Origin of the sequence: Glycomyces sp. NPDC048151 (assembly GCF_043202775.1) — a bacterium.
Taxonomy (GTDB): domain Bacteria; phylum Actinomycetota; class Actinomycetes; order Mycobacteriales; family Micromonosporaceae; genus Glycomyces.
This window is the reverse complement of the sequence record NZ_JBIDBB010000003.1, coordinates 280,555-507,864: the sequence shown is the minus strand read 5'-3', so window position 1 is coordinate 507,864 and position 227,310 is coordinate 280,555. Positions and strand designations below refer to the sequence as shown.

Annotated in this window: 213 protein-coding genes, 1 other RNA gene and 3 pseudogenes (2 of these 217 cut by a window edge); 94 read left to right on the top strand and 123 right to left on the bottom strand. The window is 70.1% G+C overall.

Features of this window, described 5'->3' with window-relative positions; all coding sequences use genetic code 11:
* From ACGGCP_RS09045 to glnA, 4 genes are all read right to left on the bottom strand, one after another.
* Positions 1–949: the 5' portion of a magnesium and cobalt transport protein CorA gene (locus ACGGCP_RS09045; RefSeq protein ID WP_392963227.1), read on the bottom strand. 14 nt of this gene lie to the left of the window's left edge; the window shows 949 of its 963 coding nt (coding positions 1–949); the start codon lies at positions 947–949; the stop codon falls past the left edge of the window.
* A 141-nt stretch (positions 950–1,090) separates the two neighbouring features.
* The gene (locus tag ACGGCP_RS09040; RefSeq protein ID WP_392963226.1) at positions 1,091–3,715 is read right to left on the bottom strand and encodes a bifunctional [glutamine synthetase] adenylyltransferase/[glutamine synthetase]-adenylyl-L-tyrosine phosphorylase; all 2,625 of its coding nucleotides are present in this window, start codon (positions 3,713–3,715) and stop codon (positions 1,091–1,093) included.
* Complete coding sequence (locus ACGGCP_RS09035; protein WP_392963223.1) at positions 3,708–4,391, bottom strand: type 1 glutamine amidotransferase; 684 nt, start codon at positions 4,389–4,391, stop codon at positions 3,708–3,710. The genes ACGGCP_RS09040 and ACGGCP_RS09035 overlap by 8 nt, the downstream gene beginning before the upstream one ends.
* 17 nt (positions 4,392–4,408) lie before the next feature.
* Positions 4,409–5,761 carry a type I glutamate--ammonia ligase gene (glnA, locus tag ACGGCP_RS09030; RefSeq protein WP_392963221.1) on the bottom strand — a complete coding sequence of 451 codons (1,353 nt, stop codon included), beginning with the start codon at positions 5,759–5,761 and terminating at the stop codon, positions 4,409–4,411.
* A gap of 107 nt (positions 5,762–5,868) precedes the next feature.
* On the opposite strand from glnA, the gene ACGGCP_RS09025 reads away from it, so the two are divergent.
* Positions 5,869–6,573, top strand: a complete 705-nt coding sequence (locus tag ACGGCP_RS09025; RefSeq protein ID WP_392963219.1) for an MOSC domain-containing protein — start codon at positions 5,869–5,871, stop codon at positions 6,571–6,573.
* A 79-nt stretch (positions 6,574–6,652) separates the two neighbouring features.
* Here the strand turns inward: ACGGCP_RS09025 and ACGGCP_RS09020 are convergent, their stop codons facing one another.
* From ACGGCP_RS09020 to ACGGCP_RS09005, 4 genes are all read right to left on the bottom strand, one after another.
* On the bottom strand, positions 6,653–7,339 hold the full coding sequence (locus tag ACGGCP_RS09020) for an HAD family hydrolase (RefSeq protein ID WP_392963217.1): 687 nt from the start codon (positions 7,337–7,339) through the stop codon (positions 6,653–6,655).
* A gap of 61 nt (positions 7,340–7,400) precedes the next feature.
* Positions 7,401–8,255 carry a 3-methyl-2-oxobutanoate hydroxymethyltransferase gene (gene panB, locus ACGGCP_RS09015; protein WP_392963214.1) on the bottom strand — a complete coding sequence of 285 codons (855 nt, stop codon included), beginning with the start codon at positions 8,253–8,255 and terminating at the stop codon, positions 7,401–7,403.
* A gap of 131 nt (positions 8,256–8,386) precedes the next feature.
* Entirely contained in the window at positions 8,387–10,123 is a 1,737-nt protein-coding gene (locus ACGGCP_RS09010) for an NAD+ synthase (RefSeq protein WP_392963211.1), read from the bottom strand.
* 60 nt (positions 10,124–10,183) lie between these two features.
* On the bottom strand, positions 10,184–10,942 hold the full coding sequence (locus tag ACGGCP_RS09005) for a sulfite exporter TauE/SafE family protein (RefSeq protein WP_392963209.1): 759 nt from the start codon (positions 10,940–10,942) through the stop codon (positions 10,184–10,186).
* 31 nt (positions 10,943–10,973) lie between these two features.
* On the opposite strand from ACGGCP_RS09005, the gene rnpB reads away from it, so the two are divergent.
* Positions 10,974–11,360: RNase P RNA component class A (gene rnpB / locus ACGGCP_RS09000), an RNA gene on the top strand.
* Between the two features lie 28 nt (positions 11,361–11,388).
* Complete coding sequence (locus ACGGCP_RS08995) at positions 11,389–12,147, top strand: protein phosphatase 2C domain-containing protein (protein WP_392963207.1); 759 nt, start codon at positions 11,389–11,391, stop codon at positions 12,145–12,147.
* Here the strand turns inward: ACGGCP_RS08995 and ACGGCP_RS08990 are convergent.
* The 3 genes from ACGGCP_RS08990 to ACGGCP_RS08980 all read right to left on the bottom strand — a co-directional run bounded on the left by ACGGCP_RS08990 (position 12,144) and on the right by ACGGCP_RS08980 (position 14,112).
* Complete coding sequence (locus ACGGCP_RS08990; protein WP_392963597.1) at positions 12,144–12,644, bottom strand: NUDIX hydrolase; 501 nt, start codon at positions 12,642–12,644, stop codon at positions 12,144–12,146. The genes ACGGCP_RS08995 and ACGGCP_RS08990 overlap by 4 nt on opposite strands.
* A 90-nt stretch (positions 12,645–12,734) precedes the next feature.
* Positions 12,735–13,181: a cytochrome c oxidase subunit 4 gene (locus ACGGCP_RS08985; RefSeq protein WP_392963205.1), complete on the bottom strand. Its 447-nt coding sequence runs from the start codon at positions 13,179–13,181 to the stop codon at positions 12,735–12,737.
* A 10-nt stretch (positions 13,182–13,191) separates the two neighbouring features.
* On the bottom strand, positions 13,192–14,112 hold the full coding sequence (locus tag ACGGCP_RS08980; RefSeq protein WP_392963202.1) for a cytochrome c oxidase subunit II: 921 nt from the start codon (positions 14,110–14,112) through the stop codon (positions 13,192–13,194).
* 141 nt (positions 14,113–14,253) lie between these two features.
* Here ACGGCP_RS08980 and ACGGCP_RS08975 point away from each other — a divergent pair, with 141 nt between their 5' ends.
* The 3 genes from ACGGCP_RS08975 to ACGGCP_RS08965 all read left to right on the top strand — a co-directional run bounded on the left by ACGGCP_RS08975 (position 14,254) and on the right by ACGGCP_RS08965 (position 16,785).
* Complete coding sequence (locus tag ACGGCP_RS08975; protein ID WP_392963200.1) at positions 14,254–15,369, top strand: cysteine desulfurase family protein; 1,116 nt, start codon at positions 14,254–14,256, stop codon at positions 15,367–15,369.
* Positions 15,370–15,534: 165 nt separating this feature from the next.
* Complete coding sequence (locus ACGGCP_RS08970) at positions 15,535–16,137, top strand: superoxide dismutase (RefSeq protein ID WP_392963197.1); 603 nt, start codon at positions 15,535–15,537, stop codon at positions 16,135–16,137.
* Between the two features lie 42 nt (positions 16,138–16,179).
* Positions 16,180–16,785: a DUF4291 domain-containing protein gene (locus ACGGCP_RS08965; protein WP_392963195.1), complete on the top strand. Its 606-nt coding sequence runs from the start codon at positions 16,180–16,182 to the stop codon at positions 16,783–16,785.
* Here ACGGCP_RS08965 and ACGGCP_RS08960 read toward each other — a convergent pair.
* Positions 16,767–17,357 carry a TetR/AcrR family transcriptional regulator gene (locus ACGGCP_RS08960; protein WP_392963594.1) on the bottom strand — a complete coding sequence of 197 codons (591 nt, stop codon included), beginning with the start codon at positions 17,355–17,357 and terminating at the stop codon, positions 16,767–16,769. The two genes, ACGGCP_RS08965 and ACGGCP_RS08960, sit on opposite strands and share 19 nt — an antisense overlap.
* A 68-nt stretch (positions 17,358–17,425) precedes the next feature.
* On the opposite strand from ACGGCP_RS08960, the gene ACGGCP_RS08955 reads away from it, so the two are divergent.
* Positions 17,426–17,926: a GNAT family N-acetyltransferase gene (locus tag ACGGCP_RS08955; protein WP_392963193.1), complete on the top strand. Its 501-nt coding sequence runs from the start codon at positions 17,426–17,428 to the stop codon at positions 17,924–17,926.
* A 56-nt stretch (positions 17,927–17,982) separates the two neighbouring features.
* Positions 17,983–18,402, top strand: a pseudogene (locus ACGGCP_RS08950) (toxin-antitoxin system YwqK family antitoxin); the annotation flags it as partial.
* 3 nt (positions 18,403–18,405) lie between these two features.
* On the opposite strand, the gene ACGGCP_RS08945 reads toward ACGGCP_RS08950, so the two are convergent.
* The 10 genes from ACGGCP_RS08945 to ACGGCP_RS08900 form a co-directional block, all read right to left on the bottom strand.
* Positions 18,406–18,876 (bottom strand): NUDIX domain-containing protein, encoded by a 471-nt coding sequence (locus tag ACGGCP_RS08945; protein ID WP_392963190.1) that lies wholly within the window; start codon positions 18,874–18,876, stop codon positions 18,406–18,408.
* Positions 18,877–18,926: 50 nt separating this feature from the next.
* Entirely contained in the window at positions 18,927–20,465 is a 1,539-nt protein-coding gene (locus ACGGCP_RS08940) for a phosphotransferase (protein WP_392963187.1), read from the bottom strand.
* A gap of 134 nt (positions 20,466–20,599) precedes the next feature.
* A complete protein-coding gene (locus ACGGCP_RS08935; RefSeq protein ID WP_392963184.1) occupies positions 20,600–21,640 on the bottom strand; it encodes an ABC transporter ATP-binding protein in 1,041 nt (346 codons plus the stop codon).
* A complete protein-coding gene (locus ACGGCP_RS08930) occupies positions 21,630–22,667 on the bottom strand; it encodes an ABC transporter ATP-binding protein (RefSeq protein ID WP_392963181.1) in 1,038 nt (345 codons plus the stop codon). The genes ACGGCP_RS08935 and ACGGCP_RS08930 overlap by 11 nt, the downstream gene beginning before the upstream one ends.
* Positions 22,668–22,671: 4 nt before the next feature.
* Entirely contained in the window at positions 22,672–23,619 is a 948-nt protein-coding gene (locus tag ACGGCP_RS08925) for an ABC transporter permease (RefSeq protein WP_392963179.1), read from the bottom strand.
* Positions 23,612–24,619, bottom strand: coding sequence for an ABC transporter permease (locus ACGGCP_RS08920; protein ID WP_392963176.1), 1,008 nt, complete (start codon positions 24,617–24,619; stop codon positions 23,612–23,614). The genes ACGGCP_RS08925 and ACGGCP_RS08920 overlap by 8 nt, the downstream gene beginning before the upstream one ends.
* A 135-nt stretch (positions 24,620–24,754) precedes the next feature.
* Complete coding sequence (locus ACGGCP_RS08915; RefSeq protein ID WP_392963173.1) at positions 24,755–26,419, bottom strand: ABC transporter substrate-binding protein; 1,665 nt, start codon at positions 26,417–26,419, stop codon at positions 24,755–24,757.
* A gap of 203 nt (positions 26,420–26,622) precedes the next feature.
* Complete coding sequence (locus ACGGCP_RS08910) at positions 26,623–27,327, bottom strand: PfkB family carbohydrate kinase (RefSeq protein WP_392963170.1); 705 nt, start codon at positions 27,325–27,327, stop codon at positions 26,623–26,625.
* A 156-nt stretch (positions 27,328–27,483) separates the two neighbouring features.
* Positions 27,484–27,855, bottom strand: a complete 372-nt coding sequence (erpA, locus tag ACGGCP_RS08905) for an iron-sulfur cluster insertion protein ErpA (protein ID WP_392963168.1) — start codon at positions 27,853–27,855, stop codon at positions 27,484–27,486.
* Positions 27,856–28,036: 181 nt separating this feature from the next.
* A complete protein-coding gene (locus ACGGCP_RS08900; RefSeq protein WP_392963165.1) occupies positions 28,037–29,140 on the bottom strand; it encodes a glycerate kinase in 1,104 nt (367 codons plus the stop codon).
* Positions 29,141–29,375: 235 nt separating this feature from the next.
* Between ACGGCP_RS08900 and nadA the strand changes: the two genes are divergently transcribed.
* The 5 genes from nadA to ACGGCP_RS08875 all read left to right on the top strand — a co-directional run bounded on the left by nadA (position 29,376) and on the right by ACGGCP_RS08875 (position 35,268).
* Positions 29,376–30,542 (top strand): quinolinate synthase NadA, encoded by a 1,167-nt coding sequence (gene nadA, locus ACGGCP_RS08895; RefSeq protein ID WP_392963162.1) that lies wholly within the window; start codon positions 29,376–29,378, stop codon positions 30,540–30,542.
* Between the two features lie 348 nt (positions 30,543–30,890).
* Positions 30,891–32,234 carry a UDP-N-acetylglucosamine 1-carboxyvinyltransferase gene (murA, locus tag ACGGCP_RS08890; protein ID WP_392963592.1) on the top strand — a complete coding sequence of 448 codons (1,344 nt, stop codon included), beginning with the start codon at positions 30,891–30,893 and terminating at the stop codon, positions 32,232–32,234.
* Positions 32,235–32,284: 50 nt separating this feature from the next.
* A complete protein-coding gene (locus tag ACGGCP_RS08885; protein ID WP_392963159.1) occupies positions 32,285–32,986 on the top strand; it encodes a DUF3043 domain-containing protein in 702 nt (233 codons plus the stop codon).
* Positions 32,987–33,118: 132 nt separating this feature from the next.
* Positions 33,119–34,198 (top strand): WG repeat-containing protein, encoded by a 1,080-nt coding sequence (locus tag ACGGCP_RS08880; protein ID WP_392963157.1) that lies wholly within the window; start codon positions 33,119–33,121, stop codon positions 34,196–34,198.
* A gap of 74 nt (positions 34,199–34,272) precedes the next feature.
* On the top strand, positions 34,273–35,268 hold the full coding sequence (locus ACGGCP_RS08875; protein WP_392963154.1) for an aldo/keto reductase family protein: 996 nt from the start codon (positions 34,273–34,275) through the stop codon (positions 35,266–35,268).
* 4 nt (positions 35,269–35,272) lie between these two features.
* Here the strand turns inward: ACGGCP_RS08875 and miaA are convergent, their stop codons facing one another.
* Complete coding sequence (gene miaA, locus ACGGCP_RS08870) at positions 35,273–36,214, bottom strand: tRNA (adenosine(37)-N6)-dimethylallyltransferase MiaA (RefSeq protein WP_392963151.1); 942 nt, start codon at positions 36,212–36,214, stop codon at positions 35,273–35,275.
* Between the two features lie 117 nt (positions 36,215–36,331).
* On the opposite strand from miaA, the gene ACGGCP_RS08865 reads away from it, so the two are divergent.
* The 7 genes and pseudogenes from ACGGCP_RS08865 to ACGGCP_RS08835 all read left to right on the top strand — a co-directional run.
* Positions 36,332–37,549, top strand: a complete 1,218-nt coding sequence (locus tag ACGGCP_RS08865) for a DUF349 domain-containing protein (protein ID WP_392963150.1) — start codon at positions 36,332–36,334, stop codon at positions 37,547–37,549.
* Between the two features lie 169 nt (positions 37,550–37,718).
* On the top strand, positions 37,719–38,477 hold the full coding sequence (locus tag ACGGCP_RS08860; protein WP_392963147.1) for a tyrosine-protein phosphatase: 759 nt from the start codon (positions 37,719–37,721) through the stop codon (positions 38,475–38,477).
* Between the two features lie 85 nt (positions 38,478–38,562).
* Positions 38,563–40,371, top strand: coding sequence for an ABC transporter ATP-binding protein (locus ACGGCP_RS08855; protein ID WP_392963590.1), 1,809 nt, complete (start codon positions 38,563–38,565; stop codon positions 40,369–40,371).
* A complete protein-coding gene (locus ACGGCP_RS08850; protein ID WP_392963144.1) occupies positions 40,368–42,215 on the top strand; it encodes an ABC transporter ATP-binding protein in 1,848 nt (615 codons plus the stop codon). The genes ACGGCP_RS08855 and ACGGCP_RS08850 overlap by 4 nt, the downstream gene beginning before the upstream one ends.
* 202 nt (positions 42,216–42,417) lie before the next feature.
* Positions 42,418–43,320: an NADP-dependent oxidoreductase gene (locus tag ACGGCP_RS08845; RefSeq protein ID WP_392963141.1), complete on the top strand. Its 903-nt coding sequence runs from the start codon at positions 42,418–42,420 to the stop codon at positions 43,318–43,320.
* 207 nt (positions 43,321–43,527) lie between these two features.
* Complete coding sequence (locus ACGGCP_RS08840) at positions 43,528–43,737, top strand: type II toxin-antitoxin system VapB family antitoxin (protein ID WP_392963138.1); 210 nt, start codon at positions 43,528–43,530, stop codon at positions 43,735–43,737.
* A pseudogene (locus ACGGCP_RS08835) lies at positions 43,725–44,081 on the top strand (PIN domain-containing protein); the annotation flags it as partial. The gene ACGGCP_RS08840 and the pseudogene ACGGCP_RS08835, both read left to right, overlap by 13 nt.
* Before the next feature lie 130 nt (positions 44,082–44,211).
* Here the strand turns inward: ACGGCP_RS08835 and ACGGCP_RS08830 are convergent.
* From ACGGCP_RS08830 to ACGGCP_RS08800, 7 genes are all read right to left on the bottom strand, one after another.
* Positions 44,212–45,219 (bottom strand): HEAT repeat domain-containing protein, encoded by a 1,008-nt coding sequence (locus ACGGCP_RS08830; protein ID WP_392963136.1) that lies wholly within the window; start codon positions 45,217–45,219, stop codon positions 44,212–44,214.
* Positions 45,220–45,222: 3 nt separating this feature from the next.
* Positions 45,223–45,891 (bottom strand): HEAT repeat domain-containing protein, encoded by a 669-nt coding sequence (locus ACGGCP_RS08825; RefSeq protein ID WP_392963133.1) that lies wholly within the window; start codon positions 45,889–45,891, stop codon positions 45,223–45,225.
* Between the two features lie 42 nt (positions 45,892–45,933).
* Positions 45,934–46,371 (bottom strand): type II toxin-antitoxin system VapC family toxin, encoded by a 438-nt coding sequence (locus ACGGCP_RS08820; protein WP_392963130.1) that lies wholly within the window; start codon positions 46,369–46,371, stop codon positions 45,934–45,936.
* A complete protein-coding gene (locus ACGGCP_RS08815; RefSeq protein ID WP_392963588.1) occupies positions 46,368–46,718 on the bottom strand; it encodes a toxin-antitoxin system HicB family antitoxin in 351 nt (116 codons plus the stop codon). Before ACGGCP_RS08815 ends, ACGGCP_RS08820 begins: the two co-directional genes overlap by 4 nt.
* Before the next feature lie 9 nt (positions 46,719–46,727).
* Entirely contained in the window at positions 46,728–48,233 is a 1,506-nt protein-coding gene (miaB, locus tag ACGGCP_RS08810) for a tRNA (N6-isopentenyl adenosine(37)-C2)-methylthiotransferase MiaB (protein WP_392963127.1), read from the bottom strand.
* A gap of 54 nt (positions 48,234–48,287) precedes the next feature.
* Positions 48,288–48,662, bottom strand: a complete 375-nt coding sequence (locus ACGGCP_RS08805; RefSeq protein ID WP_392963124.1) for a cupin domain-containing protein — start codon at positions 48,660–48,662, stop codon at positions 48,288–48,290.
* A gap of 139 nt (positions 48,663–48,801) precedes the next feature.
* Positions 48,802–49,842, bottom strand: coding sequence for an aldo/keto reductase (locus tag ACGGCP_RS08800; protein ID WP_392963121.1), 1,041 nt, complete (start codon positions 49,840–49,842; stop codon positions 48,802–48,804).
* Positions 49,843–49,932: 90 nt separating this feature from the next.
* Here ACGGCP_RS08800 and ACGGCP_RS08795 point away from each other — a divergent pair, with 90 nt between their 5' ends.
* Positions 49,933–50,544: a TetR/AcrR family transcriptional regulator gene (locus ACGGCP_RS08795; RefSeq protein WP_392963118.1), complete on the top strand. Its 612-nt coding sequence runs from the start codon at positions 49,933–49,935 to the stop codon at positions 50,542–50,544.
* A 53-nt stretch (positions 50,545–50,597) separates the two neighbouring features.
* Here the strand turns inward: ACGGCP_RS08795 and ilvC are convergent, their stop codons facing one another.
* The 11 genes from ilvC to hemE all read right to left on the bottom strand — a co-directional run bounded on the left by ilvC (position 50,598) and on the right by hemE (position 64,871).
* On the bottom strand, positions 50,598–51,608 hold the full coding sequence (gene ilvC, locus ACGGCP_RS08790) for a ketol-acid reductoisomerase (RefSeq protein ID WP_392963115.1): 1,011 nt from the start codon (positions 51,606–51,608) through the stop codon (positions 50,598–50,600).
* An 18-nt stretch (positions 51,609–51,626) separates the two neighbouring features.
* Positions 51,627–52,148, bottom strand: coding sequence for an acetolactate synthase small subunit (gene ilvN / locus ACGGCP_RS08785; protein WP_205324813.1), 522 nt, complete (start codon positions 52,146–52,148; stop codon positions 51,627–51,629).
* Entirely contained in the window at positions 52,148–54,007 is a 1,860-nt protein-coding gene (locus ACGGCP_RS08780; RefSeq protein ID WP_392963112.1) for an acetolactate synthase large subunit, read from the bottom strand. The genes ilvN and ACGGCP_RS08780 overlap by 1 nt, the downstream gene beginning before the upstream one ends.
* Positions 54,008–54,233: 226 nt before the next feature.
* Positions 54,234–56,999 carry a putative bifunctional diguanylate cyclase/phosphodiesterase gene (locus ACGGCP_RS08775; protein WP_392963109.1) on the bottom strand — a complete coding sequence of 922 codons (2,766 nt, stop codon included), beginning with the start codon at positions 56,997–56,999 and terminating at the stop codon, positions 54,234–54,236.
* A 135-nt stretch (positions 57,000–57,134) separates the two neighbouring features.
* Positions 57,135–59,033: a hypothetical protein gene (locus ACGGCP_RS08770; protein WP_392963106.1), complete on the bottom strand. Its 1,899-nt coding sequence runs from the start codon at positions 59,031–59,033 to the stop codon at positions 57,135–57,137.
* Positions 59,034–59,136: 103 nt separating this feature from the next.
* Positions 59,137–60,981 carry a dihydroxy-acid dehydratase gene (gene ilvD, locus ACGGCP_RS08765; protein WP_392963104.1) on the bottom strand — a complete coding sequence of 615 codons (1,845 nt, stop codon included), beginning with the start codon at positions 60,979–60,981 and terminating at the stop codon, positions 59,137–59,139.
* An 83-nt stretch (positions 60,982–61,064) separates the two neighbouring features.
* On the bottom strand, positions 61,065–61,490 hold the full coding sequence (locus ACGGCP_RS08760) for a S24/S26 family peptidase (RefSeq protein ID WP_392963102.1): 426 nt from the start codon (positions 61,488–61,490) through the stop codon (positions 61,065–61,067).
* The gene (locus ACGGCP_RS08755) at positions 61,477–61,689 is read right to left on the bottom strand and encodes a hypothetical protein (RefSeq protein WP_392963100.1); all 213 of its coding nucleotides are present in this window, start codon (positions 61,687–61,689) and stop codon (positions 61,477–61,479) included. The genes ACGGCP_RS08760 and ACGGCP_RS08755 overlap by 14 nt, the downstream gene beginning before the upstream one ends.
* Positions 61,690–61,698: 9 nt before the next feature.
* A complete protein-coding gene (hemQ, locus tag ACGGCP_RS08750) occupies positions 61,699–62,412 on the bottom strand; it encodes a hydrogen peroxide-dependent heme synthase (RefSeq protein ID WP_392963098.1) in 714 nt (237 codons plus the stop codon).
* Positions 62,413–62,424: 12 nt separating this feature from the next.
* Positions 62,425–63,825, bottom strand: a complete 1,401-nt coding sequence (gene hemG / locus ACGGCP_RS08745; RefSeq protein ID WP_392963095.1) for a protoporphyrinogen oxidase — start codon at positions 63,823–63,825, stop codon at positions 62,425–62,427.
* Between the two features lie 5 nt (positions 63,826–63,830).
* Complete coding sequence (gene hemE, locus ACGGCP_RS08740; protein ID WP_392963092.1) at positions 63,831–64,871, bottom strand: uroporphyrinogen decarboxylase; 1,041 nt, start codon at positions 64,869–64,871, stop codon at positions 63,831–63,833.
* Positions 64,872–65,126: 255 nt separating this feature from the next.
* Between hemE and ACGGCP_RS08735 the strand changes: the two genes are divergently transcribed.
* Positions 65,127–66,341 carry a ribonuclease D gene (locus ACGGCP_RS08735; RefSeq protein WP_392963089.1) on the top strand — a complete coding sequence of 405 codons (1,215 nt, stop codon included), beginning with the start codon at positions 65,127–65,129 and terminating at the stop codon, positions 66,339–66,341.
* Positions 66,342–66,386: 45 nt separating this feature from the next.
* On the opposite strand, the gene ACGGCP_RS08730 is transcribed toward ACGGCP_RS08735, so the two are convergent.
* The 3 genes from ACGGCP_RS08730 to ACGGCP_RS08720 form a co-directional block, all read right to left on the bottom strand.
* Complete coding sequence (locus tag ACGGCP_RS08730) at positions 66,387–66,827, bottom strand: type II toxin-antitoxin system VapC family toxin (RefSeq protein WP_392963086.1); 441 nt, start codon at positions 66,825–66,827, stop codon at positions 66,387–66,389.
* A complete protein-coding gene (locus ACGGCP_RS08725) occupies positions 66,827–67,102 on the bottom strand; it encodes a hypothetical protein (RefSeq protein ID WP_392963083.1) in 276 nt (91 codons plus the stop codon). The genes ACGGCP_RS08730 and ACGGCP_RS08725 overlap by 1 nt, the downstream gene beginning before the upstream one ends.
* A 63-nt stretch (positions 67,103–67,165) precedes the next feature.
* On the bottom strand, positions 67,166–67,939 hold the full coding sequence (locus tag ACGGCP_RS08720) for a hypothetical protein (protein WP_392963080.1): 774 nt from the start codon (positions 67,937–67,939) through the stop codon (positions 67,166–67,168).
* A gap of 155 nt (positions 67,940–68,094) precedes the next feature.
* On the opposite strand from ACGGCP_RS08720, the gene ACGGCP_RS08715 reads away from it, so the two are divergent.
* The 4 genes from ACGGCP_RS08715 (at position 68,095) to ACGGCP_RS08700 (ending at position 74,962) form a co-directional block, all read left to right on the top strand.
* Complete coding sequence (locus tag ACGGCP_RS08715; protein WP_392963077.1) at positions 68,095–69,285, top strand: thiolase family protein; 1,191 nt, start codon at positions 68,095–68,097, stop codon at positions 69,283–69,285.
* Positions 69,285–71,381 carry a 3-hydroxyacyl-CoA dehydrogenase NAD-binding domain-containing protein gene (locus ACGGCP_RS08710; protein ID WP_392963075.1) on the top strand — a complete coding sequence of 699 codons (2,097 nt, stop codon included), beginning with the start codon at positions 69,285–69,287 and terminating at the stop codon, positions 71,379–71,381. Before ACGGCP_RS08715 ends, ACGGCP_RS08710 begins: the two co-directional genes overlap by 1 nt.
* Positions 71,382–71,624: 243 nt before the next feature.
* Complete coding sequence (locus ACGGCP_RS08705) at positions 71,625–72,437, top strand: hypothetical protein (protein WP_392963072.1); 813 nt, start codon at positions 71,625–71,627, stop codon at positions 72,435–72,437.
* Positions 72,438–72,676: 239 nt separating this feature from the next.
* On the top strand, positions 72,677–74,962 hold the full coding sequence (locus tag ACGGCP_RS08700) for an SCO7613 C-terminal domain-containing membrane protein (protein WP_392963069.1): 2,286 nt from the start codon (positions 72,677–72,679) through the stop codon (positions 74,960–74,962).
* Positions 74,963–75,006: 44 nt separating this feature from the next.
* Here the strand turns inward: ACGGCP_RS08700 and ACGGCP_RS08695 are convergent, their stop codons facing one another.
* On the bottom strand, positions 75,007–75,663 hold the full coding sequence (locus tag ACGGCP_RS08695) for an NADPH-dependent F420 reductase (RefSeq protein ID WP_392963066.1): 657 nt from the start codon (positions 75,661–75,663) through the stop codon (positions 75,007–75,009).
* 189 nt (positions 75,664–75,852) lie between these two features.
* Here ACGGCP_RS08695 and ACGGCP_RS08690 point away from each other — a divergent pair, with 189 nt between their 5' ends.
* The 3 genes from ACGGCP_RS08690 to ACGGCP_RS08680 all read left to right on the top strand — a co-directional run bounded on the left by ACGGCP_RS08690 (position 75,853) and on the right by ACGGCP_RS08680 (position 79,076).
* The gene (locus ACGGCP_RS08690) at positions 75,853–78,462 is read left to right on the top strand and encodes an SCO7613 C-terminal domain-containing membrane protein (RefSeq protein ID WP_392963063.1); all 2,610 of its coding nucleotides are present in this window, start codon (positions 75,853–75,855) and stop codon (positions 78,460–78,462) included.
* Positions 78,463–78,552: 90 nt separating this feature from the next.
* Entirely contained in the window at positions 78,553–78,774 is a 222-nt protein-coding gene (locus tag ACGGCP_RS08685) for a hypothetical protein (protein ID WP_392963061.1), read from the top strand.
* Positions 78,771–79,076 carry a hypothetical protein gene (locus ACGGCP_RS08680; protein ID WP_392963059.1) on the top strand — a complete coding sequence of 102 codons (306 nt, stop codon included), beginning with the start codon at positions 78,771–78,773 and terminating at the stop codon, positions 79,074–79,076. Before ACGGCP_RS08685 ends, ACGGCP_RS08680 begins: the two co-directional genes overlap by 4 nt.
* 69 nt (positions 79,077–79,145) lie before the next feature.
* Here ACGGCP_RS08680 and dxs read toward each other — a convergent pair whose 3' ends face one another.
* Positions 79,146–81,074, bottom strand: a complete 1,929-nt coding sequence (gene dxs / locus ACGGCP_RS08675) for a 1-deoxy-D-xylulose-5-phosphate synthase (protein WP_392963056.1) — start codon at positions 81,072–81,074, stop codon at positions 79,146–79,148.
* A gap of 317 nt (positions 81,075–81,391) precedes the next feature.
* On the opposite strand from dxs, the gene ACGGCP_RS08670 reads away from it, so the two are divergent.
* The 7 genes from ACGGCP_RS08670 (at position 81,392) to ACGGCP_RS08640 (ending at position 90,432) form a co-directional block, all read left to right on the top strand.
* Positions 81,392–82,321: a hypothetical protein gene (locus ACGGCP_RS08670; RefSeq protein WP_392963054.1), complete on the top strand. Its 930-nt coding sequence runs from the start codon at positions 81,392–81,394 to the stop codon at positions 82,319–82,321.
* Between the two features lie 233 nt (positions 82,322–82,554).
* A complete protein-coding gene (locus tag ACGGCP_RS08665) occupies positions 82,555–83,676 on the top strand; it encodes a glycine betaine/L-proline ABC transporter ATP-binding protein (RefSeq protein WP_392963051.1) in 1,122 nt (373 codons plus the stop codon).
* Entirely contained in the window at positions 83,673–84,572 is a 900-nt protein-coding gene (locus ACGGCP_RS08660) for an ABC transporter permease (protein WP_392963049.1), read from the top strand. Before ACGGCP_RS08665 ends, ACGGCP_RS08660 begins: the two co-directional genes overlap by 4 nt.
* 55 nt (positions 84,573–84,627) lie before the next feature.
* A complete protein-coding gene (locus ACGGCP_RS08655; protein WP_392963047.1) occupies positions 84,628–85,539 on the top strand; it encodes a glycine betaine ABC transporter substrate-binding protein in 912 nt (303 codons plus the stop codon).
* 220 nt (positions 85,540–85,759) lie between these two features.
* Positions 85,760–87,418 carry an RICIN domain-containing protein gene (locus ACGGCP_RS08650; RefSeq protein ID WP_392963045.1) on the top strand — a complete coding sequence of 553 codons (1,659 nt, stop codon included), beginning with the start codon at positions 85,760–85,762 and terminating at the stop codon, positions 87,416–87,418.
* A gap of 223 nt (positions 87,419–87,641) precedes the next feature.
* Positions 87,642–88,943 carry an alginate lyase family protein gene (locus tag ACGGCP_RS08645; protein ID WP_392963043.1) on the top strand — a complete coding sequence of 434 codons (1,302 nt, stop codon included), beginning with the start codon at positions 87,642–87,644 and terminating at the stop codon, positions 88,941–88,943.
* Between the two features lie 337 nt (positions 88,944–89,280).
* Entirely contained in the window at positions 89,281–90,432 is a 1,152-nt protein-coding gene (locus ACGGCP_RS08640) for a DUF5685 family protein (protein ID WP_392963585.1), read from the top strand.
* 137 nt (positions 90,433–90,569) lie between these two features.
* Here the strand turns inward: ACGGCP_RS08640 and ACGGCP_RS08635 are convergent, their stop codons facing one another.
* The 3 genes from ACGGCP_RS08635 to ACGGCP_RS08625 all read right to left on the bottom strand — a co-directional run bounded on the left by ACGGCP_RS08635 (position 90,570) and on the right by ACGGCP_RS08625 (position 94,187).
* Positions 90,570–91,370, bottom strand: a complete 801-nt coding sequence (locus tag ACGGCP_RS08635; RefSeq protein ID WP_392963040.1) for a hypothetical protein — start codon at positions 91,368–91,370, stop codon at positions 90,570–90,572.
* A 72-nt stretch (positions 91,371–91,442) separates the two neighbouring features.
* Entirely contained in the window at positions 91,443–92,624 is a 1,182-nt protein-coding gene (locus tag ACGGCP_RS08630; protein WP_392963038.1) for a class I SAM-dependent RNA methyltransferase, read from the bottom strand.
* A 525-nt stretch (positions 92,625–93,149) separates the two neighbouring features.
* Complete coding sequence (locus tag ACGGCP_RS08625) at positions 93,150–94,187, bottom strand: LD-carboxypeptidase (RefSeq protein WP_392963037.1); 1,038 nt, start codon at positions 94,185–94,187, stop codon at positions 93,150–93,152.
* Positions 94,188–94,379: 192 nt separating this feature from the next.
* Between ACGGCP_RS08625 and ACGGCP_RS08620 the strand changes: the two genes are divergently transcribed.
* The 3 genes from ACGGCP_RS08620 (at position 94,380) to ACGGCP_RS08610 (ending at position 96,935) form a co-directional block, all read left to right on the top strand.
* Positions 94,380–95,048, top strand: a complete 669-nt coding sequence (locus tag ACGGCP_RS08620) for a potassium channel family protein (RefSeq protein WP_392963034.1) — start codon at positions 94,380–94,382, stop codon at positions 95,046–95,048.
* The gene (locus ACGGCP_RS08615) at positions 95,045–95,710 is read left to right on the top strand and encodes a potassium channel family protein (RefSeq protein ID WP_392963031.1); all 666 of its coding nucleotides are present in this window, start codon (positions 95,045–95,047) and stop codon (positions 95,708–95,710) included. Before ACGGCP_RS08620 ends, ACGGCP_RS08615 begins: the two co-directional genes overlap by 4 nt.
* Positions 95,711–95,807: 97 nt before the next feature.
* Entirely contained in the window at positions 95,808–96,935 is a 1,128-nt protein-coding gene (locus ACGGCP_RS08610; protein WP_392963028.1) for a lytic polysaccharide monooxygenase, read from the top strand.
* 54 nt (positions 96,936–96,989) lie between these two features.
* Here ACGGCP_RS08610 and ACGGCP_RS08605 read toward each other — a convergent pair whose 3' ends face one another.
* From ACGGCP_RS08605 to dut, 4 genes are read right to left on the bottom strand one after another with little or no spacing between them, the layout of a single operon-like run.
* A complete protein-coding gene (locus tag ACGGCP_RS08605; protein ID WP_392963025.1) occupies positions 96,990–97,718 on the bottom strand; it encodes a DUF3159 domain-containing protein in 729 nt (242 codons plus the stop codon).
* The gene (locus ACGGCP_RS08600; protein ID WP_392963022.1) at positions 97,715–98,155 is read right to left on the bottom strand and encodes an OB-fold nucleic acid binding domain-containing protein; all 441 of its coding nucleotides are present in this window, start codon (positions 98,153–98,155) and stop codon (positions 97,715–97,717) included. The genes ACGGCP_RS08605 and ACGGCP_RS08600 overlap by 4 nt, the downstream gene beginning before the upstream one ends.
* A 6-nt stretch (positions 98,156–98,161) precedes the next feature.
* On the bottom strand, positions 98,162–98,902 hold the full coding sequence (locus tag ACGGCP_RS08595; protein ID WP_392963019.1) for a DUF3710 domain-containing protein: 741 nt from the start codon (positions 98,900–98,902) through the stop codon (positions 98,162–98,164).
* Positions 98,895–99,371, bottom strand: a complete 477-nt coding sequence (gene dut, locus ACGGCP_RS08590) for a dUTP diphosphatase (protein ID WP_392963016.1) — start codon at positions 99,369–99,371, stop codon at positions 98,895–98,897. Before dut ends, ACGGCP_RS08595 begins: the two co-directional genes overlap by 8 nt.
* 73 nt (positions 99,372–99,444) lie before the next feature.
* Here dut and ACGGCP_RS08585 point away from each other — a divergent pair, with 73 nt between their 5' ends.
* Positions 99,445–99,924, top strand: a complete 480-nt coding sequence (locus tag ACGGCP_RS08585) for a DUF3093 domain-containing protein (RefSeq protein WP_392963013.1) — start codon at positions 99,445–99,447, stop codon at positions 99,922–99,924.
* Between the two features lie 106 nt (positions 99,925–100,030).
* Here the strand turns inward: ACGGCP_RS08585 and ACGGCP_RS08580 are convergent, their stop codons facing one another.
* The gene (locus ACGGCP_RS08580; protein ID WP_392963010.1) at positions 100,031–100,327 is read right to left on the bottom strand and encodes a DUF4193 domain-containing protein; all 297 of its coding nucleotides are present in this window, start codon (positions 100,325–100,327) and stop codon (positions 100,031–100,033) included.
* 353 nt (positions 100,328–100,680) lie between these two features.
* Between ACGGCP_RS08580 and ACGGCP_RS08575 the strand changes: the two genes are divergently transcribed.
* The 3 genes from ACGGCP_RS08575 (at position 100,681) to ACGGCP_RS08565 (ending at position 103,552) form a co-directional block, all read left to right on the top strand.
* Positions 100,681–101,193 (top strand): LytR C-terminal domain-containing protein, encoded by a 513-nt coding sequence (locus ACGGCP_RS08575; protein ID WP_392963008.1) that lies wholly within the window; start codon positions 100,681–100,683, stop codon positions 101,191–101,193.
* 216 nt (positions 101,194–101,409) lie between these two features.
* Positions 101,410–103,002: an RNA polymerase sigma factor gene (locus ACGGCP_RS08570; protein ID WP_392963005.1), complete on the top strand. Its 1,593-nt coding sequence runs from the start codon at positions 101,410–101,412 to the stop codon at positions 103,000–103,002.
* Positions 103,003–103,312: 310 nt separating this feature from the next.
* Complete coding sequence (locus ACGGCP_RS08565) at positions 103,313–103,552, top strand: hypothetical protein (RefSeq protein ID WP_091053111.1); 240 nt, start codon at positions 103,313–103,315, stop codon at positions 103,550–103,552.
* 130 nt (positions 103,553–103,682) lie between these two features.
* Here ACGGCP_RS08565 and ACGGCP_RS08560 read toward each other — a convergent pair whose 3' ends face one another.
* Positions 103,683–105,398, bottom strand: coding sequence for a DEAD/DEAH box helicase (locus ACGGCP_RS08560; protein WP_392963001.1), 1,716 nt, complete (start codon positions 105,396–105,398; stop codon positions 103,683–103,685).
* Between the two features lie 70 nt (positions 105,399–105,468).
* Positions 105,469–105,891: a D-aminoacyl-tRNA deacylase gene (gene dtd / locus ACGGCP_RS08555; RefSeq protein ID WP_392962999.1), complete on the bottom strand. Its 423-nt coding sequence runs from the start codon at positions 105,889–105,891 to the stop codon at positions 105,469–105,471.
* A 41-nt stretch (positions 105,892–105,932) separates the two neighbouring features.
* Here dtd and ACGGCP_RS08550 point away from each other — a divergent pair, with 41 nt between their 5' ends.
* From ACGGCP_RS08550 to ACGGCP_RS08530, 5 genes are all read left to right on the top strand, one after another.
* Positions 105,933–106,307 carry a DUF3099 domain-containing protein gene (locus ACGGCP_RS08550; protein WP_392962997.1) on the top strand — a complete coding sequence of 125 codons (375 nt, stop codon included), beginning with the start codon at positions 105,933–105,935 and terminating at the stop codon, positions 106,305–106,307.
* Between the two features lie 6 nt (positions 106,308–106,313).
* The gene (locus tag ACGGCP_RS08545; RefSeq protein WP_392962994.1) at positions 106,314–106,583 is read left to right on the top strand and encodes a DUF3039 domain-containing protein; all 270 of its coding nucleotides are present in this window, start codon (positions 106,314–106,316) and stop codon (positions 106,581–106,583) included.
* A 68-nt stretch (positions 106,584–106,651) separates the two neighbouring features.
* Entirely contained in the window at positions 106,652–107,284 is a 633-nt protein-coding gene (locus ACGGCP_RS08540) for a trimeric intracellular cation channel family protein (protein ID WP_392962991.1), read from the top strand.
* 148 nt (positions 107,285–107,432) lie between these two features.
* Positions 107,433–108,401, top strand: a complete 969-nt coding sequence (locus ACGGCP_RS08535) for a sigma-70 family RNA polymerase sigma factor (RefSeq protein WP_392962988.1) — start codon at positions 107,433–107,435, stop codon at positions 108,399–108,401.
* Positions 108,402–108,581: 180 nt separating this feature from the next.
* Positions 108,582–109,268: a metal-dependent transcriptional regulator gene (locus ACGGCP_RS08530; RefSeq protein WP_392962986.1), complete on the top strand. Its 687-nt coding sequence runs from the start codon at positions 108,582–108,584 to the stop codon at positions 109,266–109,268.
* Positions 109,269–109,528: 260 nt separating this feature from the next.
* On the opposite strand, the gene ACGGCP_RS08525 is transcribed toward ACGGCP_RS08530, so the two are convergent.
* The 3 genes from ACGGCP_RS08525 to ACGGCP_RS08515 are packed head-to-tail and all read right to left on the bottom strand — an operon-like array spanning position 109,529 to position 111,430.
* Positions 109,529–110,170: a hypothetical protein gene (locus ACGGCP_RS08525; RefSeq protein ID WP_392962985.1), complete on the bottom strand. Its 642-nt coding sequence runs from the start codon at positions 110,168–110,170 to the stop codon at positions 109,529–109,531.
* Positions 110,167–110,964 (bottom strand): sulfurtransferase, encoded by a 798-nt coding sequence (locus ACGGCP_RS08520; RefSeq protein WP_392962982.1) that lies wholly within the window; start codon positions 110,962–110,964, stop codon positions 110,167–110,169. Before ACGGCP_RS08520 ends, ACGGCP_RS08525 begins: the two co-directional genes overlap by 4 nt.
* Before the next feature lie 10 nt (positions 110,965–110,974).
* A complete protein-coding gene (locus tag ACGGCP_RS08515) occupies positions 110,975–111,430 on the bottom strand; it encodes a deaminase (protein WP_392962979.1) in 456 nt (151 codons plus the stop codon).
* A 251-nt stretch (positions 111,431–111,681) separates the two neighbouring features.
* On the opposite strand from ACGGCP_RS08515, the gene ACGGCP_RS08510 reads away from it, so the two are divergent.
* Genes ACGGCP_RS08510 through ACGGCP_RS08490 form a run of 5 tightly spaced genes read left to right on the top strand, consistent with a single transcriptional unit; the run spans position 111,682 to position 118,603 of the window.
* Positions 111,682–112,950 carry a CHASE3 domain-containing protein gene (locus ACGGCP_RS08510; protein ID WP_392962977.1) on the top strand — a complete coding sequence of 423 codons (1,269 nt, stop codon included), beginning with the start codon at positions 111,682–111,684 and terminating at the stop codon, positions 112,948–112,950.
* Positions 112,947–113,903 (top strand): glutamate ABC transporter substrate-binding protein, encoded by a 957-nt coding sequence (locus ACGGCP_RS08505; protein ID WP_392962974.1) that lies wholly within the window; start codon positions 112,947–112,949, stop codon positions 113,901–113,903. Before ACGGCP_RS08510 ends, ACGGCP_RS08505 begins: the two co-directional genes overlap by 4 nt.
* A 9-nt stretch (positions 113,904–113,912) precedes the next feature.
* Positions 113,913–116,336: a tetratricopeptide repeat protein gene (locus tag ACGGCP_RS08500; RefSeq protein WP_392962971.1), complete on the top strand. Its 2,424-nt coding sequence runs from the start codon at positions 113,913–113,915 to the stop codon at positions 116,334–116,336.
* 12 nt (positions 116,337–116,348) lie between these two features.
* Positions 116,349–117,416, top strand: coding sequence for a PP2C family protein-serine/threonine phosphatase (locus ACGGCP_RS08495; RefSeq protein WP_392962969.1), 1,068 nt, complete (start codon positions 116,349–116,351; stop codon positions 117,414–117,416).
* A complete protein-coding gene (locus ACGGCP_RS08490; RefSeq protein WP_392962966.1) occupies positions 117,413–118,603 on the top strand; it encodes an FHA domain-containing protein in 1,191 nt (396 codons plus the stop codon). Before ACGGCP_RS08495 ends, ACGGCP_RS08490 begins: the two co-directional genes overlap by 4 nt.
* A 50-nt stretch (positions 118,604–118,653) precedes the next feature.
* Here ACGGCP_RS08490 and ACGGCP_RS08485 read toward each other — a convergent pair whose 3' ends face one another.
* The 5 genes from ACGGCP_RS08485 to nrdR all read right to left on the bottom strand — a co-directional run bounded on the left by ACGGCP_RS08485 (position 118,654) and on the right by nrdR (position 125,009).
* Positions 118,654–119,478 carry an alpha/beta fold hydrolase gene (locus ACGGCP_RS08485; protein WP_392962963.1) on the bottom strand — a complete coding sequence of 275 codons (825 nt, stop codon included), beginning with the start codon at positions 119,476–119,478 and terminating at the stop codon, positions 118,654–118,656.
* A gap of 84 nt (positions 119,479–119,562) precedes the next feature.
* Positions 119,563–120,144 (bottom strand): TetR/AcrR family transcriptional regulator, encoded by a 582-nt coding sequence (locus tag ACGGCP_RS08480; protein ID WP_392962960.1) that lies wholly within the window; start codon positions 120,142–120,144, stop codon positions 119,563–119,565.
* A gap of 43 nt (positions 120,145–120,187) precedes the next feature.
* A complete protein-coding gene (locus ACGGCP_RS08475; RefSeq protein ID WP_392962957.1) occupies positions 120,188–121,438 on the bottom strand; it encodes an Hsp70 family protein in 1,251 nt (416 codons plus the stop codon).
* A 176-nt stretch (positions 121,439–121,614) separates the two neighbouring features.
* Positions 121,615–124,449, bottom strand: a complete 2,835-nt coding sequence (locus tag ACGGCP_RS08470; protein WP_392962955.1) for a vitamin B12-dependent ribonucleotide reductase — start codon at positions 124,447–124,449, stop codon at positions 121,615–121,617.
* A 65-nt stretch (positions 124,450–124,514) separates the two neighbouring features.
* The gene (nrdR, locus tag ACGGCP_RS08465; RefSeq protein ID WP_392962953.1) at positions 124,515–125,009 is read right to left on the bottom strand and encodes a transcriptional regulator NrdR; all 495 of its coding nucleotides are present in this window, start codon (positions 125,007–125,009) and stop codon (positions 124,515–124,517) included.
* A 402-nt stretch (positions 125,010–125,411) separates the two neighbouring features.
* On the opposite strand from nrdR, the gene lexA reads away from it, so the two are divergent.
* Positions 125,412–126,068, top strand: a complete 657-nt coding sequence (lexA, locus tag ACGGCP_RS08460) for a transcriptional repressor LexA (RefSeq protein ID WP_392962950.1) — start codon at positions 125,412–125,414, stop codon at positions 126,066–126,068.
* A 91-nt stretch (positions 126,069–126,159) separates the two neighbouring features.
* Here the strand turns inward: lexA and ACGGCP_RS08455 are convergent, their stop codons facing one another.
* Entirely contained in the window at positions 126,160–127,845 is a 1,686-nt protein-coding gene (locus ACGGCP_RS08455; RefSeq protein ID WP_392962947.1) for a hypothetical protein, read from the bottom strand.
* A gap of 71 nt (positions 127,846–127,916) precedes the next feature.
* Positions 127,917–129,317, bottom strand: a complete 1,401-nt coding sequence (hflX, locus tag ACGGCP_RS08450) for a GTPase HflX (protein ID WP_392962944.1) — start codon at positions 129,315–129,317, stop codon at positions 127,917–127,919.
* 260 nt (positions 129,318–129,577) lie between these two features.
* Here hflX and ACGGCP_RS08445 point away from each other — a divergent pair, with 260 nt between their 5' ends.
* Positions 129,578–130,966 (top strand): NAD-dependent malic enzyme, encoded by a 1,389-nt coding sequence (locus tag ACGGCP_RS08445; protein WP_392962941.1) that lies wholly within the window; start codon positions 129,578–129,580, stop codon positions 130,964–130,966.
* Between the two features lie 223 nt (positions 130,967–131,189).
* Complete coding sequence (locus tag ACGGCP_RS08440) at positions 131,190–132,395, top strand: RNA-guided endonuclease InsQ/TnpB family protein (RefSeq protein ID WP_392962939.1); 1,206 nt, start codon at positions 131,190–131,192, stop codon at positions 132,393–132,395.
* Here the strand turns inward: ACGGCP_RS08440 and dapF are convergent.
* Complete coding sequence (dapF, locus tag ACGGCP_RS08435; protein WP_392963582.1) at positions 132,378–133,175, bottom strand: diaminopimelate epimerase; 798 nt, start codon at positions 133,173–133,175, stop codon at positions 132,378–132,380. The two genes, ACGGCP_RS08440 and dapF, sit on opposite strands and share 18 nt — an antisense overlap.
* A gap of 50 nt (positions 133,176–133,225) precedes the next feature.
* Between dapF and ACGGCP_RS08430 the strand changes: the two genes are divergently transcribed.
* From ACGGCP_RS08430 to ACGGCP_RS08420, 3 genes are read left to right on the top strand one after another with little or no spacing between them, the layout of a single operon-like run.
* Positions 133,226–134,377, top strand: coding sequence for a nicotinate-nucleotide--dimethylbenzimidazole phosphoribosyltransferase (locus tag ACGGCP_RS08430; RefSeq protein WP_392962936.1), 1,152 nt, complete (start codon positions 133,226–133,228; stop codon positions 134,375–134,377).
* Positions 134,374–135,159: a hypothetical protein gene (locus ACGGCP_RS08425; RefSeq protein ID WP_392962934.1), complete on the top strand. Its 786-nt coding sequence runs from the start codon at positions 134,374–134,376 to the stop codon at positions 135,157–135,159. Before ACGGCP_RS08430 ends, ACGGCP_RS08425 begins: the two co-directional genes overlap by 4 nt.
* A gap of 22 nt (positions 135,160–135,181) precedes the next feature.
* On the top strand, positions 135,182–137,896 hold the full coding sequence (locus ACGGCP_RS08420) for an AAA domain-containing protein (RefSeq protein ID WP_392962931.1): 2,715 nt from the start codon (positions 135,182–135,184) through the stop codon (positions 137,894–137,896).
* Here ACGGCP_RS08420 and ACGGCP_RS08415 read toward each other — a convergent pair.
* The gene (locus ACGGCP_RS08415) at positions 137,890–138,150 is read right to left on the bottom strand and encodes a hypothetical protein (RefSeq protein ID WP_392962929.1); all 261 of its coding nucleotides are present in this window, start codon (positions 138,148–138,150) and stop codon (positions 137,890–137,892) included. The two genes, ACGGCP_RS08420 and ACGGCP_RS08415, sit on opposite strands and share 7 nt — an antisense overlap.
* A gap of 4 nt (positions 138,151–138,154) precedes the next feature.
* Complete coding sequence (locus tag ACGGCP_RS08410) at positions 138,155–138,805, bottom strand: HAD family hydrolase (RefSeq protein WP_392962926.1); 651 nt, start codon at positions 138,803–138,805, stop codon at positions 138,155–138,157.
* A 97-nt stretch (positions 138,806–138,902) separates the two neighbouring features.
* On the opposite strand from ACGGCP_RS08410, the gene ACGGCP_RS08405 reads away from it, so the two are divergent.
* Positions 138,903–139,373 (top strand): NUDIX domain-containing protein, encoded by a 471-nt coding sequence (locus ACGGCP_RS08405; protein WP_392962923.1) that lies wholly within the window; start codon positions 138,903–138,905, stop codon positions 139,371–139,373.
* Between the two features lie 45 nt (positions 139,374–139,418).
* Here the strand turns inward: ACGGCP_RS08405 and ACGGCP_RS08400 are convergent, their stop codons facing one another.
* From ACGGCP_RS08400 to ACGGCP_RS08385, 4 genes are all read right to left on the bottom strand, one after another.
* Positions 139,419–139,991, bottom strand: coding sequence for a hypothetical protein (locus ACGGCP_RS08400; protein WP_392962920.1), 573 nt, complete (start codon positions 139,989–139,991; stop codon positions 139,419–139,421).
* 117 nt (positions 139,992–140,108) lie between these two features.
* Positions 140,109–141,953, bottom strand: coding sequence for a pectinesterase family protein (locus ACGGCP_RS08395; protein WP_392962917.1), 1,845 nt, complete (start codon positions 141,951–141,953; stop codon positions 140,109–140,111).
* A gap of 146 nt (positions 141,954–142,099) precedes the next feature.
* Positions 142,100–143,059 (bottom strand): bile acid:sodium symporter family protein, encoded by a 960-nt coding sequence (locus ACGGCP_RS08390; RefSeq protein WP_392962914.1) that lies wholly within the window; start codon positions 143,057–143,059, stop codon positions 142,100–142,102.
* Between the two features lie 202 nt (positions 143,060–143,261).
* Positions 143,262–145,673, bottom strand: a complete 2,412-nt coding sequence (locus ACGGCP_RS08385; RefSeq protein ID WP_392962911.1) for a glycoside hydrolase family 2 protein — start codon at positions 145,671–145,673, stop codon at positions 143,262–143,264.
* A gap of 408 nt (positions 145,674–146,081) precedes the next feature.
* Between ACGGCP_RS08385 and ACGGCP_RS08380 the strand changes: the two genes are divergently transcribed.
* Together ACGGCP_RS08380 and ACGGCP_RS08375 are read left to right on the top strand one after the other, a co-directional pair.
* On the top strand, positions 146,082–147,131 hold the full coding sequence (locus tag ACGGCP_RS08380) for a LacI family DNA-binding transcriptional regulator (protein WP_392962909.1): 1,050 nt from the start codon (positions 146,082–146,084) through the stop codon (positions 147,129–147,131).
* A gap of 146 nt (positions 147,132–147,277) precedes the next feature.
* Positions 147,278–148,684: a cellulase family glycosylhydrolase gene (locus ACGGCP_RS08375; RefSeq protein ID WP_392962906.1), complete on the top strand. Its 1,407-nt coding sequence runs from the start codon at positions 147,278–147,280 to the stop codon at positions 148,682–148,684.
* Between the two features lie 75 nt (positions 148,685–148,759).
* On the opposite strand, the gene ACGGCP_RS08370 is transcribed toward ACGGCP_RS08375, so the two are convergent.
* The gene (locus ACGGCP_RS08370; RefSeq protein WP_392962904.1) at positions 148,760–148,969 is read right to left on the bottom strand and encodes a hypothetical protein; all 210 of its coding nucleotides are present in this window, start codon (positions 148,967–148,969) and stop codon (positions 148,760–148,762) included.
* Between the two features lie 212 nt (positions 148,970–149,181).
* Between ACGGCP_RS08370 and ACGGCP_RS08365 the strand changes: the two genes are divergently transcribed.
* The gene (locus ACGGCP_RS08365; protein WP_392962902.1) at positions 149,182–150,411 is read left to right on the top strand and encodes a transglutaminase domain-containing protein; all 1,230 of its coding nucleotides are present in this window, start codon (positions 149,182–149,184) and stop codon (positions 150,409–150,411) included.
* A gap of 382 nt (positions 150,412–150,793) precedes the next feature.
* The gene (locus ACGGCP_RS08360) at positions 150,794–152,071 is read left to right on the top strand and encodes a vanadium-dependent haloperoxidase (protein WP_392962899.1); all 1,278 of its coding nucleotides are present in this window, start codon (positions 150,794–150,796) and stop codon (positions 152,069–152,071) included.
* 332 nt (positions 152,072–152,403) lie between these two features.
* Here the strand turns inward: ACGGCP_RS08360 and ACGGCP_RS08355 are convergent, their stop codons facing one another.
* From ACGGCP_RS08355 to ACGGCP_RS08340, 4 genes are all read right to left on the bottom strand, one after another.
* Positions 152,404–153,192: a phosphotransferase enzyme family protein gene (locus tag ACGGCP_RS08355; RefSeq protein ID WP_392962896.1), complete on the bottom strand. Its 789-nt coding sequence runs from the start codon at positions 153,190–153,192 to the stop codon at positions 152,404–152,406.
* 38 nt (positions 153,193–153,230) lie between these two features.
* Positions 153,231–154,376, bottom strand: coding sequence for a signal recognition particle-docking protein FtsY (gene ftsY / locus ACGGCP_RS08350; protein WP_392962893.1), 1,146 nt, complete (start codon positions 154,374–154,376; stop codon positions 153,231–153,233).
* A 50-nt stretch (positions 154,377–154,426) separates the two neighbouring features.
* A complete protein-coding gene (smc, locus tag ACGGCP_RS08345) occupies positions 154,427–157,987 on the bottom strand; it encodes a chromosome segregation protein SMC (protein ID WP_392962890.1) in 3,561 nt (1,186 codons plus the stop codon).
* Between the two features lie 202 nt (positions 157,988–158,189).
* Positions 158,190–158,378: a hypothetical protein gene (locus ACGGCP_RS08340; RefSeq protein WP_392962888.1), complete on the bottom strand. Its 189-nt coding sequence runs from the start codon at positions 158,376–158,378 to the stop codon at positions 158,190–158,192.
* Between the two features lie 349 nt (positions 158,379–158,727).
* On the opposite strand from ACGGCP_RS08340, the gene ACGGCP_RS08335 reads away from it, so the two are divergent.
* The 3 genes from ACGGCP_RS08335 (at position 158,728) to mutM (ending at position 161,137) form a co-directional block, all read left to right on the top strand.
* Positions 158,728–159,471 carry a CAP domain-containing protein gene (locus tag ACGGCP_RS08335; protein ID WP_392962886.1) on the top strand — a complete coding sequence of 248 codons (744 nt, stop codon included), beginning with the start codon at positions 158,728–158,730 and terminating at the stop codon, positions 159,469–159,471.
* A 183-nt stretch (positions 159,472–159,654) separates the two neighbouring features.
* Positions 159,655–160,278, top strand: coding sequence for a response regulator transcription factor (locus ACGGCP_RS08330; protein WP_392963580.1), 624 nt, complete (start codon positions 159,655–159,657; stop codon positions 160,276–160,278).
* A 13-nt stretch (positions 160,279–160,291) separates the two neighbouring features.
* On the top strand, positions 160,292–161,137 hold the full coding sequence (gene mutM, locus ACGGCP_RS08325) for a bifunctional DNA-formamidopyrimidine glycosylase/DNA-(apurinic or apyrimidinic site) lyase (protein ID WP_392962883.1): 846 nt from the start codon (positions 160,292–160,294) through the stop codon (positions 161,135–161,137).
* Between the two features lie 53 nt (positions 161,138–161,190).
* Here the strand turns inward: mutM and rnc are convergent, their stop codons facing one another.
* The 9 genes from rnc to ACGGCP_RS08280 form a co-directional block, all read right to left on the bottom strand.
* Positions 161,191–161,907 (bottom strand): ribonuclease III, encoded by a 717-nt coding sequence (rnc, locus tag ACGGCP_RS08320; RefSeq protein WP_392962881.1) that lies wholly within the window; start codon positions 161,905–161,907, stop codon positions 161,191–161,193.
* A gap of 12 nt (positions 161,908–161,919) precedes the next feature.
* Positions 161,920–162,093 carry a 50S ribosomal protein L32 gene (gene rpmF / locus ACGGCP_RS08315; protein ID WP_392962878.1) on the bottom strand — a complete coding sequence of 58 codons (174 nt, stop codon included), beginning with the start codon at positions 162,091–162,093 and terminating at the stop codon, positions 161,920–161,922.
* Between the two features lie 33 nt (positions 162,094–162,126).
* On the bottom strand, positions 162,127–162,693 hold the full coding sequence (locus ACGGCP_RS08310) for a YceD family protein (RefSeq protein ID WP_392962875.1): 567 nt from the start codon (positions 162,691–162,693) through the stop codon (positions 162,127–162,129).
* Positions 162,694–162,834: 141 nt separating this feature from the next.
* Positions 162,835–163,374 (bottom strand): hypothetical protein, encoded by a 540-nt coding sequence (locus tag ACGGCP_RS08305; RefSeq protein WP_208495294.1) that lies wholly within the window; start codon positions 163,372–163,374, stop codon positions 162,835–162,837.
* 35 nt (positions 163,375–163,409) lie between these two features.
* Positions 163,410–163,901 carry a pantetheine-phosphate adenylyltransferase gene (coaD, locus tag ACGGCP_RS08300; RefSeq protein WP_270121368.1) on the bottom strand — a complete coding sequence of 164 codons (492 nt, stop codon included), beginning with the start codon at positions 163,899–163,901 and terminating at the stop codon, positions 163,410–163,412.
* Positions 163,898–164,455 (bottom strand): 16S rRNA (guanine(966)-N(2))-methyltransferase RsmD, encoded by a 558-nt coding sequence (rsmD, locus tag ACGGCP_RS08295; RefSeq protein WP_392962871.1) that lies wholly within the window; start codon positions 164,453–164,455, stop codon positions 163,898–163,900. Before rsmD ends, coaD begins: the two co-directional genes overlap by 4 nt.
* Before the next feature lie 84 nt (positions 164,456–164,539).
* Entirely contained in the window at positions 164,540–166,726 is a 2,187-nt protein-coding gene (recG, locus tag ACGGCP_RS08290) for an ATP-dependent DNA helicase RecG (protein WP_392962868.1), read from the bottom strand.
* Positions 166,723–168,354, bottom strand: coding sequence for a DAK2 domain-containing protein (locus ACGGCP_RS08285; protein ID WP_392962866.1), 1,632 nt, complete (start codon positions 168,352–168,354; stop codon positions 166,723–166,725). The genes recG and ACGGCP_RS08285 overlap by 4 nt, the downstream gene beginning before the upstream one ends.
* 114 nt (positions 168,355–168,468) lie before the next feature.
* The gene (locus ACGGCP_RS08280) at positions 168,469–169,743 is read right to left on the bottom strand and encodes a hypothetical protein (RefSeq protein WP_392962864.1); all 1,275 of its coding nucleotides are present in this window, start codon (positions 169,741–169,743) and stop codon (positions 168,469–168,471) included.
* Positions 169,744–170,143: 400 nt separating this feature from the next.
* Between ACGGCP_RS08280 and rpmB the strand changes: the two genes are divergently transcribed.
* A complete protein-coding gene (gene rpmB / locus ACGGCP_RS08275) occupies positions 170,144–170,335 on the top strand; it encodes a 50S ribosomal protein L28 (protein ID WP_030157716.1) in 192 nt (63 codons plus the stop codon).
* A gap of 205 nt (positions 170,336–170,540) precedes the next feature.
* Here the strand turns inward: rpmB and ACGGCP_RS08270 are convergent, their stop codons facing one another.
* A complete protein-coding gene (locus ACGGCP_RS08270) occupies positions 170,541–171,491 on the bottom strand; it encodes a thiamine-phosphate kinase (protein ID WP_392962860.1) in 951 nt (316 codons plus the stop codon).
* Between the two features lie 145 nt (positions 171,492–171,636).
* On the opposite strand from ACGGCP_RS08270, the gene ACGGCP_RS08265 reads away from it, so the two are divergent.
* The 3 genes and pseudogenes from ACGGCP_RS08265 to ACGGCP_RS08255 all read left to right on the top strand — a co-directional run.
* Entirely contained in the window at positions 171,637–171,870 is a 234-nt protein-coding gene (locus tag ACGGCP_RS08265) for an Lrp/AsnC ligand binding domain-containing protein (protein WP_392962857.1), read from the top strand.
* Between the two features lie 8 nt (positions 171,871–171,878).
* Positions 171,879–172,418 carry a DUF3515 family protein gene (locus ACGGCP_RS08260; protein ID WP_392962854.1) on the top strand — a complete coding sequence of 180 codons (540 nt, stop codon included), beginning with the start codon at positions 171,879–171,881 and terminating at the stop codon, positions 172,416–172,418.
* Positions 172,415–172,975, top strand: a pseudogene (locus ACGGCP_RS08255) (DNA-3-methyladenine glycosylase); the annotation flags it as partial. The gene ACGGCP_RS08260 and the pseudogene ACGGCP_RS08255, both read left to right, overlap by 4 nt.
* 24 nt (positions 172,976–172,999) lie before the next feature.
* Here ACGGCP_RS08255 and ACGGCP_RS08250 read toward each other — a convergent pair.
* Positions 173,000–174,874 carry a glycosyl hydrolase gene (locus ACGGCP_RS08250; RefSeq protein ID WP_392962851.1) on the bottom strand — a complete coding sequence of 625 codons (1,875 nt, stop codon included), beginning with the start codon at positions 174,872–174,874 and terminating at the stop codon, positions 173,000–173,002.
* Between the two features lie 205 nt (positions 174,875–175,079).
* Here ACGGCP_RS08250 and ACGGCP_RS08245 point away from each other — a divergent pair, with 205 nt between their 5' ends.
* From ACGGCP_RS08245 to ACGGCP_RS08220, 6 genes are read left to right on the top strand one after another with little or no spacing between them, the layout of a single operon-like run.
* Entirely contained in the window at positions 175,080–176,756 is a 1,677-nt protein-coding gene (locus tag ACGGCP_RS08245; protein ID WP_392962847.1) for a Wzz/FepE/Etk N-terminal domain-containing protein, read from the top strand.
* A complete protein-coding gene (locus ACGGCP_RS08240) occupies positions 176,753–178,141 on the top strand; it encodes a hypothetical protein (protein WP_392962845.1) in 1,389 nt (462 codons plus the stop codon). The genes ACGGCP_RS08245 and ACGGCP_RS08240 overlap by 4 nt, the downstream gene beginning before the upstream one ends.
* Positions 178,138–179,373 carry a hypothetical protein gene (locus ACGGCP_RS08235; RefSeq protein ID WP_392962842.1) on the top strand — a complete coding sequence of 412 codons (1,236 nt, stop codon included), beginning with the start codon at positions 178,138–178,140 and terminating at the stop codon, positions 179,371–179,373. The genes ACGGCP_RS08240 and ACGGCP_RS08235 overlap by 4 nt, the downstream gene beginning before the upstream one ends.
* Entirely contained in the window at positions 179,370–180,254 is an 885-nt protein-coding gene (locus ACGGCP_RS08230; protein WP_392962839.1) for a sulfotransferase family protein, read from the top strand. Before ACGGCP_RS08235 ends, ACGGCP_RS08230 begins: the two co-directional genes overlap by 4 nt.
* Positions 180,242–181,714 (top strand): polysaccharide biosynthesis C-terminal domain-containing protein, encoded by a 1,473-nt coding sequence (locus ACGGCP_RS08225; RefSeq protein WP_392962836.1) that lies wholly within the window; start codon positions 180,242–180,244, stop codon positions 181,712–181,714. Before ACGGCP_RS08230 ends, ACGGCP_RS08225 begins: the two co-directional genes overlap by 13 nt.
* An 18-nt stretch (positions 181,715–181,732) precedes the next feature.
* Positions 181,733–182,464 carry an SAM-dependent methyltransferase gene (locus tag ACGGCP_RS08220; RefSeq protein WP_392962833.1) on the top strand — a complete coding sequence of 244 codons (732 nt, stop codon included), beginning with the start codon at positions 181,733–181,735 and terminating at the stop codon, positions 182,462–182,464.
* Between the two features lie 72 nt (positions 182,465–182,536).
* Here the strand turns inward: ACGGCP_RS08220 and ACGGCP_RS08215 are convergent, their stop codons facing one another.
* Positions 182,537–183,355: a WecB/TagA/CpsF family glycosyltransferase gene (locus ACGGCP_RS08215; RefSeq protein ID WP_392962831.1), complete on the bottom strand. Its 819-nt coding sequence runs from the start codon at positions 183,353–183,355 to the stop codon at positions 182,537–182,539.
* 159 nt (positions 183,356–183,514) lie between these two features.
* On the opposite strand from ACGGCP_RS08215, the gene ACGGCP_RS08210 reads away from it, so the two are divergent.
* The 4 genes from ACGGCP_RS08210 to ACGGCP_RS08195 all read left to right on the top strand — a co-directional run bounded on the left by ACGGCP_RS08210 (position 183,515) and on the right by ACGGCP_RS08195 (position 186,951).
* Positions 183,515–184,549 carry a sulfotransferase gene (locus ACGGCP_RS08210; RefSeq protein WP_392962828.1) on the top strand — a complete coding sequence of 345 codons (1,035 nt, stop codon included), beginning with the start codon at positions 183,515–183,517 and terminating at the stop codon, positions 184,547–184,549.
* On the top strand, positions 184,542–185,447 hold the full coding sequence (locus tag ACGGCP_RS08205; RefSeq protein ID WP_392962825.1) for a glycosyltransferase family 2 protein: 906 nt from the start codon (positions 184,542–184,544) through the stop codon (positions 185,445–185,447). Before ACGGCP_RS08210 ends, ACGGCP_RS08205 begins: the two co-directional genes overlap by 8 nt.
* Positions 185,448–185,578: 131 nt before the next feature.
* A complete protein-coding gene (locus tag ACGGCP_RS08200; protein WP_392962822.1) occupies positions 185,579–186,175 on the top strand; it encodes a DUF4956 domain-containing protein in 597 nt (198 codons plus the stop codon).
* A gap of 2 nt (positions 186,176–186,177) precedes the next feature.
* Entirely contained in the window at positions 186,178–186,951 is a 774-nt protein-coding gene (locus tag ACGGCP_RS08195) for a polyphosphate polymerase domain-containing protein (protein WP_392962820.1), read from the top strand.
* Here the strand turns inward: ACGGCP_RS08195 and ACGGCP_RS08190 are convergent.
* Positions 186,932–188,197: a HAMP domain-containing protein gene (locus ACGGCP_RS08190; protein WP_392962817.1), complete on the bottom strand. Its 1,266-nt coding sequence runs from the start codon at positions 188,195–188,197 to the stop codon at positions 186,932–186,934. The genes ACGGCP_RS08195 and ACGGCP_RS08190 overlap by 20 nt on opposite strands.
* Entirely contained in the window at positions 188,194–188,886 is a 693-nt protein-coding gene (locus tag ACGGCP_RS08185; RefSeq protein WP_392962814.1) for a response regulator transcription factor, read from the bottom strand. The genes ACGGCP_RS08190 and ACGGCP_RS08185 overlap by 4 nt, the downstream gene beginning before the upstream one ends.
* A 111-nt stretch (positions 188,887–188,997) precedes the next feature.
* Here ACGGCP_RS08185 and ACGGCP_RS08180 point away from each other — a divergent pair, with 111 nt between their 5' ends.
* Together ACGGCP_RS08180 and ACGGCP_RS08175 are read left to right on the top strand one after the other, a co-directional pair.
* Positions 188,998–189,471 carry a hypothetical protein gene (locus tag ACGGCP_RS08180; RefSeq protein ID WP_392962811.1) on the top strand — a complete coding sequence of 158 codons (474 nt, stop codon included), beginning with the start codon at positions 188,998–189,000 and terminating at the stop codon, positions 189,469–189,471.
* Positions 189,472–189,615: 144 nt separating this feature from the next.
* Positions 189,616–190,824, top strand: a complete 1,209-nt coding sequence (locus ACGGCP_RS08175; protein WP_392962808.1) for an ISAs1 family transposase — start codon at positions 189,616–189,618, stop codon at positions 190,822–190,824.
* A 33-nt stretch (positions 190,825–190,857) separates the two neighbouring features.
* Here ACGGCP_RS08175 and ACGGCP_RS08170 read toward each other — a convergent pair whose 3' ends face one another.
* The 23 genes from ACGGCP_RS08170 to argS all read right to left on the bottom strand — a co-directional run bounded on the left by ACGGCP_RS08170 (position 190,858) and on the right by argS (position 213,404).
* Positions 190,858–191,448 carry a histidine phosphatase family protein gene (locus ACGGCP_RS08170; RefSeq protein WP_392962805.1) on the bottom strand — a complete coding sequence of 197 codons (591 nt, stop codon included), beginning with the start codon at positions 191,446–191,448 and terminating at the stop codon, positions 190,858–190,860.
* Between the two features lie 164 nt (positions 191,449–191,612).
* Entirely contained in the window at positions 191,613–192,185 is a 573-nt protein-coding gene (locus ACGGCP_RS08165) for a hypothetical protein (RefSeq protein WP_392962802.1), read from the bottom strand.
* Positions 192,176–193,282 (bottom strand): helix-turn-helix domain-containing protein, encoded by a 1,107-nt coding sequence (locus ACGGCP_RS08160; RefSeq protein WP_392962799.1) that lies wholly within the window; start codon positions 193,280–193,282, stop codon positions 192,176–192,178. The genes ACGGCP_RS08165 and ACGGCP_RS08160 overlap by 10 nt, the downstream gene beginning before the upstream one ends.
* Positions 193,283–193,485: 203 nt before the next feature.
* Positions 193,486–194,913 (bottom strand): F0F1 ATP synthase subunit beta, encoded by a 1,428-nt coding sequence (atpD, locus tag ACGGCP_RS08155; RefSeq protein WP_392962796.1) that lies wholly within the window; start codon positions 194,911–194,913, stop codon positions 193,486–193,488.
* Between the two features lie 2 nt (positions 194,914–194,915).
* Positions 194,916–195,854, bottom strand: a complete 939-nt coding sequence (locus tag ACGGCP_RS08150; protein ID WP_392962793.1) for a F0F1 ATP synthase subunit gamma — start codon at positions 195,852–195,854, stop codon at positions 194,916–194,918.
* 2 nt (positions 195,855–195,856) lie between these two features.
* Positions 195,857–197,491, bottom strand: coding sequence for a F0F1 ATP synthase subunit alpha (gene atpA / locus ACGGCP_RS08145; protein WP_392962789.1), 1,635 nt, complete (start codon positions 197,489–197,491; stop codon positions 195,857–195,859).
* A 34-nt stretch (positions 197,492–197,525) separates the two neighbouring features.
* Positions 197,526–198,350 carry a F0F1 ATP synthase subunit delta gene (locus ACGGCP_RS08140; RefSeq protein WP_392963577.1) on the bottom strand — a complete coding sequence of 275 codons (825 nt, stop codon included), beginning with the start codon at positions 198,348–198,350 and terminating at the stop codon, positions 197,526–197,528.
* Positions 198,347–198,892 carry a F0F1 ATP synthase subunit B gene (locus ACGGCP_RS08135; RefSeq protein ID WP_392962786.1) on the bottom strand — a complete coding sequence of 182 codons (546 nt, stop codon included), beginning with the start codon at positions 198,890–198,892 and terminating at the stop codon, positions 198,347–198,349. Before ACGGCP_RS08135 ends, ACGGCP_RS08140 begins: the two co-directional genes overlap by 4 nt.
* Before the next feature lie 22 nt (positions 198,893–198,914).
* On the bottom strand, positions 198,915–199,118 hold the full coding sequence (locus ACGGCP_RS08130) for a F0F1 ATP synthase subunit C (protein WP_125246947.1): 204 nt from the start codon (positions 199,116–199,118) through the stop codon (positions 198,915–198,917).
* Between the two features lie 99 nt (positions 199,119–199,217).
* Positions 199,218–200,030, bottom strand: coding sequence for a F0F1 ATP synthase subunit A (gene atpB, locus ACGGCP_RS08125; RefSeq protein ID WP_392962783.1), 813 nt, complete (start codon positions 200,028–200,030; stop codon positions 199,218–199,220).
* A 33-nt stretch (positions 200,031–200,063) separates the two neighbouring features.
* Positions 200,064–200,282, bottom strand: a complete 219-nt coding sequence (locus ACGGCP_RS08120) for a hypothetical protein (protein WP_392962780.1) — start codon at positions 200,280–200,282, stop codon at positions 200,064–200,066.
* Positions 200,283–200,408: 126 nt separating this feature from the next.
* The gene (locus ACGGCP_RS08115; RefSeq protein WP_392962777.1) at positions 200,409–200,810 is read right to left on the bottom strand and encodes a hypothetical protein; all 402 of its coding nucleotides are present in this window, start codon (positions 200,808–200,810) and stop codon (positions 200,409–200,411) included.
* Entirely contained in the window at positions 200,807–201,358 is a 552-nt protein-coding gene (locus ACGGCP_RS08110; protein WP_392962774.1) for a phosphotyrosine protein phosphatase, read from the bottom strand. Before ACGGCP_RS08110 ends, ACGGCP_RS08115 begins: the two co-directional genes overlap by 4 nt.
* The gene (locus tag ACGGCP_RS08105) at positions 201,355–202,098 is read right to left on the bottom strand and encodes an L-threonylcarbamoyladenylate synthase (RefSeq protein ID WP_392962772.1); all 744 of its coding nucleotides are present in this window, start codon (positions 202,096–202,098) and stop codon (positions 201,355–201,357) included. The genes ACGGCP_RS08110 and ACGGCP_RS08105 overlap by 4 nt, the downstream gene beginning before the upstream one ends.
* Complete coding sequence (gene prmC, locus ACGGCP_RS08100) at positions 202,095–202,931, bottom strand: peptide chain release factor N(5)-glutamine methyltransferase (RefSeq protein ID WP_392962769.1); 837 nt, start codon at positions 202,929–202,931, stop codon at positions 202,095–202,097. Before prmC ends, ACGGCP_RS08105 begins: the two co-directional genes overlap by 4 nt.
* Before the next feature lie 31 nt (positions 202,932–202,962).
* Positions 202,963–204,051 (bottom strand): peptide chain release factor 1, encoded by a 1,089-nt coding sequence (gene prfA / locus ACGGCP_RS08095; protein WP_392962767.1) that lies wholly within the window; start codon positions 204,049–204,051, stop codon positions 202,963–202,965.
* A 90-nt stretch (positions 204,052–204,141) separates the two neighbouring features.
* On the bottom strand, positions 204,142–204,375 hold the full coding sequence (gene rpmE / locus ACGGCP_RS08090; protein WP_270111536.1) for a 50S ribosomal protein L31: 234 nt from the start codon (positions 204,373–204,375) through the stop codon (positions 204,142–204,144).
* Between the two features lie 158 nt (positions 204,376–204,533).
* The gene (gene rho / locus ACGGCP_RS08085) at positions 204,534–206,486 is read right to left on the bottom strand and encodes a transcription termination factor Rho (RefSeq protein WP_392962765.1); all 1,953 of its coding nucleotides are present in this window, start codon (positions 206,484–206,486) and stop codon (positions 204,534–204,536) included.
* Positions 206,487–207,060: 574 nt separating this feature from the next.
* Positions 207,061–207,963: a homoserine kinase gene (gene thrB, locus ACGGCP_RS08080; protein WP_392962763.1), complete on the bottom strand. Its 903-nt coding sequence runs from the start codon at positions 207,961–207,963 to the stop codon at positions 207,061–207,063.
* Positions 207,964–209,019 carry a threonine synthase gene (thrC, locus tag ACGGCP_RS08075; RefSeq protein ID WP_392963575.1) on the bottom strand — a complete coding sequence of 352 codons (1,056 nt, stop codon included), beginning with the start codon at positions 209,017–209,019 and terminating at the stop codon, positions 207,964–207,966.
* Positions 209,020–209,040: 21 nt separating this feature from the next.
* A complete protein-coding gene (locus ACGGCP_RS08070) occupies positions 209,041–210,318 on the bottom strand; it encodes a homoserine dehydrogenase (protein WP_392962760.1) in 1,278 nt (425 codons plus the stop codon).
* 33 nt (positions 210,319–210,351) lie between these two features.
* Complete coding sequence (lysA, locus tag ACGGCP_RS08065; RefSeq protein WP_392962758.1) at positions 210,352–211,755, bottom strand: diaminopimelate decarboxylase; 1,404 nt, start codon at positions 211,753–211,755, stop codon at positions 210,352–210,354.
* Entirely contained in the window at positions 211,755–213,404 is a 1,650-nt protein-coding gene (gene argS / locus ACGGCP_RS08060; protein ID WP_392962756.1) for an arginine--tRNA ligase, read from the bottom strand. Before argS ends, lysA begins: the two co-directional genes overlap by 1 nt.
* A gap of 77 nt (positions 213,405–213,481) precedes the next feature.
* On the opposite strand from argS, the gene ACGGCP_RS08055 reads away from it, so the two are divergent.
* From ACGGCP_RS08055 to ACGGCP_RS08030, 6 genes are all read left to right on the top strand, one after another.
* Positions 213,482–214,201, top strand: a complete 720-nt coding sequence (locus tag ACGGCP_RS08055) for a DUF3105 domain-containing protein (RefSeq protein WP_392962753.1) — start codon at positions 213,482–213,484, stop codon at positions 214,199–214,201.
* Positions 214,202–214,353: 152 nt separating this feature from the next.
* Entirely contained in the window at positions 214,354–215,208 is an 855-nt protein-coding gene (locus tag ACGGCP_RS08050) for a DUF3105 domain-containing protein (RefSeq protein ID WP_392962750.1), read from the top strand.
* Between the two features lie 93 nt (positions 215,209–215,301).
* The gene (locus tag ACGGCP_RS08045; protein ID WP_392962748.1) at positions 215,302–215,922 is read left to right on the top strand and encodes a DUF305 domain-containing protein; all 621 of its coding nucleotides are present in this window, start codon (positions 215,302–215,304) and stop codon (positions 215,920–215,922) included.
* Between the two features lie 10 nt (positions 215,923–215,932).
* The gene (locus tag ACGGCP_RS08040) at positions 215,933–216,658 is read left to right on the top strand and encodes a hypothetical protein (protein ID WP_392962745.1); all 726 of its coding nucleotides are present in this window, start codon (positions 215,933–215,935) and stop codon (positions 216,656–216,658) included.
* 49 nt (positions 216,659–216,707) lie between these two features.
* Entirely contained in the window at positions 216,708–217,058 is a 351-nt protein-coding gene (locus tag ACGGCP_RS08035; RefSeq protein WP_392962743.1) for an MmcQ/YjbR family DNA-binding protein, read from the top strand.
* On the top strand, positions 217,036–217,476 hold the full coding sequence (locus ACGGCP_RS08030; RefSeq protein WP_392962740.1) for a hypothetical protein: 441 nt from the start codon (positions 217,036–217,038) through the stop codon (positions 217,474–217,476). The genes ACGGCP_RS08035 and ACGGCP_RS08030 overlap by 23 nt, the downstream gene beginning before the upstream one ends.
* A gap of 84 nt (positions 217,477–217,560) precedes the next feature.
* Here ACGGCP_RS08030 and ACGGCP_RS08025 read toward each other — a convergent pair whose 3' ends face one another.
* The 4 genes from ACGGCP_RS08025 to ACGGCP_RS08010 form a co-directional block, all read right to left on the bottom strand.
* Positions 217,561–218,445: a hypothetical protein gene (locus ACGGCP_RS08025; protein WP_392962737.1), complete on the bottom strand. Its 885-nt coding sequence runs from the start codon at positions 218,443–218,445 to the stop codon at positions 217,561–217,563.
* 146 nt (positions 218,446–218,591) lie between these two features.
* Positions 218,592–219,869, bottom strand: a complete 1,278-nt coding sequence (locus tag ACGGCP_RS08020; protein WP_392962735.1) for a sulfate adenylyltransferase subunit 1 — start codon at positions 219,867–219,869, stop codon at positions 218,592–218,594.
* The gene (gene cysD, locus ACGGCP_RS08015; protein ID WP_392963572.1) at positions 219,869–220,780 is read right to left on the bottom strand and encodes a sulfate adenylyltransferase subunit CysD; all 912 of its coding nucleotides are present in this window, start codon (positions 220,778–220,780) and stop codon (positions 219,869–219,871) included. Before cysD ends, ACGGCP_RS08020 begins: the two co-directional genes overlap by 1 nt.
* A gap of 66 nt (positions 220,781–220,846) precedes the next feature.
* Positions 220,847–221,671 (bottom strand): 3'(2'),5'-bisphosphate nucleotidase CysQ, encoded by an 825-nt coding sequence (locus ACGGCP_RS08010; RefSeq protein WP_392962732.1) that lies wholly within the window; start codon positions 221,669–221,671, stop codon positions 220,847–220,849.
* Positions 221,672–221,870: 199 nt separating this feature from the next.
* Here ACGGCP_RS08010 and ACGGCP_RS08005 point away from each other — a divergent pair, with 199 nt between their 5' ends.
* From ACGGCP_RS08005 to ACGGCP_RS07985, 5 genes are read left to right on the top strand one after another with little or no spacing between them, the layout of a single operon-like run.
* Positions 221,871–222,269 carry a YbaB/EbfC family nucleoid-associated protein gene (locus ACGGCP_RS08005; RefSeq protein ID WP_392962730.1) on the top strand — a complete coding sequence of 133 codons (399 nt, stop codon included), beginning with the start codon at positions 221,871–221,873 and terminating at the stop codon, positions 222,267–222,269.
* 2 nt (positions 222,270–222,271) lie between these two features.
* Entirely contained in the window at positions 222,272–222,592 is a 321-nt protein-coding gene (locus ACGGCP_RS08000) for a type VII secretion target (protein ID WP_392962727.1), read from the top strand.
* A gap of 3 nt (positions 222,593–222,595) precedes the next feature.
* Positions 222,596–223,297, top strand: coding sequence for a WXG100 family type VII secretion target (locus tag ACGGCP_RS07995; RefSeq protein WP_392962724.1), 702 nt, complete (start codon positions 222,596–222,598; stop codon positions 223,295–223,297).
* A 50-nt stretch (positions 223,298–223,347) separates the two neighbouring features.
* Complete coding sequence (locus tag ACGGCP_RS07990; RefSeq protein ID WP_392962722.1) at positions 223,348–224,022, top strand: hypothetical protein; 675 nt, start codon at positions 223,348–223,350, stop codon at positions 224,020–224,022.
* A gap of 8 nt (positions 224,023–224,030) precedes the next feature.
* Entirely contained in the window at positions 224,031–224,510 is a 480-nt protein-coding gene (locus tag ACGGCP_RS07985) for a hypothetical protein (RefSeq protein WP_392962720.1), read from the top strand.
* 229 nt (positions 224,511–224,739) lie between these two features.
* Here ACGGCP_RS07985 and ACGGCP_RS07980 read toward each other — a convergent pair whose 3' ends face one another.
* The 4 genes in view from ACGGCP_RS07980 to ACGGCP_RS07965 are tightly spaced (at most 24 nt apart) and all read right to left on the bottom strand, a layout consistent with a single transcriptional unit that may run on beyond the window.
* Positions 224,740–225,342: a hypothetical protein gene (locus ACGGCP_RS07980; RefSeq protein WP_392962718.1), complete on the bottom strand. Its 603-nt coding sequence runs from the start codon at positions 225,340–225,342 to the stop codon at positions 224,740–224,742.
* 2 nt (positions 225,343–225,344) lie between these two features.
* Positions 225,345–226,739 carry a type VII secretion target gene (locus ACGGCP_RS07975; protein WP_392962711.1) on the bottom strand — a complete coding sequence of 465 codons (1,395 nt, stop codon included), beginning with the start codon at positions 226,737–226,739 and terminating at the stop codon, positions 225,345–225,347.
* Positions 226,740–226,763: 24 nt separating this feature from the next.
* Entirely contained in the window at positions 226,764–227,126 is a 363-nt protein-coding gene (locus ACGGCP_RS07970; RefSeq protein WP_392962709.1) for a YbaB/EbfC family nucleoid-associated protein, read from the bottom strand.
* A protein-coding gene (locus ACGGCP_RS07965) for a YbaB/EbfC family nucleoid-associated protein (RefSeq protein ID WP_392962706.1) crosses the window boundary here: on the bottom strand, positions 227,123–227,310 show its 3' portion. Its footprint extends 127 nt past the window's final position; the window shows 188 of its 315 coding nt (coding positions 128–315); the start codon falls outside the window, past its right edge — the gene reads right to left on this strand; the stop codon is at positions 227,123–227,125. The genes ACGGCP_RS07970 and ACGGCP_RS07965 overlap by 4 nt, the downstream gene beginning before the upstream one ends.

Here is a 227,310-nt window from a genome sequence, read left to right as displayed (position 1 = left end):
TGCGCCGGAAACCTCGGTACAGGAAGACGCACACGAGGGCCATGAGCACCAGCGCGAGCGGATAGCCGACGGTCCAGTGCAGCTCCGGCATGTGGTCGAAGTTCATGCCGTAGACGCCCGCGATGATGGTGGGCGCGATGGCGATCGCGGCCCACGCCGAGATCTTCTTCGTGTCCTCGTTCTGCCACGTGCCGATCTGGCCCTGATGGGCGGTGAGCACGGTCGTCAGCAGGCTCATACACGTCTCGATCGCCGCGTCCACACGCAGCAGGTGCCCGGCGACCGCGCCGAAACCGGGGTGGCGCAACACGTCCGTGCCGCCGTGCCGCTGCTTCAGCGAGCGCGCGAACGGCACGAGCGGGCGCACGGCGTTCTGGAACTCGAGGGTCTCGCGGATGAGGAAGTAGATCTCCTGGTTGCGGTCAACGCGCTCGCCGGAGAAGATCGCGCGTTCGAGTTCGCTCACGTCGTCGGCGAGGTCCTCGACCGCGCCGTCGTACTGCTCGACGATCGCGTCGAACAGCGCGTGCACGACCCCGGGCAGGCCCTCGGCGCGGAACTCGGGCTCGGCGGCGAGGCGCCGGCGGACGGCGGGAACGGGATCGACGACGCCGCGGCGGACAGTGACGAGCGCGCGGCCGTCGGTGTAGAAGGCGAGGTCGCCGGTCTCGACCTGCTGCGTCGCCTCGATGTACCAGACGGTCTTGACGAGGACCAGGACCGCGTCGTCGACCGTCTCGACCTTGGGGCGGCGGTGGACGATCGACACGGGCGCGGTCGCGAAGCGGTCGAGGCCCAAGGCCTCCAAGGCCTCTCCCAGGAGCGCGGGCTCGGGGGCGTCGAGTTCGACCCACACGAACGCGGACTCGGCCGCGGCGGCGCGCAGCTCGGCGGCGTCCCCCCGCCTGTCCTCGGCCCCGCCGGGCCCGATCACGGTGTAGTCGATCATCAGCGCCCCCGGATTCCGGCCCCCAGCGTATAGCCGTCCACAAGCCCCCACCCACCACTAGAGGGGAAAAAACAGTCCGCCGCGATCATGGCCCGCCCCACCGACAGCAACGCCCGCCGAACGGGCCGCGGCGGCCGGAATTCACCCGAACGAGGCCCCGTAGACGATCCGCTGCGCCGCGTCGTGGGCGCGGCGGGTGAGGCGGCGGTAGTGGTTGAGGAACTGCTCGGTGTCCTCGCCGAACCCGAGGGTCTGCGCGAGCGCCGCCAGCTCGGGCCCGGAGCGCGGCAGGTCGTCGCGCGGGACGCCGCGCGCGAGCGTCATGTCGTTGCGCACGCGCGACACGAACTCCCACGCCTCCCGCAGCGCCGCGAGGTCCTCGCCGCTCAGGTACCCCGCCGCCGCGGCGGCCTCCAGCGCGGGCACCGTGCGGGTCGTATGCAGCGCGGCGTCGCCGCCGTGCTCGAGCTGCAGCAGCTGCGCGGTCCACTCGATGTCGACCAGTCCACCGCGCCCGAGCTTGGTGTGGCCGTTGGGATCCGCGCCGCGAGGCAGCCGCTCGGAGTCGACCCGGGCCTTGACGCGCCGGAACTCGATGCGCTCGGCCTCGCTCAACCCGCCGGGCCGGAACCGCACCTTGTCGGCGAACGCGGTCCACGCCTCGCACAGCGCCGCGTCCCCGGCCACCGGCCGCGCCCGCAGCAGCGCCTGGCGCTCCCACAGCCGCGCCCGGTCGGCGTAATAGCGTTGGTACGCAGCGAAACTCGGCGTGATCGGGCCGCCCTTGCCCTCGGGCCGCAGGTCGAGGTCGACCTGCAGCGGCGGGTCGGCTGTCGGGGCCGCGAGGAGCGTGCGCACCGACTCGACGATCCTGGTGGCGGCCTTGCGCCCTGCGTCGCCTTCTCCGGTGTGGATGAACACGACGTCGGCGTCCGAGCCGAAGCCGGTCTCGCGGCCTCCCAAGCGGCCCATGCCGATCACGGCGATCGGCGGCGCGTCCGGGACGTCGCGCGAAGCGATGTGGAGCGCCGATTCGAGCACGGCGTCGGTGAGGTCGGAGAGCGCCAGGCCCACGGCCTGGTCGTCGAGGAGCCCGAGGAGGTCGGCGGCGGCGACGCGGATGAGCTCGCGGCGGCGGATCGCGCGCACCGCGCCGATCGCGGCCGCGGGCTCGGCGTGCCGCGCGGCGGCCTGGCTCATGCCCATCGAGAGCTCCGCGCGCGAGCGCGGCGTCAGGTCGGCGTTGTCCGAGAGGTACCGGAGCGACTGCGGCACGTGGAGCAGCAGACTTGTGAAGTACCGGGACGTGCCGAGGAGCCGGGCGAGCCGCACCGCCGCCGGGCCGCCGTCGCGCAGCAGCCGCAGGTACCAGGGGGTCGAGCCGAGCTTGTCGGAGACCTGCCGGTACGCGAGCAGTCCGCGGTCGGGCTCGGGCGAGTCGGCGAGTTCGTGGAGGACGACCGGCAGCAGCGCCCTCTGCACTGTGGCCGTTCGGGAGACGCCCGAGGTGAGCCGCTTGATGTGGGTCAGCGCGCTCGCGGGGTCGGCGAAGCCGAGCACGGCCAGGCGCGAGGCGGCCTCGGACTCGGTCATGCGCAGCTCGTGCGTGGGCACGCGCGTGACGGCGTCGAGGAGCGGCTTGTAGAGGAGCTTCTCGTGCAGGCGGCGCGCGGTGGCGGCGTGCGCGCGCCAGGCGCCGAGGAACGCCTCGTCGGTCTGGTACCCGAGGGTGCGCGCGAGGTGGTGGAGCGGCTCGCCGCCTTCGGGGACGCGGTGGGTGCGCAGCAGCCGCTGGAGCTGGAGGCGGTGCTCGACCGTGCGCAGGAAGACGTACGTGTCGGCGAGCTCGTCGCCGTCGCGCCGCGACAGGAAGCCCGCGGCCACAAGGACTTCCAGGGCCTCCAGTGTGGACCTGACGCGCAGGCTGTAGTCCCCCCGGCCGTGCACGAGCTGCAGCAGCTGGACCGCGAACTCGATGTCGCGCAGGCCGCCGGGGCCGAGTTTGATCTCGAAGCGGCGCTCGGCGCGCGGCACGGACTCGGCGACCTTGCGGCGCATGTCGCGGATGTCGGCGACGACGCCGGGCCGGTCGGCCGCGCCCCAGATGAACGGCTGCACGGCAGCGAGCCAGTCGAGCCCGAGCTGCAGGTCCCCGGCGGCGGGCCGGGCCTTCAGGAGCGCCTGGAACTCCCAGGTGCGGGCCCAGTCCTTGAGGTACGCCAGGTACGAGTCGACCGAGCGCACGAGCGCGCCGTGGCGGCCCTCGGGCCGCAGGCCCGCGTCCACGGGCCATGTCGCGGGGCCGACGATCTGGATCATGCGGGCGGCCTGGCGGGTGGCCAGGTCGAGGTCGCCTTCGGCGACGAACACGACGTCCACATCGGAGACGTAGTTGAGCTCTTCGGCCCCGGTCTTGCCCATGGCGACGACCGCGAGCCGCGTGTCGCCGGGGATCTCGGCGCGGGCCAGTTCCAGGCCGCGGGCGAGCACCGCGTCCGCCAAGCGGGAGAGGGCGGCCGAGGTGGCGCGCAGGTCCGTCCGGCCGGTGAGGTCGGCCGCGGCGATCCGCAGCAGGTTGGCCTTCCACGCGGCGTTGAGCGTGAACGCGCCCGCCTCGCGCAGGCGCGCGAGCCCGGCGTCCTCGTCCTCGGTGAGCGCGGCCTCGGTCTCGGGGTGGGCGCGCAGGAAGTCGCCCAGCGCGTTGCTGGCCTCGACGACCGCCTGGCGGGCCTCGTCGGTCTCGGTGCGCTTCTCCGGTTCAGGCATCGAGGACCGGCAGCGCCTTCCGCTCGCCCGCGGCGACGCGCGCGAACCGCTGGATGATCGGCTTCCAGGTGTGGACGATGTGCTCGTCGACCTCGGCGGCCTTGGCGAGCGCGGCGTCGTCGAACGCGCCGAATCCGGCGAGCTGCTCGGGCGTGAACTCGAAGTGGGACTGGACGCCCCAGGCGGTGTCGCGGATGCGGAAGATCTCAAGGGCGCCTTGCGGAGAGGCGGCGAGGAGCGTCGCCTCGGGCGGGAGTTCGACGAGTTCCTGCCTGCGCCAGCGGATGACGTCGATCGTCATGGGCGCGGGGCCGAAGATGAGGTCGCGTCCGGCGGCGTCGCGCTTGGCGAGCATCCGGGGCCCGAAGGGCTCGTCGCGGTCCTCGACGACGCCGCCGAACGCGGCGGCGAGCATCCGGGAGGAGGAGCAGATCGCGAGCACGGGGGTGGTGTCGGCGACGGCGGTCTCCATGAGCCCGGTGAGGTCGTCGCTCCAGTCCTTGCCGCGCCCGCCCCCGAGGGCGATGAGGGCGTCGTGCCCTCCGGCGGAGTTCGGTACGGCCTCACCGAGGTGGGGCCGTACCGTGTCGAGTTCCATTCCGGCTTCGGCGAGCCATGCGGCGGCCCGTCCGAGCCCTTGCGCGGGGTCGTTCTCAATGACGAGAGCAGTGGTCACTCCCCCATGCTAATCCGTCAGAGGTTGATGTACCGCTTGCGTTCGAAGGGCGTCACGAACGTGCGGTAGTCCTCCCATTCCTGGCGCTTGTTCTTCAGGAAGTAGTCGAAGACGTGCTCGCCGAGGACTTCGGCGACGAGGTCGGAGGACTCCATCTTGTCGAGCGCTTCGGAGAGGTTCGCCGGGAGCGGCTGGTAGCCGGCGGCGACGCGCTCCTTGTTGGTGAGCGCCGAGACGTCGTCCTCGGTGCCCGGGGGCAGCTCGTAGCCTTCTTCGATGCCCTTGAGGCCGGCGCCGAGGAGCACGGCGTAGGCGAGGTACGGGTTGGTCGCGGAGTCGAGCGAGCGGATCTCGACGCGGGCCGAGTTGGGCTTGCCGTAGGCCGGGACGCGGACGAGCGCGGAGCGGTTGGCCTTGCCCCAGGAGACGTACGAGGGCGCCTCGGAGATCTGGCCGGGCTGCGGGCTCGTGAAGAGGCGCTTGTAGGAGTTGACCCACTGGTTGGTGATCGCGGTGAACTCGGGCGCGTGGCGCAGGAGCCCGGCGATGAAGGCCTTCGCGGTCTTGGAGAGGCGCTGCTCGTCGCCCGGGTCGTGGAAGGCGTTGTCCTCGCCTTCGAAGAGCGAGAGGTGGCTGTGCATGCCGGAGCCGGGCTGCGTGTTGTACGGCTTGGGCATGAAGGAGGCGGTGACGCCGGAGGTGAGCGCGACCTCCTTGATGGTGTGCCGGAACGTCATGATGTTGTCGGCGGTGGTGAGCGCGTCGGCGTAGCGGAGGTCGATCTCCTGCTGGCCGGGGGCAACCTCGTGGTGGGAGAACTCGACGGAGATGCCGATGCGCTCGAGGGCGAGGATCGCCTGGCGGCGGAAGTCGCGGGCCACGGAGTGGGTGGTGTGGTCGAAGTAGCCGCCGTCGTCGACGGGCTCGGGCTTCTCGCCGGTCTCCGGGAAGATGTCCTTGAACAGGAAGAACTCGATCTCGGGGTGCACGTAGAACGTGAACCCGCGGTCGGCGGCCTTGGAGAGGGCGCGGCGCAGCACGTGGCGCGGGTCGGCCCAGGAGGGCGCGCCCTCGGGGGTGAGGATGTCGCAGAACATGCGGGCGGACTCGCCGATGCCGCGGCCCTCGAACGGGAACACCTGGAACGTGGTGGGGTCGGGCATGGCGACCATGTCCGACTCGTAGACGCGCGCGAAGCCCTCGATGGCGGAGCCGTCGAAGCCGATGCCCTCGTCGAACGCGGATTCGAGCTCGGCGGGCGCGACGCTCACGGACTTGAGCGTGCCGAGGACGTCCGTGAACCAGAGCCGCACGAAGCGGATGTCGCGTTCTTCGAGCGTGCGAAGCACGAACTCCTTCTGGCGTTCCATGGTGTGTCCTCCTAGGTCCTGGGGCCGCAATTGTCTCACCTGTTTATGTCATGAACGTTAACCCAGGCAGATGGACGTTAAAACGTGAGATAGGTACCTTGGTGAGCATGTTCGCAGGCGATATCAAAGAGTTGTGGCGGTACCCGGTGAAGGGGCTGCGGGGCGAGTCGCTGCGGTCCGCGGTGATCGATTTCGACGGGCTGGCCGGGGACCGCACGTTCGGGCTGTTCGAGCCGGGCTCGGACAAGTCGGTGTGGGGCGGCAGCCACCCGAAGATGATGGGCTGGGAAGCGGCGTGGCCCGCGCAGTGCGGGTGCGCCGACGCGGTGTCGGGCGAGCCGGTGCTGTACGAGCCGGGCGGGGCGGCGTGGAGCGCGGCCGAGTCCGGCGTCGAGGCGCGGCTGGCCGAGACGATCGGCGCCGAGAAGGGCGTGGAGATCCGGAAGGTCAAGCGCGAGTACGGGCGCATCCTCGTGGTGTTCGCGGCGAGCGTGCGGCGGCTGAGCGAGCAGCTGGGCCGCGAGGTCGAGGCGTCCCGCTTCCGTCCGAACGTGGTCGTGGACGCGGACCTCGCGCCGTACGCGGAGTACGAGCTCGAGCGCGGCTCCCAGATCCGCCTGGGCGACAACGAGTTCACGCTGCAGAAGCCGTGCGAGCGGTGCGTGCTCCCCAGTTGGGAGCCGAACGGCGCGAACGAGCGCGACATGGAGCTGCACAAGTTCATCATCAAGGAGCTCGACAACCACTTCGGGATCTACCTGCGGGTGAGCGACCCGGTGAAGGTCGAGGTCGGCGACCCGATCGCGGGCTGAAACGAAGGACGCCCTGAGCCGGGGATCGGTCGGCTCAGGGCGCATCACCAGCATAAAGCGTGGGTGCGACAAGCTGGGTTCACGCGGATCGTTCGGTCACCCAGCGGTGGATGAACGGGTAGAGCTCCTCAAGGGAGGCCGCGGAGGCGGTGGCGCGCGGCCAGGGCCGCCCGTAGTGGTCGATGTACGCGGTCGCGCAGCCGCGGTCGGCGGCGGGCGCGAGGTCGTTGCGCGGGATGTCGCCGATGCTCAGCAGGGCCTGGGCGGGGCGCTCCTCCAGCAGCTCGTCGAGGATCGAGTCCATGCTCTCGGGCTTGCCCGCGTCGCCGATCACGTGGTCGAACAGGCCGTCCAGCCCGAGGCGTTCGAGCGACGGCTCGAGGCTCGACGCGGGGGCGTTGGTCGCGAGCGCCACTTCGATGCCGCGCGGCAGGCTCCAGACGAACTCCTGGAAGCCCTTCGGGGCCCAGATGTCGAACCGGCCCTCGGCCATCAGCTTGCGCGTCTCGGCGTACGCGTCGGCGCGGAGGCCGTCGTTGACGCCGAACTCGCCCGCGAGGCGGCGCACCGCGTTGTCGGCGTCGTAGGCGTCGAAAGTGGAGGCGGTCGTGGGCTTGCCCGCCACGAACGCGGCGTGCGCGGTCAGGAAGGCGCGCTCGTCCTCGGCGTCGAGGTGGGAGGCCACGAGACGGGCGTAATGGGTCGCGTGCTCGGTGCCGAGCCGCACGGTGCCGTCGTAGTCGAACAGCAGGATCGCGTCGTTCACGTACGGAGACGCTACGCGAAAGGCCGCCTCGCCCACAGGGCAAGGCGACCAGTCTCACGGGCTATTCGAAGCTGTGGGCCTTGGTGGGGAACTCCCCGGCCCGCACTTCGTCGGCGAACGCCCGCGCGGCGTCCTGGAGGACGTCGGCGACCTCGGCGTAGCGCTTGACGAACCGCTGCGGGCGGCCGCGGCGGAGCCCGGCCATGTCCTGCCAGACGAGGACCTGCGCGTCCGTGTCCGGCCCGGCCCCGATGCCCACGGTCGGGATCGGGAGCTGCTTGGTGATCTCGGCCGCGACGGACGCGGTGACCATCTCCAGGACCACGGCGAACGCCCCGGCCTCGGCTACGGCGTGCGCGTCGGCCTCGACCTCCGCGGCCTGGGCGTCGCGGCCCTGGACCCGGTAGCCGCCGACCGCGTGCTCGCTCTGCGGCGTGAACCCGATGTGGCCCATCACGGGGATGCCCGCGTTCACCAGGGCCCGGATCTGCTCGGCCATGCGGCGGCCGCCTTCGAGTTTGACCGCGTGCGCCCCGGCCTTCATGAACCGGACGGCGGTCTCCAGCGCCTGCGCCGGACCGGCCTCATAGGACCCGAACGGCATGTCCGCGATCACGAGCGTCCGCTCGGTCGAGCGGGCCACGGCCGCGACCAGCGGCACGAGCTCGTCGACCGAGACCTGCAGGGTCGTCTCGTAGCCGTAGACGTTGTTGGCGGCCGAGTCGCCGACGAGCAGCGCCGGGATGCCGGCCTCGTCGAACAGCGCGGCCGTGTACATGTCGTAGGAGGTCAGCATCGCCCACTTCTCGCCGCGCTCCTTGGCTTCGATGAGGTGGCGCGTGCGGACGCGCTTGACGTTCTTGCCCGGCCCGTACAGGCTCGGGATCTCGTCGGGGGAACTTGATGAAGACGTCATCGTCGGTGCTCCAGAATCTCCTCGTGGCCGGCCTCGCCGGTCCCCGGGCATTACTGATCCAAGCTAACGCTCATCGATGTCCGTGTCATCCGGCGAAGCGCTTGCTGTGACAAATCACCCCGCCGGACGCCCTACTTCCCGCGGAAGTGGTTGGTGATCGGCAGCCTGCGGTCGCGGCCGAACGACTTCACGGTGATCTTCGTGCCCGGCGCGGACTGGCGGCGCTTGTACTCCGCGCGGTCCACCAGCCCGGCGATGCGCTCCACGACATCGGCCGGGTAGCCCTGCTCGACCAGGTCCTCGCGCCCGGCGTCGCCGTCGACGTAGCCGACGAGGATGCCGTCGAGCACCGCGTAGTCCGGCAGCGAGTCGGAGTCGAGCTGGTCGGGCCGCAGCTCCGCGCTCGGCGGCTTCAGGATGATGTTCTCGGGGATCGGCTCGGTCTCGCCGAGGCTGCGGGCCTTCTCGTTGCGCCAGTTCGCGAGCTCGTAGACGAGGGTCTTGAGCACGTCCTTGATCGGCGCGAAGCCGCCGCACGAGTCGCCGTACAGCGTCGAGTAGCCCACGGCGTACTCGCTCTTGTTCCCGGCCGCGAGCACCAGGTGCCCGTGCTGGTTCGACAGGGACATCCAGATGACGCCGCGCACGCGGGCCTGCAGGTTCTCCAGGGCCAGGCCGGAGACGGCGATCTCGGAGAGGTACGCGTCGACGATCGGCTGGATCGGCTCCACCACGTGGTGCAGGCCGCAGCGCTGCGCGAGGTCGGCGGCGTCGTCGAGCGAGTGCTGCGAGGAGTACTGGCTCGGGTTCGCGACGGTGTAGACGCGGTCGCCGCCGAGCGCGTCCCTGGCCAGGACGGCCGTGACCGCCGAGTCGATGCCGCCCGAGAGGCCCAGGAGCACCGACGGGAAGCCGTTCTTGCTCACGTAGTCGTGCAGGCCGAGGCGCAGCGCCGACCAGACCTCCTCGAGGCGGTCGAGGTCGGGCGCGAACGACGGCTCGATGCGCCGTTCGACCGCGGCGGGCGCCTCCGAGAGGACGTGCAGCGACGCGCTCATCAACGTCGAGGTGTGGTTCGCGATGTCATTGCCCGCGGCGGGGCACTCGACATCGGTGATCAGGAGCTCCGAGGCGAAGCGGTGGGCGCTGGAGAGGATCTTGCCCTTCGCATCGGCGATGAAGCTGCCGCCGTCGAAGACGATCTCGTCCTGGCCGCCGACCACGTTGAGGTAGGCGACCGGCGCGCCGACCTGCGCCGCGCGCTCGCGCACGAGGGCGATGCGCCGCTCGTGCTTGCCCTGCTCGTACGGGGAGGCGTTGATGTTGACGACGAAACCGGCGCCCGCCTCGGCCGCCGCCGTGAAGGGCACGCCCTCGTCCCACATGTCGTGGCAGATCGTGAACGCGACGTCGACGCCGCCGATGCGCGCGAGGTGCAGTTCGTGGCCCTCGACGAAGTAGCGGTCCTCGTCGAAGACCCCGTAGTTAGGAAGTTGACGCTTGTAGTAGCGGAACAGGACCTTGCCGTCCTGAAGCAGCGCCATCGCATTGCGGATGCCGTGCCCGCTGGTCGAGCCCATGGGTCCGTCGGCGTCCAGGAATCCGACGGCGACGGGCAGCGATCCGTTCCCGTCTTCGGCGATCTCCTCGGCGAGGCGGACGAGTCGGTCGCGGCTGGCCTCCACGAAGGAGTGGCGCAGCGCGAGGTCCTCGACCGGGTAGCCGGTGAGGGACTGCTCGCCGGTCGCGAGCAGGTGCGCCCCGGCGGCCGTGGCGGCGGAGGCGGCCCGGCGGACGAGGTCGGCGTTGTGGTCGAGGTCGCCCACGATGGGGTTGTCCTGGGCGAGTGCGATTCGGAGCGTCGGCATGAGCCTATTCTTCCGCGCCCGCACGGCCTTCGTCACCGGAGTTCCGGGAAGTGGTCTGGATCAGAGCGAGCGGGCCAGCAGCACGCCGGAGAGCACGAGGCCGTAGACGACGATCGCGATCCGAAGCGGCCGTTCGGGGATCCGCTGGAAGACCCTCGCGCCGATGTACCCGCCGATGAACGTCGCGGGCACGAGCACGCCGATCGCCCACCATGCGACGTCGGCCCAGATGCCGTACATGACGCTCGTGACCACGCCGACGAGCATGGTGCAGAAGTTCTTGAGCGCGCCGACGCGGCCGAGCGTCTCCGAGACGCCCATCGCGATCACGGCCATGAGGATGAGGCCGAGCGCGGCGTTGAAGTAGGAGCCGTAGAGGCACCCGGCGAACACGCCGATGTGGAGGACCACCGGGTGCAGGGCGCGGCCGCCGTTGAGCTTGGTGACCTTCCGGTTCACCCACGGTCCGACCGCCATGAGCAGGGTCGCCGCGAGCACCAGGAACGGCACGATCGCCTCGAACACCGAGTGCGGGGTGTTCAGGAGCAGCAGCGCGCCGCAGACCGACGCGGCGAGCGCGGTCGGGATGAGGCCGAGGGCCCGGCGCTTCTGGCCGCGCAGGTTCTCGCGGGAGCCGACCGCTGCGGCGGCGTAGGCGGGCGCGACGGCGATGCCGTTGGTGGCGTTCGCCTGCAGCGGGGGCACGCCGACCGCCATCAGCGTCGGGTAGGTGATGAGCGAGCCGCCTCCGGCCACGGCGTTGAGGCCGCCGCCGACGAGGCCGGCGAGCAGCAGAGCGGAGACCTGGAGCAGATTCATGGCTCCGGCAGCGTACGCTTGACCGCTGGAACGAGTCGGCCAGGCGGTCGCGGCGGATGCGGGAGACCACATCCGGCGAGGAACGTCCGGGCTCCACAGGGCAGGGTGGTTGCTAACGGCAACCCGGGGCGACCCGCGGGACAGTGCCACAGAAAACAGACCGCCGGCTTCGGCCGGTAAGGGTGAAACGGTGGTGTAAGAGACCACCAGCGCCGCCGGTGACGGCGGCGGCTCGGTAAACCCCACCCGGAGCAAGGTCAAGATGGCGCCGTGAGGCGCTGCGTGAAGGTTCGAGGGCGGCCCGCCCGAACCCGGAAGGGTGCCTTTCACGGGTAGACCGCTCGAGCGCGCCAGCGATGGCGCGCCTAGATGGATGGCCGCTCAATGACAGAACCCGGCGTATCGGTCGACTCGTTCCCCTGGTCTCGCAGTGAGGATCCCCCGTTTTGATCGAGGTCATGGCGGCGTCGCGCCCTGGTGGGGCGGCGCCGAACGAGGATTTCCATCTGGTCGGCGACGATTGGGCGCTGGTGCTGGACGGCATCACGCGGTATCCCGACGACGGCTGCGTCCATGATGTGCCCTGGTACGTGCGGCTGCTGGGGGCCGCGATCGCGGTGCGGATCGGCGAGGCGGAGCTGAAGGCGGTGCTCGCTGAGGCGATCGAGGCGGTGAACTCGCTGCACGCCCACTCGTGCGATCTGCGGAATCCGGTGACGCCCGGCGCGACCGCGGCCGTCGTGCGGCGCGTCGGGGACGAGGTCGAGTGGCTGGTGCTCGGGGACTGCGCGGTCGTGGTCCGGGACCGGGACGGCGGGGTCGAGGCGGTGTCGGACGGCAGGCTGGCCGGGCTCGCGGGTGTGCCCGCGGTGGATGTGGCCGGGGTGCGGCGGTGGCCGGTCGAGTACGTCGCGGGCGTGCGGAACCGCGAGGGCGGCTACTGGGTCGCGGCGGCCGATCCGGAGGCCGCGGGGCGGGCGCTCACGGGTTCGCGGCCGATCGGGGAGGTCGGCGACGTGCTGCTGTGCACGGACGGGCTGACACGGCTGGTCGAGCGGTACGGGTACGAGTGGCCCGAGTTGTTCGCGTCGGGCGTGGAGGACCTCATCGGTCTCGTGCGAGAGCTGGAGACGGACGACACGCGGTTCCGCGAGCACGCGAAGCGGCACGACGACGCCACCGCGGTGCGGCTGCGCTGGGCTTAGGCGAGCGGCCCGAGTTGGTAGTGGGCCAGGAGCTTCGCGGTGGCGCGGGTCATCTCGGGGAGGTCGTCGACGGGGTGCCAGCCGGCGTCCCAGACTTCGTGGCCGTCGACGAGGATCTGCGTGGTCTCGGGGTCGCGTTCGAGGTGGAAGACGTTGTCGACCCAGCGTCCTGAGGTGTGGACGACCGCGCACGGGTTGGCCGGGATCAGCTCGTCGAGGTCGGCTTCGATGCCGGTCTCCTCGGCGAGTTCGCGGCGGGCGCCTTCGATCGGCTGCTCGCGGCGGTTGAGGAGGCCCGCGGGGAGGGTCCAGCGCTTCCCGGGGGGCTGGCGCAGCATGAGGAGTCGTTCGCGGCCGGAGTCCATGACGAGGACGACGGAGCCGAGCGTGTAGGTCGGCGTGGCGATCCGGACGATCCGGCGGCGCATCACGGGCGGCAGGTTGTAGAACACCACTCCGGCCAGGCGCCGCAGCAGCGGCGCCTTCCGGCGCTGCACAGAGGGAGTCACCGCCACACCCTAACCTTTCCCACTGGGACAACGGGAAAGGCCCGGAGCGGGCAGCTCCGGGCCTTCCAACGGGTATCGCTACTGCGGGCCGAGCTTGCGGGTGCCCGTGTAGTACTCGAAGGTCAGGCCGCCGACGGCGAAGAGGATCGCGACGCCGCCCGCGAACATCATCCACGGGAGCCAGAACACGACGCCCAGACCGGCGAACACGGCGGTGAACGCCAGGCCCAGCGGCCAGTAGGAGCCGGGGCTGAAGAAGCCGACCTCGCCCGAGACGTCGGAGATCTCGCCGTCGGGGCGGTCCTCCGGGCGCGGGTCGATGCGGCGGGAGATCACCCAGAACACCAGCCACACCATGCCGGTGAGCAGGCCCGAGAAGATCAGCGCGATCGTGCCGACCCACTCGACCTCGTTCGGGACGCCGTAGGCCGGGTTCTCGTTGATCCAGGTGACGTACCCGTAGATGGCCGCGAAGATGAACATCGAGACCATGACGATGAAGAAAAGCTTGTTCTCGGTCTTCATTGCTGCTCCCCTAGCTCGCTTCGCCAGTGGCCTGGTCGGTGTCGAACGGGTGGGTCGTGGTCGCGTACGGCGGCTGGCCGATGAGCTCCAGCGCCTCCGGGGTCGACATGCCCTCGACGCGGGCGTTCACGAAGGTCTCGTAGTCCTCCGGGGAGACGACGCGCATCTCGAAGTTCATGAAGGCGTGGTAGGCGCCGCAGAGCTCGGCGCAGCGGCCGACGAAGGTGCCCTCAGACTTGAAGTCGACCTCCCAGCGGGTGGTCTGCGCGTCCGAGCCCGGGATGAGGTCGCGCTTGAAGAGCAGGTCCGGGACCCAGAAGGAGTGGATGACGTCCTCGGCGGTGCCGACGAAGCGCACGTCCTGCTGGTTGGGGACCACGATGATCGGGATGTAGTCCGAGTCGCCGGTCTCGGTGACGGGCTGGCCGTCGGCGCCGAGCAGCGGCTCGCACTCCTCGTCGGAGTACGTGAACTGCCAGTTCCACTTGAACGCGGTGACGTTCGTGCAGTTCTTGGGCTCGTCGCTCATCTCGGTGACGTTGTCCTGCACGATGACCGTGTAGTAGAACAGGATGCCGATGAGCACGAACGGCAGCGCCGTGAAGGTGAGCTCGGCCGGCAGGTTGTACTTGGTCTGGCGGGGCAGCTCGGTGTCGCTGTCCTTCTTCTTGTAGGCGGCGATGCACCAGAAGGTCAGCCCCCACACGATGACGCCGACCGCGAGCGCGGCGACCGTGGAGCCGATCCACAGGTCGAACATCTGCTCGGACTGGGTCGTGGGGCGCGTGCGCGGCCAGCCCAGGTAGAACGCGTCGTCAAGGCTGCACCCCGCGAGCACGATCGGGAGCAGCGCGGCGATCCCGGTGAGACCTATCGCGCGGCGGGCTCGGCCGCGACGTTCTCGGGACGGTTTTCCGACCACCTGTCTCATGCCTTTCTCAGCGCTCGGCTCCGCGTCCGCCGCCGGGCGGGCGGCAAGGCGCAGATCTTGACGGCAAGAGCCTACTGCTTGGCCCGGGCCCGGAAGTGCAAGGGGTTGGGTTCGCGCCGGGATGTCTTCTACATTTGACTTGTGACCGACACGTACTTCGACGGCGCGACCGCGCAGCCGCCCCATCCGGCGGCCCGCGACGCCTATGCTGCGGCTTTGTCGGAGGGCTGGGCGGGCCCCGGCCGACTGTACACATTGGGCCGGAGGTCGCGGATGCTCCTGGAGGCGGCCCGCCAGTCGGCGGCCGCGTCCCTGGGCGTGAGCCCTGATGAGGTCACTTTCACATCGCGCGGGACACAGGCCGTGCACGCGGGCGTACTCGGCGTCATCGCGGCCCGGAGCGAGCCGGGGCCGCTCGTGCACAGCGCCGTGGAGCACTCGTCGGTGCTGCACGCGGCCCAGTGGCACGAGCGTGCGGGAGGGACGGCCGTGTCGGTCCCGGTCGACCGGCTCGGGCGCGTCGACGCCGATCCGCTCGCGGGGGTCGAGGACGCCTCGGTGCTCGTCGTGCAGAGCGCGAACCACGAGGTGGGGACCCGGCAGCCGGTCGCTCAGATCGCGTCGAACGCGGGGGGCGTGCCGCTGGTGTGCGACGCGGCGGCGAGCCTGCCGTGGGAGCCGGTGCCCGAGGGGTGGTCGGTGCTCGCGGCCAGCGCCCGGAAGTGGGGCGGGCTCGCGGGCGCGGGGATCCTCGTGGTGCGCAAGGGGACGCGTTGGCGCAATCCGTTCCCGGGTGAGGACTCCTCTATCCGGGAGGCGATCGGCGAGGTCGACGTCCCGGCGGCGGTGGCTGCGGCGGCGTCGCTGCGGGCGGTCGTCGCCGAGCGGGAGGAGCTGTCGAAGCGGGTGCGGGCGATGACGGAGCGGATCCGGGAGCACATCGCGGAGACGGTCCCGGAGGTGGAGCTGCCGGGCGATCCGGTGGACCGGCTGCCGCACATCGTCACGTTCTCGTGCCTCGGCGTCGACGGCGAGGTGCTGCTGACGGAGTTGAACCGGGCGGGGTTCGCGGTGTCGTCGGGTTCGGCGTGCGCTTCGACGCGGCTGCGGCCTTCGCATGTGCTGCAGGCGATGGGGGTGCTCAGCCACGGGAACGTGCGGGTGTCGCTGCACCGGGAGACCACCGAGGACGAGGTGGACCGGTTCCTGGAGGTGCTGCCGGGCATCGTGGAGGGCATCCGGCGGCTGTCGCGTTAGACGAGCGTCAAGTCCTGCGCGCCTTGGGTTTCGGCGCGGTTCGGACTTTGGTCCTAAGACGATCGGGATCACGGGGCGACCCGTGCCGAGTTCTATTGCAAACCTTTTGCAACTGTGGAAGCGTGGCTACAGCCAAGTACTGCCAAGAAAGTGAGAGAGGCGATCATGACCGTCTACACGCTTCCCGACCTGCCCTACGACTACGGCTCGCTGGAGCCGCATATCAACGGGCACATCCTCGAGCTGCACCACGACAAGCACCACGCCGCCTACGTCAAGGGCGCCAACGACATGCTGGAGCGCATCGAGGAGGCGCGGGACAAGGGCGACTTCTCCGGGATCGTCGGTCTCGAGAAGACCCTCGCGTTCAACGTCTCCGGGCACGTGCTGCATTCCCTGTACTGGGAGAACATGAGCCCTGAAGGCGGCGGGCGGCCCGAGGGCGAGCTCGCGGAGGCGATCGACGAGTACTTCGGGTCGTTCGAGGGCTTCCACGGGCAGCTCTCGGCGGCGACGACGCTCGTGCAGGGCTCGGGCTGGGGCGTCTTGTCGTTCGAGCCGGTCTCGAAGCGGCTCATCGTGGAGCAGGTCTACGACCACCACGGGAACGTCGCGCAGACGTCGGTCCCGCTGCTGGCGTTCGACGCGTGGGAGCACGCGTACTACCTGCAGTACAAGAACGTCCGCCCCGACTTCGTGAAGGCGATGTGGGAGGTCGTGAACTGGCAGGACGTGGCCGCGCGGTACGCGGCCGCGACCGCCGCCTAAACCGGTTTGCCGCGTGGGCCGGGTCCTGGGAGGATTCGGCCCATGATCCCCTCTCGACAGATCCGGGCCGTCTTCGACGACGCCGCCGTCACGGTCTACCAGGCCTACTCCCCCGAGATCGCCGAGCCGGCGTTGGCCGCGCAGACGTTCGTGCCGCCGTTCAAGCGCGAGCGGATGACCTGGATCAAGCCGTCGTTCCTGTGGATGATGTACCGGTGCGGGTGGGCGGCGAAGCCCGGCCAGACCCGGGTGCTGGCGATCCGGGTCAGCCGCGAGGGCTTCGCTTGGGCGCTGGCCAATTCGTGCGGGAGCAGTCCTGCGGCGGGCGAGACCGAGGCGGCGTGGAAGGCGCGTCTCGCGGCGTCGCCGGTGCGGGTCCAGTGGGACCCGGAGCGGGACGTGCGCCTGGCGCGGCTGGAGCACCGGTCGATCCAGATCGGGCTCTCCGGGGAGGCCGTGGACCGGTATGCGGGCCAGTGGATCAAGGGCATCGAGGACGTGACCGCGCTCGCGAAGGACGTCGGCGCGGAAGTTGCGGCAGGTCGCTTCGAGGAGGCCCGCGCGCTCTTGCCGCCCGAACGGCCGTTCCCGCTCGATCCGGCCACGGCCGACTTCATCGGGGCGACCCCTCACGCCGTCAGGCCGTAGACCGCCAGCATCGCGTCGAGCAGGGCCTCTTGGGCCGCCGCACTGTAGGTGTCGGGGTCGAAGCAGGCGAGCTGGGCGGCGCCTTCGGTGGCGGCGACGAGGGCGAAGACTGCGGTGTCGATCCGCTCCGGTCCCCAGTCGGGCGCGGAGGCGGCCACGAGCCGGGCGACGCGGTCGCGCCAGACGCGGTTGTTCTTGCGGTGCAGGGCGATCAGGTCCTCGTCCCCCACTGACGCGGCGAGGAACCCCATCCACACGAGCGCTTCCTGCGCGGAGTCCTCGTCGAGCGCCATGCCCTGGGCGAGGACGGCGCGGAGGGCGGCGCGCGGGCTCGGGGCCTCGGCTTCGAGGCGTTCGACGCGCACGCGGGTGCGGGCGTGGAGGAGGTCGCGTGCGTGCGCGAGGAGCGCCTTGCGGCCGGGGAACCGGTGCATCACCAGGCCGGTGGTGCACCCGGCCTCGGCGGCGACGGCGCGGATCGTCAAGTGCTCGATGCCCTTGCCCGCGAGGATGCTCCAGACCGCTTTCGAGATCCGTTCCTGCTGCGCTTCGTGGTCGGCCCTGCGTGCGATGGCCCTGCCCTCCCCATTGTCGTAACAAGTGTTACCGTAACATCTGTTACGACACGAGGAGGACCCCCATGACCCCCACCGCGACCTGGACCGTCGAAGCCCGCGACTGGGACGACCCGCAGGGCGCCGCGCTGCGCGCGAGCCAGCGCGCCGAACTCGACGAGCGGTACGGCTGCGACGACCACGAACCCGGCCCGGTGCCGTCCGCCGAGGACGTCTCGGTGTTCCTCATGGCGTTCGGCCCCGGCGGCGAGGCCATCGGGTGCGGCGCGCTGCGCGGGCTCGACGCCGGGTCGGCCGAGATCAAACGCATGTACGTGGCCCCGGGGTCGCGCGGCTCCGGCGTCGCCGCCGCGCTCCTCGCCGCCCTGGAGGACGCGGCCCGCGAACGCGGCTGGACCACCCTGAAGCTCGAGACCGGCGAGGAGCAGCCCGACGCGATCCGCTTCTACGAGCGCGAGGGCTACCACCGGATCCCGCGCTTCGGGCACTACATCGACTGGGACATCTCGGTCTGCTACGCGAAGGACCTTCTCGAAGCAGGGGTGCGCACGCCTGGGAGCGCCTAGGCTCGGCGGTGGGCCGCGCAGGTCGCGCGGCCGCCCGAGCCGAAGGGAGGCCGACCATGGCGAAACCGGAGGGGCCGCGACCCGAGGACGCCCCGAACCGCCTCGACGACCAGGGCCGCAAGACCGGCCAGTGGGCCGAGGAGGACGCCCGCGGCGGCTTCGTCGTCGGCGACTACGTGGCGGGCCAGCGCGAGGGCATCTGGCGCCACTACGCGAACGACGGCCGCCTGCGCTCCGAAGGCGGCTACGCGGACGGGCTCCTCCACGGCCAGTGGACGTGGTGGCGCGCCAACAAGCAGCTCCTGCAGCGCGGCGACTTCGACCACGAGAAGCGCCAGGGTCTCTGGGAGCGCTGGACGGCCGAGGGCGCCCTCATCGACAGCGGCCGCTACGAGCAGGACAAGAAGGTCGGCGAGTGGCACTACTACAACCCCGACGGCACGATCAAGAAGACCACGGTCCACAAGCCCCGCAAGGCGTTAGCGGTACGGCTGGTACACGGTCGTGCCGGTGAGCCTCGCTTCGATCGCCAGCGCGAGCCTCGCCCGGTTGAACTCGCCGATGCGCTCGAGCGCCTGTTCGGGCGCGAAGAACCCGACCTGCTCGATCTCCCCGGGCCGGGGCCGCACCGCGGCCGGATCGTCGACGACGCCCGCGTCGAAGACGTAGTAGGTCAAGGGTTCGGCGATGTAGCCGACGTCGGTCAGCCAGTCGACCACGAGCAGAGCGCCGACTTCGAGGCGCAGGCCGATCTCCTCCTCGATCTCGCGGGCGCATCCCTCGTGCGGCGACTCGCCCCGGTCGACCCATCCGCCCGCGAACCCCCAGTGGTCGCGGGACGCCGGTTTGACCAGCAGCACGCGGCCCTCCACGTCGGTGATGAACGCTGCCGCAGCCGTTCCCGAGACCGCGATCCGGTCGATACGGCCCGAGGCTTCCGTGTCGGTCATGCGCCCGAACCTATCCGCCCCCACCGACATCCCGACTGCGTGAGCCGTCCTCAAGCCGGAGCGAACAGCAGGCGCGGGCGGGCGAGGTCGACTTCGACGATGCGGACGCGCACGGATGCGCCCACTGCCCATACGGCCGAAGGCAGTGCCTCGATATCGGCTGCCGGGACGAGCCCCTCGATGCATTCGCCGATCGCGACGAAGACGCCGATCGATACGGCCTTGGTGACCGTGCCGGTGACGACATCGCCTTCCTGCCCGGTGAACGCTCCCCACGGGTCGTGGATCGCGGCCCAGTCGAGCCGGACCGTGATCTGGAAGTTCCGGTCGTTGTGCTGACGGACCCAGCCGCTGACACGGGCGCCGACTTCGGGGAGCCCGCGGTGGCGGCACCGGGCTCCGGCGATGTCCGCGAAGCCGTGCGCGTCCGGACAGCCGTCGAGGTCGATGAAGATGCCGAATCGCTCGCGGCGGTAGACGCGTCCCTTGACTCGGCCTTCGAGCGGCAGTGCCCGAACCGAAGCCGCCCAGTGTGTCTCGGCCCGCTCGGTGCGGGACGTGTACGAGCTCGCGTCCGGGGCCCCGAAGGCGGCCTCGACCGCTTCGAGGTTCGCTGACCACCAGGTGATGAGGCGGTGGTCCTCGAAGAAGAGGTGGTCGCAGGTCGTGCTGGGGCGGTTGTAGTGGAGGTCGAGGTGCCAGCAGTGGGCGAGCATCCTCCACCAGCGGTGGCGGGCAGCGTTGGCGAGGTCGGCCGGGTCGATGGGGCGGACCGCGCGGTAGCCGGTGAGGAAGGCGGCGACCTTGTCGAGGTCGATGCGGGCGTCGGGAGTGCAGAACTGCCAGGCGGCCGCGCGTACGAGTTCGAGGGCGTACGAGCCGACCCGGATACGGTCCCAGTCGATCACGGCTTCGACGCGGTCGGCGGACCAGATGAGGTTGAAGTCCTGGCAGTCGCCGTGCGTCCAGCCCTCGGGGCCCGTCGAATCCGCGGGGCCCGGTCGGAGGTGGGCGTGGGCGGCGATGAGGGCGCGGCGGTCGTGCAGGAGCGGGACGGCGGCGCGGTCGAAGTCGTCTTGGACGGGGCTGTTCGCGGCGAGTTCGAGGAAGCGGCCGGTCTCGGCGAGCGCGGCTTCAGGGTCGACGGCGGCGGTCGGGACCGGCTGGGGTGCGGGGAGGCCGAGGTCTGGGGCGGCGAGGGCTGTGTGGATGCGGGCGATCGTCTCGCCCATGTGCCGCGCCTGGGCGAGCGACATGTCCGCGCCCGGGTGGGTGCCGTCGATCCATGCGCAGAGATAGTAGGCGTTGCCTGCGGTCTCATAGACCAGCTCGCCTGCGGAGGTGGCGAGCACCGGAGCGACTGGGACGCCTTCGGCCGCAAGGCGTTTGAGCAGGCCGAGGTTGCGGGCGACCGCGGCCGGGTCGCGGTCGGTCAGGTGTTTGAGCGCGAAGCGGCCCTGGTCGCAGTCCAGGAACCAGTTCCGGTTCATCCGGCCGTCGGGAAGGTAGCGGATTTCGCGGACGGCTCCGAGTGGGTACGCGGCGGCGATCGCGTCGAGGTCGGCGGGCTTCGGGGCGTCTGTCGGCACCAGGGCAAGTTAGCCGGGACGGCAGGGTCCCGCAACCCGATTGCGGGGGGCTCCGCCAGCGTTCGGGCCGGTGAGGGCGGCGGTCATCGGAGGAGGCTGAAGGACCCGCCTCCGATGACCGCCAGGGGGCGAGGCTATTTGACCGCGTGGGTGACGTCCCGCTCCTCGGCGTAGAAGCAGGCCGTCGGGTGGGTGCCCTCGTCCCCTGCGTCGAGGCCAGGGACCTCCTCGGCGCAGTGGTCCGTGGCCTTCCAGCAGCGGGTGCGGAAGCGGCAGCCCGAAGGCGGGTTGATCGGGGACGGGACGTCGCCTTGCAGGATGATCTCGTCGCGCTGGCCCCGCAGGTCCGGGTCGGGGACGGGAACGGCGGAGAGGAGCGCCTGCGTGTACGGGTGGCGGGGGCGGTCGTAGATCTCGCGGCCGGTGCCGCGCTCGACCACCTTGCCCAGGTACATGACCGCGACGTCGTCGGCGATGTGGCGCACCACCGACAGGTCGTGCGCGATGAACACGTACGCCAGGCCCAGCTCGTCCTGCAGGCGCTCGAGGAGGTTGATGACCTGCCCCTGGATCGACACGTCCAGCGCGCTCACCGGCTCGTCGAGCACCAGCACCTGCGGACGCAGCGCCAGAGCGCGGGCGATGCCGATGCGCTGGCGCTGCCCGCCGGAGAACTGGTGCGGGTAGCGGTTCACGTGGTCGGGGCTGAGCCCGACCATGTCGAGCAGGTCCTTGACCTCGTTGGCGCGCTGCGCCTTCGGGATCACCCCGGGGTGGATCTCGAACGGCTCGCCGATGATGTCGCCGACGGTCATGCGCGGGTTCAGCGACGTGTACGGGTCCTGGAAGACCAGTTGGATGTCGCGGCGGAACGGGCGGATCCGGCGGGCCGACAGGCCGCCGATCTCGCTGCCCTGCAGTCGGATCGAACCGGAAGTCGGTGTCTCGAGGCCCACGAGGAGCTTCGCGAGCGTGGACTTGCCGCACCCGGACTCGCCGACGACGCCGAGCGTCTTCCCCGGGTAGAGCCGGAGGTCGACGCCGTCGACCGCCTGCACCTGGCCGACGGTCCGCTTGAGGACGATGCCGCGCTGGATCGGGAAGTGCTTCACCAGGTCCTTCGCTTCCAGGACCGGCTCGGTGTGCGTGTTCGCTTGGCCCAGTTCAGCGTTCATCGGCGAAGACCTCCTCGGCGAAGTGGCAGCGGCTGCCGTGCGTGTGGGACGGCTCGATCCAGGGCGGAACGTCGTGGGTGCACTTGTCCTCGGCCGCGAAGCAGCGCGGATGGAACGGGCACCCGCCCGGCAGGTTCGCCGGGTTCGGCGGCAGGCCCCGGATGACCTCGAGCTCCCGCCCGACCGTGTCGACGCGCGGGATCGCGCGGAGCAGGGACTTCGTGTACGGGTGGGCCGGGCGCTTGAACGCGTCGCGGATCCCGGCGCGCTCGACCACTTCGCCCGCGTACATGACCGCGACGTCGTCGGCGACGTCCGCGACCACGCCGAGGTCGTGGGTGATGAGGATCAGGCCCATGTTGCGCTCGGTCTGGATGTCCTTGAGCAGCCGCATGATCTGCGCCTGCACCGTGACGTCGAGGGCCGTGGTCGGCTCGTCCGCGATCAGGATCTCCGGGTCGAGCGCGAGCGCCATGGCGATCATGACGCGCTGCCGCATACCGCCGGAGAACTGGTGCGGGTAGTGGCCGACCCGGTTCTTCGCGTCCGGGATGCCGACCAGGTCGAGCAGTTCGACCGCCCTGGCCTTCGCGTCGGCGCGGCTGAGGCCGCGGTGGACGCGGAACAGCTCGCCGATCTGGAAGCCCACGGACCACACCGGGTTGAGCGCCGAGAGGGCGTCCTGGAAGACCATCGCGATGTGGTTGGCGCGCACGCCTCTGCGGGACTCGGCGTCGAGCCCCAGGAGGTCGACGCCCTGCAGCCGCACCTCGCCCTTGGTGATGCGTGCGGGCGGCGTGTCGAGGATGCCCATGATCGCCTGGCTCGTCACGGACTTGCCGGAACCGGACTCGCCGACGATGGCGAGCGTGCGGCCCAGTTCGAGCGTGAAGCTCGCCCCGCGCACGGCCGGGACCTTGACGCCGCGCAGCCGGAACTCCACGTGCAGGTCGTCCACTTCGAGCAGTGGCTTGTTCGCGTCGACACCGGGGAGCGTGTCGCCGATGACTCGGATTCGCATCGACATCCGCTCACCTCAGTTTCGGGTCGAGGGCGTCGCGCAGGGCGTCGCCGAAGGTCGCGAACGCGAACACGGTGATGAGCAGGAACGCCATGGGCCACAACAGGAGGTACAGGTACCCGCCCGTCGCCCAGTTCGTGCCCTCGGCGAGGAGGATGCCCCAGCTCGTCGCGGGCGGGCGGATGCCCAGGCCCAGGACGGCCAGGACCGACTCGGTGACGATGATGCCGCCGACGGTGGTCGGGACGATGGCCGTGACCGGGACGATCGCGTTGGGCATGATGTGGCGGAACATGATCCGCCGGTCCTTCGCGCCCAGGCACCGCGCCGCCGCCACGTAGTCGAGGTTGCGCGTCTCGATCGTCGCCGCGCGCACGTACCGGGCGAACTCCATCCACCCGAACACTGCCAGCGCGAGCGCGGCCGGGGCGACCGAGGGTATGAGCTCGTCGGTGCTGCTGCGGCCCCGGAAGAGGGCCAGGAGCAGCAAGGCGCCCAACAGGAACGGCACGACCATGAACACCTCGAGGGCGCGGGAGATGACCGCGTCGGTCCAGCCGCCGTAGTAGCCCGAGAGGATGCCCAGAATGAGTCCGATGAGGACGCTGAGGACGATCACGGCGACGGCCAGGAGCAGAGTCGGTCTCGCGCCGTAGACGAGTTTCGCCGCGAAGTCGCAGCCGAACGCGTCGGTGCCGAGCGGGTGGTCCCCCGTGAACCACGTGTCCGGGCGCTGGCGGGCGAGGCGGCCGGAGCAGCTGCGCGGGTCGGCGTCGGTGAACAGGGTCGGGAAGACCGCCATGGCGACCGCGACCAGGATGAGCAGGGCCGCGATGAGGACGTCGACGCGGCGAACCATGCGGTGGAAGGCGTCCTTCCACAGGGAGGCCTGCGGGGCGTCGGCGGTCTTGAGGACCCCGGGTACGGGCTCGGGGAGGGGTTCGGTGCGGTCAGGCATAGCGAATCCTCGGGTCGAGTAGGGCGTACATGAGGTCCACGACGAGGTTCACGGCGAGCACGACGACGGCGATGACCACGAAGGACGTGATGACGATGCTGACTTCCGTGCCCAGCAGGGCGTTCCAGAGCATCTGGCCCATGCCGGGGATCTGCATGATGCCCTCGGTGACGACGGCGCCGGTGAGGATGAACGCGAAGTTGTAGCCGATGGAGGTCACGACCGGGATGAGCGAGTTCCGCACGATGTGGACGTTGGTGACGCGTCTCCTGGTGAGGCCCTTGGCGTGTGCGGTGCGGACGAAGTCGGCGTGGTAGTTCTCCAGCTGGCTGGCGCGGACGAGGCGCGTCATGCTCGCGAGCCCGGCGGTGCCCAGGAGGAGCCCGGGGACGATGATCGTCATCCACGGATGGTCGACGTCGTAGGTGGGTCTGAACAGCTGGCCTATCGCGGACTCGTCGCCGAATATGCCTCTGACCCAGCGGGTCAGGGGCACGGCGATGAGCGAGGAGTAGATGAGCATGATGAGGAAGACCGGCACCGAGTCGACGAGGATGGTGCCGCCGCGCACGAAGTGGTCCTGGAAGCGGTTGCGGTGCCGGGCGGCCCAGGAGCCGAAGACCATCGCCAGGACGACGAGCGTGACGATCGAGAAGGCGAAGAGCCGCAGGGTGTTCGGGATGGAGATGGCGAGCAGCTCGCCGACGTCCCGGTTGTTGCGCAGCGTCGTGCCGAAGTCCCCGGCGGCGTAGTCCTGGAGGCGTTCGACGAACGGCACGAGGCAGGGGTCGCCGGTGCGGTCGTAGCACGGGTCGTCGAGGTTGTACATGGCTTCGACCTGGGCGAGCGCGGCCGCGTCGGGTGTGCGGTCGCCGAAGAAGAGGCGGGCCGGATTGCCGCGGACCTGCACGGAGATGGCCATGAGCCAGTGCATGAGGAAGAGCACGAGCCCCAGTGTCAGGAGCGCCTGCAGCAGGCGGCGGATGACGTAGCGTCCCATTGAAGTTGTTCCCGTTCCCTTTGGGCGGCACGGCCGAGAGGGTGCGGGCGGGCTCCCGCGGCGAGTCGTGGACTCGCGCGTTCGCCCGCCCGCCAGGGGCGGAGACCCCTAGGGCTGCGCCGCAACCCGGTTCGACTACTCGACCACCGTGATCAGGCGGAGTTCGCAGTCGCCGCCGGGGGCGACGTAGATCGGGTTGACGACGACGTTCTCGACGGTGTCGTTGTAGAACACGTTGTCGGCCGAGTAGATGATCGGCGCGGCCGGCATGGCCTCGGCGATGATCGCCTCCGCGGCGGCGTAGAGCGGCTGGGCCTCTTCGAGGGTCGGCGCCTGGTCGGCCGCGAGGATCGCGGCGTCGAACTCGGGGCTGGCGTAGCCGAAGACGTTCATGGCCTCGCCGCCGCCGTAGACCGGCGTCAGGAAGTTCTCGTTGAGGTTGTAGTCAGGGCCCCACTGGTAGCGGAACGGGCCTTCGACGGTGTGCTCGTCGCGGGCGGTCAGGAACTCCGGCCAGTCGAGCGGGACGAGCTCGTACTCGATGCCGAGGGTGTCCTTGATGGAGTCGCCGACGGCGCGGTAGAGGGTCTGGTTGTCCGCGGACTCGTTGTACCAGAGCTGGAACACCTTGCCCTCGGGCCAGCCGCCTGCCTGCTCGAGAAGGTCCTTGGCCAGCTCGGGGTCGTACTCGCAGTACTCGCAGACGCCGGTGCCGCCGCCGAGGATCGTCTCGGGGATGAAGCCGTCGGCGGGGACGCCGCGGCCCTGGCCGATGACGGTGAGCACGCCCTCGCGATCGATCGCGGCGGAGAAGGCGCGGCGCAGGTTGACGTCCTGCCACTCCTCCATCCACAGCGGGAAGCCGAGGGCGGTGAACGAGGTGCCCGGCTGGGTGATGAGCCGCTCGGTCAGCTCGGGGTCGGCCATCGCGGTCTCGAAGTCGGCCGCGCGGGGCGAGCAGACGTCGATGTCGCCGGTCTTGAAGTCGTTCCAGCAGTCGGTCTCGCCGAGGTAGGGGTGCCAGACGACCTTGTCGATCTGGGCCGGCATGTCGCCGGGGTAGTCCTCCCAGCGGACGGCGGTCGCGCCCGCCTCGACGGCGTAGGGCTCCTCGAGCTGGAAGGGGCCGTTGCCGATCGGGTTCCACATGCAGGCTTCGAGGTCGGCGAGGCACTCCTCGGCCATCGGCAGGAACGCCGCGTAGCCGAGCATGGTGGCGAAGCCGCTGAACTGGTCGACGAGCTTCACTTCGATGGTGAGTTCGTCGACGGCGGTGAGGCCGGAGAGCTCGGTGACGTCGACCGGCGGGAACTCGGGGACCTCGGGGTCGGCCCACTGGTCCTCGGGGAGGGGCGCGGGGTTCATCGCCTCGTAGCCCTCGAAGCGGCCGAAGAAGTAGTTCAGCCCGGCCACGTTGGGGCCGTAGGCGGTGTGGTTCCACGAGCGGATGAAGGACTCGGCGTCGACCGGCTCGCCGTTCTGGAAGGTCAGGCCGTCCTTGATCTTGATCGTCCACGTCTGGTTGTCCGCTGTGGAGATCTCCTCGGCGACGAGGTTGATCGGCTCGCCGGTCTCGTTGTCGTAGTAGACGAGTCCGTCGTAGACGTTCTTGAGGATGCGGTAGCACTCCGAGTCGTCGCAGTCGCTGACGACCAGGGTGGGGACTTCGCCGATCGACATGTCGACGGTGCCGCCGCCCCCGTCACCGCCGCCGCCTACGTCGTTGGGGTCGCCGGTGCATGCGGTGAGTGCGAGTGCGGCCGCCGCGCCGACGGCGGCCGCTATGCGGAGTCGTTTCACAAGGGTCTCCAGAGCGTGAGTGGGTCGTGGGATAACTCACACCATGGCGCACAACACCTTCAAAAGATAGGGTGCGTTGTGAAATCGTTACCGTGCAGACTGTTGCCAGAGACCTTGGGGTGCAATTGTTTCGTCCGTATTGCCTTTGTAATCCCAATTATTGAGACGCAAGTGAACACTGAGTGTTCAAGGGGCCCTTGGGATTACTCGGGCAGCAGGTACGCGGAGGCCTCGGCCGCCGCGGCCGGGCCGTAGGACTGCTCCAGGCGGTGCACGAACTCGACCGGGTTGACCGCGTATCCCTGCGGGCCAACGGATTCGAGCGCCAGCGCGGTCATCTGCGAGCCGACCTCGGCGGAACGGCGCAGGCTCATCCCCCAGCCCAGCCCGGCCAGGAGCCCGGCGGTGAAGGCGTCTCCCGCGCCGGCGGGGTCGATGGTGTCGCTGGAGCGCGCGAACGGCACGCGGATGCGGTCCATGTCGTGGCCCGCGATCTCGACGCCGTCCTGGTCGAGCGTGGTGACGCGGACGCGCACGCGCTCGAGGATCTCGTCGTCGCTCAGGCCGGTGGTGGCCTGGAGGAGCTGGTAGCGCTCCTGGCTCGTCACCAGGAACTTCGCGCCGGTCAGGAAGTCGACGGCCTCGTCGCCTTCGAGGTCGCCGGGGTCGGCGCTGAACTCCAGGCCGAGGTCGCGACACTGGTCGGCGTAGGCGTGCATCGCCTTGGCCTCGCCTGGTCCGATGTGGACGAGGCGGAGGGTGCCGCCGCGCTCCATGACCGCGATGAGGTCGAGCTCTTCGCCGTCGACGACGACCGGGGCCTGGCCGAGCCGGGTCATCCCGTGGCCGACCGTCTCCGCGGTCGCGCCGGTGACGGCGGTCTTCATGCCTTGCACTGCAAGTGCCACTGCGATTGTCCTCGTTCAGTCGGGGACGTGAATGGAAGCGCGTGAAGCGCTTGGGATTCGGGCGGTGGGGCCCGTGGTGGGAGCAGACAGCCTAGCGCACGGCTCAGCCCGGCCGATCCGGAGATCGACCGGGCTGGGGCAGTCCGTTCCGATCTCCTAGTGGAAGGAGTCGCCGCAGGCGCAGGAGCCCTGGGCGTTCGGGTTGTCGATGGTGAAGCCCTGGGCGTCGATGCGGTCGGCGAAGTCGATGCTCGCGCCGATGAGGTAGGGGACGCTCATCTTGTCGACCACGACGCCGAAGCCCTCGTAGTCCTGGACGGTGTCGCCGTCGCGCACGTCGGTGTCGAAGTACAGGCCGTAGCGCAGACCGGAGCAGCCGCCGGGGCTGACCTCGACGCGCAGTCGCAGGCCTTCCTCGCCCTCCTGCTCGATCAGGGCTTTGACCTTGGTTGCGGCCGCTTCGGTGAGCACGACGCCGACCTTGGTGGCGTTGTCCTTGACGTCTTCGGCCTGCTGAGCGGTGCTCACTGGCAACTCCCTCGTGTGTGTGCGAGATCCACGTCGATCGGGTCTCTTCGACAGGTCAACAGTACCCAACGGGGTCGGGGGCGTCGCTATTCCCGTAGCGGAGCGAAGGGAATCTGCGACACAGTCCGAGGTCACAAAACCGAAGGTGTGACCTCTCCTGACGACCAGTCCTCGACCGTACCTACTCCTGCCACTCCTTCGCCACCTTCTCGGCGAGCGACGTGAGCCCCTGGACGGGCTCGCGCATGGCGGCCTCGGGGCTGCCGACGAGGTCGACGACCGAGTGGACGCCCGCGAGGTCGGGGTGGGACTCGAGGTCGGAGCGCCCGGCGAGGACGAGGCATGGCCTGCCGTGGGCGGCCGCGCCGGAGGCGACCTCGGCGGCGAGCTTGCCGCGCAGGCTCTGGGCGTCGAAGGAGCCCTCGCCGGTGATGACGAGGTCGGCTTCGGCGATCCGGGCGTCGAGGCCGACGGCGTCGCAGGTGAGGCGGGCGCCGGACTCGCGGTGGCCGCCGAGGAGGAAGAACGCGAAGCCGAGGCCTCCGGCGGCTCCAGCGCCGGGGAGTTCGGCGGCGCCGACCGGGCCGACCTGGCGTTCGGCGACTTCGGCGAAGGAGGAGAGCGACATCTCCAGGAACGGCAGGGCGTTGCCGCTCGCGCCCTTCTGCGGGCCGAACATGTAGGTCGCGCCGTGCGGGCCCAGGAGCGGGGAGTCGACGTCGGTGGCGGCGACGAGTTCGACGCCGCGGGTGCGGGCGTGGCCTTCGATCGCGGTGCAGGCGGAGAGGACGCCACCGCCGTAGGGCAGTGCGGCTCCGGTGGAGTCGAGGAGGGTGAGGCCGAGGGCGGTGAGCATCCCGGCTCCGGCGTCGTTGGTGGCCGAGCCGCCGAGGCCGACGACGACGCGGCGGGCGCCGGTCTCGATCGCGTCGGCGACGATGAGGCCGAGGCCGTAGCTGGTGGTGCGGCGCGGGTCGCGTTCGGCGGGTTCGAGGAGGTGGAGGCCGCACGCGGCGGCGGACTCGATGTAGGCGGTCTCGCCGTCGCGCAGGTAGTCGGCCTTGACGGGGCGGCCGAGGGGGTCGCAGGTCTCGACAGTGCGGCGGGACGCGCCGGGGAGGGCGTGGGCGAGGACGTCGACGAAGCCGGGGCCGCCGTCGGCGAGCGGCAGCGTGACCGCGGTGTCGTCCGGCCTGGCGCGGCGCCAGCCCGCGGCGACGGCGTCGGCGGCTTCGGCGGCGCTCATGGTGCCGGCGAACTTGTCGGGAGCTATGAGGATGCGCACACCATGAGCGTAGTGGATGGGCAGGGACGAGATGTAACCGCTTGCCGAAGCGGGGCGATTCGTGCTCCGGCGCCCCTTCGGTCGGGTGTGTCGGGGTGGGGACCCCCCGTTATCCATGATGGCGGGGCGGTGCGACGCGGATTCGGGGCCGGTGTTCGAAAGGCGGGGCGTGACGGGTCCCGTTCTGCGGTTCAGAGGAGGCGAGGAGGGCTCGGAGCGGACTACGATTGCGGCCATGACGGGCTTCAACGAACCTGCTTCCACTCAGACCGCGCTCCTGCTCCTGGGACGCGGCACCGACTCCGGCTCCGAGCGCGGCGTCGACTGCCCCGGTGAACTGCCCGCGCCCTCCGACCCCGACCTGGTCGAGCGCGCCCGCGCCGCCAAGGAGACCCTGGGCGGCAACGTCTTCATCCTGGGCCACCACTACCAGCGCGACGAGGTGATCCAGTTCGCCGACGTCACCGGCGACTCGTTCAAGCTCGCCCAGCAGGCCGCCGCGCGGCCCGACGCCGAGTACATCCTGTTCTGCGGCGTGCACTTCATGGCCGAGAGCGCCGACATCCTCACCGGCGACCACCAGAGCGTGATCCTGCCGGACATGGCCGCGGGCTGTTCCATGGCCGACATGGCCACCGCGTCCCAGGTCGAGCAGTGCTGGGAGGACCTCAAGCGCATCGGCATCGCCGACGAGACGGTGCCGGTCACGTACATGAACTCGACCGCCGCGATCAAGGGCTTCGTCGGCCGCGAAGGCGGCCTCGTGTGCACCTCCTCGAACGCCGAGCGGGCGCTGCGGTGGGCCTACGAGCAGGGCGAGAAGGTCCTGTTCCTGCCCGACCAGCACCTCGGGCGCAACACGATGGTCCGCGAGATGGGCTACTCGCTCGACGACTGCGTGCTCTACAACCCGCACAAGCCGAACGGCGGCCTCACGGACGACGAGCTGCGCAACGCCAAGATCATCCTGTGGAAGGGCCACTGCTCGGTCCACGGGCGCTTCACCCTCGAGTGCGTCGAGGAGATGCGCCGCCTCGACCCCGAGGTCAACATCCTGGTGCACCCCGAGTGCAAGCACGAGGTCGTCGAGGCCGCCGACTACGTGGGCTCGACCGAGTACATCATCAAGCAGCTCGAAGCGGCCCCGGCCGGTTCGTCCTGGGCGATCGGCACCGAGCTGAACCTGGTGCGGCGCTTGGCGAACCAGTTCCCGGACAAGAAGATCTCGTTCCTGGACAAGACGGTCTGCTACTGCTCGACGATGAACCGCATCGACCTGCCGCACCTGGTGTGGGCCTTGGAGGAGCTGGTCGCCGGGCGCGTGCCGAACACGATCACGGTGGACGCCGAGACCGCCTCGTACGCTCGCGAAGCGCTCGACCGGATGCTCGCACTGCCTTAGGCGAAAGCCCGAACATGCAACCGACGACGCGGGTCGCGGCGTGTCCCATGAGTGGGCACCGCGGCCCGCGCCGCCGTTCACCAACGCTTTCGACGGCTCGTGCGATGCCCCCGTTTCTGGTGCGCATGATCACCGTGGGTTATGTCGCTACCTGGGCGTTTTTCCCGTGGCCGTTCCGTTATCGTTGGTCCGCCGCGTAGATTTATCGCTTGCAAGCGGCGGCAAGGACGTGAATCCAAGGCAACGTCAGCCCTACGATTCGCTCCGTCACGTTCCCGGCTTCAGTCCCAGAACTCCACCCACCGAGGAGACCTCTTGAGCAGCACCGACGCCACCCCCACCGAAGACATGCTCATCATCCACGGCGGCACCCCCCTCGAAGGCGAGGTCCTGGTCCGCGGTGCGAAGAACCTCGTCTCGAAGGCGATGGTCGCCGCCCTCCTGGGCACGTCCCCCTCGGTGCTGCGCTCGGTGCCCGCGATCCGCGATGTCGAGGTCGTCACGGGCCTGCTCCGCGTCCACGGCGTCGACGTCGAACTCGACGGCGACACGCTCTACATGGACCCCACCTCGGTCGAGTCCGCCGGCGTCGAGGAGATCAACGTCCACGCCGGGACCAGCCGCATCCCGATCCTCCTGTGCGGGCCCCTCCTGCACCGCCTCGGCCGCGCCTTCATCCCCGACCTCGGCGGGTGCAACATCGGCGGCCGCCCCATCGACTTCCACCTCGACGCGCTCCGCAAGTTCGGCGCGGTCGTCGAGAAGAGCGCCGACGGCACGCACCTGTCGGCCCCCAACGGCCTCCACGGCATCCGCTACGAGCTCGAGTACCCGTCGGTCGGCGCGACCGAGCAGGTCCTGCTCACCGCCGTGATGGCCAAGGGCACCACGGAACTGCGCAATGCCGCGATCGAGCCCGAGATCATCGACCTCATCTGCATCCTGCAGAAGATGGGCGCGATCATCAAGGTGCACACCAACCGCGTGATCGAGATCGTCGGCGTCGACGAGCTCAAGGGCTACTCGCACCGGGCCCTGCCCGACCGCATCGAGGCCGCCTCGTGGGCCTCGGCGGCGCTCGCCACCCAGGGCAGCGTGTACGTGCGCGGCGCGCAGCAGGCCGACATGATGACGTTCCTCAACGTGTTCCGCTCCATCGGCGGCGCGTACGAGGTGAACGACGACCCGAACGAGGGCGGCATCCGCTTCTGGCACCCGGGCGGCCCGCTCAAGCCGGTCGCGCTCGAGACCGACGTGCACCCCGGGCTCATGACCGACTGGCAGCAGCCGATCGTCGTCGCGCTCACCCAGGCCGACGGCCTGTCGATCATGCACGAGACCGTGTACGAGAACCGCTTCGGCTACACCTCGGAGCTGCGCCGCATGGGCGCCAACATCGAGTTGTACTCCGACTGCCTGGGCGGCACGCCGTGCCGCTGGGGCCGCCGCAACTTCCTGCACTCGGCCGTCATCGCCGGGCCCACGAAGCTGCACGCCGCCGACCTCCAGATCCCCGACCTGCGCGCCGGGTTCAGCCACCTCATCGCGGCCATGGCCGCCGAGGGCACCTCGCGCGTCTACGGCGTCGACCGCTACATCACGCGCGGCTACGAGAACTTCGAGGCGAAGCTCCTCGGGCTCGGCGCGAAGATCGAGCGGCCGCGCCAGGCGACGCTCGCGAGCCGGCCCTGAGCTGAGCGCCGGTAGCGGAGCCGGGGCTGCCCGAAAAGGCGTAGGTATGCTTGGAGGGCAGCATCCCGCAGCGAGTCGAGGAAGGCCTTAAGTCCGTGGCGAAGAAGTCCGTGCAGGCGGAGACACCTGCTCCCGAGGAGACCCAGACGGCTTCCGCCACCGACAAGAAGGGGAAGGCCACTCCCAAGCGGCCCAACCAGTCCAAGGCGCGCCCCCCGGTCAACCCGCCGATGACGGCGAAGGAGAAGCGGGAGGCCCAGAAGAAGTCCGGGCCGCTCACCAAGGAGCAGAAGAAGCAGGCCCGCGAGGACCTGCGCGCCGAGCGCGCCCGCATCGCCGAGGGCCAGTGGAAGGGCGACCCGCTCTTCGACAAGTACCACCTGCCGCGCGACCGCGGCGCCGAGCGCCTGCTCGTGCGCGACATCGTCGACTCCCGCTGGTCCTTCGGCCAGTACTACATGTTCGGCGCGTTCGGCATCCTGATCCTCTCGACCTCCGGCTCCGTGCAGCTCCAGAGCTACCTGTTCATCGCGCTCATCGCGCTGACGGCCGTCATCGTGCTCGAATCGGTGTTCCTGGCCCGCCGCGTCAAGCGGATCACGACCAAGCGCTTCCCGAAGTCCGAGCAGCGCAAGGGCGGCCTGTACTGGTACGCGATCCAGCGGAGCATCATGCCCCGCTCGATGCGCAACCCGCGCCCGCGCATGAGCTACAAGGCCAAGGAAGACGACCTCGGCAAGGTCGTCAAGTAGGCGCGGCGGGTCTGCCCGACCTGCCCCGCTTTCGCACGGTCCGGCCCGGGATCGTTCTGCCGTCGTCCCCGGGTCGTCCATGGCTTACCCTCGAATTGTCGTAGCCCTCCCTGACCCCGGAAAGTAGTCAACGTGGTGGATGTCGCGGCCGACTTGCGGGCGGGGCTGTTCCGCGCCCTCGGCCCGCTCGATCGCGCCACCATGCGGCACGCGATCGCCGACACCATCGCCCTCCAGCAGATCCGCGAAGAGGCCACGATGCGGCTCGCCCGGGCCGCGGCCGAGGCCGACCAGTCCCGGCTGCTCGGCGTGCGGGCGGTGATCCTGCGCGTCCTCGGCGACTTCGACGGCGCCGAAGTGGACGCCGCCGCGGCCGTCAAGTACGCCGAGGCCGTCGGCGCCGACCTGCTTCTGGCCCCCGCCAGGGCCCGCCTCGCGCAGGTGCTGCGGGTGCGGGGCCGCTACGAGGAGGCCGACCAGCTGTTCGCGCTCGCCGAGGCCGGGGAGCTCCCCCGCACCCTCACGGGCGCCGTGCGGGCCTACGCAGGCCTCTCGTGCATCGCCCAGGGCCGCATCACCGAATCGCTCATCCACGTGCAGCGCGCCTCCGAGCAGAACCCGCACGGGTTCGTCATGCAGATCGTCGAGACCGCGCTCTCGCTCATCGAGGAGCACGCCGCGAAGAACGGGTTCGGGCCGCCGCCGCGCGGTTGGCCCGAACGCGCCGGGCACCCCGCACCCGACCGGTTCCAGGACCCGCAGACCGGCCGGTTCGGGTACCTCGGCGCCGACCAGCGGCCCGTCGTGCAGGCCGCGTTCAGCCAGGCCGGGGACTTCCGCGGCGGCGTCGCGGCCGTGTGCCAGGCCGACTGGGGCGCGATCGACCGCACCGGCACCGTCGTCGTCCCCATGCTCTACAACTCGATGGAGACGCCCACCACCGACGGACGCACCGTCACCGGGTTCGTCAACGGCGTCGCCGTCGCCTCCCAGCGCGGGCGCGTGCTCGTCGTCCACAAGTCCGGGCGCGTCGTGGTGCCGCCCAGGTACCAGCGCGTCGAGGTCCACCCGTCCGGGTTCCTCGCCTCCGACGGCTACTCGTGGGGCGCACTCGGCTTGGACGGCAACGAGATCGTGCCGCTGCGGGCCGAGCGCGCAGAGGCGCTGCGCACCCTGGACGCGGCCGTCTCGATCGACGACGGGCCGCTGTAGCCGCACAGCCTGCGGATTCGGCCTGTGATCTTGGAGTCGTTGACGCTAGCCGCACGGCAGGTAATCTCTTGGGCATGGAGTTTCGTCATCTCGGCCGCTCAGGCCTCGTCATTTCCGAACTGGTCTACGGCAACTGGATCACCCACGGCGGGCAGGTGGAAGAGGACGCCGCCGTCGCGTGCGTGAACGCCGCCCTCGAAGCGGGCATCACCACCTTCGACACCGCCGACGTCTACGCGCAGGGCGCCGCTGAGGAGGTCCTGGGTCGCGCGCTCAAGGGCCAGCGCCGCGACGGCCTGGAGATCTTCACCAAGGTCTACTGGCCGATGGGCGAGGGCAAGAACGACCGCGGCCTCTCCGCCAAGCACATCAAGGAGTCCATCAACAACTCCCTGACGCGCCTCCAGACCGACCGCGTGGAGCTGTACCAGGCCCACCGCTGGGACGTGGAGACCCCGCTCGAGGAGACCATGCAGGCGTTCGCCGACGTGGTCCACTCCGGCAAGGCCCACTACATCGGCGTGTCCGAGTGGAACGCCGAGCAGATCCGCGCGGGCGCCGCGCTCGCCAAGGAGCTGAAGATCCAGCTCGTGTCGAGCCAGCCGCAGTACTCCGCGCTGTGGCGCGTCATCGAGGCCGAGGTCGTCCCGGCCTCGGAGGAGCTGGGCATCGGGCAGATCGTCTGGTCGCCGCTGGCGCAGGGCATCCTCACCGGCAAGTACAAGCCGGGCCAGGCCGCTCCGGCGGGCTCGCGCGGCGCGGACCCGAAGTTCGGGCGCTTCGTCGAGCAGTGGCTCAACGACGACGTGCTCGAGCGCGTCCAGCAGCTCGGCCCGATCGCCGAGGAGCAGGGCCTGACCATCGCGCAGCTGAGCCTGGCGTGGGTCCTGCAGAACACGAACGTCTCCGCGGCGATCATCGGCGCGACCCGTCCCGAGCAGGTCCAGGAGAACGTCAAGGCCGTCGGCGTCAAGCTGGACGACGAGGTCATGGAGAAGATCAACAAGCTCCTGGAGCCGGTCTCGGTGACCGACCCCAAGGAGACCAAGGCTCCGAACCCGCGCGCGTAAGCGCTTAGGCCGTGCCCGCGACCTTCGCGAGCACGGTCGACTGGAGCTCCAAATCGGCCGCATCGAACCATTCGATGCGGCCGTCTCTTTTGAACCAGGAGCGCTGGCGGCGCACGAAGCGGCGGGTGCCTTGGACGGTGAGGCGGAAGGCCTCGTCCTCGTCGTATTCGCCGGCGAAGTGGGCGAGGACCTGCTGGTAGCCGAGGGCGCGGGACGCGGTGCGGCCTTCGCGCAGGCCCTGCTTCTCGAGGTCGCGGACCTCGTCGAGGAGTCCGGCGTCCCACATGTGCCGGACGCGGCGTTCGATGCGTTCGTCGAGGGCCGGGGTGTCGAGGTCGACGCCGATGCGGACGGCCTCGATGTGCGCTCGCGGCTCGGGCAGGCTCGCGGTGAAGGAGCCGGTGAGCTCGACGACTTCGAGGGCGCGCACGACGCGGCGGCCGTTCGAGGGCAGGATCGCCTTCGCGGCGGCGGCGTCGAGGGCCTTCAGGCGCTCCCAGAGCGCGGCCGAGCCCTCGGCCTCGAGTTCGGCTTCGAGGCGGGCGCGGATCGCGGGGTCGGTGCCGGGGAAGTCCATCTCGTCGAGCGCGGCCTGGACGTAGAGGCCGGAGCCGCCGACGAGGACGGGGCGCTTGCCGCGGGCGCGGATGTCGCTGATGGCCTCGCGGGCGAGACGCTGGTAACTGGCCACATCGGCCGGTTCGGTGACGTCCAGGACATCGAAGACATGGTGCGGCACGCCGCGCTTCTCGGCCTCGGTGATCTTGGCGGTGCCGATGTCCATGCCCCGGTAGAGCTGCATCGAGTCGGCGTTCACGACCTCGCCGTCCAGGGCTTTCGCGAGCGCGACGGACAGGGCGGTCTTCCCGGCCGCGGTGGGGCCTACGACGGCGATCACCGGCGGCTGTAGGGTGGGTAGGCTGCCAGCGTGCGATGCAGAGCCCAACGTTGCGACCCCTTCGGTTCGTGTGTCGGCACCACCCGGCTGGCGGCGACCCGTCAACCACCGTAAGGTACGGGAAGTACGTCCCTAAGTTCGTGTGAAGGATTTGAGATTACCGCGATGAGTGACCTCGGAGACTGGACCAGCTTCGGCCGCGTTGACGCGGACGGCACGGTCTACGTGAAAACCTCCTCCGGCGAGCGCGCGGTCGGCTCCTGGCAGGCCGGCTCCACCGAGGAGGGCCTCGCGCACTTCGCGCGCAAGTACGCCGACCTCGTTGTCGAAGTCGATCTCATCGCCGCCCGGCTGAACTCGGAGTCCGCCGACGTCGAGCAGGCCGCCTCGCAGCTGCGCAAGCTCCGCGAGGGCCTGGAGACCGCGGCCGTGGTCGGGGACGTCGACGCCCTCGCCGCGCGCCTGGACGGGCTCTCGAAGCACGCGGAGGAGAAGCTCGGGGAGTTCAAGGCCGCGAAGGACGCCGAGCGCGCCGAAGCGGTCGCCGCCAAGGAGGCCCTGGTGGCCGAGGCGGAGGAGCTCGCGGCGAAGGACAGCCACTGGAAGGCCTCGGGCGCCCGCTTCTCGGAGATCATCGAGGAGTGGAAGGCGATTCACGGGGTCGACCGGAAGACCGACCAGAAGCTGTGGCGCCGGTTCTCTTCGGCGCGCGACACGTTCACGCGCCACCGCGGCGCGTACTTCTCGCAGCTCGACGCCGAGCGCAAGGTGATCGGGACGAAGAAGGAAGAGCTGATCGCCCGCGCCGAGGCGCTGTCGACCTCGACCGACTGGGGACCGACCGCCGACGCCCTCAAGGGCCTCATGGCCGAGTGGAAGGACGCCGGGCGACTGGCTCCCGACGCCGAGCAGAAGGCCTGGAAGCGGTTCCGTGCCGCGCAGGACGTGTTCTTCAACGCCCGCTCGGAGGTGTTCTCGGCCCGCGACGCGGAGCTCGAGGCGAACCAGGCGGCGAAGGAAGAGCTGCTCAAGCAGGCCGAGGCGCTGGACATCGAGGCCGACCCGAAGGCCGCGCAGAACGCGTTCCGCGAGCTGCAGGCCGGGTGGCACGACATCGGCGCGGTTCCGCGCAAGAACCAGCAGAAGCTGCAGCGGCGCCTGCGCAACGTCGAGGACAAGCTCCGCGACGCGCTGGACACCGCGTGGCGCAAGGTCCCGGTCGAGAAGAACCCGCTGCTGCTCCAGATGCGCCAGCAGGTCGCCGAGGCCGAGGAGAAGCTGGAGCGGGCGAAGGCCGACGGGAACGCGGGCCGCATCAAGAAGGCGGAAGCGGACCTGGCGAGCAAGAAGCAGTTCCTGCAGCTTGCGGAAGGCTCCAAGTAGGCGACACCCGCCGTTGTCCCCCGGTTCCCGGAAACGCGTGAGCGCGTTCGCGGACCGGTCGGGATAATGGGACAGGGCTACAACGGCGTGGACCGATTCGGTTCACGCCGTTCGCTTTGCCCGAAGGCCGTTCCCCGCCGCGCACCCCGTCGAAAGGAAGGCAGACCTCATGGCTCTCGAGAACGATCCGCTGGAGACGCTCCCTCCCCAGTTCATCCCCACCGAGTACGTGTTCAACCTCCGCGATGTGGGCGGCTGGAACGCCCTGGGCGGCAAGAAGGTCCGCACCGGGCAGGTCTTCCGCTCCGACAACTTCGGCAACGCGACCGAGGCCGATATAGACCACGTCGTCAACAGCCTCGGCATCAAGCACGTCATCGACCTGCGCCGGGCCTCGGAGTGGGACGAGTCCGCGAAGTTCCCCGAGACCGACGGCGTCGAGTTCCACCACTTCGAGCTCCTCCACATCAGGTGGGAGGACATCGGGCGGCACGCCAGCACCTTCACCGACGAGGCCGAGCTCGTCGAGTTCCTGCGGCACCGCTACACCGGGATGATGGAGTCCGGGTACGTGTCGGTGCGGGACACGCTCGACGTGATCGCGAGCGGCGAGCCGGTCGTCTTCCACTGCATGGCCGGAAAGGACCGGACCGGGATCATCGCGGCCGTGCTCCTGTCGATCCTCGGGGTCGACGACGAGGACATCGCGGCCGACTACGAGCTGACGCGCTTCGGCTCGGCCAGGTGGCGGGCATGGCGCGACGAGCGGTACGGCAGGCCCGAGGTCGAAGGCGGCCTCGACGTCCCGGCCGAGGCCATGCGCCAGACCATCGCGGAGATCAACGCCCGCTTCGGTTCCATGGAGCGGTACGCCGAGGCGATCGGCTTCAAGGGCGCCGACACCCTGCGCGACCTGCTGCTCCAGTAGGTTTCCGAGTCCGCGCCGGCCGACCGCTAGCCGGTCGGCCGGTGAAAATCGATTGCCGTGTGTCGTACCCTGCTCGTACGGTGATCTGGTGGGCTCAGAGCGGTTGAAAACTCCAGAACTGTCCGAAACAGACGATCCGAAGCCACGGCGTTCGGCACTGACGAACCTGTGGCGCATCAAGAAGTACCTGTACCCGTACCGGTTCCGGCTGGCGATGCTGTGGACGATGGTCCTGCTGAACATCGCCTCGGGCCTGGCCATCCCCCCGCTGGTCGGCAGGGCCATCGACGGCCCGATCGCCGACCGCGACATGCGGGGCCTGTGGATCGTCATCGGGTTCATCGCCCTCCTGGGCGCGGCCGACGCGATCCTCCAGCTCGCCCGTCGCTACATGCAGACCACGACCGCGATGGCGATCGAGGCGGACATGCGGGCGGGCCTCTACGCGCACCTCCAGCGGTTGCACACCGGCTTCCACGACCGCTGGCAGACCGGGCAGCTCCTCTCCCGCGTCACCTCCGATCTGGGCATGATCCGGCGGTTCTTCGCCGGCGGCCTGGTCTTCGCGATCACCTCGATCGGCATGATCGTGATCATCCTGGCGCAGCTGCTGTTCATCGAATGGCGGCTCGCGCTCATCGTCGCGGCCTCGGCCGTGCCGCTGTTCCTCATCGGCCGCAAGTTCTTCCGGGGCTACCTGCCCGCGGCCAGGTCCGAGCAGGACCAGTCCGGCGAGGTCTCCAGCGCCGCCGAGGAGTCGGCGCTCGGCATCCGGGCGATCAAGGCGCTCGGGCGCGGGCCGCTCATGGCCGCGCGCTTCGAGAAGGAGGCCGCCGAGCTGCGCGACCGGGGCATCAACAAGAGCCTCATCGCGTCCCGCTCGTGGTCGGGCTACGACGCGATCGCCACGGCCGCGATCGGCGCGGTCCTCGTGTTCGGGTCCGTCATGGTCGCCGAAGGACGGCTGAGCGTGGGCGACCTGACCGCGTTCGTCATGCTGCAGCTCGCGCTGCTGTGGCCGATCGAGGCCTCCGGCTGGGTCATGGCCCACGGCAACGAGGCCATGACCGCCGCCGACCGCGTCTACGAGGTCTTCGACACCGAACCGGCCATCAAGGACCGGCCCGGCGCGAAGGCCGTCGACCGCAGCGAGGTGCGCGGCGAACTCGTCTTCGAGGACGTCCGGTTCGCCTACGAGGACGACACGCGCGAGATCCTGCGCGGCGTCTCCTTGAGGATCAAGCCCGGCGAGACCGTCGCGATCGCGGGCAAGACCGGCTCGGGCAAGTCGACGCTCGTGTCGCTGCCGTCCCGTCTGAACGACCCGACCGGCGGCCGGATCCTCCTGGACGGCACGGACATCCGGGACCTGCGGCTCGCGAACCTGCGCTCGGTGGTGACCACCGCGTTCGAGGAGGCGACGCTGTTCTCGATGAGCGTGCGCGAGAACCTCGCGCTCGGCCGCCCCGACGCCTCCGAAGCGGACCTCGAAGAGGCCCTTCGGGTCGCGCAGGCCGAGTTCGTCCACGACCTGCCGTACGGGTTCGACACCCGCATCGGCGAGCAGGGCCTCTCGCTCTCCGGCGGCCAGCGCCAGCGCCTCGCGCTCGCGCGCGCCGTCGTCGTGCGCCCGGCGGTGCTCGTCCTCGACGACCCGCTGTCGGCGCTCGACGTGCACACCGAGGAACTGGTGGAGCGGGCCCTCGCGCAGGTCCTGCGGGAGACGACCGCGCTCGTGGTCGTGCACCGGCCGTCGACGGTGGCGCTCGCGGACCGCGTCGCGCTGCTCCACGAAGGCCGGATCGCGGCGTTCGGGAAGCACTCGGAGCTGATGGCGCGGAGCCCGGAGTACGTGGACGTGCTCTCGGCAGAGTCTGAGGAGGTGGCGGCATGACGACGGCTGACAAGCACGTGTCGTGGCGGGGCCAGGCGGAGTCGGCCGAGGCCGACCGGACCAGCGCCGAAGTGGACGACGCGGCGTCGATCAAGGAGCTGCGGACCCAGTCGCGCAGGCTGCTCGGTTCGATGATCAGGCCGCATAAGAAGGCGGTCTGGTTCCTGTGCGGGATCCTCCTGGTGCAGAACTTCACGAGCATGGCGACGCCGCTGCTGGTCATGTTCGGCATCGACAACGCGATCCCGGCGATCAGCGAACGCGGGGACTACTCGGTGCTGATCGGCATCGCGGTGGCGTTCGCAGTCGTCTCGGTGACCAAGTACGTGACGGTGCGGCTGTACATCGCGCAGTCGGCGAAGGTCGGCAACGCGATGCTGTTCGCGTTGCGCAACAGGGTGTTCCGCAAGTTCCAGGACCTGTCGGTGTCGTTCCACGAGCGGTTCACCTCGGGCCGCGTGACGGCCCGGCAGTCCTCCGACATGGAAGCGATCCGGGAGCTGACCGAGAACGGCGTGGACGACCTGGTGCTCGCCGGGTTGAACGTCGTCACGATCACCGTGGTCATGCTGGTGATCGACACGCGGCTGGCGCTGGTGACGCTCTTGACGTTCCCGTTGATGTTCCTGCTGGGCCGGTGGTTCAGCCGGGTGTCGGCGCTGGCGTACCGGCGGGCGCGCGAGACCGTGGCGCTGCTGATCGTCTACTTCGTGGAGTCGATGGGCGGGGTGCGCGCGGTGCAGGCGTACCGGCGCGAGGAGCGCGACCGGGAGCTGTTCGCAGGGCTGAACACGGACAACCGGTTCGCGCAGGCGAAGGGGCACCAGCAGAACGCGTTCATGTCGGGCGGGATGCGCGGCATCGGGCACCTGGCGACGATCGTGGTGCTCGCGTTCGGCGGCTGGCAGGTCATGCAGGGCAACACCGAGGTCGGCGTGCTGGCGGCGTTCCTGCTGTACATGAAGCGGTTCTTCGACCCGCTGAACGAGCTGGTGCAGTTCTACAACGTGCTGCAGTCGGCGACGTCGGCGCTGGAGAAGATCTCGGGCGTGCTCGACGAGAAGATCGAGGTGGCCGAACCGGAGTCGCCCCGTTCGATCGAGTCGCCGCGCGGCGAGCTGCGGTTCGACGGCGTGCGGTTCCAGTACCGGGACGACCAGGTGGTGCTGCCGGGTCTGGACCTGCGGATCCCGGGCGGCCAGACGATGGCGCTCGTGGGCGCGACCGGCGCGGGCAAGACGACGATCGCGAAGCTGGTGAGCCGCTTCTACGACCCGAAGGCGGGCACCGTCTCGCTCGACGGCGTGGACCTGCGGGACCTCTCGGAGCGGGACCTGCGCGAGCACATCGTGATGATCACGCAGGAGAACTTCCTGTTCAACGGCACGATCGCGGAGAACATCGAGCTGGGCAGGCCCGGTGCGAGCCGCGAGCGGATCATCGAGGCCGCGAAGGTCGTCGGCGCGCACGAGTTCATCGACTCGCTGCCGGAGGGGTACGACACGCACGTGCGCAAGCGCGGCGGGCGGCTCTCGGCCGGGCAGCGGCAGCTGGTGGTGTTCGCGCGGGCGTTCCTCGCCGACCCGCGCGTGCTCATCCTCGACGAGGCGACCTCGTCGCTCGACATCCCCTCGGAGCGGCTGGTGCAGCGGGCGCTGCGCACGATCCTGGCGGACCGGACGGCGATCATCATCGCGCACCGGCTCTCGACGGTGGAGATCGCCGACCGGGTGCTGGTGCTGGAGCACGGGCGCATCATCGAGGACGGGCACCCTGCCGAGCTGATCGACCACGGCGGGGAGTACGCGACGCTGCACCGGCAGTGGGAGGACAGCCTCGTCTAGGCCCCGATCGGCGGGACGGCATCGGGCGGGCGGCGTGATCGCCGCCCGCCCGTCGTATTCCCCGCGGCGGAAAGAGCGCCGATGATCACGAACGGCGGCGAACCGGAATCGAACGCGCGCCTTGAACGGTTGGACCTGCGGTAACCGTGAAACCCCTGGAGCCTTGAATCCTCTTGGCCCGCACCAGAAAGCCAGGTCTGCCATGTACGCCCTCACGTTCTCCGAATACGGTCCGTCCTCAGTGCTCGAAGTGGCCGAGGTGCCGGAGCCGCACGCCGGTCCGGGCCAGGTCCGCATCAAGGTCAAGACGGCCGCCGTCAACCCGGTCGACTGGAAGATCCGCGCCGGGTACCTGCAGGAGCTCTTCCCGGTGGCCTTCCCCGGCATTCCCGGGTTCGACTCGGCCGGCGTGGTCGACGAGGTCGGCGAGGGCGTCACGGGCGTGCAGGTCGGCGACGAGGTCATCGGCTACGGCCCGACCGCGCAGGCCGAGTACACCGTGGTCGACAACTTCACGTTGAAGCCCGCGGGGATGAGCTGGGAGGTCGCGGCGGCGCTGCCGACCGCCGCCGAGACGGCCGTGCGGTCGCTCGAACTCCTCGGGCTCTCCGAAGGCCAGACCGTCGTGGTCGACGGCGCGGCCGGATCGGTGGGCAGCGCCGCGGTCCAGTTCGCGGTCGCCAAGGGCCTCAACGTCATCGGGACCGCGAGCGAAGGCAACCACGAGTACCTGCGTTCGATCGGCGCGCAGCCGACGGTGTACGGCGAGGGGCTGGCCGAGCGGGTCGCCGCGCTCGCTCCGGAAGGCGTCCACGGCGCGATCGACACGGCGGGCGCGGGCTCGCTCCCCGAGCTGGCCGCGATCACCGGCGACCCGAAGCAGGTCGTCACGATCGCCGACTTCTCCGGCTCCGTTCCGGAAGCGCAGGTGTCGACCCACGCGACCGCCTACCACGCGCTCGCCGAGGCGACGGCGCTGTTCGAGGCGGGCAAGTTCGACCTCCGCATCGACTCCGTCCACGAACTCGCCGACGCGGCCAAGGCCCAGGACGCGAGCCAGACCGGCCACGCGGCGGGCAAGCTCATCCTGAACGTCGCGGACTAGGACACATGCGGGCGGGCGGCGCGATGCGCCGTCCGCCCGCAATGCACCCAACGTTTCTCACATTCGTTCGATATCGCTTGCGATCTCTGGTCGATATCGATGTTGATCGAGGTACAGTGTCGTCAAGGCGACACATTTGATCGCGACACGCCCTCGCGGCAGGTATGCTGGTGCTTCACACACCGCTACGGTGAGGAGGTGAAAACAATGTCACGAACAGTCATCAACCTCGATGACGAACTCTGCGCGCAAGCCGCTGAGATCCTCGGTACGACCACCAAGGTCAGTACCGTCAACGCCACACTCAAGGAGTTCGTCGCCCAGCACAAACGCCGCCAGCTCCTCGACTGGCTCGCCGCCGGGAACTTGTCCGATCTCGCCGACGAAGAAGCCCGGAAGCAGATATGGCAGCGGTAGCCAAGTACCTGGTGGACACGAGTGTCCTCGCACGCCAATCGAAGCCGTCGGTCTACGAGCGCGTCGCCCCTATGTCCGACCGAGGAGTCCTCGGCGTCTGTTCCGTGAGCATCATGGAGATGCTCACGAGCTCGCGCAACGTCCGAGAGGCGGAACTCTGGCTCGAACTCAGCCGACAGTTCGAGCAGCTGCCGATGCCTGACGACATCTGGGATCGCGCTATCGAGGTCCACGCCAAGCTGGTGGCGAAATCGCTGCACCGGTCCGTCAAGATCCCGGACCTGCTCATCGCCGCGACCGCTGAGCGGCACGGCGTGGCGGTGCTCCACTACGACCACGACTACGACCGAATCACCGAGATCACCGGCCAGCCCACCGAATGGGTGGTCCCCCCAGGAGAAGCGGACTTATCCTCCCCCGCTAAGACGCCCATCGGCCGCGAGCCGGTGGGCTTTCGTCGTGTCCGCGGCAGGTTCAGACGCCGTCCTGGGTTTCGATCACGCCTGCCAGCGCGGCGGCGGTGCGGGCCACGGTCCGGTCCTCGTCGCTCACCAGGGCGCGCAGCATCGGCAGCGCGATCGGGCCCGGCAGTTCAGCGAGGGCCTGGACGAGGCGCAGGCGGGCCGGACCCGGAGCGGCGGGGTCGGCGAGTTCGGCGGTGAGGGCACGCTTGATCGCGTCGGCCCGCCCCGGATCGGAAGCCAACGCGCCCAGGACTTCCGCCGCGTCCACGTCGTTCACGCCGTCGATGATCATCGCGACCAGGACCGGCACTGCTTCGGCGCTGCCGCGAGCGCCCAGGGCGATTGCCGCGTGGGCGCGGACCTGCGGGTCGAGGTCGGCAAGGGCACTGGTCAGGGCTTCGGCCGCCTCGTCGCCGGGGAGGTCGGCGAGGACTTGGACGGCGCGGCGGCGCACGTCGGCGTCCGGAGACTCCAAGCCCGGGGCCAGCGCCGCTACGACGTCCTCCCCCGCACGGGCCAGCGCCCAGCGCAGGGCGCCCGCGACGTGCGGATCGGCTTCGGCGAGCGCCGCTTCGGCGAGGACCGGGGCGGGCACGTCCGCCTCCGCGGCGAGGACGGCCTGCTGTCGCCTTGCGGCGCTGGGCGAGCCGAGGCCGCGCAGGAGTTCGGTGATGCGGAGGACGCCCTCCCAGGCTGTCGGTCCGGAGGCGTCGACCGCGCGGAGGCGTTTGAGGAGTTCCTGCTCGCGGGCGAGGCGGCGTTCGGTCTCGCGGATGAGGTCGCCGATGAGCGCGGACGGGGCGAACCCCGGGTCGTCGAGGACCTGGCCGATCTGGCGCAGGGACAGACCCAGGGTCCGCAGGGACTCCACATGGAAGATCCGCTGGATATCCGTTTCGGCGTACTCGCGATAGCCGCCGACGGTGCGGCCGGAGGGCACTACGAGCCCGAGGGACTCGTAGTGCCTGAGCATCCGGGCGCTCACGCCGGAGCGGCGCGCGACCTCGCCTATGAGCATCGTTCAAGCTTCCGGGCCGAGGGCGAAGACGCGCTTCGCCTCCTTGATGTCGAGTTCGAAGGCGGCGTCCGGGTCCGCGAGGAGCCGTTCGGTGGCGTCCGCGTGGGCGGCGACGACGGGGTCGTCGCTTTCCTTCGCCCGCTTCAGGACCGGCTCGACGAGTTCACCGAGCGCGATGAGCGACCGGCTCAGGCTGAGCTGGACGTCGCGTCCGCCGCGGCCCAGCTGCGACGCCAGTGTCTCGGCCAGCGCGCGTTCCTCGCCGTCCGGGACGACTTCGACGGCGGCGCGCCAGGCGGCGCGGGCGACCTCGTCGTCCCGGTCGTGCAGCAGTTCCGGTGTCATCGCGGGCCAGGCCCGGACGTCGCCGATCTTCGACAGCGTGTGCAGGGCCTGGCTACGGGCCTGCGAGCCGTCAGCGTCGAGTTCGGCGAGCAGGCGCGGGACCGTGTGGTCGGCCGGGAGCCGGGTCAGGGCCCAGGTGAGCATGTCGCGCACGTAGAAGTCGGGTTCGACCGCGCAGCGCGCCATGAGCGCGTCGAGCAGCGCAGGGTCGGGGTCGGTGCCCGCCGCGAGCGCGGCTTTGAGGCGCGTGGACGGGTCGCCGGCGGCCAGCGCCCGCGTGAGCCGGGTGTTCGTGTGCTCCGTGTCGATGGGGACCACCTCCTGCACCCAGTGAACGCCTTGACATCGTGTCAATGTCAAGCTTCGCAGCTAGACGAGGGTGAAGCCGCGGAGTTCGGCGACGGCGGCCTGTTCCTTGTCGCGGGAGGCGAACGCGTAGGGCTCGCCCGCGGCGAGGTCGGGCAGGAGGAGCGTGGCGGTGGCGATGTGCCAGGCGTCCATGGCGCGGATGCCGTGGGTCGCGACGATCTCGAAGGCCTCGCGTTCGACCTCTTCCTGCGGCGCGGAGATGATCGTGATCGGGCCTTCGGGGGCGGTGTCGGCCTGCCAGATGTCGAGCAGCTGGTCCTTGTCGCGGCGTTTGGCGCGGGCGGTGCGGACCAGGGCTCCGGCGACCTCGATGCGGGTCCAGGAGCCGGTGACGACGAGGACCTCGGGGTCGCGCAGGAGCTTCAGGGCTTCGGCGTGGCCGCGCTCGTCGGGCAGGTAGGAGCGGGCCAGCACCGACGAGTCGGCGTAGACGATCACAGCAGGCGGTCCCGGTCCTCGGCGAACATGTCGTCGACGATCGGGCCGATGCCGCGCATCGAGTCGAGGACCCTGTTGCGCAGCGCTTCGACGTCTCTGGCCGGCGGCGCTTCCTTGGCGACCTTCAGCGGGGGCGCCAGCATGCCGAGGGCCGCGGCCCTCGCCTTGACCTTCTCGGTCGCGCTGCGGCCGTCGCCTTCGCCGATGACGGACAGGATCTCGTTCGCGATCGCGTTGACCGAACGGTGCTCACGCTTCGCCCGCTCGGTGAGGCGCGCGTGGAGATCGTCGTCGACGCGGAGGAGCAGCTGTTTCATCCCTCGATGATAGCACTTGTTCGAGGTGATATCACTCGGTCAGCAGGCGCAGCCCGGGCCGTCCTGCTTCGGGAGCGGCTTCTTCCCGATCCCGGGCATGCCGAGGCTGACGCCGGGGAGCTTCGTGGCCTTGCCCGCGGCCCAGGCGTCGCCCGCCTTGGTCGCGCGGTGCGACAGGATCTCGCCGTCGGCGACCAGGTGGTGCGGGGCGCCGTAGGTGACGACGGTGGTGACGACGTCGCCGGGGCGCACGCCCTCGGCGTTGCCGGTCGGGTCGGTCTCGCTGGGCGACACCGTGAAGTGCACGAGGCGGCCGTCGCGGGCGCGGCCCGAGAGGCGGCCGGTCGCGGCGTCCTTGCGGCCGTCGCCGACGGTGACGAGGACTTCGACCTCGGTGCCCTCGAGCTTGCGGTTCTCCTCCCAGGAGATGCGCTCCTGGAGGGCCACAAGGCGTTCGTAGCGCTCCTGGACTACGGCCTTCGGGATCTGGTCCTCCATCGTCGCGGCCGGGGTGCCGGGGCGGATCGAGTACTGGAAGGTGAAGGCGCTGGAGAAGCGGGCCTTCTCGACGACGTCGAGGGTGGCCTGGAAGTCCTCCTCGGTCTCGCCGGGGAAGCCGACGATGATGTCCGTGGTGATCGCCGCGTCGGGCATGGCCTTGCGGACGTCGTCGATGATGCCCAGGTACTTCTCGGAGCGGTAGGAGCGGCGCATCTCCTTGAGCACCTTGTCCGAGCCGGACTGGAGCGGCATGTGGAGGGAGTGGCAGACGTTCGGGGTCTCACTCATCGCCGCGATCACGTCGTCGGTGAAGTTCTTCGGGTGCGGGCTGGTGAAGCGCACGCGCTCCAGGCCCTCGATCTCGCCGCACGCGCGCAGGAGCTTGCCGAAGGCGAGCTTGTCGCCGAACTCGACGCCGTACGTGTTCACGTTCTGGCCCAGGAGGGTGACCTCCGAGACGCCCTCGTCGACGAGCGCCTGGACCTCGGCCAGGATCTCGCCGGGGCGGCGGTCCTTCTCCTTGCCGCGCAAGGAAGGCACGATGCAGAACGTGCAGGTGTTGTTGCAGCCCACCGAGATCGAGACCCAGCCCGAGTAGGTCGAGTCGCGCTTGGTGGGCAGGGCCGACGGGAACGTCTCCAGGGACTCGAGGATCTCGACCTCGGCCTCCTGGTTGTGGCGGGCGCGCTCCAGGAGCACCGGCAGCGAGCCGATGTTGTGCGTGCCGAACACCGCGTCGACCCACGGGGCGCGCTTGACGATCTCGCCGCGGTCCTTCTGCGCGAGGCAGCCGCCGACGGCGATCTGCATGTCGGGGTTCTCGCGCTTGGCGGGGGCGAGGTGGCTGAGGTTGCCGTACAGCTTGTTGTCGGCGTTCTCGCGCACCGCGCAGGTGTTGAACACGACCAGGTCAGGCGCGGCGTCGGCTTGGACCGGCACGTAGCCCGCCTCTTCGAGCAGGCCCCCGATGCGCTCGGAGTCGTGCACGTTCATCTGACAGCCGTACGTCTTCACCTGGTACGTCTTCACCGCTTGGTCAACCACCCCCCAAGGATAGACGCGAGTCAGGTCACAGCCTCAGGCCCGGGAACCCGGTCCTCAGCCCATCGACTCCATGTTCTTGCTGACCACCGCGATCGTCCGGTTCAGCTCCTCAGTGGGGCTGAACTCGACGACCTCGGTGCCCTCGAAGAGGACGGGCGTGTGCCCGGGGCCGACGTGGTAGGCGTCGCCGGCCTCGAACGTCTCCTCTCCGTCCGCGGTCTTGTACGTCAGCTTCCCGGAGAAGACGTAGCCCCAGTGCGGGCACTGGCAGCGGTCGTCGGGCAGGCCCTTGAAGTACTCGGTGAGGTCCACGTCGGCGGTGTACTTCTCGAACGCCACGGTGTATCCGGTGTCCATCTCCGTGAAGTGGCCTTCGTAGCCCTCCAGGGTCAGGTGCTCCGCAGCGTTCGCCTTCGATGTCTTCGGCATGGTGTGCTCCTCGTGCAGCAGGGATGCACGCCGGTTGCCGCCCGGACGGATGCCTGGCCGTGCGGGATCCGGCGGCGCGATGCGGGGGCTCACCCCTCATCATCGCGCCGCCGGGACTGCCGCGGACCGGATCGGCCGATCACCTGGCGGTGAGCGGCGGGTTGAGGCGGGCGAAGCCCTCCTGGATCTCGTAGGGGTAGTACGGGTAGGGGGCGGTGCGCGCGCTGGCCTTGTCGAGGCGGGCGACCTGGTCGGCGGTGAGCTCCCAGCCGACCGCGCCGAGGTTGTCCTGGAGCTGGCGCTCATTGCGGGCGCCGATGATGACGGAGGCGACGGTGGGGCGGCGCAGGAGCCAGTTGAGGGCGATCTGCGGGACGGTCTTCCCGGTCTCCTCGCTGAGCTCGTCGAGGACGTCCACGACGTCGTAGAGGAGCTCGTCGGGGACGGGCGGGCCGAACTGGGCGGTCTCGTGGAGGCGGCTGCCTTCGGGGAGCGGTCGGCCGCGGCGGATCTTGCCGGTGAGGCGGCCCCAGCCGAGGGGGCTCCAGACGACCGCGCCGACGCCCTGGTCGTGGGCCAGGGGCATGAGCTCCCACTCGTAGTCGCGGCCGACGAGCGAGTAGTAGACCTGGTGGGCCGCATAGCGGGTCCAGCCGTGGGCGTCGGCGGCGGCGAGGGACTTCATGAGCTGCCAGCCCGCGAAGTTCGAGACGCCGATGTAGCGGAGCTTCCCGGCCCTGACGAGGTCGTCCAGGGCGCTCACGGTCTCTTCGACCGGCGTGCCCGCGTCGAAGGCGTGCAGCTGGAAGAGATCGATGTAGTCGGTGCCGAGCCTGGTGAGCGCGGCTTCGACCGACCTGATGAGCCGGGCGCGGCCGGTGCCCGCGTCGGCGGGACCGTCGCCGGTGGGCAGCGCGGCCTTCGTGGAGATGATCGCCTTGTCCCTGCGGCCTTTGAGGGCCTGGCCGAGGACGCGCTCGGACTCGCCGTCGGAGTAGACGTCGGCCGAGTCGAACATCGTGACGCCCGCGTCGAGGGCCATGTCGACCATGCGGCGGGCCTCGTCGGCGCCGGTGTCGCCCCAGGCGCTGAAGAGCGGGCCGCGCCCGCCGAAGGTGCCCGCGCCGAAGCTGAGGGCGGGGACGAGGAGACCTGAGTTGCCGAGCCTGCGGTATTCCATGACGGTTCCCTTCTAAAGGTTCTACAGTTCCGTTAAGAACTTCGACTAAGCTAGCCCACGAACCGCCTTTAACGCAACTGGAGTCCCGTTATGAGTGACGAGCGTCCCGAACCCGGCACCGTCAGGCCGGGCGGCCGCACCGCCAAGGTCCGCGAGGCCGTGCTCCGCGCCGCCGGAGACGCCCTCGCCGAGGACGGCTTCGACCGCCTCGACCTCGCCGAGATCGCCCGCCGCGCCGGGGTCGGCAAGACCACCGTCTACCGCCGCTGGGGCACCGTCCCCGGGCTCGTCGCCGACATGCTCGGCGAGATGGCCGCGGAGTCCCTGCCCCGCACCGAGACCGGGACGCTCCTCGGCGACCTCACCGCCCAGGCCCGCCTCGTCCAGTCCACATTGAGCGATCCCCGTCAGGGCCCGCTCTTCAGGGCCCTCATCACCGCCGCCGCCTGCGACGCCCAGACCGCCGATGCCCTCCAGCGCTTCTACGACACCCGAACCGACGAATGGGCCCCCTGCGTCACCGCCGCCATCGAACGCGCCGAGATCCCCGAGGGCACCTCCCCCACCGAGGTCATCCGAGCCGTCTCCGCGCCCCTCTACTACCGCCTCCTCATCACCGGAGACCCCATCGACATCCCCACCGCCGACCGCGCCGCCCACGCCGCCCACGAAGCCGCCAAAGCAGGAGCCTTCACGGCCTGAACAACACGAAAGGCCGGGAACCGCGCAGCGGTTCCCGGCCTTGCTGTCGAGACTTAAGCGGTCTCGGTGATCTTGCGCTGCACCCAGGGCATGAGGGCGCGCATCTTGGCGCCGGTCTCCTCGATCGGGTGGTCGTTCTGCTCCTGCTGGAGCTTCTTGTAGTTCTCGCGCTTCTCGGACTCGGCGACCCATTCCTTGGCGAAGGTGCCGTCCTGGATCTCGGTGAGGATGCGCTTCATCTCGGCCTTGGTCTCGGCGTTGACGACGCGCGGCCCGCGGGTCAGGCCGCCGTACTCGGCGGTGTCGGAGACGGAGTACCACATGTTGGCCGGGCCGCCTTCGTAGATCATGTCCACGATCAGCTTGAGCTCATGCAGGCACTCGAAGTACGCGGCCTCGGGGGCGTAGCCCGCCTCGGTCAGCGTCTCGAAGCCGGCCTTGATGAGCTCGACGGCGCCGCCGCAGAGCACGGCCTGCTCGCCGAACAGGTCGGTCTCGGTCTCCTCCTTGAAGGTGGTCTTCAGGACGCCCGCGCGGGTGCCGCCGATCGCCTTCGCGTAGGAGAGCGCCACGGCCTGCGTGTCGCCCGACGGGTCCTGCTCCACCGCGACGAGCGCGGGGACGCCCTTGCCGTCCACGAACTGGCGGCGGACCATGTGGCCCGGGCCCTTCGGGGCGACCATGGCGACGTTCACGTCCGCCGGGGCCTGGATCAGGTCGTAGCGGATGTTGAAGCCGTGACCGAAGAACAGCGAGTTCCCGGCGGACAGGTTCGGGGCGATCTCGTCGGCGTACAGCTTCGCCTGCACCGTGTCCGGGACGAGGATCATGATGACGTCGGCCCACTCGGTGGCGGCGGCCGGAGTGAGGACCTTGAGGCCCGCCTCCTCGGCCTTCGCACGCGACTTCGAGCCCTCCTGCAGGCCGATGACGACCTCGACACCCGAGTCGCGCAGGCTCAGCGAGTGGGCGTGGCCCTGCGAGCCGTAGCCGAGGACGGCGACCTTCTTGCCCTGGATGAGGGCCAGGTCGGCGTCGTCGTCGTAGAACACTTCAGCGGACATGTACTGCTTCCTTCGTTACTAGCTATTCGGAGAGACGTATCGCGACAGCGATGCCATGGACTTGGCGCCGCGCCCGAGCGCGACCGTCCCCGACTGGACGAGCTCCTTGATCCCGAACGGCTCGAGGACTTCCAGGAACGCCTCGATCTTGTCGGAGTTCCCGGTGACCTCGAAGGTGACCGTGTCGGGTGTGACGTCGACCGAGCGGGCCTTGAACAGCTCGGCGGCGGCGATCACCTGGCCGCGGGTGGCGGCGTCGGCGCGGACCTTCACCAGCAGCAGTTCGCGCTGCACGGAGGAGCCCGCTTCCAGTTCCACGATCTTCAGGACGTGGATGAGCTTGTTGAGCTGCTTGGTGACCTGCTCCAGCGAGCCCGCCTCGACGTCCACCACGATGGTGATGCGGCTGACGCCGGGGTGCTCGGTCTCGCCGACGGCGAGGGAGTCGATGTTGAAGCCGCGCCTGGAGAACAGCGCGGCCACCCGGGCGAGCACGCCCGGCTTGTTCTCGACGAGGACTGACAACGTGTGGGTGCTCATCAGATTTCTCCCTCGTCGTCGAAGTTCGGGCGCACGTCGCGCGCGTAGAGGATCTCGTCGTTGGAGACCCCGGCCGGGACCATCGGCCACACCATGGCGTCGGGGCCGACGGTGAAGTCGACCACGACCGGGCGGTCGTTGATCGCGTTGGCCTGCTTGATGACGTCGTCGACCTCTTCTGCGGTGTCGGCGCGCAGGCCGACGCATCCGAGGGCCTCGGCGAGCTTCACGAAGTCCGGGATGCGCGGGGACGACTCGGAGTGGTGGGTCGACAGGTTCGTGTTCGAGTACCGCTGGTCGTAGAACAGCGTCTGCCACTGGCGGACCATGCCGAGGTTGCCGTTGTTGATGACCGCGACCTTGATCGGGATGCCCTCGATCGCGCAGGTCGCCAGCTCCTGGTTGGTCATCTGGAAGCAGCCGTCGCCGTCGATGGCCCACACGGTGCGGTCCATCGCGCCCATCTTGGCGCCCATGGCCGACGGCACCGCGAAGCCCATCGTGCCCAGGCCGCCCGAGTTGAGGAACGTGCCCGGCTTCTCGTACTTGACGAACTGCGAGGCCCACATCTGGTGCTGGCCCACGCCCGCGGTCCAGATCGTGTCCTCGGGGGCGAGCGCGCCCAGGCGCTCGATCACGTACTGCGGCGCGGCCAGGCCGTCGTCGATGTCCGTGTAGCCCAGGGGGTACCGCTCGCGCAGGTCGTCGAGGGTCTCCCACCAGGTCTTCAGGCGCTCCTTGCCGCCGTCCTCGTACGCCTCGATCATCGCGGCGATCGCGGCCTTGCAGTCGCCCACGATCGGGACGTCGGCCTCGCGGTTCTTGCCGATCTCGGCCGGGTCGATGTCGACGTGGACGATCTTGGCGTCGGGCGCGAACGTGTCGAGCTTGCCGGTCACGCGGTCGTCGAAGCGGGCGCCCAGCGCCACGATGAGGTCCGACTTCTGGAGCGCGTGGACGGCCGGCACCGAGCCGTGCATGCCGGGCATGCCCAGGTGCTGCGGGTGCGAGTCGGGGAACGCGCCGCGCGCCATCAGGGTGGTCACGACGGGCGCGCCGGTCAGCTCGGCGAGCGCCAGCAGCTCGGCGTGCGCGCCGGACTTGAAGACGCCGCCGCCGACGTACAGCACCGGCTTCTTCGCCTCGGCGATGAGCGTCGCGGCCTCGCGGATCTGCTTGCCGTGCGGCTGCGTCGTCGGGCGGTAGCCGGGCAGGTCCATCTTGGGCGGCCACACGAACGGGGCCTCGTTCTGCAGGATGTCCTTGGGGATGTCGACCAGGACCGGGCCGGGGCGGCCGGAGGCGGCCACGTAGAACGCCTCGGCGAGCACGCGCGGGATGTCGGCGCCGTCGGTGATCAGGTACGAGTGCTTGGTGATCGGCATCGTGATGCCGCAGATGTCGGCTTCCTGGAACGCGTCGGTGCCGATGGCGGAGGACGCGACCTGGCCGGTGATGGCCACGATCGGGACGGAGTCCATGTGCGCGTCGGCCAGCGGGGTCACCAGGTTGGTCGCGCCGGGGCCGGAGGTGGCCATGCACACGCCGACCCTGCCGGTCGCGAGGGCGTAGCCCTGGGCCGCGTGGCCCGCGCCCTGCTCGTGGCGGACGAGGACGTGGCGGACCTTCTCGGAGTCCAGGAGCGGGTCGTAGGCCGGGAGGATCGCGCCGCCCGGGATGCCGAAGACGGTCTCGACCTCGAGCTCTTCAAGCGCGCGGACGACGGCCTGCGCGCCGGTGAGGACGGGGGCGGCGGCGGGAGCGCCGATCGGAGGAGCCGGCTTGGGGGCCTTCGGCCTCGCGGGCTGAGCTTTGGCAGCCTGCGGCCCTGGCTTCGGTGCCTTCACTGGTGTGCTCATGTCCTTCGTCCAATAGGGAGATGTGGCTGGTTCGACATGCGTTGTCGTTCCCCGGGCAGAAAAAATCGCCCGCGTGCTAGACGCACGGGGCGAGCGCACCGTCGGAGAACGACGGTGCGCTAGATAAGTACTACGACGAGCGGCCGCGCGGCGGGCGCGGTCGCGATGCTCAGGTCGTAGTTCTGCTTCGGCACGTTCACCAGGATGCCTGATTCCGGCCCGTGAGTCAACTTTTCTCAGACTTCGGGACGTCGTTCGGCGTGTCGTCGGCAGGGCCGTCACCGTCCGGGACGGCGTCGTCCGCGTCGATCACTTCGGCGGGCGTGCTCTGGGCGGGCAGCGCGGGCCGCTGGGCCTTCGGGTCGTCGGCGAGCCAGCGCGTCAGGTCGTCCGGTTCCATCGGCTTGGCGAGCAGGTAGCCCTGCACGAGCGGCGCTTCGGCGGCCTCCATGGCGCTGAGCTGCGTGTCGGTCTCGACACCTTCGGCGATGACCTCCATGCCGAGGATGCGCCCGAGCGCGACGGTGACGGCCGCGAGGGGGCCGACGCCGCCGTCGTCCTTGGCGATGAGGTCGCGGTCGATCTTGATGATGTCGACCGGGAGCCGCTCGAGCTGGCCGAGCGAGGAGTACCCGGACCCGAAGTCGTCCAAGGCGATCCGCACACCCGCACCGCGCAGGGCGCTGAGCTGGGCGACGAGCGTGTTCATCTGGTGGGAGAAGTCGTGCTCGGTCACTTCGAGGACGAGGCGGCGGGCCGGGACGCCCGCGGCGATGAGCGCGGTGTTGACCTCGGTCGCGAACAGGTGCGTGTGGAGCTCCTTGACGGAGACGTTCACGGAGATCCAGGCTTTGATGCCGAGCGCGGACCAGGCGGCGAGCTGCTCGGCGGCGCGGTTCACCGTCCAGACCGCGAGGTCCTGGGTGAGGCCGGACTCGGTGGCGGCGGGGATGAACTCGCCGGGGCTGACGTGGCCGAGGCGCGGGTGGTGCCAGCGCATGAGGGCCTCGGCGCCGACGATGGAGCGGTCGGCGGTGGCGAACACGGGCTGGAAGACCAGGCGCAGCTCGTCGCGGCGGATCGCGCCGCGCAGCTCCTGGGTGAGCTCGTTCTTGCGGCGGACCTTGCGGTCGAACTCGGCGTCGTAGGTGGCGTAGCGGTTCTTCCCGGCCTGCTTGGCGGCGCGGAGCGCGAGGTCGGCGTTGCGCAGCAGGATCTCCGGGTCGCCGAAGCCCTCGGCGGCGGTGGCGATGCCGACCGAGCCGGTGGTGAAGACCGTGGACTCGTCGTGGAAGTCGTAGGGCTCGCCGAGTCGCGCGACGAGGGCCTTGGCGGTGCCGACCGCTTCGGACCAGCTGGCGCGCAGGAGGATCGCGAACTCGTCGCCGCCGAGGCGGGCGCCGACGTCGGTGGGGCGCAGGAGTTCCTTGATGCGGCGGGAGACCTCGACGAGGAGTTCGTCGCCGAAGTCGTGGCCGCGGGTGTCGTTGACGTTCTTGAAGCCGTCGAGGTCGAGCAGGAGCAGCGCGGTCTGGTGCTCTTCGGCGCTCACGCCGTCCTCGAGGCTCTGCAGGAGCGCGCGGCGGTTCGCCAGGCCCGTGAGCGGGTCGGTGTAGGCCATGCGGGCGAGCTCGGTCTCCAGGCTGCGCCGGGCGCCGACGTCCTCCATGCGGGCCACCAGGCCGCGCACCTGGGGCTTGCCGCGCAGGTCGGTCACGACGGTCTCGGTGTGGCGCCAGCGGCGCGCGGAGTCGCGCACGCGGACGTTGAGGGAGACCTGCCGGGAGTGGTTGATGCCGTCGAGGAGGGTGCGCAGGTCCTCTTCGGCGCCGCGGCGGTCGTCGATGTGGACCAGTTCGAGGAAGGACGCGCCGACGCAGCTGCCGGAGTCGGTCGCGGGCCGCCAGGCGGAGTCCTCGGGGTGCCAGGTGACGGTGAGGTCGGGGTCGAGGACGAGGACGGTGTCGGAGGCGACCCCGACGATGGCGGAGAGCTTGCGCTGGCGGGCGGCGGCCTCGCCGGTGACGCGGCGGACGTCGAAGTAGGTGAGGACGAGGCGCGCGGCGAGGGCTCCGGCGGCGGCGAGGGCGAGGAGCGCGGCGTCGAGCGGGAGTGCGCCGGCGTGGGCGCCGTTGAAGAGGACGGCGGCGGCGGCGAGTCCGGCCGCGCCGCCCATGACCGCGTAGTGGACGCCGGGGTAGTTCGGCTTGTCGACGGGCGCGGGCTTCTGGGTGCGGGCGAGGTAGGTGACGCCGAGGAGTGCGGCACAGGTGGCGACCCAGGCGACGGACCACCAGAGGATGCGCTCGTCGGGGCGGTCCCACTGCCAGGTGGTGAAGGTGGCCATGCCGGTGAGGTGGACGGCGAAGACGGCGATGTAGGCGAAGGCGTGGCGGCGGCGCCAGCGCTGGATGCGGAAGGTCGTGGTGACGCCGACGCCGAGCATGACGACGCCCATCATGGACGGGATGACGATCGCGAGGTCGCCGTCGGAGAGGTGCCCGCGCCACTGCTGGAAGAGGGGCCTGGCGAGCAGGAGCCAGAAGGCGAAGAGGAAGCAGAGGCCGACGAACGCGCCGTCGACGAGCCTGCGCTGCACGGCCTGCGGGTCCCAGCCGTTGTCGGGGAGGCGCAGGAGCGCGAGGGACCAGAGGACGACGGCGGTGCTGAGGACGATGCCCGCGGCGAGGTCGCCCGCGCCGCCCGGGAGCCAGCAGGCGGCGGCGATCCCGGCGGCGATGGCCTGGATGCCCGCGGCCATGAGCTGGTAGGTGGTGCGGCGGCCGGGGGCGATGCGTCCGGCGGCGCGCCACATGAGGACGCCGGCGCAGGCCGCGCCGATGCTGCCGAGGACGGCCGCGGAGGCGGGGTCGATGCGCGGGAGGTCGGAGTGCACGCCGACGACGATCGCTGCGGTGAGGACGGAGCACCACACGGCGGCGGTCGCGAACCACGACAGCAGCTGCCGCACGCGGCGGGGGGTTGGCGCCATCCACTGACCCAATCTTAGGAAACCTCGTGCTTAACAGGATGCCGCATCGGCGTACCGATCCGTATCGGGCCCTCCGCATGTGCGGGTGCATGTGCTGTGCGTGACGCCGGTGTCCGGCTTGGCCGGGTACGCGGCTCACGCCGGTCCGGCGAGCGCGCTGGAACCGGTTTCACCCGTAGGCGCTACGGCGTGCAGGGATTCGCGGAGGTTCGCGACGGCGCGGCGGGCGGCGAGGCCGCGGTCGGTCTCCTCGCGTTCCTGGCGTTCGGCGTCCTTGCGGGCCTTGACGAGTGCGGCGCGGACCTCGGCGAGGGCCTCGTCGCGGCGGATGAAGTCCTTGCGGGCCTTCTCGGTGTCGCTGCGGTGCTTCCAGATCGGGATCGCGAGGGCGAGCGCGAAGAGGACGCCGAGGAACCACTGGCCGAGCCCGAACATGACGACGCCGAGGATCCCGAGGGTGACGACCATGCCGACGGTGAGCGGTTTCGACGGCTCGATGACGGGGAAGGCCTGCTCGACGCGGCGTTCGACGGCCGCGAACCGCTCGGGGTCGTGCCCGTCGCGGGTGACGTCGATGAGCTCGCCGCGGCGGCGCACGGTGACGACGGCGGTCTCGGTGGTGCCGATCGCGGCTTCGAGGCGGTCGAGCCGGTCGTGGAGGACCGGGGCGGCCAGGCCGAGGGCGAGGCGGCGCAGCGGGAGCGGGGCGTCGGGGTCGAACAGGTCGCGGCGGACGAGGTCGGCGAGCGTCCCGGCGGAGTCGGACCAGGAGCGGCGGTCGCTCTCGGCCCCTTCGGAAGTCGGGTCGAGCTCGGCCATCTGCCGCACGAGCGGCAGTTCGGCGGTGCTCGGCTCCTCGATGAGTTCCTGGAGGTAGGCGCGCCACGCGGTGTCGTCGGGGAAGGCGTACGGGTAGGCGTCGGGGGTCGGGGCGGCGGCAAAGGGATCAGCCGTGTCGGCGAGCGGCCCGGCGGTGCCCAGTGGCTCGGCCGGACCGTTGGTGGTGCTGAGGGCGCCAGCAGCCGCGTCGTGGCGCGCCCCGCCGTCGCCCGCCTGCCCGCCGAGCGGCGGCAGTCCGGCGCGGTCGCCCTTCTGCTTGCTCGCGTGCAGACCCGCGACCGGCGCGAAGTGCCGCTCCAAGGCCGCGAAGGCCTCGGTCTGCGGGAGGTGGCGTCCTCCCGTCGCACCGAAGCGCTCGATCTCGCGGTCCCATTCCGCGAGGGCTTCCTCGCCGAGCGAACCGGCGTCGAAGCGTTCGCGCAGCAGCGTCCCGATCTGCGCTTCGGCCCCATGCCCGAAGGCCCCGAGCGCCGCCTGCTCCCACAGGGTCCGCCAAGCCGAGGCGACCTCGCCCGGTGCCGCCACGCCGAGGTCGGCGGGCTCGCTCAGCAGCCGCAGCACGGCCGCGTCGATGAGCACGGGCTGGTCGAAGCAGCGGCCGACCGCGAGGCTGAACAGCTCGGTGCGTACCGAGTCCCGCTCGCGGGCGTGCTCCAGGCCGGTCTGCAGATCGGTGAACGAGGCCCCTGCCGTGCGCTGCACCGGCACCCGGTCGCGCAGCACCAGCGGCAGCACCCCCGCCGCGGCCGACGGCAGCCAGTACCCGGGCACGTCCTCGAAGCCGTGGAGCAGCGGCTCACGCCCCTCTGCGAGCGCCCGCACGGTATTGCGGATCTCCTTGCGCGCCTGGTACTCGTCGAACTCGATGAGCTGGAACCGCAGCTCGGTCCAGGCGAGGACGACCCCGATGCGCGCCTCGAGCCGCGACGAGGTCTCGGCGATCCGCCCTTCGAGGCGCTGCTGCGACTCCCTGGCCCGCTCCGCCGCGCGCCGGGCCTCCGAGCGCTGCCGGGCCTGGAGCGACGCGATGGCCTGCTCCTGCTGCCTGTCGCGTCCGCTCTGGCTCCAGTACCAGGTCGACTGGACGTAGGAGCCGCCCGAGTCATACGAGGAGGAGGAATAGGCCTCGCCGCTGGCCGAGGCGCTCGCCCCGGCGAAGGACGAGTCACCGCCGGAATAGCCGCCGTCGCTCATCGGTGTCACGCTCCAGGGGGTCGGGAGTGGGGGCGCGACCATTGTGCCCGGGATACGCCGACGGCGGGGTCCCCGAAGAGACCCCGCCGTCGAAAGCGTTGCGCTAGTTGACCTTGCGGACCGCGCCGTCGCTGGCCGGAGTGGCCATCGACGCGTACGCCTGCAGGGCGCGGGAGACCACGCGGTCGCGGCTCACCGGAGTGTAAGGCTGCTCGCGCTTCTCCTGGGCCACGCGGCGTTCGGCCAGCACCGAGTCGTCGACCTTGAGCTCCAGCTTCCGGTTCGGGATGTCGATCTCGATGATGTCGCCGTTCTCGACGAGGGCGATCAGGCCCTCCCCTGCGGCCTCGGGGCTCACGTGCCCGATCGACAGGCCGGACGTGCCGCCGGAGAAGCGGCCGTCGGTGATGAGCGCGCACTTGCGGCCCAGGCCGCGGCCCTTCAGGAACGAGGTCGGGTACAGCATCTCCTGCATGCCCGGGCCGCCCTTGGGGCCCTCGTAGCGGATGACGACGACCTCGCCTTCGACCACGGACTTGTCGAGGATGCCCTGCACCGCGTCGTCCTGCGACTCGAAGACGTGCGCCGGGCCGGTGAAGGTCCAGTTCTCCTCGGGCACACCGGCGGTCTTGACGACGCAGCCGTCCTCGGCGAGGTTGCCGAACAGCACGGCCAGGCCGCCGTCCTTGGTGTAGGCGTGCTCGACGGCGCGGATGCAGCCCTCTTCGGCGTCCGTGTCGAGGGTCTTCCACCGGTTCGAGGTGGAGAACGCCTGCGTGGTCCGGACGTTGCCGGGCGCGGCGTGGAACAGCTCGATCGCCTCAGGCGCGGGGGCCTCGGAGCGGATGTCCCACTTGGCGAGCCACTCGGCGAGCGTCGGCGAGTGGACGGAGCCGACCTCCTCGTGCAGCAGACCGCCGCGGCGCAGCTCGCCCATGATCGCGGGGATGCCGCCGGCGCGGTGGAAGTCCTCCATGTGGAACTTCGGCGAGTTCGGGGCGACCTTCGCAAGGCACGCGACGCGGCGCGAGATCGCGTCGATGTCGGCGACCTGGAAGTCCAGGTCCGCCTCGCGGGCGGCCGCGAGCAGGTGCAGGATCGTGTTCGTGGAGCCGCCCATGGCGACGTCCATCGCCATCGCGTTCTCGAACGCGGAGCGGGTCGCGATGTTGCGCGGCAGGACCGACTCGTCGTCCTCGTCGTAGTAGCGGCGGGCCAGGTCCATGACCGTGCGCCCGGCCTCCTCGAACAGGGCCCGGCGGGCCGTGTGCGTCGCCAGGGTCGAGCCGTTGCCCGGCAGGGACAGGCCCATGGCCTCGGTCAGGCAGTTCATCGAGTTCGCGGTGAACATGCCCGAACAGGAACCGCAGGTCGGGCAGGCGTCGAGCTCCATCTGGCGCAGCTGCGCATCGGAGACGTCGTCATTCGCCGCCGCGATCATCGGGTCGACGAGGTCGAGCTTCTGGACGACGATGCCGTCCTTGTCGACGGTCTTCCCGGCCTCCATCGGGCCGCCGGAGACGAACACGACCGGGATGTTCAGCCGCAGCGCGGCCATGAGCATGCCCGGGGTGATCTTGTCGCAGTTGGAGATGCACACCAGGGCGTCGGCGCAGTGCGCGTTGACCATGTACTCGACGGAGTCGGCGATGATCTCGCGGGAGGGCAGCGAGTAGAGCATGCCCTCGTGGCCCATGGCGATGCCGTCGTCGACGGCGATCGTGTGGAACTCCTTGGAGACGCCCCCGGCCTCGCTGATGGCCTCGGCGACGATGTCGCCCATGTTCTTGAGGTGCACGTGCCCCGGGACGAACTGCGTGTACGAGTTGGCGATGGCGACGATCGGCTTGCCGAAATCGGAGTCGGTCATGCCCGTCGCGCGCCACAGCGCGCGAGCGCCCGCCATCTGGCGGCCGTGAGTGGAAGTGCGTGAACGTAGCGCTGGCATGGATCAAGTCTGCCACGTCCCGAATGCCGGGAAGAATCGCCCGGACCTTAGGACACGCTAAGTTTTCCAGGGCTTGACCTGGGTCAGAACGAGCGGATGACTGAACCGACGATCAGGTTCGCTGGGCACGGCCCGTGGCGGCGCGAGTCCTCCCCCGCCGGGTTGTCGGCGCCGAGGAAGTAGTGGCCGGGCGGGACGGTCCCGGAAGCGCCCGGCATGGGCTCCCCTGCCACGGCAGTGACGCGTTTCACCCACCAGGGCGCTTTCGCCTTCGTGATGTCGGCCCAGCCGAGCTGCGGGTCGGGCGCGGCGACCACCACGATGTCGCCGGTCGCGATCCGGCGCGTGCGCTTGGCCAGCACTTCCTGGCCGTCGCGCAGCGCCGGCTCCATCGAGACGCCCTCGACCTTGACGAGCACCCAGCGGCGGCGCAGCTGCCGCACCGACTCGGCCATGAGGACCGCGACGGCGACCAGCGCCAGCACGAAGAACCAGTTAGAAGAGGTCATCGATGCCGCCGTCTTCGGCTTCCTCGGGGCGCTTCTTGCGGAAGCGCTCGAACATCGAGAACGAGGTCAGTCCGAGCGCGGCAGTCACGATGAGGACGGCGTAGGCGAGCGCGGCGACCACGAGGACGACCACGACCGTGTTGAGGATGACGAAGGCTTCGGCGACGCCGTCGACTTTGTCGACGCTGCTTGGGTCCATGCCCAGACCCTACGGCAGGTCGTTGATGATGTCCGTGATGCTCCGGCGCTTGCCGGTGTAGAACGGGATCTCTTCGCGCACATACAGTCTCGCGCGGGAGGCGCGCAGTTCGCGCATGAGGTCGACGATGCGGTGGAGCTCATCGGCCTCGAAGGCGAGGATCCACTCGTAGTCGCCGAGCGCGAAGGACGCGACGGTGTTGGCGCGCACGTCCGGGTAGTCGCGGGCCATCTGGCCGTGCTCGCGCAGCAGGTCGCGGCGCTCCTCGTCCGGGAGCAGGTACCAGTCGTAGGAGCGCACGAACGGGTAGACGCAGACGTAGCCCTTCGGGTCCTCGTCGGCGAGGAACGCAGGAATGTGGCTGCGGTTGAACTCGGCGGGGCGGTGCAGGGCCATGTTCGACCAGACCGGCGCGAGGTGGCGGCCCAGCGGCGAGCGGCGGAAGTCCGAGTAGGCCTTCTGGAGCTGGTCGGAGCTCTCGGCGTGCCACCAGACCATGATGTCGGCGTCGGCGCGCATCCCGGTGAGGTCGTACGTGCCGCGCACGGTGACGCCCTGGTCCGCGCAGTGCTTCGCGAAGAACGCCTCCATGTCGCTGGCGAGGTCCTGGCGGATCGAGGGCATGGACTCCTCGACGCGGAACACCGACCACAGCGTGTACCGGATGGTGTCGTTCAGCTCCCGGATGCGCTGCGCGTTCGGGTTGCCCTGGTGTTCAGCCACGTTGCGGCCCTTCTAGTTCGACTGGTTCAGCTGTGCTGCGATCGTAGTGGCCGCGTCCTGGCCGGAGGCGATGCACGCCGCGATGCCGACGCCGTCGACGGCGGCCCCGGCGATGGCGATGTTGCGGTGCGCGCCGAGGGCCTCGCGGGCGGCCGCGATGCGGGCGACGTGGCCGGGGGCGTACTGCGGGAGGGCGCCGCCCCAGCGGTCGACGCGCTGCTCGACCGGTTCGGGCAGGCGCTGCCCGAGGTGCTCGCCGAGTTCGCGCAGGGCGGTCTTGGCGAGGGTCGCGTCGTCGTACTGGAGCAGGGCCTCCTCGCCGAGGCGGCCCATGGAGACGCGCACGATCTGGCGGCGGCGGCCCAGGTGCGGCCACTTCTTGCTCGCGAAGGTGGCGGCCTTGACGGTCTTGCCTTCGGAAGCGGGCGTGAGGAAGCCGGAGCGCTCGGGCAGGTCGACCCGGTCGAACGCGAAGGCCGCCAAGGCGACCGAGGCGTACGCGACGCCCGAGAGGGCGGCGGCGGCCTGGGGTTCGACGCCGCGCAGGAGCACGGCGGCCGGGGACGCCGGGACGGCGAGGACCACGGCGTCGGCGGTGATCTTGATCGGGTCCGGCACGGGCCCGGCGATGACCTCCCAGCCGTAGGGGGTCTGGCGGAGCTCGCGCACGGTCATGCCGAGGCGCACTTCGGCGCGGGCCGAAGCGGACGTGGCGGTGACGAGCCGTTCGAGGCCGCCGTCGATCGTGGCGAACACGGGCTTGCGGGGCCCTTTGGAGGGCGGGCGCTTGATCTCGTTGACCGCGTCGGTCAGGCGCGCGTGGCGTTCGAGCGCGGAGGCGAGCTGCGGCATGACGGCGCGCACGGAGAGCCGGTCGACGTCCCCGGCGTAGACGCCGCCGAGCATCGGGGCGACGAGCCGGTCGAGCACCTCGTCGCCGAGGCGCGAGCGGACCAGCGCGCCGACGGACATGTCGGCCCCCGCTTCGAGGATCGGCAGGCCGTTGTCGGGGCGCTCCTTGGCGTTCGCGATGGCCGCGACGTCGGCGGGGTCCCCGGGGATGCCCATCATGTGCCCGGCCGGGAAGTCGAGCAGTTCGCCGCCGATGCTCAAGGCGGGCTTGGCGTCAGAGGGGTACACGAGCGCGTCGCCCAGGCCCACGGCCTCGGCGAGCGCGATCGCCTCGGGCCGGGCGGCCAGGAGCGATTCGGCGCCGGTCTCGACGTCGCGTCCGGCGAAGTCGACGGTGTGGATCTTGCCGCCCAGGCGCATGGCCTGCTCGGCGACGATGATCTCGGCGTCGGGGCCGAGGAGTTCGCGCAGGCGGTGGGCGGCGGCGAGGCCGGTGATGCCGCCGCCGACGACGAGGACCCGGGTCCGCCCGGGCGTGCCCGTCACGCGGGCGGGGGTCATCGGGCTCATCGGGCGGTGGCCTCGTGCACGCGGTCGACGACGAGCTTGAGCTTCGCGGGGTCGGAGTCGGGCAGGACGCCGTGGCCGAGGTTGAAGATGTGGCCCTTGGCGCCCTTGGCGGCCTCGAGGACCTTGTCGGTCTCAGCGACGAGCGCCGCGTCGTCGGCGAAGATGAGCGCCGGGTCGAGGTTGCCCTGGAGGACCTTGTCGGGCAGGCGCTTCGCGGCCTGGTCGAGCGGGATGCGGAAGTCGACGCCGCTGACTTCGGCGCCGGTCTCGGTCATCGCCTCGAGCAGGTGCCCGGTGCCGACGCCGAAGTGGATGCGCGGCACGGAGTGCGCGACCCCCGCGAGCGCGGCGGTGGAGTGCGGCAGCACAAACTCGCGGTAGTCGGCCTCGGAGAGCGCCCCGGCCCAGGAGTCGAAGAGCTGCACGGCCTGCGCGCCCGCCTCGACCTGGACGCGGAGGAACTCGCCGCAGATCGCGGCGAGGCGGGAGGCGATGCCGTGCCAGACGTCGGGCTGGGACTTCATGAGCGCCTTGGTCTTCGCGTGATCGCGGCTGGGGCCGCCCTCGACGAGGTAGGACGCGAGCGTGAAGGGGGCGCCGGCGAAGCCGATGAGCGGCGTGTCGCCGAGCTCCTTGACGAGCAGGCCGATGGCCTCGGTGATGTAGGGGACGTCGCACGGGTCGAGGTTGCGCAGGCGCTTGACGTCGGCCTCGGTGCGGAAGGGCTCGGCGACGACGGGGCCGACCCCGGGGACGATCTTGACGTCCACGCCGATGGCGGCGAGGGGGACGACGATGTCGGAGAAGAAGATCGCGGCGTCGACGCCGTAGCGGCGGACCGGCTGCATGGTGATCTCGGCGACGAGCTCGGGTGTGCTGCACGCTTCGAGCATCGTGGTGCCCTTGCGGGCCTCCTTGTACTCGGGGAGCGAGCGCCCGGCCTGGCGCATGAACCAGACGGGGGTGCGGCTCGGAGTCTCACCGCGGCAGGCCGCGAGGAACGGGGACGCTGAGGATACGGCTGCTGCGTTAGACACGGTCCAATCCTTTCACGCCGACCGCACACCCGCCCGCAGCGGCGAGTGCGATGTGGCCCGCACCGGATCGGGTGGGCGAGGCGCCGTCCGCTGCGATGTGCCCCGCACTCGCACAGGGACTGTGGCGGGCGACCCCCGAACCGGCCGTCCATCATGGAGGTCAAATAGGGTGATTGACCCACTATCGGGTGGAAATCGGTCTCCAGCCCGGCGGGGCAGTAGCGCGCGCAGGTTACCTGGCCGTACGGTGAACGTGTGACCGATCCCCAGCCCGAGCCCGAAGCCGAACTCCTCACCGAGCCGCGAGAAGGCATGCCGCCGCTCATCCAGACCTCCGCCGAACTGGCCGAGGCCGCCGAACGCCTCGAGTCCGGGTCCGGTCCCATCGCCGTCGACACCGAGCGCGCCTCCGGCTTCCGCTACTCGGGTCGCGCGTACCTCATCCAGCTGCGCCGCGAGGGCGCGGGCTCGGTCCTGGTCGACCCCATCCCGATCGAGGACCTGTCGCCGCTGCGCCGCGCGCTCACCGGCCCCGAGTGGATCCTGCACGCCGCCAGCCAGGACCTGCCGTGCCTCGAAGAGCTGGAACTGCGCCCCGCCAAACTGTTCGACACCGAGCTGGCCGCGCGGCTGTGCAACTTCGAAAAGGTCGGGCTCGCCTCGATCACCGAGCAGCTCCTCGGGTACCGCCTGGAGAAGCAGCACTCGGCGGCCGACTGGTCCTCGCGCCCGCTCCCCCACGACTGGCTCGTCTACGCCGCGCTCGACGTGGAGCTCCTGACCGAGCTGCGCGGGAAGCTCGCGGCCGAGCTCGCCAGGCAGGGCAAGTCCGAATGGGCCGAGGCCGAGTTCGAGCACGTGCGCAACGCGGGCCCGCCGAAGCCCCGCAAGGAGCCGTGGCGGCGCACCAGCGGCATCCACAAGGTGCGCGGCGCGAAGGCGCTCGGACGGGTGCGCGCGGTGTGGGAGGCCCGGGACAACCTGGCGCGCAAGCTCGACCGCGCCCCCGGGAAGGTCCTGCCGGACGCGGCGATCGTGGAGGCGGCGACCGCCGACCCGACCGACTTCGCGGAGCTCATGAGCCTGCCGGGGTTCCGGCGGCGCGGCGGGCGCACGAACGCGCGCCTGTGGCTCGCGGCCCTCGCCGACGCGCGGCTGGTCCCGAACGACGAGCTGCCCTCGACCACGCCGCCCCAGGACGGCCCGCCCGCGACGCACCGCTGGGCCGACCGCGACCCGGTCGCGGCCGAGCGCCTCGCGGCCGCCCGCGAGGTCGTCACCGAGACCGCCGAACGGCACAACCTCCCCGCCGAGAACCTGATCGCGCCTGCCCTGGTGCGCGGCCTCGCTTGGGAGCCCCCGAAGCGGGTCACCGAGACGCACATCCGCACCGTCCTCGCCGAGACCGGCGCCCGCGAATGGCAGATCGACCTCCTCGCCGCGGGACTGGCGAAGGCCCTCGAGGCCTAGAGGCAGACGAAAGGGCAACGGCGCGAATGCCGTTGCCCTGTTTGGTCAAGCTACCGGGGGACCCGGTCGGTATTCCCAGGGGTTGATGAGCGTCATGCGCAACCCGTCGAAGTCCTTAGTGTTCCGGGTCGCTAGCGTGGCACCACGCGCGATGCAGATCGCTGCGATCATGGCATCTTCCGTCTCGATCGGACGCCCTATTCGGTGCCGCTCGCCGCAGACCTCGCCGTACTTGTACGCCGCGGTCGCACTGAACACCTCGATCCGGTCGACACCGATACTGGCGATCGTGTTGTCAACCAACCCCTGAAGCGTCTTCCGCTTTCTTCCTTCCGGCATGATCGCGACGCCCATCCGCAACTCGGCGATGTTGACGGCGGTCGTCGTGACTCGGCTTCGATCCAGCGAGGCCAGCCAGTCGACAACGCGGTCCTCCGGATAGTCCCGATACGTCTCCGAGATGACGTTGGTGTCGAGGATGATCATCATTCGAAGAAGACCGCCGCCCTTGCCGGCGATCCCTCACGCGGAGGAATCTCGAACTCATCGACAGTGCCGAACTGCTCCCGCAGCTTGCGGAACATCTCCCAGGCCGAGTCGTCAATCGGCGCTTCGTCCGACTCCAGTACAGAGGTCAGGATCACCGCCGCTTCTGACTGGATCGAGCGGGAATGAGATTCCGCCCTGAGTTCGAGTCGCCGAAGTGTGTCGGCGTCGATTGCTTCGAGCGGGTTTGTATGTCCTTCTTCCATAAGTGTCACCCCCTGACCGTATCGATGCTAGCGCCTCAAACCCGTGAACAACACACCTTCCGTGCGCCGCCCCTAGTCGGTGAGACGGAGGCCGAGCAGGTGTTCTTGGAGGCCGTCGAGGGCTTCGGCATCGGTCGGGCCGCCGTAGGAGCAGATCGCCGCGCCCGCACTTCCTCGGTAGACGGCGACGAAGCCCCAGGTCTCGGTCCACTCGCCTTCGCGGGTCTCGCCCGTCTCGGGATCGACCGCCTTGGTCCAGATGTACTCGGCTTCGGCGGCGAGGACGGCGTTGCCGTCGACGCGGTAGTGGCCGAAGGCCGTGTCCCCGGTGCGCTCGTAGGCCGAGACCTCGTCGTAGCGGGCACGCTGGGCGACCGCGATCGAGGCGAAGACGCCCTCGTCGTCGAGGAAGTCGGCGATCGCGATGGCGCGCTGCCCGGCCGCGTAGCAGTACAGGTGGGATCCGTCCTGCTCGTAGCCGAGCATCACGTCGTCCAGCGCCGAGTTCGGGACCGGCATCCAGCCCTTGGGCTTGGGGTCGGACACCCAGACTCCCGCGGCGATGTTGACGTAGTCGGCAACAGAGGTGAGCTCGCTCCCGGCGGTCAGGTCGACGGCGTCGGGGAACTGCACGGTCTCGGGGTCCTCGGGCTCGACCGGGCCGCCCCAGACGTCGCCTTCGCAGCAGGGGCCGCATGCCATGGCCCCGGCCGCGCAGGTCGCCTGGTCGACGCTGTTCCACCAGACGACGACGCCGCCGGAGGCGGCCAGGAGGAGCGCGACGGCGGCGATGAGGACCGTGCGCCGGGCACGGGTCTTCGGGCGCGGTTCGAGGGGTTCGCTCATCCGGCACACCCTAGTTATGACGTGCCAGGACGCGCGTTCGTGAAAGCATCGGGAGGCACGCCCGGGGCGGGCCGTGACATCGAACTTACTTGCGGGTAACATTCGTTGTGACGTTGCACTCTCAACGACGCTGCATACCCAAAGGAGGGGCTGGCGTGAACGACACCATCCGCGATGTCGTCTTCGTCGACGGGGTACGGACCCCGTTCGGCAAGGCGGGGAAACTCTTCGAAGAGACCCGCGCCGACGACATGATCATCCGCTGCATCAGGTCGCTGCTGCGCCGCAACCCGGGGCTGCCGCCTGAGCGCATCGACGAAGTGGCGCTCGCCGCCACCACGCAGATCGGCGACCAGGGCCTCACGCTCGGCCGCACCGCCGCGCTCCTGGCCGGGCTGCCGAGGTCCGTCCCCGGGTACTCGATCGACCGCATGTGCGCGGGCGCCATGACGGCGGTGACCAGCGTGTCCTCCGGGATCATGTCCCGCCAGTACGACATCGCCATCGCAGGCGGCGTCGAGTCGATGTCGAACCACCCCATGGGCGAAGGCGTGGACCCCAACCCGCGCATCATCGCCGAGCGGCTGGTCGACCCCGACGCGCTCCAGATGGGCGTCACGGCGGAGAACCTGCACGACCTCTACCCGCAGCTCACCAGGGAGCGCGCCGACGCCTACGCCGTGCAGACGCAGCAGCGCTACGCCGCCGCCGTCGAGCAGCTGAGCGCCGACATCACCACGATGGCCGCCCGCTCCACCGACGACGGCTGGACCGTCGCCACCGGGGACGAGCTGCCGCGGCCGAGCACCAGCATGGAAGGGCTCGCGAACCTGCGCACGCCGTTCCGACCGCACGGGCGCGTCACCGCCGGCACCTCCTCGCCGAACACCGACGGCGCCACCGCGTGCATCCTGGCCGACGCCGAGACCGCCGCCGAGCTGGGGCTGCCGGCGGCCATGAAGATGGTCGGCTTCGCCTTCGCGGGCGTGGACCCGGAGACCATGGGCGTCGGGCCGATCCCGTCCACGGAGAAGGCCCTCGCCCGCGCCGGGCTCTCCATCGACGACATCGGCCTGTTCGAGATCAACGAGGCCTTCGCCGTCCAGGTCCTGGCGTTCCTGGACCACTTCAAGATCGCCGACGACGACCCGCGCGTGAACCCGTGGGGCGGCGCCATCGCGATGGGCCACCCGCTCGCGTCCTCCGGCGTGCGCCTCATGACGCAGCTCGCCCGCGAATTCGCCGTGCACCCCGAGGTGCGCTACGGCATCACCACCATGTGCGTCGGCCTCGGCCAAGGCGGCACGGTCATCTGGGAGAACCCGAACTTCAAGGGGGCCAAGTAATGTCCGCGACTCCGTATGCGACACCGCTCGACCTTCCCGATTTCGAGGAAGAGGTCGTCACCGAGGCCCACGTCCGGTACCTGGAACCGCGCGGGCTCGGCGGCAAGGCCGCGCTCATCACGCTCGACAACGGGTTCGACCACACCAAGCCCAGCTCCTTCGGGCCCGGCGGGCTCAAGAACCTGTGGCGCGCGCTCGACGAGATCGAGTCCGAAGAGGACGTCAAGCTGATCGCCGTGACCGGGAAGCCGTTCATCTTCCTGGCCGGGGCCGACATCAAGCTCATGCCGAACCTCAAGACCCGCGAACAGGGCCTGGCCCTGGCGCAGGCCGGGCACGCGGTCTACAAGCGGCTCAAGGACTCCGCGGTCCCGACGTTCGCGTTCGTCAACGGCGTCGCCCTCGGCGGCGGCTTCGAGCTGGCGCTGCACTGCCACTACCGGACCGTGAGCTCGACCGCGAACGGCCTGGGCCTGCCCGAGGTCTCGATCGGGCTCATCCCCGGCTGGGGCGGCTCGCAGATCCTGCCGAACCTCATCGGGATCGAGAAGGCCGCGCAGGTCGTCGTCGGGAACCCGTTGAACCAGAACAAGATGCTGCGCGGCACAGACCTCGTGCCGATGGGCATCGCCGACGCGCAGTTCGAGGGCGCGGACTTCCTGGAGGAGTCGCTGGAGTGGGCGGTCTCGGTCGCCACCGGCGCCACGGTCGTCGAGCGCCCCGAGGTCGACCGCTCGGTGTGGCCCGCGGTGATCGCGGGGGCGCGCGCGCTCGTGGACGAGAAGGTCCACAACGCGTCCGCCGCCGCCGTCCGCGCACTGGACCTCTTGGAGCTGGCGCGGACGGCCACGTTCGAGGAGGGCTCGCTCGCCGAGGACGAGGCCCTCGCCGACCTGGAGGCCGGGCCGCAGTTCCAGGCGAGCATCTACGCGTTCAACCTCGTTCGCGCCCTTGGCAAGCGCCCGGAAGGCGCGCCGAGCCCGGGGCTGGCGAAGGACATCACGAAGGTCGGCGTGGTCGGGGCCGGGCTCATGGCCGGGCAGATCGCGCTCATGTTCGCGCGGCGGCTCGAAGTGCCCGTCGTGATGACCGACCTCGACGAGGACCGGGCCCAGAAGGGCCTGGCGTACGTGCAGGCCGAGATCGACAAGCTCGAGGCGAAGAAGCGCACGTCCAAGCTCAAGGCCGCGAAGCTCCGCGCGCTGGTGACGGCGAGCGCGGACAAGTCCGTGTACGCCGACTGCGACCTGGTGATCGAGGCGGTCTTCGAGGAGCTGGGCGTCAAGCAGGCGGTGTTCGCCGAGATCGAGCCGATCGTCTCGGAGGAGTGCCTGCTGGTCACGAACACCTCGGGGCTGTCGGTGACGGCGATGGGCTCGAAGCTCGCGCACCCGGAGCGCCTGGTGGGCATGCACTTCTTCAACCCGGTGGCGGTCATGCCGCTGGTCGAGGTCATCGCGACCGACAAGACCGACGACGCGACGCTGGCGACGGCGTACGCGGTGGCGAAGAAGCTGAAGAAGACCGCGGTGGGCTCGGCCGACCGGCCGGCGTTCATCGTGAACCGCCTGCTGGGCCGGATGCTCGCCGAGGTCACGGGCGCGGTGGACGCGGGCACGCCGATCGAGGTCGCCGACGTGGCGCTCGACGAGCTGGGCCTGCCGATGCGGCCGTTCGCGCTGCTGGAGCTCGTGGGCCTCCAGGTGGCCTGGCACCTGTGCCAGCACCTGAACGAGGACCTGGGGCCGCGCTTCCCGGCGTCGCAGAACCTGCGGCGCATGGCCGAGGCGGGCTTCCCCGTGTTCGACGCCGCGGCGAAGGGCAAGGGGCGGCTGACCGACGAGGCGAAGGGCCTCATCGAACTGGGCGGCGAGCCGTCGACGGCCGAAGAGGTCAAGGAGCGCGTGCTCAAGGGCCTGGCCGAGGAGGTCAAGTTCATGCTCGACGAGGGCGTGGTGCCGTCGCCGAAGCAGGTCGACCTCGCGATGATCATGGGCGCGGGCTTCCCGTTCTGGCTGGGCGGGCTGACGCCGTACCTGGACCGCGAGGGGATTTCGGCCGCGGTGTCGGGATCGACGTTCGCGGCAAACGCGTAGGTGGCCCCGGTCACGTTATCTTTGCGCCGAGCCCCGACTCATCCGAACGGCCGAGTCGGGGCTCGTACCGTGTCCGGAGGGGACCCCAGGGCACCTCGGATGTGCTCGTACACATACCACGATAGGGCCGATACCGGGCATTTGCCCTGAGTGCAACTTACTCGCCAGTTACCCCGCGGCTCCTTTGGAAAACGCTGAACCAAGCGGCTTTGACCTGGCTTTCCTCGCCCCTACGGTTGCCGAGTGCAAATTCGCAAGATCATCGAAGGCGTGACCGGCACGGTCCGGAGCGCCGCGGCCGGGATCTCCCAGCGGTCGAGCAAATTCTTCACCAGCAGCGAGGGCGAGCACCACCGCGTCCGCCGTCTCGCCGTCGTCGGCATCGCAGCCGCCGTCTTCACCGGCTCCGGCGCCACCGCCGCGTGGGCCATCAGCAACACCGAGGAGCCCGTCACCGAGGTCGCCGCCGAGGCGCCCGCCGCGACGACCGAGGCCCCCGCCACCACCGAGGCTCCGGCGACCACCGAGGCGCCCGCCCCGACCGAAGAGGCCACCACCGAGGAGGCTCCGGTCGAGGAGGAGACCACCGAGGAGCCCGCCGGGCCCGTCGACATCGACGTCTCCGACCTCGACGACGAGCAGGAGGCCAACGCGGTCACCATCATCGAGACCGGCAAGGAGCTCGGCTTCGACGAGCAGGGCTGGGCCGTCGCCCTCGCCACCGCGATGCAGGAGGCGAAGCTCTACAACGCCGCCTCCGAGGCCGTCCCGGAGAGCTTCGAGTACACCGACTCCGAGGTCACCTACTCCGACCACGACTCGGTCGGCCTGTTCCAGCAGCGCACCTCGATGGGCTGGGGCTCGGTCGAGGAGCTCATGGACCCGGCCACCTCCGCGAGCAAGTTCTACAACACGCTCAAGGACGTCGACGGCTGGGAAGGCATGTCGGTCGCGTCGGCCGCCCAGGCCGTGCAGGTCTCGGCCTACCCGGACTACTACGCCCAGTGGGAAGGCCTCGCCTACGACATCATCGACGCGTACAACAGCGCTAACTGACGGCTCGCAAGCTTCGCCGAGACTGCGAGCTAACAAGGCTTGATCCTCCTCCCGATGGAACGGGGCCCCGCTGCTGCGAGCGGGGTCCCGTTCCTCTTTTCACGAACGGGAACCGTTTAGAGGAACCCACGATTTTTCGCGGCCCCGACCGACCGTGCCCGTCCGGTTCTTGTGCGGCCCCGACAAAACGTGCCCGATTTGTCTTATTCACGGTTTGACAGGACCTCAACACTGTCCGTATGAACCAAACCGACACCCCTCCCCCCGGCGTCGAAGGCCCGCTGCCCTACCCCGGGCCTCCCCCGGTCGGCGCCCCGCCCGCCGTGAGCGCCGAACGCCGCGCCGAGATCACCACCAAGTCCGTGCAGATCGTCCTGCTCTGCCTCGGCGGCCTGCTCCTGACCGCGGGCATCATCGTCTTCACCGCCGTCGCCTGGCGCCAGCTCGGCGACGGCGGCCGCCTCACCATCCTCGCCGGGGCCACCGGCCTGCTGCTCGCCGTGCCGCTCGCGCTCACCAGGTTCCGCCTGTGGGCGACCGCCGAGACCCTGGCCGCCACCGCGACGCTCGCGCTCTGGTGCTCGGCCCTCGCCGGGTACTACCTGTACCTGCCGAGCGGCACCGGGCTCACCGCCGTCGCGGTCGCCCGCTGGACCGCGCTCGTGCTCGCCGCCGCGATCCTCTACCGGATCGCCGCCCGCGTCAGCGCCCCCGGCTGGGCCCTTCTGCCGCTCGCCGCCGCGGGCGCGGCGTTCGCCGCGTTCGGCGACGCCGTCGAAGCGGCCCTGCACATGGGCCTCATCGGCGCGGTGCTCGCCGTCGCGGCCTGGACCGTCCGCGTCGCCCCGACCCGCCACACCGCCTCCGACCAGTGGTCGGCGCGCGTGCTCCTCGCCGCCGGGATCACCACCGTGTTCCTCGCGGGCCTGCGCGCCGCGTTCGGCCTCGACGCGGCGCTCCTGCCCACGGTCGCGGCCGTCGCGTGCCTGCTCGCCGCCGCGATGCTGCTCGCCTTCGTGCACGCCCACGGCACCGGCGCGTCCCGCCCGGCCGTGCTCGTCCTCGGGCTCACCGCCGGGACGCTCACCGTCACCGCGTGGATCCTGGCCCTCAGGGCCGGGGAACCGCACCTGGCCGTGCCCGGGTTCGCGCTCGCGATCGCCTTCGTCATCGCGTTCGCGGCCTGGACCGACCCGAACGAGGACGTCGCCTGGATCGCCCCCACGGCCGCCGCCGCCACGGTCGTCACCGCGCTCGCCTCGCTCGGCGCGGTCACCACCGACGCGCGCACGCTCACCGCCTACGCCGGAGCGACCGCCCTGGCGCTCGCGGCCGCGCTGATCTTCCCGGCCCCGCTCGCGGACGCCGTGCGGCGGTCGGCGGCCACGGTCGGGGCGGGCGTCCTCGCCTGGTGCGCGGCCCTGAGCCTCACCGCGTTCCCCGTCGCCTTCGGCGCCGAACCGATCGCGGCCCTCGGCTGGGAGGTCCCCGCGGTCGCCGCCGCGTGCGCCCTCGGCGTCACGGTGGTCCGCACCGGCTGGCGACGCGACTACCTCGCCGTCGTCACCGCGGTCGCCGCGCTCGGCGCGGGCGGGCTCGCGGACATCGAGTGGGCGCCCGCCGCGTCCTTCGCGGTCGCCGCGCTCGCGGCCCTGGTCGTCGCGTTCGGCTCGCCGGGACCGATCCGCCGCGTCGTCGCCTGGATTCTCACGCACCTGTGGATCGCCGCCGCCACGCTCGCCGCGACCTACGAGCGCGCCGAGAACAGCGTCGACGCCCAGCCCGCGTTCATGGCAGCCGCGATCTGCGCCGCCGCGCTCCTCGCCGCGGTCCACGCGAAGCCGCCGGCGAACGCCGCGGCCCGCACCGCCGCCCGCGTCAGCGCCCACGGCGCGATCGGGGCGTACCTGGTCTGGCTCACCGCGCCGAGCCTCCTCGACGGCGTGAACCTGTACGCGCCCTTGGCGTTCCTCGCGTACGCCGCCGCGCTCGCGGTCGCCTCGCTGGCGAGCGAGCACGGCCGGGTCGGGTACGCGTTCGGTTCGTGCGCCGCCGCGACCGCCGCGCAGCTCCTGCTCACGGCCTACAGCGGGACCGACACCGTCGAGTACTACACGGGCCCGCCCGCGCTGCTGCTCCTCGCCGTCGGCCTCTGGCTGCTGCGCCGCAACCCCGCCACGGGTTCTTGGGCCGCGCTCGCCCCGGCGCTCGTGCTCGGCTTCGGGCCGTCGCTGGCGCTCGCGCTGGGGACGGACGGCGAACCGTGGCGGCGCATCGCGGTCGGCGCGGCGGCCCTCGCGGTGCTCCTGCTCGGGGCCAACCGCCGCTGGCAGGCACCGCTCGTGCTCGCCGCGGTCGTGCTCGCCGTCCTGGCGGTCAACGAGATCGTGCTCGTGTGGAGCCTCGTCCCGAAGTGGGCGCCGCTGTCGGTCGGCGGCGCGATCCTCATCGCCGCCGGGGCCACGCTGGAGCAGCGCCGCCGCGACCTCGCCCGGCTCAGCCGCTCGCTCAAAGCCATGCGCTAGAACGAAGGAGAGGGCCCCGCGTCGGCGACGCGGGGCCCTCCGGCCTATCGGGCGATCTTGAAGTTGAAGCGGCCGTGGCCCACGGACAGGTAGATCCGCAGCCAGAACGCGAGTGCGAGCTCCGCGCCGCGCGCGGCCTCGATGCCGCCGAGGTCGAGCACGTCGGTGTGGCCGATCTGCTCCAGCAGCGCGGTCGCGACCCGCTTGGCCTCGGGGTCCTCACCGCAGACGAACACGGTGTGGTCGCCGCCCGCGACCACCTCCGGGTGCGCCATGACCTCGCCGTTCATGGTGTTGAGGGTCTTGACGACGCGCGCGCCGGGGAAGGCCCGCTGGAGGCGCTCGCCGAGGGAGTCGGTCTCGTTGGCGCCCACCAGCGGCAGGCCGTCCGAGGGGGTCATCTCGTTGGCGACGTCGAGGAGGACCTTCCCGTCGAGGTTCGCCGCACCGGCGGCTTCGAGCACGGCGAGTGAGTGGTTTCCGGCGGAGGCGTTGACGATGAGCTCGGCGTCCGCTGCGGCCTCCGCGAACGGGGCGAGGGCGATGCCCGGGCGCTCGGCCGCCCAGTCGGCGAACTCGCCGCCGCGGGCGAGGGTGGCCTCCGGGTCGCGCGTGCCCACCGCGACCTCGTGGCCGATCTCGGCGAGCCGTCCGGCCAGGGCGCGGCCGACGGAGCCGGTGCCGAGTACTGCGATCTTCATGGTCGTCCTTCGGGGGTCGGGGATCGGGGCGTAGGAGATTCAAGCACACGCGGGTCCGAACCGATTAGAGGAAACCTGAAAGAATTCACGGCGGAAGCAGGGCCCGCATGCAATGCCCGTTGTAGCAGGCCTACAAACTGCGTCCGATTTGCCCGAATCAGAAGTTGACAGGACCAGCACACTGTGCACATGAACACGTACAACTGCCCGCGGTGCGGCAGCCCCTCCACGATCGAGCGGTGCCCGGTGTGCGGTCGCGGACCGGAGCCGCTGCTCGCGCGGCTCGGCGAGCTCGACGCCGTGCTGGCGACGATGCCCGCGACACTCCAGAGCCGCGCGGCCGTCGAGGCCGAGCGCGTCAGCGTCCTCAAGGGACTCACCGAGGTGGCGGCCCGCTACCTCGCCGAAGCCGAAGGCCAGGCCCGCTCCGCGCCCACGCCGCAGGTCCCGGCGTACGCCGCCCCCGCCGCGCCGACCACGCCCCCGGGCGGCGCCCCGCAGGTGCCGGTCATGCCTCCGCTCCCGCCGTACCCCGAGATACCGCCGCACACGCCGCCCGGCGGCGCGTTCGCGATGCCGCGCGAGCGCGGCGAAGTCGGCTCCAAGACCGTCCAGACCGTGCTCCTCAGCCTCGGCGGGCTCCTCGTCGCCGCCGCGCTCATCATCTTCACCGCCGTCGCCTGGCGCAACATGGGCAACGGCGGCCGCGCGGGCGTCCTCGGCGGCGTCACCCTCCTGCTCCTGGCGATCCCCTTCGCGCTCAAGCGGTTCCGTCTGTGGGCCACCGCCGAGACCTTCGCGGCCCTGGCCGCGCTCGCGCTCTGGTGCACGACCCTCGCCGGGTACTACCTGTACCGGCCGCCGAGCGCCGAGTTCGGGCCCGAGGCCGTGGGCGCGTGGACCGCGGGGGTCCTCGTCGTGCTCGCCGCCTACCGGGCGCTCGCGCGGCTCACCGCGACCAGCTGGGTCATGCTGCCACTCGCGGTCATCGGATCCGCTTACGCCGCAGCCGGAAGCATCGGCACCGCCGTCGTCCTCATGCTCGTCATCGCCGGGACGCTCGGCGCGGCCGCCTGGATCACCGGGAAGCGCCCCGGCCAGTACGCGACCTCCGACAAGTGGGCCGGACGGTTCCTCACCTGTGCCGCCGTCGTCGCCGCCTGCTCGGCGGGCCTGCGCGCGGCCTTCGGCGTCGAGGACCCGGTAGTCCCGTCGATCGCCGCCGCCGTCGCGGTCCTGGCCGCCGCCAACCTCATCGGCGTCCACTTCGCCCAGCGCCTCGGCGTCACCCTCAACACCATGCTCATCGCCGGGTCCGCCGCCGGTTCGCTCGTGCTGTGCGCGTGGGTCCTCGCGGTCCGGTCGGGCTCGCCCGAGCTCGTCATCCCCTCGCTGGCCCTGCTCTGCGCGGGGTTCCTCCCGCTCCTGGTCACCCGCCCCCGCAAGAGCGCCTGGGCGTTCGCCTCGGCCGTCATCGCCGGGCTGTGCGGGCTCGCCGCGTTCGCGATCGTCGCCTTCGACGCGCCCGACCTGGCCGCCTACTTCACGGCGTTCCTCGCCGCCCGCCTCCTCGCGCCAGTCCTCGCCGACCCGCTCGGCAGCGCCTTCCGCACCGCGTCCTACGCGGTCGGCACCGGCACCGCCATGATCGCCTCGCTCGTCGCCCTCGGCGGCCTCGGGTACCTGTTCTGGGGCAACGACATCGGCTGGACCCTCTACAGCGCGGAAGTGCCGATCGTCCTGGTGGCCTTCGCAGTCGCCTCGGTGCTTCTGCCGAAGCGGTTCCGCGTCGACGGCGCGGCGCTCGCCGTCACGTTCGCCGTCGCATCCGGCGCGATCCTCTGGTGGGACCAGAACCCGGCCCGCTTCGACGCGGTCCCCACGGTCGCCCTCCTCGTCTGCGCCGCGATCGGCCTCGCCGCCGCCCTGTTCTCCAGGACGCTCGCCGGACGCTGCACCGGCTGGGTCGCGCTCGCCGTCTGGGCCCCGCTCGCCGGGGCGGCCGCCGACGTCAGCACGTCGCTCGACCTCGACGACGCCTGGATCCGCCTGTGGCTCACCGTGACCGCCGCCGCGATGCTCGTCATCGCCGTGGGCGCGCCGCGCCGCAGCCGCCCCGACCGGGTGCTCGCGGCCGTCCTCGCCCACGTCCTCGGCGGCACCACCGCCGCGGCCGGCCTCCTCATCGACTTCTTCGACTGGACGTACGACGACGACGCCACCGACCTGGTCCCGGCCCTGCAGTTCGGCGTCTACGCGCTCGCGCTCGCCGGGGCGGCGATCATGGCCCCGGTCCGCAAGTGGGGGTATGTGATCGCGGCGCTGTGCACGGGTTCGCTCGGCTGGTGGTCGCTGCTGGCCGCGCTCGACGTCAGCACGCTGGAGTTCTACACCGCGCCGCCCGCCGCCGTGCTGTTCCTCATCGGACTGTGGCGGCTCGAGCGCCACCCGGACACCGGGTCATGGTCGACGCTCGCGCTGCCGATCCTCATCGGCCTGGCGCCCAGCCTGCTGCTGGCGATCGACGACGGGAACGAGTTCCGCCGCGTCGGCGTCGGCGCCGCCGCGATCGCGGTGATCGTCGCCGGTCTCGCCCGCCGCTGGCAGGCGCCGCTCGTGCTCGGCTCGATCGCGCTGGCGGTCCTGGTCGTGAACGAGCTGCTGCTCCTGCGCGGCCACATCCCGACCTGGGTCCCGCCCGCCATCGGCGGCGCGATCCTCCTGGTCATCGGCGCGACCTTCGAACGCCGCCGCCGCGACCTCCGCCGCCTCCGCGAGGGCCTGAAGGCCATGCGCTGACAACGAAAGAGGCGCGGCCGGTCCGAGAGGACCGGCCGCGCCGTCCCTTCCGTCGCGCTCCCGCACACGAAGGGATGTATGATCGTGTGTATGGCGAGGCACAATATCAACATCAGTGACGAGGTCTGGCAGATCGCCGCGAAGTCCGGCAATGCCAGCGCCTACATCGAGAGAGCGGTCAAGGCGAACTATCTCCGTGAGGTCGAAGAGGCCGCGAATGCGGTCGTCGCGGCGCTACCGCAGTCGGAGATCGACGCGTTCTTCGCCTGGGGTTCCGCCGCCACCGATCGCGAGCTGGGGAACGACCAGTGAGCCACGAGCCGGGACAGGTCTACAGGCTCCCCGCCAAACCCGATTCACTCGTCGTGGTCTTGTCGTCGTCAGCCGCCAACCGGACATCCGGCTGGGTCACGGTCTGCATGTACGGCCTGACGGGCATGGTCGGCAACCTCTCCGCATCGGATCAGCTGCACAGTCTCACTCCGTCACCCGGGTTCATCGTCTGGACGATCCACCAGTCGGTTCCCTCAAGCACGTTGCGGGATTCGATCGGCACTGTGGAGACCGCCGCGCTCGTGACAGCGCGCTTCGCGATGGAAGCCCGTTTCTCTTAAGCTGAAGGCATCTTCATACGCAACGAAGGCGCGGCCGGTCCTCTCGGACCGGCCGCGCCTTCGTTGCGTTCAGTGGTGGTGGTGGCCTTCGTCTTCGCCGCGGCGGTGGACTTCGGCGGCGAGGCGGTCGGCGATCGCGTCCGGCGTGAGGCCGAGGTCGGCCAGGAGCTGGGCACGGGTGCCGTGCGGGTGCCAGCCGCGTTCGACGGCGAAGTCGACGAGCGGGGTCTCGTCGCCGGAGTCGCGCAGGGACTGCGCGAGCGCGTCGCCGAACCCGCCGGTGCGGATGCCGTCTTCGAGCGTCGCGACCAGCGGGTACTGGCCCGCGAGCTTGACGAGTGCGTCGGGGACCGGCGAGATCCAGCGCGGGTCGACGACGGTGGCGCGGATGCCCTGCGCCGCAAGGAGTCCGGCGACCTCGACGGCGATCGCGGCGAAGGAGCCGCAGGCGACGATGAGCAGTTCGTCGTCCTCGTGCTTGACGAGCACGTCGAGTCCTTCGTGGACCTCGACCGCCTCGATGTCGGCCTCGGGGATCGCGCCCGTGGGGAAGCGCAGCATCGTCGGGCCGTCGTCGACCGAGAGCGCCTCGGCGAACTCCTCGCGCAGCGAGGCGGCGTCGCGCGGCGCGGCGATGCGCAGGCCGGGGACGACGCGGAAGATCGAGGTGTCCCAGATGCCGTAGTGGCTCGGCCCGTCGGGGCCGGTGATCCCGGCGCGGTCGAGCACGAACGTCACCGGCAGCCGGTGCATGGCGACGTCGAGCACGGTCTGGTCGAACGCGCGGTTCATGAACGTGGAGTAGACGGCCACGACCGGGTGCATGCCGTTCATCGCCAGGCCCGCGGCGGAGGTGACCGCGTGCTGCTCGGCGATGCCGACGTCGAAGACGCGCTCGGGGTGGCGCTTCATGAGCTTGTCGACGCCGGTGGGTCCGGGCATCGCGGCGGTGATCGCCACGACCTCGGGGCGCAGGTTCGCCTGCGCCACGAGCTCGTCGGCGAACACGCCGGTCCAGCGGCGCTTGGAGGCGCTCAGCGGTTCGCCGGTGATCGGGTCGAACGCGGCCGACGGCGCGTGCATCTGCTCGGCCTCGTCGGCGCGGGCGGGGGCCCAGCCGTGGCCCTTCTCGGTGAGGGCGTGGACGATCACGGGCCCGCCGAAGCGCTTGGCGCGGTCGAGGGCCTCGCTGAGCTCGGCGATGTCGTGGCCGTCGACGGGACCGACGTACTTGATGCCGAGGTCGGAGAACATGCCCTGCGGGGCGAGGGCGTCCTTGAGGCCGGTCTTGGCGGCGTGGAGGCCCTGGTAGGCGGCGCGGCCGAACACGGGGATGCGTTCGACGAGCTCCTGGATCCGCTTGAGCGCGGGCTCGTAGCCGGGGTTGAGGCGCAGGCCCGAGAGGCGCTTGGCGAGGCCGCCGACGGTGGGCGCGTACGAGCGGCCGTTGTCGTTGACGACGATGACGAGCTTGAGGTCGTCGCGGGCGGCGATGTTGTTGAGCGCCTCCCAGCACATGCCGCCGGTGAGCGCGCCGTCGCCGACGAGGGCCACGACGTGCCGGTCGGACCCGCTGAGCGCGTGGGCCTTCGCGAGGCCGTCGGCGTACGAGAGGGACGTGGAGGCGTGCGAGTTCTCGACGAGGTCGTGCGGCGACTCGGCCTGGCTCGGGTAGCCGGTGAGGCCGCCGCGCCCGCGCAGGCCGCCGAACTGACCGGCCCGGCCGGTCAGTGCCTTGTGGACGTACGACTGGTGGCCGGTGTCGTAGACGATCTGGTCGTGCGGGGAGTCGAAGACCCGGTGGATCGCCATGGTCAGCTCGACGACGCCGAGGTTGGGGCCGATGTGGCCGCCGGTCCTGGCGACGGCGCCGACGAGGAATTCGCGGATCTCCTCGGCGAGCCGGGGGAGCTCCTCCTCGTCCAGCGACTTGAAATCGGCCAGCCTGCCGATGCCGGACAGCAGCGGGCCCATCTCGGGTTCGTCGTGCGGGTTCATAAGGGGGAAGTCTATCGGTGAGGCCGTGCGGGCGGTAGCTGCGCGAGCGCGGCTGGGACGTGTCTCATGGGCGTGCGCCAGGCGTGATCTGCGCGTCAAGGGGAGGGAAGCGGGGTCACCGTTCGCGCGTGCGGGGGTGACGCAGGCAGGCGGTGTTCGGATCGGGGCCCGCGCACTGGAAGTTCATCCGGAAGGGGGACCCGGCCGGAGGCCGTCGTCGCCACGCAGGCCTGACTGTCGGAAAGCAGTCACTCCCCGAAAGGGACACGCCGTGCGAAAGCCGGGCCGGGTCGTGATCGAAATGTGATCATCCCAACATGGACCTCATCGACCTGCACCAGAACACGGAATGGCCCGCGCGCCTCGACCAGGTGTTGAGCTCCTCCCCGGTGGACTGGGCCGACCGGCGCGACAGCGTGCAGGCCGCGGCCCCTCCCGGGCTGGCGCGGCTCCAGCGCATGTCGGCCGTCCCGCGGTTCGACCTCGACGCGGTGGACCCGGAGGTCTACGAGGGCATCCTGGAGGACGCGCTCATCGCGGCCGCGCGCGGCGGCGCGGTCTACACCGAGCTGCGCCTGCCCCAGGAGTCGGTGGTGTACCCGCAGTTCATGGAGCGGTTCTCGGCCGCGTGCGAGCGGGTCGCGGAGGCGTACCCGGGGTTCAGCGCGGGCGCGGTGCTGAGCATGAACCTGTGGGACCCGATGCTGCGGGAGCTGTGCGACGCGTTCGGAGACGCGGCGGCGGCGGGCCTGGCGGGTATCGAGATCATCTACGTCCCCTATGCGGCCGAGGCGGACTGGACGCGCGGCCGGATCGTGGCGGAGGCGGCGGGCGCGGCCGGGCTGGGCGTCACGGTCCCGGCGGGGGCGTTCAACGCCTCGAACCTGGCGTCGCTGGCGGAGATCGAGCAGATCGGGCGGATCGGGCACGCCGTGGGTGCGGCGAGCGACCCGGGGATCATGCGGCTGCTGGCCGATCGCGGTGTGACCGTGGAGGTGTGCCTGACGTCGGCGGTGGTGCTGGGCATGGTCGCGAAGCTGGAGGACCACCCGCTGCCCCGGTTCATGGAGGCGGGCATGGCGGTCGTGCTGGGCACGGACTCGCCGATGCGGATGGGCACCGACATCGCGGGCGAGTACGAGAAGGCGCGGGCGCTGGGGCTGAGCGACGAGGACCTCGCGGTCGTGTCGGCGCGGGCGAAGGCGGCCCGGCTCCGAGCGCGACCTTCGTCGAACGGTCACGAATAGGCCTCGACTTGGTCTCCTGACGGCGTCAATTCTTCAGAACGTCGGATTGTCGACAATCAAACCAGCCTTCATTTGACATCCTTTATCGAGGCGTTGAGCTGCGGAAATATCGCGCGCCAACGGCTCGTGTCGGTCTTATCACGCGCTGCTCGGGTTGAAAAAACACAGGTGTTGACTAGTGTTTCTCCGGTTCCCGCCCCCAACCGGAACCCCCTGCTGCTCGAAAGGACGAGATGTCAGCGATAGCAGTTGATTCCCTGTACAAGGTCTTCGGCAAAGGCGCCCGAAGCGCCGTCGCCCAGCTGAAGAGCGGCACCCCGCGCGACCGGCTCAAGAACGTGACCGCCGCCGTCATCGACCACAACTGGTCGATCGAGCCCGGCGAGATCTTCGTCGTCATGGGCCTCTCCGGCTCCGGCAAGTCCACGCTCATCCGGATGCTCAACGGGCTCATCAAGCCCACCTCCGGGACGATCCGCATCGACGGCGTCGAGCTCGGCTCGCTGTCCAAGCGCGAGCTGCGCAGGCTCCGCCGCGAGAAGATCAGCATGGTCTTCCAGCACTTCGCGCTGCTGCCGCACCGCAGCGTCGTCGAGAACGTCGCGTTCGGCCTGGAGATCAAGGGCCTCAAGAAGGCCGAGCGGCTGGAGCGCGCGAGGGAGGCCGTCGAGCTCGTGGGCCTGTCCGGCCACGAGGACAAGCTCCCCGCCCAGCTCTCGGGCGGCATGAAGCAGCGCGTCGGCCTCGCCCGCGCGCTCGCGGCCGACACCGAGATCCTGCTCATGGACGAGGCGTTCAGCGCCCTGGACCCGCTCATCCGCCAGGAGATGCAGGACCAGCTGCTCGACCTGCAGTCCAAGCTGGGCAAGACCATCGTGTTCATCACGCACGACCTGAACGAGGCCATGCGGATCGGCGACCGGATCGCCGTCTGCGACGGCGAGGTGAAGCAGCTGGGCACCGCCGAGGACCTCCTGCTGCGCCCGGCCGACGAGTACGTCGCGGAGTTCACCGCCGACGTCGACCGCACGCGCGTGCTCACCGCCGAGGCCGTCATGGTCCCGTGCCGCACCGTGCTCACCCCCGACGAGCTCGCCGCGGCCGACCGCGACGTCACCCAGTTCGACACCGTCGCACCGGACGTGCCCGTCAACGAGCTGTACGAGTCGGTCCTCAACTCCGACCGGCCGGTCCTGGTCGTCGACGAGCAGTCCGACCGGCTCGGCGCGGTCACGCCCCGGGCGATCCTGGAGACCCTCGCGAACGAGCCCGCCGCCGAGGCCGCGCCGGACGCCGCGACCGCGACCGCCGCGCCCGAAGCCGCGGCCCCGGGCAGGGAGGTCGCCGCGTCATGATCGAGTACCTCCGCAACTGGTTCTGGACCTACATCTGGAAGCCCCTGCCCGACATGCCGTTCGGCGACTGGATGGAGACGTTCATCCGCTGGGCGAGGGACGCCTGGTCCGCCGGGTTCGACGCGATCGACACCGGCCTGGAGTTCCTCTACCTGCACCTCGCCGACGGACTGCTCTGGCTCCCTTCGGGAGTCATGGTGCTGCTGTTCGCCGCCGCCGCGTGGGCCGCGAAGGGCTGGAAGCTCGGCGTCGGCATCGGCCTGGGCATGTTCGTCGTCGCGTGGACCCCGTACTGGGAGCAGACGATGCAGACCCTGTCGATGGTCCTCGTCTCGGCGGTGATCGCGATCCTCCTGGCGATCCCGCTGGGCGTCGCCGCCGCCGAGAGCAAGGCGTTCTCGGCCGTGGCGCGGCCGGTCCTGGACTTCATGCAGACGCTCCCGGCGTTCGTGTACCTCATCCCGGTCGTGATGCTGTTCAGCGTCGGCGTGGTCCCGGGCATCATCGCGACGATCATCTTCGCGATGCCGCCGGGCGTGCGCCTCACCGAACTCGGCCTGCGCCAGGTGGACCCCGAGGTCGTCGAAGCCGGGCAGGCCTTCGGGGCCTCGCCCGCGCGGATCCTCGCGCGCATCAAACTGCCGCTCGCGCTGCCGACGATCATGGCCGGGCTCAACCAGGTCATCATGCTCGCACTGTCCATGGTGGTCATCGCGGGCCTCGTCGGAGGCGGCGGCCTCGGCTCGGTCATCTCCGGGTCCCTGGGCCGCTTGGACATCGCCGCCGGGTTCAACGCCGGACTGGCCGTCGTCCTCCTCGCGATCCTGCTCGACCGCGTGACGCAGGGCCTGTCCGACCGCACCCCCGTCGCGCGGGCCGCGAAGCTCGCCCGCTGAAGCCGAACACCCCGCACACCCGAGGCGCACGCCCCCGCGCCGGAGAGAAGGAATCATGCAACGACGTTCGATCATGAAGGGCGCCATCGCCACCGGCGCCGTGACCCCGCTGGTGCTCGCCGGATGCTCGGTCGAGGAAGAGCCGGGCGAGGCGTCGGCCGAAGGCGTCGACTTCGGCCTGCCGAAGGGCGAGGGCGAGATCAAGATCGGGTACATCAACTGGGACGAGGCGGTCGTCGCCACCGAGCTGTGGCGCCAGGCGCTCACGGCCTCGGGGTACACCGTGACCGCCCAGGAGTTCACCGAGGTCGGGCCGCTGTTCGAGGGTCTGTCCTCGGGCGACCTGGACGTGTTCCTCGACGGCTGGCTGCCGATCACGCACCAGACGTACATGGACACCTACGGCGACCAGCTCGAGCAGCTGGGCACGTGGAACGAGAACGCGGCGCTCACCGTCGCCGTGCCGTCTTATGTAGACGTCGACTCGCTCGCGGACCTCAACGCGAACGCCGCGCTCTTCGGCGGCCGGATCGTCGGCATCGAGGCCAGCGCGGGCCTGACGGAGGCCGTGCAGAACAGCGCGATCCCGACGTACGGCATCACGGACCTGACGCTGGAGACCTCGTCGACGACGGCGATGCTGACCGAGCTCGACAGCGCGATCGCGGCCGAGGAGCCGATCGTGGTGACGCTGTGGCAGCCGCACTGGGCGTACGCGAAGTACGACCTGAAGAACCTGGCCGACCCGGAGGTGACGCTGGGCGAGGCCGAGACGATCAACACGTTGGCGCGCCTGGGCTTCAGCGAGGAGTTCGCCGATGTCGCGGCGGCGCTGGGCACGTTCGCGATGAGCGACGAGCAGCTGGCAGGCCTGGAGAACACGGTGTTCTCCGAGCACGGCGGCGACGTGCAGGCGGGCGTGACGGCCTGGCTGGCGGAGAACGAGTTCTCGGAGCTGGTCGCCTAGGGGTTCGTGAACACCCTCTAGTCCCGGCCGCCGTTCCCACAGGCGGCGGCCGTTCGGTGCGGGATCGGGCCGCGGTCCCGCACCCTTCCTTGTTCATTAGTATTGATATCTGTTGATGTATCGATTAGAATGTCACATGTCACCTCGTTTTCCAAACAGGTGGCCACAGGTAGCGGTGGCATTCCCCGGCATCGCGCACCGCATGGCGCATTGGAGCACCATGTCCAGCACCCATAGCAAGACAGCCGCACTCCCCCGCCGGCGCCTCTTCCAGGGCGCGGCCGCACTGGGCGGCCTCGCCGCTTTCGGCGCCGTCCCAGCCGTCCAGGCCCAAGACGTCGGCGCCCTCGCCGTCCACCCCGGCATGCTGCACACCCAGGCCGACATCGACCGCATGTACGCGAAGGTGAGCGCCAACCAGGAGCCGTGGCGCAGCGGCTGGGAGCGGCTCATCGCCAACGGCCACGCCCAGACCACCTGGGCCGCGCGGCCGACCGCGACCATCATCCGCGGCGGCGACGGCCAAAACTACCCGCAGCTCTACAACGACATCCACGCCGCCTACCAGTGCGCCCTGCGCTGGAAGGTCTCCGGGAACACCGCCTACCGGGACAAGGCCGTCGAGATCCTCAACGCCTGGTCATCCACACTGGAGTCGGTGGGCGGCAACGCCGACCGGTTCCTCGCGGCCGGGATCTACGGCTACCAGTTCTGCTGCGCCGCCGACCTCGTGCGCGGCGCGCCCGGCTTCGACCTCGGCGCGTTCCAGGACATGATGACCAGCATCTTCCTGCCGATGAACGACCACTTCCTCACCAACCACAACGGCGCCTGCATCACCAACTACTGGGCGAACTGGGACCTGTGCAACATGGCGAGCAAGCTCGCCATCGGCATCATCTGCGACGACTCCGCGATCATCAACGCCGCGGTCGACTACTTCTGGAACGGCGAGGGCAACGGCTCGATCGAGAACGCCATCCCGTTCGTCCACAGCGGATTCCTCGCGCAGTGGCAGGAGTCGGGCCGCGACCAGGGGCACTCGATCATGGGCATCGGCATGATGTCGAGCTTCATGGAGATGGCCTGGAACCAGGGCATCGACCTGTACTCCGCGCGCGACCTCGCGTTCGGCAAGGCCGCCGAGTACGTGGCGCGCTACAACCTCGGCTACGACGACCTCCCGTTCACCAAGTACACGTGGGGCACCGGCGTCAACTGCGACTACCGGGAGCACACCGTCATGGGCTCGGGTGGGCGCGGCCAGCTGCGCCCGGTGTGGGAGATGGTCTACAACCACTACTCCGTGCGGCGCGGCCTGCGGATGCCGAACGTCGCCCGCATGGCGGCCCTCGTGCGCGCCGAAGGCGGCGGCGGGGATTACGGCACGACCTCGGGCGGGTTCGACACGCTCGGGTTCGGCACCCTCGCGCACACCCGGTCGACGCCCGCGGTCGTCTCGGGCGGCGTCTACACGCTCATGGCCGAGCGGCTGGGGCTGGTGCTCGACAACGGCAACGTCACCACCGAAGGCGCCCAGGCAATCACGTGGGCCGACAACGGCGGGAACCCGCAGCGCTGGCGCATCACGGACGTCGGCGGCGGCTACCACAAGCTCGTGAACCTCCAGTCGGGCAAGGCCCTCGACAACTTCTCGGTGACCACCGAGGGGGGCAAGGTCGTCCAGTGGACCGACAACGGCGTGGCGGCGCAGCGCTGGCGCATCACCGACGTCGGCGGCGGAGCAGTCAAGCTCGTGTGCCAGCACTCGGGCAAGGCCCTCGACAGCGCCAACCTCGAGGCGAACGGCGGCGGAGCGATCCAGTGGACCGACACCGGGGCCGTCCAGCAGCGCTGGAACCTCAAGCGGGTCGCATAGCGAAGCGGACGGCGGGGAGCGGAGGGCTCGCCGCCGTCCCTTGTGTTGCAACACAATGCGATTGTCCGATTACGTCGGAAACTCTGGAAATATGTCGTTTGATCTTGAAGATTGTTTATGCGGCCTTTAGACTGGCCGACGGCGGCGGCCTCCCCGGCACCGCCCGCCGAAATCCGCGGTGGCATTCCCCGGCATCGCACACCGCATGGCGCATAGGAGCACCATGTCTACTGAGGACAACATCATCGAACCGAAGAAGCAGGGCCCGAACCTCAAGCGGCGCAGGTTCATCACCGGCGCGATCACCGCGGGCGGCCTCGCGGCCGCCGGAGCGGGCGGGCTCGGCATCGCGGCGGCACAGGACGGCGCGGACGACGTCGCCGCCCAGGCCTCCCACCCCGGCCTCCTCCACACACAGGCCGACTTCGACCGCATGAAGGCCAAAGTCGACGCCGGGCTCGAACCGTGGGTCGCGGGCTGGAACAAGCTCACCGCCAACAGCCACTCCCAGTCCACGTGGGCCGCGCGGCCCACCGCCGTGATCATCCGCGGCGGCGACGGGCAGAACTACCCGCAGCTGTACAACGACATCCACGCCGCCTACCAGAACGCGCTGCGCTGGAAGGTCTCCGGCACCACCGCGCACCGCGACAAGGCCGTGGAGATCCTCAACGCCTGGTCCTCCACACTGGAGGCCGTCAACGGCAACGCCGACCGCTTCCTGGCCGCCGGTATCTACGGCTACCAGTTCTGCTGCGCCGCCGACATCGTCCGCGACGCCCCGGGCTTCGACCTCGGCGGCTTCCAGGACATGATGACGAGCATCTTCCTGCCGATGAACGAATCGTTCCTCACCAACCACAACGACGCGTGCATCACCAACTACTGGGCCAACTGGGACCTCTGCAACATGGCGAGCAAGCTCGCCATCGGCCTCATCTGCGACGACCAGGCCATCACCGACCAGGCGATCGACTACTTCTGGAACGGCGAGGGCAACGGCTCCATCGGCAACGCCATCCCGTTCGTCTACGACGGCGGCCTCGCCCAGTGGCAGGAGTCCGGCCGCGACCAGGGCCACTCGATCATGGGGATCGGACTCATGTCGACCATCATGGAGATGGCCTGGAACCAGGGCGTCGACCTATACGGCGCCAACGACAACGCCTTCGCCAAAGCCGCCGAGTACGTGGCGCGCTACAACTCCGGGCACGACGACCTGCCGTTCACCAAGTACACCTGGGGCACCGGGCAGAACTGCGCGTACAGCGAGCAGACCGTCATGGGCTCGGGCGGACGCGGCCAGGCCAGACCGGTGTGGGAGATGGTCTTCCACCACTACACCTCGCGCCGGGGCTACGCGATGCCGAACGTCGGCGCCCTCGCGGGGACCAACAGCCCCGAAGGCGGCGGCGGGGACTACGGCACGACCTCGGGCGGGTTCGACACCCTCGGGTTCGGGACGCTCGCCCACGTGCGCCTCACCTGGGACGAGATGCCCGGCGACCTCAAACCGCTCGGCTGAGCCGAGACCCGCACGAACGTGACGCGCCCGGCGGCGGACCGCCGGGCGCGCGCGTGCTCCCCGCGCGCGAAAACCCGCCCGGATTCATGCGTATGTGCTAATATGTTGGTGCGCTTTGCGGGCCGCCCCCCTCGCTGAGCGCCCCGAGACCCTGCACGCCTCCCAGACGCGACCGCCGACCCGCGCTCGGCGGTCGCGTTGCGTCCCAAGGACCTCCAGCCTCGTACCCACGCCGTGGCGCTCCACCACTACCATCTGCGGAGACACGCCCCCAACGGCAGGCCGCGGCATTCGGCCCCCGGCCCGCCGTCGAGAGCTAGGAGACCACTTGTTCGGCATGCTCGCGCCCTGCCCCTCCCGCACCCCCGACGACCTCAAACCCCGCTGGATGGGGCATTTCTGCGGCCTGTGCCTGGAACTGCGCGACGACGCGGGCCAGTTCGCCCGGCTCACCACCAACTACGACGCCCTCGCGCTCTCCGTCCTCGTCGAAGCCCAGCAGGGCGACGCCGCCGACAGCCGCAACGCCGGCCCCTGCGCCCTCCGCGGCATGCGCCGCCAGACCGTCGCCTACGGCAGCGGCCCCCGCCTCGCCGCCACCGCCTCGCTCGTGCTCGCCTCCGCGAAGATCCGCGACCACGTCGAAGACGGGGACGGCTTCGCCGCCAAGCCCGGCGCGCGCGGCATCGCCGGGCTCACCGCGGACCGCCTGCGCGCCAAGGCCGTCGCCATCGGCGACTCCATCGACCTCGACACCGCGCCGCTCTTCGCCCACATCGAAGGCCAGCGCGGCGTCGAAGCGGCCGCCGTCCACGGCACGCCGCTCACGTCCGTCACCGCCCCGACCGAGGCCGCCACCGCCGAGCTGTTCGCCCACGCGGCGCTCATCGGCGGCAGGCCCGAGAACACCGAGGCCTTCCGGACCGCCGGAGCCGCGTTCGGACGGCTCGCGCACCTGCTCGACGCCGCCGACGACTTCGAGGACGACGCCGCGCGCGGCGCGTGGAACCCGCTGGCCGCCACCGGCTCCGGCATCGAGGACGCGCGGGCGCTGGCGAAGGCCGCTCTGGCGGACATGAAGCGCGCCTTGGACTCGGCGGTGATCGTCGACGCGTCGATGGTGGGCCTGCTGCTGGACCGGTATGCGCGCCATGCCTTCTCGAAGACGTTCGGGTCGTCGTGCTCGACGCACGGGGCCCCGGTCGCGGAGCGCCGCGGCTACCGGGAGCGCCGGGACTACCGCAGGGACCACCGCCGCGAGCGGCGCAGCCGCTACGAGGACGACTACCGGTACCACCGGCCGGAGCCGCGCGGGTTCCTGGCGGGCCTGTGCGCGTTCACGGTGCTGTGCTGCACGTGCCAGATGTGCTGCCGCGAGGAGTACGAGGGTCCGTGGTCGCGCAGGCGCCGCGAGGGCTGCTGCCGCGACTGCGACTGCTGCGACTGCTGCCCTTGCGACGGCGACTGCTGCGGGTGCGGCTGCGACTGAGCGGTCCGGCCCCGGAAGGGAGCGACGCGTTCACCGTCGCGGAACCGCACCTGGCTCGCGCTCGGCTGACGGGCCGATCCCGTGTATCGGTTGCGGAGTCGTCCGCCGCTTGGCGGACGACCGGCTGCGGCCGTCGGCTACTGGGGCGGCTGCGGCCAGCCTTGCGACGCTGAGGAACCGGGGGCGGGCGGCTGCTGGACCGGCGGGGTGTACGGGCCGGGCTGGTTCGGCGGCGCGGCGTTCGGCCGCGGGGCGGCGTCCCTCCACTGGGGAGGCGGCGGCTGGTAGCCGGGGAAGAGCTGGTCGTCGGCGGCCGGGCGCTGCTCGGGGGCCTTGGCCGACTGGTTCCCGGGCGTGTCGCGCAGCCAGTTGCCTACGGGCTTGGTGTAGAGCAGGCCGAGGACGCCGAGGACGGCGACGAGCTGCACGATCGCGAACGGGACCTTGAACGCGCCGATGAAACCGCACAGGGAGACCAGGCCGAGGAAGCCGAGTCCGATGTAGAGTCCGGTCTTCGGGTCCTGGAACCCGAAGCGGCCCAGGCGTTCCCTGGCGATCCCCCAGATGAGGACGAGCGCGACGGCGGCGACGAGCAGGCTCGACAGGATGTTGAGCACGAGCCCGACGCCCGAGTTGAAGAACGAGGCGATCGCGACCGAGATCGACAGCGAGATGCTCATGAGCACCACGCCGGCGGCGAGGTAGGCCCAGAGCAGCCGGAGCATCCACGTGACCTGGCTGAGGCGGCCTTCCATGGGCACGAAGCCCCAGCGCTGCGCGAAGGTGGGCGCGGGCGGGAGGACCGGCCCGGCGGGCTCCCCGGGCTGGAAGGTCCCGTACGGGTCGTGCGGACGGTACTCGAAGGACGGCGAGGCGGGGCCGGTCTGTTGGGGATTCGGCTCGCTCGCGGGCCCGGTTGCGTAGGGGGGGTTGGTCATCGATCGGCTCCGAGGCTGCGGTCAGTGGCGGTAGTCAAGTTATCGCAAAGCGCCCGGCGGCGCGGCCCCCGGTCAGTAGTCGACGAGTTCGAACAGGGCGATCGTCTCGAAGTGCTGCGTCATGGGGAACGCGTCGAAGGCGCGGATGCGGGTGAGCTCGTAGCCCTCGATCGCGAGGTCCTTCGCGTCGCGGGCCAGAGCGCCTGCGTCGCAGGCGATGTAGCAGATCGCGCGGGGGCGCGCCTCGCCGAGGGCGACGACGACCTCGGGGCCCGCGCCGCTGCGGGGCGGGTCGAGGACGACGAGGTCGACGGAGCCGAGGTCGGGGGCGATGTGGGCGACGTCGCCTTCGATCGCACCGGCGTTCTTCCAGGAGGAGAGGTTCGCGGCGGTGCGGGAGGACGGCGCGTTCTCAACGGCCACAACGCGTCCGGTGTCGCCGACGGCTTCGGCGAGCCCGGAGGCGAACAGCCCGGCCCCGGCGTAGAGGTCCCACGCGGACTCGCCTTCCTGCGGGTTCAGGAACTCGAGGGCGCAGGCGAGGAAGGCGGGGGCGGCGGCGGGGTGGACCTGCCAGAAGCCGTCGAAGCCGAGCTCGAACTCGTTGTCGCCCACCTTCTGGTGCACGAGTTTGGGGCCGCTCTTGTGGTGGGGGCGGGCGGTGCGGCGCAGCTGGGTGTAGACGGCGAGCTCGTCGTCGTGGGAGTCGACGACGCCGACCGCGCCCATGCCGTCCCAGGTCTTGGCGAGGATGTCGGACTCGCGGATGCGCTCGGTGGCGATGGCGCACTCGTCGATGTGCACGAGGTCGTGGGACTTGTGGACGCGCAGGCCGGGGCGGCCGGCGTCGTCGACGGCGTACTGCATGCGGGTGCGCCAGCCGAGCGCGCCCTCGTCCCAGGGGAGCTCTTCGACTTCGACGCCTTCGAGCCGGGCGGGGTCGACGCCGCCGATGCGGGTGAGCTGGTCGGTGAGGACGCGGGCCTTGAGGCGGCGCTGGGCGGCGGGGGCGGCGTGCTGGAAGTCGCAGCCGCCGCACTTGCCGGGCCCGGCGTAGGGGCAGGGGGGTTCGACGCGGTCGGGCGAAGCCTCGATGACTTCGACGGCGTCGGCGAACGCGAAGCGCTTCTTGCGCTCCTTGATCTCGATGCGGACGGTCTCGCCGGGCAGGGCGTGGCGCACGAAGTAGACCTCGCCGTCCACGCGGGCCACGCAGTGGCCTCCGGCTGCGACGTCTGCAACGGTGACGATCATCGTCCTCAAATCCTCAAGCTCTCCGCCGCCGGAAGTCGGCGGGCCGCACGCCAGGATACGGGTTCGCAAACCGCCCTCGCCGCGACTTACCACGCGGGTGTGACATCCGAATTCCGGGCCCCCCGGGGATACCCTACGCGCAGGGTCCGACAGTGAGCGCCCCTCACCTGCGACGACACTCCGAAAGCCAGCGCGGCGGGAGGACGGCGGCCGGGGGCGCGTGGGCGGTGAGGCAGTGCCACGCGACGCGTCACGCGTGACGTATTACCGCAGCCGGGCGGTAGTCGGCGCAAGCGCGGGCGCGCGATCGTGGTGCGTGACGCGTGACGTATTACCGCGGCTGGGCGGTAGGCGGCGCGAGCGCGGACGCGCGGTCGTGGTGTGTCACGCGTGACGTATTACCGCAGCCGCGTGGCCGGGCGGCGCGAGCACGGGAACGCGGTCGTGGTGTGTGACGCGTGATGTGCCACTGCGGGTGCCGGGATGATCCGCGAAGGCGGGCCCCGGCACACCGCGAGTGGGCCGTCAGTCCGTCACGGCCGCTTCGATGGTGAGGGTTCCGGCGGCCGTGTCGAGGGTGGCTTCGGTGCCGAGGGGCATGACGCGCGGGTCGAGGCCGTGGCCGACCTTGAGGCCGCCGATGAGCGGGATGCCGAGGCCGCCGAGGCGGTCCATGAGCATCTCGTTCATCGTCCACTCGCCGGGCGTGTACTCGTCGTGCTCGTCGGGCGAGAACTGGCCGACGGCGATCCCGGCGAGGTCGTCGAAGCGCCCGGCGCGCAGCAGGCGGGTGAGCATCCCGTCGACCCGGTAGCGCGCCTCGTCGACGTCCTCCAGGAACAGGATCGCGCCGTCGAGGTCCGGCCAGTTGCCGTCGTCGGGCTCGGCGTCGAGCAGCGAGAGGTTGCCGCCGTACAGCGGCCCCGTCGCGGTGCCCGCGACCTCGACGGCCGACGTCGGCTCGAGCGGGTCGCGGGTGAGGACGACCGGATCGGCGGTCATGAGGGCCGTGCGCAGCGACTCGGCGGTCGCGGCGGTGTTGTTCGAGGACCAGGCCACCATCGGCGAGTGCAGGCTCGACAGGCCCGTGGCCTGGTTCGCGGCCAGGTGCAGCGCGGTGATGTCGGAGTAGCCGACGATGAGCTTCGGGTTGTCCGCGAGGCCGTCGAAGTCGACCTGGTCGATGATGCGGGTGGTGCCGTAGCCGCCGCGGGCGGTCATGAGCGCCTTCGCCTCCGGGTGGTCGAGCGCGAACTGCAGGTCGGCGAGGCGCTCCTCGTCAGGCGCCGAGAGCCAGCCGTACGTGTCGAGCGCGTGCTCGGTCAGCTCGACCCGCAGCCCCCAGCCTTCGAGGATCGCGACGCCCCTCGCGACCGCCGCGGCCGTGGTGGGCCCGCCCGGGGCGGGGACGACGACGAGGTCGCCGGGCACGAGCTTGGCGGGCTTGCAGGCCTTGGGCTTCGCACTGGCGGGCGAGGCGGCCGCCGCGGCGACGACGGCGCCCGCGGCGATGCCGCCGATGAGGGCGCGTCGGGACAGGGCGGGACGGGGTGCTTGACGCATCGGGGCTCCTTCTGGAGTTGTCGGATTACTCCATCAATAGACGCATAGGCGGCGTGTTTTCCATACCCCCGTGACCGGTTTTTCTGAGTGTTCACCGGTGTCACGGCGTCCGCCCCGGGCGCGACCGGCGGCGCGGTATCGTCACGGGATCAGCCTCGAGGCAAGGGGCGCCGACGCGAGGGGTGGAGCCGGGTGCATGTGGTGATCATGGGCTGCGGGCGCGTGGGCTCGTCGCTGGCGCGGAGCCTGGTGGAGCGCGGGCACACGATCGGGATCATCGATCAGAACCCGAAGGCGTTCCGCCGCCTGGGCCCGGACTTCGACGAGACGACGGTGCGCGGCGTCGGCTTCGACCGCGAGGTCCTCCAGAAGGCAGGGATCACCCGCGCCGACGCGTTCGTCTCGGTCTCCTCGGGCGACAACTCGAACATCATCGCCGCGCGGGTCGCGCGCGAGAACTACGGCGTCCCCAACGTCATCGCCCGCATCTACGACCCGCAGCGCGCGACAGTCTACGAGCGCCTCGGCATCCCGACTGTCGCCACCGTGCGGTGGACGGCCGACCGGCTGCTTCGCCACCTCCTCCCCGACGACCAGGAGCCACTGTGGAGGGACCCGACCGCGACACTGTCGATGGTCGAGATCCGCTGCGCCGAAGCCTGGTACGGCACGCCGCTGGCTCACCTGGAGGAGGCCACAGGCCACCGGGTCGCGTACATCACCCGCTTCGGGAGGGCCACCCTCCCGGGTTCGTCCACAGTGCTGCAGGACGGCGACCAGGTGTTCATGCTCGTCGCCGACGGGGACGAGCCCCGCATCCGCGAGATCGCGGGCGCCGCCCCGCGGGGAGGTGCCGCATGAGGGTCGCCATCGCCGGGGCCGGGAACGTCGGCCGCTCGATCGCCGCGGAGCTGGTCGGCAACGGCCACCAGGTGCTCCTGATCGAACGCGACCCCGATTCCATGCGGCCCGAACGGGTCCCGGAGGCCGAGTGGCTGCTCGCCGACGCGTGCGAGCTGGAGAACCTGCGCCAGGCGCACCTCGAGGGCTGCGACGTGGCCGTGGCCGCCACCGGCGACGACAAGGTGAACCTCGTGGTGAGCCTGTTGTCGAAGACCGAGTTCGCGGTGCCGCGCGTGGTCGCCCGCGTCAACCGCGCCGAGAACGAGTGGCTGTTCAACGAGGAGTGGGGCGTCGACGTCTCGGTCTCCAAGCCGCGGCTGCTCGCGGCGCTCGTCGAGGAGGCCGTGAGCGTCGGCGACCTGGTGCGGCTCTTGACGTTCCGCCAGTCGCAGGCGAACCTCGTGGAGATCACGCTGCCGATCGACGCCCCGCACGTCGGCAGCCGCGTCGCCGAGGTCCCGCTGCCGCAGGACGTGGCGCTCGTGGCCATCATCCGCGGCCGCCGCGTCATCCCGCCGACCCCGGACGACACGCTCGAGTCCGGCGACGAGCTCGTGTTCGTGTGCAACGAGGACGCCGAGGAGGAGACCCGCTCGGTCGTCCTGGGCGAACGCCCGTAACCGCACCGCCGAAACCCGGCCCTTCGGGCTTTACAGGCGCGAGCATCGCAAGATACATTGAAAGTTCTCAATGTTCCTATTATTTGGGAGCGCTTTCATGTTGCAACTCAAGCGATCCGGCAACCCGCCGGACAGAAAACAGCGGCGGCTGAAGCTCCGCAGCCTCATCGTCCTCATCGCCGCGCTCTTCGCGGCCGGGACCGCCGCGGTCGTGTTCATCCAGCCCGCCGCCAGCCACGGCACCTCCATCGGCCAGCCCTCACGGCACTACAGCTGCTGGGAGCGGTGGGGCTCCGACTTCCAGAACCCGGACATGGCCCAAGAGGACCCCATGTGCTGGGCCGCCTGGCAGAACGACCCCAACGCCATGTGGAACTGGAACGGCCTCTACCGCGAGCAGGTCGGCGGCAACCACCAGGCCGCCATCCCCGACAACCAGCTGTGCTCGGGAGGACGGACGGGCGGCACCCGGTATGCGCCCCTCGACAACCCCGGCGCCTGGGAGACCACGAAGGTGAACGCGAACTTCACGTTCACCAACTGGGACCAGGCGAACCACGGCGCCGACTACTACCGCATCTACGTCACGAAACAGGGGTACGACGCCCAGACCGACGCACTCGACTGGGCCGACCTCGAACTCGTCGAGGAGACGCCGAAGATCCTCCCCGGAGTCGGACGCACCCCGCCCTCGGGCGGCGGCACCCTCGTCGACATCGACGTCTCCGCCCCCGGCCGCACCGGCCACCACATCGTGTACATGATCTGGCAGGCCAGCCACTTCGACCAGTCGTTCTACTCGTGCTCGGACGTGTGGTTCGGCGAAGGCCAGCCCACCGACCCCCCGACCACCCCCACCTCCAGCCCGACCAGCGGCGGGCCCACCGGCGAGCCGACCGGGGAGCCCACCACGGGCGGCCCCGCCGGATACCTGTGCGGCGCCACCGCGACCGTCAACAGCTGGGGCTCGGGTGCGACGGTGAACGTCAAGGTCACCAACACCGGGACGCAGGCCATCCACAACTGGATGCTGCACTGGCAGTGGCCCAGCGGCGTGACGCTCGGCAACATCTGGAACGCCACGCACTCCACGATGGGCACGATGGAGATGGCCGCACCGGTCGACTGGAACAAGGCGATCCCGGTCGGCGGCTCGGTCGAGTTCGGCTTCAACGTCTCCGGCTCGCTCGCCAGCGCGCCGGCGTTCGACTGCCTGCCGAGTTAGCAAGGGACACAGCGAAGGCGCGGCGCTCCTGCGCCGCGCCTTCGTGAAACACCGCTACGCCGGAGCGTCCTCGACGGCCTTCATCCTGCGGCGCACCGCCCAGATGGTGAAGGCCGTCAGCGCGATCGTGACGGGCCAGCCGCCGAAGAGCGTCACCAGGCCGAGCGCGTTGTCGGCGTCCAGGTAGTACAGCCAGATGCGGGCCGCGTTCTTGACGATGAAGACCACGCCCCACAGGATCGTGATCTTGCTGAGGACGTCGACGAGCGGCTTGTTCTGGCGCCATTCCTTCTTGCCGCCCTGGGCGACCACGGCGTAGATCCAGCCGATGATGGGGTGGCGGACCAGCGCCGAGACGATGAGCAGCACGCCGTAGACCGAGCCCTGGATGATGCCGGGCAGGTAGAAGTTGCGGGCGTCCGTGGAGCGCCAGGCGAGGAACGCGCCGAGCGCGATGCCGAAGAGGCCGTTGAGCGCGTGGCGGATCGGCTCCTTGCGGGCGGCGCGCCATCCGGCGATGGCGAGGGCGCTGGCGGCGGAGATGACGATGGCCCACTGGAGTCCGCTGAGGGGCCCCATCCGGTCGGGCAGGAGCGGGTTGAGGACCACGAACAGGGTGATCGGGACGGCGGCCTCCACGACGCCCTTGACGCCGCCGAGCTGCTGGGAGAGCTGCTCGGTGAACGGCGGGAGCTCGTCCGCGTCCTCCGGTTCGCGGCGTTCGGCCGCGGCGCGGCCGGATTGCTTCGCGATCTCGTCGTGGGCCGGCGTCTCGGTGCTCAATGCGGGCCTTCCAGTTCGTGTGGCTGGTCCGCGCTCACGGGCGGTCTCGGCGCCCGCTTGCCAGCCGTGGGTGTGCACAGTTCGTAGGTCGGGTTGTAGACGGCGAGGCGTCCGTCGGCCAGTTGTGCCACGCGGCCGCGGGCGACGAGCCTGGTCCCGGCCTCAAGGCCCACGATACGCCGTCGGCCCATCCAGACCAATGCGACCTGTCCGGTGCCGTCGGAGAGTTCGGCCTCGACCGAGGGCGAGCGGCCGTCGGTGCGGGACGCGACGGCGGTGAGCCGGCCGGCGACCGCGGCGAGCTGCCGGGGCCGGAGGCGGTCGATGGGGACGGCGTCGGCGTCGGCCTCGCGGCGGATCACGTCCTCGAACGGCTCGGGCGGCGCGGCGCGGAGGCTTCGCAGCGTGGGGAGCCAGTCCTTGAGGCGGGCGGGCACGGTCCCCTACCGCTTGGGGCGCGGCGAGGGCTTGCGGCGGACCTGGGGCCGGGGGGTGTCGCCGGCGGCGATGATGGCGCGGTTGCCGTCGCCGCCTTCGGCTTTGCGCTGCGCGATGCGGGCGGCGGCCTCTTCGGCCATCTTCGGCGGGAGCTTGAGCGGGAGGGGTTCGCGCACCGGCATGGCGACGGAGCCGCGGTCGATGACGAGGAGGCGCAGGGCCTCGTCGAGTTCGGGGGCGGCGTCCTCGTCGAGGGCGCGCTGGCCCTGGAAGGTGGCCTGGACGAACCAGCGGGGGCCGTCGATGCCGCAGAAGCGCACGGAGTTGGTGCCCTTCTTGGTGGCGACCTTGGCGATGAGCTCGGTGCCCCAGCGGCCTTCGACGGCTTCGACTTCGCCGCCTTGGGAGGTGACCTGGGAGGTGAGTTCGTCGCGGAACTCGTCCCAGATGCCTTCGCTGCGGGGTGCGGCGCGCACGAGCAGCTGGAGGGCGGAGGCGCCGGTGGTGAGCAGGACCTGGCTGATGTTGCCCTTGGCGTCGGTCTGAGCCTGGAAGCCCACGCCTTTGGGGACGGGGAGGCGGATCGCTCCCAGGTCGATGCGGCGGACGTCGTCGTCGGGGGCGTCGGAGACGTCGTAGGGGCCTTCGGTGGCCTCGTGCTCGAAGGTCTCGCCGCTCTCGGCCAGGGAGTCGAGGACGGCGCCCTCGGCGGGGCGCTGCTTCTTCGACTTTCGCCGCTTAAACACGTTCGCTCTCCTCTGCAAGTCGGCGGTGCCCGCCGGTGGAACCGTGGCCGCTCGCGCCGCGCTGCGTCGGCGCGAAGTCGTCGACTTCGGTGAAACGGGCTCGCACAACCGGTTGGACTACCAATTGTGCGACACGGTCGCCGCGTTCGATGACGGCGGTCCGCTGCGGGTCGAGGTTGACGAGGTTGATCTTGATCTCACCGCGGTAGCCGGAGTCGATAGTGCCGGGGGCGTTGACGATGGTGACGCCGAGGCGGTGGGCGAGTCCGGAGCGGGGGTTGGTGTAGCCGACGTGCCCGTCGGGGATGGCGACGGCGACGCCGGTGCCGACGAGGGCGCGCTGCCCGGGGGCGAGGGTGACGGGCTCGGCGGCGTACAGGTCGGCGCCCGCGTCGCCGGGGTGGGCGTAGGCGGGCAGCGGCAGGTCGGGGTCGAGCCGCCGGATGGCGACCGGGACGTCGGCGGTCATCGTCGTCGGGTTCCTCTCACTCGCGGAAGCACGCGCCGGGAGGCGCGGACAGTGCGGGGTTATGGTCTCAGACATGAAGAGCGGGGAACGGTACGCCGAGCGCATGCGACTTCCGGCGGCGGGTTGGCTGGCCGTGATCGTCGTGGCGGTGCTGGCGGGGGCGTTGTCGAACTTCGGCGACATGCGCTGGTGGCGCGTGGCGGCGAGTGTCGCGCTCATGGCCGCCGTGGTGGCGGGCGCGTGGTGGCTGAGCCGCCTGCGCGTGAGCGTGGCGGAGTCCGGCGGCGAGGTGTGGCTGCACGTCGACGACGCGAAGCTGCCGATGTCGGCGGTGGCCGAGGTGCAGGTGCTGGACCGGGTGGCGTACTCGGACGCTCTGGGCGTGGCGCTGCATCCGCTGGCGTTCGCGGTGCAGCGGCCGTGGATCGGCCGGGGCGTGCGGGTCGTGCTGGACGACCCGGCGGACCCGACCCCGTACTGGGTGGTCGCCTCGCGCCGTCCCGAGCGTCTGGCGGCGGCGCTGACGGCCTCGCGGGAGTCCGTGGGGGCCTGACCCCCGGACAAGCGAGACGGCCCGCAGGAGGCATCCTGCGAGCCGTGCGCTATCTGAGGGGCACCGTTCAGGGCGGCGTGGGTCGGCCGAGCCGGGGGCTCGTCGCCTACGCGCAGTCCTTGCAGATCGGCTGCCCGTTCTTCTCCTTGGCGAACTGGCTGCGGTGGTGGACCAGGAAGCAGCTGGAGCACCGGAACTCGTCCTGCTGCATCGGCAGGACCTTCACGGACAGCTCCTCGTCGCCCAGGTCGGCGCCGGGCAGCTCGAAGTTCTCGGCGACCTCGGCTTCGTCGACGTCCACCGACCCCGATTGATCGGTGCGGCCCTTCGCGAGGGCGTCAATGCCGTCGCTACCTGCGGACTCTTCCTTGTCGCGGCGCGGGGCGTCGTAGTCGGTTGCCATCGTTTTCCACTCCCAATTGGTTTCTCTTGCGGTTCCGGAACCGAGCGCGGCGGGTTGCCGCTGGAGTGTTCGGGTGACACAGCGGCCCGGCTCGGGTTCCTGGCGGGTTCGGTTCCGTCCCTGCAGGCGGCGTACCTTACCGCGTGCAGTCCTTTCCTATACACGATGCCCCCGGGTTTTTCATCCCCATTGTGGCGAGAAACACTTCTGTGTCAAGCGCAGCGAGTGTACCGCCTCTCGCCCACGGAGACGACCCGCGCACGATAGCCTTTCGGATGGCAACGTTTGCGGGCCGTCGGCTCGTCTAAGTGCAGACATTCGTTGGCACTTTTTGGAGACTCGGGGAGGCAGCCGTGCGTATCGCTCGTATCCGCGCTTTGACGGTTCTGTGCGTACTGGCACTGGTGGCGGGCCTGATCACGCTTTGGGCGATCCGGAACGACTCGCAGACGTCGGCGGGCGGCGACTGCCCGCCCGGCGCAGTCGAGATCAAGACCTCGCCGATCCCCAAGACCGAGGAGATCGAGCTGGTCGTGCTCAACGGCACCGACCGGGACGGCCTCGCCGACCAGGCCGCCGCGCAGCTCGAGGACCGCGGGTTCGTCGTCACCGAGACGGGCGACGCCGAGGAGACCTACGACGGCACCGCGCTCGTCTACTTCGGCCCCGACCAGTACGCGGCCGGCGCCCACGCCCACGCGTACTTCTACCAAGGCAGCCAGGCCTTCGACCTCGACTGGGACAAGCCGATCACCATCGTCCTCGGCGACGACTTCGCCGAGGTCCGCTCGGCCTCCGACGCCCGCCAGTCCTTCGCCCAGGGCGGCATCGGCCCGGCGCCGGAGGGCACCTGCACGGTAGAATAGAGCGCCGTCACACCCCACGTGCTGCGACACATTGACACTGAAAATGCGGAAACACAGCTCGAAACGGCACCACGGACGGGCCGCAGGCGAATTTCGGCGCTACAATTCACGCCTGCCCGGTCGTTGTGCCGACCTGGGCTGCCGACCCAATATCCAACGCTCACCCGCTATGGAGCCCGGCTGCGCCGTGCCCGCCATTGCCTCGGAAGGTTGCTCGTGACTGACGCACGTCCCACCGGCACAGACGTCAATTCCCTGACCGACTCGCTGCTCGCTCTGGCCCGAGAGAGCAACGGGCAGCTGACGTCCGCGACGGTCGCCCAGGTTCTGGAGTCGGTGCAGGCCTCCCCCGCTGACGGCAAGAAGGTGCTCCGCGCCCTGGCCGAGGCCGAGGTCACCGTGGTCGTGGACGGCTCCGCCTCCACGCGCAAGCGCGTCCCCGCCGCCCGCACCGCCACCTCCTCCCGGACCACCACCGCGAAGGCCGCCAAGAAGACCGCGGTGAAGAAGACCGCCGTCAAGAAGGCCGCCGCCGCCCCCGCCGCCGAAGACGCGGCCGAGGACACCCCGGTCAAGAAGGCCGCCAAGAAGACCGCGAAGAAAGCCGTCGCCAAGAAGGCGACCAAGAAGGCCGCCGCGAAGAAGCCCGCCGACGGCGAAGAGCCCGACGAGGCCGACCTCGCGGCAGCGGCCGACGACGACGCGCTCGCCGAGGCCGCCGCCGCCGCGCCCGCCAAGAAGGCCACCCGCAAGAAGGCCGCGAAGAAGGCCGCCGCGGGCCGCAAGTCCAAGAAGGACGGCGAAGAGGACGAAGAGGGCGACGACTTCGAGTGGGACGAGGAGGACTCCGAAGCGCTCAAGCAAGCCCGCAAGGACGCCGAGATGACCGCCTCGGCCGACTCCGTCCGCGCCTACCTCAAGCAGATCGGCAAGGTCCCCCTCCTCAACGCGGCCCAGGAGGTCGAGCTCGCCAAGCGCATCGAGGCCGGCCTGTACGCCGTCGAACGCCTCAAGCTGCTCCGCGAGGCCGGCGAGGAGATCCCCACGCAGATGCGCCGGGACCTCGAGTGGATCGTCCGCGACGGCGACCGCGCCAAGGACCACCTCCTCGAGGCCAACCTCCGCCTCGTCGTCTCCCTCGCCAAGCGCTACACCGGCCGCGGCATGGCGTTCCTGGACCTCATCCAGGAAGGCAACCTCGGCCTCATCCGCGCCGTCGAGAAGTTCGACTACACCAAGGGCTACAAGTTCTCCACGTACGCCACCTGGTGGATCCGGCAGGCCATCACCCGCGCCATGGCCGACCAGGCGAGGACCATCCGCATACCGGTCCACATGGTCGAGGTCATCAACAAGCTCGGCCGCATCCAGCGCGAACTCCTCCAGGACCTGGGCCGCGAGCCCAGCCCGGACGAGCTCGCCAAGGAGATGGACATCTCCCCGGAGAAGGTCCTCGAGATCCAGCAGTACGCGCGCGAGCCGATCAGCCTCGACCAGACCATCGGCGACGAGGGCGACAGCCAGCTCGGCGACTTCATCGAGGACTCCGAGGCCATCGTGGCCGTCGACGCCGTCTCCTTCTCGCTCCTCCAGGGCCAGCTCCAGCAGGTGCTGCAGACCCTCTCCGAGCGCGAGGCGGGCGTCGTCCGGCTCCGGTTCGGCCTCACCGACGGCCAGCCCCGCACCCTCGACGAGATCGGCCAGGTATACGGGGTCACCCGCGAGCGCATCCGCCAGATCGAGTCGAAGACCATGTCGAAGCTGCGGCACCCGTCGCGCTCGCAGGTCCTGCGCGACTACCTCGACTAGCGACCGACTCGTCCGCATTTCGCCGAGAGCGCAACCGAACCGGTGCGCCACACCGGGTCTGACCAGTCGTGTATCACCCGAACGGGTGGGTACCCGAAGCTCGTGCCGGGTTGTCGTTCCGCGTTCCGTGGGCTACCGTGTGGAGCAACCGTCGAACCGATGGCCCCGAGTGAGCCGAGTCTCAGTCGGGAAGTGTCGGGAAGAGGTAGTACAGTGCAGGCGTTGAACGGAACGAGCCGGTCAACAGGCCGACATACATGAATCCCGCTGTGTAGATAGCACAGCGACCGAACGCAGCGGAGGACCTGGTATGACATCCACCCTGACGCCCCCGCCCCAGACGGAGGAACGTCCGATCGCGGGCGAGCGCTGCGATCGGTGTAGCGCCGCGGCAAAGCTTCGCGTGACCCTGGCCGAAGGCGGCGACCTCGTCTTCTGCGGCCACCACGCGAACCAGTTCGCCGAGAAGCTCGTGCCGATCGCCATCGACTTCACCGCCGACCCCGAATTCGAGTGGCGCGGCACCGACCTCATGGCCTCGGAGAACTAGCCGCCGAACACAGGCTTTCAAGGGCCCGAGCGCAACTGCGCTCGGGCCCTGCGTCGTCTCCGGGATCCGCAAGGCCGCCAACGCATCGCGTCGGCGGTCTTCTGTTTATATGGCGGACAATCCGCCCCGCTCACCAGGAGCGGATCACGGCGATCCGCTCCTCCAACTGCTCGATCGTCGCCTGCGCGCTCGGCGGCCCGCCGCACGTAGACCGCAGCTTCGCGTGGATCTTCCCGTGCGGCTCGTTCGTCGCGAACGAACGGGCCCCGACGAGGGCGTTCAACTGCTTGCGGAGCTTCAGCCGCTTCTGGGCGTTCGTCATCGCCGGTTCGGCCGCAGGGCGCTCGGCGGTGTCGGTGCTCGTGCGGGACTTCTGCTTCGCCATCTGCTCCCGCTGGCGCTTCTGCAGCAGCAGGTGCACCTGCTCCTGGGTCAGCAGGCCCGGCAGGCCCAGGTACTCCTGCTCCTCGGCGCTGCCCGCCTCGACCGGCAGGCCGAACGAGCCGCCGTCGAAGATCACCTGGTCGAGCTCGGCGTTCGACTCCAGGGTCTCGCGCTGGCCGCCGAGTTCGGTGCCCTCGTTGAGGACGCGCTGGGCCTGTTCGAGGAGCAGCTCGGGGTCCTGGTCCTCGGCGGACTTGGGCTTGATGACGTGGTCGCGGTCGGCCTCGAGGTTCTCGGCGAGGCTGAGCAGCGGGATGACGCTGGGGAGGAACACCGAGGCGGTCTCGCCGGGGCGGCGCGAGCGCACGAAGCGGCCGATGGCCTGCGCGAAGTACAGCGGGGTCTGGGCGTTCGTGGCGTAGACGCCGACGGCGAGGCGCGGGATGTCGACGCCCTCGGAGACCATGCGGACGGCGACGAGCCATTCGTCGTCGGAGTCGGCGAACTTGGCGATCTTGTCGGAGGAGCCCGCGTCGTCGGAGAGGACGATCGCGGCGCTCTTGCCGGTGACGCGCTTGAGGATGCCCGCGTAGGCGCGGGCGGTGTTCTGGTCGGAGGCGATGATGAGCCCGCCCGCGTCGGGGATGCCCGCCGCGCGCAGGGACGAGAGCCTGCGGTCGGCGGCGCGGATGACCTGCTTGATCCATTCGCCCTCGGGGTCGAGGGCGGTGCGCCAGGCCTGGCTCGTGAGGTCTTTCGTGAGCGGCTGGCCGAGGCGGACGGCGAGCTCGTCCCCGGCGCTGGTGCGCCACTTCGCCTGCCCGGAGTAGGCCATGAACATGACGGGGCGGACGACGCCGTCGGCAAGCGCGTCGCGGTAGCCGTAGAGGGCGTCGGCGCGGGAGCGCTTGACGCCGTCGGCCTCTTCCTCGTACTCGACGAAGGGGATCGGGTTGTCGTCGCTGCGGAACGGGGTGCCGGTGAGGGCGAGGCGGCGCTCGGCCTCGTCGAAGGCGGTCTTGACGCCGTCGCCCCAGGAGCGGGCGTCGCCCGCGTGGTGGATCTCGTCGAGGATGACGAGCGTGCGGCGGGCGAGCGTGCGGCGGCGGTGGACGGCGGGGTCGGCGCCGATCTGGGCGTAGGTGAGGACCACGCCGTGGAAGTCGGAGGCACTGTGGACGGAGGAGTTGCGGAAGGCCGGGTCGAGCTGGATGCCGAAGCGGGCGGCGGCCCCGGCCCACTGGGCCTTGAGGTGCTCGGTGGGGGCGACGACCGTGACGGTGTCGACGGTGCCGTCCGCGAGGAGGTCGTAGGCGATGCGCAGCGCGAACGTGGTCTTGCCGGCGCCGGGCGTGGCGACGGCGAGGAAGTCGCGCGATTGACCCCGGTGGTAGGCGACCATGGCCTTGCGCTGCCAGACCCGAAGCGACGGAAGCGTTTCGGGCGGGGCGGCCGGGATCATGCGGGCTCCTTCTCGACGTGGCTCGTTGGCGGCGGACCCGGATGATTTTAAGCCGCGAGGCGCGTCACGTTCATCGCTCCAGCAGGATCGTGTTCGGGCCGACGTTGACCGAGTGGACGAGCATCATCGCGCCGAACTCGCCGGTCTCCACGCGCGCGCCGAGGCCGCGGAGGTGGGCGGCGACGGCGTCGACCAGGGGCTCTGCGACCGGGCCGGGGGCGGCGGTGTTCCAGGAGGGGCGGCGGCCCTTGCGGGTGTCGGCGTAGAGGGTGAACTGGCTGACCAGGAGGATCGGGGCGTCCAGATCGGACGCGGAGAGCTCGTCGCGCATGATCCGCAGGGTCCAGATCTTCTCGCTGATCCATTTGACTTCGGCGGGTCCATCCGTGTGGGTGACGCCGACGAGGACGAGGAGGCCTTCGCCGATCTCCCCCACCGTCTCGCCGTCGACGGTGACGCGGGCTTCGCTGACGGTCTGCACGACTGCTTTCATGCCCCAGATCCTCCCGCACCGGCCAGGCGTAGGCTCGAAGGGTGGCAAGGCGTGAGAAGGCGACGAGCATCACCGATGCGGCGATGTCCCTCGATGAGGAGCGGCGGTACCGGACCATCCGGTATGTCGTGATGATGTCGATCCGCGGTGTGCTCGTGATCGTGCTGGGCATCGCGGTGATGGCCGAGGCGCCGCTGCTGTGGCTGTGGCTGGCGCTGGGCATCGTCGGGATGGCGGTGCTGCCCTGGCTGGCCGTGCTGCTGGCGAACGACCGCCTCGCGCGCAAGCCGGGCGTGTTCGCCAAGCACCAGCGGAAGGCGCAGACGCTGGAAGCACCCGAACACCGCATGATCGATTCGGAGTTAGGGACTCGCCGTGGCAAGATTGACGGGATCTTGCGCGTTAATGAGGAGTGAGTTGCCGTGAGCGAACTTCCCACCACCGGGGGCACCGAGGGCGGCGGTTCCACCCTGCTCGAAGAGCAGACCCAGACCAACCCGAACTACACGTACGAGGACGGCGACAAGGACCGCTTCTCGCACTACGTGCCGAAGGACAAGCTCATGGCCGCCATGGTCGACGGCATCCCGGTGAAGGCGCTGTGCGGGAAGATGTGGGTCCCCACCCGCGACCCCGACCGCTTCCCGGTCTGCAAGAACTGCAAGGACATCTACGAGAAGATGAAGGGCTAGCTGCAGCGCGGCTCTCACCTTTGCGAAGAACACCGATGTGATGGGGCTCCACCTGCTATAACGCACGGGTGGAGCCTTCTGAATTCGACCCGAGCGCCCTGATGCTGGTCGCCGAGCTCATCGGCACCGCGGTGTTCGCGGCCTCGGGTGCGAGCGCCGCGGTCGGCAAGCGCCTCGACCTGTTCGGCGTGGCCGTGATCGGGGTGCTCTGCGCGCTGGGCGGCGGCGCCATCCGCGACGTGCTCATCGGCGCGAAACCGCTGCTGCTCACCGATTGGCGCTACCCGGCCGTGGCACTCGTCGCGTCGCTGTTCGTCTTCTGGTTCCACCCCGCGCTGTCGCGGATGCGGCCGACGATGCTCGTGCTCGACGCGGCCGGTCTGGCGCTGTTCACCGTGGTCGGGACCCAGAAGGGCCTGGATTTCGGGTTCGCGATCTACGCGGCTTGCATCGTGGGAGTACTCTCCGGAATCGGCGGGGGCATCCTGCGCGACATGATGGTCCAGGAGATCCCGGCGGTGCTCCGCGAGGACTTCTACGCGATGGCCGCGGCGATCGGCGCGATCATCGTCGCCGTCGGGGCCCGGTGGGAGTCGCTGATCGGGCACTGGACGCTCTCGCTGATCGCCATCGCGACGATCTTCGTTGTACGGCTGGTGGCCATCAGGTATCGGTGGCAGGCACCGAAACCGAATTTCTGATCGTGTCTCCCGGGTTCGTGCCACCCTTCGTCCTGGGGGATCAGAAACCTCGAAAACCCCTGCAAGCTGGTAGCCCGAAGCCCGGTGCCCGCCGGGTCTGGCGCGGATCAACCCACGCGCCGAGGGTCTGCAGCGAAAGGCGAATTCGATGGCACCTGTCGACAGCATCCGCCAGCGTCCGGCACGGCGACCGGCGCAGCGCGCGGCCGAATACTCCGGCGACCCCGTTCGCGCCTATCTGAACGGCATCGGCAAGCACCGGCTCCTCACCGCCTGCGAGGAGGTCGAGTGCGCCAAGGCGATCGAGGCCGGCCTCATGGCCGAGTGCCGCATCAGCGAGGTGACCGACCCCGACCTCCGCTCGGACCTGGCCCGCATCGCGGCCGAGGGCCGCGCGGCCAAGCAGCGCATGCTCGAGTCGAACCTGCGCCTCGTCGTCTCCGTCGCGAAGCGCTACTCCGGCGCCGGGCTGAGCCTGCTCGACCTCATCCAGGAGGGCAACCTCGGCCTCATCCGCGCCGTCGAGAAGTTCGACTACCAGAAGGGCTACAAGTTCTCCACGTACGCCACCTGGTGGATCCGGCAGGCGATCAACCGGGCCGTCACCGACCAGTCCCGCACGATCCGCGTGCCCGCGCACACCGTGGACCAGATCAAGCGCATGAACCGGGTCCGCCAGGACCTCATGGTCGAGCTGGGCCGCGAGCCGCGCTACGAGGAGATCGCCGAGGAGCTCGACGTGACCCCCGGCAAGGTCCTGGAGCTCATGTCGTACGACCGCGAGCCGGTGAGCCTCGACCAGACCGTGGGCGAGGACGACTCGACCGCGCTGGGCGACCTCGTCGCGCACCTGCCCCGCGAGCACGGCACCGACGACGCCGTGTCGTACGCGCTGCTGCGCCGCCACATCGCGAACGTCCTCGCCTCGCTGCCCGAGCGGGAACAAACCGTGCTCCGGCTGCGTTTCGGCATCGACGACGGGCGCCAGCGCACCCTCGAAGAGGTCTCCGCCGACTTCGGCCTCTCGCGCGAGCGGGTGCGCCAGATCGAGAAGAACGCGCTGCACCGCCTCCGCCAGCCCGACTACGCCGGGCGCCTCGCCGAGTATGTGGCGTGATCGACCCTGACGGCCCGGTTCACCGTGTCGCTTTGGGGCGTGAGCGCGCCGAACGTCCGGATGGCTGATGCTTGCCGTGTCGGTCCGGCCGTATACGATTGGGGTTGACAGGGGGTCTGGCGGCTACTCGACCCACCCCGCTCGGTGCCCTGCGGGCGGACAAAGTGAAGGAACGAAGCTGTGACCACGGACCTCGTCGACACCACCGAGATGTACCTGCGCACGATCCTCGAGCTCGAGGAGGAAGGCGTCCCGGCGCTGCGCGCCCGGATCGCCGAGCGGCTCGAGCAGAGCGGCCCGACGGTCTCGCAGACCGTGGGCCGGATGCAGCGCCACGGCCTGCTGAACGTCAAGAGCGACCGTCACCTGGAGCTCACCGAGGAGGGCCGCCGCCAGGCGGTCGCGGTGATGCGCAAGCACCGGCTCGCCGAGCGGCTCCTGGTCGACGTCATCGGCATGTCCTACGTGGAGGCCCATGAGGAGGCCTGCAAGTGGGAGCACGTCATGAGCGACTCGGTTGAGAAGCGCGTGTACGAGCTGCTGGAGCACCCCACCCGTTCGCCGTACGGCAACACGATCCCCGGGCTCAAAGAGCTCGACGCCTCGGCCGAGGCGGAGAACCGCGAGGCCGACGAGCGGCCGCTGAGCGTGGTCTCCCCCGGTTCGAAGGTGCGCGTGACGCGCCTGTGCGAGTCGGCCCAGACGCACCCGGAGCTGCTGGCCTCGCTGCACGAGGCCGGCGTGGACCCGGGTGCCGAGGTCGCGATCGACCGTCTGGACGGCGAGGTCGCGGTGACCTCCGGTTCCGACACGATCCGGCTCTCGACCGACGACGCCGCGAAGATCTTCGCCGCTCCGGTCGTGTAGCCCACGCGCGCAAGGGTTTACGTGTGATGTAACTGCGTGCTGCCGAGTCTTGACCCCGGCTGTACCGGGGAGTAGTCTGAGCAAAGCGTGCAAACGTTTCCAATTCATCCCACACAGGGCCGACCGTGGGAGACGTCTGCGCCCGAGAACCGCACTCCGCACCTGAGCGCCCTCCTCGCACCCCCGGCGAGGAGGGCGCTCGCTATGCGGGGCAGAGCGAAAGGCCGCCGGAAATCCTTCCGGCGGCCTTTCGTCCGCGTTTAACCCGCTTGCTCAGTCTTGGCGACGCTTGCGAGCCATAAATTGGCAGCGTGGGCGGCGGCGATGCCCTTGGCGAGTTCGGTGAAGCCGCCGACGAGCTCGTTCACCGCGGCCGGGTCGGTGTCGGCCGGGGTCGTGTAGCGCATCTCGAAGATGGTGCCGCCGTTGTACCAGCCCATCTCGAGGGCCGGGCCCGCGCCGGTGTCCTCGGTGTGGACGATCCAGTAGGCCGCTTCGCCGAGGCCGTCGATCTTCTCGGTGCCGTCGGCGAGCTCCTCCTCGTAGATCTCGACCTTCGCCTCGGTGCCGATGACGAAGAGCGTCAGGTCCGGGTAGGCGGCCTCGCCGGTCTGGACGGCGCAGGTGAGCTGGGCCGGCGCCTCTTCGGTCTCCTCGCCGGGGCCGCCGGACGCGAAGCGGAAGTCCTCGCCGGTGACGGAGTTGAGTGTCGCGCCGTCGATGAACGGGCACGCGCCCGCGGCGTCGGCCAGGTCGAGCTCGACCGGCGCGGACGGGGACGAGGACTCGCTCGACTCGTTCGCGGCGGTGTCCACGGGGTCGCCTTCGGGCGTCCCGTCGTCGCTGCAGGCGGCCAGCGCCAGCAGGAGGGCGGCGGGGAGGGCGATCAGTGCGCGTCTCATGCCTGCTCCTCCCCTGTTGCGACGTCGCGGCCGCGCGAGACCCAGTCGCTCCACGAGCCGATGTACACCGGCGGCGTGGGGAGTCCGGCGGCGGTGACGGCGAGCGCGGTGCGGGCCGCGCCGACGCCCGAGCCGCAGTAGTAGGCCGCTTCCGGGTGCGCCGCATAGCGTTCGCGCAGGCGCTCGGTGTCGGCGAGGTCGTCTTCGCCGAGGAAGAGGTTGATCGCGCCGGGGACGTGTCCAGCGACGGGGTCGACCGGTTCCGTCTCGCCGCGGTAGCGCTCGGGGGTGCGGACGTCGACGAGTTCGCGGGTCTGGGCCCATGCGGCGGCGGCGTCGGCGTCGAGCACGGGGAGGTGCCCGGGCCGGACGGTGACGGTGCCGGGTTTGGGTTCGACGACCTGGGTCTCGACCGGGAGTCCGGCGCCGGTCCAGGCCTTGAATCCGCCTTGGAGGACCTGGACGTCGTCGATGCCTGCCCAGCGGAGGGTCCACCAGGTGCGGGCGGCGGCCATGCCGTCGCCGTCGTCGTAGACGAGGATGTGGGAGTCGTCGTCGACGCCTGCTGCGCGCAGGACCTGTTGGAGCGCTTCGGGGTCGGGCAGCGGGTGGCGGCCGCCGACCTCGGCGACCGGGCCGCACACGTCCCGGTCGAAGTCGAGCCGGACGGCGCCGGGCAGGTGCCCGTCGGCGTAGTCGGCGTCCCGCGACGGTCCTCCGAGCGTCCAGCGGACGTCGAGCCGGACCGATTCCTGCAGTTCGGCGGCCGCCTCGGCGCCGATCAATGGCCTCATGCGTCCCAGATTAACGGAGGTGCGCGTTGGGGCGTTCGGCCGCGTCCGCGAATTCGGGCATTACGGTCACGACCACGCGGTTCTCGCGGAGGATCGCGTCGCCGCCGGGCGCGTCGACGAAGTTCAGGGGCTCGCCGAGGGCGTAGACGACGCGGGTGACGCCGGCGTTGATGAGCAGGCGGGCGCACGGGTCGGGGCGGGAGGCGCGGTGGCCGCACGGTTCCATGGAGGAGTAGGCGGTCGCGCCGCGCGCGGCGGCCCCTGCTCGGCGGAGGGCGACCTCTTCGGCGTGGTCGTTCGGGTCCTCGGCGCGGGAGTAGCCTTCGCCGACCGCTTTCCCGTCTGCGACGATGACCGCTCCGACGCTGAAGGCGGTCGTGGAGGGCGGGCATCGCTCGGCCAGTTCGACGGCGCGCGCCATCCAGCGGGCGTCGTCCTCTGTGGAGTAGTCTTCGGCGTTCGGCACGGTCCCACCGTACCGCCGGGGAGTCCGGCCCGGACGCCATGAGGCGGTAGTCACCGGTCCTTGCCGGGGGCCGATACCATGTGGGAGTCCCCCGACACTCCAGCCACGTCAGACGTGCGCGCGGCGAACGATTCCAGAGGCCCGCGGGTCGCCGATCAAGTGAGGTGCAGTAGTTGTCCGTCCAGTCCCCTCCCGCTCCGACACAGGCGCCAAGCGCTCCTGCTGCAACCGGGCAGCGACGGTTCGACCGCGTGCTGGCCGCACTGCGGTTCACGCCCGGACAGCTGCGCGGCGTGCTCGCCGTGGTCGCGGCGCTCATCCTCGGCGCGGGGATCACCGGCATGACCGCGATCCTCGCGAAGTCGGCCGTCATCGAAGAGACGACCAGCCAGTCCGGGCGGCTCTCGGTGGCCGCCCTCTCGCTGTACCAGGCGCTCTCGCAGGCCGACGCGACCGCCGCGTCCTCGTACCTGACGGCGGGCACGCCCTCTGACGAGATGAACCAGACCTACCGCGAGGCGATGCGCGACGCCACGGTCGCACTCGCCACGGCCGCAGGGGAAGTGAAGACCCCGGCCGACACCGAGCTGGTGGCCGAGCTGAACGCGCGCCTGCCGGTCTACACCGGGCTCGTGGAGACCTCACGCACGTTCAACCGCCTCGGCGAGCCGGTCGGCGCGACGTACCAGGAGCAGGCCTCCACGCTCATGCGCGACGAGATGCTGCCCGCCGCGCACGAGCTCCAGGAGAACTCCCTGGGGCAGCTGCACGAGTCGCGCGACGCGGCCGCGGCGTTCCCGTGGGTCGCCGCGGCGCTCACCGTCGCCGCGCTCGCGACGCTCGTGTGGGCCCAGATGTGGCTCTCGCGCAAGACGAACCGCGTGTTCAACCTCGGGCTCGTCGGATCGTTCGTGCTGCTCGTCGCGTTCGCCGGGTGGCTCACGCTGGCGTCGCTGGCGTCGGGCAGCCACACGAACCGGTCCCATGAGGAGGGTTCGGCGCCGCTCGAACTGCTCGCCGAAGCCGAGATCACCGCCCAGCAGGCGCGCGCCGAGGAGTCCCTGGTGCTCATCGCCCGCGGCGAGGACCAGGCCGCCGCCGACCGCTTCGAGGAGCACTTCGCGGCGCTCGCCGACGAGGGGCGGCTCCTCGACCGGCTCGACGAGGCCTTCGCGGGCGACCCCGAGCTCTCCGAGAACATCGACACCGCCCGCGAGGCCGCTGAAACGTGGCGGGCCGGGCACGACGAGGTCGTCAAGCTCGCCCAGGGCGGCCAGTACACCGACGCCGTCGCGCTCGTCGTCGGCGAGGCCGACACGAGCCTGTGGGCGTCCTTCACGACCCTCAACGACGCATTGACCGAGGCGACCGACGTCAGCGCCGAACGCTTCGCCGAGGCCACCAACGACGCCCAGCGGTCCCTCTCGGGGGCCGCCGCCGGGCTCGCGGCCCTGGCGCTCGGCGCGCTCATCAGCGCCGCGGTCGGCATCCAGCTGCGAGTGGCGGAGTACTACGCATGATTCGACACCAGTTCCGGCTCGCGGCCGCTGCCGCCGCCTGCCTCGTCCTCGCGGCCTGCTCCCAGCCCGCCGACATGGGGCCGCCGCAGGTCGACGTCCCCACGCCGCTGCCCGCGGGGATCAACTTCTCCCCCGAGATCGAGACCGACGCGGTCGACGAGAGCTGCCAGCCGCTCGCGTCCTACAACCCCGGCTCGACGACCGCAGCGCAGGCCGTCGCGCAGCTCGACGACCCCGAGCAGATCACCATCGGCGTCAGCCAGTCCACGAACCTCATGGGCTACATCGACCCCGAGACGAACACGCCCGCCGGGTTCGACATCGACATCGCGACCGCGGTCGCCACGTCGATCCTCGGCCCGGACGCGAACATCCGCTGGGTCCCCATGACCTCGGGCGAACGCGAAGGCGCCGTGAACGACGACCGCGTCGACATGGTCGTGCGCACCATGACCATGAACTGCAAGCGCTGGGCGAACGTCGAGTTCTCCGCCGAGTACTACCACGCCGGGCAGCGCCTCCTCGTCCCCGAGGCCTCCGGCATCACCGGCCTCGCCGACCTCGCCGACGACCACCTCGTGTGCACCGGCGACGGCTCGACCTCGGTGCGCACCATCGCCGAGCAGTCCGCCGCGCAGGCCGTCACCGTCCCCGACTTCAACGACTGCCTCGTCCTGCTCCAGCAGGGCACCGTCGACGCCATCACCAGCGACGACACGATCCTCGCGGGCATGGCCGTCCAGGACCCGACCCTCAAGGTCGTCGGCGACGCGTTCTCGCAGGAGCCCTACGGGATCGCGGTCCAGAAGGGCAACACCGACCTCGCGCGCTACGTCAACAAGGCCCTCGCCGACATCAAGGCCAACGGCACCTGGCAGACCGCCTACGACAAGTGGCTCAAAGGACCGCTGGGCGTCGCGGGCGCCCCGCCGAGCCCCCAGTACCGGGATTAAGGAAGCGACATGAGCGACCAGCAGCCGCCTCCCGAGCACACCCAGCGGTACCTCCCGGGCGCGTACCAGCCCGAAGGCGAGGCCACCGACACCGTCAGCATCCGCAAGCGCCTCAACACGCCGCCCGCGGTCCCGCCGCAGCCGGGCTTCGCGCCCGCGCCGCCCGGCCCGCCCGGGACCAACGCCGTGCCGCCGCAGCCGATGCAGCACATGGCGCCCCCGGCCGCGCCGCCCGTGTCCGCGCCGCCCGTCTCGCCGCCGCTGCCGCAGCCCGGGACGCAGGGCATGGTGCCCGCGGGCGCGATGCCGTCCCCGCCCCCGGCCCCCTACCGGGCCCCCGCCGCGCCGCTGCCGCAGCCGATCACCGGCCCCGTCACGCGCTCCACGACCACCAGCGCCCGCCAGCGCGGCGGCCTCTCCGACATGCCGCCCGTCCCGCCCCGCGACCCCGCCGAAGCGGTCATGGAGCACCCGCAGGTGCCCGAGCACAAGCGGTTCTGCTCCGCGTGCGGCAAGCCCGTCGGGCGGCCCCAGGCCGGCCGCGGGGGTCGCGTCGAGGGTTACTGCGCGCACTGCCGCACCCGCTACTGGTTCACGCCCGCGCTCAGCCCCGGCGACATCCTCTCCGACCGCTACGAAGTGCTCGGCGCGATCGCCCACGGCGGCCTCGGCTGGATCTACCTCGCCAACGACAAGAACTTCGCCGATGACCTGACGCAGCGCTGGGTCGTCATCAAGGGCCTCATCAACACCTCCGACGAGGACGCGATCGAGGCCGCGATCAACGAGCGGCGCTTCCTCGTCGGCATCGACCACCCCAACGTGGTCGACATCCACGACTTCGTGACCGCCGCCGACCCGCGCTCGGGCCAGCTGCAGTCGTACATCGTCATGGAGTACCTGGCCGGGAAGTCCCTGCGGGACATCAGGGACGCGGTCGACGAGAACGGCGAGCGGCACCCGCTCCCGCTCGAGCAGGTCCTCACCTACACCGCCGAGCTGCTGCCCGCGTTCAGCTACCTGCACGACCGGGGCCTGCTGTTCTGCGACTTCAAGCCCGACAACATGATCCACGTCGAGACCTGGCTCAAGCTCATCGACCTCGGCGCGGTCCGCCACGTCGAGGACATGGAGTCGGCGATCTACGGCACGCCCGGGTACTCGGTGCCGAACGACGAGATCCTGTCGGTGGGGCCGTCGGTCACCTCGGACCTGTACACGATCGGCCGCTCGATGGCCGTGCTCGCGCTGGACTTCAAGGGCTTCACGAGCACCTACCGCGACAAGCTGCCCCCGGCGGCCGAAGCGCCCGTGTTCAACGAGTTCGGGGCGTTCCACCGGCTGCTGCTGCGCGCCACTCACGCCGACCCGCGCTCGCGGTTCCAGGACGCCGACGAGATGCGCACCCAGGTGCGCGGCGTCCTCCACGAGGTGCAGTCGGTCCAGAAGGGCGAGCCGCGCTTCGAGCCGTCGACGCTGTTCTCCGGTGAGCAGTCCGTGTTCGGCGAGCCGGACGTGGAGTACGACCTGCACGCGGTGGGCGACCCGTTCGACGTGGCGCACGCGCTGCCCACGCCGATGGTCGACCTCGCCGACCCGATGGCCGCGTTCATGGCGACGCTGCAGGCGACCGACGCGGCGGGCATCCTCGCCGAGCTGAGCGCCGCGCCCGTGCAGAGCCCCGAGGTGCACATGCGGCGCGTGCGCACGCTCGTCAATGCCGGGGACCTCCACAACGCCGCCGCCGCGCTCGACCAGTTCGCGCAGCGCGAGGGGAACACCTGGCAGGTCACCTGGCTGCGCGGCACGATCTCGCTGCTCGCGGCCGACTTCCACACGGCCGCAGCGCATTTCGACGCCGTCTACTCGCACCTCCCCGGAGAGCTGGCGCCGCGCCTGGCGCTGGCGGCGTGCGCGGAGCTGGCTGGACGCCGTGACCTGGCGCTGCCGCACTACACGCGGATCTGGACGTGCGACCACCGGTTCGTGTCGGCCGCCTACGGCCGGGCGCGGCTGCTGGACATCGAGGGGAACTCGACGGAGGCGATCACGACGCTGCACCAGGTCCCGAAGACCTCGTCGCAGTACGGGATCGCGCAGACCGCGGCGATCCAGACGGCGCTGCACTCGCGCACGTCGCCGCCGTCCCTGCTCGACCTGCACCACATGGCGGGGCGGCTCGACGAGCTCAAGCTCGAGCCGCGGCGCAGGCACCTGGTGTCGACCCGCATCCTCCACCTGGCGCTGGAGACGGTGCAGCGCACCGGCCCGGCGCACGAGCCGCGCGTGTTCGGCGCGCAGCCGGAGGAGCGGGAGCTGCGCCTGGCGCTGGAGCGGGCCTACCGTGACCTCGCCCACGCCTGCACCCGCCGGGAGGACCAGGTGTACTACTTCGACCTGGCGAACACCCACCGCCCCCGCACGATGCTGTAGCGAAGGAGCCCTATGCAGCCCTCAACCACCCTGGGCGCCGCGAAGCGTTGCACCGCTTGCGGCCTCGCCGCCGACATCGGCCGTTACTGCGAGGATTGCGGCGGCGACCTGGAGGAGTTCGCGGTCCCCGCCGAGTCGGTGCCGTGGCTCTCCTCCGTTGCCGTGGAGGAGAACCCGGACCACCCGGGCGGTTCCGACGACCACATCTCGTTCGGGCTGCCGGGCATCGGCGCGGCCACCGACGTGGGCAAGCGCCACCACTACAACCAGGACTCGATCGCGATCGCGATCGCCGACGACGGGCGGAAGATCGCGGTCGTCTGCGACGGGGTCTCGGGGGCCTCGGACTCCGAGCGCGCGTCACTCGCAGGGGTGGAAGCGGCGGTGACGGAGATCCGCGCGGCGCTCGGCGAGGGCCTCTCGGCGGAGGACGCGTCGCGGCGCGGGGTGGGCGCGGCCCACTCGGCGGTGGCCGCGGTCGGGAAGCAGTACCCGAACTCGCCGCCGTCGTCGACGTTCGTGTCCGCGGTGATCGAGGGGAACCAGGCGATCCTGTGCTGGGTGGGCGATTCCCGAGCGTACTGGGCCGGCGAGAAGGAGGCGAGATGCCTCACGGTGGACGACACGATCCAGGCCCGGCTGGAGTACCAGGGGGTCGACCCGGCCGACGAGCGGTACAAGAACCCGTACGCCAAGGCCCTGCTCGCGTGGCTCGGCGCGGACGCGCCGACGCTCAACCCGAACCTGCTCCGGGTGGATCTGGACGGGGGCCATGTCGTAGTGTGCAGCGATGGTCTGTCGCGCTATTTCAATGACGATCACGACCTTCTGCCACTGCCGGACGGCAGCGTTGGCGACAAGGCGGTAGCGTTGACACGACAAGCGCTCGCCAACGGCGGGCACGACAACATCAGTGTCGCGGTGGTGGAACTCGAATCCCCCGGTTCGGTCCAGGCCCAGGGGCATGCGCAGGAGCATGCCGGGCAGGACGATCAGAACCAGGATGACGGGACCGCCTCCTTGCCTGGTGTCGTCAGCGAGGCCGAGTACACCCAAATGCTTGGAGGGGGACGACCTTGACCTACCAGCCGACCTACGGCGGTGCCCCACAGCCGGGCGGGTACCAGTGCGCCTGCGGGGCCTTCCCGCAAGCCCAGTTCTGCGAGCAGTGCGGAACGCCCAACCCGGCGTGGCAGCAAGGCCAGCCCCCGCAGTCGCCGGCCTTCGGCCAGGGCTACGCGCCGAACGACCCTTACGGGCAGCCTCAGGACCCTTACGGGCAGCAGCCGCAGCAGGGCTACGGGCAGGACCCGTACGGCCAGCCGCAGCAGCAGGACCCTTACGGGCAGCAGCCGCAGCAGGGTTACGGCCAGGACCCGTACGGGCAGCCGTCCCAGCCGCAGGACCCCTACGGGCAGCAGCAGGGCTACGGGCAGCCTCAGGACCCTTACGGGCAGCAGCCGCAGCAGGGTTACGGCCAGGACCCGTACGGGCAGCCGTCCCAGCCGCAGGACCCCTACGGGCAGCAGCCCGGTTACGGGCAGCCTCAGGACCCGTACGGCCAGCCGCAGCAGGACCCTTACGGCCAGCAGCCCGGCTACGGCCAGCAGGACCCGTACGGCCAGCCCCAGCAGCAGGACCCCTACGGGCAGCCGCAGCAGGGCTACGGCCAGGACCCGTACGCCCAGCAGGCCTACGGCGCCGCGCCGACCTCGGCCCCGCCCGGACCGCCTCCGGGCGTCCCGGCCGCGCCGTTCGGCGCCCCGACCTCCGCGCCGCCCGCGACGGCGACCGGCGGGTTCTCCATGCCGGACGCGCAGCCCGCGGACCTGGCGTCGAACTACGCTCCCGCAGGCCAGGCGGCCACCCGCTGGGGTGTCGCGGTCACCGCGGACCAGGGCTACTTCAACAAGGTCGCGGCCTCCGACGGGGCCTCGCAGCTGCAGTACCCGTCGTTCGCGAAGCCGCGCCGCTTCCCGCTGGACAAGCCCGACCTGACGATCGGCCGCTACAGCGCCAAGCGCGGCGTGACCCCGGACATCGACCTGTCCGGCGACGTGGCCGACCCGGGCGTCAGCGCCCAGCACGCGAAGCTGTTCTCCAAGCCCGACGGCTCCTGGACGATTATGGACGTGGGCTCCTCGAACGGCACGTTCCTCAACGGCTCGGACGAGCCGCTCGCGCCGAACGTGGAGTTCCCGGTGACCGACGGGACCTACATCAACATCGGTGCGTGGACCCGCCTCACGGTCCACTACGAGGGTTAAGACGCGAGAAGAGGGCCGGGTCCGTCGGACCCGGCCCTTTCGCGTACCGCCTACTCGCTCAGGAACTCCCGCACGCGTGCGCTGACGGCCGGGTTCGCGAGGACCTTGCGGTGGCCCAGGCCCGTGGTCGCCATGAGCTCGGCGTTCGGCCACGCGTCGGCGAGGGCCTGGCCGTGGCGGAACGGGTTGGGCCGGTCGCCCTTGTCGTGGACGATGAGCACCGGGGCGTCGATCGCGAGGCCGCGCAGCGAGAAGTCGTCGAGCGCGATCCCGGCCTTGGCCTCGCCGAGGGGCACCAGGCGCTCGAAGATGCGGGGGCCCACGGGCACGATCGCGCCGATCGTGTCGCGGAAGCCCTCCTGGCCGCCGATGAACGGGGCCAGCATCGCCAGGCGCACGCCCCCGATCTCGGTGCCGGACTGGAGCATCGCGTGCACGGAGCTGAGCGAGCCCATCGAGTGCGAGACGACCGCGTGCGGCGTCCCGAACTTCTCCAGGACGACGTTCATCGCCTCGATGAGGTGCAGGCCGCTGGCGTGCCGGTCGCCCCAGGGACCGGCCCCGGCGTTGCCGTGGCTCGGGGTGTCGAACGCGACGACGCGGAAGCCGGAGGCGACCAGGTTCGCCGCGATGAACTTGAAGTCGCCCGTGGAGCCGCCCCAGCCGTGCACGAGGTAGACCAGCGGGCCTTCGCCCCAGTCGTAGCCCCACACGGTGGTGCCGAGGCATTCGAGCTCGAACACGTGCGACCCGGCCGGGGCCTCGCCGCGCAGGCGCTTCTCGGGGCCCGCGGGGAGCTTGAACCACAGCTCGCACAGGACCTTCGCGGCCCGCGCGGGGGCGACGCGCTCGGCGGCGGCGAAGCCGGAGCGCACATACCAAGGAGCACGAACGGTCGTGCTTTTCTTTTTCGCGACGGGGGTCGCAGCTGGGGACGCCATGGGTGCGGGCCTTCCTGGTTAAGACTGGAGACTCTCGATCAGTCGGTTGAACGCCGTCCACGCGCGGTCGGCGGCGTCGGGATAGGACAGGATGCGGCTCATCCAGTTGTAGGACAACAAGATGCCGAACACCTCCTGTGCCACCTGGAAGACGTCGGTGTCTTCGGGGAACTCGCCCTGCGCGACCGCCGTCGAGGCGATCCGGGCGAGGGATTCAAGCAGGTCGCGCTGCTCCGAGGCCATGAAGTCGTGCAGCGGCCCGGGCAGGTCGTCGAACTCGGCGGCGGCGGCCAGGAACAGGCAGCCGCCCGGATGCGAGTACCACTGCATCCAGTACTCGACGATGGCCTGCAGGCGGGCGATCCCGCGCGGCTTCCCGAGCGCGGGCCGGATCACCTCGTCGATGAACTGCTCCCCGTTGCGCTCCATGCAGGCCAGCTGGAGCGCCTCCTTCGACTTGAAGTGCGCGTAGAGGCCGGACTTCGACATGTCCGCCGCGGCCGCCAGCGAGCCGATGGTCAGCCCGGAGAGCCCCGAGTAGCGGGCCATGCGGACCGCTTCGTCGAGGATCGCCTGCCTCGTCATCTCGCCTTTGCGCACGACCTAAAAATAGCACGATCGTGCTGGAATCTCCAGACCCGCGCTAGACGTCGCACTCGCTCTCCTCGCCCGTGTACGAGAACGTCACCGACACGCTCTCCGACAGCGCCTGCGTCGATCCGGGCTCGGGCGACTGCCGGATGATCTCGCAGTCCGCGTACGTCCAGTCGAAGACCCCGCGCTCCTCCCCCGACTGGTCCACGCCCGCGAAGCCCGCGGCCTCCACGGCCTGGTGCGCGTCGGCGGTCGACATCCCGACCAGGTTCGGCACTTCGCCCGTGGGCGCGCTCTCGGTCGTCGGCTCCTCCTCCGAGGAGGTCGCCTCCTCGACCGGCTCCTCCGGCCCCTGGGCGCTCTCCTCGGGGGTGGGCGACTCCGACGGGCTCGCGCTGGCCGATTCGGAGGGCGTCGCGCTCACGTCGGGCGCAGCGGCGGTGGCGATCTCGGAAGTCGTTGCGGCGGAAGCGCTCTCACCGTCTCGCGCCACGTCCTCGGTCGAGTCCCCGTCGCCCAGTTGGGATCCGAACGCGGCGCCGGCGCCGACGACGACCAGCAGCGCCGCCGCGATTACGACCGCGCGGCTCTGCCCGCGGCGGCGCGGGGCCTCCTCTTCGTCGACGAACGGCAGCTCCCGCGTCGCCACGGGGGCGGCCTCGGCCGCGAGGACCTTCGCGTTCGGGGCGGCGAGCACCGGTTCGAGGCCGAACCGGCGGCGCAGCGTCGTCGCCGCGAGCGGCGTCCGGGACGCGCCTCCGGCCATGAGCAGGCCCGCGAGTTCGGCGGGGTGGACGCCCGCCTCGGCGAGGGTCTCCTCCAGGACGTCGGCGGTCGTGTCGACGAGCTCGCCGACGCGCGACTCGAACTCCTCGCGCGTCAACGGCATCTTGATGTCCGCCGCGGGCACGGTGATGACGGTGAAGTCCCGTTCGGACAGCTGCTCGCGGGCCTGCGTGATCTTCTCCAGCAGGAGCGCGCGCAGCTGCCGGTCGCCCGCCTCGGACGGGTCGGCGATGCGCGACCACAGCCGCACGCCCGCGTCGGGGTGGCGGCCGGAGAGGTACGCCAGGATGAGGCCGTCGAACTCGGCGCCGCCGATCGGCTCGGTGCGCTCGGCGACGACGACGGCCTGGTTCTCGACACGGCGGACGACGGCGGCGTGGAAGGAGGACCGGCCGAGCCGGTAGACCGCGAACGCGGCGCCGGAGGCGAGGGGTCCTCCGGTCGCACTGGTGAGACTTGCCGTTGCGGCCCCGGGGTCGATCCGGACCGATGCGGCCGGGGGGACGTTGTGCATAGAGCCGAGTCTATGACCGACGCACCTGGCGCCTTCGACCCGTCTTGGTCTGCTTTGGACCGTTTACGCAGCGCGATCAAGGCGGAGTCGCGGACGGGGCCGGGAAGGGATTCCCGGCCCCGTTTCAGGCGTTTCCGTCAGGCCTCAGGGCCTGAAGCCCGTTTCGGGCATCGGCCCTAGCTGCAGCCGCTCGTGGCCCCGCAGCCCTCGCAGGCGTAGCAGGAGCCGGCCGGGCGCATCTTCGTGCCGCAGTTCATGCACAGCGGCGCGTCGGCGCTGCGGGCCTGCGCCGAGTGCAGGAGGTCCTTGCGACGGGACTCCTTCGGCTCGGCCTGGGCCCACTCTGCGACGGCCTCTTCGATGGGCGCGGACGCCCGCAGCGCGTCGAGGTCGACCTCGTGGACCTTCGCGGGGTCGTCCCCGTTCAGCTCCGCGGTGCGCTCGGCGGTGGTGAGGATGCCGAGCGCGGCGCGCTCCTCGTACGGCAGGTAGTCCAGCGCGAGGCGGCGGAAGATGTAGTCCACCAGCGACGAGGCCATGCGGATGTCCGGGTCGTCCGTCATGCCCGCGGGCTCGAAGCGCATGTTCGTGAACTTCTCGACGTACTTCTCAAGCGGCACACCGTACTGCAGCGCGATCGAGATCGACACCGACAGCGCGTCCATGACGCCGGCCAAGGTGGAGCCCTGCTTCGACATCTTCAGGAAGACCTCGCCGAGGCCGTCGTCCGGGTAGGACGAGGAGGTCATGTAGCCCTCCGCGCCGCCCACGGAGAACGAGATCGTCTGCGAGGGGCGCTTCTTCGGGAGCTTGCGACGGACCGGGCCGTGCGTCGCGACGGTCTCGATCGCCTTCTCCACGGCCTCCTCGACCGCCTTCTCGACTTCCTTCTTCTTGGCGGACAGCGGCTGCCCGACCTTGCAGTTGTCGCGGTAGATCGCGAGCGCCTTGAGGCCGAGCTTCCAGCCCTGGTAGTAGACCTCCTCGACGTCCTCGACCGTGGCCGACTCCGGCAGGTTCACGGTCTTGGAGATCGCGCCGGACAGGAACGGCTGCACGGCGGCCATCATGTGCACGTGGCCCATCGGCGCGATCGACCGCTCGCCCATGGCGCAGTCGAACACCGGGTAGTGCTCCTCGGCGAGGTGCGGAGCGCCGACGACGTGGCCGTGGTCGGCGATGTAGTCGACGATCGCGTCGCGCTCGTCCGGCTTGTAGCCCAGGCGGTCCAGGGCGTGCGGCACGGACTGGTTGACGATCTCCATGGAGCCGCCGCCGACGAGCTTCTTGTGCTTGACGAGCGCCAGGTCCGGCTCGATGCCGGTGGTGTCGCAGTCCATCATGAAGCTGATCGTGCCGGTCGGTGCGAGCACCGAGGCCTGGGCGTTGCGCCAGCCGTTGACGGCGCCGAGCTCGTTGCCGCGGGCCCATTCGGCCTTGGCCGCTTCGAGGACGGTGGCGTCGACGTCGCCGAAGGTCTCGACCTCGTCGGCCGCCTTGGCGTGCTTGGCCATGACCCGCTGGTGCGGTTCGGCGTTGAGCTCGTACCCGGCGTAGGGGCCGACGGCCCCGGCGATCTCGGCCGAACGGCGGTAGGACACGCCGGTCATGAGCGCGGTGATCGCGGCGGCGAGCGAGCGGCCCTCCTCGGAGTCGTACGCGTGGCCCGAGGTCATGAGCAGCGCGCCGAGGTTGGAGTAGCCGATGCCGAGCTGGCGGAAGTCGCGCGTGTTGCGGCCGATGGCCTCGGTCGGGAAGTCCGCGAAGGAGATCGAGATCTCCATGGCGGTGATGACGAACTCGACGGTCTTGACGAACCTCTCGACGTCGAACGAGCCGTCCTCGCCGAGGAACTTCATGAGGTTCAGGCTCGCGAGGTTGCAGGAGGTGTCGTCGAGGCTCATGTACTCCGAGCACGGGTTGGACGCGTAGATCCGGTCCGTGTTCGCGTTCGTGTGCCAGTCGTTGATCGTGTCGTCGTACTGGATGCCCGGGTCGGCGCACTCCCACGCGGCCTCGGCCATGCGGCGGAAGACCTCGCGGGCGTCGCGGCGCTCGATCTCCTCACCGGTGGTGCGGGCCTTGAGCGAGTAGTCGGTGCCCTGCTCGAACGCCTTCATGAACACGTCGGAGACGCGCACCGAGTTGTTGGCGTTCTGGTACTGGACCGAGAACATGTCCTCGCCGCCGAGGTCGACGTCGAAGCCCGCGTCCCGCAGCGCGCGGATCTTGTCCTCTTCGCGGGCCTTGGTGTCGATGAAGGCCTCGATGTCGGGGTGGTCGACGTCGAGGACGACCATCTTCGCGGCCCGGCGGGTCGCGCCGCCGGACTTGATGGTCCCCGCGGAGGCGTCGGCGCCGCGCATGAAGCTGATCGGGCCGGAGGCGTTGCCGCCCGACGAGAGCAGCTCGGCGGAGGCGCGGATCTTCGAGAGGTTGACCCCGGCGCCCGAGCCGCCCTTGAAGATCATCCCCTCTTCCTTGTACCAGTCGAGGATCGACTCCATCGTGTCGTCGACGCTGAGGATGAAGCACGCCGAGACCTGCTGCGGCGCAGCGGTTCCCACGTTGAACCACACGGGCGAGTTGAAGCTGAAGTACTGGTGGAGCAGGAGCCAGGTGAGCTCGTCGGCGAAGATCTGGGCGTCCTCGGCGGTGTCGAAGTAGCCGTTCTTGTCGCCCGCCGCGTGGTAGGCCTGCACGACCCGGTCGATGACCTGCTTGAGGCTCGTCTCGCGCTGCGGGGTGCCCAGGGCGCCGCGGAAGTACTTCGAGGTGACGATCTGGGTGGCGTTGAGGCTCCAGAACTCCGGGAACTCGACGCCGCGCTGCTCGAAGTTGATCGAGCCGTCGCGCCAGTTGGTCATGACGACGTCGCGGGACTCCCATTCGACCTCGTCGTACGGGTGCACCCCGGGCTTGGTGAAGACGCGCTCGATCTTGAGGCCTCCGTCGGGGGCCTTGGCTGCGGTCTTCTTCGCTGCGGTCCTGGCTGTCGTTGTCTTCGGCATGTTCCTCGCCCCTGTCTGCTCATGCCTGGTCATGGGAATCGGATGGGTGTGTCGCTGAGGGGGGTTCAGCCGCTATTCTGGGTCGCGCTGCTCTTGGAGGCGCCGTTGCGGGCGGCGTGCTCCTCGCGCAGCTGCGCGATCGCGGCCTCGAAGTCTTCGAGGGATTCGAAGTCCTGGTAGACGGAGGCGAAGCGGAGGTAGGCCACTTCGTCGAGCCGCCGCAGCGGCTTGAGGATCGCGAGGCCCACTTCGTGCGCGGGGACCTCGGCCACGCCCTTGGAGCGGATCTCGTCCTCGACGGACTGGGCCAGCTTCGCGACGTCGTCGGCGTCGACCGGGCGGCCCTGGCAGGCCTTGAGGACGCCGGAGGCGACCTTGCCCCGGCTGAACGGCTCGGTGGCGCCGCTGCGTTTGACGACTGCGAGGATGGACTCCTCGACCGTGGTGAAGCGCTTCTCGCACTGCTGGCAGACCCGGCGGCGGCGGATGATCTTCCCGTCCTCGGCCTCGCGGGAATCCACTACGCGGCTGTCGGGATGGCGACAGTACGGGCAACGCATCGCTAGTCTCCTTACTCAGGCCATCGTCTCGCAGCGGTACGACATTCGATGAGGGGTTCCCTCGCGCCGGTGTCCGTGCTCGGGAGGGAAAGTCTGCCCCTCGCCGATCCCGCAGGTGCGGAAACCCCAACACCTAGTGAGAGACGATACAACAAACCACAAGATCTTGTGTCAAGGATAGCGCAGGAAGCCGTGCCGGATCATGGCGGAGTTCGGAGGCGGGCTCCAGTGAACCAGCGGCGCGCGCACTCTCGTTCACCCGTACGGGTGAACCTGGGTCAAAACACATTCCGAGCAGCGCGGCGACACGCCGGTGTCGCACGAATGTTTGACTTGACACAGCACCTGAGTTACATTGTCGGAATCAGACATACCGTCCCATTTGTCTAACGGGAGCCTTCTGTGGCTAGCGAGACCACAACAGCCCGACCGAAAACGCGCAAGCTCACGCGTCGGCAGCAGCAAGTCCTCGAGTACATCGAGGAGTTCATCAACAACAAGGGCTACCCGCCCAGCGTCCGGGAGATCGGCGCCGAAGTCGGGCTCGCCTCGGCCTCGTCCGTCGCGTACCAGATGAAGCAGCTCGAACGGAAGGGCTACCTCAACCGCCTGGCCGGCCGGCCGCGCGCGGTCGGGGTCCGCCAGTCCACCCCGGGCGGCGTCCAGACCTGCTCGCAGCACCCCCGGCCGCGCTACGTGCCGATGGTCGGCGAGATCGCCGCCGGACAGCCGATCCTGGCCGAGGAGCGCGACTACGACGTCATGCCCCTGCCCGCCGAGTTCGTCGGCGAAGGCGTGCACTTCCTCCTGCGCGTCAAGGGCGACTCGATGGTCGACGCGGCCATCACCGACGGCGACTGGGTCGTCGTGCGCCAGCAGCCGGACGCCCTGAACGGCGAGATCGTGGCCGCCATGATCGACGGCGAGGCCACGGTCAAGACCTGGAAGCGCAAGAACGGCAAGCCGTGGCTGCTTCCCGCCAACACGCTGTACGACCCGATCGACGCCTCAGAGGCCGAGATCCTCGGGCGCGTCGTCGCCGTCCTCCGGAAGATCTGAACCGCGCGGCCTCCGGGCCGCGTGGATACCGCTGCGCTCGGGAGCAGTGCTACACGCGCTGCTCCGGGCGCCGCAGCGTTTCCAGGCCCGGTTAGCGGCCTCTGCCGTAAGTCGTGCCGCCGCCCTCGGGCGGGCCCCAGAAGTCGTCCTCCGGCTCGGCGGGGCGCTGGCCGCCGCCGTAGACGCCCCCCTGAGGCGTTCCGTACGTGTTCCCCTGCCCAGCGGGCGGGGCGGCGGGGCGGGCGCCGTAGACGTTCCCTGAGGGCTCGGAACGGGCCCCGAAGTTCTGGCCCTGGCCGCCGCCCGCGTTGTCGTAGACGCTGCCCTGGCCGCCGCGCTCGAACGCGCCGTACTGCGGCTCCTCGCGGGCCGCGCCGTACACGCTGCCCTGCCCGGCGGGCGGGGTCGCGGGACGGGCGCCGTAGACGTTCCCCGAAGGCTCGGAGCGGGCGCCGCCGTAGACCGAGCCGCTCGGCTCGGACCGGGCCGGGCTCGCGCCGTAGACGTTGCCCGAAGGCTCGGGACGCGCGCCGCCGTACACGCTGCCGGTGCTGCCCCCGCGGGCGATCTGGCCGAGGTCGGGGTCGGGCTGGCCCGAGTCGAGGCCGAGGTCGACCGGGTCGTCGTCGTAGACGCCGCGGTCGTCGCCGAACGAGGACTCCTCGCGGGCGAAGCCCAGCTCGGCGTCGTCGTCGCCGTCCTCCTCGTTCTGCTTGCGGTACTTGCGGATGATGATGATGCCGAAGACCATCGTCGCCATGCCGAGGATCGCGATCGCGGCCAGGATCTTCACGATCGTGCCGATGCCCAGGTCGAGGATGCGGTCGACCAGGCTCGGCCCCGGCTCCTCCGTGCCGCCCCCGGCGGCCTCGTCGCTGGCGGCGGGCTCCTCGGCGGCGGGCGCACCGGGCGTGTAGCCGGTGATGGTCCCGACGGTGCCCTCGCCGTCGACGGACGACAGGGTGTTGAAGTTGCCCTCGGCGTCGTACGCGAGGCCCTGGGCGTCGCCGCCGTCGGCGATCGGCGTGACCACCGGGGTCCCGCCGGTCAGCGTCCCGATCACGTCGCCGTCGACGGTCCACTCGTAGACCGCGTTCGCCGTGCGCAGCGCGACCTTCGAGCCGTCCCCGCTGAGGGCCGCGCCGGTGACCGTGCCGCCCTCGGCGAGCGCCACGGTGCCGACCTGCTCCAGCGGCGTGTTCTCGGTCTGGTTCTCGCCCGGCGGGTAGTACAGGTTCGTCTCGCCGTCTGCGGCGGAGAAGAACAGCGGCTTCTTGTCGGAGGCGTCGGGGATGAGGAACGCCTCGACGTTCTCGGCGGCGTCGGGGAAGACGTACCGGTACGCGACGTTGTTCCCGAAGTCGTCCAGGGAGATCTGGTTGACGGTGATCCAGTCGCGGTCGGTCGCGCCGCCCGTGTCGCCCACCCACATGAAGCCGTCGGCGTCGATCGCCAGCGCCTCGGGGTCGCGCGGCTGGTGGTCGATGAACACCTCGTCCGAGTCGCGCGGGCTGCAGTCCGCGCCGACCCGCATGATCGACAGGGTGTCGTCCTGGTTGTCGGCGGAGGAGACGATGTACCAGCCGTCGCCGTCTGGCGCGGCGGTGATGCCCGACGGGCTCGCCAGTCGCGGGTCGTGCAGGTCGCACACCACTTCCCCGGCGCCCTCTTCCTGGGCGTAGACGGGGGGCGCGGCCGTGACCAGGACAGCCGCTCCTGCTGCCCCGGCGACGATCCGCGCAGGCAGGGCCACACGGCCCACACGGCGCTCTCGCATCAGGCAAGTGTTCCAGAACACGGGGTGTACCGGCCAGGCCCCCCGAGAGACATGTTCAGGACCACTGCGATTCAGTCGGTTTCCAGGACGAACGCTCGCAATTCCCCGGCCAGCGCGTCGTCGACGCGGGCGGTTATGACGCTGCCGTCGCCGCGGTGCTCGGTCGAGAGGACCTCGCCGCGCGAGCGCAGGCGCGAGACCAGGTCGCCGCGCACGTACGGGATGCAGACGGTGAGTGTGGTGTGCGGCTGCGGGAGGGCCTGCTCGATGGCGGCGCGGAGCTTGTCGATGCCTTCGCCGGAGTGGGCGGAGACGAAGACCGCGTCGGGCCAGTCGGATCGCAGCTGGAGGACGTCGTCGGGCTCGACGAGGTCGAGCTTGTTGACGACGACGAGTTCGGGGATCTCGTCGGCGCCGACCTCGGCGAGCACCACGCGGACCGCTTCGGCCTGGCCGAGCGGGTCGGGGTGCGAGCCGTCGATGACGTGGACGATGAGGTCCGCTTCGGCGACCTCTTCGAGGGTCGAGCGGAAGGCCTCGACGAGCTGGTGGGGCAGGTGCCGCACGAACCCGACGGTGTCGGTGACGGTGTACTCGCGGCCCTCGGCGGTGCGGGAGCGTCGTGTGGAGGTGTCGAGGGTGGCGAACAGGGCGTCCTGGACGAGGATGCCCGCGCCGGTGAGGGCGTTGAGCAGGCTCGACTTGCCGGCGTTGGTGTATCCGGCGATGGCGACGCCGGGGACGCGGTTGCGGGTGCGCGAGTCGCGCTTGGTCTCGCGGGTGACGGTGAGCTTCGCGAGTTCGCGGCGGAGCTTGGCGACCTTCGCGCGGATGCGGCGGCGGTCGGTCTCGAGCTTCGTCTCACCGGGGCCGCGGAGGCCGACGCCGCCGTTCGAGCCGCCCTGGCGACTCATGGCGTCGCCCCAGCCGCGCAGGCGCGGCAGGAGGTACTGGAGCTGGGCGAGTTCGACCTGGGCCTTGCCCTCGGCGCTCTTCGCGTGCTGGGCGAAGATGTCGAGGATGAGGGCGGTGCGGTCGATGACCTTGACGTTGATGGCCTTCTCGAGGGCGATGAGCTGGCCCGGGGACAGCTCGCCGTCGGCGATGACCGTGTCGGCGCCGAGGGCTTCGACGGTGTCCTTGACCTCGCGGACCTTGCCGGAGCCGATGAAGGTGCCGGCGTCGGGCTTGGAGCGGCGCTGGATGAGGCCGTCGACGACCTCGGATCCGGCGGTCTCGGCGAGCTGCGCGAGCTCGGCGAGGGAGTTCTCGGCGTCGTCGATGGTGCCTTCGGTCCAGACGCCGACGAGGACGACGCGTTCGAGGCGGAGGCGCCGGTACTCGGCGTCGGTGACGTCTTCGAGTTCGGTCGAGGCGAGCCCGGCGACGCGTCGCAGCGCTTGGCGGGCTTCCAGGTCCAGTTCGCCCGTGGAAGGGGCGGCGGTGGACGGGAAGTCTTCTTGGGAGTTCATGTGGTCTTCGTGCATCACCACAAGCTTGACACGCGGGGGTGACAAGGGCGAGTGATTATGGCCGCGCGTCCGTCCGGGGCCGGTCCGGGATTTGTTCTTATTGTTCACCGGAAGCGGACGCGGGCCGCCCGGACCAGCGGGGACATCGATGCTGGTAGGAGGCGTCACGCCCGGCTTGGGCGCGGGCGGGCCGGGCGCGCGCGGTGGCATGATTCAGAGGTATCGCTTAGGTCCACAACGTGGTGACGATTAGGAGTGGCATGACTGCTGCGCGACTTCCCAGTGCCGGTTTCTCCATCACGGTCCGGCTGGCGCTGTCGGCCGACCCGGGCGCGGCGGGGCGCCTGGCCACCGTCGTCGGCCAGGCAGGGGCGATCGTCACCGCGCTCGACGTGGTCGCCTCCGACAACAAGCGCATGACCGTCGACCTCACGTGCGACACCTCCGACGCCGCGCACGCCGAGCAGGTCACGAACATCCTGGAGGCGATGCCGGACTTCGACGTGAAGAAGGTCTCGGACCGGACCTTCCTCGTCCACCTCGGCGGCAAGATCGAGGTCACTCCGAAAGTGCCCCTTCGCAACCGCGACGACCTGTCGATGGCGTACACGCCCGGCGTGGCCCGTGTGTGCATGGCGATCGCGGAGAACCCGGACGACGCGCGCCGCCTGACGATCAAGCGGAACACCGTCGCGGTCGTGACGGACGGCTCGGCGGTGCTGGGCCTCGGCAACATCGGGCCCGCCGCGGCGATGCCGGTCATGGAGGGCAAGGCGGCGCTGTTCAAGAAGTTCGGCGACGTCGACGCGTGGCCGGTGTGCCTGGACACGCAGGACACCGACGAGATCGTCAACATCGTGGCCGCGCTCGCGCCCACGTACGGCGGCATCAACCTCGAGGACATCGCCGCGCCGCGCTGCTTCGAGATCGAGGCGCGGCTGCGCGAGCGGCTGGACATCCCGGTGTTCCACGACGACCAGCACGGCACGGCGATCGTGGTGCTGGCGGCGCTGACGAACGCGCTGCGCGTGGTGGGCAAGGAGTTCGCGGACGTGCGGGCGACGATCGTGGGCTGCGGCGCGGCCGGGACGGCGATCATGCGGCTGCTGGAGAAGGCGGGGATCGGCGACATCATCCCGGTCGACCGCGACGGCGCGCTGCACTCCGGCATGGAGACCGACAACGAGACGTGGAAGTGGCTGGGGACGCACTTCAACAAGGACGACTACTCGGGCGACCTGTCGGGCGCGGTCGAGGGCTCTGACGTGTTCATCGGCGTGAGCGCGCCGAACATCCTCAAGGGCTCGGACGTGGCGAAGATGGCGAAGGACCCGATCGTGTTCGCTCTGGCGAACCCGGACCCGGAGATCAGCCCGACCGAGGCGGCGCGGTACGCGGCGATCGTGGCGACGGGCCGGTCGGACCAGCCGAACCAGATCAACAACGTGCTGGCGTTCCCGGGCGTGTTCCGGGGGCTGCTGGACGCGCAGGCGCGGGACTGGAACGACGACGCGGCGCTGGCTGCGGCGAAGGCGATCGCCGACTGCGTGGGCGCGGAGAAGGTGAACGCGACGTACATCGTGCCGAGCGTGTTCGACCCGAACGTGGCCCCGGCGGTGGCGGCGGCGGTCAAGCAGGTCATGCGTTAGGACGCGGACGAAAGCCCTGGGAGCCTTCGGTTCCCGGGGCTTTCGCGTGTTCAGCGGGCTTTCCGAAGGAACCCAGGTCCTTCAGGGCCTAGAGGAATTCGGGGCGATTGCCCGCTCGCAGTCCCGCTCCGCGGGACTGCGACCCGAACGTGACCGTGCCCATATCACCCATTCGGGTTGCAAGGGGTTGCTCCTATCAAACAGGAAGCCTATCTTCGTACTTGTGGTCAAACAGGTCGTGCAGGTGAAACTGCTGCCGACGCCGGAGCAGGCGGCGGCATTGGCAGCGACGCTGCGCGCGGTCAACGATGCCGCGAACTGGGCCTCGCAGACCGCTTTCGCCTATGGGGTGCCGCGCGAGTACGCGCTGCGCCAGCACACCTACACCGAACTGCGCGACCGTGGGCTCGGTTCGCAGGTCGCACAGCTGGTCATCAAGAAGGCCTGCCACGCATATGCGCCCATCGCAGGGCTCATCAAAACCGGTCGCCTGCAAGGCAACCGCGCAGCGAAGGCGACATCGAAGCCAGTTGTCTTCCGCGCTGACGCGGCCCAGGCCTTCGACGACCGATGCCTGTCATGGGACCACGATGCATGCACGGTCTCGATCTGGACCGTCGCCGGGCGAATGCGCGGCATCCGCTTCACCGGTCACCCCGACCACCTCAAGATCCTTGCGGCCCACCGCCGTGGCGAGTCGGACCTGGTATTTCGCGACGGCACCTGGTACCTGTATGCCACGGTCGACATCGCCGATGCCGAGGCGAACACCGACCCGATCGATTTCGTCGGGGTCGATATGGGGATCGTGAACATCGCCACGACCTCCGATGGCGACAATCATTGTGGGGCGGGTCTGCGGCGGTATCGAAGGCGGATGGCGAAGGTCCGCGCCGAGTTGCAGGCGAAGGCCACGAAGTCGGCGAAGAAGAAACTCAAAGCCCGCTCGCGCCGCGAGGCGCGGGCGGTCAACGACATCAACCACCGGATATCGAAGCAGCTCGTGAGCGTGGCTGAACGCACCGGGCGGGGTATCGGCATAGAGGATCTTGCCGGTGTCCGTGACCGGGTACGGCTCCCAGCCGCCCAGCGAGGCGAGCTCAACTCGTGGTCGTTCCACCAACTCCAGACCTACATCGCCTACAAGGCGAAGCGGGCCGGTGTCCCGGTGGTCGTGATCGACCCCCGGAACACTTCGCGCCGGTGCCCGCGCTGCGGGCACACGGCCAAGGCGAACCGTCCGAACCAAGCATCTTTCGCCTGTCGGCGCTGCGGTCTCGCTGGACCCGCCGACCAGGTAGCCGCGATCAATATCCGTGACCGCGCACGCATGACCTGGGCTGCAGTCAACCAGCCTATTGTCGCCGATACGCTGCAGCCAGCGGCGGACACGAGCGACAAGCCACCGGCTTCAGCCGGTGGTAGTTGACATCCGGAAGGTGCCCTCGGCGACGATCACGGCGGGGCCGGTCAGGTAGAGGGTCTCGTCGGTGACGTTGATCGTGAGCGTCCCGCCCGGGACGTCCACTTTGCACACACCGGTGTCCTGGCCCGCGTGCCGCAGGGCCGTCGCGCCGACCGCGCACGCGCCGGTGCCGCACGAGGCGGTCTCGCCGACGCCGCGCTCGTGGACGCGCATCCGCACATGCGGGGCCGTGCCCACCACGAACTCGACGTTCACGCCGTGCGGGAACACGCCTGTGTCGTAGCGCGGCTGGTGGTAGAGCTCCAGCGCCTCGAGCTCGGCGTCGTCGCCGAGGTGGCACACCAGGTGCGGGTTCCCCATCGACACGGCCTGCCCGGGCCAGGTGAACCCCTCGACCGAGGCCTGCGAGGTCGGCCCGAACTCGGCCGAGCCCATGTCGACCCGCAGCTCGTCGCCCTCGACGCGCACGGTCTTGATGCCCGCCCGCGTCGCCACCGGGATCTCCGGGCCTTCGGCGAGGCCCTTCTCAAGCAGGTAGCGGACGAAGACGCGCACGCCGTTGCCACACATCTCGGCGATCGAGCCGTCGGCGTTCCGGTAGTCCATGAACCACGCCGCCGCCGGGTCCTCCGAGGGCGCGACGCGCAGCAGCCCGTCGCCGCCGATCCCGAACCGGCGATCGCACAGGAGCGCCACCTGGGCGTCCTTCAGCGGGAGGGCGTCCTGCAGGTCGGGCACGATCACGAAGTCGTTCCCCGTGCCGTGTCCCTTGGCGAAGTCGATGGTGGTCACTAGGCAATTGTGCCCCACCGCTCCCGCGCTAGCCTTATGCCGTGACTGAGACGACCGACGCCGGGCCCCTCGCCGACCTGAAAGCGAAGTTCCCCAACGGGGTGTGGACCACCCGCGCCAACGCGCGGCTCCAGGACGCCCTCATCGAAGGCGCCGGCCTCGGCCGCCTCCAGGCCGCCGTCGGGTGGGCCGCGCGCATGCAGGCCACCGAGGCGCCCGTGCCCTTCGCTTCGCCGCAGATGCTGCTGTTCGCGGGCGAGTACCCGGACGGCTGGGCGACCGGCGACTACGCGCCCGTCGAAGAGCAGGCCGAAGCCCTGGAGAAGGGCGAGGGCGCACTCGCCGACCAGGCCTCCCGCGCCGGACTGCCCGTCACCGTCGTCCGCACGCCCGCCAGCGAAGGCGTCGAGGGCCCGCTCCTCGACGAGACCGAGCTGAACGAGGCCCTGCGCCTCGGCCGGGAGACCGCCGACCGCGCCATCGACGCCGGAGCGGACCTCCTCCTCATCGCCGGGCTCGGCGCGGGCGCCGCGACCGCCTCGGTCGCCGTCTGCTCCTTCATCGCCAAGGACGACATCACCACGTTCCAGCCGCAGCTGCGCGCCCCCGGCGGCACGGTCGCCGACGCCGCCTGGATGGGCCGCATCGCCGCCCTGCGCGACCACCTCGCGTTCAACCGCGGCTTCAAGCGCAGCCCCGAAGCGCTCGTCGCGCGCCTCGGCGGAGCCCAGCTCGGCACCATGGCCGCCGCGATCTTCACGGCCGCGACCCGCTCCACGGCGATCCTCATCGACGGCCCGGCCGCCATGGCCGCCATGATGATCGCCCGCGACTTCGGCCTCGCCGCGCCCAAGTGGTGCTACGCGCCGAACCGCTCCGGCCACCCGGTCGTCGTGAAGCTCGCCAAGCAGGGCGGCCTCGCCGACGACCTCGGCTTCGACCTCGACCTCCCCGACGCCGCCGCGCTGCCGCTCGGCTGGGACCTCCTCCAGCAGAGCCTGCGCATTTCGCAGTCGCTGCCGATGCCCGCCAAGGAGGAACCGGAGCCGACGCCCGCCGCGACGGCGACCGCCGCCGAACCGGCTGCCGCCGAGGCCGAAGCCGCTGGGACCGAGACCGCACCGGCCGCCGAGGCCGAACCTGCTGCGGCCGAACCCGCCTCGGCCGACGAGGAGAAGCCCGCCGACGCATGAGCGACCCTCGGGCGCTCGTCGAGGCGCTGAACGACTGGGCCCGTCGCACCGAATGGGTGGACTGGGTCGAGATCGGCGGCTCCATCGGACGCGGCGCAGGCGACGAACTCTCTGATGTGGACGCCGGAATCGGCGTCCACGGGCTCGCCGACCACCCCGACCGCGTCGACGAGGCCCGGGCCGCCATCGCCGCATTCGCGCCGGTCGCCGCCGCCCTCGCCCAGCTCATCGCGGGCGCGACCACCCACCTCGTCTGCGTCTACGAAGACGGCCGCCAGCTCTCGCTCGTCGTCCTCGACGCCGAAGCCAGGAACGGCCTCCCGCCGCAAGCCGTTGCGACCGTCGACAAGTCCGGCCGCCTCAGCCAGACGCTCGACCGGGACCGCTGGGACCCCGACGAGGCCGCCGTCCGCGAATGGGCCTTCCTCGCCTGGATCGCGATCGGCGACGCCGCCCGCCACCGGCACCGCGGCCGCACCTGGAGGGCGCTCAAAGCCCTCACCGACGCCCGCGACCACCTCTGGCAGCTCTGGGCCCACGCCAACGGCCTGGTCTACCCGCAGTTCGGCGCAGTCACCGTCGAGAACGCCGACGCCGAACCCCCGCCCGGCATCGAAGCGACCCACCCGGCAGACCTCAGCGCCAAGGAGTTCCACCGGGCCCTCACCGCCCTCGCCCGGCTCCTCCAGCCTTACACGACAGGCGACCTCGCAGCCCTGGCCGCCACCGTCGAACGCCGTCTCGCGCTGCTCGTCGACAGCGTGACCAGTGGGAACGAATGACGCGTCGGTAGACTCGGCCGACATGAGCACCGCCCGGCTCCTCCTCGCCCTCGCCGACCTCGCCCCGCAGCCGACGCCGCAGCGCCTCGAACGCGACCACCTCGGCGACACATGCGCCTGGGGCGACCTCGGCACCGTGCGCGACGGCGGCGACCTCGCCAAGTACGACGAGCTCCACCGCGACGAGCGGCTGCTGCGCCAGGGCTGGGGCGTGGTCATGGGCCGCACCGAGATCGACGGCAAGACCCGCCGCGTCCAACTCCCCCTCGTCAGCCGCCCTGTCAGGCTCCAGACCGACCCGAAGAACGCCTTCCAGCAGATCGTGATCCCCGCCGGAGACCTCGAAGTCCACAGTGAACTCGAAGGCACGGAACTCGGCCAGAAGCTCCTGGCCGTCTTCGACCCGGAACCGGGACCGGCAGCCGAACCGGACCTCGACTGGTTGACGGAGGCCGCCAAAGCGGCCGGGTTCGAAGCGGTAGCCGTCTGGCACATCCCGTCGCAGGCCGAGCGGAAGCGGCTGGTCGTCGTCCCGAAAGCCGTCGTCTACATCGCTCCCGAGGTCAACCCGTCCTCACTGGCGACCGGCCTGCGCGACTGGTCGAAACGACCGGGGATCGACCAGACCGCGCTCGCGGCCATGCACGACCCCGTCGACGCCGAGCCCGAACCCGACGCCCGCCCGCCGCGCTGCCCCCTGCCGCTCAGCGGCGAGCAGGCGGCCGCAGTCGTCCAGGCCCGCACCGCGCCGGTCACCGTCGTCGCGGGCGCGCCCGGCTGCGGGAAGAGCCACACGCTCGCCGCGATCGCGCTGGACGCCATAGCGAACGGGCAGTCGGTGCTCATCGCAACGCAATCCGTCCACGCCGCCGACGTCCTCGCCGACCTCCTCGACCGCCACCCCGGGCCGCTGCCCGTCCACTTCGGCGACTCCGAACGCCGCGACCGGTTCCTGACCCGCCTCAACACCGGAACCGGCAAGGGCCGCAAGCGCCGCGAGGTCGAACGGCACCGCGAAGCCGCCGACGAAGCGGTCGCGTACGCCGCCCGCGTCGAAGCCGAGATCGCGACCTGGCTCGACCTCGAGACCCGGCGCGGGCGCGTGCAGGACCTGCCGGTGTTCCTCCTCGACGACTTCCCCGGCCTCCGCGACGCCGACCTCGACGAGGCCGAACGGCTCCTCGACCGCTCCCAGCGCGACGGATCCTGGTGGCAGCGCCTGCGCGCCCGGTTCGCCGCCAAGCGACTGCAGCGCCTCGCGGGCACCGAAGGCACCCCCGCCGCCATCGCCCGGGCCCTCCGCGCCGCCCGCGACCAGCGCGACACCGCCCGGCTCGCGGCCGCCGGAGGACTGCGGCTCGCGCCCCTGTGGCGGAGCCTCGGATCTGCCGATGCCGAAGCGGCGCAGGCGATCGGCGAGGCGCTCCGCATCGAGTCCGGTTCCGCGGACCGCCGGGACGCGGCCGCCCGCAAAGCACTTGCCGAACTCGGGACCGCGCTGCGCAGCGGAGGCCGACCGCAACGACGGGCGCGGCTCGAGAGCATCGACGTCGCGGCGCTCCTGCGCGCCATGCCGCTGTGGATCGGCACCGTCGCCGACGTCGAGGACGTTCTTCCCGCCCGCGCGGGCATGTTCGACCTGGTGATCCTCGACGAGGCCTCCCACATCAACCAGCTCCGCGCCGCCCCGGTGCTCGCCCGCGCGCGCCGGGCGGTCGTCGCGGGCGATCCCCGGCAGCTGCGGTTCGTGTCGTTCGCCAGCGCGGCGCGCACGGAGGACGTGCTGGAGCAGCACGGTCTCTCCGATCGTCTGGGGCAGTTGGACATCGGCAAGGTGAGCGCCTACGACCTCGCGTGCGGGGCCGGGCCGGTGGTCGAGCTGACCGAGCATCACCGCAGCGTGCCGCACCTCATCGGGTTCTCGGCCGCGAAGTTCTACCACGGCCGGGTCAAGCCGGTCACCACGCATCCGCGCAACCACGAGGCCGACGTGATCACGGTCCACCGGGTCGCGGCGAAGTCCTCTAAGGATGGTGTGGTCGAGGCGGAGGTCGCGCGCTCGCTCGACCTGCTCGGCGATCTCGTCGACTCGGGCGCGACCGGACTGGCAGTCGTCTCGCCGTTCCGGGCGCAGGCCGAGGCGATCGAGGCGGGGATCCTGAAGCGCTTCGACCTGGAGACGATCCGCCGCCACCGGCTGCGGACCGGCACGGTGCACGCGTTCCAGGGCAGCGAGTCGGACACGCTGATCATCGCGCTGGGCGTCGCCGAGGGTGATCCGGCGGGGCGGCGGCGTTTCGCGGCCGGGCCGAACCTCTTCAACGTGATGGTCACGCGGGCGCGCGAGCACTTGCACGTCGTCACGGCCGTGGGCGAGACCGACGGTCTGATCGGCGAGTTCCTGCGCTACGCGGACCGGCCGCCGCGTTCGCCGGTGAACGGCGACGCGGTCGGGCAGTGGACGGCGAAGGTCGCCGACGCCTTGGAGGGCGCGGAAGTGGCGGTGCGCCAGGCGTATCCGGTCGGCCATTGGTCGGTGGACCTGGTCGTGGGCGACGGCGAGCGGGCGATCGGCGTGGTCACCGAGGTCCACCCGGACGGCCCGGCGGCGCACGTCGCCCGTCACCGGGCCCTGCTGCGTGCGGGCTGGCGGGTCGAGGAGGCGTTCCCGTCGGCGTACGGCGACGACCCGTCACGCGCCGCGATCGACGTGCTGGCCGAGCTTCGCGCTCATTGAAGGATGTCGTCGCCTTCGGGTTTGCGGATCTGGCCCCAGGAGACGACGAGCTGCATTCCGAGCAGGTTGATGATGACCGCGATGCCGTAGAGCAGGCCTGCGGCGCCGAGGCTGGTGAGGAACATGCCGACGCCGCCGACGATCCCGGCGGCGATGCCCAGGACGAAGACGGCCACTGCCAGCACGGTCAGGCCGCCTGAGGCCTTTCCGGCGCGGTTGAGGGCCTTCTCGACTTCACCATCGAATTCGCTCATCGGCTCAGGGTAATGAGTTCGCGGCGTGCTTGATGGCCTCCGCGACGGAATCGGCGGTGCGGGTCGGCGCGTAGTCCGTCTGCGACCATGCGCGTCCGAGGTGGAGCCAGACGCTGCGCAGGCCGAGCCGGTGCGCGCCGAGGATGTCGGCGTCGTCGCGGTCGCCGATCATCCAGGCGCCGTCGAGGCTCGCGCCGACGGCTTCGGCGGCGGCGTGGAAGATGCCGGGTTCGGGCTTGCGGGAGCCGACGCCTTCGCTGACGACGGTGGCGTCGACGAGCCGGTCGAGGCCGGCGGCGGTGATCTTGCCTTGCTGCTGCCAGTCGACGCCGTTGGTGACGATGACGACCTGGTGCCCGGCCGCGCGGACTTCCTGCAGTGCGGCGACGGTCTCGGCGGTGACGCGCGCATGCTCGCGCGCACCGCGCCGCAGGAACGCGATGATCTCGGCTTCGTCGAGGCCGACCGGGTACCGCTCGATGATCGCCTGCGCCACGACGGTCCGCGTAACGTGCCCGGAGCCGTCGACCGACATGACCCAGTCGACGTCTTCCGCGGGGAGTTCATGCGCGGCGAGGAATTCGGTGACGCCGGTCCGGAAGGCGGCGTCGCGGTCGATGAGCGTGTTGTCCAGGTCGATCATCAAGAGCGTCATGCGGAGGATGCTACGGAGCGCAGCCGACTGCGGCAAACGCGTTCCCACGCCGGCAACGTATGCACCGCATGGCCGCGTTTCCCGATAGGGTCTGGGCATGTCTCGCGATGGTTGGCTGCCGCCGGAGGAGTGGATCGGGCGGCGGCCGAAAGTGGTCGTCTCAGCGGGTGCGCTGTTCACCGATGATGTCGGGCGGGTGCTGGTGGTCAAGCCGAACTACCGGGACCACTGGCTCTTCGTCGGCGGCGGCCTCGACGAGGACGAGACGCCCGAGCAGGCCTGCCGACGCGAAGTCAAGGAGGAGATCGGCCTCGATGTCGAGGTCGGTCGGCTTCTCGTCGTCGACTGGACGCTGCCGAGCCGCGAGCGGCCGCTCCCCTTGCTCGTCTTCCTTTTCGACGGTGGCGCCATCCGGCCCGAGCAGATCCGCCTCGACGGGGACGAACTCGATGAGTTCCGGTTCGTCCCCGTCGATGAGGCTCTGAATCTCCTGTCGAGGAGCGGTCGGCGGCGTCTGCCGGTCGCGCTCGAGGCCAAGCGGACCGGCACTACCCGCTATCTCTCCTGACCCGACTCGGTCAGAACGTGTTGATCGCTTCGGGCAACGGAACTGCTAGAACAGCACGGCCTTGATCGTCGCGGCGGCGGTGACCGTCACCGCGAACCACGCGCTCGCGTAGATCCAGTGCCCGCGCCTGAGCACGATGACCGACAGTGCGAGCGGTGCGCTCACGACCAGGATCAACCGGCCGACGACCCCGGCGATGAGCCAGGTGCGGATCGGCGCGAAGTCGACCGGGAGGTCGGCCGGGAGCTCGGCGAGGAGGGCGTCGCCGGTGAGCAGCCCCGCGGCGATGTTCATCATCCAAGGGGCGGCGACGAACAGCCAGACCGCCACGACGGCGTAGGCCGCCCGGAACCGGCGGCTCTCCGGCGACAGGAAGGTCCAGACGCCGAGCGCCAGCATCGGCCCGCTGGTTGCCAGCGCCCAGTAGACGAACATCAGGTTTTCCGAATTGCTGACTTCGAGTGGCGTGCAACGGCTGAGGATCGAGCCCGCCTCACCGCAGTTCAGCGGATCGAACGCGGCGATCGAGGGGAGCCCGACGAGCCAGGCGATGAGAATGAGGGCGACGATCGGACCGAGGGCAGCGGTCCGTCGTGCGTAGAGAGAGGTACTAGGCACGAGCAGACATTAGCGCAGGTGTTCGCAGCCTCACGGGGGCGGATGCGGGTCGATTCGCGACAGGCCGCGTCCGCTTCGCGGCCGCTGCGGCGGCCGCGAAGCGGACTGCACCGCACCTTAGAGCGGAGGCTCGCTGATCGCTTCGGGCCAGGTGATCTCGGACGGGTCGGGGTTGCGGTGGAGGCCTTCGAAGGCGCCCTTCAGGAGGTGCTGGCGGGTGGCGGCTCTGGCGACGAGACGGGCCACTTCGATGGCGCCGGTGGCTTGGAAGTGGGTGTTGTCCTGGACGCCGTCGGGGTAGTGCTCGTGGCCGGGGTCGATCCAGAGGAAGTGGTCCTTGGTGCCTTCCTCGCCGAGCTGGCCCCAGAGGGCGAGACTCGCGGCCTGGAGGTCGATGAGCGGGACGTCTTCCTCTGCTGCCAAGGCGCGCATGGCTTCGGGGTACTCCCCCAGGGTCTCGACGGGCTTGCCGTCCTTGAAGCGGCGGCGTTCGACGGAGGTCACCAGGACCGGGTTGGCGCGGTGGAGGCGGGCGGTGTCGATGTAGCCGCGCAGGTACTGCTGGTAGGTCGTGTACGGGTCGGTGCCGCGGTTGGGGTCCTCGATCTTGGCGTCGTTGTGGCCGAAGGAGATCAGGAGCCAGTCGCCGGGTTCGAGGTTCGCGGCGATCGCGTCGAGGACGCCCTTGTCGGTGTGGCTCTTGGAGCTCGCGCCGGACCAGGCGCGGTTGTCGACCGTGACGCGGCCGGTGAGGAAGACGTCGAGGGCCTGGCCCCAGCCCGCCCGGGGCGAGCGCCATGCCGCGTAGGTCGAGGCGGTCGAGTCTCCGGCGATGTGGATCGTGAAGTCGTGGGCCTTCGGGGCGGGCGCGTCGGGTTCGTCCTGCGGGGTCCAGTCGCCCAAGTAGCCCTCCGTGGTGTGTTCGGCCGCTTCGTCTTCGCTCAGTTGGCGCGGCCGGGTGGCCGGGTCGACGACAGCGGCGCCGGGGCCGATGTTCGCGTACTCGGCGTACCGCTGGTCCTGCCAGGGGTGGCCGCTGCTCATGACCGTGTACGGCGCGGCGGCGTCGATGCCGGGGCCGAGCCAGCTGTCGCGGATCGTCAGGGACGGCCAGGCGGTCGGGTTGGAGCTGGGGACCCACGGCCGGGAGAGCTTGTACTGGGCGTCGCCCGCCGCGGAGGTGACGCGGCAGCCGGTGGCGAGGTAGCCGTGCTCGAACTCGCGGGAGGTCGAAGGGGCCCATGGCATGCCCTTCGGCGTGAAGGTCACGTCGCGTTCGACGCAGTGGATCTCGCACCGGTCGAAGACGGCCGTGCCGCGCCCGAAGATGAAGTCGACGTCGCCTTCGATGTGGCAGTGCCGGTAGTACTGCCGCGCGGCGGTCGCCACGGCCGGGGAGTCGGCGTACAGCGTGTCCTGGTGGCCGAGGAAGCGGCAGCGGTAGAACGCGGAGCGGTCGCCGCGCACGCGGCAGGCCACGGCCTGGGTGCCGCTCATGCCGGGGTGGTCGGTGCGCAGCCAGTCGTTGGCGAAGGTGACGGCGTGCGCGGTGAAGCCGGGGGCGTCGAGTTTGACGGTGGCGGACGCGGCGGTGCCGACCGTGGTCCCGTCGGGGTTGAGGGTGCCCGCGGCGAGGTCGTAGACGATGACGACGTCGCCCGGGTCGTCGGTCGCGCCGATGAAGGTCAGGTCGGCTTTCGCGACCTGGACGAGCTCGCGGTAGGCGCCTGCGGCGATCACGACAGTGGAGCCGGGTGCGGCGGCGTCGACGGCCGCCTGCACTGTCGTGTGGTCGCCGCGGCCGCCCGCGTGCACGTAGCGGGTGTCGTCGGTGAGCCGGTCGTCGGGGGATCCGTAGCGGCCGAAGGCGCCTCGGTGGGCTTGGGCCGCAACGGGGATCGCGGTGGCGGCGGCCGTGGCGGCACCGGCGGCGAGGAGGAGTCGGCGAGAGAGTGGGGGCATGGCGACTGCTTTCGAGAGGGAGTGACAGCGCTTACCTCACTCACGGTAACCGATTGCCGATATACATTCAAGACTCTCGATGAATTGATCTTGCAGGCCCCCAATGGAACGGCCCCGCGGTTCGCCGCGGGGCCGTTCCTCAAGCACTAGGCGTCGACCGCGTCGCGGTCCTCCTCCTGGGCGTCCTTCGCCGGGCGGCGGGACCAGTACGCCGCCAGCAGCGAGCCGGAGATGTTGTGCCACACCGAGAACACCGCCGCGGGCAGTGCCGCGACCGGGTTGAAGTGGGCCGTCGCCAGCGCGGCGGCGAGGCCGGAGTTCTGCATGCCGACCTCGATGCTGACGGCGCGGCGGCCGGTCACCGGCAGGCGGCCGAGCCTGGCGAGCCCGTAGCCGAGGGCGAGGCCGAAGCCGTTGTGCAGCACCACGGCCAGGACGACGAGCGCGCCGACCTTGAGCAGCGTGTCGGCGCTTCCGGCGACGACCGCCATGACGACGAGGGTGATGCCGAGGACCGAGACGAGCGGCAGCGCGCCGAGGACCTTGTCGATCGCGCGCGGCGCGAAGCGGCGCAGGAGCAGGCCGACCACGACGGGGACGAGCACGATCTGGATGATCGAGACGAAGAGGTCGCCCGCGTCGACGGGCAGGAACTCCCCTGCGAGCCAGAGGACCAGGACCGGCGTGAGGAGCGGGGCGAGGAGGGTCGAGACGGAGGTCATCGCGACCGAGAGCGCGGTGTCGCCTTTGGACAGGTAGACCATGACGTTCGAGGCGGTGCCGCCGGGCGCGGAGCCGACGAGGATCATGCCGACGGCGAGCATCGGCTCCATGTCGAAGGCGAGGGCGAGGCTGTATCCGGCGAGGGGCATGACGAGGTACTGGGCGACGACGCCGACGAGCACAGGCCAGGGCCGCCTGCCGATGATGGCGAAGTCCTTGGGCTGCAGGGTCATGCCCATGCCGAGCATGATGACCATGAGGAGGTAGGGGACGGCGGTGCCGAGCGGCGCGAAGGTGGTCGGGGTCGCGAAGGCGACCGCCGCCGCCGCGAGCACGATGGCGGGCAGCCAGGTGCCGGTGAGGTCGCTGATCCGTTTCAACATCAGGGGGAGTCGCTTTCTGCTTGGATCACTGGGGCGTCGTTGCCTTTGAGCAGGGGCGCGAGGGGTGGAGGGTGGACGCGGGACGGCTGACACTCTACTCGTCCGCCGAGGATTGGGAATCTGATTCCCAGGATGTGATCGAGTGGGTGCGCGAAAAGGGCGCGCGGGCGTTCTCACCAGTCCGCCCGCGCGCCCGGTCCGGTCAGTCGTTGACCGCCCGCAGCACGGGCTTCGCTGTCAGCGCCCGCTGGAGTTCGGCGGAGGCGGCGATCGCCTCGCTCCGGACGGTGAAGGTGACCTGCTCGCCGGGGACGAGCGTGACGAGGGCCTTGTCCACCAACGCGTCGGGGTCGACGCGGTCGGCGAACAGGCACAGGTCGCGCAGCACGCTCTCGGCGTGGACGGTGACCTGGACGCCGCCCTCGACCGCGGCGACCTCGGTCGTGAACCTGGCCGTCGGCCAGTCCATGTCCTTGTCCTCCTTGGTGAACCAGGTCGCGCGCGGGAAGTCCTCGCGGCCGGTGAGCAGGAACTCGCCGTCCTTGGGGATCGCGCCCGGCTCCAGTTCGAGCACGGCCGTGTCGCGCGGGTCGATCTCCATCTGCACGAGCGCCCGGCCGATGATGCGCCCTTCGGCGTTGCACTTCCAGAACCCGATCACGCCGGTCCAGGCCTCGGCGGAGTCGTTGACCACCACCATGTTCAGGCCGTCACCGTCGGGCTGGAAGGTCACCATGCGCTCGGCGAACACGTCGCGCAGCGCGTACCAGAGCGGCTTGAGCCGCTCCTCGCCGTCGATCGCGGCCCACGAGGTCACCGGCCAGCAGTCGTTGAGCTGCCACACGATCGCGCCCGAGCAGTACGGCTGGAGCGAACGGAAGTACTCGACGCCGAGGCGGACCGCGCGCGCCTGGTTGACCTGCGTGAAGTACAGCCAGTCGTCGAAGTCGCGCACGGGCGGCAGGTGGGCGTCGAGGCCGCGCTGCAGCTTGTCCTGGCCGTTCGCGGCCTTCTGGTGCCACAGCATCGCGGGGCTCGCGGCTTCGAGCGGTTCGTCGCTCACCATGCGCCGCACCGTGGCCCACGTCGGCGGCGCCTGGTAGCCGAACTCGGCGACGAAGCGCGGCTTCCAGTCGCGGTAGTGCGCGTAGTCGCGGTCGTTCCACACGTCCCAGATGTGCACGGACCCGTGCGCCTGCTCGTTCGGGTGCAGTTCGCGCACACCGGAATAGGGGCTGCCGGGCCAGTACGGCCGGGTGCCGTCCACTTCGGCCACCAGCTTCGGGAGGAGGTCGTGGTAGTACCCCGCGCCCCAGGTGCGCTCGCCCAGGTCGCCCTGCCAGTCCCAGTCGTGCCAGCCCCACAGGTTCTCGTTGTTGCCCGTCCAGGTGACCAGGCTCGGGTGCGGGGCGAGGCGGGCGAGGTTGTCGCGAGCCTCGGCCTCCACTTCGGACCAGAAGGGCTCCTCTTCGGGGTAGGCCGCGCAGGCGAACAGGAAGTCCTGGCCCACGAGGAGGCCCAGCTCGTCGCAGATCCGGTAGAAGTCCTCGGACTCGTAGACGCCGCCGCCCCACACGCGGATGTAGTTGATACCGGCGGCGACGGCCTGGCGCAGGCGGCGCTCGACGCGGGCGGGGTCGACGCGGCTGAACAGGGCCTCGTCGGGGATCCAGTTGACGCCCTTGATCCAGACGGTCTCGCCGTTGACCTTGAGGTCGTACGGGCGGCCGTCGTCGTCGGGCTCGGTGTCGAGTTCGACGGTGCGGAAGCCGATCCGGTGCTCCCAGGTGTCGCCCGCCGCGGTCACCTTGACGCCGTAGAGCTTGCGCTCGCCGCGGTCGTGCGGGCGCCACAGCTCGGGGTCCGGGACCGCGACGCGCACGTTCGCCGTCGCGACCCCGGCGGCGAGGCGCACGGTCTCGGTGACGCCCGCGACCTCGCAGACGACCTCGATGTCGGCGTCACCGGCGGTCGCGAGGCTCACGGCGAGGTCGACGACCCCGATACCGTCCTCAAGGGATACTCGCGGCACGACCTCCGCGATGCGCGCGGTCTTCCAGCACTCCAGGCGCACCGGCCGCCAGATCCCGGCCCCGGCGAGGTTCGGACCCCAGTCCCAGCCGAAGTTGCAGGCGGCCTTGCGGATGAAGTTGCCGGGCTCGGGGTAGGCGTTCGGCCGGTTCCCGAGCCGGTCGCGCTGCGCCTCGGCGTACGCGTACGGCGCGGTGAAGTGCACTTCGAGTTCGTTGGGCCCCTCCCGCAGCAGGGAGCGCACGTCGAAGCGGTAGCGGCGGTGCATGTTCGCGGTCTCGCCGACGACGGTGCCGTTGAGGCTGACCCGCGCGACCGTGTCGAGCCCGTCGAAGACCAGGTCGATCCCGTCCCAGTCGCCTGTCTCGTAGTCGAAGGCGGTCCGGTAGGTCCAGTCGTTGCGGCCGACCCAGGCCAGGTCGCGTTCGGCCTCGTCCACGTACGGGTCGCCGACGAGGCCGGCGGCCAGCAGGTCCGCGACCACTTCGCCCGGCACGGCGGCCGGGATCGCGTCGACGGCCACCGGGGCCTCGGGGTCGCCGGTGACGGTCCAGCCTTCGTGCAGGGTTCGCTTGGCGCTCAAAGAGACTCCTATGCCTTGGTGCGAGCGGTGGGCACGGCGCGGGACGCTCGGCAGCGAGCGTCCCGGACCGGACGTCCACATGCCTTGATACTCGGACGGCGCAATGCCCTCGACGACGTGCCCCCGGGAGAGGACGAAGGACACCGCCGTCGGCAGCGTAGCCAGCGCCCGCGCGACCGCCGCATGCCTGTCGGCCCAGGGCAGCGCTTAACCGGGTAAGCCTACTGGGCAGGTACTCCGCATCCTAGCCAGCCGACACCTTGACCGCACCGCGACCGCACTGAAATCATGTCTGCCGAGGTCGCGAACCATCACGGCTGAACCGGTTCGCGTCGCCGGTGCGCTACAGTCTGGAAGCCTGCGGCGCTCCGCGCCCGCCGGGCCCGAAGCCACCTGAGAGGACCACCGATGACCAGGCGAGTCACCATCGCCGACATCGCCGCCGCGGCGGGCGTGTCGAAGGGCGCGGTCTCCTACGCCCTCAACGGGAGGCCCGGCGTCTCGGAGGCCACCCGGGCCAAGATCCTCGCGATCGCCGCCGAGATGGGCTTCGTCCCCAACCGCGCCGCCCGCTCCCTCTCGGTCGCCTCCGCGCAGACCGTCGGCATCGCGCTGCGCCGCTCCGCGCGCACCATCGGCATCGAGCCGTACTTCATGGAGCTCATCAGCGGCATCGAGTCCACCCTCTCGGCCGGGTCCTTCGGCCTGACCCTCCAGATCGTGGGCACCGTCGAAGAGGAGTTGGAGGTCTACCGGCGCTGGTGGGCCGAGCGCCGCGTCGACGGGGTGTTCCTGTGCGACATCGGCACCGTCGACCAGCGGCTCGACTTCGTCGCCGACCTCGGGCTCCCCGCCGTGGCCGTGGGCGGGCCCGTCGAGGGCGCGCGCTTCCCCGCCGTCTGGCACGACGACGTCGAGCCGTGCCGCGACATCCTCGAGTACCTCTATGCGCTCGGCCACCGGCGCGTCGCCCGCGTCGCGGGCATCCCCGGCCTGCTGCACACCGCCATCCGCGACCAGGCCTACGCCGACACCACCGCGGAGCTCGACTTCGAGTCCGTCACCACCGTCCACAGCGACTACACCGGCGAGCAGGGTGCCCAGATCACGAGGCGGCTGCTCTCCTCCGCCAAGCGCCCCACCGCGATCGTCTTCGACAACGACGTCATGGCCGTGGCCGGACTCGGCGTCGCCCACGAACTCGGGCTCGAGATCCCCGAGCAGCTGTCGATCGTGGCCTGGGACGACTCGCAGCTGTGCCGGCTCACCCACCCCGCGCTCACCTCGCTCACCAGGGACATCGCGGCGTACGGCGCCGACTGCGCCGAGGTCCTCATGACCCTCATCGGCGCCAACAAGGAGAGCGAGCCGCCGATCGCCGAACCGCGCACTTTCTCGGTTCAGCACCGGCCCGCCCAGCTCTCGCCGCGCGGCTCCACCGGACCCGCGCCCCACTAGCCCGAGAACGCTTGCATCACCGCTGTTCCAAGCCGTTCACGGGCGAAAACGCCGACACGTCTTGAACCCCACCGATATTTATGGTTCTCTATGTTGAGATCGGATTAACCGATTCACCTCTCACCGAACCGAAAGATGGGATCGACATGGATACCGGCACCTCCGCCGACGCCGCCCCGGCACGGCGTCGACCGTCCCGCCGAACACGCAAGTGGCTCTTGGCCCTCACCGCAGCCGTCACCGTCGTCCTCGCGGGCGCCTGGCAGCTCATGCCCGCGGGCGCGCAGCAGACCGGCGGTTTCTCGATCGACGGCACGCAGCTCATCGACGCCAACGGCAACCCGTTCGTCATGCGCGGCTCCACCCACCCCGACGTCTGGTACCAGGGCGAGTTCGCGAGCTTCGGCGAGATCAGCGACCTCGGCGCCAACACCGTCCGCGTCGTCCTCGGCTCGGGCCAGCGCAACTGGGGCACCACCAGCGCCGCCCGCGTCCAGCAGATCGTCGACGAGTGCAAGGCGCAGCGACTCATCTGCGTCCTCGAAGTGCACGACACGACCGGTTACGGCGAAGAGGCCGGCGCGGCCACCCTCGACCAGGCCGTCACCTACTGGGAGGGCCTGTACTCCGTCCTCGAGGGCGAAGAGGCCTACGTGCTCATCAACATCGGCAACGAGCCGATCGGCAACAACAACCCGTCGCAGTGGACGCAGGCCACCGTGAACGCCGTGGACCGCATGCGCGACATCGGCTTCGAGCACACCCTCGTCGTCGACGCCCCGAACTGGGGCCAGGACTGGACCAACACGATGCGGGCCCAGGCGCCCACCGTGGCGGCGGCCGACCCGCTCGGCAACACCCTGTTCTCGGTGCACATGTACCAGGTGTACAGCTCCCCGCAGACCGTCATCGACTACTTCGACGCGTTCGAGGCGATGAACCTGCCGCTCATCGTCGGCGAGTACGCCGACACCCACCAGGGCTCCACGGTCGCGTGGGAGACCATCCAGTCCGAGGCGCACGCGCGCGGCATCGGCTGGATCGCCTGGTCCTACTCGGGCAACTCGGACCCGATCCTCGACCAGGTGCTCAGCTTCGACCCCAACCAGATGACCACGTACGGGCAGCGGGTCTTCGACTCCACCTACGGCATCGGGAACACCTCCGAGCGCGCCACCGTGTACGGCGACGACCCGGGCCCGACCACCCCGACCACGAGCCCTACCGACAACCCGACCACCGGCGGCCCGACCGAGGGCGACTGCACCGCGAAGATCACCGTGGTCGGCTCCTGGAACTCGGGCTGGCAGGGGAACGTCAGCGTCACCGCCGACCAGGGCGCGGTCGACGGCTGGCGGCTCACCTGGACGTGGGCCGGGGCCACCCGGATCACCAGCAGCTGGAACGCCGACATCACGGCCTCCGGCGCGGGCGTGACCGCCGAGGACGTCGGCTGGAACGCGTCCGTGGCCAGCGGCCAGACCCGCGAGGTCTTCGGCTTCATCGCGACCAGCCCCACGGCCACACCGGCCGTGACCTGCGAAGCGATCTAGCGCCGCAATGAGAGAACGGGCGGCGGACCATCTGGTCCGCCGCCCGTTTCTATGCTCTTGCCACCGCGTCCGGCGCTAGCCGTTCTTGGTCGGGAGCTGGAACTTGCCCACCCCGCCCTTCGGCATCTGGGAGCGGACGCTGCCCTTCTTGTTGCCGATGGCCTGGTGGCCGGTCTTCTCGGCCTTCTTGCCGCGGGCGAGCGCGCGGCGCTGCTCGCGGTTCAAGGGCTCTTCGACGGCGGTTTCTTCTGCGGCTTCTTGGGCCTTGGGAGCTTCGGCGGTCATACGCTTCCCCTTTTCGGGTAGAGAGTGAAGAGACGTGAGCGCGAAACGGAGTCAGACTCGACGTCTCGGGAAATGGCACTCATTCGTATTGGCGGCCTCATCGAAGGAGGCGGCCGAATCTCTTCTAAAAGATCATGGGCCCACTCTAGCGGCTGCGCGTGCCGGACACAACGGGCTTTGCGCCGCGCCCGCGGGTGACTACCCTCATACGCATGACCCAGCACCCTCCCGCGAAGCTCGCGCGCGTGCGCACGGTCGCGCAGGACGCGATGCGCGGCGCGCGCTGGTGGACGCTCCTGGACCTGGAGCGGATCCTGCGCGGCGACACCGAGTTCTGGCGCGACCTCTGGGCGCCGTCGCTGGCCATCGCCGCCCACAAGGTGGGGCTCAAGCACGCCAGGGCGCGGCTCGACGAGGCGATCGAGGCCGGGTTCCATCAGACCGACCTGTTCGAGCCCGAGCTCTCGGCGGCGTTCGGCGCGGACCCGGACTGGGACGCGGTCCTGGAGCGCGCCCGCGCGAACGTCCCCGAACCGGCCCTGCGGCTCACCGCCTGGCCCGAGCCGGGAGCGGCCGCGCCGCTGCGCCTCGACCGCGTCGAGGCGCACCGCGAGCCGCAGCTGCTCCCCCGCCTGCCCCGGCCCGCCGCGACCGCCTGGGAGACCGCGAAGGCCCTGCTGGGGTGGACGGCCGGGCTGTGGCGGCACGCCAACGCCCGCATCAACGCCGGTGACGCGCTGGACGTGCTCGAACAGGTCGCCAACGGCGCGCGCTACTCGTGCGTCGAGTACTCGATCGTGCTCGCGCAGGGCCTCAACGCGCTCCGCGTCCCGGCCCGGCGCGTCTGGCTGCGGCGCGGCGACTACCACGACGGCGTCGGCCAGGGCCACGCCGTGGCCGAGGCCTGGATCGACGACCTCGACCAGTGGGTGCTGCTCGACGGCCAGCACGGCGCGTACTGGGCCGACGAGGGCGGCAGGCCACTGAGCCTGCCCGAACTCCAAGCGCGCGAGCGGCCCGCGCGGCCGGTCCACGTCGGACCGCGCGCGCTCATGAAGGACCCGGGCCTGTGGTCCGCGTACTTCGCGCACGCCTCGGTCACCGGGATCGCCTGGGAGCCCGCGGGTTTCGTGCCGGTGTTCCAGGACGGCCAGGTCCTCGCGGCCGACCGCCTCGTCCGCGACAGCGCCGACGCCTACCCGCGCCTCTCCGACCTCGCGATCGGCATCACGGCCGTCGGCGGGGCCCCGGCCGTGGAGCTGAAACCGCTGCACCCGTTCGCGATCGGCGGCACGTGGAACGGCGAGGTGATCGCCGCGCACGGCCGCCAGCGCTTCGCGCGGCCCCTGGACCGCGACCCCGGCGAGCACAAGGCGGAGCTGGCCGCCCTGACTCCTTACGGCCCCTTGACCACGAGGGAACTGCGCTGGACGGCGGCCTGACCGCGACATCCGCGCATCGCCTCGGCGCAGTCCGGAAATATTCCTAGCATTCCGATGGGATTACTGCTACATTCGAGTCATGAAGCCCGCCACCGCACTCGCGAAGCGGCGCGCCGTCGACCAGATGCGCGTCGCCAGCGCTCTCTGTCGCCGCCCACTCCCCAGCTGAGCCGACCCGCCGCCCCGAGACCGGGCCGCCCGGGATCCAGGCGTACGCCGATCGCACTTCCTCGGGACTCCGCCGATCACCGACCCGCCGCGCCGACTGCGGCGGCGTCGCCCGCAGCGCTGGCCCCGATCCCTTCCACAGCGGCCGCTTCCGCGCGCCGCCGTGCCCCGAACCCCGTTCCCCGCCGCGTTCACTCCCAATGCAAGGAGCACCATGTCCTCCACCGACCAAACCTCCATCTCCCGCCGCGCGATCCTCGCTGCCGCGCCCGTCGCCGCCACCGGCATCGCCGTCGGATCCGCCTCGGCCGCTTCGGCCGCCCCCGAATCCGCCTCGGCCGCAGTGCTCACCTGGTTCGACGTCACGAACGACGCCGTCACCGCGGCGCCCGCCCCGACCCAGGTCACCAACAGCCGCACCTGGGCCATCGCCTGGCTCGCCGCCGCCCGCGCGGTGCGCCGGGCCCCCCACGGCGTCAACGCGCGACACTACCGCGAGGCCGCGCTGGCCGCGGCCGTCCACCGGGCGCTCTCCGCGCTCGCCCCGACCCAGCAGACGGTCCTCGATGCGGCCCTTGCCGACGCGCTCGCCGCCGTCCCCGAGGGCAGTGCCAAGCGCAAGGGCGTCGCGGCCGGAAACGCGCGAGCCGACGCGCTGCTCGCCGAACGCCAGGGCGACGGCCTCGATCCGGCGTCGGTGAACGTCGCCTGGACGCCGCCCGCACCCGCGCCCGGCATCTGGCAGCCGACGCCGACGGCGTTCGGTCCGGGCCTCCAGGCCGGGACCCGCAACGCCGTGCCGTTCGTGCTCGAAAGCGGCGACCAGTTCCGGCTGGAGGCCCCGCCCGCGATCGGCACCCCGCAGTACCGCGCGGACATCGAGGAGGTCCAGGTCTACGGCGCGTTGGACAGCACCGCGCGCACCCAAGAGCAGACCGACACCGCCCAGTTCTGGCTCGGCAGCTCGTTCGTGCTCTACAACCCCGTGCTCAGGGCCGCCCTGGAGCACCACTCCGGGTCGCTGCGCGACCAGGTGGAACTGGTGGCGCTCTTCCACGTCGCCTCGGTCGACACGCAGATCGCGACCTCGGACTCGAAGTACGCGCACGTGTGGTGGCGGCCGGTCACCGCGATCGCCGGGGCGGTCGAGGACGGGGACCCCGCGACGATCCAGGACCCGGACTGGGCGCCGCTGCACAACACGCCGTCGCACCCGGACTACCCGAGCGGCCACAACACCTACTCGGGATCGGCCGAAGAGGTGCTGACCCAGCTCGTTGGCGACGGGCCGGGAGCGCCGTTCACCATCCCGAGCCCGTCCGCGCCGGGCGTCACGCGGACGTACACGACCTGGCATCCGCTGACGACCGAGAACGTCGACGCGCGGGTCTGGTCGGGCATCCACTCGCGCACCGCGGATCTCGCCGGCGTCGAGCTGAGCCGCATCGTGGCCGCGCACGTGCTGAGCCGGGCCGGGGACCTGCTCGGATAGGGCTTCGCTCCTGAGGAGACGGGCGCTCCGACCGCGTAGTGCAGCCGGTCGGGGCGTCCGTTCTCGTGCACCATCCGGGAGATATTGACATTTGCCTATCTATTGACAGGCAAACGCTCGCACGGTAGGTTTGCTTCACTTCCCTCGAAAACCATTGAGAAGCCGCGACCCGGCGGCGCTCCCGCAGCAGAACGAACGGCGGCCGAAGACTCGGTGCCGATTGGGAGCGCTCCATCGGTGCGGCTCGCGATGCGCAAGACTCGCAGGATTGGCGAAGACCCCCGGCTCCCGGCTCGTCGGAGGGTCTTCGTCGCGGAAGAGCCCCGAAAGGCTCAGCGCAGGGCCTCGTCGAGGATGTAGCGCTCGGCGTCCAGCAGCCGCAGGTCCCGCGCCGGGCGGCGCAGGTGCCCCTTCTCGACGATCCGCTCGAACGCGGGGTCGCCCGCCTGGGCCATCCGGCGGATGCCCTCGATGTGGTCGACGATGCGCTTGCGGATCACCTTGATGAACCGCTGGCGGTCGCGGTCGGAGAGCCCGTACGCGTCCGCGAACATCCGCAGCCGCCGCGCCCGGTCGGGCTTCTTCCAGCCCAGCGTGACCGAGTCGCGGTCGGTGAAGATCGGCACCCAGGTCCAGGCCGCGTAAGCGACGTCGTAGATCCGCGCACCGGGGCTCGCCAGGTCGAAGTCGATGAGCGAAAGCGTCCCGTCAGGACGCCAGACCACGTTGTGCGGCGCGGCGTCGTGGTGGCAGATGACCTCGGTGTCCGGCGGCGGCGGCCCGAAGGACCGCCAGGTCGCCCCCTGCGGCGGGCGGAAGCCGTACTGCGCGTCGTGGAACATCCGCAGCATCTTCGCGACCGCGCTCATGGCCTCGTCGGTCGTCCAGTGCGGCGCGAGCGGGTACTTCCCCGGCTCGCCCTCGACGAACGAGAGCACCTCCCGGGCGTGCTCGTCGATGCCCAGCACCCTCGGCGCGCCAGTGAAACCCGCGCCGTCCAGGTGCCGCAGCAGCGCGTGCACCGCCGGCGTCCAGGGTCCCGTGTTCCGGCGGACGGTGTCGCCCAGCCGGACGACCGTGCTCGTGTTGCCGCCGATCAGCGGAATCTCGTCTTGGCTCACCGGTCCCCGCAGTGCCTGCCGTCTTCGTTAAAGGGGTGTCAGGACTCGGCGCCGTCGACGATCGCGTCGACGAACGCTCCGACTTCGAACGGGGCCAGGTCGTCCGGCCCCTCCCCGAGTCCGACCAGCTTAACCGGTACCCCCAACTGCCGCTGAACCGCGATCACGATCCCGCCCTTGGCGGAGCCGTCGAGTTTGGTGAGCACGATGCCGGTCACGTCGCAGACCTCGCCGAAGACCTTCGCCTGCTGCAGCCCGTTCTGGCCGGTCGTCGCGTCGAGCACGAGCAGCGTCTCCGCGACAGGGCCCTGCTTCTCGACGACCCGCTTGACCTTCCCCAGCTCGTCCATCAGCCCGGCCTTGTTCTGCAGACGGCCCGCGGTGTCGATGAGGACGACGTCGGCGCCCTCCTCGGCCCCGGCCTTCACCGCGTCGAACGCGACGGAAGCGGGGTCGGCGCCCTCGCCGCGGCGCACCACCTTCGCGCCCACGCGCGAACCCCAGGTCTCCAGCTGCTCGGCGGCCGCCGCGCGGAACGTGTCCGCCGCGCCCATGAGCACCGTCTGGCCTTCCGCGATGAGCACCCGGGCGACGCGGCCGCAGGTCGTGGTCTTGCCCGAGCCGTTGACGCCGACCATCATGATCACAGCCGGACCCTCACCCGAAGGCGAGACCGTCGCGATCGAGCGGTCGAGCTTCGGCTCCAGGACGGCGGTGAGCTCGGTCTTCAGCAGGCTGCGCAGCTCCGCGGGGTCGCGCGTGCCGAGGACCTTCACGCGCTCGCGCAAGCGCTCGACCACGTGGGTCGTGTCGGCGATGCCCACGTCGGCGGACAGGAGGGTCTCCTCGACCTCGTCCCACACGTCGTCGTCGAGCTTGTCGCTCGCCAGCAGCGCCAGCAGGCCCTTCCCGAGCGCGTTGTTCGACCGCGCCAGGCGCGACCGCAGCCGCACGAGGCGGCCTTCCACGGGCTCCGGGGTCTCGATGCCCGGCGCGGCGGGCTTGGGCGCGGCGGGCGTCGCCTCCGCTTCAGGCTCGGCCGCCTTCGGGGCCTCGACCTGCGGTTCCTCAGCGGGAGCCTCGACGGCCGACTTCGAGCGCGAGGCGCGGACGCCGAACGCGACGCCGACGGCCGCGGCGATCACGACGACGGCCGCGACCAGCCAGATCCACAGGTTGTCCACAGGGAAATCCTCCACAGGTTCGAGTGCACAACCACTGTACTGGGGCGCGCTCAGTCCTCTTCGCGGGAGAACTTCTGGCTGATGACCTGCGTGACACCCGCGCGCATCGTCACGCCGTACAGCGCGTCGCCGATCTCCATCGTGCGCTTCTGGTGCGTGATGATGAGCAGCTGCGAGTTCTCCTGCAGCTGCCGCAGCAGGTCCAGCAGGCGGCCGAGGTTCACGTCGTCGAGCGCCGCCTCCACCTCGTCCATCAGGTAGAACGGGCTGGGACGGGCGCGGAAGATCGCGACCAGCAGCGCCAGCGCGGTCAGCGACCGCTCGCCGCCCGACAGCAGCGAGAGCCGCTTGACCTTCTTGCCGGGCGGGCGGGCCTCGACCTCGACGCCGGTGTGCAGCAGGTCGTCGGGGTCGGTGAGGAGGATGCGGCCCTCGCCGCCGGGGAAGACGGTCTGGAAGACGTTCTCGAACTCGCGGGCGGTGTCCGCGAAGGCCTCGGCGAACACCTGCTGGATCCGGTCGTCGACCTCCTTCACCACGGTGGTGAGGTCGGCGCGGGTCTTCTTGACGTCCTCGAGCTGCTCGTTGAGGAACTTGTAGCGCTCCTCCAAGGCCGCGAACTCCTCCAGCGCGAGCGGGTTGACCTTGCCGAGGAGCTTGAGCTCGCGCTCACCGCGGGCGGCGCGCTTCTCCATGGTGGCGCGGTCGAACTCGTAGGGCTCGGGTTCAGGCTTGCCCTTCTCCGACGCGGCGTTGACCTCTTCGGCGCTGGGCGGGACGAGCTGGTCGGGGCCGTACTCGGCGAGCAGCGTCTCGATGTCGACGCCGAACTCGGCGCCGGCCTTCTCCTCGAGCTGCTCGATGCGCAGGCGCTGTTCGGCGCGGGCGACCTCGTCGCGGTGGGCGGCGGAGGTGATGCGTTCGAGCTCGGCGGCCGTGGCCCCGGCGCGGGTGCGCAGGTCGGCGAGGGCGGCTTCGCGGCGGGCCTGCTCGGCGGCGATCGAGTCGCGCTCTATCGCCGCGGCCTCAAGGGAGTCGGTGAGCTGGATACCGGCGTTCTCGGCGGCTTCGGCGACGAGCGCGGCCACCTTCGCGCCGCGGGCGCGGGCGGCGCGGCGGGCCTCGGCGCGGGCGCGGGCGGCGCGCTCGGACTGGGCCTGGCGGGCGAGGGCGTCGGCGCGTCCGGCGAGCGCGGACGCGCGCTCTTCGGCGGTGCGGACGGAGAGGCGGGTCTCCATCTCGTTCTGGCGGGCGGCGTCGAGCGCGCGGGAGAGGACGTCGCGCTCGTCGGTCGAGGGCTCCTCGATCGCGGGGAGCGATTCGAGTTCCTCAAGGCGCGCTTCGAGGTCGGTGAGTCCGGCGGTGTCCGTCTCGCGGGCGGCCTGGGCGCGGTCCTTGGCCTGCTGGAGACGCGCGACCTCGGCTTCGGCGCTGCGGGCGGCGGCGCCGAGCTCGGCGAGGCGGCGGGCGACGACGCTGTGCGCCGCCTCGGCCTGGCGCTGCGCGTTGCGCACTTCCTCGGCGGCGGCCTCGGCTTCGGCGTGGGCCTCCTTGGCGGCCTCGAACTGCTCGCGCAGCTGGGCGGCGAGGGACTCAGAGCCGAGCTTGCGGTCGCGGGCCTCGTCGACGGCGGCCTGGATCTCGATGTAGGACTGGGCTTTCGCGGAGCCGCCGAAGGCTTCGGCCGCGCCGAGCACGTCCCCGGCGCGGGTGACGGCGGTGAGCTGCGGGTGGGCGTCCACGATGGCGCGTGCGGCGTCGAGGTCGTCGGCGACCACCATCCCGGCGAGCACGGACCGGACGGTGGAGGCGAGTTCGGCCGGGGCCGAGACGGTGTCGGCGACGGTCTTCAGCCCGCCGGGAACATCCACATGGGTCTGCGATCCGGCGATCAGACTGTGCTCAATCAAAAACGCCGCCTGGCCGCCGTCCTCGTCGCGGAGGAGTTTCAGGGCCGCGGCGGCGCTGGCGGGGTTGGTGACGGCGATGGCGTCGGCGAGGCGGCCGAGCGCGGCGGCGAGCACGGCCTCGTAGCCGGGTTCGACGGTGAGGAGGGCCGCGACGGAGCCGAGGACGCCGGGCACGGCGTCGGCGCGGGCGAGCAGCGCGGCCGCGCCGTCCTTGCGGCGCAGGCCCACAGCGAGGGCTTCTTCGCGGGCGGCCCACTGGGAGGCTTCGCGGTCGGCTTCGCGTTCGGCTGCCTGGAGGCGGTCGGCTTCGGCCTTGGCGGCGGCGACGCGGGCTTTGGCTTCGGCGACGGCCTCGTCGAACTCGGTGTTCGACTCGACCGCCTCGTTCTCGGCCTCGGCTTCGGCGTGCGCCTCGGCGGCGGCCTCGGCCCTCTCGCGGGCCTCGGCGAGCGCGGTGCTGGCGCGTTCGAGCTCTTCGGCCGCGGCGGCGGTGCGGGTCTGGAGGGAGTCGACCTTGCCGCGCAGCGTGGCGAGGGCTTCGCGGCGCTCGGCGGCGGCCTTCACGGCGGTGACGATGCGCTGCTCGGCGTCGGCCAGCGCGGTCTCGGTCTCCTCGCGGGCCTCCACTGCGGACGCGAGCCGCTCGGAGTCCTCCGCGATGGACTCGCGCAGCTCGATCTCCTGCTCGCGGATGCGCTCGGCCTCGGTCTCCAAGACTTCGGGGTCGCGTCCGGCGCGGTCGTCCCCGGCGTCCTCGGAGAGGTAGCGGCGGCGTTCGGCGGCGAGCTGGGCGGTGGAGCGGAGGCGTTCGGCGACGGCCTGGAGGCGGTACCAGGTCTCCTGGAGGCGGGCCAGGCGCGGCTTGTCGGCGGCGTGCGCGGCCTCGACCTCGCCCACTTGGGCGTTCAGGCGCTCGTGCTCTTCGGCGAGGACTTCCCGGCGCTCCTTCAGGGCCTCTTCGTCGGCGAGGTCCTTGGCGATGTTGCCGCGCAGGGAGGTGAGGTCGTCGGCGAGGAGGCGCAGGCGGGCCTCGCGCAGGTCCATCTGGATGGTCTGGGCGCGGCGGGCGAGCTCGGCCTGGCGGCCGAGGGGCTTGAGCTGGCGGCGCAGCTCGCCGGTGAGGTCGGCGAGGCGGTCGAGGTTGCCCTGCATGCCTTCGAGCTTGCGGAGGGCCTTCTCCTTGCGCTTGCGGTGCTTGAGGACGCCGGCGGCCTCCTCGATGAACGCGCGGCGGTCCTCGGGGCGGGCGTGGAGGTAGGAGTCGAGCTTGCCCTGGCCGACGAGGACGTGCATCTCGCGGCCGATGCCGGCGTCGGAGAGGAGGTCCTGCACGTCGAGGAGGCGGCAGCGGTCGCCGTTGATCTCGTACTCGCCCTCGCCGGAGCGGAACATGCGGCGGGTGATCGAGACTTCGGAGTAGTCGATGGGGATGGCGCCGTCGGAGTTGTCGATCGTCAGCGTGACCTCGGCGCGGCCGAGCGCGGGGCGGCCGGTAGTGCCCGCGAAGATGACGTCCTCCATCTTGCCGCCGCGCAGGGACTTGGCTCCCTGCTCGCCGAGGACCCAGGCGATCGCGTCGACGACATTGGACTTCCCGGAGCCGTTCGGGCCCACGACGCAGGTGATCCCCGGTTCGAAACGCAGGGTCGTGGCCGAGGCGAAGGACTTGAAGCCCTTCAGCGTGAGGCTCTTCAGGTACAACGGTCGCTCCGGGCTGGTGTGCTTCGCGGTTCGGGTGCGGGACCGTCCCAGCCTACAAGGCCGCCGTCCGGGAGATCGGCATATCAAAGGCCCCAAAAGGGGCGAACCGGGGAGGGATTTCCGGGCTTGCGGGGTGGGGACATAGCAATGCGCGCCTGCTGTGAACAGCTGGCGCGCCCGTGTTTCGTTGTCGCGAGACGGATTAAGTCAACGCGGGCTCTTGCAGCCGCATCAACTCCTCGACATGATCGTGCTCGATCTCGTCCTCCCGGGCCCGCATCTCGGCGAGCTCGGACTCGAGGTTGCGTACTCGCGCGCGTAGCTGGACCACCTCTTCGAGCAGGCGCTTGTTGGGAGCCTGGCCGATGTGGCCGTAGAGGGCTTTCGCCATGGTTTCTCCTTGCGATCACGTCGACTGGTGGCGTTGGCGTACGCACCATGAAAACGTCGCATTTGCTGAGTGAATTTTTTTAGCCGCTGGGGCCGATTGCCCCTAGCCGGACCAGTGGAGCACGGCTCGTGAACACTGGCCGTCTCCTGACATCATCCGCCTGATCGACGGTTCTCGTCAAGCTTTGCACATGCTTTGCCCATGGAATTCGACGGGGGTCACACCCGGAAGGGGGACCCCGCGTCCGATCACGCGTGAACACGTCCGTGCACGGGGCGCGCAAACCTGATAGGGTCCCGGAAAATCCGAACAATGCACACGTAACCCCACGTGACGAGGCCGTACCCCCATGCGAAGACTCCAGGGCGGACGCCACCGCGACCGCGCCGACCTCCGCCGCCGGATGCTCCTGCTCATCCCGGCGATCTTCGGCCTCACCGCGGGCGCGACGTCACTCTGGGCGCTCGGATCGCCACTCGACGGCCTCGCCGCCTCCGACGCGGGGCCCGCCTCCGCAGCGGTCGAGACCGCCTCGGCTGAGGACACCGCCTCCCCTGAACTCCAGGTGGACGACGCTCCCGCCGAGGCGGGCATGCGCACCCAGGAGGCCGAGGAGGTCCCCACCACCGAGACGCCCGAGGAGACCACCGAGGCGCCCGCCGAAGAGGAGGACGACGGCGGTTCGGGAGGCGGCGAGGACCAGGGCGGCACGGGCGAGTACGCCGACGTCGAGGCCGCCGTGGCCGACCTCGTCGACGCCGAGCGGGCCGAAGCCGGATGCGGCGCACTGGAACGCGACTCCCGCCTCGACACTGCCGCACGCCTCCACGCCGAGGACATGGCCGCCAACGACTACTTCGACCACACCTCGCAGGACGGCCGCGGCCCCACCGAACGGGCCGCCGAGCAGGGCTACGAAGGCGGCGTCGGCGAGAACATCGCCGCGGGCTACCCCGACGCCGCGTCCGTCATGGAGGGCTGGATGAACTCCGAAGGGCACCGCGCCAACATCCTCAACTGCGACTACAGCGTCCTCGGCGTCGGCGTCGCCGACCGCGACGGCACCCTCTACTGGGTCCAGAACTTCGGGTAGCAGCACCCTGGCGGCGCAGCATTATCGCAGGTGAACCGCGTCTGAACCTCTTACTGTCGTCCATCCGACTCAAGCCTGGACTGAATGATTACCAACAGTCATGCTGGGATGGCCGCCCGCTGAGGCGCGCATCTGGGGAGGCGACCAAAAAACCTGAAGGACGAGGTGCCAACCGTGCGTGTCATGCTGTACGACCCGAACCGGGTCTTCTCCGCCAGCATTCGACCCCTGCTCCACCGACGCGGTGACATCCCAGTCGAAGCCAGGACCGCGAAAGCGCTCGTGGCCGCGGATGCGCAGATCGACTGCTGCCTGGTCGCACTGGAGGCGGTCTCCCGGAACCGGGTCCTGACCGACTGCAAGCGACCGGTCTTCCTCATCACCGACCGCGACGACGGCTCGGTCCTCCGCAAAGCCGTCTCGGTCTCGGCCGCCGGGATAGCCAACACCCACATCATGCCCGGCGACCTGCTCGACGCCATCGACCGCGGCCTGCTCAGCCCGCCCTACTACGATCCGCAGCTGCTGCGCGCGGCCCTGCAGCCGGCCCCGCTGCTCGGCGAGCACGACGCACTCGAACTCGCGCACCATCTCACGCCCAGAGAGGACGACGTCCTGCGCCGCATCGTGCGCGGCGAGCCCACGGCCCAGATGGCCACGCAGATGGGCGTCTCGGTCTCCACGGTCCGCTCGCACGTCCAGAACGTGCTCGGCAAACTCGGCGTGAACTCGCGGCTCGCGGCCATCGCGTTCGCGATCAACTACGGACTCGACACGGTCAGGGAGAAGCACCCGCAGCTCAGCTAGGCATACTTGAGAGGTGCCAGAGCTTCCCGAAGTAGAGACCGTCCGCCGCGGGGTCGACGAGGCCTTCCGCGGCGGACGCATCCAGTCCGCCGAGGTCTACAACCCGCGGGCCGTGCGCCGCCACGCCACCGGCATCGCCGATTTCCAGCTGAGCCTCAAGGACCTCCAGGTCACCGGCAGCGGCCGCCGCGGCAAGTTCATGTGGCTGACCCTCGACGACGGCAGAGCGCTCGTGTGCCACCTGGGCATGAGCGGCCAGCTGCACGTCGTCACCGACGGACGCGAGGCCCACAAGCACCTGCGCGCGAAACTCACGTTCGCCGACGCGCGCGAGCTGTGGTTCATCGACCAGCGCACCTTCGGGTACTGGGACCTCGCCGAACTCGACGGCACCGTACCCGACAATGCCGTGCCGAAGACCATGGCGCACATCGCCCCCGACGTCTTCGAGGCCCAGTTCGACGCAGGCGTAGCGGCCGAGCGGCTGCTGCGGCGCACCATCGAGGTGAAGAAGGCCCTGCTCGACCAGACCTGGATCAGCGGGGTCGGGAACATCTACGCCGACGAGGCGCTGTGGCGTTCGCGGCTGCGCGGCCGCAGGAGCGGCGACTCGCTCTCCAAGCGCAAGGCGGTCGAACTGCTCGGCCACGTCAAGGACGTGCTCACCGAGTCGCTCGCGGTCGGCGGCACCTCCTTCGACGAGCTGTACGTCGACGCCCGCGGCGAAGCGGGCTACTTCGCCCGCGAACTCGCGGTCTACGGCCGCGCGGGCCAGCCGTGCAACCGCTGCGGCACCGCGATCAAGCGCGAAGTCATCGGCGACCGGTCGGCACACTACTGCCCCAAGTGCCAGAAGTAGAACGTGAAGGGCGGCACCGGAGATCCGGTACCGCCCTTCACGAAAGCCTTGCGTTAGCGCTGCTTGACGCCGAGGCGTTCCGACAGCACCTGCCAGGCGAGCTTCGCGGCGATCTGCTCGGCGTCCTTCTTGGAACCGCCCGAGCCCTCGCCGAACTCCTCGCCCGCCACCACGGCCCAAGCGGTGAACTGCTTGGCGTGGTCGGGACCGGACTCGGTGATCCGGTACTCGGGCACGCCGAGGCCCGAATCGGCCGTCAGCTCCTGGAGGCTGGTCTTCCAGTCCAGGGCCGCGCCCTGACCGGCCGCGGCCTCCATGAGCGGGTCGAAGAACCGGTGCACCACGACCTTGGCGGTCTCCACGCCGTACTGCAGGTAGACGGCGCCCAGCAGCGCCTCCACCGCGTCGGCGAGGATCGAGTTCTTGCCGCGGCCGCCCGAGGTCTCCTCGCCCTTGCCGAGCAGGAGGTGCGGGCCGATGCCGCCCGCGCCCATGCGACGCGCCACACCGGCCAGCGCCTTCATGTTCACCACCGATGCGCGCAGGCGCGCGAGCTGCCCTTCGGGCAGGTCGGGGTGGTCCTGGTAGAGCGCGGTGGTGACCACCAGGCTGAGCACGGAGTCCCCGAGGAACTCCAGGCGCTCGTTGGTGGGCAGTCCGCCGTGCTCGTAGGCGTAGGACCGGTGCGTCAGGGCGAGACGCAGCAGTTCGGGGTCGATATCTCGAACCCCGAACACCGCTTCGAAATGTTGTACTGCCTTGTCGCCCATGCTCGGGAGGACTTAGGCCTCGAGGACCTGACGGCCCCTGTACGTGCCGCAGACCTCGCAGACCTGGTGGCCGCGCTTCTTGGCGTGGCACTGCGGGCACTCGACAAGCTGGACCGCCGCAGCCTTCCACTGCGAACGACGGTGCCGGGTGTTGCTGCGCGACATACGACGCTTCGGAACAGCCACTTCAGAACTCCATACCTATACGCTTACGCTGTGCTATTTCGGTTCGCCGTCATTGCCGGCGAGCCGAAGCTTCTCCAAGCCCGCCCAACGGGGGTCCACGGTCTCGTGGACGTGGTCGTCGGGCAGTTCATCCCAGGGAACGCCGCAGTCGGCGCACAATCCCGGGCAGTCAGGTCGGCACAGCGGGGTGACCGGCATAGCCAGCACCAGCGCGTCCCGGACCGCGGGCTCCAGATCGAGCAGGTCCCCCTGAAGCCGCATGATCTCGTCGGCTTCAGTGGTCGCTTCGGTGACGGAGCCTTCATAAGCGTACAGCTCCTGCACCTGGACGCTGAGAGCGTCCTGCACGGGTGCGAGGCACCTCGCACACTCGCCTTCCGCGACCGCCTCGACCCGGCCGGCGGCGAGCACGCCTTCGCTGACGCCGGTGAGGTCGATGTCGAGGTCGAGGACCGCTCCCTCGGGCACCGCGTACACCGCTTCGAAGCCGTAGGCCTCGGGAGCGGGGATCTCGCGCGCGATGTGCATCATCGTGCCCGCGCCACGCAGCTCCGCGGTGTCGAACACCAGCGGCGCGGCGGGATCCAGAGCGGTCGTCATGGGAGTACTGCGGTCCTTACGTCAGGGAGTGCGCCTCGATCGAGGCCGACCGGTAATGCTACATCAGCGGCGGGGGCGGCCCCAACCCAGGTGGAGGGCAGGGTGAAGCGCCCGAAGGCGCGTGTGAGCGAACCGACACCGCTAGAGCTGCGGGAGCGGCTTCTCCTCTTCGATCGGCTCCTGCGGCGAGGGCGCGAAGGTGCCGATCTCCCGGAGGGTGTGCATCTTGTCGCGGCCGCGCTCGACGCCCGAGAGGGCGCGGTGCAGGAACTGCTCGAAGTTGGCGAGCGTCGTGTCGACGTACTCGTCGACCTCGTCGCGCAGGCGCTGCGCCTCGCCGCGGGCCTCCGCGATGATGCGGTTGCCCTCGTGCTCGGCGGAGACGGTGATCTCGTGGCGGGAGACGAGCCGCGCGTGCTCGGTCTCGCCCTCGGTGATGATCCGCTCGGCCTCGCGCTCGCCGGCGTCGATGATCTTGTCGCGCTCCTGGAGCATGGCCTCGGCGCGGCGGAGATCGCCGGGGAGTTCGTTCTGGAGCTCTTCGAGCATGGCGATCATCTCGGCCCGGTCCACCTTGCAGGCCCGGGACATGGGCACGGCCTTGGCCTGCTCCACGTAGGCGATGATCTCTTCGATCCGGTCGAGCGCACCCACCGATTTGCTCCCGTCGATGTCAGTCATGGGGACATTGTCCCGGATGAGGGTCTGAAACGTGGCTAATCCTGCCCCAAACGCTCGATCAGTCGTGATTGGACGATTTCAGGCGCGTAGGGCGAGATGTCGCCGCCCCATTTCGCCACGTCCTTGACCATCGAGGACGACAGGAAGGAGTACAGGGGGTTGGTCGGAATGAAGACCGTCTCGATGCCTCGCAACCCGTAGTTCATTTGGGCCATCTGCAGTTCGTAGTCGAAGTCCGAGACCGCGCGGACGCCCTTGACGAGCACTCCCGCGCCGTGCTTCTGGCAGAAGTCGACGACGAGCCCTCGGAAGGACGCGATGCGCACGTTGGGGATGTCCGCGGTGGTCTCGCGGAGGAGTTCCACCCGCTCCTCGACGCTGAAGAGAGCGTTCTTGGAGGCGTTGTGGAAGACCGCGACCCAGACCTCATCGTACAGCTGGGCGGCGCGTCCGAAGATGTCGAGATGACCGTAGGTCACCGGATCGAATGAACCGGGGCACACGGCGATGCGAGCTTCAGGTTTCACAGGGCGTGACCGTAGCAAAGGGCCGTCGTGCCGTAACGCCGGACGCGGTCTTCTGCGATCTTCTCGGGCCACGGCACCGAGGCGTCCTTGCCGCCCCGTTCGACCACGACGTCGGCGTCCTCGGCGAGCCAGCCGTGCGCGACCAGCGCTTCCAGGACGTCCGCGATGGCGGCGTCGGTGACGGCGTAGGGAGGGTCGGCGAAGACGATGTCGAACGGCTCGGCCGGGCTGTTCTGGAGGGCCTTCTCGACAGGGGCGCAGATCACTTCCGCGCCGGTGACACCGAGGTCGGCGATGTTCTTGCGCAGGAGCTTCGCGGTGAGCGCGTGCGACTCGACGAACAGCGCCGAGGCGGCGCCGCGCGAGAGCGCTTCGAGGCCGACCGCGCCGGAACCGGCGTAGAGGTCGGCGAAACGCAGTCCGTCGAGGTCGCCGCCGGGGGCGAGCGAGTTGAACAGCGCTTCGCGGACCCGGTCGGAGGTGGGCCGGGTGCGGTCCCCCGGAGGCGTGGCGAGGCGGCGGCCCTTGAGGCTGCCGGCGATGATCCTAGTCATTTGCCACAACAATAATCCGGCCCGACGCGAGCCGCAGCCTGCCGGTGCGCGGCGGCCCCGCCGCACCTCCCTTCGGCCCTTTCCTCAGCCCTTCTCCAGGAACTCGCCCCGGTCGGCGGCCAGGTCGTCCACGAGGGCGGCCAGGCCGGGCTCGCCCGCGAGCTTCGGGTCCGCGTCGATGAGCGCGGTCGCCTCGGCGCGGGCCGCCTCGATGATGTCCGCGTCCTTCAGCAGCGACAGGAGCTTGACGTGCGACTTCATGCCCGACTGGGCCGCGCCGAGCACGTCCCCTTCGCGGCGCTGCTCCAGGTCGAGCTCGGCCAGCGCGAAGCCGTCGGTGGTCGAGGCGACGGCGTCGAGGCGCTCGCGCGAGGAGGTCCCTTCGGCGGCTTCGCTGACGAGCAGGCACAGGCCCGGGTGCGCGCCGCGGCCGACGCGGCCGCGGAGCTGGTGGAGCTGCGAGATGCCGAAGCGCTCGGCGTCGAGGACGACCATCGCGGTCGCGTTCGGCACGTTCACGCCGACCTCGATGACGGTGGTCGCCACGAGGACGTCGAGGTCGCCCGCGGAGTAGGCGCGCATGACGCGGTCCTTCTCGTCGGCGTCGAGGCGGCCGTGCAGGAGCCCGAGCCGCAGGCCGCTGAGGGCGCCTGCCCGGAGCTGCTCGATGACGTCCACGACGGCCAGCGGCGGGCGCTTGTCGCTCGCGCCGGAGTCCTCGGCGTCCTCGCCGCCGACCCTGGGGCAGACGACGTAGGCCTGGCGTCCGGCGGCGACCTCTTCGCGGACGCGGTTCCAGGTGCGGGTCATCCAGCGCTGGTCGGTGTAGGGCACGACGTGCGTGGCGATCGGTGTGCGTCCGGCGGGGAGCTCGGTGAGGCGGCTGGTCTCCAGGTCGCCGTAGACGGTCATGGCGACGGTGCGCGGGATGGGGGTGGCGGTCATGACGAGGGTGTGCGGTGTGCGGTTCGCTTTGGCGCGCAAGGCGTCGCGCTGCTCGACGCCGAAGCGGTGCTGCTCGTCGACGACGACGAAGCCGAGGTCGGCGAAGTCGACGCCGTCGTAGAGGAGCGCGTGGGTGCCGATGACGATCCCGGCCGTGTTGGTCTTGACCTCGTCGAGGACGGTGCGGCGCTGGGCGGCGGTCGCGGAGCCGGTGAGGAGCGCGACGCGGGTGGCCTCGGGCGGGGCGCCGAGTTCGCCGCCCTGGGCGAGGTCGCCGAGCATCTCGACGATGGACCGGTGGTGCTGGGCGGCGAGGACCTCGGTGGGGGCGAGGAGCGCGGCCTGGCCGCCGTGGGCGACGACCTGGAGCATGGCGCGGAGCGCGACGAGGGTCTTGCCGGAGCCGACGTCGCCTTGGAGGAGGCGGTGCATCGGGTGCTCGCCCGCGAGCTCGGCGGCGATCTCGGCGCCGACCTGGCGCTGGCCGTCGGTGAGGGCGAACGGGAGGCGGGCGTCGAAGGCGTCGGGGAGGGCGCCGCCGGGCGCGTACGCGGTGGCGGAGTCGCCCGCGGCCTCGGCTTTGCGGCGCACGAGGACGGCCTGCATCACCAGGGCCTCTTGCCATTTGAGGCGCTTCTTGGCCGCGCCGAGGGCCTCGTGGGAGTCGGGGCGGTGGATCTGGTGCAGGGCGGTGCCGTAGCCGAGGAGGCTGAGGCGGTCGCGCAGGGAGGCCGGGAGCGGGTCGGGCGGGGACTTGACCAGGCCGAGGACGGTGTGGATGGCCTTGGCGATGTTCCAGGTCGGGAGCTCGGCGGTGGCCGGGTAGACCGGGATGAGGGACCCGGCGAACTCCTCGATCGCGCTCGAAGGATCGGCGGCGTCCTCGGCGAGGAGCTGGTACTGCGGCGAGTTCAGCTGGAGGCGGCCGCGGAACTGGGCGACCTTGCCCGCGAACAGGCCCCAGCGTCCGGCGACGAGCTCCTTGGCGCGCCAGGACTGGTTGAAGAACGTGAGGGTGAGGGAGCGCCCGCCCTCATCGGCGACGACCACTTCGAGGAGGTCGCGGGGTTTGCCGCCGGGCTGCCGCGAGCCGCGTCCTTTGGGGACGAAGGACTTCTTGACGGCGGCGCGGACCTGCGCGGTGACGGTGACGTCCTCGCCGATCTGGAGCGCGCCGAGGTCGGTCTGCTCGCCGCGCTGGGCGTAGCGGAACGGGTAGTGCCCGAGGAGGTCCCCGACGGTGTCGAGGCCCAGCCCCTCGCTGAGCGCGTCCACGGTCTTCTTGCCCAGGACCTCGCGCAGCCGGGTGTCCAGCCCAATGGTCATTCGGCTCCTAGCAGCAGCAGCGGTTCGTCGTCTCCGGCGGGCAGCTGCTGGATCTCCACCAGCGGCCACGCCTCCCGGACATGATCGCTCAAGGCTGTGACAATCCCGGCGTTCGAACCGGCGCCGGGCAGGATCGTGAGGAGTTCGGCGCCGTCGGCGCAGAGGCGGTCGGCGAGGTCGCGGGCGGCGTCGGCGGGTTCGCCGAAGACCGACTGGGCGGTGCCGCGGATGACCGAGGAGAACCCGGAGGGGATCGCGTGGACCTCGCCGGTGCGGCAGGCCTTGATGGCCTCGCTCATCGCGGAGACATCGTCGTCGAACTGCCGCTCGGGGTCGTGGACGGCGACGGCGGCGACGGCCTGCACGCGGGTGACGCCGAAGAGCGCGGTGACCTGGTGGCCGTCGTTCCGGGCGGACTCGACGGCGCGGTCGGCGGTGCGCGCGGCGGCGTCGGTGTCGGAGAGGACGACGACGCTCGCGGCGCCGTCGGCGAGGGCAGCGGCGAGTTCGGCGCCAACGGTCGCGGCGGTCGCGGTGCGGCAGCCTTCGCCCGCGAGGAACTCGCGGAGGCGGTCGGCGTCGGTGACGACGACGAGGTCGCGGGCGGCCTCGGCGTCGTGGTGGCGGCGCGCGGGCGCGGCGTGCATGCGTGCGTCGTGGGCCGCGGCGGCGTGGGCGGCGACCGTGTCGTCGAAGCGGGTCACGGAGATGCGGTGGACGCGGCCGCGTTCGATCCCGGCCTCGATGGCCGCGCCGATGTCGTTGACGTGCACGTGGACGTTGAACGTGGTGACGTCCTTCGCGGCGCGCGAGCCGATGATGACGACCGAGTCGCCGAGCGCGGTGAGGCGGTGGCGCAGGTCGGCGGCGGCCGCGGCGTTCGCCTCGAGGAGGTACTGGACCTCGTAGCCGTAGACCTCCGAGCCGGTCTCGCGCGGGACCTCCTCGACCTCGGAGACGGCGCGTACACGGTGGCGTTCGAGGAGGTCGAGCGCGCCGGTCGAGACGGAGCCGGTGAGGGTCTCCACGAGCGCTTCGAGGATCACGGTGAGGGCCAGGCCCCCGGCGTCCACGACCCCGGCGCGGGCGAGCGCGGGCAGCTGGCCGGGCGTGGCCGCGACGGCTTCGGCGGCGGCCTCGGCGGCGGCGCGGGCGGCCGAGACGAGGCCGAACGGGGCGGCCTTCCCGGCGGCCGTGGCGGCGGCCTCGGCGACGGTGAGGATCGTGCCCGCCGTGGGCACGGCGACGGCGCCGGTCGCGGCGTCGGTCGCGGACCGCAGCCCGGCCGCGAAGCCCTTCGCGTCGATCTCGTCGCTGTTCCAGACGTCGGCGAGCCCGCGGAGCATCTGGGCGAGGATCACGCCGGAGTTGCCGCGGGCCGAGAGCAGCGCGCGCCCGGCGGCCTCGTCGAGGAGCGCTTCGAGGCCGAGTCCGGGCGTGCCGCCCTGGAAGGCGGCCTGGAGGGTCGCGACCATGTTCGTCGCGGTGTCCGAGTCGGCGACGGGGAACACGTTGAGCTCGTCGACGCCGCGCCGGTGGCGGGTCAACGTGTCGATGCCGCGCGCGGCCCACTCGCGCATGGTGTCTGCGTCGAGGGCCTGGCGTCCGGATTCAGGGATTTCCACCACGGGCCATGAGGATACGCCTCCGCGGCGGCGAGCGGAAGCGCAAGCGCGCGGGCGGCGGAAAACGGACCGGCCCGCACGCTTCCGCGTGCGGGCCGGTCGATGCCTATTGGTCGCTCAGGCGCCGAAACTAAGGCTGGAGCGGGCGGCGTCCAGAGTTTCGACCTGGTCGGCCGTGGCCGACCCGACGAAGCCCACATACCCGTCGCCGTTCTGGATCACCGCGGTCATCACGGTCAGATCGCCGACGGTGAACGTGTTGAACTGAGCCGACCGGGCGTCGACCCGGAACTGGACCGCCTGGGCGCCTTCGGCGGTGCCGCCCGCCCAGGTCGCGGCCAGGTTCTGCAGGTTCGTGCCAAGGTCGGCGACCGGAACCTCCTCGCCCGCGCCGATCGCGGCCGGGTCGAGTGCGCCGAAGAAGACGGTCGGGCCGGTTCCGCCCAGGATCAGCCCTGTCGGACCGGTGAACACGGTCGGCGGATTCGTGGCCTCGGTGGAGCCTTCAGGAGCCAGGATGCTCAGGCCGGAAGCCTCGTTCGGGACGACCGCGACCGCGGCCGGTGCGGGCGGCTCGCTCTCCACGGCCTCGCTGCTCTCGGCGGCTTCGCTGCTCTGGGCGGCCTCACCGCTCTCGGATACGCCGCTGCTTTCGATGGTGCCGGTCGTCTCGTCGTCGCCGCTGCCGCCCCCCAACGGGTTGAACAGGACGAATCCTCCGACACCGAGGGCCAGCACGATGACCACGACGCCCGCGACGATGAGCCACTTCGGGCTCTTGCCGCCCTTCTTCTTCGACTTCCGCTGGATGGTGTCCGGCGCGCCCCACGGCTGGGCCCCGCCGCCCGAGACGGGGACGAGCTGGCCGCCCTGGGGCCCGAACTGACCGCCGCCGAACGGCGGCTGCCCGACCGGAGAGGAGACCGGCATCCCGGAGACCGGCATCCCCGAAGCGGGGATCGACGACACCGGAGGCATCCCGGAGACCGGCATGCCCGAGACCGGCATGCCGCCAGCCGGACCGAACGGGTCCGCGGTATGCGGCGGCGGAGACGCCTGGAACGGCTGCTGAGGCGGAGGGGACGCCTGGAACGGCTGCTGCTGCGGGGGCATGCCCTGGAAGGCCTGCTGCTGCGGCGCGTCGAACGGCGAGACCGGGACGCCCGGGGGCGGCCCGAACTGCTGCGGCGACGGCTGGCCGGGTCCGCCGACGTACTTGACGGTCCCGTCCTCTTCCACCGGGCCCATCTGGCCCGACTGCGCCATGCGCTGACTCTCCGGCGACCACGGAGGCTGCTCCTCTTGCGGAGGCTGCTCGTTCGGGCGGTACACCGGGGGCTGTTGCTGCGGCGGCTGCCAGCCGTCGGCAGGCTGCTGCGGGGTGTGGCTCATGTTCGACTCACCAAAGAAGATATGGGCATCGGCACATCATGTGTATGCGGCCAGCCTACGGGATCTGAACCCATCCTAGAGTCACCAACGGTAGCCGACCGCGGCAGCCGCCACAGCGCAGCGCCGCCGCGGAGCGTCCTGGGAGGACCGACGAATCTGACCGATCCGGGCCTACGTCTGCTTGCAGCACAGTAGGTCTTTCGATTGCGGCGCAGGTGTTCCGCCCGGGTGGGACTAGACCCTTCCCCGGGTCGGCCCGGCGGCCGGGGACGAAGCCCCCGGCGGCTGTGGCGCAGGTCCCGCCACCTGGATGGGCGGCGGTTCGCCGGGTCCGTTAGAATTACCGGGTTGCCCGCCGTCGGGGTGGGCCGATTGAACGTCAATGCAGGAGTTTTGGATTATGTCGAGCGTGTGTGAAGTCTGCGCGAAGCGCCCGGGCTTCGGCAACAACGTCCCGTGGTCCCACAAGAAGACCCGTCGTCGTTGGAACCCGAACCTGCAGACCATCCGCATCGCGACTGGCTCCGGTGACAACAAGCGCCGCGCCAAGGTCTGCACTTCGTGCATCAAGGCCGGCAAGGTCACCCGTTAAGGGCTGACGCCGCGAAGACTTACGCCGCCGGGGCTTGGCCCCGGCGGCGCTTTGTCGTACCCGGAAACGCGGTCGCGCCCGGAGTGAGGCGACAGGCCCTCCGGCGAAAGCGCTTGACCGTCGGACCCGGCTGCGATGGTGGGGACCTGCCCGCCCAGGGCGGGTGGACAGGCACCCGGCCGCCACCTCGCGCCGAGCCCGTTCGCTACTCCTTCGTGAAGTGGTCCCACCCGGTGGGGCCGGTCCAGCGGTGGCCGTCGACCGTGACTCCTGCGCCTTCGGCGACCGCGCCGATGCGGCGCCAGCCTTCGGGGAGGAGCACGTCGGGCGGGAAGCACGCCGCCAGCGCGTGGTCCTCGCCGCCGGTGAGGAGCCAGCCGCGGGCGTCGGCGCCCAGGGCCTCGGCGGCGTTGCGCATGGGTTCGGGGACGGGCAGGGCCGCGGTGTCGACGTCGACGGCGACGCCGGAGTGGCTGGCGATGTGCCCGACGTCGGCGAGGAGGCCGTCGGAGACGTCGATCATGGCGCGCACGCCCATGAGGGCGGCGTCACGTCCGGCAGCGTAGGGCGGCTGCGGCCTGCGGTAGGCGCCGACGAGCGCGCCGGGCGAGCGGAAGCCGCGCGAGAGCACGTTGAGCCCGGCGGCGGCCCAGCCGATCCGGCCCGCCAGCGCGAGCACGTCCCCAGGCCTGGCTCCGGCGCGTGTGACCGGTTCGCGCCCTTCGAGGTCGCCGAGGGCGGTGACGGTGACGGTGAGGAGTTCGCCGCGCGTGGTGTCGCCGCCGATGACGGCCGCGCCGACGGCGGCGGCCTCGGTGGCGAGTCCGGAGGCGAAGCCGTCGAGCCATTCGGCGGGCAGGTCCTGCGGGGCCGCGACGGCGGCGAGGAGGGCGGTGGGCCGGGCGCCCATGGCGGCGATGTCGGCCAGGTTCGCGGCGGCGGCCTTGTGGCCGACGTCGGCGGCGGAGCACCAGTCGCGGCGGAAGTGGTTGCCTTCGACGAGCATGTCGGTGCAGGCGACGACGCGTCCGTCGGGGGCGGTGACGACGGCGGCGTCGTCGCCGGGGCCGAGCACGACGGCGGGTGTGGTCGCGAAATGGCGCGTGAAGCGCTCGATGAGGCGGAACTCGCCGACCTCGGCGACGGTCTCACTCACGTGGGGCTCATTCCTCGGGCGTTTGAAGGTCGGTGGATGACTGGGTAATCTTCGCTCAAAGGCGATCGCGAAGCGGTCAGGCCCGCCCGTGTCGGGTACTGCCCCACGATCCCCTTCTTGGCCGTTTCCAGAGGAGGCCTGTCTCATGGTGCAGGCGTACATCTTGGTCCAGACCGAGGTCGGCATGGCCGACCAGGTCAGCGAGGCCGTGTCGGCGATCGAGGGCGTGGTCCGGGTCGACATCGTCACCGGTCCCTACGACGTGGTGGTGCTCACCGAGGCCGCCTCCGGCGAGCATCTCAAGACGCTGGTGGTGAGTAGAGTCCAGCGGGTGGCGGGCATTACCCGCACATTGACCTGTTCGATTCTCAACGCCTGAGGAGCGCGGTGGGTTCGGAGAAGAAGTCGCGGCTTCCGGCGATCGTGGCGACCGCGGTGGCGGTGCCCGTCGCGGTGGTCGCGGGGCTGCTGGTGTTCAACGCGATCGCGCCCGAGGCGGAGCCCGTCCACGAGGACCTGTCGCCGGTGGCGGTCGAGGTCCCCGCGCTGAGCGAGGAGGACGCGGTGATCTGCCTCGCGCTGACCGCGACCGCGCCCGCGGAGGCGGGCGGCCTGCAGGCGCGCCCGGTCGAGGGCGGTGCGGGCGCGGCGGAGTCGGTCATGGCGTACGGCGATCCGGCGGCGGTGGCGACGTGCGGTGTCGCGTCCGTGCCGGTGGAGGACACGGCGCTGGTGTACAAGCTCAACGGGGTCTGCTGGTACTCGGACGAGGCGGGCCTGGAGTGGACGACGCTCGACCGGCAGGTGCCGGTGGGCGTAAGCGTGCCTGACGCGAACGAGCAGCCGGTGGACGTGCTGAACGACCTGTCGACGGTGATCGCCGCGAAGGTGCCGGCGGCCGCCGAGGCGCCGACAGGGTGCGCGTGAGCGCTGCGCTGGAGCGCGCGTTCTTCGCGCGCGATTCGGTGCCGGTGGCGCCGGAGCTGTTGGGCTGCACGGTGACCGCGAACGGCGTGACGGTGCGGCTGACGGAAGTCGAGGCGTACCGCGAGGACGACCCGGCCTCGCATTCGTTCCGCGGGGAGACGAAGCGGACGGCGGTCATGTTCGGCCCGCCGGGGTTCCTCTACGTGTACTTCACGTACGGGATGCACTTCTGCGCGAACCTGGTGTGCGGCCCGGAGGGTTCGGGCGCGGCGGTGCTGCTGCGGGCAGGCGAGGTCGTGGACGGCCTCGAGGCGGCGCGCGAGCGGCGCGGCGCGAACGTCCCGGACCGGGACCTGGCGCGGGGCCCGGCGCGGCTGGCGCAGGCGATGGGCTGGGACCGCGAGGACGACGGCCGCGACATGGTCGGCGCGGTCTTCCAGGGCGGCGGCGCGGCCGCGGTGTCGTCCGGGCCGCGCACGGGGATCACGAAGGCGGCCGACACGGCGTGGCGCTTCTGGATCCCGGGCGACCGGTTCGTGTCGCCGTACAAGCGCCACCCGAAGGCCCCGGCCGCCGCGGACTTACTCCAGCTTGACGTCCAACTGCGGCGACTGCATGAGCTCCCGGAACGCTTCGAGCGTGTCCTCGTGCTGGTGGACCTGGGAGTTGCGGCCGCTCTTGTGGTCGGCGGGCGTGTCGAAGTAGACGATCGCCTTCAGTCGCGGGTAGTGCGCCATCTGGTAGCGGGCGGCCTGGAAGACCGCCTTCTGGTGGTCGGGGTACTGCTCCTCGTAGAACACGCCCCATTCGGCGAGCATCATCGGCTTGTCGGGGTGCTCGCGCGCGACCCAGTGGTAAAACCCGGGCCAGGCGCTCTCGCCCTTGGTCTGGTCGACGATCTCGCCGAAGTCGGAGCGGCCGTCGTCGTGGAGGGACTGGCCGTAGCCGGAGAGGCCGATCCAGTCGACCACGTCCGCGCCCGGGTAGAGGTCCTCGTGCCAGGGCTTCTCGACCCACTTGAGGTAGCCCATGTAGTTCATGACCGTGACGAGGTTGTCGACGCCCGCGCCGCGCAGGCGCTCGACGACGTAGCGGTACATCGCGGCGTAGTCGGCGGCCTCCATGCCGGAGCCCTCCTTCTGGACCACGTCGTTCTCGGGCTCGTGGTGGACGGTGAAGAAGAACGGCTTGTCGAAGTTGGCGTTGATGTGCTCGGCGAGCTGGTCGAGGTACGCGTCCACCTCCGGGTCCCCGGCGGCGATCTCGGCCCAGTTCGCCATGCGCGGCTTCCAGTTGACGAACAGGGTGCGCGGCTTGAGCGGGTCCTCGGTGAGCGCGATCTGCTCGGGGGTGGGCCACAGGCGCTCGTCCGCGCGCTCGTAGGTGTGGTAGACCTGCTGCGTCCGCTCCACAGTGGTCTCGAAGTCGAGGAGCGCCTGCTCCTTGGGCAGGCTGGTGTGCGCGGCGGGGGCGACGCCGACGAGCGCGCCGCAGGTCGGGATGAGCTTCTCCCCCGTCCTGCACGTGGCGAGCTGGTCTTCGGTCTGCCCCGCTTCGGGTTGCAGCGGCGGGCCCTGCGGCGAGGTCGGCTCGGCGGCCGGGAGCGCCGGGTCGGCGGTCGGGCCGGTCGTCGGCTGCGGGCTCGTCGGCGCAGTCGGGCCGGTCGAGGCGGGTGCCTCAGAGGACGGCGCGGTCGAGGACGGTGCGTCCGAAGCGGGCGCATCGGTCGGGTCCTGCGACAGCGTCGGGCTCGGCGAGCCGGTCGGGTCGGGCAGCGGGACGGGCGCGGTCGGCGGGACCGGGTTGACCGGCGGCACGGCGGAGATGGTGCGCAGGTTCGGGCCGGCGCCGTACTCGGCGCCCTCGAACTCGAGGTAGGAGTTCCGGTCGGGGGTCGTCACGGCGAAGCCGTAGCGGCCGGGGGCGTTGATCGCGCCGGTGACGTCGAGGACCACTTCCGTTGCGCCGGCGTCGATCTCGACCGCGTCCCACACTGCGCCGTACGGCGGGGCCGTGGCGGCGGTCAGCGAGCACAGGCAGCTCACCGGGTGCACGGAGGCGACCTCGACGGTCATCCCCTCACTGTCGGGCGGGACGGCGACGGGCAGGCGCAGCTCGGCGGTGTGGTCGGGCCGGACCGTGGACTCGTCGACGGCGAACTGGAGGTGGGTGACGGCGATGCCGAGGTCGGCGGAGTAGCCGACGGGCAGCACCGCGGGCGACTGCGGCGCGGGACCGGCGACCGCCGTCGCGGTGAACGAGGCGGCGAGGGGCGCGTGGTCGAACGTGCCGTCGCCGTCCTGCCAGGCCTCGTCGACGGCGATGCCGAGGCGGTCCCCGCCCCCGCCGACGCCGTACCCGACCACGAAACCCGCCAGTACCAGCGGGAGCACCGCCAGGACGGTCACGATGCCGCGGCCCGCCCGGAGGGGCTGGCGCGTGTCGGTGTCGCTCATCGTCCACCTTCTTCCGTCCAATGTGATCGCCGCTCAAAATACTGCGAATCACCATATTAGCGAACAAATTGGTTTTTACTAGTCTGCTCTCGCAAACACAACCCCCATCCCGCCCGTGGCGCGTCCCTCGTTCGCCCGGCCGTCACCTCAAGGTCGCGTCGCTCGTTACTCAAACGAGATCCAGTGAACGAGAAAGGCCTTCGCGTTGAGGACCCCTGCCGCCCGCACGCTCGCCGATTACGGCGTCATCGTCCGCCGCTCCTGGTGGCTCATCATCGGAACGGTGGCCGCGGCACTGGCCGCCGGGTTCGCCTACACGTCGCTGAGCGAGGAAGTGTACGAGTCGACCTCCTCGGTCCTGGTGCTGCCCACCGCGAGCGACACCGCCGTGACGGGCGCCCGCACCGCCGGGCAGGTCAACCTCGACACCGAGGCCCAGCTCGTCAAGTCCACCGAGGTCGCCGTCGCCGCCGCCGAAGCGCTCGGCTCCGACGACCCGGGCGACCTCGCGTCCCGCGTGTCGGTCACCGTGCCGCCCAACACCGCCGTCCTGGAGATCGCCTTCCGCGCCGGGAACGCCGAGGCCGCCCAGGCCGGGTCCATCGCCTTCAGCGAGGCCTACCTCGAGCACCGCCGCTCCGGGGCCACCGCCTCGCTCGACAGCGCGATCGCCACGGCCGCCGTCGGACTCGACGCCGTCAAGGCCGACATCACCGCGGCCGAGGACCGTCTGTCCGGGATGGACTCTGGCGACAACGGCCGCTCCGGCCTCGAATCCGACCTCGACGGGCTGCGCCAGCAGGCCGAGGAGATCGAAGCCGAGATCGCCGCGATCGAGGCCCAGCAGGGCGCGATCACGCCCGGCCGCGTCATCAACGAGGCCGCAGTGCCCGCGGCCCCCGTGAGCCCGAACGCCGTGTTCAACCTCGCCGCCGCGCTCGGCATCGGCCTGCCGCTCGGCCTCATCCTCGCGTGGGCCCGGCACCGCCTGGCCCGCAAGGTCGCCTACCCGACCGACCTGGTCGAGCGGTGCGAACTCGACGTCCTCGCCACCGTGCCCCCGGCCGTGAAGTTCCAGCGCCGCGAGGTCTTCGGCGCCTACAGCCCCGGCGGCCGGGTGTTCTCCCAGCTCCGCAATGTCGTCGCCGCGCAGCTGACGCACGACCAGCGCGTCATCGTCGTCGCCGGGGTCGCCCCCGGGCCCGCCGCGAGCGTCGTCGCCGCCAACCTCGCCACCGCGATGGCCCGCGCGGGCGACCGCGCCACCGCCGTCGCGGCCAACCCGAGCACCACCGTCGGGCTGCCCGAGCTGTTCGGCACCGACTCCGTGCCCGGCCTCGCCGACGTCTGGTCCGGCCGGGTCGACCTCGCCGAGGCAACGCACGCCGCGCCCAGGCAGCCGAGCCTCAACGTGATCGGCCCCGGCGCCGCCGCCCGGGCCACCGGCCCCACCAGCGAGGCCGCCGCCGAGACCTTCGCGAAACTCGCCGAAGCCGGCCGCTTCGTCGTCGTCGACGCCCCGCCGCTGTCGTGCAGCGCCGACGCGCAGCTGCTCGCCGGGCACGCCGACGCGGTGATCCTCGCCGTCCAGGCCGGACGCGACTCGATCGGCGAGACCGCCGCCGCCGCGCTGGCGATGCGCCAGATCGACACGCCGCTGCTCGGCGCGGTCATGCTCCCGAGCGTGCTCGGCCCGATGAACACGGTGCCGCTGCCGGGCGCGCGCCGCGAGATCACGAGCACTCGAGCAGTGTCGCAGGACGAGACGCCCACGGACTCGCTCGAGCCCGTCGAGGACGAAGAGGCCACGACGCAGGTCATGCCCACGGTGCCCTCGGCCGCGTCCGGCCGCGCGTCCGGCAACGCCGTCGAGACGCGATGACGCTCCTCGCTGCCGCCCGCACGGCCGGGCGCGGCCTCCAGGACCTCCAGGAACGCGAAGCCCGCGAAGGGGCCTCGCTCACCTGGCTGCTCGCGGGGTTCCCGCTGTGGTGGGCGCTCGGCATGGGCGTCCTCGTGATCCCGTTCGTCGCCGCCGTGGCGGCCGTGAAGCTGGTGCGCCGCAGGTCGATCGCGGTGCCGCCCGCGTTCGGGTGGTGGCTGCTGTTCCTCCTCGCGGTCACGCTGAGCCTCGCGAACCTCGGCGTCGACCCGCCGGGCACCGTGCCCGAGACGTGGTTCTCGAGCCTCCCCGGCGCGACCTTCCGGCTCGGCTTCTACTGCTGTTGCACGTTGATCGCCCTGTGGGCGTACAACCTCGTCGCCGAGGGCAAGCTCCGGCGGCAGCGGCTCATCCGGCTCCTCGGCTGGCTCTTCGTCGTCACCGTCGCGGGCGGGTTCTTCGGGACGTTCTTCGGGTCGTTCGAGTACACGTCGCCGGTGGAGGCGCTGCTGCCGAAGGCGGTCGCGAAGGACGGGTTCGTCCAGTCGCTCGTGCACCCGGCGGCCGCGCAGACCATGGACTTCCTCGGGTACGAGACGCCGCGGCCGGCCGCGCCGTGGGGCTACACGAACACGTGGGGCAACAACTTCGCGATCACCGCGGTCTGGTTCGTCGTCGCCGCGTTCTGCACGCCGCTGCAGACGAAGTGGCGGGTGGCCGCGGTAGCGCTGCTCGTCGCCTCGCTCGTGCCCGCCGTGTACTCGATGAACCGGGGCCTGTGGCTCGGGCTCGCCGCCATCGCGGTCTTCGCGGCCCTGCGGCTGCTCGTCTCCGGCAGACCCGGCGGGATGCTCGCCCTCGCCGGAGCCGGTTGCGCCGCAGTGCTGCTCGTGGTCCTGACGCCGTTGGGGACGGTGGTGCAGACCCGGATGGAGAACGGGCACTCCGACGAAGGGCGGGCGTTCTCCTCGGAGCGCGCGACGGAGCTCGTCGTGGAGCACTCGCCCGTGATCGGGTTCGGCTCGACCCGCAAGACCCTCGGCTCGGGCGAGTCGATCGCGGTCGGACCCACGCCCGAATGCCCGCGCTGCGGCGGGCGCACGCTCGGCGGGAACGGCCAGCTGTGGCAGGTCATGTTCGCCCACGGCATCCTCGGCACCGTCACGTACCTCGGGTTCGCGCTCGCGGTCCTGTGGCGGTTCCGGCACGACCACACCGCGGTCGGCATCGCCGGGAGCGCCGTCGTCGGGTTCTCGCTGATCACGATGTTCTACTACAACGCCCTCGTCACGCCCCTCCTGTTCACCCTGCTCAGCTACGTCCTCCTCGCCTCCGGCCGCCTGCCCGAGGTGTCACACCACGGCCCAGAGACGGAGACCCGATGAGCCGAGCCCTGAAGACCGCCGATGATCTGCGCAGGCGCGCGACCTACCTCGCGGAGGTGGTCGACCAGCTGTACCCCGGTGCGGCGCAAGGCGACGCACCGCACCCGTACATCGTCGTGCCCGGCCGCCGCAAGCCGCGCGTGCTCATCCCGGCCGCCGACCGCAAGGTCGCGGCGGCCGCGCTGACCAGGTACGCCCGGCCCGCCGCGCGCGGCGCGCGCCTCAAGCGCGACGCCGCCGTGTGGGCGCTGCGGCTCGGCGTCGACCGGATGCTGCTGCCGCACCGCATCAAGGTGGGCGGCGCCGAGGGCATCGACGACCACCTCGCCGCCGTCCTCGGCCACGAAGTGCACTTGAGCATCCACATCGGACCGGCGCGGGCGAACCGCAAGCCGGTGCTGCAGATCCTCAACGGGGACGCGGCGACCGTGGCGTTCGCCAAGCTCGGCGTCAACCCGCTCACCCGCGAGCTCGTCGAGGCCGAGACGAACGCGACCCGGCGCCTCAGCGAGTTCTGCGACCTGAAGCTGCTGCGCGTGCCGCGGCTCCTCCACGCCGGGAACTGGAACGGGCACAACCTCATGGTGACCTCCGCGCTCCCGTCCTGGGACGCGCCGTCCGAACTCGGGGCCGCCCGCCGCACCGCCGCCATGCGCGAACTCGCCGACGCGTGCACCACGGTGCGCTCACCGCTCGGGGAGTCCGACTACGCCGCGAGGCTCCGCGGGCGGCTGAAGGACCTCACCGACCGGGGCGAGACCGACGCGGACACGCTCCAGACCGCCGGGGAAACCCTGCTCGACCGGTACGCGGCCACCGAGCTCACGTTCGGCGCGTGGCACGGCGACTGGTCGCCGTGGAACACCCGCGAGACCGAGAACCTCGTGTACCTGTGGGACCTCGAGCGCTTCGAGACCGGTGTCCCCTATGGATTCGACGCCGCCCACTACCGGCTGCAGGACCACATCGTCACGCGCGGGGCCGACCCGACCACGGCCGTGCTCGGCCTCGTCGCCGAAGCGCCTTCCGTCTTGGCGCCCATGGGGGTCGCGCCCGCCGAGGCCGAGCCGACCGCGCTGCTGTACCTCGTCGACCTCGCCGCCCGCTACATGGGCGACCAGGCCGAGCAGGCGGGCGCGGCGCTCGGGGCCCTCGGCCGGTGGCTCCTGCCCACGCTGCTGCGCCACATCGCCCGCCAGCGCACCGCGTCCGAGACCGGAGGCCAGTCGTGAGCCAGCGAACCCTCCGCGAGCGCATCCCCGGCCAGCTCAAGGCCGTCGTCGGGCAGTCGTCCCGCACGTTCGGGCGTCTGACGGCCTCCTCGCGCATCCTGCCGGGGCTCCTGATCTGCGGCGGCCAGCGCTGCGGCACCACGTCCCTGTACCGAGCCCTGGCCCAGCACCCGGCGATCCTGAAGCCGGTGTTCCACAAGGGCGTCCACTACTTCGACACCGGCTACGACAAGGGCCTGTCCTGGTACCGGGGGCACTTCCCGACGCAGGCGGCCTCGCGGCGGATCGCCGACCACACCGGGCTCGCGCCGATCGGGTTCGAGTCGAGCCCGTACTACCTGTACCACCCGCTCGCGGCCGAGCGCTTCGCGCGGGACCTGCCGGGCGTGAAGGTGATCGTGCTGGTGAGGGACCCCGTCGAGCGGGCGTGGTCGCACCACGCGCACGAGGTGGCGCGCGGGTTCGAGCCGATCGCGGACTTCGAGGAGGCCGTGGCGGCCGAGGCCGCGCGGCTGGAGGGGAAGGAGGAGGCCCTGCGGGCCGACCCTTCCCTGTACGACTTCGACCACCAGCACCACGCTTACACGGCTCGGGGGCGGTACACGGACTACCTCGAGCCGCTCGCGGCGCTGGTGGGCCGGGACCGGGTGCTGGTGCTCGACTCCGGGGAGTTCTTCTCCAGGCCCGAGGACGCGTTCGAGCGCGTGCTGCGGTTCCTGGGGCTGCCGTGGCTCGGGGAGTTCGCCTTCGCGCGGCACAACGCGCGCGGGCGTCCCTCCCCGATGTCCGCGGCACTGCGGGAGCAGTTGACGGAGCTGTACGGGCCCACCGATGAGCGGCTCGCCGACTGGCTCGGGAGCGTGCCGAGTTGGCGGCGCTGACCGCCGGCGCGGTCGCCGCCGGAGTCGAGGAGTCGGAGCGGGCGGAGCTGCGCGGGACCGCGCGCGGCGGGCTCGTGAACCTCGTGGGCGCTGCCGTCTCCGGGCTCGGGGGGCTGGCCGTGACGTGGCTGGCGGCGGTGGCGCTCTCGCCCGCCGAGGCCGGCGCGTTCTTCGCGGCGACGTCGGTGTTCCTGCTTGCCGGTGCGATCGCGCGGCTGGGGACGCCGACGGGGCTCGTGTACTGGGTCGCGCGCCTGCACAAGAACGGGCGGGACGGCGCGGTCGGGTCGGTACTCAAGCTCGGGCTGTGGCCCGCGGCGATCGTGTCGACGGCGACGGCGTTCGGGCTGCTCTTGGCGGCGCCGATGTTCCAGAGCCCGGACCTGGTGCGGCTCATCGCGGTGTTCCTGCCCGCGTCGGTGGCGATGGAGGCCCTGCTGGCGGCGACCCGCGGGTACCGGCTGATGGGGCCCTCGGTGCTCATCGACAAGCTCGGGCGCACCGTGGCGCAGCTCGTGGGGCTCGGCGCGATCGCGTTGGCGGGCACGGCTTCGCCGTTCACGATCACGCTGGCGTGGGTGCTGCCGTACCTGCCCGCGGCGGTCGCGGCGGGCTGGTACCTGCTGCGGCGGCACCGGCGCTCGCGCACGGACCCGGGGTTCCCGGACCGGGTGTCGGCGCGGGCGTTCTGGGGGTTCACGGCGCCACGCGCGGCGGCGGGCGTCGCGCAGCTGGGGCTGCAGCGGCTCGACATCATCATGGTGGCGGCGCTGGCCGGGCTGGGCCCGGCGGCGGTGTACACGGTGGCGACGCGGTTCGTGATCGTCGGGCAGATGGCGTCGGGCGCGGTCGGGCAGTCGGTGCAGCCGCGCGCGGCGGCGGCGATGGCGGCCGGGAAGCCCTCCGCGGCCAGGTCGCTGTACCGGGAGTCGACGGCGTGGATCGTGGCCCTGACGTGGCCGGTGTACCTGGGCGTGGGGCTGCTCGCGGACTGGTACCTGCGGCTGTTCGGCGGCGAGTACGTCGGCGGCGACGCGCGGCTGGTGGTGTGGATCCTGGTGCCCGCCATGATGGTCAGCTCGGCGTGCGGGGTGGTCGACTCGATGCTGGCGATGGCCGGGAAGACCTCGTGGCAGCTGATCGACGTCTCGATTTCACTCGTCGTCAACGTGGGGTTGAACCTGGCGTTGATCCCTTCCATGGGGGTCGTCGGCGCGGCGATCGCGTGGTCGGCGGCGGTTCTGGTCAATAATTTGGTTCCACTCGCGCAACTGTGGCGCACTTTCGGCCTGCACCCGTTCGGGGCGTTGACGAGGCGGGCGCTGATCGCGGCCGGTCTCGGATTCGGGGTCCTGCCGTTGGCGCTGTCGCCGCTCGGCCCGCTGTGGACGGCGGGCGCGCTCGCCGCCGCGGGCCTCGCGTGGGCGGTGGCGCTGCTGCGCTACCGCCGCAGGATATGAACCATTGAAAGGGACTTCGTGGCCAGCAACTACACCGAGGTGTTCCAGGACCCGACCGCGGTAGAGAAGTACGCCGAGCGCACGTACGCGCCGGGGACGTTCTCGTCGATCGTCTCGAGCAGGCAGGCCGGCTGGCTGCGGGGGTTCGTGCCGAACGCGTTCGGGGCCAAGCCGGTCCACCACGACTTCGCGTGCGGCACCGGCCGCGTCTCGCGGATGCTCGCCGGGCTGTGCGCGGTCTCGCACGGGTACGACACCTCGGAGGCGATGCTGCAGAAGGGCCGCGAGCTGGGCACGCCCGGGTACGCGCACCTGGTGCAGCCGGGGATGGCCGCGCCGGAGGTCGACCCGGGCCGTCCGGCGCTGGTGACGGCGTTCCGGTTCGTGCTCAATGTGGACCTGCACCTGCGGGACCAACTGATGGACTTCGCCTCGGCGGCGCTGCCGGACGCGGACGCGGGGCTGCTGCTGGTGGAGAACCACGGCAACGCGTCGTCGCTGCGGCACCTGCGCAAGACGTTCGGGCGGCTGGACGCGAGCACGTGGTTCCAGGAGCTGTCGCACCTGGAGATGCGGGACCTGTTCGCGCGCCACGGCTTCGACCTGGTCGGGATGCAGGGCTTCACGCTGTTCACGCAGGGCTGCTACCGAGCGCCGCTGGGCTGGGCCGCGAAGGCCGCCGACGCCGCGCTGGCGTCCCCGCTCTCGAAGTGGGCCACGGACGTCGTCTACATCGCCCGCCGCCGCTAGGCCTCAGTCCGAGGTGTCGTCCCAGGCCTCGGGCTCGAGTCCAGAACTCCTCGTCCTCTTCAGCGGCTTCTTTCAATTCCGACGGCGTTCGCGGTAGGCCTCGGCGAGGAGGCGGGCGGCTTCGGGGACGTCGTCCCTGAGGTAGCGGCGGGCGAGGCGGCGGGGCTCGGAGCACATCCGGAAGAGCCATTCGGTGCCGGTGCGCTGCATCCACTTCGGGGCGCGGCGACGGTACCCGGCGATGAAGTCGATGCTCGCGCCGCAGCCGAGGAACCACGCGCCGGGGGCGACCGCGCGCAGGCGCACGCTGACGAACTCCTGCTTGGGGAAGCCGAGGCCGACGTAGACGAGGTCGGGGGCGGCTGCCTCGACGCGTTCGACGAGCGCCCGCCACTGGGACTCGTCCTTGTCGAAGCCCATGGGAGGGCACCAGGCGCCGACCACCTTGAGGCCGGGGTAACGGGCTTCGAGGAGGTCGGCGGCACGCTCGGTGGGCCGCGACGCGCCGTCCGGGGTGCCGCCCAGGAGGGCGACGCGCAGGCCGCGGGTGGCGGCGGCCTCCGAGAGGGACCAGACGAGGTCGGAGCCCGCGACGCGGGCGGGCAGCGGAGTACCGGCCACTCTGGACGCCCATACGAGGGGCGCGCCGTCGGCGACCACGAGGTCGCACGCGCCGATGACGGCGCGCAGCTCGCGGCTGCGGCGGGCGGCGGCGACGATGTCGACGTTCGGGGTGACGATCTGCCCGCCGCGCCCGGCTTCGAGCGCGTCCATCACGCGCGCCACCGCCCCGGCCTCGGTGACCGGGTCGACTGCGATGCCGCCCAAGGCGATGCGGGGGGAGGGCGCGCCGCTGAGGCGGTCCACGCGCGAAGGGCCCAAACGCTCCATGCGATCAGACGTTAGAGGTCCGCGTGCGATTTTCCGGGAAATTCGGCGACAGGGCGTGTCCCCCACCCCACCCCGGGTCGTTATACGAATCATCAAGGGGCATCTGCAGGTTTCCGAGCCCGGCTCGGATCGCGGCCCCGGAAGCAGTGGAGCACCAGGGTGAGCGAGGGATCAGTGAGCGTGAAGATCGCCGACACGGCCGAGCAGTCCGAGAACCGCGTCAAAGTGGTCTTCATCGGGGGCCTCGGACGCAGCGGCACGACGCTCCTCGAACGCCTGCTCGGGCAGCTCCCCGGCGTCGTCCCCCTCGGCGAGATCACCCACCTGTGGGAGCGGGACCTGGTCGGCAACGAGATGTGCGCCTGCGGGGCCACGTTCTCGCACTGCGAGTTCTGGCAGCGGATCGGCCAGCGCGCCTTCGGATCCTGGGAGCAGGTCGACGTCGAGCGCCTCAACGCCCTGAAGGCCACTGTGGACCGCACCCGGCACATTCCAGCGCTCGCCGCCAAGCGGCTCGCGCCCGCGCAGCACCAGCTCGTCACCGAGTACGCCGAGTACTTCGAGAAGATCTACACCGCCGCCGCGAAGGACACGCGCGCGCAGGTCGTGGTCGACTCCTCCAAGCACGCCTCGCTCGCGTACTGCCTGCGCTGGTCGCCGAAGATCGACCTGCGGGTGCTCCACGTCGTGCGCGACTCGCGCGGCGTCGCCTACTCGTGGACGAAGAAGGTGGCGCGCCCCGAGTCCCCCACCGGCGACCAGATGACCCGCTACTCCCCCGCGAAGGCCGCGATGCTGTGGAACGCGCAGAACGCCGCGTTCAGCCTCCTCGCGCGCCGGGGCGTGCCCGTGCGGCGCGTCCGGTACGAGCGGATCATCCAGCGCCCCAGGAAGGTCATCGCCTCACTGGGCCGGTTCTGCGGGCTGGATCTGACTGAACCGGACTACAACTTCATCGGGGACGGCTGGGCCGACCTGGGCCCGAGCCACTCGGCGGCCGGGAACCCGATGCGGTTCACCGTGGGGCGCATCCCGATCTACCCCGACGAGGCCTGGACCGAGGACCTGCCCGACGGCACCCGGCGCATGGTCTCCACCCTGACCCGGCCCCTCCTGGGCCGCTACGGCTACCTCGACGAAGAGGAGGCCCCCGTGGACGAACCCGTTCTGGAAGAGGTGATCGCCCGTGACTGACTGGCCTTCGGTGGGCATCGTCATCCCCACGCACAACCGCCCCCAGCAGGTGCGCGCTGCGCTGCGCTCGGTGCTGACCCAGTTCTACCCCGGCGACGTCGAAGTGGTCGTGGTCTTCGACCGCGCCAAAGTGGACGAATCGCTCGCCTCCGACGGGGAGCGGCCCGTGCGGGTGGTCAAGAACGAGCGGACGCCGGGCCTCGCCGGGGCCCGGAACACCGGGATCACCGCGCTGGACACCGATCTCGTGGCGTTCCTCGACGACGACGACGAATGGCTGCCCGGGAAGCTCGCCGCGCAGGTGGCCGCGCTCGGCACCGAAGCGGAGCTGTGCACCACCGCGATCGAGGTCGACTACCGGGGCCGCCGCAACTCGCGGCTCGCGCAGCGGACCATGGTCCGCCACGGCGACCTGCTGCGCTCGCGCATGATGATGCTCCACTCCTCGACGTTCCTGTTCCGCCGCTCGGCGCTGCTCGGCGGGCTCGGGCTCGTCGCCGAGGACGCGCCGGGCAGCCAGAACGAAGACTGGGACATGCTCCTGCGGGCCTCGAGGCGGCGGCCGATCGCGCACGTCGACGTCCCGTACGCGCTCGTCAACTGGGCCGGCTCGCACTTCGAGACCCGTTGGGACACCAAGATCTCCTCGCTGCGGTGGATCCTCGACCGCCACCCCGAGATCCACGGCAGCCCCGAGGGCGCGGCGCGCGTCTACGGCCAGATCGCGTGCTGGCATGCCGCCACCGGCGACCGCAAGGAGGCCCTGCGGTGGGCGCTGCGGGCGACGAAGGCGAACCCGAGCGAGCCCCGGGCGGCCGTCGCCGCCGCAGCCGCGGCGGGCATCGTCGGGGTCCCCACGGTGATGGCCGCGCTGCACCGGCGCGGACGCGGCATCTGAGACGCGAAGGGGGCGTTCAGATCTTGGACGCCCTTTATTCACCTCTTATCGGCGCGTTAACCCTCCCGGCAATACCTTCTCCCCCAGACCGATTGAGCACCGCTCAAGCCCAGTCACCGAGGAGGAACACCGTGGGTCTCGCACTCGCCCTGGCACTGCCCGTCAACCTGTTCGCGATCACCGTGCTCGCGTGCGCGATCTACTACCGCCGCCACCAGCGCACCGACCTTGCGCTCGCCTACGTGGCCCTGAACGTCGGCGTCTTCGCCGTCTCGGCGCTCATGCTCTCGCAGCAGGTGAGCCTGGGCCTGGCGTTCGGGCTCTTCGGGGTCCTGTCGATCCTGCGGCTGCGCTCGGACCAGATCTCGCAGCGCGACGTCGGCTACTACTTCACGGCGCTGGCACTGGGCCTCATCAACGGGATCGGGGCGTCGCGCCCGGCGGTCATGATCGGGCTCAGCGTCCTGCTCGTGCTCACCATGTACGTCGCGGACCACCCGAGGCTCGCCAACCGGGCCCGGCACCGCCTGGTCGTGCTCGACACCGTGCACCGCGACGAGACCGCGCTGCAGGCCGACCTCGAACGGCGCCTGGGCGGGACGGTCCGCAAGTTCGAGGTGGTCGACACCGACTACGTGCGCGAGACGATGACCGTGGACGTGCGCTTCAAGCCTGGCGCGGACGTCCCGGCCGGCCCGGACCGCACCTACCCGATCGCGCGGGTCTGAGCATGGGGACGGCACTGGAGGGGTTCGCGCCCATCGGCCTCGCTGCGGTGGTCGAAGCGGCGAACCTGCAGACGCGGGTCGACTCGAAGTACCTGCTGAGCCCTGAGGAGTACGGGCGGTTCCGTGAGCGCCTGGCCCTCGTCGGCGGCTGGCGGTGCCTGGAGATCGGCGGGCGGCGGCGCTTCAACTACGAGTCGGTGTACTTCGACACCCCGGAGCTGTTGACGTACCGGCAGCACCGGCAGGGCCGCAGGCTCCGCTTCAAGGTCCGCACCCGCACCTACGCCGACTCCGGCGAGTGCGCGTTCGAGGTGAAACTCAAAGGGGCGCGGGCGGACACGGTGAAGGAGCGCATGGACTACCGCGCCGCCGACGCCGGGCGGCTCGCCCCCGACGCAGCCGACTTCCTCGCCGCGACGCTCAAGCGGGCGTACGGCATGGACGTGCCGCTCGGGATGGCCCCGCGCGTGCGCACCGACTACCGGCGGCACACCCTCGTGCACCCTGACGCGGCCACGCGGATCACGTGCGACGAGGAGCTGCGCGTCGCGGGCGCGACCGGTTCGGCCTCGGCCCGGCCGGTGTGCCTGGTCGAGGTGAAGTCCGCGCGGGCGGGCGGGCCGGTGGACCGGATGCTGTGGCAGGCCGGGGCGCGGCCGGTCTCGGTGAGCAAGTACTGCCTCGCGGCCGCCGCGCTCTACCCGTGGCTCGGCGCGAACCCCTGGGCGCGCGCGTACAGGGAGTGCTTCGGGCAGGTCAGCCCAGTTCGAGCCTGATGAGCGCACCCTTGCCGCCATGGCCTGCACCGAAAACCAGCCGCCCTCCGGAGGCCGCGGCGGCGCGGCGCGCGATGTCGAGGCCGAGCCCGGTCGAGCCGCCGCCGGACTTCCCGCGTTCGAACGCGGCCGCGTTCGGCAGGCCGGGGCCTTCGTCGGCGATGTCGACGATCGCGCCGCCTTCGGGCCGGGCCCAGAGCCGCACCTCGAACGCGGTCCCGTCCGGGGTGTGCGCGAAGACGTTGGCCAGCAGGGAGTCCATGGCGTCGGCGAGGTCTTCGGCGGGGAGCTTCACCGGCAGCGGGCCCGGCGCGAGCGACACGGTGCACTCGCGGTCGGTGTCCTCGGCGAGCGCGGACCAGAACGCGAAGCGCTCGGCGACGACGGCGGCGGCGTCGCACTCGGCGGCGCGGCCGGGCCTGCGGGCATCGCGGATCGCCAGGTTCACCGCCCTTTCGACACCGCCGACCGCTTCGTCCACTGTGGCGCGTTCGACGGGGTTCGTGATCGCCTCGGCCTCCAGCCGCAGCACGGTGAGCGGCGTGCGGAGGCGATGCGAGAGGTCGGCGACGCGCTCGCGTTCGGCTTCGAGGAGATCGCGGATGCGGTCGGCGAGGGTGTTCAGCGCGGTGCCGACGCGCTCGATCTCGGCCGGGCCCTCGGCGCGGGCCCGCGCGTCGAGGTCGCCGTCGGCGAGCCGGTTGGAGACCTCGGCGAGGTCGGCGAGCGGGACGAGCAGGACCTTCGCCAGGCGCGAGGCGAGGAACAGGCCGATACCCAAGAGCACCAGGGCGATCGCCCCGAGCAGCAGCCAGGAGCGGCCAACTCCGGCCGTCAGGTGGTTGTCGTCCACATAGGCCCTGATGACGGCGTACCCGCCGTCGGGCATGCGGACGCTGTTGAGGATCTCCCGGCCGCCTTCGGTAGCGGCCGTGAGCGACTGTCCCTGCGCCGCGGCGAGTTCCACGGCCGAGGAGCGTGGTGCTGCGGCTCCGATGACGGTGCCGTCGGTCCAGAACACGGTCACCGGGAACTGGAAGCCGGTGTTCATGTGCGCGACGGCGCTCTCCAGCTGCGCCTTCTCGGAGGTCGGCACGATCGCGGTCACCAGGTGCGCCTCCTGCTGCGCGAGCGAGACCGCGCGCTCGGCGGCGGCGTTGCGCAGCATGATCGCCAGCGGGATCGAGAACGCCAGCAGCGTCAGCGTCGCGATCCCCGCGACCAGCATCGTCAGTCGGGCCCTCATGCGTCCTCCCCCGGGTCGACGAGCTTGACGCCCACGCCGCGCACTGTGTGCAGGAACCGCGGCGCCTGCGCGGTCTCGCCGAGCTTGCGGCGCAGCCACGCCAGGTGCACGTCGACGGTCTTGTCCGCGCCACCGAACGGCAGGTCCCACACCTCGGTGAGCAGCTGGCGCTTGGCGACGACCTCGCCCGCGCGCGCGGCGAGGAAGTGCAGGAGGTCGAACTCCTTGGGGCTCAATTCGAGCGGCGTCCCGTCGAGCGCGGCGGTGCGGCCCTTCGGGTCGATGCGCAGCGCCCCGACGACGACCGTCTCGTCGGCGGGCGCGCCCGCGCCGGTGCGGCGCAGGACCGCCTGGATGCGCGCGTCGAGCTGCCTCGCGGTGAACGGCTTCACCACGTAGTCGTCGGCGCCCGCGCCGAGGATGCGGACGATCTCGTTCTCGTCGTCGCGCGCGGTCGCCACGATCACCGGGACGTCGGAGACGCCCCGCAGCATCCGCAGCATCTCCCCGCCGTCCAGGTCGGGCAGGCCGAGGTCGAGCACGACCAGGTCCGGCCGGTGGTCGACCGCCGCGCGCAGCCCGGTCATCGCGTCGGGCGCGGGGGCGACCTGGTGCCCGAGGTCCCTGAGGGACCGCAGGAGCGCGGTGCGGACGCGTTCGTCGTCCTCGATCAGGAGCAGGTGGGCCATGCGGGCACTCTATGCGGAACCGGACCACCGGGACCATTCGCGTGGGTCCCTCAGTGAGGCTTTAGACCCGCCTTATCGCGGCCTTAACCGAACTCCGGGCAAGGTAGTGGCATGAGACGGAACCTCGTAGTGAGCGGCTGGGTGGCGGCCGCAGTGATCGCGGTCGGCGCGGGCGTCGGCGCGGTGGCCCTCGCGCAGGGCGGGACCCTCGCGCCCCCGACCGAGCCGATGTCCGAGGACCAGGTCCTCGAAGAGCTCGACGGCCTCGAATCGGCGAGCCCGAGCCCCGAGACCGCCACGCCCGCAAGCGAACCTGAGCCCTCCAGCAGCGCCACCGCGGCCGCCGAGGAGGTCATCGCGACCGACGGCGGCACCGTCATCGCCCGCTGCGTCGGCGACGACGCCGAACTCGTCTCCGTGGCCGCAGCGCAGGGCTGGCGCACCGTCGGCGTCGACGCCGGACCCGCCGCGACCGCGACGTTCGGGTTCACCGACGACGATGACGATGACGACGGCCTGCACTACACGGTCACCTGCGCCGAAGGCGTTCCCACTGCGACACAGCAGAGCACCGACGACGACTGACACGGCAAAAGCGGCCCCAGGGCGTGGGCGTAAGCCGGTGATGTCGGGTTCTTCGTGGTGAGACGGCGTGGGGCGCAATGCGAGTGCAGGCACGGCCCGGGTGATCATTCGGGTGCTGAATCCTGTTGAACACCAAGGAGAACCGTGCCTGCTCCGCTATCCTCTCCCATCGCCGAGTCGTTCGCGAAGCTGGGCGAGCTTGATCTCGACGAGGTCCCTGACTTGCGCCGGTACCTCTCCTGGGTGCCCGATCCCCGCGGCCGGTGCGGACGCTGGTACTCCCTGACAAGCCTGCTCGCGCTGTGCGCAGCGGCAGTCGTGGCCGGTTCGGTCACGCTCGAAGCGGTCTGCGAGTGGGCCGCCGACGCCCCCTCGGAGGTCCTGGCCGCGCTCGGTATCCGACGCCACCCGCTCGGTCGCAGAAGGTCGCCCTCCAGGCGGTGCCTGACCTCGCTGCTGGCCCGGCTCGACGGCGACGCACTCGACCGGGCCGTCTGCGCCTGGCTCGCCGCCCGCCGCGCAGCCGCATCCGGTGATCCCGAGCCCGGATCGCCAGGCCTGCGGGCGGTCGCCGTCGACGGGAAGACCCTGCGCGGCTCCAAGAATGCCGAAGGGAACCGGGTGCACCTGCTCTCGGCGGTCGACCACGCCGCGGCGGTCACCCTCGCCCAGCGCAATGTCGGACCCAAGACCAACGAGACCGGCGAGTTCAAAGGCCTGCTCGCCTGGACCGACCTGGCTGGCGCGGTCGTGACCTTCGATGCGCTGCATACCGTGAAAGCCCAGGCCGCCTGGCTGATCGAGACGAAGCAAGCGCACTACGTCGCGATCGTGAAGGCGAACCAGAAGCACCTGTACCACCAGCTCAAGAGCCTGCCCTGGAGCGAGGTCGGACGCGGCGCCCATGCGGCCGAGACCGCGCACGGAAGGATCGAGTCCCGCTCGGTCAAGGTCTGCGGGATCGACCCGGCCGCCGGAGGACTCCCCTTCCCCGGCGCGGTCACCGCGATCAAGCTCCATCGCCGCCGCCAGGCCAAGGGCCGCAAGCAGTCCCGCGAGACCGTCTACGCGGTCACCTCGCTGGAGGCCCATCAGGCGAACCCGGCCAAGATCGCCGACCTGGTTCGCCGACACTGGACGATCGAGAACCGGTCCCACCTGGTGCGGGACACCACCTTCCGCGAAGACGCCTCCCGGCTCCGCACGCAGAACGCGCCCCGCGCCATGGCCTCATTCCGGAACCTGGCCATCGGCGCCCTACGCCTCGCCGGAGTCGACAACCTCGCCAAAGCCACCCGACACAACGCCCGAAACGCCTACAGGCCACTGCCATTCATCGGAATCACGCCATGACCGGCATCAACGATGCTGATCCCTGCGCGCGGTTCAGGCGAGACGCTCGACCGCTCGCGAAGCACCGATGCGATATACGACATCATTCGGCTGGCGCGTCTGCAGTGCCTCAGCGCTGCTCAGCCGACAGAGGTGCTTGAGCAGCATCCTGCCGATCATCTCGTGTGACACCAGGAGCGGTCGGAGCTTTCCAGCCGCTGCCACCGAGTCGAGCGCGCGGCCGGAGCGGAGGTCGACATCGGCATAGCTCTCCCCGCCCGGGACACGGTATCCATATCGGTCAAGCTCACGGGCAGCATATTCGGCAGGCCACCTCGATTCGATCTCGGAACCGGTCAGCCCCGACCAATGCCCGTAGTCGACTTCGCTGAGGTCATCGAGCTCCCAAACCGGCAGGCCCAGCTCTTCAGCGATCAGGTCAGCCGAAGCCCGGGCGCGGCCGATCGGGCTCGAGAAGATCGCGTCGACGCCCTCACCATCCAGTCGTTTCGCATTGCCGCGCGCCTGCTCCACCCCAAGCTCAGTGAGCGGCGAATCCAGCCGCCCCTGCTTGCGCCCCAAAGCATTCCACTCGGTCTGGCCGTGTCGGGCCAGGAAGACGGCCTCGAACTCGAAAGAAATCATGATCGTGATGCTACGAACACCACGCCGACCCGCTTGCCTGGTTTTCCACCCGCTGGGAGCACGAGACCGCCCTTCAACGGCATCACCGCATGGCCGACATCGGGGACTTTCGCCCGCGCCCTGAAAGCGGCCCCGGAACCGAATGGTTCCGGGGCCGCTGCTAACTACCGCTTTCCGCCGGCCCACGGACCGATCTTGTTCCCCTTGACGAAGTTCGGGAACTCTGTGCCCTTACACGGAAGTCGCATGCCCGATCCAGCCAGCAGATCTACAAGATTGCAGAGCTCAACCTCAGTCGCCTTGCCCACTCGCCAAATCTCGGCGAGCAGCCACAAAGTCCCATGCACATGGTCGTAATGCCGCCTCGCCACCAGTTTGGCGCCTAGATCGTCGACAATCGCTGTCGCTTCAAGCTCTTGCGCAACCGCCACGACGCTCGCCTCACCGAGATTCCGACCGTTTTGCGTCCCGAGGAGCGTGGTCTGGTGCACGAACTGTGCCAGCCTGTCAATGCTTGCATCGATACGCTCGAATGTGATCCATTCCTGTTCCGCAATAGTCCTAAGCTCCGGATGCTTGACTAGGCCTCGTCGGATCTCCTCGAACACAACACTCGTAGAGCGACAGGGAACACCACGAACAAAATCTCCGAGCACATCGATTCGGTCGGCTATGGCAAAGTGGCTGAGGCATGTGGTATCGAATACAAGGCCGGTGCGTTCGAACGTCAGCTCCACAGGCTGTCGTCCTCATCAGTTTGCGGCAGTTCGTCCTTGCGAATCTGGCCACGCATCATCTCTATGGCGCGATCCGCTGATATCAAATGCCGCGAGTAGGCCTCCATGATGGCGTGGGCGGCGGTTGGCGATAGCACGACCTTCTCAAGGTCAGGCTGCGGCGCCCAGCCAAGCGCATCCATGAACTCGGCATGTGTCGGAGACGAGGCTGCCCAGTCCTTCGCGTCCCTGTCGCCAATCGCATCCGCCTGTTCGGCCTGTCGGATCGCCAGGGACCAGGAGACCTTGTACTCCGCAGCGACTTTGACCAGGTCGGATCGGCGCATTCCGACGGTGAATCTCGCAAACATCGAGCCTGGCAGCAGAAATTCCGACGCGAACGCATCGATGACAGCTTCACGTTCTTGCTTGGAAGCATGGACACCGATGTCTGTGCTGTAGTCATCGCCGAGGAGAACATGTCCCAACTCATGGGCAGCCGTAGCCCGTCGCCTCCCGACATCCGATTGCTTGTTCAGGATCGCCACCGCGAAGTCGCCTTCATTCAGACTGGCACCTTCATCGTTGCGATCACCCTCAAGGTCGACAACGGCATAAAGCAGGCCCACCGCCTCAGCAGGACGCATCAGAGTCTCGATTGGATCGGAGCCTAGCCGCAGCCGCTCTCGCAGCCAGCGAGCTGCCGCTCGCCCGTCGTCGGGCCCCGACTGCGCTCCCGGGTAAACGACAGGCTTTCGGACACGCAATACACCAAGTTCTATGAGCTGCCGGACATCGTTTCTCCAAGCGACAAGTGCGGTCTGGAGCCTGAAGATCGCGGTTTCATCGTCGGTCGTCTCCTCGGCAACGAGATTACTGCGCCGGGAAACTACCGCAGGTGGGTCCTCGAGCAGCTGGTCCAAGGGGGTCTGAAGAGCATGCCCGAGGCCGACGAGCTCCATTCCGTCGATGCGGCGCTCGCCTCGTTCGATCTTCGAGACCGCGCTTCGATCGTCAAGCCCGATCGCCTCGGCGAGCTGCGCCTGGGTCAAACCACCCGCAACTCTCGCGCGGCGAACTCGTTCACCGATCGCAGCCCATCCGTCGTCAAGCTTCATGTTGCGATATTCGCACATCCTTGCCGCATGAGACTAGCAACACTCGAAGTTTGATACAAGAACTTTATAAAGTTGTGGCCCGGAGGCCTGGCGTAGCCATCAACCCACGTGGTAAGAGTCGGTGCCAGTCTATCGAGACAAGACAGAAGCGGCCCCGGAACCATTCGGTTCCGGGGCCGCTTCGTTAAGCGCTACAAGGAAGGTTAGCCCTTCTTGCGGAGCTCCTCTTCGTTCTTGTGCAGGTCGTCGAGACCACCGCACATGAAGAACGCCTGCTCGGGGAAGTGGTCGTACTCGCCCTCTGCGATCTTCTTGAAGGCCTCGACGGTCTCCTTGACGGGGACGAACGAGCCCTCGACGCCGGTGAACTGCTTCGCCGCGAACGTGTTCTGCGACAGGAAGCGCTCGATGCGGCGCGCGCGGCCCACGACGAGCTTGTCCTCTTCGGAAAGCTCGTCCATGCCGAGGATGGCGATGATGTCCTGCAGCTCGTTGTACTTCTGCAGGATCTGCTTCACCTGGGACGCCACCGCGTAGTGCTCCGCACCGACGACCTCGGGCTCCAGAATGCGGGAGTTCGAGGCGAGCGGGTCGATCGCGGGGTAGATGCCCTTGTCGGAGATCTTCCGCTCGAGGTTCGTCGTCGCGTCAAGGTGGGTGAACGCGGTGAACGGCGCCGGGTCGGTGTAGTCGTCCGCGGGGACGTACACGGCCTGCATCGAGGTGATGGCCTTGCCGCGCAGCGAGGTGATGCGCTCCTGGAGCTCACCCATCTCGTCCGCCAGGGTCGGCTGGTAACCCACGGCCGAGGGCATGCGGCCCAGCAGCGCGGAGGTCTCCGAACCGGCCTGCGTGAAGCGGAAGATGTTGTCGATGAAGAGCAGCACCTCCTGGTTCTTCACGTCGCGGAAGTACTCGGCCATCGTCAGGGCCGACAGGGCGACACGCAGACGCACGCCCGGCGGCTCGTCCATCTGGCCGTAGACCAGCGAGGTCTTCGGAAGCACGCCGGCCTCCGCCATCTCGGCGATGAGGTCGTTGCCCTCACGGGTGCGCTCGCCGACACCGGCGAACACCGAGGAACCACCGAAGTTCTGGGCGACGCGGATGATCATCTCCTGGATGAGCACCGTCTTGCCCACGCCGGCGCCGCCGAACAGGCCGATCTTGCCGCCCTTGACGTACGGGGCGAGGAGGTCGATCGCCTTGATGCCGGTCTCCAGCATCTCGGTCTTCGGCTCCAGCTGCGCGAACGCCGGGGCGTGGCGGTGGATCTCCCAGTGGTCGTCGGCCTCGAGCGTCTCGCCCTCTTCGAGGTTGAGGCACTCACCGAGGACGTTGAAGACCTTGCCCTTGATGCCGTCGCCGACCGGGACCTTGATCTGCGCACCGGTGTCGCGGACCTCGGCGCCGCGGACCATGCCGTCGGTCGGCGCCATGCAGATGCCGCGGATCTGGTTGTCACCCAGGTGCTGGGCAACCTCCAGGGTCACGGTCTTCTTCTCGCCCCCGTACTCGATGTCCACATGCAGAGCATTGAAGATCGCCGGGATGGCGTTGCGAGGGAACTCGACGTCGACGACCGGCCCGATGACCCGTACGACGCGCCCCACTCCATGAGTGTCAGTCATCGTTACTCTCTTCCTGCGGCGGAAAGGGCCGAGGCCCCGCCCACGATTTCGCTGATCTCCTGCGTGATCGCCGCCTGCCGCGCCGCGTTCGCGCTCCGCCGCAGGGTCTTGATCAATTCATCGGCATTGTCGGAAGCCGCCTTCATGGCCCGACGCTTCGACGCCAACTCGCTCGCGGCGGCGTCGATCAGCGCCGCGTAGATGCGAGTCGTCAAGTACTTCGGCAGCAGCGCGTCGAGCAGCGCCTCCGGGTTCGGCTCGAACTCGTAGTCGGGAAGGAGCACGTGCTCTTCGAGCTCGGACTCCTCGACCTCCTCGACCTCGAGGGGAGCCAATTGCCGCGGTTCAGGGGTCTGCGTCAGCAGCGAGACGAACTTGGTGTGGACGATGTGCAGTTCGTCGACCCCAAGGATACCGTCCGCTCCGGCGTCGTCACCGACGTCGTCGGCGCCGGACATGAACGCCGCGAGCAGCGTCCGGGTGATCTCCTGGGCGTCCGAGACCTTCGGCAGCTGGGAGAACCCGGTCCACGACTGCTGGATCTGACGGGAACGGAACCGGTAGTAGTCGACGCCCTTGCGGCCGGCGACGTACAGGACCGGCTGCTTGCCCTCTTCGGCGAGGCGCGAGACCAGCTGTTCGGCCGTGCGGATGACGTTCGTGTTGTACGCGCCGCACATCCCCTTGTCCGCCGTGACCACCAGCACGCCCGCGCGCCGCACCGCTTGACGCGGCTGCAGCAGCGGGTGGTTGATCGACGCGTTGCTCGCGAGCGAGGTCATCACGCCGGTCATGGCCCGGGCGTACGGCAGCGAAGCCGCGACCCGGTCCTGCGCCTTGGCGATACGGCTGGTCGCGACCAGCTCCTGCGCCTTGGTGATCTTCTTGATGGACTGGGTCGACTTCAGCCGCTTGCGCAAAGTACGAAGCTGCGCTGACATGGCTAACCCTTCTTGACGCGCTTGACGGTCTCGACGTCCACGTCGCCCTCGAGGGCGTCTTCAGCGGTGTCGGTCACGTGCAGGTCGTCGGCGGTGGCCTTGAACATCTGCTTGAACTTGGCGATCGCGCGCTTGAGGGTGTCCTCGATGTCGCCCGCCACCTTCGTGTTGCCCGCGGTGAGCTGGGCGACGACGTCCTTGTGGTTGGCGCGCATGTAGGTGAGGAACTCGTTCTCGAAGCGGCGGATCTCGCCGACGGGGATGTCGTCGAGCTCGCCCGAGGTGCCCGCCCAGATCGAGATGGTCTCCTCGCCCATCGGGAACGGCTCGGCCACACCCTGCTTGAGGAGCTCGACCATGCGCAGACCGCGGTCCAGTTGTGCCTTCGACGCGGCGTCCAGGTCCGACGCGAAGGCCGCGAAGGCCTCCAGGTCGCGGTACTGGGCCAGGTCGAGGCGCAGCGAACCCGCGACGCCCTTCATGCCCTTGGTCTGGGCCGCGCCACCGACACGGGAGACGGACGTACCGACGTTGATCGCCGGACGCACACCCGAGTTGAACAGGCCCTCTTCGAGGAAGACCTGGCCGTCGGTGATCGAGATGACGTTGGTCGGGATGAACTGCGAGATGTCGCCGGCCTTGGTCTCGATGATCGGCAGACCCGTCATCGAACCCGCGCCCAGCTCGTCCGACAGCTTCGCGCAGCGCTCGAGCAGACGCGAGTGCAGGTAGAAGACGTCACCGGGGAACGCCTCGCGGCCCGGGGGACGGCGCAGCAGCAGCGACACGGTGCGGTACGCCTCGGCCTGCTTCGACAGGTCGTCGAAGACGATGAGGACGTGCTTGCCGCCGTACATCCAGTGCTGGCCGATGGCCGAACCGGTGTAGGGGGCCAGGTACTTCAGGCCCGCGGGCTCGTCGGCGTTGGCCGCCACGATGGTGGTGTACTCCATCGCGCCGTGCTCTTCGAGCATGCCCTTGATGCCGGCGACGGTGGAGCCCTTCTGGCCGACCGCGACGTAGATGCAGCGCAGCTGCTTGTTCGGGTCGCCGGACTCCCAGTTGGCGCGCTGGTTGATGATCGTGTCGATCGCGACCTGCGTCTTGCCGGTCTTGCGGTCGCCGATGATCAGCTGGCGCTGGCCGCGGCCGATGGGGGTCATCGCGTCGATGGCCTTGATACCGGTCTCGACCGGCTCGCCGACCGACTGGCGGTTGATGACGTTGGGGGCCTGGGCCTCGAGCTCGCGCTCGCCCTCGGCCTCGATCGGACCGAGGTCGTCGATCGGGTTGCCCAGGGCGTCGACGACGCGGCCGAGGTACTTGTCGCCCACCGGCACGGAGAGGACCTTGCCGGTGCGCTTGACCGACTGGCCCTCGCCGACCTTGGTCGGGTCGCCGAGGAGCACGGCGCCGATCTCGCGGACGTCGAGGTTCAGGGCCAGGCCCATCACGCCGCCCTCGAACTCCAGGAGCTCGTTGGCCATGACGGAGGGCAGGCCCTCGACGACGGCGATGCCGTCGCCGGCGCTGGTGACGGTACCGACCTCTTCGCGGGTGATCTCCGGCCGGTACGACGAGACGTAGGCGTCGAGCGCGCTACGGATCTCGTCAGAGGAGATGGTCAATTCAGCCATCTGAACGTTTACCTTTCTGTTGTTACCGGCTGGATCAGCGTCCGGCCAAGGCTTGGCGGGCTTCGTCGAGGCGGCGCGAGACGGTGCCGTCCCACAGCTCCGAGCCGACTTGCACCCGGATGCCCCCGACGATCGCGGGGTCGACCGTGACCTTGAGCGCCACAGGGCGCCCGTAGACCAGGCTGAGCTTGGCGGCGAGCTGGCGCTCCCCGGCCTCGTCGAGCGGCTTCGCCACGGTCACGTAGGCCACGGCCTCGTCGCGGGCCGCGGCGGCGGCCTCGACCAGGTGGGCCAGCGAGGCGTGGAAGCTGCGACCGCCGATGCCGTGGGCGGCGGCGGTCGCGAGCTTCACCGTCACCGGCTCGGCCTTGCCCGAGAGCAGGCTCTCGATGAGCGAGGCCCGGCCCTTCGGATCGGTGCCGGAGGCGCCGAGGACCGAGGCCAGCTCGGCGTCGCCGTCGACGAGCCGCCCGAAGCGGAACAGCTCGTCCTCGACGTTGGCGAGGGTGCCCTCCTTGGCCGCGGCGAGCAGCAGCGCCGCGATGGCGAGCTGCTCGGTGCCGTCGGCCAGTTCGGACGGCACGCCCCAGCGGCCGCGCACGAGCGCGGCCACCACGTCGGCGGCGGTCTCGCCCACTTGGCCCGTGATGAGCCCGCGGACCAGGCCCTCCCGGTCGTCCGCCGTGCGGGCGGGGTCGGACAGGGCGCGACGCAGCCGAGGCTGGTCGACGAGGAACCTCGTCACTCCCAGCAGCTGATCGCCGCACTCGGTGAGCTGCTCGGCCGAGGAGCCGGAGGCGGCTGCCTCCAGCACGGCCCGGCCGGCCTCGATGCTTTCGCGTCCAGTCGTCGACATCAGCGTGCTCCGCTCGTCTCGGCCGTCTCGTCGGCGATCTGGGACAGGAACTGGTCCACAGTGGCCGTCGTGTCGGCGTCCCCGGCGAGGCGCTGGCCGATGATCTTCCCGGCCAGGTCGACCGCAAGGGTGCCGACCTCGCTGCGCAGCTCGCGGACGAGCTGCTGGCGGGACGCCTCGACCTGCGCGTGGCCGGCCGCGATCACGCGGTTGGCCTCTTCGCGGGCGGAGACGAGGATCTCCTCCTTGGCTGCCACTGCGTCGGCGCGGGCCTCGTCGCGGATCGCGGCGGCCTCCTCCTGCGCGGCGGCGAGCTTGCGGCGGTATTCCTCGAGCGTCTGATTGGCCTCTTCTTGAGCCCGCTCAGCCCGCTCGATGCCGCCTTCGATCGCGTCCACTCGTGCCTCGAAGGTCTTCTCCATCATGGGGAAGACGAACTTCATGAGCACGAAGCAGAGCAGACCGAAGGCGATGGCGCCGACCAGGATCTCTTGCCAAATCGGGAAGAGAATCTGGGCGCCTCCTTCTTCGGCGGCGAGAATCATGTTCGCTCCGTGAGGTGGCTAGTTAGTTGATGAACGCGAGGACGAGGCCGAACAGGGCCAGAACCTCGACGAGGGCGAAGCCCATGAACAGCATCGGGCGGGTGATACCGGCCGACTCGGGCTGACGCGCGGTGGCGGTGATCCACGCGGCGAAGATCAGGGCGACACCGATACCGGGGCCGATTGCGGCGAGGCCGTAACCAATGACGCTGACGGAGCCTTCCATGGCGTTTTCTCCTAGGTGTCAGCGTGGCGTGTCTATCACGCCACGATGTTGTTCAATTGCGAAAACTGTGTGGTTTGAGGGGTGGAAGTCGGTGAGCCTCTAGTGCTCGTCCGCGAGGGACCCCTGGATGTACATGCCCGTGAGCAGAGTGAACACGTAGGCCTGCAGCAGGATGACGATGAGCTCGAACAGCGTCATGGCGATGCCCATGGCGAACGAGAAGACCGACAGTCCCTGGATGAAGACGTTGCCCGAGTTGAGCATCTCGAATCCGCCGAGGATGAACACCAGCAGGATGAGGTGGCCGGCGAACATGTTCGCGAACAGTCGCAGGGCCAGGGTGACCGGCCGCAGGATGAGGTTCTGCAGGAACTCGATCGGGATGAGCAGCGGGTAGATGAACCACGGGGCGCCCGGGGGCACGCAGGTGATCTTCAGGAACCCGATGAAGCCGTGCTTCTTGAAGCCGACGGCCATGTAGATGATCCAGGAAAGGACGCCGAGCATCGCGGGGAAGGCGATGTGGGCCATCGGGGAGACCTGGATGCCGGGCACGATGGCCCAGAAGTTCATGACGAGGATGAACAGGAACAGCGTCGCGAGGTAGGGGGCGAACTTGACGCCCTCCTTCTTGCCCATCTGGTCGATGGCGACGGTGTTCCGGATGAAGCCGTACGCGGATTCGGCGATCCACTGCTTCTTCGTGGGGACGATCTGGGGCTTGCGGTACGCCCACAGGAAGAAGACGATGAGCACGGCGACGCCGAGCCAGACCGCGAAGGTGATCGTGGTGAACACGTGGGCGAGGGCGGTGTCGCTGAGACCCGTGAACCAGTCCCGGAAATCAAAGCTGTGGATGCCGGGCGGGAAGTGGGAGTCCCCTTCGGCCAGCACGGTGGCTGAGTCGGTCACGCGAGTCACGCCTCTCAGTCAGTGTCGGTCAAGTTAAGGCGACATCTGCTTGATCAGCAGGTACATCCCTGCTGCAGCACCGACAAGCATCCCTACCAGGAGCCCGACTCTGGGCAGATCGAGCCACAGGTCGACGAGATATCCAAGACCACCCCAGAAGACGATTCCGGAGACGAGGTATCCCAGCGCACGCCAGCCCATATCCGAGCCGTCGGGCTGCGGTTTCTTCTCAGGGGGGTGTTTGTCGGCCATGTCGAGCTGAACTCTAACAGCTACTACACAGGAACTGCCCAGCGGGTTCGCTGAGATGAGCGCCATCCGTGCGGAGTTGTCAACCTCTAAGAAACACCGCGTGTCGCGTCGGGCGTCAAGATTTCGTCAAGAACTCTGGTCGAGCTCGATGTAGGGAATCTTCGCCTTGTAGGCCCAGGCGACCTGCGTGGCGAGCCAGGCGACGGCCCCGCCGATCACGCCGTAGGCGAAGGGCAGCAACGCGTCAGGAACCGCTGTCTTGACGATGGTCAGGACCGTCAGGACCAGCGCCAGCTTGATCGAGTACGTGATCAAGGCCATAGGCAGAGTGAGACGCAGATCAAAGGTCTCCGCGAAGGCGACGGCCATCGCAGAACCCGCGAATCCCAAGGCGGCCAAGGCTACTCCGGCCGGAGCGGCCCACGCGCCGGTCCCTCCGGCTGTGATGCCGCCGACCACGGCGGCGATGAGCATCGCGATCCCGGCGACCAGGAAGCACGGCTTCAAGAAGCCTCTGGCGTTCTTCATGCGCGCGGCTCCAGTGCGGCCGCGACGGGCTTCAGCGCCGCCTCGAGCTGGTCGGCGATCTGCGCGTAGACGGCCTGCCGCATCCCCCACGGGTCGGCCAGGTCGAGCTCGTCGTACTCGCCGCGCCGCGCGTCGGCGGCGTCGACGAGGGCCTTGCCGCGCACGGCGGTGTCGCCGTCGGGAAGGGAGTCGGCGAGGTCGGCGGCCATCGGCCCGAACGAGCGTACGAGGAAGGTCTTCGCGACCGCCTCGGGGAAGCGCTCGGCGATGTACTCCAGGTGCCCGGTCGTGGCCACGAGGATGAGGTCCGAGGCCTCGACGTGCTCGCGCAGCAGGTGCCGGGCCCGGTGGCCGTCGGGGTCGTAGCCGCGCGAGCCGAGCTCGGTCACCGCGTTGTGCTGCATGTTCTCGCCCTCGTGGAAGGCCGAGATGCCCGCGCCGTGGTTGAGCACGTCCTCGCCGGTGAGCCCGGCGAGGATGCGCTCGGACATGGGCGACCGGCAGATGTTGCCGGTGCACACGTGCAGCACGGTGAAGGGCGAGGTCACGCGGATTCCTCTTCGGCCTTCGGCTCGTCGGCGTCCGCCGCGGCGGCCTCGTCTTCCTCGGGCTCGTCGTCCTCGGGGCCCTGGCCGGGGCCGTAGCCGTCGCGGTCGAGGGTCTCGGGCACGATCTTGCGGATCTGCTCCAGGCTCAGCGCGCCTAGGCGCAGGATCTGTGGCGGGTGCGCGACGCAGTCGACGATGGTCGACGGCTGGTTGTCCTCGCTGGGCCCGGCCTCCAGGTACACGGAGACGTCGGAGCCGAGCTGGGCCTTCGCGTCACCGGCGGTCTCGGCTGGGGGCTGCCCGGTCTTGTTCGCCGAGGAGACGGCCATCGGGCCGGTCTCCTTGAGCAGCTCGATCGCGAGCGGGTGCAGCGGCATGCGCACCGCGACAGTGCCGTCGGTGTCGCCGAGGTCCCAGGTCAGGGACGGGGTGTAGGGCACCACGATGGTGAGCGGCCCGGGCCAGAACGCCTCGATGAGCTCCTTGGCGGAGTCGGGGATGTCGGAGGCGATGCCGTCGAGCGCCCGCTTCGAGCCGATGAGGACCGGCGGCGCCATGTCGCGCCCGCGTCCCTTCGCGGCGAGCAGGGCCTTGACGGCCGTGGGATTGAACGCGTCGCAGCCGATGCCGTAGACGGTGTCGGTGGGGAGCACGACGAGCCGGCCGCCGGTAACGGCCCTGGCCGCGGACTTCAACCCGGTCGCGCGGTCCTTGATCTTCCTGCAATTGAACAGCCTCACGGCGACAAGCCTAGCCTTCCCGTCGCGAACCTCGGCCGCCCCGCCAGGTCGTCGTGGTCCTCGGTGTCGGTGAATCCGCTGACATTCAGGATCTCGGGCGCGACCGTTCCGTGCGTGTCGTCGTGCTCGAACCCGAACCAGCCGCCGGGCTTGAGCCAGGCCGCGGCGCGCACGGCGAGCGGCTGGATCACGGCGAGGCCCGCTTCGGCGGCGTAGACCGCGCCCGTGGGGTCGAAGTCGACCTCGGGCGCGACCTCGATGTCGAACGGGACGTACGGCGGGTTCGCGGTGACGAGGTCCACGGTGCCGTCGAGTTCGGCGAGCGTCCCGGCGGCGGTCGCGTCGGCGAGCACCGGGGTCGCGCCGGTGCCGTCGAGGTTCGATTCGAGCCATTCGAAGGCGTCGGAGTCGACCTCGACGGCCCACACCGTCGCGTCGGGCCGCTCGGTCGCGATCGCGTGCGCGACCGCCCCCGAACCCGAGCACGCGTCGATCACGGTGCCGCCCTTCGGAAGGCGCGTGAGCGCCCAGTCGACGAGCAGTTCGGTCTCGGGCCGGGGCACGAACACGCCCGGCCCGACCGCGAGTTCGCCGTAGCGGAACGCGGCGGAACCGGTCAGGTGCTGCAGCGGCTCGCGGGTGGCACGGCGCGCGACGAGCGCGTCGAACTCCGCGAGCTGCGCTGGCGTCGGCGCGTCGGCGATGAGCAGCTGCGCCCGCTTGAGCCCGGAGACGTGGGCGGCCAGCAGCTCGGCGTCGACCCGCGGGGAGTGGACGCCGGCCGCTTCGAGCCGCTTCGCCGCCAGGGCGACGGCCTGAGGCCAGGAGGTCATCTACTCGGCCTTGGCGAAGCTTGCGGAGCCATCAATTTTCGGAGCCGCGGGCCATGCGCTCGGCCCGGTCGGCGGCGGCGAGGGCGTCCAGGACCTCGTCGAGCGCGCCGTCCATGACCTGGTCGAGGTTGTAGGCGGTGAAGCCCACGCGGTGGTCGGTGAGCCGGTTCTGCGGGAAGTTGTACGTGCGGATCCGCTCGGAGCGGTCGGCCGTGCGCACCTGCGAGAGCCGCGCGGCACCGGCCGCGGCGGCGGCCTCCTCCTGCTGCTTGGCGAGCAGGCGCGCGCGCAGGACCTTGATCGCGGCTTCCTTGTTCTGCAGCTGGCTCTTCTCGTTCTGGCTGGTCACGACCACGCCAGTGGGCACGTGCGTGAGGCGCACCGCGGAGTCGGTCGTGTTGACCGACTGCCCGCCGGGGCCGGAAGAGCGGTAGACGTCGACCCGCACGTCGTTCATGTTCAGCTCGAAGTCGACCTCTTCGGCCTCGGGCATCACGACGACCGCGGCGGCGGAGGTGTGCACGCGGCCCTGCGACTCGGTCACGGGCACGCGCTGCACGCGGTGCACGCCGCCCTCGAACTTCATGCGCGACCACACGCCGTTGCCGCCTTCGGGCGTGCCCTTGGTGCGCACGGCGATCGAGGAGTCCTTGACGCCGCCCAGGTCCGTGGGCACCATCTCCAGGGTCTCGACGGCCCAGCCCAGGCGCTCGAAGTAGCGCAGGTACATGCGCATGAGGTCCCCGGCGAACAGGCCGGACTCCTCGCCGCCCGCGCCCGCCTTGATCTCGATGATGACGTCCTTCGAGTCGTCGGGGTCGCGCGGCACGAGCAGCTCGGCCAGCTTCTCCTCGAGGACCGGGATGCGCTTGCGCAGGTTCTCGGCCTCCTCCGCGAAGTCCGAGTCCTCCTTCGCCAGCTCTTCGGCGGTCTCGAGGTCCTCCTTCGCCTGGGCGATGTCCTCGGCGGTCTTCGCGATCGGCGAGAGCTCGGCGTACCGCCGGCCGACGCGCCGGGCCTGCGCCTGGTCGGCGTGCAGCGCCGGGTCGCCCATCTGGACTTCGAGGTCCTTGTACTCGGCGAGCAGCGATTGCAGGCGGTTGTCGGCAGCGGTAGTCATTGCGGTTCCTTCGAGAGAGCAGTGCCTGAAAGCTTGGATACGAAAAAACGCAGCGCCCGCGTCATACGACACGAGCGCTGCGCGGCAAAGCTACTTACCAGCCTGAGCGGCCTTCTCCTGCGTCTTGGCGTAGCGGGCCTTGAACTTGGCCACGCGACCGCCGGTGTCGAGGATGCGCTGCTTACCGGTGTAGAACGGGTGGCACTTGTTGCAGGTCGCAGCCTGGATCTTGCCACTGGCCACCGTCGACCGGGTGGTGAACGCGTTCCCGCAGGAGCAGGTCACCTCGGTGACGACGTACTGAGGGTGGATCCCGTCTTTCATGACTTCCCTTTCGTATCGGTCGCCGGGTCGGCCAGAGCCGTGAACCGGAACCGCATCAGGCCCGCGAACGGGCACCTGGGGTGCGCGACCTGCGCACCAGCTACCAATGTTAAGGCGTGAGGCCGCTCTCAACCAGGGCGGCCTCACGTCTCACACTCTTACTCGCCGGGCGTGTTCTTGACGATCTGCATCAGGAACTCGGCGTTCGTCTGCGTCTTCTTCAACCGGTCGATCAGCAGGTCGATCGCCTGCTGCGGGTCGAGCGACGACAGGACCCGGCGGAGCTTCAGCATCACTGCCTGCTCCTCGGGGCTCATCATGAGCTCGTCCTTGCGTGTGCTCGACTGGTGGACGTCGATCGCGGGCCACGTGCGCTTCTCGGCGATCTTGCGGTCGAGCTTGAGCTCGGCGTTGCCGGTGCCCTTGAACTCTTCGAAGATCACCGTGTCGCCCATGGAGCCGGTCTCGACCAGCGCCGTGCCGATGATGGTCAGCGACCCGCCGTGCTCGATGTTCCGCGCCGCGCCGAGGAAGCGCTTCGGCGGGTACAGCGCCGTCGAGTCGATGCCGCCGGAGAGGATCCGGCCCGAGGCGGGCGACGAGTTGTTGTACGCGCGGCCCAGTCGGGTGATCGAGTCGAGCAGCACGACCACGTCGTGGCCGAGCTCGACCAGGCGCTTGGCGCGCTCGATCGCGAGCTCGGCGACCGTGGTGTGGTCCGACGGCGGGCGGTCGAAGGTCGAGGCGATGACCTCGCCCTTCACCGAACGCTGCATGTCGGTGACCTCTTCGGGCCGCTCGTCCGCGAGGACCACCATGAGGTGGCACTCGGGGTTGTTCGTGGTGATCGCGTTGGCGATCGCCTGGAGCACCATCGTCTTACCGGCCTTCGGCGGGGAGACGATGAGGGCGCGCTGGCCCTTGCCGATCGGGGCCACCAGGTCGATGACGCGGGTGGTGATCGCGTTCGGCTCGGTCTCCAGGCGCAGGCGCTCCTGCGGGTACAGCGGCGTGAGCTTGTAGAACTCGTCGCGCTTCTTCGCGTCGTCGGGGCTCATCCCGTTGACGGTGTCGAGGCGGACCAGCGGGTTGTACTTCTCGCGGCGCTGCTGCTGCTTGCCGCCCTGGCCGTTGCCGCCCTCCTCGCCGCCACCGCGGCTGGGCTTGACGGCGCCGGTGATGGCGTCGCCGCGGCGCAGGCGGTACTTGCGGACCTGCGACATCGAGACGTACACGTCGTCCGGGCCGGCGAGGTAGCCGGTGGTGCGGATGAACGCGTAGTTGTCGAGGATGTCGAGGATGCCCGCCACGGGCACGAGCTGCTCGTCGTTCTGGACGCCGCCGCCGGTGTTGCCGCCGCGCTCGGGCGACTCGTCGCGCCCGCCGCGCTGGCGGCGGTCGGAGCGGTCGCGGCGCTTGCGGCGGCGGTTGTCGCCGTCGCCGTCGCGGGGGCCGCGGTCGTCGTAACCGTCGTCCTCGCCGCGGCGCTCGCGGGTCTCGGTGCGGGCGTCGGACTGCTCCGAGCGCTCCTGGCGCTCGTCGCGGCGGCCGTTCTCGCGGCCGCCTTCGCGATTGTCTCGGCCGTTCTCACGCGAACGGCGGCGGCGCTGCGGACGGTCCTCATCGGACTCGATGGTCGCGACGGACGACGACTGCGCTTCGGGCTCAACGGCTTCGGTCTGACGCTCTTCACGGCGGCGCGGCTGCGGCGGACCGGCCGGGCGGGTCGCCCGGCGGGCGGCGGTGCCGCCCTTGGCCTCTGCACTCTCGGAGCCGTTGTCGGCGGGCGCGGCGTCGACTGTGGTCGACGGGGCCTCGGCGATGGGCGTTTGGTCAGAGTCAGGCACTGGCGGGGCCTCCTTTTCCGCGCTGGCACCGCCGGGCTGCGAGCCCGCATCCTGCCGTTCCTGGATGGCGGCGATCAGCTCGCTCTTGCGCATCCGGCCAACGCCGGTGATGCCGAGCGATTGCGCCATCTGCTGGAGCTCGGGCATCAGCATAGAGGCCAGACCGGTTCCTGCCCGACGGCGCTTCTTGGTCTCCGGAATCTCTTCCGCAGCCGAAGCCTCATCGCTAATCCGGTCCGACGTCGTGCCGGTGGTGTCGCTCAATGGATTCCTTCCCTGGCGGAACTTCGAAGTGGATTCGAGGAGTTTCCGCGTCTTTCAAATAGCCGCAATGCCGATGTTCTGGTCTGCGTCCCGCCATCGCTTCGGCCGCTTCCGGCCACGCTGTGGCCTCGGCGGTTGGAAGACGACGGTTGACACTGGGTGCAACACCCCTGGGCTGTCCGCTGAGCAGACGGTCCTGATCGTGGTGTGAACAGCCTCTGGGCCTGCGACTGGACAGCTTGCGATGAATGATCGTGCACGTTGAGACACGTGATTGCGATCTCCGCTGATTGCGATCCTCGCCTTTGCGATCCGATCCGGGCGGAGGCCCGGCGCCACAAGCGGACAGCGACTGTTCCTTGGTCGAAACCGTGCCATGCCACGCTGGAGCTATGCAAAGTCACAAATCCATGGTTGAGGGTGATGACCCAAACAAGAGATCAGGCGTGCGCTGGATGCGCCGCAGCTGTTGTGACCACAAGCATAAGCAAGGCTTCGAGCAGTCACGACACCGGGTGGTCGTCTAACTGGAATGGTAGCGCACTCTCGCCATTCTCAACAACGGACCCGAGGATCACTCGTTCGGGGAGGTCGCGACCTGTACGGCCCCGTCGGCGACTTCGAGGCGCATGGCCTCGAAACCGGCGGGGACTTCGGGTACGCGCGCGTCGTCGACAGTGAGTGCGAGCACCGTCGGACCCGCACCGGAGATCGCTGCCGCGATTCCGGCGGAACGCAATGCTCTCAACAAATGGGTGCTTTCCGGCATTCCCTTGGCCCGGTACGACTGGTGCAGCCGGTCGTCGGTGGCGTCGAAAAGCCGCGACGGATGGTGCGTGATCGCGGCGGCGAGAAGCGCCGAACGCGAGAGGTTGAACACCGCGTCGGTGTGCGGGACCTTCTCGGGCAGGGCGGCGCGGGCGACCGAGGTCAGGCCCTTGGACTGCGGCACGAACACCCACGGGTGGACGCGCGGCGACGGGTCGAGGCTGATCGCCCTGGCACCGTCCCCTGTGGTGTAGGCGATGGTGAAGCCGCCGAGGAGGCACGGGGCGACGTTGTCCGGGTGGCCCTCGATCTCGCTGGCCAGCACCAGTTTCTCGCTGCGGGTCATGCCGGCGCCCGCGAGCGCGTCGGCGAGCATGATGCCCGCGACGATCGCCGCCGACGAGGAGCCGAGTCCGCGCGCGTGCGGGATGCGGTTGCGGCACTTGACCTTCAGGCCCGGGGCCGAGAGGCCGAGGTGCTTGAAGGTGCGCAGCATCGTGGCGGCGACGAGGTGGCGTTCGTCCAGCGGGACGGTGCCCTCGCCTTCGCCTTGGACTTCCACGGTGACGGCGGTGCCGCTCGTGGCCTCGGCGCTGACCTCGTCGCAGAGGTCGAGGGCGAGGCCGAGCGAGTCGAAGCCCGGTCCGAGGTTGGCTGAGGTGGCCGGGACGCGCACGGTGGCGCGCGGCCCGGTTGCGAAGGCCTCCAACTAGAGTCCCAGAGCAGCGGCGGTGAGCGCCACGTCGACGGGGACCGTGGACGGCTGGGGCGCGGTGGAGACGGCCCAGTCGGGGTCCTTGAGGCCGTTGCCCGTGACAGTGCAGACGATCGTCTGTCCCTTGTCGACCCAACCGGCCTCGGCCTGCTTGAGGAGCCCGGCGACGGACGCGGCCGAGCCGAGTTCGACGAAGACGCCTTCGGTGCGGGCGAGCAGCATGTACGCGGCGTGGATCTCGCGGTCGGTGACCGAGATGATCTTGCCGCCCGACTCCTTCTCCGCGTCGAGGGCCTTGGTCCAGGACGCGGGGTTGCCGATGCGGATCGCGGTCGCGATGGTCTGCGGGTGCTCCACGACGTGGCCGTTGACGATCGGCGCGGCCCCGGCGGCCTGGACGCCGAGCATCCGGGGGCGCTTGGTGGCGTTGCCTTCGGCGGCGTCCTCGGTGTAGCCCATCCAGTAGGCGCTGATGTTGCCGGCGTTGCCGACCGGCAGCACGTGGAGGTCGGGGGCGTCGCCCAGGACCTGCACGATCTCGAACGCGGCGGTCTTCTGCCCCTGGAGGCGGACCGGGTTGATCGAGTTGACGAGCGCGACCGGGTAGTCCTGGGAGAGCTTGTCGGCGACCATGAGGCAGTCGTCGAAGTTGCCTTCGAGCTGGATGAGCTTCGCGCCGTGCACGAGGGCCTGCGCGAGCTTGCCGAGGGCGATCTTCCCGGCCGGGACGAGCACGGCGCAGGTGATCCCGGCGCGCGCGGCGTACGCAGCCGCCGAAGCGGAGGTGTTGCCCGTGGAGGCGCAGATGACGGCCTTCGCGCCGTCTTCGACGGCCTTCGAGACCGCGAGCGTCATGCCGCGGTCCTTGAAGGAGCCCGTCGGGTTCAGGCCTTCGACCTTGAGGTAGACGTCGCAGCCGGTCTTCGCGGAGAGGGCCGGTGCGGGCAGCAGGGGCGTGCCGCCCTCCTGCAAGGTGACGACGGGGGTGGCGTCGGTGACCGGGAGCCGGTCGCGGTATTCCTCGATGAGGCCGCGCCACCCCGGGCGCATGGCAGATGCGGACATGGCGTCCTATTCTCCTTCGACGCGCATGACCGAGGTGACTTGGTGCACCGAGGTCAGTTGCGACAGTTCCTCCACGGTGTCCGACAACTGCTTGTCGGCGGCCGTGTGGGTGACGACCACGAGCCGGGCCTCGTCGCCCTGGCCGGATTGATGGACGGTGGCGAGGCTGACGCCGTGGTGGGCGAAGGTGGCGGCCACGCGGGCGAGCACGCCCGGTTCGTCGACCACGTCGAGGCTGACGTGGTAGCGGGTGCGGGCCTCGCCGATGGGTTTCACCGGGAGGTCCTGGTAGGCGGCTTCGGGCGGGAAGGCGGTGATGCCGCCGCGCTTGTTGCGCGCCACGGCCACGATATCGCCGAGCACGGCCGACGCGGTCTCGGTGCCGCCCGCTCCCGCACCGTAGAACATGAGGCGGCCGGCGGACTCGGCCTCGACGAACACCGCGTTGTACGCGCCGTTGACGTTCGCGAGCGGGTGGGTCGCCGGGATCATCGCCGGGTGAACGCGCACGGACACGCCGTCGGCCTCCCGGGTGGCGATGCAGAGCGGCTTGACGACGCGGCCCTGGGCGGCGGCCGAAGCGATGTCGGCGGCGGATACGTCCCGGATGCCCTCGCGGTAGACCTCGCCGAGGTCGATGTGCGTGTGGAACGCGAGCGACGCGATGAGCGCGGCCTTCGCGGCGGCGTCGTAGTTGTCGACGTCGGCGGTCGGGTCGGCCTCGGCGTACCCGAGCTCGGTGGCCTCGCCGAGGGCCTCCTCGAACGCGGCGCCGGTCTGCGACATCTGGCTGAGGATGTAGTTCGTCGTGCCGTTGACGATGCCGAGCACGCGGTTGATCGTGTCGCCGTGCAGCGACTCGCGCAGCGGGCGCATCAGCGGGATCGCCGCAGCGGCGGCGGCCTCGTAGTAGAGGTCCGCGCCGCCCGCCTTCGCGGCGGCCGACAGGGCCGGGCCGTCCTCGGCGAGCAGGGCCTTGTTCGCGGTCACGACCGACTTGCCCTCGGCCAGCGCGGTGGTGATCCAGGTGCGGGCGGGCTCGATGCCGCCCGCGACCTCGACGACGATGTCGACGTCCGGCCGCTTGACGAGGCCGAGCGCGTCGGTGGTGAAGAGTTCCTTCTCCACGGGCAGGTGCGAGCGGTCGCGGTCGAGGCGGCGCACGGCGATGCCGACGATCTCGACGGGCTCCCCCACTCGGGAGGCCAGCTCCTCCCCGCGCGTTCGCATGAGGCGCACGACTTCACTGCCGACGTTGCCGCATCCGAGTAGCGCGAGTTTCATCGCTGGTGTTCCTCTTCCTAGTTGGGTTGGCGCCTAGCCGAGATCGAGGCGAAGCAGGTCGTCCACGGTCTCGCGCGCCACGATCACACGCGCTTCGCCGTTCCGGACGGCGACGACCGGCGGGCGGGGCACGTGGTTGTAGTTCGAGCCCATGGAGCGGCAGTACGCGCCGGTTCCAGGGACGGCGATCAGGTCACCCGGCGCGACGTCGGCCGGGAGGAATTCATCTTTAACAACAATGTCGCCTGCTTCGCAATGCTTTCCCACTACTCGGGCGAGTGCGGGCGTCGCGTCCGAGGAGCGTGAGGCGAGCGTCGCGGAGTAGGTGGCGTCGTAGAGCGCGGTGCGGATGTTGTCGCTGATGCCGCCGTCGACGGAGACGTAGAGGCGGGCGGCGTCCCCGGCGAGGGTGACGGGCTTGACGGTGCCGACCTCGTAGAGGGTGAACATGGTCGGGCCGATGAGGCTGCGTCCGGGTTCGATCGACAGGCGCGGGACGTCGATGCCTGCCGCAGCGCATTCCTCGTCGACGATCTTGCGCAGGGACGCGGCGATGTCGGCGGGCGGCTGCGGGTCGTCCTGGCTGGTGTAGGCCATGCCGAAACCGCCGCCGAGGTCCATCTCCGGGATCTCGATCTCGAAGTCGGACTGGAGCCTGGCGTGGAGGCGGGCGACGCGGGCGGCGGAGATCTCGAACGCGGAGGTGTCGAAGATCTGGGAGCCGATGTGGGAGTGGAGGCCGAGCAGGTGCAGGTGCGGGGCCTCGACGACGCGGCTGGCGGCCTCGTAGGCGGCGCCTCCGGCGAGGGAGAAGCCGAACTTCTGGTCCTCGTGGGCGGTCGCGATGAACTCGTGGGTGTGGGCCTCGACGCCGACGTTGACGCGGATCATCACGTTCGGGCGCTTGCCGAGCTCGGCCGCGATGGCCTCGAGGCGTTCGATCTCGGTGAAGGAGTCGGCGACGATGCGGCCGACGCCGATCTCGACGGCCTGGCGCAGTTCGGCGAGCGACTTGTTGTTGCCGTGGAAGCCCAGGCGGGCGGGCTCGAGCCCGGCGGCCAGCGCCACGGCGAGCTCGCCGGCGGAGCACACGTCGACGAAGAGGCCTTCCTCGGCGGCGGCGCGCAGGACGGCTTTGGAGCAGAACGCTTTGGAGGCGTAGAAGACGTCGGCGCCGTCGAACGCCTCGGTCCAGGCGCGGCAGCGGGCGCGGAAGTCGTCCTCGTCGAAGACGTACGCGGGCGTGCCGAACTCGGCGGCGAGCTTCTCGACGGAGAGGCCGCCGATGTGCAGGACGCCGTCCTCGGCGCGTTCGACGCCCGAAGCCCACAGCTGGGGCATGAGCGTGTTGACGTCGTCGGGCACGCCGAGCCAGCCGGGGCGCAGCGCGTGGTAGTCGAAGTCGCCGTGCAGGGCGCCGGCTTCGTGGGTCCGCATTACATCCGCTCCGGGGCCGAGACGCCGAGCAGGCCGAGCGCGTTGGCGAGGACGACGCGGGTGGCGTCGACGAGCCAGAGGCGGGCCTGGTTGACCGGGGTGGTCTCCTCGTCCGGGAAGGGCAGGACGCGGCAGTCGTGCTGGAACCGGTGGTAGGCGGCGGCGAGCTCTTCGGCGTACCGGGCGACCCGGTGCGGTTCGCGCAGCTCGGCGGCGGTGGCGATGACGGCCGGGAACTCGGCGAGGGCCTTGAGCAGGTCGGATTCGCGCTGGTGGTCCAGGAGCGACGGGTCGTAGGTCTCGCCCTTGTCGACGCCGCGCTCGGCGGCGTTGCGGAGCACGCCGGAGGTCCGGGCGTGCGCGTACTGGACGTAGTAGACCGGGTTGTCGTTGCCGTGCTTGGTCCACAGGTCGATGTCGATGTCGATCGTCGAGTCCGAGGAGTAGCGGGCGAGGACGTACCGGGCGGCGTCGACGCCGATGGCCTCGACGATGTCGTTCAGCGTGATGACGTTGCCGTACCGCTTGCCCATGCGGACGGGCTGGCCGTCCTTGAGCAGGTTGACCATCTGACCGATGAGGATCTCGAGCGTGCCCGGCTTGTCGCCGAAGGCCTGGCTGATGGCCTGCATGCGCCCGACGTACCCGTGGTGGTCGGCGCCGAGCATGAGCACGAGCTTCTCGAAGCCGCGCTCGCGCTTGTCGAGGTAGTAGGCGCAGTCGGCCGCGAAGTAGGTCCAGCCGCCGCGGGAGTTCTTGACGACCCGGTCCTTGTCGTCGCCGAAGGTGGTGGTGCGCAGCCAGACGGCGCCGTCGGCTTCGAAGATGTGGCCCTGCTTGTCGAGCCGCGCGACGGCAGCGTCGAGTTCGCCCTTGTCGTGCAGGTCCTTCTCGTTGAAGTACACGTCGAAGTGGGTGCCGAAGTTGTCGAGGTCGCGCTTGATCTCGTTGAACATCAACTCGACGCCGACCTCGTGGAAGACCGCCTGCGGGTCGTCGGCTTCGAGCGCGTCGGGCCGGGCCTTGAGCACGGCCTGGGCGATGTCGCCGATGTACTCGCCGGCGTACCCGTTCTCGGGGGTCGGCTCGCCCTTGGCGCTGGCGAGGAGCGACGCGGCGAAGTTGTTGACCTGCACGCCGGCGTCGTTGAAGTAGTACTCGGAGGTGACCTTCGCGCCGGAGGCGCGCATGACCCGGGCCAGCGCGTCGCCGACGGCGGCCCAGCGGGTGCCGCCGACGTGGACGGGCCCGGTCGGGTTCGCGGACACGAACTCGAGGTTGATGTGCTGGTCGGCCATGGATTCGTTGTCGCCGTAGGTCGGTCCCGCGGCGACGATCTTCCCGGCGATCTCGCCCGCCGCAGCGGCGTCGAGGGTGATGTTCAGGAAGCCGGGCCCGGCGAGCTCGACCTTGGCGACGCCTTCCGTCGCGGCGAGGCTCTCGGCGATCTTCTCGGCGAGCGCGCGCGGGTTCGTCCCGGCCTTCTTGGCGGTCTGCAGCGCGATGTTGGAGGCGTAGTCGCCGTGCTTGGGGTCCCTGGGTCGCTCCACCGCCGTCTGGGCGGGCAGTACGGCGGCGTCGAGGCCGAGGGCCTCGAACGCGGTGCGCGTAGCGGACAGCACTTTCTCTGCGAGCGTCTCAGGAGTCACCCGGTAATCGTAGACGCCGCGCTTCGACGCGCGCGAGTGAGAAACCACCTTGTGGCCTGCACCGGTAGGTTGCTTCTGTGCAACCACGACGGAAGGCCTCGAACATGCGCCCGCTTCGCAACCGCTGGACCGCCCTCGCCGCCGCCCTCGCGCTCGGCGCGCTGGCGGGCTGCACCCCCGACTCGGGCTCGGACGGGGACGGTTCGGCCGCCGCCGAGCCGTCGACCGGCGCGGCCCAGACCGAGATGGAGGGGGTGGAGAGCTTCTTCGGCGAGTACGGCGACTACGTCGGGGTGATGACGGCCATCCAGGAAGGAAAGGTCACGGCCGAGGAGCTCGAGTACCCGTTCGTGGCGCAGCAGGAGCACGTGGACACGCTGAACACCTGGGACGGCCAGGGCCCGGTGTACGACCTGAAGCCGCCCGCGGGCGGGAACCACCTCTCCGTCTGGCAGACGTGCACCGGGTCGGTCTACGACGCGCCGATCGCCGACGGGAACGCCGTGCACTCGCTGGAGCACGGCGCGGTGTGGCTGACGTACGACCCGGAGCTGGTCGAGCAGGCCGACATCGACGCGCTCGCGCTCCTGATCAACGCCCGCGACTACTCCCTCATGAGCCCGTACCCGGGCCAGGGGGTGGCGGTGTCGCTCCAGTCGTGGGGGAACCGGTACCAGACCGAGGAGGTGTCGGACCCGAAGATCGGCGAGTACCTGGACACATACGTGCTGAACGCGCGGTTCAACCCGGAGCCGAACGCGCCGTGCTCGGGCGGTGTGACGACGACCGCGTCGTGAGCGGGTCGCCTTTGTCGGTTTCAGGGCGCGCTCTAAAGGAGTGCCCTGGACCGACCGGGTAAGGTGGCGTACGCGAGTGGACTTCACGCCGGGCCCTCCCCGGCTCCGCTCCGGCTCATCCCGACCTCGACGAATAAGGCTCTCCCCGCGATATGGCATCGAAGAAGCAGACCGCCAGCAAGGGCTCCGGCAAGAGCACCGGCAAAGGCGCAGTCGTTGAAAAAGGCCCGGCCGGCAGGAAAGACGCCGCCAAGGGCGACAGCAAGGGCGGCCTGAGCAAGTCCTCGGCGTCCGCGAACGCCGCCCGCAGGGGCCGCGCCGTGCAGGTCAAGCAGCCCAAGCCGTGGGGTCTCATCTTCACGTTCGCGGGCGTCGGCGTCGTCGCACTCGGCCTGATCGGGGCCGCCGTGTACGTCGTCTGGGACCGGAGCCAACCGCCGGAAGGCGTCACCGACTTCTACGGCGAGTACGCCAACTACTCCGAGGTCACCGAGGCCCTCCAGGACGGCGACGTCAAGGAGGAGGACCTCGAGAACCCGTGGGTCGTCCAGCAGACCCACATCGACGGCGAAGACCCGACCGCCGTCCCCGAGTACGAGATCACCCCGCCCGCGGGCGGCGACCACCTCAGCCAGTGGCAGAACTGCACCGGCTCGGTCTACGACGCGCCGATCATGGACGGCAACGCCGTCCACTCCCTCGAACACGGCGCGGTCTGGGTGACCTACGACCCCGCGCTCGTCGACGGCGACGGCATCGAGGTGCTCTCCGCGAAGGTCAACGGCCGCGACTTCTCGCTGATGAGCCCGTACCCGGAGATGGGCGTCGCCGTCTCGGTGCAGGCCTGGGGCGTGCAGTACCAGACCGACGACGTCAACGACCCGAAGATCGACGAGTTCATGGACTTCTACATCCAGAACGCCGACAACGCGGCCGAGGCGAACGCGACCTGCACGAGCGACCTCACCACGACCATCGCCGACCAGCAGCAGATGCCGACCGGCTGACGGACGCGAACCTTTCGGGGCGACGCTCGTTAGGCAAGTAGTACCGCGGGCGCTCTCACACGGGGAGCGCCCGCCAGAAGAAGAGGAACTCGAATGAGCCGCTTGTGGCGGATGCCGGCAGTGCTGATCGCGATCACCGCCGTCCTGATGCTCGCCGCGGGACTCGCGGTCGGCTGGGTCGCGGGCACCTCCGCCCCCGGCAACGACTCGGTCGAGGCCGGGTTCGCGCGCGACATGCAGACGCACCACCAGCAGGCCGTCGAGATGGCAATGTACGAGTGGCAGCACGGTTCCGACCCGGCGCTGACGACCATCGCGTACGACATCGTCACGACCCAGAGCGCCGAGATCGGCATGTACCGGGCGTGGCTGCGCGACTGGGGCGTCCAGCTCTCCTCCGGCGAGCCGATGGCGTGGGCCGGCGACGAGCACGCCCACGACAGCGAGGAGAACGGCGGGCTCATGCCCGGCATGGCTACCGACGAGCAGATGGCCGAGTTCAAGACCCTCACCGGGGCCGAGGCCGACGTCATGTTCGCCGACCTCATGATCGACCACCACATCGGCGGCGTCGACATGGCCAAGGCCGCGCTCGAGCGCACCGACAACGAACTCGTCGTCGACGCGGCACGGCGCACGATCAACCTCCAGCAGGCCGAGATCGAGAACCTCGAGAACCACCGCGACAACGTCTTGAACGCCGTCGGGCAGTAGGGATGCGGCTGTGAGCGACCAGTGGGGACCTCGATACGGCGACCCGGCGCACCCGACCACCGGAGAACTCCCCCGGGTCGGCGACGGCCGCACCGACGAGCAGCGCACGATCCAGGTCGACACGGTCGCCGACGCCCCGCCCCGCTCCGAGTCGCGCTCGCGGTACCGCTACAGCTGGGAGACCTCCGCGCCGCGCGACCTCGACTCCGGCAGTCGCTTCTCTGAACCCCGTTACGGCGCTTCGGAACCGTCCTACTCCCAGCCCCGCTACGGGGCGTCGGAGCCGCAGCATTCGGCCCCCGAGACGGGCAACTGGTCCGTCCCCCGCGTCGGCCGCGAAAGCTCGGCGACCGCCGAGCACTCCCGCCCGAGCCTGAGCGGCTACCGCCCGGGCGACACCGCCCAGTTCGCGCGCGTGGGCGACGGGCTCCGCGGCTCGGTCGGCCCCGTCTCCGTCCAGATCGACCACGTCCGGGTCGACAACGGGGTCAACGGCGACACGACCCTGCTTCCCACCGCGGACTACATGCGGCCCAAGGGCGAAGAGCTCCCGCCCGCCGAACAGGCCGTCCAGCCCGAGCCCGGCACCGGCTCCATGCCCGCGATGCGCCACCAGATCGGCCCCGACTGGACCCAGACGCCGCTGCGCCTCCTCGCCGCCGCAGTCGTCGCGACCGCCGTCCTCGGCGCCTCTGCGGCCAGCCTCATCACCATCGGGAACTGGATCAACCCTTAGCGGCTGTCGTACCCGTGAGCGAACATGGAGGGGTCGAGAGGAGCCCGCCATGCCGACCTGGGACGACGTAGTGGCCATCGCAACCCGACTGCCCGAGGTCGAGGTGACGACCAGCTGGCAGACCCCGTCCCTGAAAGTCAAGGGCAAGTTCTTCGCCCGCCTCCGCACCGAGGCCGAAGGCGGCTTCGCGATCGTCTGCGACCCCGCCGAGAAGGCCGCCCTCCTCGCCTCCGCCGACCCCGCCTTCTACACCACGCCCCACTACGACGGCTACGCCATGATCCTCATCGACCTCGACAAGATCGACACCCAGCGCCTCACCGACATGATCGAAGACGCCTGGCTCCTCAAAGCCCCCGCCAGACTCCGCAAAGCCTATGAACAAGACAACACCAGCTGACGCGTGTCCCCTCCACGGCGCCGGTCTCGCACCGCAGGCGCTGATAGGGCGTCGGCTCACGAAGGTCGTCGCTGCATGGCACTGGCAAGACCCCGATCAGCGCTCGGGCCCAGTCGACGTGTGGCTCATCGACGACGGCGAAGGCTGCGTGCGGATCACCACCGGCTCGGACTGGTGCCTGATCGTCGAAGCATCCGAGCCGTACGGGGGCTACGACATGGGCGGCTTGGGCCGCGTGACCGTGGAACAAGACGCCGCCGAGACACCGTTGGCCGACATCATCGGGTACCGCGTCCTCCATGCGCAGGAAGACTTCGAGCCGCTCACCGGCCGAATCGCTCTCGACCTGACCTTCCCCACCGGCAGGGTCCGCTGCGAAAGCCATGCAGGCGAGCTCCGACTGCGGCGGCTTCCATAGTCCGAACCCTCCGCCACGTGCCCCGAAATGCGACAGGCCCGAACCGCTTCGCGGTTCGGGCCTGTCGAAGTCAACGCTGCGATCTCAGTCGAAGATCTCCTCGGCCGTAGACGCGCTGAAGGCGCTGGTGAACCAGCGGTCCGCCTGTTCCGGATCAGTGCACGCCAGAATCCGCTCCCGCGCGACGTCGCTCACCTCGATGCCGCGGAGCTCGAACATCTCGAGCACGGCTTTCGCCTTGCCACGGACCTCGCCGCGCGCCTCGCCGCGCGCCTCGCCCTTCAGCTCGAGCTGACCGGCGTAGGTTTCCAGGTACTCCTCGTACCTCAGGCTCATTTCGTTCTCCAGAATCTCGCAGGCGGCTGTTGAGAGTAGTTGGAACGCCCAACCAGTGTACTTCTTGCGGTCGGGCTCGGATAGTTCGTTGAGCCGCCGACCGAGGTCGCGGGCGATGGATTCGGTCCCCGCCCCCTCTTCTTTGGTCGCGGCGACCAGAATCAACAGTTCGACCGCTTCCCGCGTGTCACAGCCGCCGATGAGCCGAACCAAGTCCCCCGGCCCGATCACATTGGGCCGCAGGACGAACTCCGGCGGACCGATCTTGATGAGCTGTCTCGCCCATTTCGCAGTCGGTTCATCGGTGCAGATGACCAGCAACTGCGCCTGGCATTTGAGGCGGGCCCGCAGGTTGGTCAGGTACATCGGCCAGGTGTAGGACTTGTCCTTGTCTTCACTGCGTTGGATCTCGGTGATGACGGCGCAGACAGGCTTGCCGAAGGCGTTGCGGAACACCGCGACGTTGTCGCAGTTCAGCTCGAGCGGATCGCAGTTCGTCAGCGCTTCCGATTCGGACACCGCACTGGTGTAGAGCGGGATTGTCGTTCCGACCGCCCTCGCGAGCAGATCTGCCGCGATCTCGGGTCGATCCTGGAAGAGGCGGATCGGGACCTCATGGTTATGAGTGACCATGACATGAAACGGTATTGGACCTCACCACGCGATTCACGTTTCGACACTCCGATACGAATCCCAAGCGGGGTGACACCAGTCACCAAGATCGAGAACGAATTCGGGCCCGGCCGCTTTCGCGGTCGGGCCCGAATCGGTTGTCTTGCTTAAACGATGATGCCTGCGCCCACGGTGCGGTTGTCGGCTTCGTCGATGATGATGAAGCCGCCGGTGGCGCGGTTGCGGCGGTAGTCGTCGCACAGGAGCGGCTTCGTCGTGCGGAGCGTGACGCGGCCGATCTCGTTGAGCTTCAGCTCAGTCGCGGCCTCGTCGCGGTGGAGCGTGTTGACGTCGAGCTGGTACTGGACGTCCTTGACGATGGCGCGCACGTCAGCAGTGGTGTGCTTGATGGCGTACTTGCCTCGGAGCTTGAGCGGCCGGGCCTCGTCCATCCAGCAGACCATCGCCTCGATGTCCTGGGAGACGCGGGCCTGGTTGCCGGGGCGGCAGAGCATGTCGCCGCGCGAGACGTCGAGCTCGTCCTCAAGACGCACCGTCACGCTCAGGGGAGGGAACGCCTCCTCCAGCGGGCCGTCGGCGGTCTCGATCGACGCGATGCGCGAGGTGAAGCCGCTGGGCAGCACCATGACCTCGTCGCCGGGCTTCATGACGCCGGACGCGACCTGGCCCGCGTAGCCGCGGAAGTCGTGGTTGTCGTTGGAGTGCGGCCGGATCACGTGCTGGACCGGGAAGCGCACGTCGACGAGGTTGCGGTCCGAGGCGATGTGGACCTTCTCCAGGTGGTGGAGAAGGCTCGGGCCATTGAACCACGGCATGTTCTCGGAACGGTTGACCACGTTGTCGCCCTTGAGGGCCGAGATCGGGATGACCGTCAGGTCGGGCACCTCGAGCTTCGTGGCGAACGCGGAGAACTCGTTCTCGATCTTCTTGAAGACGGCCTCGTCATAGTCGACGAGATCCATCTTGTTGACGCACAGGACCATGTGCGGCACGCGCAGCAGCGAGCACAGGAACGCGTGTCGGCGCGACTGCTCCACGAGACCCTTGCGGGCGTCGACGAGGATCAGCGCGAGGTCGGCGGTCGAGGCGCCGGTGACCATGTTGCGCGTGTACTGGATGTGGCCGGGCGTGTCCGCGATGATGAACTTGCGCTCAGGCGTGGAGAAGTACCGGTACGCGACATCGATGGTGATGCCCTGCTCGCGCTCCGAGCGGAGCCCGTCGGTCAGCAGGGCGAGGTCGGTGTACTCGTCGCCGCGGCCCGCCGAGACGGCCTCGACGGCGTCCCACTGGTCGTCGAAGAGCGCCTTCGAGTCGAACAGGAGGCGGCCGATGAGGGTCGACTTGCCGTCGTCCACCGAACCGGCCGTGGCGAAGCGCAGCAGCTCGTGCGTGTCCTCGCGGGAGGTCAGGGTGTCCGTCATTAGAAGTAGCCTTCCCGTTTCCGGTCTTCCATCGCGGCCTCGGAGGTCTTGTCGTCGCCGCGGGTCGCGCCGCGCTCGGTGATACGCGTGGCCGCGACCTCGTCGATGATCTCGTCGATCGTGGTCGCGTCCGACCGGACGGCGCCGGTCAGATTCGCGTCGCCGACCGTGCGGTAGCGGACCTTCTCGGAGAAGACCTCTTCGCCCTCGCGCGGCTGGATGAACTCGTTGACGGCGAAGAGCATGCCGCCGCGGTCCACGACCTCGCGCTCGGAGGCGAAGTACACCTCGGGCAGCGGGATGTTCTCGGAGCCGATGTAGCGCCACACGTCGAGCTCGGTCCAGTTCGACAGCGGGAACACGCGGATCTGCTCGCCCGGGTGGACCCGGCCGTTGTACAGGTTCCACAGCTCCGGACGCTGGTTCTTGGGGTCCCACTGGCCGAAGTCGTCGCGGAAGGAGAACACGCGCTCCTTGGCGCGGGCCTTCTCCTCGTCGCGGCGGGCGCCGCCGAACAGGGCGTCGAACTGGTACTTCTCGGCCGCTTCCAGGAGCACGGGGGTCTGGATGCGGTTGCGGGTGCCGTCCGGCGGTTCGACGACCATGCCGCGGTCGATCGCGTCCTGCACGGAGGCGACGATGAGCTGGACGCCGGTCTCGGCGACGCGGCGGTCGCGGTAGTCGATGACTTCCGCGAAGTTCTGGCCGGTGTCGACGTGCATGACCGGGAACGGGATCGGCGCGGGCGCGAAGGCCTTCTGCGCCAGGTGCAGCATGACGATGGAGTCCTTGCCGCCGGAGAAGAGCAGCACGGGCCGCTGACAGGTGGCCGCGACTTCACGGAAGATGAAGATCGCCTCGGCCTCCAGCGCGGCGATGTGGCTGATGCGGTAGTCGCTCACCGGCGCAATGCTCCTCTCGGCTGACCCCGTTCGGGGGTGTTCGGTTGTCGTCGTATCCGGTTGGGGACCGGGTGGTCAGTTCGTCCCGTTGATGGCCTCGAGCGCGGGCCCGGCCAGGTCGGGGCGACAGACCAGCAGGTCAGGCAGGTACGGGTCGGCATTGTTGTACTGCAGCGGGGCGCCATCGATCCGCGTCGCGTGCCAGCCGGAGGCGAGGGCCACCCCTACCGGAGCGGCGGAATCCCACTCGAACTGCCCGCCGGCGTGCACATAAGCGTCAACTGTACCGGCGACCACGGCCATGACCTTGGCACCGGCGGAGCCCATCGGCACGAGTTCCGCACCGAGCGCGGCGGCGACCGCCTCGGCTTCGGCCGGTGGTCTGGTGCGGGACACGGCGATACGCGGCTTGCCTTCTCTGAGGGCAGGCACCGCATAGACCTCATCGGTGCGCAAGGTCACACCCTGCGCAGGAAGCGCTACAGCCGAAGCGGTCAATCCCAAGCCGCGCTGCCAGAGAGCGACGTGCACGGCCCAGTCCTCACGCCCCTCCTCGGAGTACTCACGCGTCCCATCAAGTGGATCGATGATCCAGACCCGGTCGGCGTCCAGACGCACGGTCCCGACACGCCCCGACTCGCCCTTGCCCTCCTCGGACAAGACGGCATCCCCGGAACGCTCCGAGGCGACCCGCCCGAGCAGGTAGTCATTGGCCTGCTGGTCACCAGCGGCCTTGAGCGCCTTGGGATCCGCGAACCCCAACTCCGCCCGCAACTTGAGCAGCAACTCCCCGGCCCCGGCCGCCAACTCCGCCGCGAACGCGACATCAGCAGCAGAAGCGGCCTCAGGGGTAGCAGTGGGAACTCGGGTCACCGAGGCGGAGTCAGGGGCGTCAGACATGCCCGTCAGTCTACGCTGCGGCCCAACCCCGCCCAAATATTGGGCCACCCGATCCCAACATACAGAACCTCTCGCATTTCACTTCGCCGAGCCTCCTGAGGTGAAATGCATGAACCACGGCATTTGCGCAAACCCGATAGACTCTCGGACCGTGAGCGACGCATAGCCCCGTGTGTCCCTCAACCCCCAAGGAGTTCGCATGGTCGGAGCCATCCCAGGCCCAGAAGAGTCCCGAGAGCGCCTGGCGGCGTGGAAGGGAAAGATCGATCAGCTCGCCGCAGACACGCAGGCGATGAGCGATCGGATGCAGGAACTCCGAGTCACGGTCTCGGACCCGAACTACATGGTCACCGTGACCGTCGATTCGTCCGGCACTCTGCTCGACCTCCAGCTCACCGAACGCAGCCGACGAGTCGAACTCCAGCACGTCTCGCAGACGATCATGGAGACGATCCGCGCTGCGAAGGCCCAAGTCGCCGAGCAGGCCAAGGAGATCATCGAATCCACCCTCGGTGAGGACTCGGCCGCGGGCCGCGCCATCGCCGAACGCGTCCGCAACCAGCTCATCCCGCCCGCCGAGCCCGAAGAGCGGTGGTAGCCATGGGGAACGGATTCACGGTCGACCCCGAAGAGTTGCGCGCCCACGCCGGCCACCTCGAAGAACTGAAGAGCCGTTTCGACGCGGTCATGAACGCCAGCACCCACATCGAGCAGGACGAAGAAGCCTACGGGCTGCTCTGCGGTTGGATCTCGGGCTGCCTGGAACAGCGCCACCAGGATCAAGACCGTGTCACCGCGTACCTGGCCGAGAACTTCACCATCGCCGCCAACTCACTCCGCGCCTGCGCGGACGACTACGAGACCAGCGATACCGAATCCCAAGGCGCGTTCTCCGAACTCGAAGGCCGGATGGGGGCGTAGCCAATGTCCGACAACTCATTGATCGCCCCGGTCCAATCCGACCGCAACGCCTACGACGGCGCAGGCCTGGTCGAGGGCTACTTCGACATGGTCGCTGCCTTCAAGTCCGACGGCTGGGTCGACGACGCCCTCGGCGTCTCCGGCTTCGCACTCGAAGTCGTCGGCTCGGTCCTCGACCCTTTCAGCGCCCTGTTCGCCAACGGCATCGGCTGGGCGATGGAGTACTTCGAACCTCTCCGCGAGATGCTCGAAGAACTCACCGGCAAAGCCGACGTGGTCATGTCCCACGCCCAGACTTGGACCAACATGTCCAGCGAACTCAAGTCGATCGCCGAAGACCTCAATTCCTTCCTGGCAACTGACATGCCCGGCTGGAGCGGCGACGCCGCCAACGCCTACCAAGCCCTGATGATCCACAACGTCAACGCGGCCAACGCCATGAGCGCCACCGCGGAAGCCCTCGCGGCGGCCACCGAAGGCGCGGGCGGCCTGGTCCAGGTCACCTACGAACTCGTCCGCGACCTGATCGCCGAACTAGTCGCCCACGTGATCGTCTGGGCTATCGAAGCGATCTTCGTGGTCACCCTCCCGGTCATCGCAGCCCAGATCGTCGCGGCAGTGGTCAAGTGGGCCGGAATCATCCTCGGCTACGGCATGGCCCTGGTCCAGAGCCTCCAAAACCTCAAAGCACTCCTGGGGCTCTGATGCGACGAACCCTGAAACTCCTCCTGCTCCTCGGTATCAGCCTTACCCTCATGGGCAAGAAGGACGGCGACGGCATCACCCCCGGCAACGGCGACAACACCATCGACCCGAACACCGGCAAGCCGAAGTCCGACGAGCAACGCAAGCAAGACATGACCTACGACGGCATGAACGCCGGCGAAGACTTCGACGGCGTCATGAAAGCCGGAGACCAAAACAGCCAAGACGGCCGCCACGAAGGCGGCTCGACTGACCCGACTTCGGAGGACGCGCCTGACTCCGACGGCGGGACCGACAACACCTCCCCTTCTCAAACACCTGACCCGAATAACACACCAAGGGGAGAGCCGACGGAGGTGAACGGCAGCCCTAGCAATAGGCGGTCATTGGAACGCGAGAATGAATCTGCCCAAACTCTTGCTGAAAACGGCTACGACGTCGAGCAGAATCCGCCGGGCAAGGACAATGGAAAGAATCCCGACTACAAAATCGAAGGTGAGTACTTCGACTGTTACGCCCCAAGCCGCGATGACGCGGGGCGCATTCGTGATGACATTTCACGAAAGGTCAAAAAAGATCAAGCAGAGAGAATCATCTTGAACCTGGATGACTCAGGACTCAACCCGGCAGATCTTCGAAGCGTGCTGGAGCGGCGCCCGGTCGGGAACCTCCAAGAAGTTAAAATTATCAAAGATGGCCAGGTTATCGACTTCTTTCCGTTCTAGGAGAATCAGTGAGCACTAACTTCGAGTTCAACACCTCATCATTCACCATCCAAGAAGTTTCTGATTATTTCGCCGGACTCCTGGGACTGGAGAGAGCCTCCGCAAATGCTCCGTCTCCACTCAACGGCCCCCAATGGTGGGCGCCGATTGTGTCCCTCGATGCGCAGGAGTTCCCTGATGAGGGCGCTCGGCTCGGCACTACAGACATGTACACTTCAATCTCGTTCGAGCCGAGAAAGTCGGTTTCCTGGGCCGAGCAGACTAACGGATTGGTGAAGATACTCCAAGGAGCAATCAATCTACTTGCGCGAAATAAAGATAATGCCGGATACGTGATGTTCTACGATGAAATCATCGTCTTGGAGAAACGCAGGGGCGGGCCGATTGTTCTCGACGCTCGACTTGTGGACCCGGATGACCTAGATGACCTGGGGGCCTTTGCCTCTGAATTCCACGGGTTCCCAGTTGTGTCGATTGAGCAACTTTAGCTTGGGGCGGCATTCTCCCGCTAGTGGCGGTACGGTGCCTGGAGCACGCTTGCAGGACGCGATCAGAAGATTGAGCGTCCATACTCCCCGAGGTTCACCAACGGTGAGCAACCACAAGCCACCGTCCGGCCCCAGCTGCAGCATCTGCAGACTTCGGACCGCCACGCAACTCGAACTCCAGGCCGAACACGATGGCAAGTGGCTGCGCATGCAGCCAATAGAGGGCACCTCAAGCGGGTGAGAACGACACAGCGCCTGGCGCAATGTCGAAACCTGAACCGTCTGGCAAGAGGATCCGGTGGTACATGCCGCTCCTAGGCCTGAACTTCCGCGAGAACCGTCGTTCGACGTTGGGTTGGAATCGGACCTGGTCTGCGGGTACCTCGTAGTCAATCCGGAACTGCGCCGCTTGGAAAGTGGCGGCTACCAGCCGTCGATCGGTCAGCATCCAAATGCCATGGAATCCGGCGTCGGACGGAGGTCGTGTACGAAAGACCGCCTGGCAATCCGGACGGTCTCCGAAAACGAGAACCACCGGCTGACTCTTGCGCCTCGGGAAGTCGGAGAAGTCGAAATCGGAGAAGCAGGCGAAGAACTCCACTACGCGGAGGTAGGCGCTCCAGACGAGCCTGAAGGGGAAACCAACCACACGTAGCCACAGCGGCCACCTGCGAGCAGGCTTCCCACTTTCCTTCAGGCCCTCTACGAAATACGACTCCGGCGCCTGCGGGGCCGTCCACCTGACGATCTCTCCTGGCTCCAGGTGCTGGCTTCTGAGGATTGAAGTTCGGTCGGTCCCGAGGTCAAAGGGGCCGTGTGCGCTGTCAGCCAAGGTCAGCCTCCGATCTCTGCCGCAGAGCCATCGAAATCACTCTGCGAATCCGCGTCCGCCGTCTCGTAGGCGTCGGCAGAATCCCGGAGTTTCGAGGCGCCGCCACGAATCGCCTCAGCGAGACTGTCGATCTGGTCGACCAACGTCGTGCAGCCTTCGGCATAGGGCTGCTCGAAGAAGAAGCCCGTCAAACCCCATGTCATCTCGGCCGCCCCGGCTTCGGAGGCCGCAGTGGAGATCGCATCGGCGTTCGGTGCGCGACCGTCAAGCGCCGCGGCAGCGGCCCGCAGTTCCTCAGGGTCCACGTCATACCCGTCATAACTGCCCGGTGCTTCTGTGATAGTTCCGGACCTGTCCGGAACCGTGGCGATCAGGCCCTGAGCAATGTTCTCCCACTCGGCAGCAGCGGCAGCGCCCAGTCCTTTCCCCGCAGCCGCAAGCAGGTTCACCCAAAGCTTCGCACGCAGCGGGTCCTTGAACCCCCAGTTTGAAGAGGCTGGTCTGGAGCGTCTCGAAACCCTGCTTGCCGAGTCGGAACTTCTTGGTACTCTGATGAGCATCTGTGCCGCTTTGATTGCCGCACTGAGCAGGAATGTCACCACCGAGCCTCCCGCAGTGATCGTTGCAGTGGCGAGTGCAACCAGGCCCCGAGTGATGAGCCAGGCGACGAGCTCGGAAAGGATCGCCTGAATGACCTCATACACCGTGATCGCAAGAAGGCGAGCCCAGTCCAGCAGTTGCGCCAAGCTCCCGGCACCATGCGCGATCGCTCCCGCTGAAGCGGCGACGCCGCCGAGCTCATTGCTAGCCCAGTCTGCGGCCTCGCCGTCCCAGGTCGGGAGGTTGCCGTCGAGATCCGCGGCGATCTCATCCTCAAGCGCATCCAGTGCAGTCTGGACCTGGGTGAGCACGTCGACCTGCCGCTGCATTTCACCGTCATCTCCGGTGACCATGAGAATCAGGTCGTCCAGAGGCTGAACCAGGTCCATGACGATCGTTACCCCGGCACTCGCGAGCGCATAGATCGGGTCCTTCATGAACTTGAAGGCGTCCATGGCCAGCCCCGTTGCCAGGCTCGTCATCGCACCGCTGACATCATCGGCTGTGTTGTCGCCTGCTACGGCTTCCTTGATCTTGTCTGCAGCAGAGGTGAATCGCTTGACGAACGGGATCTGCGTGGCGGTATGGGAACCTGCCTGATAACCGGACGCCTCAGGGTATGCAGTGATGTCCGAGCCATGCTGCTCGGCGTAGTCGTTTCCTGGACCTTCGACCGCGGTGACAACACTGTCCAGTGCCGCTTCCCCGTTCGGGACTCCGGATACGTCAACGCCGGCCTCGTCAAGCCGGTCTCGGAGCACCGATTCGTTCTGAACGGTTGATGCATTGTCTGACAAGGATTTCTCCATTGAGGGTGTCGATCAAGAACGGAACTGGTTGAGGATGCCCTGCAGGTCGATCGTGTCACCAAGGAGACGCTGAGCGAGTTCAGCTGTCTTGTCGGCATGGACCTGCTTTGCTTGAATGACGGTCTGGCGAATATGCTCGCCAAGAGTGCTTCGATACCGCATTGCATACTCGTGGAGCTCGATCTCGTCCACACAGCCTTCGTTGTCGAGCTTCACGCGCACCAGGCCGTCCTCAGACCACACCTCTACGGCGCCAGCTCCGAGCTCCGCTTGGAGCCCTTCAAGTTTCGCCAGCAACTGCTCGGCGCCCTGCTCCATTCGGTCGATCCGCGCGAGCATCTCCTGCGGGTCCTGCCGGTCTGCATTGCGACTCATTCGCCGTTGCCCTTCTTCGGGTTGGCCGCTCGCATGAACTGCTCACCCAAGGTCTCGCGGACGGCCTCCTGCGCTTTGGACTCTGCCTTCCGCTCCGCGGCGCGAATCGTCTCCGCCACGATCGGACCAAGTTCGGCGGCAGAGAACTCGAATGCCTGCAGGCCTAGGTCGATCTTGTCCAGCC

Coding starts and splice junctions, on each gene's coding strand:
- ACGGCP_RS08000 (WP_392962727.1), top strand. CDS start 222,272: ATGGGGAACGGATTCACGGTCGACCCCGAAGAGTTGCGCGCCCACGCC.
- rpmE (WP_270111536.1), bottom strand. CDS start 204,375: ATGAAAGACGGGATCCACCCTCAGTACGTCGTCACCGAGGTGACCTGC.
- ACGGCP_RS08850 (WP_392963144.1), top strand. CDS start 40,368: ATGACGACGGCTGACAAGCACGTGTCGTGGCGGGGCCAGGCGGAGTCG.
- ACGGCP_RS08455 (WP_392962947.1), bottom strand. CDS start 127,845: ATGCGAGAGCGCCGTGTGGGCCGTGTGGCCCTGCCTGCGCGGATCGTC.
- ACGGCP_RS08670 (WP_392963054.1), top strand. CDS start 81,392: ATGGACCTCATCGACCTGCACCAGAACACGGAATGGCCCGCGCGCCTC.
- ACGGCP_RS07990 (WP_392962722.1), top strand. CDS start 223,348: ATGGGCAAGAAGGACGGCGACGGCATCACCCCCGGCAACGGCGACAAC.
- ACGGCP_RS08755 (WP_392963100.1), bottom strand. CDS start 61,689: ATGGACCCAAGCAGCGTCGACAAAGTCGACGGCGTCGCCGAAGCCTTC.
- prmC (WP_392962769.1), bottom strand. CDS start 202,931: ATGACCTCCTGGCCTCAGGCCGTCGCCCTGGCGGCGAAGCGGCTCGAA.
- ACGGCP_RS08500 (WP_392962971.1), top strand. CDS start 113,913: ATGAGCGACCAGCAGCCGCCTCCCGAGCACACCCAGCGGTACCTCCCG.
- ACGGCP_RS08800 (WP_392963121.1), bottom strand. CDS start 49,842: ATGGAATACCGCAGGCTCGGCAACTCAGGTCTCCTCGTCCCCGCCCTC.
- ACGGCP_RS08625 (WP_392963037.1), bottom strand. CDS start 94,187: ATGCGTCAAGCACCCCGTCCCGCCCTGTCCCGACGCGCCCTCATCGGC.
- ACGGCP_RS08115 (WP_392962777.1), bottom strand. CDS start 200,810: ATGAAGAACGCCAGAGGCTTCTTGAAGCCGTGCTTCCTGGTCGCCGGG.
- ACGGCP_RS08860 (WP_392963147.1), top strand. CDS start 37,719: ATGGCTCTCGAGAACGATCCGCTGGAGACGCTCCCTCCCCAGTTCATC.
- rsmD (WP_392962871.1), bottom strand. CDS start 164,455: ATGACTAGGATCATCGCCGGCAGCCTCAAGGGCCGCCGCCTCGCCACG.
- ACGGCP_RS08535 (WP_392962988.1), top strand. CDS start 107,433: ATGGCACCTGTCGACAGCATCCGCCAGCGTCCGGCACGGCGACCGGCG.
- ACGGCP_RS08310 (WP_392962875.1), bottom strand. CDS start 162,693: ATGACGACCGCTCTGGATCCCGCCGCGCCGCTGGTGTTCGACACCGCG.
- ACGGCP_RS08955 (WP_392963193.1), top strand. CDS start 17,426: ATGACCCCCACCGCGACCTGGACCGTCGAAGCCCGCGACTGGGACGAC.
- ACGGCP_RS08845 (WP_392963141.1), top strand. CDS start 42,418: ATGTACGCCCTCACGTTCTCCGAATACGGTCCGTCCTCAGTGCTCGAA.
- ilvC (WP_392963115.1), bottom strand. CDS start 51,608: ATGTCCGCTGAAGTGTTCTACGACGACGACGCCGACCTGGCCCTCATC.
- ACGGCP_RS08700 (WP_392963069.1), top strand. CDS start 72,677: ATGAACCAAACCGACACCCCTCCCCCCGGCGTCGAAGGCCCGCTGCCC.
- nadA (WP_392963162.1), top strand. CDS start 29,376: ATGACGGGCTTCAACGAACCTGCTTCCACTCAGACCGCGCTCCTGCTC.
- ACGGCP_RS08395 (WP_392962917.1), bottom strand. CDS start 141,953: ATGCCCCCACTCTCTCGCCGACTCCTCCTCGCCGCCGGTGCCGCCACG.
- ACGGCP_RS08035 (WP_392962743.1), top strand. CDS start 216,708: ATGCCGACCTGGGACGACGTAGTGGCCATCGCAACCCGACTGCCCGAG.
- rnc (WP_392962881.1), bottom strand. CDS start 161,907: ATGGGCGACAAGGCAGTACAACATTTCGAAGCGGTGTTCGGGGTTCGA.
- ACGGCP_RS08655 (WP_392963047.1), top strand. CDS start 84,628: ATGCAACGACGTTCGATCATGAAGGGCGCCATCGCCACCGGCGCCGTG.
- ACGGCP_RS08150 (WP_392962793.1), bottom strand. CDS start 195,854: ATGTCAGCGCAGCTTCGTACTTTGCGCAAGCGGCTGAAGTCGACCCAG.
- ACGGCP_RS08120 (WP_392962780.1), bottom strand. CDS start 200,282: ATGGCCGACAAACACCCCCCTGAGAAGAAACCGCAGCCCGACGGCTCG.
- ACGGCP_RS08980 (WP_392963202.1), bottom strand. CDS start 14,112: ATGAGACAGGTGGTCGGAAAACCGTCCCGAGAACGTCGCGGCCGAGCC.
- ACGGCP_RS08160 (WP_392962799.1), bottom strand. CDS start 193,282: ATGAAGCTTGACGACGGATGGGCTGCGATCGGTGAACGAGTTCGCCGC.
- ACGGCP_RS08805 (WP_392963124.1), bottom strand. CDS start 48,662: ATGCCGAAGACATCGAAGGCGAACGCTGCGGAGCACCTGACCCTGGAG.
- ACGGCP_RS08630 (WP_392963038.1), bottom strand. CDS start 92,624: ATGATCGTCACCGTTGCAGACGTCGCAGCCGGAGGCCACTGCGTGGCC.
- ACGGCP_RS08330 (WP_392963580.1), top strand. CDS start 159,655: ATGCTGTACGACCCGAACCGGGTCTTCTCCGCCAGCATTCGACCCCTG.
- ACGGCP_RS08875 (WP_392963154.1), top strand. CDS start 34,273: ATGGAGTTTCGTCATCTCGGCCGCTCAGGCCTCGTCATTTCCGAACTG.
- ACGGCP_RS08830 (WP_392963136.1), bottom strand. CDS start 45,219: ATGCTCATAGGCGAGGTCGCGCGCCGCTCCGGCGTGAGCGCCCGGATG.
- ACGGCP_RS08265 (WP_392962857.1), top strand. CDS start 171,637: ATGGTGCAGGCGTACATCTTGGTCCAGACCGAGGTCGGCATGGCCGAC.
- ACGGCP_RS08340 (WP_392962888.1), bottom strand. CDS start 158,378: ATGGCGAAAGCCCTCTACGGCCACATCGGCCAGGCTCCCAACAAGCGC.
- ACGGCP_RS08215 (WP_392962831.1), bottom strand. CDS start 183,355: ATGGAGCGTTTGGGCCCTTCGCGCGTGGACCGCCTCAGCGGCGCGCCC.
- ACGGCP_RS08495 (WP_392962969.1), top strand. CDS start 116,349: ATGCAGCCCTCAACCACCCTGGGCGCCGCGAAGCGTTGCACCGCTTGC.
- ACGGCP_RS08130 (WP_125246947.1), bottom strand. CDS start 199,118: ATGGAAGGCTCCGTCAGCGTCATTGGTTACGGCCTCGCCGCAATCGGC.
- ACGGCP_RS08710 (WP_392963075.1), top strand. CDS start 69,285: ATGTCCGCGACTCCGTATGCGACACCGCTCGACCTTCCCGATTTCGAG.
- ACGGCP_RS08865 (WP_392963150.1), top strand. CDS start 36,332: ATGAGTGACCTCGGAGACTGGACCAGCTTCGGCCGCGTTGACGCGGAC.
- lysA (WP_392962758.1), bottom strand. CDS start 211,755: ATGCGGACCCACGAAGCCGGCGCCCTGCACGGCGACTTCGACTACCAC.
- ACGGCP_RS09040 (WP_392963226.1), bottom strand. CDS start 3,715: ATGCCTGAACCGGAGAAGCGCACCGAGACCGACGAGGCCCGCCAGGCG.
- thrC (WP_392963575.1), bottom strand. CDS start 209,019: ATGCGCCCGGGGTGGCGCGGCCTCATCGAGGAATACCGCGACCGGCTC.
- panB (WP_392963214.1), bottom strand. CDS start 8,255: ATGACGTCTTCATCAAGTTCCCCCGACGAGATCCCGAGCCTGTACGGG.
- ACGGCP_RS08195 (WP_392962820.1), top strand. CDS start 186,178: ATGGGGACGGCACTGGAGGGGTTCGCGCCCATCGGCCTCGCTGCGGTG.
- ACGGCP_RS08390 (WP_392962914.1), bottom strand. CDS start 143,059: ATGTTGAAACGGATCAGCGACCTCACCGGCACCTGGCTGCCCGCCATC.
- ACGGCP_RS08970 (WP_392963197.1), top strand. CDS start 15,535: ATGACCGTCTACACGCTTCCCGACCTGCCCTACGACTACGGCTCGCTG.
- ACGGCP_RS08730 (WP_392963086.1), bottom strand. CDS start 66,827: ATGATCATCCTCGACACCAACGTCATCTCGGAGACGTATCGGGACTAT.
- ACGGCP_RS08185 (WP_392962814.1), bottom strand. CDS start 188,886: ATGGCCCACCTGCTCCTGATCGAGGACGACGAACGCGTCCGCACCGCG.
- ACGGCP_RS08380 (WP_392962909.1), top strand. CDS start 146,082: ATGACCAGGCGAGTCACCATCGCCGACATCGCCGCCGCGGCGGGCGTG.
- ACGGCP_RS08770 (WP_392963106.1), bottom strand. CDS start 59,033: ATGAGCGACGGCGGCTATTCCGGCGGTGACTCGTCCTTCGCCGGGGCG.
- ACGGCP_RS08565 (WP_091053111.1), top strand. CDS start 103,313: ATGACATCCACCCTGACGCCCCCGCCCCAGACGGAGGAACGTCCGATC.
- ACGGCP_RS08525 (WP_392962985.1), bottom strand. CDS start 110,170: ATGAGACGCGCACTGATCGCCCTCCCCGCCGCCCTCCTGCTGGCGCTG.
- ACGGCP_RS08405 (WP_392962923.1), top strand. CDS start 138,903: ATGTCTCGCGATGGTTGGCTGCCGCCGGAGGAGTGGATCGGGCGGCGG.
- ACGGCP_RS08720 (WP_392963080.1), bottom strand. CDS start 67,939: ATGAGCGAACCCCTCGAACCGCGCCCGAAGACCCGTGCCCGGCGCACG.
- ACGGCP_RS08445 (WP_392962941.1), top strand. CDS start 129,578: ATGACTGCTGCGCGACTTCCCAGTGCCGGTTTCTCCATCACGGTCCGG.
- ACGGCP_RS08375 (WP_392962906.1), top strand. CDS start 147,278: ATGGATACCGGCACCTCCGCCGACGCCGCCCCGGCACGGCGTCGACCG.
- ACGGCP_RS08945 (WP_392963190.1), bottom strand. CDS start 18,876: ATGACCGACACGGAAGCCTCGGGCCGTATCGACCGGATCGCGGTCTCG.
- ACGGCP_RS08935 (WP_392963184.1), bottom strand. CDS start 21,640: ATGAACGCTGAACTGGGCCAAGCGAACACGCACACCGAGCCGGTCCTG.
- ACGGCP_RS08695 (WP_392963066.1), bottom strand. CDS start 75,663: ATGAAGATCGCAGTACTCGGCACCGGCTCCGTCGGCCGCGCCCTGGCC.
- ACGGCP_RS08010 (WP_392962732.1), bottom strand. CDS start 221,671: ATGTCTGACGCCCCTGACTCCGCCTCGGTGACCCGAGTTCCCACTGCT.
- ACGGCP_RS08170 (WP_392962805.1), bottom strand. CDS start 191,448: ATGATTTCTTTCGAGTTCGAGGCCGTCTTCCTGGCCCGACACGGCCAG.
- ACGGCP_RS08585 (WP_392963013.1), top strand. CDS start 99,445: ATGAAGAGCGGGGAACGGTACGCCGAGCGCATGCGACTTCCGGCGGCG.
- ACGGCP_RS07995 (WP_392962724.1), top strand. CDS start 222,596: ATGTCCGACAACTCATTGATCGCCCCGGTCCAATCCGACCGCAACGCC.
- ACGGCP_RS08280 (WP_392962864.1), bottom strand. CDS start 169,743: ATGAGCCACACCCCGCAGCAGCCTGCCGACGGCTGGCAGCCGCCGCAG.
- ACGGCP_RS08235 (WP_392962842.1), top strand. CDS start 178,138: ATGAGCCGAGCCCTGAAGACCGCCGATGATCTGCGCAGGCGCGCGACC.
- ACGGCP_RS08780 (WP_392963112.1), bottom strand. CDS start 54,007: ATGAGCACACCAGTGAAGGCACCGAAGCCAGGGCCGCAGGCTGCCAAA.
- ilvN (WP_205324813.1), bottom strand. CDS start 52,148: ATGAGCACCCACACGTTGTCAGTCCTCGTCGAGAACAAGCCGGGCGTG.
- ACGGCP_RS08615 (WP_392963031.1), top strand. CDS start 95,045: ATGAGGGTCGCCATCGCCGGGGCCGGGAACGTCGGCCGCTCGATCGCC.
- ACGGCP_RS08135 (WP_392962786.1), bottom strand. CDS start 198,892: ATGATTCTCGCCGCCGAAGAAGGAGGCGCCCAGATTCTCTTCCCGATT.
- ACGGCP_RS08665 (WP_392963051.1), top strand. CDS start 82,555: ATGTCAGCGATAGCAGTTGATTCCCTGTACAAGGTCTTCGGCAAAGGC.
- ACGGCP_RS08610 (WP_392963028.1), top strand. CDS start 95,808: ATGTTGCAACTCAAGCGATCCGGCAACCCGCCGGACAGAAAACAGCGG.
- ACGGCP_RS08645 (WP_392963043.1), top strand. CDS start 87,642: ATGTCTACTGAGGACAACATCATCGAACCGAAGAAGCAGGGCCCGAAC.
- ACGGCP_RS08925 (WP_392963179.1), bottom strand. CDS start 23,619: ATGCCTGACCGCACCGAACCCCTCCCCGAGCCCGTACCCGGGGTCCTC.
- ACGGCP_RS08920 (WP_392963176.1), bottom strand. CDS start 24,619: ATGGGACGCTACGTCATCCGCCGCCTGCTGCAGGCGCTCCTGACACTG.
- ACGGCP_RS08640 (WP_392963585.1), top strand. CDS start 89,281: ATGCTCGCGCCCTGCCCCTCCCGCACCCCCGACGACCTCAAACCCCGC.
- dtd (WP_392962999.1), bottom strand. CDS start 105,891: ATGAAAGCAGTCGTGCAGACCGTCAGCGAAGCCCGCGTCACCGTCGAC.
- dut (WP_392963016.1), bottom strand. CDS start 99,371: ATGACCGCCGACGTCCCGGTCGCCATCCGGCGGCTCGACCCCGACCTG.
- ACGGCP_RS08410 (WP_392962926.1), bottom strand. CDS start 138,805: ATGACGCTCTTGATGATCGACCTGGACAACACGCTCATCGACCGCGAC.
- ACGGCP_RS08775 (WP_392963109.1), bottom strand. CDS start 56,999: ATGGCGCCAACCCCCCGCCGCGTGCGGCAGCTGCTGTCGTGGTTCGCG.
- ACGGCP_RS09025 (WP_392963219.1), top strand. CDS start 5,869: ATGTTCGCAGGCGATATCAAAGAGTTGTGGCGGTACCCGGTGAAGGGG.
- ACGGCP_RS08470 (WP_392962955.1), bottom strand. CDS start 124,449: ATGCCGAAGACAACGACAGCCAGGACCGCAGCGAAGAAGACCGCAGCC.
- ACGGCP_RS08415 (WP_392962929.1), bottom strand. CDS start 138,150: ATGAGCGAATTCGATGGTGAAGTCGAGAAGGCCCTCAACCGCGCCGGA.
- ACGGCP_RS08025 (WP_392962737.1), bottom strand. CDS start 218,445: ATGGTCACTCATAACCATGAGGTCCCGATCCGCCTCTTCCAGGATCGA.
- dxs (WP_392963056.1), bottom strand. CDS start 81,074: ATGAACCCGCACGACGAACCCGAGATGGGCCCGCTGCTGTCCGGCATC.
- ACGGCP_RS08505 (WP_392962974.1), top strand. CDS start 112,947: ATGATTCGACACCAGTTCCGGCTCGCGGCCGCTGCCGCCGCCTGCCTC.
- ACGGCP_RS08560 (WP_392963001.1), bottom strand. CDS start 105,398: ATGATCCCGGCCGCCCCGCCCGAAACGCTTCCGTCGCTTCGGGTCTGG.
- ACGGCP_RS08240 (WP_392962845.1), top strand. CDS start 176,753: ATGACGCTCCTCGCTGCCGCCCGCACGGCCGGGCGCGGCCTCCAGGAC.
- ACGGCP_RS08370 (WP_392962904.1), bottom strand. CDS start 148,969: ATGACCGCCGAAGCTCCCAAGGCCCAAGAAGCCGCAGAAGAAACCGCC.
- ACGGCP_RS08520 (WP_392962982.1), bottom strand. CDS start 110,964: ATGAGGCCATTGATCGGCGCCGAGGCGGCCGCCGAACTGCAGGAATCG.
- ACGGCP_RS08985 (WP_392963205.1), bottom strand. CDS start 13,181: ATGAAGACCGAGAACAAGCTTTTCTTCATCGTCATGGTCTCGATGTTC.
- ACGGCP_RS08580 (WP_392963010.1), bottom strand. CDS start 100,327: ATGGCAACCGACTACGACGCCCCGCGCCGCGACAAGGAAGAGTCCGCA.
- glnA (WP_392963221.1), bottom strand. CDS start 5,761: ATGGAACGCCAGAAGGAGTTCGTGCTTCGCACGCTCGAAGAACGCGAC.
- ACGGCP_RS09005 (WP_392963209.1), bottom strand. CDS start 10,942: ATGAATCTGCTCCAGGTCTCCGCTCTGCTGCTCGCCGGCCTCGTCGGC.
- ACGGCP_RS08030 (WP_392962740.1), top strand. CDS start 217,036: ATGAACAAGACAACACCAGCTGACGCGTGTCCCCTCCACGGCGCCGGT.
- ilvD (WP_392963104.1), bottom strand. CDS start 60,981: ATGCCAGCGCTACGTTCACGCACTTCCACTCACGGCCGCCAGATGGCG.
- ACGGCP_RS08795 (WP_392963118.1), top strand. CDS start 49,933: ATGAGTGACGAGCGTCCCGAACCCGGCACCGTCAGGCCGGGCGGCCGC.
- ACGGCP_RS08180 (WP_392962811.1), top strand. CDS start 188,998: ATGAGACGGAACCTCGTAGTGAGCGGCTGGGTGGCGGCCGCAGTGATC.
- ACGGCP_RS08420 (WP_392962931.1), top strand. CDS start 135,182: ATGAGCACCGCCCGGCTCCTCCTCGCCCTCGCCGACCTCGCCCCGCAG.
- ACGGCP_RS07970 (WP_392962709.1), bottom strand. CDS start 227,126: ATGAGTCGCAATGCAGACCGGCAGGACCCGCAGGAGATGCTCGCGCGG.
- ACGGCP_RS08690 (WP_392963063.1), top strand. CDS start 75,853: ATGAACACGTACAACTGCCCGCGGTGCGGCAGCCCCTCCACGATCGAG.
- recG (WP_392962868.1), bottom strand. CDS start 166,726: ATGACCATTGGGCTGGACACCCGGCTGCGCGAGGTCCTGGGCAAGAAG.
- hflX (WP_392962944.1), bottom strand. CDS start 129,317: ATGAACTCCCAAGAAGACTTCCCGTCCACCGCCGCCCCTTCCACGGGC.
- atpA (WP_392962789.1), bottom strand. CDS start 197,491: ATGGCTGAATTGACCATCTCCTCTGACGAGATCCGTAGCGCGCTCGAC.
- ACGGCP_RS08760 (WP_392963102.1), bottom strand. CDS start 61,490: ATGACCTCTTCTAACTGGTTCTTCGTGCTGGCGCTGGTCGCCGTCGCG.
- ACGGCP_RS08930 (WP_392963181.1), bottom strand. CDS start 22,667: ATGTCGATGCGAATCCGAGTCATCGGCGACACGCTCCCCGGTGTCGAC.
- ACGGCP_RS08475 (WP_392962957.1), bottom strand. CDS start 121,438: ATGCACAACGTCCCCCCGGCCGCATCGGTCCGGATCGACCCCGGGGCC.
- ACGGCP_RS08005 (WP_392962730.1), top strand. CDS start 221,871: ATGGTCGGAGCCATCCCAGGCCCAGAAGAGTCCCGAGAGCGCCTGGCG.
- ACGGCP_RS08965 (WP_392963195.1), top strand. CDS start 16,180: ATGATCCCCTCTCGACAGATCCGGGCCGTCTTCGACGACGCCGCCGTC.
- ACGGCP_RS08020 (WP_392962735.1), bottom strand. CDS start 219,869: ATGACGGACACCCTGACCTCCCGCGAGGACACGCACGAGCTGCTGCGC.
- ACGGCP_RS08650 (WP_392963045.1), top strand. CDS start 85,760: ATGTCCAGCACCCATAGCAAGACAGCCGCACTCCCCCGCCGGCGCCTC.
- ACGGCP_RS08660 (WP_392963049.1), top strand. CDS start 83,673: ATGATCGAGTACCTCCGCAACTGGTTCTGGACCTACATCTGGAAGCCC.
- ACGGCP_RS08335 (WP_392962886.1), top strand. CDS start 158,728: ATGCGAAGACTCCAGGGCGGACGCCACCGCGACCGCGCCGACCTCCGC.
- hemG (WP_392963095.1), bottom strand. CDS start 63,825: ATGACCCCCGCCCGCGTGACGGGCACGCCCGGGCGGACCCGGGTCCTC.
- prfA (WP_392962767.1), bottom strand. CDS start 204,051: ATGACTACCGCTGCCGACAACCGCCTGCAATCGCTGCTCGCCGAGTAC.
- ACGGCP_RS08070 (WP_392962760.1), bottom strand. CDS start 210,318: ATGAAACTCGCGCTACTCGGATGCGGCAACGTCGGCAGTGAAGTCGTG.
- nrdR (WP_392962953.1), bottom strand. CDS start 125,009: ATGCGTTGCCCGTACTGTCGCCATCCCGACAGCCGCGTAGTGGATTCC.
- ACGGCP_RS08190 (WP_392962817.1), bottom strand. CDS start 188,197: ATGAGGGCCCGACTGACGATGCTGGTCGCGGGGATCGCGACGCTGACG.
- ACGGCP_RS08425 (WP_392962934.1), top strand. CDS start 134,374: ATGAGCGACCCTCGGGCGCTCGTCGAGGCGCTGAACGACTGGGCCCGT.
- ACGGCP_RS08365 (WP_392962902.1), top strand. CDS start 149,182: ATGACCCAGCACCCTCCCGCGAAGCTCGCGCGCGTGCGCACGGTCGCG.
- ACGGCP_RS08050 (WP_392962750.1), top strand. CDS start 214,354: ATGGCATCGAAGAAGCAGACCGCCAGCAAGGGCTCCGGCAAGAGCACC.
- rpmB (WP_030157716.1), top strand. CDS start 170,144: ATGTCGAGCGTGTGTGAAGTCTGCGCGAAGCGCCCGGGCTTCGGCAAC.
- murA (WP_392963592.1), top strand. CDS start 30,891: ATGCTCATCATCCACGGCGGCACCCCCCTCGAAGGCGAGGTCCTGGTC.
- ACGGCP_RS08045 (WP_392962748.1), top strand. CDS start 215,302: ATGAGCCGCTTGTGGCGGATGCCGGCAGTGCTGATCGCGATCACCGCC.
- ACGGCP_RS08305 (WP_208495294.1), bottom strand. CDS start 163,374: ATGACTGACATCGACGGGAGCAAATCGGTGGGTGCGCTCGACCGGATC.
- ACGGCP_RS08250 (WP_392962851.1), bottom strand. CDS start 174,874: ATGAGCGACACCGACACGCGCCAGCCCCTCCGGGCGGGCCGCGGCATC.
- ACGGCP_RS08685 (WP_392963061.1), top strand. CDS start 78,553: ATGGCGAGGCACAATATCAACATCAGTGACGAGGTCTGGCAGATCGCC.
- ACGGCP_RS08360 (WP_392962899.1), top strand. CDS start 150,794: ATGTCCTCCACCGACCAAACCTCCATCTCCCGCCGCGCGATCCTCGCT.
- ACGGCP_RS09010 (WP_392963211.1), bottom strand. CDS start 10,123: ATGCCGACGCTCCGAATCGCACTCGCCCAGGACAACCCCATCGTGGGC.
- ACGGCP_RS08635 (WP_392963040.1), bottom strand. CDS start 91,370: ATGACCAACCCCCCCTACGCAACCGGGCCCGCGAGCGAGCCGAATCCC.
- atpD (WP_392962796.1), bottom strand. CDS start 194,913: ATGACTGACACTCATGGAGTGGGGCGCGTCGTACGGGTCATCGGGCCG.
- ACGGCP_RS08840 (WP_392963138.1), top strand. CDS start 43,528: ATGTCACGAACAGTCATCAACCTCGATGACGAACTCTGCGCGCAAGCC.